The sequence below is a fragment of the Pseudomonas sp. GW822-FHT05A08 genome (genome assembly GCF_058800485.1).
Genome location: NZ_CM179511.1, coordinates 3,237,920 through 3,468,605, shown reverse-complemented (window position 1 = coordinate 3,468,605; position 230,686 = coordinate 3,237,920). Strand labels below are relative to the sequence as shown.

At 64.4% G+C, this 230,686-nt stretch carries 189 protein-coding genes and 4 pseudogenes (2 of these 193 cut by a window edge); 109 read left to right on the top strand and 84 right to left on the bottom strand.

The genetic code is table 11. The features are described from left to right. Together AC3RCP_RS15615 and AC3RCP_RS15610 are read left to right on the top strand one after the other, a co-directional pair. Window positions 1–873, top strand: the end of a protein-coding gene (locus tag AC3RCP_RS15615; RefSeq protein WP_492570348.1) for a hypothetical protein. Its footprint begins 948 nt before the window's first position; only the last 873 of its 1,821 coding nucleotides appear in the window; its start codon lies beyond the left edge, outside the window; it ends in the stop codon at window positions 871–873. 280 nt (window positions 874–1,153) lie between these two features. Then, window positions 1,154–1,414, top strand: a complete 261-nt coding sequence (locus AC3RCP_RS15610; RefSeq protein ID WP_101337914.1) for a DUF2790 domain-containing protein — start codon at window positions 1,154–1,156, stop codon at window positions 1,412–1,414. Window positions 1,415–1,576: 162 nt separating this feature from the next. Here AC3RCP_RS15610 and AC3RCP_RS15605 read toward each other — a convergent pair whose 3' ends face one another. Then, on the bottom strand, window positions 1,577–1,846 hold the full coding sequence (locus AC3RCP_RS15605) for a DUF1652 domain-containing protein (RefSeq protein ID WP_007926398.1): 270 nt from the start codon (window positions 1,844–1,846) through the stop codon (window positions 1,577–1,579). 471 nt (window positions 1,847–2,317) lie between these two features. On the opposite strand from AC3RCP_RS15605, the gene eco reads away from it, so the two are divergent. Then, window positions 2,318–2,800 (top strand): serine protease inhibitor ecotin, encoded by a 483-nt coding sequence (gene eco, locus AC3RCP_RS15600; RefSeq protein ID WP_087091025.1) that lies wholly within the window; start codon window positions 2,318–2,320, stop codon window positions 2,798–2,800. Between the two features lie 198 nt (window positions 2,801–2,998). Here the strand turns inward: eco and ilvA are convergent. Continuing rightward, window positions 2,999–4,006 (bottom strand): annotated as a pseudogene (gene ilvA / locus AC3RCP_RS15595) (threonine ammonia-lyase, biosynthetic); the annotation flags it as partial. Between the two features lie 266 nt (window positions 4,007–4,272). Between ilvA and AC3RCP_RS15590 the strand changes: the two are divergent. Beyond that, on the top strand, window positions 4,273–4,476 hold the full coding sequence (locus tag AC3RCP_RS15590) for a ParD-like family protein (RefSeq protein WP_053261082.1): 204 nt from the start codon (window positions 4,273–4,275) through the stop codon (window positions 4,474–4,476). After that, window positions 4,473–5,237: a type I methionyl aminopeptidase gene (map, locus tag AC3RCP_RS15585; RefSeq protein ID WP_101337912.1), complete on the top strand. Its 765-nt coding sequence runs from the start codon at window positions 4,473–4,475 to the stop codon at window positions 5,235–5,237. The genes AC3RCP_RS15590 and map overlap by 4 nt, the downstream gene beginning before the upstream one ends. A 4-nt stretch (window positions 5,238–5,241) precedes the next feature. On the opposite strand, the gene AC3RCP_RS15580 is transcribed toward map, so the two are convergent. Further along, on the bottom strand, window positions 5,242–6,183 hold the full coding sequence (locus tag AC3RCP_RS15580) for a magnesium transporter CorA family protein (RefSeq protein ID WP_492570347.1): 942 nt from the start codon (window positions 6,181–6,183) through the stop codon (window positions 5,242–5,244). 7 nt (window positions 6,184–6,190) lie between these two features. Continuing rightward, entirely contained in the window at window positions 6,191–7,693 is a 1,503-nt protein-coding gene (locus AC3RCP_RS15575) for a RimK family ATP-grasp domain-containing protein (RefSeq protein ID WP_492570346.1), read from the bottom strand. A gap of 176 nt (window positions 7,694–7,869) precedes the next feature. Here AC3RCP_RS15575 and rimI point away from each other — a divergent pair, with 176 nt between their 5' ends. After that, on the top strand, window positions 7,870–8,976 hold the full coding sequence (gene rimI / locus AC3RCP_RS15570) for a ribosomal protein S18-alanine N-acetyltransferase (RefSeq protein WP_492570345.1): 1,107 nt from the start codon (window positions 7,870–7,872) through the stop codon (window positions 8,974–8,976). A 112-nt stretch (window positions 8,977–9,088) separates the two neighbouring features. On the opposite strand, the gene AC3RCP_RS15565 is transcribed toward rimI, so the two are convergent. Both AC3RCP_RS15565 and AC3RCP_RS15560 read right to left on the bottom strand, forming a co-directional pair. Continuing rightward, window positions 9,089–10,240 carry a PQQ-dependent sugar dehydrogenase gene (locus tag AC3RCP_RS15565; protein ID WP_492570344.1) on the bottom strand — a complete coding sequence of 384 codons (1,152 nt, stop codon included), beginning with the start codon at window positions 10,238–10,240 and terminating at the stop codon, window positions 9,089–9,091. Between the two features lie 67 nt (window positions 10,241–10,307). Then, complete coding sequence (locus tag AC3RCP_RS15560; protein ID WP_492570343.1) at window positions 10,308–10,673, bottom strand: hypothetical protein; 366 nt, start codon at window positions 10,671–10,673, stop codon at window positions 10,308–10,310. A 215-nt stretch (window positions 10,674–10,888) separates the two neighbouring features. Between AC3RCP_RS15560 and ku the strand changes: the two genes are divergently transcribed. After that, window positions 10,889–11,773: a non-homologous end joining protein Ku gene (gene ku, locus AC3RCP_RS15555; RefSeq protein WP_492570342.1), complete on the top strand. Its 885-nt coding sequence runs from the start codon at window positions 10,889–10,891 to the stop codon at window positions 11,771–11,773. Window positions 11,774–11,804: 31 nt separating this feature from the next. Further along, a complete protein-coding gene (gene ligD, locus AC3RCP_RS15550) occupies window positions 11,805–14,336 on the top strand; it encodes a DNA ligase D (RefSeq protein ID WP_492570341.1) in 2,532 nt (843 codons plus the stop codon). Window positions 14,337–14,411: 75 nt separating this feature from the next. On the opposite strand, the gene lpxO is transcribed toward ligD, so the two are convergent. Continuing rightward, the gene (gene lpxO, locus AC3RCP_RS15545; RefSeq protein ID WP_009043781.1) at window positions 14,412–15,311 is read right to left on the bottom strand and encodes a lipid A hydroxylase LpxO; all 900 of its coding nucleotides are present in this window, start codon (window positions 15,309–15,311) and stop codon (window positions 14,412–14,414) included. Window positions 15,312–15,878: 567 nt separating this feature from the next. On the opposite strand from lpxO, the gene AC3RCP_RS15540 reads away from it, so the two are divergent. Together AC3RCP_RS15540 and AC3RCP_RS15535 are read left to right on the top strand one after the other, a co-directional pair. After that, entirely contained in the window at window positions 15,879–17,465 is a 1,587-nt protein-coding gene (locus tag AC3RCP_RS15540; protein WP_009043780.1) for an ABC-F family ATPase, read from the top strand. Window positions 17,466–17,691: 226 nt separating this feature from the next. Then, a complete protein-coding gene (locus tag AC3RCP_RS15535) occupies window positions 17,692–18,879 on the top strand; it encodes an MFS transporter (RefSeq protein WP_101337904.1) in 1,188 nt (395 codons plus the stop codon). 1 nt (window position 18,880) lies between these two features. On the opposite strand, the gene AC3RCP_RS15530 is transcribed toward AC3RCP_RS15535, so the two are convergent. Further along, window positions 18,881–19,918: an alpha/beta hydrolase family protein gene (locus AC3RCP_RS15530; RefSeq protein ID WP_007926435.1), complete on the bottom strand. Its 1,038-nt coding sequence runs from the start codon at window positions 19,916–19,918 to the stop codon at window positions 18,881–18,883. Between the two features lie 227 nt (window positions 19,919–20,145). Further along, window positions 20,146–20,757, bottom strand: coding sequence for an FMN-dependent NADH-azoreductase (locus AC3RCP_RS15525; RefSeq protein ID WP_492570340.1), 612 nt, complete (start codon window positions 20,755–20,757; stop codon window positions 20,146–20,148). A 129-nt stretch (window positions 20,758–20,886) separates the two neighbouring features. Here AC3RCP_RS15525 and AC3RCP_RS15520 point away from each other — a divergent pair, with 129 nt between their 5' ends. Beyond that, window positions 20,887–21,795, top strand: a complete 909-nt coding sequence (locus tag AC3RCP_RS15520; protein ID WP_007926438.1) for a LysR substrate-binding domain-containing protein — start codon at window positions 20,887–20,889, stop codon at window positions 21,793–21,795. Between the two features lie 23 nt (window positions 21,796–21,818). Then, window positions 21,819–22,163, top strand: a complete 345-nt coding sequence (locus AC3RCP_RS15515) for an MmcQ/YjbR family DNA-binding protein (protein ID WP_007926440.1) — start codon at window positions 21,819–21,821, stop codon at window positions 22,161–22,163. Here the strand turns inward: AC3RCP_RS15515 and AC3RCP_RS15510 are convergent. Beyond that, a complete protein-coding gene (locus tag AC3RCP_RS15510; protein ID WP_007926442.1) occupies window positions 22,160–22,585 on the bottom strand; it encodes a DUF1294 domain-containing protein in 426 nt (141 codons plus the stop codon). The genes AC3RCP_RS15515 and AC3RCP_RS15510 overlap by 4 nt on opposite strands. Next, complete coding sequence (locus tag AC3RCP_RS15505) at window positions 22,585–23,415, bottom strand: undecaprenyl-diphosphate phosphatase (RefSeq protein WP_009048894.1); 831 nt, start codon at window positions 23,413–23,415, stop codon at window positions 22,585–22,587. Before AC3RCP_RS15505 ends, AC3RCP_RS15510 begins: the two co-directional genes overlap by 1 nt. Before the next feature lie 285 nt (window positions 23,416–23,700). Between AC3RCP_RS15505 and AC3RCP_RS15500 the strand changes: the two genes are divergently transcribed. The 9 genes from AC3RCP_RS15500 (at window position 23,701) to fapF (ending at window position 31,924) form a co-directional block, all read left to right on the top strand. Beyond that, complete coding sequence (locus AC3RCP_RS15500) at window positions 23,701–25,335, top strand: methyl-accepting chemotaxis protein (RefSeq protein WP_101337903.1); 1,635 nt, start codon at window positions 23,701–23,703, stop codon at window positions 25,333–25,335. Between the two features lie 108 nt (window positions 25,336–25,443). Further along, entirely contained in the window at window positions 25,444–26,010 is a 567-nt protein-coding gene (gene pnuC, locus AC3RCP_RS15495; protein ID WP_053261070.1) for a nicotinamide riboside transporter PnuC, read from the top strand. Further along, window positions 26,007–26,531, top strand: a complete 525-nt coding sequence (locus AC3RCP_RS15490; RefSeq protein WP_101337902.1) for an AAA family ATPase — start codon at window positions 26,007–26,009, stop codon at window positions 26,529–26,531. The genes pnuC and AC3RCP_RS15490 overlap by 4 nt, the downstream gene beginning before the upstream one ends. Window positions 26,532–26,885: 354 nt before the next feature. Next, window positions 26,886–27,347, top strand: a complete 462-nt coding sequence (gene fapA / locus AC3RCP_RS15485) for a functional amyloid chaperone FapA (protein WP_101337901.1) — start codon at window positions 26,886–26,888, stop codon at window positions 27,345–27,347. Window position 27,348: 1 nt separating this feature from the next. Further along, window positions 27,349–27,927, top strand: coding sequence for a fibril amyloid subunit FapB (fapB, locus tag AC3RCP_RS15480; RefSeq protein WP_101337900.1), 579 nt, complete (start codon window positions 27,349–27,351; stop codon window positions 27,925–27,927). A 62-nt stretch (window positions 27,928–27,989) separates the two neighbouring features. Then, complete coding sequence (gene fapC, locus AC3RCP_RS15475) at window positions 27,990–29,051, top strand: amyloid-like fimbrin subunit FapC (RefSeq protein WP_492570336.1); 1,062 nt, start codon at window positions 27,990–27,992, stop codon at window positions 29,049–29,051. Window positions 29,052–29,114: 63 nt separating this feature from the next. Next, on the top strand, window positions 29,115–29,795 hold the full coding sequence (gene fapD, locus AC3RCP_RS15470; RefSeq protein ID WP_492570334.1) for a fibril amyloid maturation endopeptidase FapD: 681 nt from the start codon (window positions 29,115–29,117) through the stop codon (window positions 29,793–29,795). 44 nt (window positions 29,796–29,839) lie between these two features. After that, window positions 29,840–30,586 carry a fibril amyloid subunit FapE gene (fapE, locus tag AC3RCP_RS15465; protein ID WP_492570332.1) on the top strand — a complete coding sequence of 249 codons (747 nt, stop codon included), beginning with the start codon at window positions 29,840–29,842 and terminating at the stop codon, window positions 30,584–30,586. Window positions 30,587–30,631: 45 nt separating this feature from the next. Next, window positions 30,632–31,924, top strand: a complete 1,293-nt coding sequence (fapF, locus tag AC3RCP_RS15460) for a fibril amyloid transporter FapF (protein ID WP_123361467.1) — start codon at window positions 30,632–30,634, stop codon at window positions 31,922–31,924. A 62-nt stretch (window positions 31,925–31,986) separates the two neighbouring features. Here the strand turns inward: fapF and AC3RCP_RS15455 are convergent, their stop codons facing one another. Next, window positions 31,987–33,312: a sigma-54 dependent transcriptional regulator gene (locus AC3RCP_RS15455; protein WP_009043764.1), complete on the bottom strand. Its 1,326-nt coding sequence runs from the start codon at window positions 33,310–33,312 to the stop codon at window positions 31,987–31,989. Window positions 33,313–33,663: 351 nt separating this feature from the next. On the opposite strand from AC3RCP_RS15455, the gene AC3RCP_RS15450 reads away from it, so the two are divergent. Continuing rightward, complete coding sequence (locus AC3RCP_RS15450) at window positions 33,664–33,930, top strand: hypothetical protein (protein ID WP_007926479.1); 267 nt, start codon at window positions 33,664–33,666, stop codon at window positions 33,928–33,930. 274 nt (window positions 33,931–34,204) lie between these two features. On the opposite strand, the gene paaX is transcribed toward AC3RCP_RS15450, so the two are convergent. Then, window positions 34,205–35,128, bottom strand: a complete 924-nt coding sequence (gene paaX, locus AC3RCP_RS15445) for a phenylacetic acid degradation operon negative regulatory protein PaaX (RefSeq protein WP_087091048.1) — start codon at window positions 35,126–35,128, stop codon at window positions 34,205–34,207. A gap of 87 nt (window positions 35,129–35,215) precedes the next feature. Continuing rightward, a complete protein-coding gene (gene paaY / locus AC3RCP_RS15440) occupies window positions 35,216–35,812 on the bottom strand; it encodes a phenylacetic acid degradation protein PaaY (protein ID WP_101337895.1) in 597 nt (198 codons plus the stop codon). A 358-nt stretch (window positions 35,813–36,170) separates the two neighbouring features. On the opposite strand from paaY, the gene paaF reads away from it, so the two are divergent. The 16 genes from paaF (at window position 36,171) to nhaB (ending at window position 53,510) form a co-directional block, all read left to right on the top strand. Continuing rightward, entirely contained in the window at window positions 36,171–36,944 is a 774-nt protein-coding gene (gene paaF, locus AC3RCP_RS15435) for a 2,3-dehydroadipyl-CoA hydratase PaaF (protein WP_492570329.1), read from the top strand. 50 nt (window positions 36,945–36,994) lie between these two features. Then, window positions 36,995–37,786 carry a 2-(1,2-epoxy-1,2-dihydrophenyl)acetyl-CoA isomerase PaaG gene (gene paaG, locus AC3RCP_RS15430; protein WP_492570327.1) on the top strand — a complete coding sequence of 264 codons (792 nt, stop codon included), beginning with the start codon at window positions 36,995–36,997 and terminating at the stop codon, window positions 37,784–37,786. A gap of 2 nt (window positions 37,787–37,788) precedes the next feature. Continuing rightward, window positions 37,789–39,306 carry a 3-hydroxyacyl-CoA dehydrogenase PaaH gene (gene paaH / locus AC3RCP_RS15425; protein ID WP_492570326.1) on the top strand — a complete coding sequence of 506 codons (1,518 nt, stop codon included), beginning with the start codon at window positions 37,789–37,791 and terminating at the stop codon, window positions 39,304–39,306. After that, window positions 39,299–39,748, top strand: a complete 450-nt coding sequence (paaI, locus tag AC3RCP_RS15420) for a hydroxyphenylacetyl-CoA thioesterase PaaI (protein ID WP_101337891.1) — start codon at window positions 39,299–39,301, stop codon at window positions 39,746–39,748. Before paaH ends, paaI begins: the two co-directional genes overlap by 8 nt. Further along, window positions 39,741–40,946: a 3-oxoadipyl-CoA thiolase gene (gene pcaF / locus AC3RCP_RS15415; RefSeq protein WP_492570324.1), complete on the top strand. Its 1,206-nt coding sequence runs from the start codon at window positions 39,741–39,743 to the stop codon at window positions 40,944–40,946. Before paaI ends, pcaF begins: the two co-directional genes overlap by 8 nt. A 102-nt stretch (window positions 40,947–41,048) precedes the next feature. After that, entirely contained in the window at window positions 41,049–42,371 is a 1,323-nt protein-coding gene (paaK, locus tag AC3RCP_RS15410; protein ID WP_101337889.1) for a phenylacetate--CoA ligase PaaK, read from the top strand. Between the two features lie 177 nt (window positions 42,372–42,548). Beyond that, window positions 42,549–43,538 carry a 1,2-phenylacetyl-CoA epoxidase subunit PaaA gene (gene paaA / locus AC3RCP_RS15405; protein WP_007926503.1) on the top strand — a complete coding sequence of 330 codons (990 nt, stop codon included), beginning with the start codon at window positions 42,549–42,551 and terminating at the stop codon, window positions 43,536–43,538. A 134-nt stretch (window positions 43,539–43,672) separates the two neighbouring features. After that, window positions 43,673–43,954, top strand: a complete 282-nt coding sequence (paaB, locus tag AC3RCP_RS15400; RefSeq protein ID WP_007926505.1) for a 1,2-phenylacetyl-CoA epoxidase subunit PaaB — start codon at window positions 43,673–43,675, stop codon at window positions 43,952–43,954. A gap of 8 nt (window positions 43,955–43,962) precedes the next feature. Further along, window positions 43,963–44,724 carry a 1,2-phenylacetyl-CoA epoxidase subunit PaaC gene (gene paaC / locus AC3RCP_RS15395; RefSeq protein WP_492570321.1) on the top strand — a complete coding sequence of 254 codons (762 nt, stop codon included), beginning with the start codon at window positions 43,963–43,965 and terminating at the stop codon, window positions 44,722–44,724. Further along, the gene (gene paaD / locus AC3RCP_RS15390) at window positions 44,711–45,244 is read left to right on the top strand and encodes a 1,2-phenylacetyl-CoA epoxidase subunit PaaD (protein WP_492570319.1); all 534 of its coding nucleotides are present in this window, start codon (window positions 44,711–44,713) and stop codon (window positions 45,242–45,244) included. Before paaC ends, paaD begins: the two co-directional genes overlap by 14 nt. Before the next feature lie 24 nt (window positions 45,245–45,268). Then, on the top strand, window positions 45,269–46,345 hold the full coding sequence (gene paaE, locus AC3RCP_RS15385; RefSeq protein ID WP_492570317.1) for a 1,2-phenylacetyl-CoA epoxidase subunit PaaE: 1,077 nt from the start codon (window positions 45,269–45,271) through the stop codon (window positions 46,343–46,345). A 172-nt stretch (window positions 46,346–46,517) separates the two neighbouring features. Beyond that, window positions 46,518–46,826: a DUF485 domain-containing protein gene (locus AC3RCP_RS15380; protein ID WP_007926513.1), complete on the top strand. Its 309-nt coding sequence runs from the start codon at window positions 46,518–46,520 to the stop codon at window positions 46,824–46,826. Next, complete coding sequence (locus AC3RCP_RS15375; protein ID WP_102679949.1) at window positions 46,823–48,469, top strand: cation acetate symporter; 1,647 nt, start codon at window positions 46,823–46,825, stop codon at window positions 48,467–48,469. Before AC3RCP_RS15380 ends, AC3RCP_RS15375 begins: the two co-directional genes overlap by 4 nt. 33 nt (window positions 48,470–48,502) lie before the next feature. Continuing rightward, complete coding sequence (locus tag AC3RCP_RS15370; protein WP_492570315.1) at window positions 48,503–49,756, top strand: OprD family porin; 1,254 nt, start codon at window positions 48,503–48,505, stop codon at window positions 49,754–49,756. 58 nt (window positions 49,757–49,814) lie between these two features. Continuing rightward, window positions 49,815–51,869, top strand: coding sequence for a phenylacetic acid degradation bifunctional protein PaaZ (gene paaZ / locus AC3RCP_RS15365; RefSeq protein WP_492570314.1), 2,055 nt, complete (start codon window positions 49,815–49,817; stop codon window positions 51,867–51,869). Between the two features lie 138 nt (window positions 51,870–52,007). After that, the gene (nhaB, locus tag AC3RCP_RS15360; protein WP_101337882.1) at window positions 52,008–53,510 is read left to right on the top strand and encodes a sodium/proton antiporter NhaB; all 1,503 of its coding nucleotides are present in this window, start codon (window positions 52,008–52,010) and stop codon (window positions 53,508–53,510) included. A gap of 126 nt (window positions 53,511–53,636) precedes the next feature. On the opposite strand, the gene AC3RCP_RS15355 is transcribed toward nhaB, so the two are convergent. The 3 genes from AC3RCP_RS15355 to gnd are packed head-to-tail and all read right to left on the bottom strand — an operon-like array spanning window position 53,637 to window position 56,985. Beyond that, window positions 53,637–54,458, bottom strand: a complete 822-nt coding sequence (locus AC3RCP_RS15355; RefSeq protein ID WP_492570312.1) for an HAD family hydrolase — start codon at window positions 54,456–54,458, stop codon at window positions 53,637–53,639. Beyond that, a complete protein-coding gene (zwf, locus tag AC3RCP_RS15350) occupies window positions 54,455–55,975 on the bottom strand; it encodes a glucose-6-phosphate dehydrogenase (RefSeq protein ID WP_053261060.1) in 1,521 nt (506 codons plus the stop codon). Before zwf ends, AC3RCP_RS15355 begins: the two co-directional genes overlap by 4 nt. Further along, window positions 55,972–56,985, bottom strand: coding sequence for a phosphogluconate dehydrogenase (NAD(+)-dependent, decarboxylating) (gene gnd, locus AC3RCP_RS15345; RefSeq protein WP_225970778.1), 1,014 nt, complete (start codon window positions 56,983–56,985; stop codon window positions 55,972–55,974). The genes zwf and gnd overlap by 4 nt, the downstream gene beginning before the upstream one ends. 230 nt (window positions 56,986–57,215) lie before the next feature. On the opposite strand from gnd, the gene AC3RCP_RS15340 reads away from it, so the two are divergent. From AC3RCP_RS15340 to AC3RCP_RS15315, 6 genes are all read left to right on the top strand, one after another. Continuing rightward, the gene (locus AC3RCP_RS15340; protein WP_007922719.1) at window positions 57,216–57,389 is read left to right on the top strand and encodes a DUF6026 family protein; all 174 of its coding nucleotides are present in this window, start codon (window positions 57,216–57,218) and stop codon (window positions 57,387–57,389) included. Window positions 57,390–57,673: 284 nt separating this feature from the next. Next, window positions 57,674–59,416, top strand: a complete 1,743-nt coding sequence (locus tag AC3RCP_RS15335; RefSeq protein ID WP_492570309.1) for a phosphoethanolamine transferase CptA — start codon at window positions 57,674–57,676, stop codon at window positions 59,414–59,416. A gap of 202 nt (window positions 59,417–59,618) precedes the next feature. Then, a complete protein-coding gene (locus AC3RCP_RS15330) occupies window positions 59,619–61,865 on the top strand; it encodes a TonB-dependent siderophore receptor (protein ID WP_492570307.1) in 2,247 nt (748 codons plus the stop codon). A gap of 186 nt (window positions 61,866–62,051) precedes the next feature. Further along, the gene (locus AC3RCP_RS15325) at window positions 62,052–62,273 is read left to right on the top strand and encodes a hypothetical protein (RefSeq protein ID WP_492570305.1); all 222 of its coding nucleotides are present in this window, start codon (window positions 62,052–62,054) and stop codon (window positions 62,271–62,273) included. 488 nt (window positions 62,274–62,761) lie between these two features. Continuing rightward, window positions 62,762–63,436 carry a heavy metal response regulator transcription factor gene (locus AC3RCP_RS15320; RefSeq protein WP_007922715.1) on the top strand — a complete coding sequence of 225 codons (675 nt, stop codon included), beginning with the start codon at window positions 62,762–62,764 and terminating at the stop codon, window positions 63,434–63,436. Continuing rightward, window positions 63,433–64,851 (top strand): heavy metal sensor histidine kinase, encoded by a 1,419-nt coding sequence (locus AC3RCP_RS15315; protein WP_492570303.1) that lies wholly within the window; start codon window positions 63,433–63,435, stop codon window positions 64,849–64,851. Before AC3RCP_RS15320 ends, AC3RCP_RS15315 begins: the two co-directional genes overlap by 4 nt. Before the next feature lie 11 nt (window positions 64,852–64,862). Here AC3RCP_RS15315 and chrA read toward each other — a convergent pair whose 3' ends face one another. From chrA to AC3RCP_RS15285, 6 genes are all read right to left on the bottom strand, one after another. Further along, window positions 64,863–66,065 carry a chromate efflux transporter gene (chrA, locus tag AC3RCP_RS15310; RefSeq protein WP_101337875.1) on the bottom strand — a complete coding sequence of 401 codons (1,203 nt, stop codon included), beginning with the start codon at window positions 66,063–66,065 and terminating at the stop codon, window positions 64,863–64,865. A gap of 21 nt (window positions 66,066–66,086) precedes the next feature. After that, window positions 66,087–66,578, bottom strand: a complete 492-nt coding sequence (locus AC3RCP_RS15305; RefSeq protein ID WP_009043737.1) for a GNAT family N-acetyltransferase — start codon at window positions 66,576–66,578, stop codon at window positions 66,087–66,089. Window positions 66,579–66,672: 94 nt separating this feature from the next. Then, entirely contained in the window at window positions 66,673–67,278 is a 606-nt protein-coding gene (locus AC3RCP_RS15300) for a DinB family protein (RefSeq protein WP_101337874.1), read from the bottom strand. A gap of 32 nt (window positions 67,279–67,310) precedes the next feature. Next, on the bottom strand, window positions 67,311–68,423 hold the full coding sequence (gene zapE, locus AC3RCP_RS15295; RefSeq protein WP_492570300.1) for a cell division protein ZapE: 1,113 nt from the start codon (window positions 68,421–68,423) through the stop codon (window positions 67,311–67,313). A gap of 242 nt (window positions 68,424–68,665) precedes the next feature. After that, window positions 68,666–69,007 (bottom strand): nuclear transport factor 2 family protein, encoded by a 342-nt coding sequence (locus AC3RCP_RS15290; RefSeq protein WP_009043734.1) that lies wholly within the window; start codon window positions 69,005–69,007, stop codon window positions 68,666–68,668. 54 nt (window positions 69,008–69,061) lie between these two features. After that, window positions 69,062–69,778 (bottom strand): helix-turn-helix transcriptional regulator, encoded by a 717-nt coding sequence (locus AC3RCP_RS15285; RefSeq protein WP_062825795.1) that lies wholly within the window; start codon window positions 69,776–69,778, stop codon window positions 69,062–69,064. Between the two features lie 393 nt (window positions 69,779–70,171). Here AC3RCP_RS15285 and AC3RCP_RS15280 point away from each other — a divergent pair, with 393 nt between their 5' ends. Both AC3RCP_RS15280 and AC3RCP_RS15275 read left to right on the top strand, forming a co-directional pair. Next, on the top strand, window positions 70,172–71,611 hold the full coding sequence (locus tag AC3RCP_RS15280; protein WP_101337872.1) for a nucleobase:cation symporter-2 family protein: 1,440 nt from the start codon (window positions 70,172–70,174) through the stop codon (window positions 71,609–71,611). Window positions 71,612–71,846: 235 nt separating this feature from the next. Beyond that, a complete protein-coding gene (locus AC3RCP_RS15275) occupies window positions 71,847–72,320 on the top strand; it encodes an LEA/WHy family protein (RefSeq protein WP_007928537.1) in 474 nt (157 codons plus the stop codon). 184 nt (window positions 72,321–72,504) lie between these two features. Here the strand turns inward: AC3RCP_RS15275 and glsB are convergent, their stop codons facing one another. Further along, complete coding sequence (glsB, locus tag AC3RCP_RS15270) at window positions 72,505–73,413, bottom strand: glutaminase B (protein WP_492570297.1); 909 nt, start codon at window positions 73,411–73,413, stop codon at window positions 72,505–72,507. A 225-nt stretch (window positions 73,414–73,638) separates the two neighbouring features. On the opposite strand from glsB, the gene AC3RCP_RS15265 reads away from it, so the two are divergent. Together AC3RCP_RS15265 and AC3RCP_RS15260 are read left to right on the top strand one after the other, a co-directional pair. Then, complete coding sequence (locus AC3RCP_RS15265) at window positions 73,639–74,526, top strand: LysR family transcriptional regulator (RefSeq protein WP_101337870.1); 888 nt, start codon at window positions 73,639–73,641, stop codon at window positions 74,524–74,526. Window positions 74,527–74,666: 140 nt separating this feature from the next. Further along, window positions 74,667–75,920 carry a ferredoxin reductase family protein gene (locus tag AC3RCP_RS15260; protein ID WP_101337869.1) on the top strand — a complete coding sequence of 418 codons (1,254 nt, stop codon included), beginning with the start codon at window positions 74,667–74,669 and terminating at the stop codon, window positions 75,918–75,920. 6 nt (window positions 75,921–75,926) lie between these two features. Here the strand turns inward: AC3RCP_RS15260 and AC3RCP_RS15255 are convergent, their stop codons facing one another. After that, window positions 75,927–77,450, bottom strand: a complete 1,524-nt coding sequence (locus AC3RCP_RS15255; RefSeq protein WP_492570295.1) for an MFS transporter — start codon at window positions 77,448–77,450, stop codon at window positions 75,927–75,929. A 113-nt stretch (window positions 77,451–77,563) separates the two neighbouring features. On the opposite strand from AC3RCP_RS15255, the gene AC3RCP_RS15250 reads away from it, so the two are divergent. The 7 genes from AC3RCP_RS15250 (at window position 77,564) to AC3RCP_RS15220 (ending at window position 86,683) form a co-directional block, all read left to right on the top strand. Next, the gene (locus tag AC3RCP_RS15250) at window positions 77,564–78,460 is read left to right on the top strand and encodes a LysR family transcriptional regulator (protein ID WP_492570293.1); all 897 of its coding nucleotides are present in this window, start codon (window positions 77,564–77,566) and stop codon (window positions 78,458–78,460) included. A gap of 286 nt (window positions 78,461–78,746) precedes the next feature. After that, window positions 78,747–80,867: a type VI secretion system Vgr family protein gene (locus tag AC3RCP_RS15245; RefSeq protein ID WP_492570291.1), complete on the top strand. Its 2,121-nt coding sequence runs from the start codon at window positions 78,747–78,749 to the stop codon at window positions 80,865–80,867. Beyond that, the gene (locus tag AC3RCP_RS15240) at window positions 80,864–81,826 is read left to right on the top strand and encodes a DUF4123 domain-containing protein (RefSeq protein WP_492570289.1); all 963 of its coding nucleotides are present in this window, start codon (window positions 80,864–80,866) and stop codon (window positions 81,824–81,826) included. Before AC3RCP_RS15245 ends, AC3RCP_RS15240 begins: the two co-directional genes overlap by 4 nt. Continuing rightward, window positions 81,819–84,779: a T6SS effector BTH_I2691 family protein gene (locus AC3RCP_RS15235; protein ID WP_492570287.1), complete on the top strand. Its 2,961-nt coding sequence runs from the start codon at window positions 81,819–81,821 to the stop codon at window positions 84,777–84,779. The genes AC3RCP_RS15240 and AC3RCP_RS15235 overlap by 8 nt, the downstream gene beginning before the upstream one ends. A 10-nt stretch (window positions 84,780–84,789) precedes the next feature. Beyond that, window positions 84,790–85,728, top strand: a complete 939-nt coding sequence (locus AC3RCP_RS15230; RefSeq protein WP_492570285.1) for a hypothetical protein — start codon at window positions 84,790–84,792, stop codon at window positions 85,726–85,728. 98 nt (window positions 85,729–85,826) lie between these two features. After that, window positions 85,827–86,084, top strand: a complete 258-nt coding sequence (locus AC3RCP_RS15225) for a PAAR domain-containing protein (RefSeq protein WP_492570283.1) — start codon at window positions 85,827–85,829, stop codon at window positions 86,082–86,084. 53 nt (window positions 86,085–86,137) lie between these two features. Continuing rightward, entirely contained in the window at window positions 86,138–86,683 is a 546-nt protein-coding gene (locus AC3RCP_RS15220; protein ID WP_492570281.1) for a GNAT family N-acetyltransferase, read from the top strand. Here the strand turns inward: AC3RCP_RS15220 and AC3RCP_RS15215 are convergent. Beyond that, window positions 86,676–87,596 (bottom strand): carbon-nitrogen hydrolase family protein, encoded by a 921-nt coding sequence (locus AC3RCP_RS15215; protein ID WP_053261042.1) that lies wholly within the window; start codon window positions 87,594–87,596, stop codon window positions 86,676–86,678. The two genes, AC3RCP_RS15220 and AC3RCP_RS15215, sit on opposite strands and share 8 nt — an antisense overlap. An 85-nt stretch (window positions 87,597–87,681) precedes the next feature. Here AC3RCP_RS15215 and AC3RCP_RS15210 point away from each other — a divergent pair, with 85 nt between their 5' ends. Further along, window positions 87,682–88,617 (top strand): LysR family transcriptional regulator, encoded by a 936-nt coding sequence (locus AC3RCP_RS15210; protein ID WP_150050975.1) that lies wholly within the window; start codon window positions 87,682–87,684, stop codon window positions 88,615–88,617. On the opposite strand, the gene AC3RCP_RS15205 is transcribed toward AC3RCP_RS15210, so the two are convergent. Next, window positions 88,589–88,843 (bottom strand): hypothetical protein, encoded by a 255-nt coding sequence (locus AC3RCP_RS15205; RefSeq protein ID WP_007928582.1) that lies wholly within the window; start codon window positions 88,841–88,843, stop codon window positions 88,589–88,591. The genes AC3RCP_RS15210 and AC3RCP_RS15205 overlap by 29 nt on opposite strands. A 155-nt stretch (window positions 88,844–88,998) precedes the next feature. On the opposite strand from AC3RCP_RS15205, the gene AC3RCP_RS15200 reads away from it, so the two are divergent. Then, window positions 88,999–89,319, top strand: coding sequence for an ElaB/YgaM/YqjD family protein (locus tag AC3RCP_RS15200; protein WP_101337860.1), 321 nt, complete (start codon window positions 88,999–89,001; stop codon window positions 89,317–89,319). Window positions 89,320–89,415: 96 nt separating this feature from the next. On the opposite strand, the gene AC3RCP_RS15195 is transcribed toward AC3RCP_RS15200, so the two are convergent. Continuing rightward, window positions 89,416–90,453 (bottom strand): Ldh family oxidoreductase, encoded by a 1,038-nt coding sequence (locus AC3RCP_RS15195; RefSeq protein ID WP_492570278.1) that lies wholly within the window; start codon window positions 90,451–90,453, stop codon window positions 89,416–89,418. Window positions 90,454–90,843: 390 nt separating this feature from the next. On the opposite strand from AC3RCP_RS15195, the gene AC3RCP_RS15190 reads away from it, so the two are divergent. Beyond that, window positions 90,844–91,845, top strand: coding sequence for a FecR family protein (locus AC3RCP_RS15190; RefSeq protein WP_101337858.1), 1,002 nt, complete (start codon window positions 90,844–90,846; stop codon window positions 91,843–91,845). A gap of 52 nt (window positions 91,846–91,897) precedes the next feature. Here the strand turns inward: AC3RCP_RS15190 and pvdQ are convergent, their stop codons facing one another. Further along, window positions 91,898–94,246, bottom strand: coding sequence for a bifunctional acylase PvdQ (gene pvdQ, locus AC3RCP_RS15185; protein WP_492570276.1), 2,349 nt, complete (start codon window positions 94,244–94,246; stop codon window positions 91,898–91,900). Window positions 94,247–94,562: 316 nt separating this feature from the next. Between pvdQ and AC3RCP_RS15180 the strand changes: the two genes are divergently transcribed. Next, the gene (locus AC3RCP_RS15180) at window positions 94,563–94,943 is read left to right on the top strand and encodes a hypothetical protein (protein WP_007928587.1); all 381 of its coding nucleotides are present in this window, start codon (window positions 94,563–94,565) and stop codon (window positions 94,941–94,943) included. Between the two features lie 18 nt (window positions 94,944–94,961). Here the strand turns inward: AC3RCP_RS15180 and AC3RCP_RS15175 are convergent, their stop codons facing one another. Continuing rightward, window positions 94,962–95,150, bottom strand: coding sequence for a hypothetical protein (locus tag AC3RCP_RS15175; RefSeq protein WP_007928588.1), 189 nt, complete (start codon window positions 95,148–95,150; stop codon window positions 94,962–94,964). 197 nt (window positions 95,151–95,347) lie between these two features. Here AC3RCP_RS15175 and AC3RCP_RS15170 point away from each other — a divergent pair, with 197 nt between their 5' ends. Beyond that, entirely contained in the window at window positions 95,348–95,479 is a 132-nt protein-coding gene (locus tag AC3RCP_RS15170) for a hypothetical protein (RefSeq protein ID WP_007928589.1), read from the top strand. A 92-nt stretch (window positions 95,480–95,571) separates the two neighbouring features. Here AC3RCP_RS15170 and AC3RCP_RS15165 read toward each other — a convergent pair whose 3' ends face one another. Beyond that, window positions 95,572–96,489, bottom strand: a complete 918-nt coding sequence (locus AC3RCP_RS15165; RefSeq protein ID WP_101337856.1) for a LysR family transcriptional regulator — start codon at window positions 96,487–96,489, stop codon at window positions 95,572–95,574. 119 nt (window positions 96,490–96,608) lie between these two features. Here AC3RCP_RS15165 and AC3RCP_RS15160 point away from each other — a divergent pair, with 119 nt between their 5' ends. Then, window positions 96,609–97,604 (top strand): aldo/keto reductase, encoded by a 996-nt coding sequence (locus AC3RCP_RS15160; RefSeq protein ID WP_492570273.1) that lies wholly within the window; start codon window positions 96,609–96,611, stop codon window positions 97,602–97,604. A gap of 61 nt (window positions 97,605–97,665) precedes the next feature. Here AC3RCP_RS15160 and AC3RCP_RS15155 read toward each other — a convergent pair whose 3' ends face one another. Further along, window positions 97,666–98,196 carry a hypothetical protein gene (locus AC3RCP_RS15155; RefSeq protein ID WP_007928592.1) on the bottom strand — a complete coding sequence of 177 codons (531 nt, stop codon included), beginning with the start codon at window positions 98,194–98,196 and terminating at the stop codon, window positions 97,666–97,668. Between the two features lie 529 nt (window positions 98,197–98,725). Between AC3RCP_RS15155 and AC3RCP_RS15150 the strand changes: the two genes are divergently transcribed. From AC3RCP_RS15150 to AC3RCP_RS15065, 18 genes are all read left to right on the top strand, one after another. Then, a complete protein-coding gene (locus tag AC3RCP_RS15150) occupies window positions 98,726–99,181 on the top strand; it encodes an SRPBCC family protein (RefSeq protein ID WP_007928595.1) in 456 nt (151 codons plus the stop codon). Window positions 99,182–99,303: 122 nt separating this feature from the next. After that, window positions 99,304–101,130 carry a copper resistance system multicopper oxidase gene (locus AC3RCP_RS15145; protein WP_492570271.1) on the top strand — a complete coding sequence of 609 codons (1,827 nt, stop codon included), beginning with the start codon at window positions 99,304–99,306 and terminating at the stop codon, window positions 101,128–101,130. Further along, entirely contained in the window at window positions 101,127–102,056 is a 930-nt protein-coding gene (locus AC3RCP_RS15140) for a copper resistance protein B (RefSeq protein WP_492570269.1), read from the top strand. The genes AC3RCP_RS15145 and AC3RCP_RS15140 overlap by 4 nt, the downstream gene beginning before the upstream one ends. A 57-nt stretch (window positions 102,057–102,113) precedes the next feature. Next, window positions 102,114–102,497, top strand: coding sequence for a copper homeostasis periplasmic binding protein CopC (gene copC, locus AC3RCP_RS15135; protein WP_101337851.1), 384 nt, complete (start codon window positions 102,114–102,116; stop codon window positions 102,495–102,497). Window positions 102,498–102,500: 3 nt separating this feature from the next. Further along, entirely contained in the window at window positions 102,501–103,415 is a 915-nt protein-coding gene (gene copD / locus AC3RCP_RS15130; RefSeq protein ID WP_492570267.1) for a copper homeostasis membrane protein CopD, read from the top strand. A 204-nt stretch (window positions 103,416–103,619) separates the two neighbouring features. Then, window positions 103,620–104,069: a DUF411 domain-containing protein gene (locus tag AC3RCP_RS15125; RefSeq protein WP_492570265.1), complete on the top strand. Its 450-nt coding sequence runs from the start codon at window positions 103,620–103,622 to the stop codon at window positions 104,067–104,069. Next, complete coding sequence (locus AC3RCP_RS15120) at window positions 104,066–104,503, top strand: YqaA family protein (RefSeq protein WP_087091092.1); 438 nt, start codon at window positions 104,066–104,068, stop codon at window positions 104,501–104,503. The genes AC3RCP_RS15125 and AC3RCP_RS15120 overlap by 4 nt, the downstream gene beginning before the upstream one ends. 125 nt (window positions 104,504–104,628) lie before the next feature. Beyond that, window positions 104,629–105,654: an alpha/beta fold hydrolase gene (locus tag AC3RCP_RS15115; RefSeq protein ID WP_492570263.1), complete on the top strand. Its 1,026-nt coding sequence runs from the start codon at window positions 104,629–104,631 to the stop codon at window positions 105,652–105,654. Window positions 105,655–105,675: 21 nt separating this feature from the next. Beyond that, window positions 105,676–106,629, top strand: coding sequence for a D-2-hydroxyacid dehydrogenase family protein (locus AC3RCP_RS15110; RefSeq protein WP_492570261.1), 954 nt, complete (start codon window positions 105,676–105,678; stop codon window positions 106,627–106,629). Between the two features lie 487 nt (window positions 106,630–107,116). Next, on the top strand, window positions 107,117–108,685 hold the full coding sequence (gene glgA / locus AC3RCP_RS15105) for a glycogen synthase GlgA (protein ID WP_492570259.1): 1,569 nt from the start codon (window positions 107,117–107,119) through the stop codon (window positions 108,683–108,685). A gap of 13 nt (window positions 108,686–108,698) precedes the next feature. Next, the gene (gene treZ, locus AC3RCP_RS15100) at window positions 108,699–110,495 is read left to right on the top strand and encodes a malto-oligosyltrehalose trehalohydrolase (protein WP_492570258.1); all 1,797 of its coding nucleotides are present in this window, start codon (window positions 108,699–108,701) and stop codon (window positions 110,493–110,495) included. Further along, entirely contained in the window at window positions 110,492–112,585 is a 2,094-nt protein-coding gene (gene malQ / locus AC3RCP_RS15095; RefSeq protein ID WP_492570256.1) for a 4-alpha-glucanotransferase, read from the top strand. The genes treZ and malQ overlap by 4 nt, the downstream gene beginning before the upstream one ends. Beyond that, window positions 112,582–115,374 (top strand): malto-oligosyltrehalose synthase, encoded by a 2,793-nt coding sequence (locus AC3RCP_RS15090; protein WP_492570255.1) that lies wholly within the window; start codon window positions 112,582–112,584, stop codon window positions 115,372–115,374. Before malQ ends, AC3RCP_RS15090 begins: the two co-directional genes overlap by 4 nt. 21 nt (window positions 115,375–115,395) lie before the next feature. Continuing rightward, window positions 115,396–115,752, top strand: a complete 357-nt coding sequence (locus AC3RCP_RS15085; RefSeq protein ID WP_092418685.1) for a DUF2934 domain-containing protein — start codon at window positions 115,396–115,398, stop codon at window positions 115,750–115,752. Window positions 115,753–115,865: 113 nt separating this feature from the next. Then, complete coding sequence (glgX, locus tag AC3RCP_RS15080; RefSeq protein ID WP_101337845.1) at window positions 115,866–118,034, top strand: glycogen debranching protein GlgX; 2,169 nt, start codon at window positions 115,866–115,868, stop codon at window positions 118,032–118,034. Window positions 118,035–118,326: 292 nt separating this feature from the next. Further along, window positions 118,327–119,082 (top strand): PIG-L deacetylase family protein, encoded by a 756-nt coding sequence (locus tag AC3RCP_RS15075; protein WP_101337844.1) that lies wholly within the window; start codon window positions 118,327–118,329, stop codon window positions 119,080–119,082. Window positions 119,083–119,175: 93 nt separating this feature from the next. Next, window positions 119,176–119,976, top strand: coding sequence for an endonuclease/exonuclease/phosphatase family protein (locus AC3RCP_RS15070; RefSeq protein ID WP_009043699.1), 801 nt, complete (start codon window positions 119,176–119,178; stop codon window positions 119,974–119,976). 491 nt (window positions 119,977–120,467) lie between these two features. Then, window positions 120,468–121,523, top strand: coding sequence for an autotransporter domain-containing protein (locus AC3RCP_RS15065; RefSeq protein WP_101337843.1), 1,056 nt, complete (start codon window positions 120,468–120,470; stop codon window positions 121,521–121,523). 193 nt (window positions 121,524–121,716) lie between these two features. Here AC3RCP_RS15065 and glgB read toward each other — a convergent pair whose 3' ends face one another. The 3 genes from glgB to AC3RCP_RS15050 form a co-directional block, all read right to left on the bottom strand. Beyond that, window positions 121,717–123,945 (bottom strand): 1,4-alpha-glucan branching protein GlgB, encoded by a 2,229-nt coding sequence (gene glgB / locus AC3RCP_RS15060; RefSeq protein WP_492570251.1) that lies wholly within the window; start codon window positions 123,943–123,945, stop codon window positions 121,717–121,719. 42 nt (window positions 123,946–123,987) lie between these two features. Beyond that, window positions 123,988–127,320 (bottom strand): maltose alpha-D-glucosyltransferase, encoded by a 3,333-nt coding sequence (gene treS / locus AC3RCP_RS15055; RefSeq protein WP_492570250.1) that lies wholly within the window; start codon window positions 127,318–127,320, stop codon window positions 123,988–123,990. A 275-nt stretch (window positions 127,321–127,595) separates the two neighbouring features. Further along, entirely contained in the window at window positions 127,596–129,596 is a 2,001-nt protein-coding gene (locus AC3RCP_RS15050; RefSeq protein WP_492570248.1) for an alpha-1,4-glucan--maltose-1-phosphate maltosyltransferase, read from the bottom strand. Between the two features lie 246 nt (window positions 129,597–129,842). On the opposite strand from AC3RCP_RS15050, the gene AC3RCP_RS15045 reads away from it, so the two are divergent. Further along, entirely contained in the window at window positions 129,843–130,028 is a 186-nt protein-coding gene (locus AC3RCP_RS15045) for a hypothetical protein (RefSeq protein WP_101337839.1), read from the top strand. Window positions 130,029–130,127: 99 nt separating this feature from the next. Here AC3RCP_RS15045 and AC3RCP_RS15040 read toward each other — a convergent pair whose 3' ends face one another. Next, window positions 130,128–130,634, bottom strand: a complete 507-nt coding sequence (locus tag AC3RCP_RS15040) for an MgtC/SapB family protein (protein WP_007930978.1) — start codon at window positions 130,632–130,634, stop codon at window positions 130,128–130,130. 194 nt (window positions 130,635–130,828) lie between these two features. On the opposite strand from AC3RCP_RS15040, the pseudogene AC3RCP_RS15035 reads away from it, so the two are divergent. The 3 genes and pseudogenes from AC3RCP_RS15035 to mapR all read left to right on the top strand — a co-directional run bounded on the left by AC3RCP_RS15035 (window position 130,829) and on the right by mapR (window position 134,221). Then, window positions 130,829–131,058: pseudogene (locus tag AC3RCP_RS15035) on the top strand (DUF3203 family protein). A 207-nt stretch (window positions 131,059–131,265) separates the two neighbouring features. After that, entirely contained in the window at window positions 131,266–132,678 is a 1,413-nt protein-coding gene (gene ccoG, locus AC3RCP_RS15030; protein WP_492570246.1) for a cytochrome c oxidase accessory protein CcoG, read from the top strand. 133 nt (window positions 132,679–132,811) lie between these two features. Continuing rightward, complete coding sequence (gene mapR, locus AC3RCP_RS15025) at window positions 132,812–134,221, top strand: GntR family transcriptional regulator MpaR (RefSeq protein WP_492570244.1); 1,410 nt, start codon at window positions 132,812–132,814, stop codon at window positions 134,219–134,221. A gap of 325 nt (window positions 134,222–134,546) precedes the next feature. Here mapR and AC3RCP_RS15020 read toward each other — a convergent pair whose 3' ends face one another. The 12 genes from AC3RCP_RS15020 to AC3RCP_RS14965 form a co-directional block, all read right to left on the bottom strand. Continuing rightward, the gene (locus AC3RCP_RS15020) at window positions 134,547–135,293 is read right to left on the bottom strand and encodes an SDR family oxidoreductase (protein ID WP_053261011.1); all 747 of its coding nucleotides are present in this window, start codon (window positions 135,291–135,293) and stop codon (window positions 134,547–134,549) included. 411 nt (window positions 135,294–135,704) lie between these two features. Beyond that, entirely contained in the window at window positions 135,705–137,783 is a 2,079-nt protein-coding gene (locus tag AC3RCP_RS15015) for a putative bifunctional diguanylate cyclase/phosphodiesterase (RefSeq protein WP_492570241.1), read from the bottom strand. Between the two features lie 381 nt (window positions 137,784–138,164). Continuing rightward, complete coding sequence (locus AC3RCP_RS15010) at window positions 138,165–139,643, bottom strand: efflux transporter outer membrane subunit (RefSeq protein ID WP_492570239.1); 1,479 nt, start codon at window positions 139,641–139,643, stop codon at window positions 138,165–138,167. After that, window positions 139,640–142,747 carry an efflux RND transporter permease subunit gene (locus AC3RCP_RS15005; protein ID WP_101337835.1) on the bottom strand — a complete coding sequence of 1,036 codons (3,108 nt, stop codon included), beginning with the start codon at window positions 142,745–142,747 and terminating at the stop codon, window positions 139,640–139,642. The genes AC3RCP_RS15010 and AC3RCP_RS15005 overlap by 4 nt, the downstream gene beginning before the upstream one ends. Before the next feature lie 136 nt (window positions 142,748–142,883). Beyond that, window positions 142,884–145,976, bottom strand: coding sequence for an MdtB/MuxB family multidrug efflux RND transporter permease subunit (locus tag AC3RCP_RS15000; protein ID WP_492570237.1), 3,093 nt, complete (start codon window positions 145,974–145,976; stop codon window positions 142,884–142,886). Beyond that, window positions 145,973–147,289, bottom strand: coding sequence for an MdtA/MuxA family multidrug efflux RND transporter periplasmic adaptor subunit (locus AC3RCP_RS14995; protein ID WP_101337833.1), 1,317 nt, complete (start codon window positions 147,287–147,289; stop codon window positions 145,973–145,975). The genes AC3RCP_RS15000 and AC3RCP_RS14995 overlap by 4 nt, the downstream gene beginning before the upstream one ends. Window positions 147,290–147,464: 175 nt before the next feature. Next, on the bottom strand, window positions 147,465–147,965 hold the full coding sequence (gene tpx, locus AC3RCP_RS14990) for a thiol peroxidase (protein WP_007927663.1): 501 nt from the start codon (window positions 147,963–147,965) through the stop codon (window positions 147,465–147,467). A gap of 187 nt (window positions 147,966–148,152) precedes the next feature. Beyond that, complete coding sequence (locus AC3RCP_RS14985; protein ID WP_492570235.1) at window positions 148,153–148,596, bottom strand: SRPBCC family protein; 444 nt, start codon at window positions 148,594–148,596, stop codon at window positions 148,153–148,155. Window positions 148,597–148,973: 377 nt separating this feature from the next. Next, window positions 148,974–149,645, bottom strand: a complete 672-nt coding sequence (locus AC3RCP_RS14980; RefSeq protein ID WP_007927665.1) for a DUF3313 domain-containing protein — start codon at window positions 149,643–149,645, stop codon at window positions 148,974–148,976. Between the two features lie 171 nt (window positions 149,646–149,816). Then, window positions 149,817–150,782 (bottom strand): hypothetical protein, encoded by a 966-nt coding sequence (locus tag AC3RCP_RS14975; protein WP_492570233.1) that lies wholly within the window; start codon window positions 150,780–150,782, stop codon window positions 149,817–149,819. 236 nt (window positions 150,783–151,018) lie between these two features. Then, window positions 151,019–151,513, bottom strand: a complete 495-nt coding sequence (locus AC3RCP_RS14970; protein ID WP_492570231.1) for a DUF934 domain-containing protein — start codon at window positions 151,511–151,513, stop codon at window positions 151,019–151,021. 75 nt (window positions 151,514–151,588) lie between these two features. Beyond that, window positions 151,589–153,262, bottom strand: a complete 1,674-nt coding sequence (locus tag AC3RCP_RS14965; protein WP_492570229.1) for a nitrite/sulfite reductase — start codon at window positions 153,260–153,262, stop codon at window positions 151,589–151,591. A gap of 485 nt (window positions 153,263–153,747) precedes the next feature. Between AC3RCP_RS14965 and ccoN the strand changes: the two genes are divergently transcribed. The 4 genes and pseudogenes from ccoN (at window position 153,748) to AC3RCP_RS14945 (ending at window position 157,319) form a co-directional block, all read left to right on the top strand. Next, window positions 153,748–155,175, top strand: coding sequence for a cytochrome-c oxidase, cbb3-type subunit I (ccoN, locus tag AC3RCP_RS14960; RefSeq protein ID WP_492570227.1), 1,428 nt, complete (start codon window positions 153,748–153,750; stop codon window positions 155,173–155,175). An 83-nt stretch (window positions 155,176–155,258) separates the two neighbouring features. Then, window positions 155,259–155,486, top strand: coding sequence for a CcoQ/FixQ family Cbb3-type cytochrome c oxidase assembly chaperone (locus AC3RCP_RS14955; protein ID WP_102681179.1), 228 nt, complete (start codon window positions 155,259–155,261; stop codon window positions 155,484–155,486). A 106-nt stretch (window positions 155,487–155,592) separates the two neighbouring features. Continuing rightward, a pseudogene (locus AC3RCP_RS14950) lies at window positions 155,593–155,907 on the top strand (PAAR domain-containing protein); the annotation flags it as partial. A 1,016-nt stretch (window positions 155,908–156,923) separates the two neighbouring features. Beyond that, a complete protein-coding gene (locus AC3RCP_RS14945) occupies window positions 156,924–157,319 on the top strand; it encodes a hypothetical protein (RefSeq protein WP_007930255.1) in 396 nt (131 codons plus the stop codon). 10 nt (window positions 157,320–157,329) lie between these two features. Here the strand turns inward: AC3RCP_RS14945 and AC3RCP_RS14940 are convergent, their stop codons facing one another. Both AC3RCP_RS14940 and AC3RCP_RS14935 read right to left on the bottom strand, forming a co-directional pair. Next, window positions 157,330–157,821 carry a hypothetical protein gene (locus AC3RCP_RS14940; protein ID WP_492570225.1) on the bottom strand — a complete coding sequence of 164 codons (492 nt, stop codon included), beginning with the start codon at window positions 157,819–157,821 and terminating at the stop codon, window positions 157,330–157,332. A gap of 68 nt (window positions 157,822–157,889) precedes the next feature. Next, window positions 157,890–158,696: a helix-turn-helix domain-containing protein gene (locus tag AC3RCP_RS14935; protein WP_492570223.1), complete on the bottom strand. Its 807-nt coding sequence runs from the start codon at window positions 158,694–158,696 to the stop codon at window positions 157,890–157,892. 79 nt (window positions 158,697–158,775) lie between these two features. Between AC3RCP_RS14935 and AC3RCP_RS14930 the strand changes: the two genes are divergently transcribed. After that, entirely contained in the window at window positions 158,776–159,477 is a 702-nt protein-coding gene (locus AC3RCP_RS14930; RefSeq protein ID WP_492570222.1) for an aspartate/glutamate racemase family protein, read from the top strand. A gap of 124 nt (window positions 159,478–159,601) precedes the next feature. On the opposite strand, the gene AC3RCP_RS14925 is transcribed toward AC3RCP_RS14930, so the two are convergent. The 14 genes from AC3RCP_RS14925 to AC3RCP_RS14860 all read right to left on the bottom strand — a co-directional run bounded on the left by AC3RCP_RS14925 (window position 159,602) and on the right by AC3RCP_RS14860 (window position 173,628). After that, window positions 159,602–160,120 carry a GNAT family N-acetyltransferase gene (locus AC3RCP_RS14925; protein WP_101337827.1) on the bottom strand — a complete coding sequence of 173 codons (519 nt, stop codon included), beginning with the start codon at window positions 160,118–160,120 and terminating at the stop codon, window positions 159,602–159,604. 158 nt (window positions 160,121–160,278) lie between these two features. Continuing rightward, window positions 160,279–161,274, bottom strand: a complete 996-nt coding sequence (locus tag AC3RCP_RS14920) for a LysR family transcriptional regulator (protein ID WP_053260999.1) — start codon at window positions 161,272–161,274, stop codon at window positions 160,279–160,281. Between the two features lie 99 nt (window positions 161,275–161,373). Next, window positions 161,374–162,327, bottom strand: a complete 954-nt coding sequence (locus AC3RCP_RS14915) for a peptidylprolyl isomerase (RefSeq protein ID WP_492570221.1) — start codon at window positions 162,325–162,327, stop codon at window positions 161,374–161,376. Continuing rightward, window positions 162,324–162,845: a YbjN domain-containing protein gene (locus AC3RCP_RS14910; RefSeq protein WP_492570219.1), complete on the bottom strand. Its 522-nt coding sequence runs from the start codon at window positions 162,843–162,845 to the stop codon at window positions 162,324–162,326. Before AC3RCP_RS14910 ends, AC3RCP_RS14915 begins: the two co-directional genes overlap by 4 nt. A 20-nt stretch (window positions 162,846–162,865) precedes the next feature. Continuing rightward, complete coding sequence (locus AC3RCP_RS14905; protein ID WP_492570478.1) at window positions 162,866–163,528, bottom strand: DNA repair protein; 663 nt, start codon at window positions 163,526–163,528, stop codon at window positions 162,866–162,868. A gap of 34 nt (window positions 163,529–163,562) precedes the next feature. Next, window positions 163,563–165,257, bottom strand: a complete 1,695-nt coding sequence (locus AC3RCP_RS14900; RefSeq protein ID WP_101337824.1) for a putative porin — start codon at window positions 165,255–165,257, stop codon at window positions 163,563–163,565. Window positions 165,258–165,300: 43 nt separating this feature from the next. Next, the gene (locus AC3RCP_RS14895) at window positions 165,301–166,008 is read right to left on the bottom strand and encodes an energy transducer TonB family protein (RefSeq protein WP_053260994.1); all 708 of its coding nucleotides are present in this window, start codon (window positions 166,006–166,008) and stop codon (window positions 165,301–165,303) included. A 3-nt stretch (window positions 166,009–166,011) separates the two neighbouring features. Continuing rightward, on the bottom strand, window positions 166,012–166,437 hold the full coding sequence (locus tag AC3RCP_RS14890; RefSeq protein WP_007928991.1) for an ExbD/TolR family protein: 426 nt from the start codon (window positions 166,435–166,437) through the stop codon (window positions 166,012–166,014). 11 nt (window positions 166,438–166,448) lie between these two features. Beyond that, the gene (locus tag AC3RCP_RS14885) at window positions 166,449–168,272 is read right to left on the bottom strand and encodes a DUF2341 domain-containing protein (protein WP_492570217.1); all 1,824 of its coding nucleotides are present in this window, start codon (window positions 168,270–168,272) and stop codon (window positions 166,449–166,451) included. 20 nt (window positions 168,273–168,292) lie between these two features. Beyond that, the gene (locus AC3RCP_RS14880; protein ID WP_492570215.1) at window positions 168,293–169,954 is read right to left on the bottom strand and encodes a ShlB/FhaC/HecB family hemolysin secretion/activation protein; all 1,662 of its coding nucleotides are present in this window, start codon (window positions 169,952–169,954) and stop codon (window positions 168,293–168,295) included. A gap of 74 nt (window positions 169,955–170,028) precedes the next feature. After that, the gene (locus AC3RCP_RS14875) at window positions 170,029–170,640 is read right to left on the bottom strand and encodes a transposase (RefSeq protein ID WP_007928988.1); all 612 of its coding nucleotides are present in this window, start codon (window positions 170,638–170,640) and stop codon (window positions 170,029–170,031) included. 388 nt (window positions 170,641–171,028) lie between these two features. Next, entirely contained in the window at window positions 171,029–171,631 is a 603-nt protein-coding gene (locus tag AC3RCP_RS14870) for a GNAT family N-acetyltransferase (protein ID WP_101337819.1), read from the bottom strand. A gap of 141 nt (window positions 171,632–171,772) precedes the next feature. Continuing rightward, entirely contained in the window at window positions 171,773–172,159 is a 387-nt protein-coding gene (locus tag AC3RCP_RS14865) for a hypothetical protein (RefSeq protein WP_101337818.1), read from the bottom strand. After that, complete coding sequence (locus AC3RCP_RS14860) at window positions 172,153–173,628, bottom strand: PAAR domain-containing protein (RefSeq protein ID WP_492570213.1); 1,476 nt, start codon at window positions 173,626–173,628, stop codon at window positions 172,153–172,155. The genes AC3RCP_RS14865 and AC3RCP_RS14860 overlap by 7 nt, the downstream gene beginning before the upstream one ends. Window positions 173,629–174,051: 423 nt before the next feature. Here AC3RCP_RS14860 and AC3RCP_RS14855 point away from each other — a divergent pair, with 423 nt between their 5' ends. Next, a complete protein-coding gene (locus AC3RCP_RS14855) occupies window positions 174,052–174,315 on the top strand; it encodes a short-chain dehydrogenase (RefSeq protein WP_492570212.1) in 264 nt (87 codons plus the stop codon). Between the two features lie 186 nt (window positions 174,316–174,501). Here the strand turns inward: AC3RCP_RS14855 and AC3RCP_RS14850 are convergent, their stop codons facing one another. The 11 genes from AC3RCP_RS14850 to gspG form a co-directional block, all read right to left on the bottom strand. After that, on the bottom strand, window positions 174,502–175,137 hold the full coding sequence (locus tag AC3RCP_RS14850; RefSeq protein ID WP_256593353.1) for a YajG family lipoprotein: 636 nt from the start codon (window positions 175,135–175,137) through the stop codon (window positions 174,502–174,504). Between the two features lie 206 nt (window positions 175,138–175,343). Beyond that, on the bottom strand, window positions 175,344–187,946 hold the full coding sequence (locus tag AC3RCP_RS14845; protein WP_492570210.1) for a filamentous hemagglutinin family protein: 12,603 nt from the start codon (window positions 187,944–187,946) through the stop codon (window positions 175,344–175,346). Between the two features lie 145 nt (window positions 187,947–188,091). Continuing rightward, window positions 188,092–189,267: a substrate-binding domain-containing protein gene (locus tag AC3RCP_RS14840; RefSeq protein WP_492570208.1), complete on the bottom strand. Its 1,176-nt coding sequence runs from the start codon at window positions 189,265–189,267 to the stop codon at window positions 188,092–188,094. A 240-nt stretch (window positions 189,268–189,507) separates the two neighbouring features. Next, a complete protein-coding gene (locus tag AC3RCP_RS14835) occupies window positions 189,508–190,689 on the bottom strand; it encodes a substrate-binding domain-containing protein (RefSeq protein ID WP_492570206.1) in 1,182 nt (393 codons plus the stop codon). Between the two features lie 532 nt (window positions 190,690–191,221). Continuing rightward, window positions 191,222–192,433 (bottom strand): type II secretion system inner membrane protein GspF, encoded by a 1,212-nt coding sequence (gene gspF, locus AC3RCP_RS14830; protein WP_087091134.1) that lies wholly within the window; start codon window positions 192,431–192,433, stop codon window positions 191,222–191,224. Next, window positions 192,433–193,854: a type II secretion system ATPase GspE gene (gene gspE / locus AC3RCP_RS14825; RefSeq protein WP_492570205.1), complete on the bottom strand. Its 1,422-nt coding sequence runs from the start codon at window positions 193,852–193,854 to the stop codon at window positions 192,433–192,435. The genes gspF and gspE overlap by 1 nt, the downstream gene beginning before the upstream one ends. A gap of 904 nt (window positions 193,855–194,758) precedes the next feature. Then, window positions 194,759–197,167 (bottom strand): type II secretion system secretin GspD, encoded by a 2,409-nt coding sequence (gspD, locus tag AC3RCP_RS14820; protein ID WP_492570203.1) that lies wholly within the window; start codon window positions 197,165–197,167, stop codon window positions 194,759–194,761. Then, window positions 197,164–197,730: a type II secretion system protein M gene (locus AC3RCP_RS14815; protein ID WP_492570201.1), complete on the bottom strand. Its 567-nt coding sequence runs from the start codon at window positions 197,728–197,730 to the stop codon at window positions 197,164–197,166. The genes gspD and AC3RCP_RS14815 overlap by 4 nt, the downstream gene beginning before the upstream one ends. Continuing rightward, window positions 197,723–198,916, bottom strand: a complete 1,194-nt coding sequence (gspL, locus tag AC3RCP_RS14810) for a type II secretion system protein GspL (protein ID WP_492570199.1) — start codon at window positions 198,914–198,916, stop codon at window positions 197,723–197,725. The genes AC3RCP_RS14815 and gspL overlap by 8 nt, the downstream gene beginning before the upstream one ends. Further along, window positions 198,913–199,896 carry a type II secretion system minor pseudopilin GspK gene (gene gspK / locus AC3RCP_RS14805; protein WP_492570197.1) on the bottom strand — a complete coding sequence of 328 codons (984 nt, stop codon included), beginning with the start codon at window positions 199,894–199,896 and terminating at the stop codon, window positions 198,913–198,915. Before gspK ends, gspL begins: the two co-directional genes overlap by 4 nt. Window positions 199,897–199,904: 8 nt before the next feature. Then, on the bottom strand, window positions 199,905–200,384 hold the full coding sequence (gene gspG, locus AC3RCP_RS14800; RefSeq protein WP_016704695.1) for a type II secretion system major pseudopilin GspG: 480 nt from the start codon (window positions 200,382–200,384) through the stop codon (window positions 199,905–199,907). Window positions 200,385–200,532: 148 nt separating this feature from the next. On the opposite strand from gspG, the gene gspI reads away from it, so the two are divergent. Next, window positions 200,533–200,961 carry a type II secretion system minor pseudopilin GspI gene (gene gspI, locus AC3RCP_RS14795; protein WP_101337809.1) on the top strand — a complete coding sequence of 143 codons (429 nt, stop codon included), beginning with the start codon at window positions 200,533–200,535 and terminating at the stop codon, window positions 200,959–200,961. 181 nt (window positions 200,962–201,142) lie between these two features. Here the strand turns inward: gspI and AC3RCP_RS14790 are convergent, their stop codons facing one another. After that, entirely contained in the window at window positions 201,143–201,574 is a 432-nt protein-coding gene (locus tag AC3RCP_RS14790; RefSeq protein ID WP_007930664.1) for a type II secretion system protein N, read from the bottom strand. Window positions 201,575–201,681: 107 nt separating this feature from the next. Between AC3RCP_RS14790 and gspH the strand changes: the two genes are divergently transcribed. Together gspH and AC3RCP_RS14780 are read left to right on the top strand one after the other, a co-directional pair. After that, window positions 201,682–202,143: a type II secretion system minor pseudopilin GspH gene (gene gspH / locus AC3RCP_RS14785; RefSeq protein WP_101337808.1), complete on the top strand. Its 462-nt coding sequence runs from the start codon at window positions 201,682–201,684 to the stop codon at window positions 202,141–202,143. Then, on the top strand, window positions 202,140–202,763 hold the full coding sequence (locus tag AC3RCP_RS14780) for a type II secretion system protein GspJ (RefSeq protein WP_101337807.1): 624 nt from the start codon (window positions 202,140–202,142) through the stop codon (window positions 202,761–202,763). The genes gspH and AC3RCP_RS14780 overlap by 4 nt, the downstream gene beginning before the upstream one ends. Window positions 202,764–203,044: 281 nt before the next feature. On the opposite strand, the gene AC3RCP_RS14775 is transcribed toward AC3RCP_RS14780, so the two are convergent. From AC3RCP_RS14775 to AC3RCP_RS14765, 3 genes are read right to left on the bottom strand one after another with little or no spacing between them, the layout of a single operon-like run. Beyond that, window positions 203,045–203,995, bottom strand: a complete 951-nt coding sequence (locus AC3RCP_RS14775; protein ID WP_007925805.1) for a FecR family protein — start codon at window positions 203,993–203,995, stop codon at window positions 203,045–203,047. Window positions 203,996–204,034: 39 nt separating this feature from the next. After that, window positions 204,035–204,580: an RNA polymerase sigma factor gene (locus AC3RCP_RS14770; RefSeq protein ID WP_087091143.1), complete on the bottom strand. Its 546-nt coding sequence runs from the start codon at window positions 204,578–204,580 to the stop codon at window positions 204,035–204,037. After that, a complete protein-coding gene (locus tag AC3RCP_RS14765; protein WP_492570477.1) occupies window positions 204,577–205,191 on the bottom strand; it encodes an STN domain-containing protein in 615 nt (204 codons plus the stop codon). The genes AC3RCP_RS14770 and AC3RCP_RS14765 overlap by 4 nt, the downstream gene beginning before the upstream one ends. Before the next feature lie 281 nt (window positions 205,192–205,472). Between AC3RCP_RS14765 and AC3RCP_RS14760 the strand changes: the two genes are divergently transcribed. Continuing rightward, window positions 205,473–205,820, top strand: a complete 348-nt coding sequence (locus AC3RCP_RS14760) for a hypothetical protein (protein WP_492570193.1) — start codon at window positions 205,473–205,475, stop codon at window positions 205,818–205,820. A gap of 75 nt (window positions 205,821–205,895) precedes the next feature. Here AC3RCP_RS14760 and AC3RCP_RS14755 read toward each other — a convergent pair whose 3' ends face one another. Then, entirely contained in the window at window positions 205,896–206,336 is a 441-nt protein-coding gene (locus AC3RCP_RS14755; RefSeq protein ID WP_492570191.1) for a carboxymuconolactone decarboxylase family protein, read from the bottom strand. A 332-nt stretch (window positions 206,337–206,668) separates the two neighbouring features. Here AC3RCP_RS14755 and pdxR point away from each other — a divergent pair, with 332 nt between their 5' ends. From pdxR to AC3RCP_RS14740, 3 genes are all read left to right on the top strand, one after another. Next, on the top strand, window positions 206,669–208,102 hold the full coding sequence (gene pdxR, locus AC3RCP_RS14750) for a MocR-like pyridoxine biosynthesis transcription factor PdxR (RefSeq protein ID WP_492570190.1): 1,434 nt from the start codon (window positions 206,669–206,671) through the stop codon (window positions 208,100–208,102). Window positions 208,103–208,281: 179 nt separating this feature from the next. Continuing rightward, window positions 208,282–208,563, top strand: a complete 282-nt coding sequence (locus AC3RCP_RS14745) for an antibiotic biosynthesis monooxygenase family protein (protein WP_101337802.1) — start codon at window positions 208,282–208,284, stop codon at window positions 208,561–208,563. 97 nt (window positions 208,564–208,660) lie between these two features. Further along, complete coding sequence (locus AC3RCP_RS14740) at window positions 208,661–209,080, top strand: cupin domain-containing protein (RefSeq protein ID WP_007925791.1); 420 nt, start codon at window positions 208,661–208,663, stop codon at window positions 209,078–209,080. A gap of 360 nt (window positions 209,081–209,440) precedes the next feature. Here the strand turns inward: AC3RCP_RS14740 and AC3RCP_RS14735 are convergent, their stop codons facing one another. After that, on the bottom strand, window positions 209,441–214,309 hold the full coding sequence (locus tag AC3RCP_RS14735) for an NAD-glutamate dehydrogenase (protein ID WP_492570188.1): 4,869 nt from the start codon (window positions 214,307–214,309) through the stop codon (window positions 209,441–209,443). 497 nt (window positions 214,310–214,806) lie between these two features. Here AC3RCP_RS14735 and AC3RCP_RS14730 point away from each other — a divergent pair, with 497 nt between their 5' ends. From AC3RCP_RS14730 to AC3RCP_RS14680, 11 genes are all read left to right on the top strand, one after another. After that, window positions 214,807–215,160, top strand: a complete 354-nt coding sequence (locus tag AC3RCP_RS14730) for a hypothetical protein (RefSeq protein WP_492570186.1) — start codon at window positions 214,807–214,809, stop codon at window positions 215,158–215,160. 118 nt (window positions 215,161–215,278) lie between these two features. Further along, entirely contained in the window at window positions 215,279–215,989 is a 711-nt protein-coding gene (locus AC3RCP_RS14725; RefSeq protein WP_007925785.1) for a FadR/GntR family transcriptional regulator, read from the top strand. A 114-nt stretch (window positions 215,990–216,103) separates the two neighbouring features. Beyond that, on the top strand, window positions 216,104–217,297 hold the full coding sequence (gene lhgO, locus AC3RCP_RS14720; protein WP_492570184.1) for an L-2-hydroxyglutarate oxidase: 1,194 nt from the start codon (window positions 216,104–216,106) through the stop codon (window positions 217,295–217,297). 63 nt (window positions 217,298–217,360) lie between these two features. Further along, window positions 217,361–218,701, top strand: a complete 1,341-nt coding sequence (locus AC3RCP_RS14715; RefSeq protein WP_277591020.1) for an MFS transporter — start codon at window positions 217,361–217,363, stop codon at window positions 218,699–218,701. Window positions 218,702–219,182: 481 nt separating this feature from the next. Continuing rightward, window positions 219,183–220,142: an AAA family ATPase gene (locus AC3RCP_RS14710; protein ID WP_007925774.1), complete on the top strand. Its 960-nt coding sequence runs from the start codon at window positions 219,183–219,185 to the stop codon at window positions 220,140–220,142. A 5-nt stretch (window positions 220,143–220,147) separates the two neighbouring features. Then, window positions 220,148–221,092, top strand: coding sequence for a DUF58 domain-containing protein (locus AC3RCP_RS14705; RefSeq protein WP_007925772.1), 945 nt, complete (start codon window positions 220,148–220,150; stop codon window positions 221,090–221,092). After that, entirely contained in the window at window positions 221,089–221,583 is a 495-nt protein-coding gene (locus tag AC3RCP_RS14700; protein ID WP_085531051.1) for a DUF4381 domain-containing protein, read from the top strand. The genes AC3RCP_RS14705 and AC3RCP_RS14700 overlap by 4 nt, the downstream gene beginning before the upstream one ends. Beyond that, on the top strand, window positions 221,576–222,652 hold the full coding sequence (locus AC3RCP_RS14695) for a vWA domain-containing protein (protein ID WP_492570181.1): 1,077 nt from the start codon (window positions 221,576–221,578) through the stop codon (window positions 222,650–222,652). Before AC3RCP_RS14700 ends, AC3RCP_RS14695 begins: the two co-directional genes overlap by 8 nt. Continuing rightward, window positions 222,649–224,409 carry a vWA domain-containing protein gene (locus tag AC3RCP_RS14690; RefSeq protein WP_492570179.1) on the top strand — a complete coding sequence of 587 codons (1,761 nt, stop codon included), beginning with the start codon at window positions 222,649–222,651 and terminating at the stop codon, window positions 224,407–224,409. Before AC3RCP_RS14695 ends, AC3RCP_RS14690 begins: the two co-directional genes overlap by 4 nt. Further along, entirely contained in the window at window positions 224,406–226,055 is a 1,650-nt protein-coding gene (locus AC3RCP_RS14685) for a BatD family protein (RefSeq protein WP_492570177.1), read from the top strand. The genes AC3RCP_RS14690 and AC3RCP_RS14685 overlap by 4 nt, the downstream gene beginning before the upstream one ends. 123 nt (window positions 226,056–226,178) lie before the next feature. Next, a complete protein-coding gene (locus tag AC3RCP_RS14680; RefSeq protein ID WP_492570175.1) occupies window positions 226,179–226,556 on the top strand; it encodes a hypothetical protein in 378 nt (125 codons plus the stop codon). 100 nt (window positions 226,557–226,656) lie between these two features. On the opposite strand, the gene AC3RCP_RS14675 is transcribed toward AC3RCP_RS14680, so the two are convergent. Continuing rightward, window positions 226,657–227,889, bottom strand: a complete 1,233-nt coding sequence (locus tag AC3RCP_RS14675; RefSeq protein WP_492570174.1) for an NADH:flavin oxidoreductase/NADH oxidase family protein — start codon at window positions 227,887–227,889, stop codon at window positions 226,657–226,659. A 99-nt stretch (window positions 227,890–227,988) separates the two neighbouring features. Further along, window positions 227,989–229,068 (bottom strand): saccharopine dehydrogenase family protein, encoded by a 1,080-nt coding sequence (locus AC3RCP_RS14670; RefSeq protein WP_101337793.1) that lies wholly within the window; start codon window positions 229,066–229,068, stop codon window positions 227,989–227,991. A gap of 190 nt (window positions 229,069–229,258) precedes the next feature. Here AC3RCP_RS14670 and AC3RCP_RS14665 point away from each other — a divergent pair, with 190 nt between their 5' ends. Next, the gene (locus AC3RCP_RS14665) at window positions 229,259–230,062 is read left to right on the top strand and encodes a type 1 glutamine amidotransferase domain-containing protein (RefSeq protein ID WP_101339426.1); all 804 of its coding nucleotides are present in this window, start codon (window positions 229,259–229,261) and stop codon (window positions 230,060–230,062) included. A gap of 52 nt (window positions 230,063–230,114) precedes the next feature. Beyond that, window positions 230,115–230,380: pseudogene (locus tag AC3RCP_RS14660) on the top strand (acetoacetate decarboxylase (ADC)); the annotation flags it as partial. Between the two features lie 57 nt (window positions 230,381–230,437). Here the strand turns inward: AC3RCP_RS14660 and AC3RCP_RS14655 are convergent. Beyond that, window positions 230,438–230,686: the 3' portion of a MerR family transcriptional regulator gene (locus tag AC3RCP_RS14655; protein WP_101339425.1), read on the bottom strand. It continues 201 nt past the right edge of the window; only the last 249 of its 450 coding nucleotides appear in the window; the start codon falls outside the window, past its right edge — the gene reads right to left on this strand; it ends in the stop codon at window positions 230,438–230,440.

Below are 230,686 nucleotides of genomic sequence, written 5' to 3'. Positions count from 1 at the left end.
AAAGGCAACGCCAAGTGGCGCGAAGAACTGATGCCCGGGGTCAGCGAGGATATCGGTGGCAGCCTGCTGCCCGGCGAGCAGAAACCCAGTGCCGAGCTGGCGCTGGTCAGCTTGCACCGCATGTACCGCGCAGCATTCCAGGCAGGAGTACCTTTCCTTCATCTCGAAGACTTATACGAAAAGGATGCCGATACTGCTGAGCTGTTCACCTTCAACGACCATATCAACGGCAAGACTGCCTTTGGACTGGTCAAGCATTATCAGTCGGCCGCCAAGGCCAGCATCGCCCAGCTGAAAAACCTCAACCTGGGTGACCAAGTGCCCTTCCTCGGCCATATGCGCCTGTATATCCGCTGGCTGGCGTCGATCTCGCGCCCTTATGTGCAGCGCCTGCGGGAGATCGGCGAAGAGGAAGATCGCCTGAACGCCAGCCAGTATGCCGCGGGGAATAGCGCCGGGATGTTCGGCCGCCCGGTGGAAACCCCGGAAAAGAGGCAAGCCCGCCTCAAGCGCACCCAGGAACTGCAAACCGAGCGCGAGACACTAAGGGCACAACTCGGCTGGCTGGAAGATGTCGACAGCGAAGCCCGCAGCATGCGCAGCGGCCGCACGCGGGATGGCTACAGGGCCGCTGGCACACCGCAGCAGATGCTGGTGTGGCAGGTGCTGTTGGAGGAGGAATGGTTCAAGGAACAACTATCGCCATTGCCGGAGGAAGTGAGCCTGTTGTTCGGCCACTTCATACATGACCAGTTGGTCCAGTCCCTGGCGCAGCGCTCAGCCAAGTCGGTGAGCGGGCAATGCTACTTCGATATCCGCGGGATCGATCTGCTGGAGAAAGAAGAGGAAGAAAAGGAGAAAGACAAGAAATAAGTGCATTCAATGCCTGCCCGGAGTCGGGCAAGGCGTTGACGACCTGCAAGGCAGGGGCTTGTGTCCCCCTGCCTTCAAGCCCCCGCTGACATCGAATAGGCGTTTCTGCGCAAAGCACATTTCGTCGGGCAGTCTCCCTTCCGCGCAAATCATTAGCCCCCTACTTAATCTTCGATTAATCCCCCAGCCCAAAACTGTACGCGACCGCGCAGCGCAGAATCCCCTGTCGCCCTCCGCGGCGCGCTCGATGCGGTTTTGTCGGGCTTATCGGAGAACGCTCATGAACATGCGTATTTTGCTGGTCGGGGCCCTGGCGTTTGCCGGGGTCGTGGGTCTGGCTCAGGCGGACACGACCCAGGTGCAGCCGGTGCCTTATCACTATGGCATGCCGCTGAAGGTGGCCAAGGTGGTGTCGATGACCGAGCCCGCGACGCCGGAGTGCAAGGTGATCACCGCGGACATGACCTTTATCGACAAGGCGGGCAAGCTGGAAGCCATCAGTTACCGCAAGCTGTCGGATGCTTGCAGTTATCAGAACTGAGGACTGCCCTGCTCTATCGCGATCACGCGCAGGATTGTCTCGATTGCAGGCGGTCCCGCGAGATTCAGGCAGGGGTTCTGGTAGCGGTGAAGGTCGAGGTTGCGCCTGGCCCGGAGGTTATCCAGGCCAGGCAAGCAACACAGGCATTGGCAAAGCCGCCGATCAATGAGCCCTGGATTTCAGGGCGATGGGCTGGCTTCCCGGATGATTCGCCAGGTCGTAGCGCAACTCGGCGATCAAATCGTTGATTTCCCGGCAGCCGTTGAGGCTCGCCGCATCGATACCGGTGACCACCAGGTCCACGCGGTCGGTTTCATGGTCGCCATAGACTTTCACGGTCATGTGCAGGTCGGGGCTCAGGGTGCACTCGCAGCGTTTGGGCAGGAAGCTGCATTCAATGATATTGCGCAGTTCCAAGGCAGATAAGAACATGGCAGATCTCTCCGTTGGTGCAGTGGCCATTCAATGATGGCAAGAATATCGTCTCGGGATTCCACCCCCGAAATACGGCGTACGGCATGACTAAACCTCCCTGGAAGAGAAAGCCATTCATTAGACTAGGCCGTATTGGCGCATCCACTAAATTCTATTTTGCTCTGAGCAGTGAGGCTTTTTTTCACCCTCGGTCCTGGGATTTTCGTCCGCTGGAGGAGCTTCCTGCGAGCCCGATGCTGGCCTCTCGCCGATAGGGGATGGAACACAGGCATGCCGTCCTCCCGCTCGTTTTCATGCGTTATAAATCATCGACTTATCCCTGGGTATTGAAGGAAAACGTCATGTTAACTGCCGCGGCGAAGTGGGCCACGGTTTGCATGACCGGACCTTCCCCAGTCAAACTGCCCGGCGTTTCAAACAAACGGTTCCCTCCATGGAGAGCCGTCGATCAACCTGCAAGGAGGCCTTATGCGCTTTTTCCCTGTTTCCACCGCCATCGCTGTGCTGTTGAGCGGTCTGTCCACCCTGAGCCATGCGGCCAAACTCGAAGACGTGGCGCCCTACCCCAAGGCTGAAGAAGGTTTTGTGCGTCAGGTGATCCACCTGCCCAAGCAGGCCAAGGAAGAGGACTTCAAGGTCGAGGTCCTGGCCGGCAAGACCCTGACCGTCGACTGCAACCGTCAGCGCCTGGGCGGCACCCTGGAAGAGAAGAACCTGGAAGGCTGGGGTTACCCCTACTACCGCCTGGACAAGGTCAGCGGGCCGATGAGCACCTTGATGGCCTGCCCCGAGGGCACCAGCAAGCAGGCGTTCGTGCCGGTGGTCGGCGAAGGCTTCGTGCTGCGCTACAACAGCAAGCTGCCAATCGTGATCTACGCCCCCAAGGACGTCGAAGTGCGCTACCGCCTGTGGTCCGCCGCGGACAAGGTCGAGAAGGCCCGCGCGGAATAACCTGCGCAGCGGCTACATCGCGGGAGATGGAGCCGCTGCCGCAGGCTGCGATCGGTTTGGGCGGCACTCCGATGCAGTGGCCGCCAGGCCAGGCACCGCGGTGCATCAGTGGTTTGGCTGGCGAGCGCTTCGCGCTCGTGCGCAGGCTTCGCCAGCGGCTACAGAGGCCCTGCTCCGTTCTTACACCAGCGCGACCGCGCCCAAGGCCGCGCGCTCGGCCACCTGCCCCAGACGATCGAAGTTGATGTTGGCCCCGGAATCGATGGCCACCAGGGTTTCGCCCTGTACGCCGCTGCGGGCCACGTACTGCTTGATCCCGGCCACCGCCAGCGCTCCCGACGGCTCGGTGATGGAGCGGGTGTCGTCGTAGATGTCCTTCATCGCGCAGCAGAGTTCGTCGTTGCTGACCGTGATCACTTCATCGACCAGCGCTCGGCACAACTCGAAACAATGGGCGCCGACCTGCGCCACGGCAACGCCGTCGGCGAAGGTGCCGACGCTAGGCAGCACCACCCTTTCCCCAGCCCGCAACGCCTGCTGCAGACAGTTGGAGTGCTCGGACTCGACGCCGACGATGCGCACCTCGGGCCGCAGGTATTTCACATAGGCCGCGATGCCGGCGATCAATCCGCCACCACCCACCGGGACGAAGATTGCGTCCAGGCGCCCGGAGTACTGACGCAAAATCTCCATGCCCACCGTGCCCTGCCCGGCGATCACGTCCGGGTCGTCGAAGGGCGAGACAAAGGTCTGGCCGCTACGCTCGGCCAGTTGCAGGGCATGGGCCAGGGCAAAGGGAAAACTCTCGCCCTGCAACACCGCCTCGGCGCCACGGCTGCTGACGCCCTGCACTTTCAGCTGCGGTGTGGTGGAAGGCATGACGATGGTCGCCTTGATCCCCAGCTCCCGCGCCGCCAGCGCCACGCCCTGGGCGTGATTGCCGGCGGAAGCGGTGATTACCCCGCGGCGCTTTTGCTCGTCGCTGAGTTGCACCAGCTTGTTGTAGGCGCCACGGATCTTGAAGGAAAAGGTCGGTTGCAGGTCCTCGCGCTTGAGCAGCACCTGATTGCCCAGCGCCGCCGACAGGGCCGGCGCCGGCTGCAACGGCGTGCGCACCGCCAGGTCGTAGACCGGCGCCGCGAGAATCTTCTTCACGTAGTGCTCAAGCAGGTCCAGTTGCGTGTCGGGCTCGGCGGGATGGTTCATACGGCTCTCCTGGCTGTGTTGAAAGCCCCGGAGACAGAAAGAAAAAACCCGCCTCTAGGGCGGGTTGGGTGCAGTGTCAGACCCGCCAATCAGGAATGGCGGTAATAATGCTTGGCTGGGAACGCAATGCGGAAAAAGTCATGGCCAGGAAATTAACCGGCGGATCGCTGGTGAGTCAATGGCCAATGACAGGTCGAGCTATCTGCCATTTGCCGAAAAATATACGAAACGTATATGCTTCGTATATTTACCAGGACAGAAACCCCGTGGGCATCGTCAAGATTTCAGATCAACTGCATGAACAGATCCGCGTCGCCAGCGACGCCATGGATCGCTCCATCAACGCCCAGGCCGAGTTCTGGATCAAGATTGGCCTGCTGGCCGAGCTCAATCCGCACCTGGCCTACAACGACCTGATCAACAAACTGCTGCTGAACAAGACCGATCTGATCCGGGGGCGCAGCGCATGACCCAGGCCCTGATCAAGACCCCGCAGCAACTGGCGCTGATGCGTGAATCCGGGCGCCTGCTGGCAACGGTGTTCAGCTTTCTCGACGACCTGGTCGCGCCCGGCCTTTCGACCATGGAACTGGACACGGCCGTGGAGCGCTTTATCCGCCACGACCTGGGCGCCCGTCCGGCCAGCAAGGGTCAATACAATTACCCCTACTCGATCAACACCTCGATCAACGAAGTGGTGTGCCATGGCATGCCCCATGAGAAGGCCATCCTCAAGGACGGCGATATCATCAACATCGATATCACTCTGGAAAAGAACGGCTTTATCGCCGACTCCAGCAAGATGTACCTGATCGGCAATGTCAGCCCCAAGGCCCAGCGCCTGGTGAGCACCACCTTCGAGGCGATGTGGGAAGGCATCAAGGCGGTCCGCCCCGGCGCGCGCCTTGGCGATATCGGCCATGCCATCCAGAAACACGCCGAAACCCGGGGCTACAGCGTGGTGCGCGAGTACTGCGGCCATGGCATCGGCCGGCAGATGCACGAAGAGCCGCAGGTTCTGCATTTCGGTCGCCCCGGTACCGGCCTGGAGCTGCGCGAAGGCATGGTGTTCACCATCGAGCCGATGATCAACCAGGGCAGCGCCCGGGTGCGCGGCCTGAAAGACGGCTGGACCGTGGTCACCCGCGACAACGGCCTGTCGGCGCAGTGGGAACACACGGTGGCGGTGACCCGCGACGGCTTTGAGGTACTGACCCTGCAACCGGCCTGAAACCTCAGGCGCACTTGCCGTTGCCGCCGGCCAGGCGCCTGAGACCGAGCACCATCCCCCCTGCCCCCAGCAGCATCGCCACGAGGAACAGCGGGTAGGCAATCCACCACGGGGTGCCGGCGGTCATCATGCTGAATTCGGACATGCCGCCGATGCTGGCGATCAGGTTCAGCGGCAGGAACACCACGTTGATCAGGGTCAGTTTGCGCAACAGGCTATTCATGTTGTTGTTCATCAGGTTGCCGCGCGCGTCGATCAGCCCGGAAAACACCGTCGAATAGATCTCCGCCTGCTTGTAGCACTGGTTGTTCTCGATGATCAGGTCGTCGATCAGGCCGACGGCCTCGGCGCTGAAGTGCGCCTTCTCGGCGTGGTTGCGCAGCCGGGTCAACACCGCGCCGTTGCTGTGAATGGCGTTGATGTAATAGATCAGGCTCTCGCTGAGGTTGAACATCTGGATCAGGTGGCGGTTTTCCATCGAGTCGTTGAACTGCTGCTGCAACTCGCGGGCGACCATCTTGATCACCTTGAGGTGCCCCAGGTAGTGATGGATGTTGGTGGACAGCAGGTCCAGCAGCACATCCAGGGGGCTATTCAGGGCCTGCCGCGCGCCCAGGCCGCTGAGCTGGCTATCGTCGTGGGCGATCACCAGCAGGCGTTGCGGGGAAAACAGCAGGCCGCAGGACGACACCTCGAACGACAGGCTGCCGCCGCCGGAGTAGTTCTCCGGGCGTTTCCAGATCAGGAACAGGTTGTCCGGGTGAAACTCGATGCGCGACACCTCGTCCGGGTCCAGCGCCGAGGCCAGGGCGTGTTCGTCGAGCTTGAAGCCGGTGCGCAGCAGATCGCGCTCGGCGGGGTCCGGGTTGCTGAACAGCATCACTTCGGCATCCAGGTGCTCCACCGGCAGCAGGCGGCCCTGGCTCAACTGGTAGCTCTTGATCATCGGCCGTTCACCAGGCCTGCCCGCGGCGCTTGAGCTCCAGGCGGCGGACGAACTCCTCGAGCACCAGGGAATACAGGTCGTCGCGCAGGTAGGCATCTTCGATGCCGGCGTCCAGGTTGGGGTTGTCGTTGACTTCGATCACCGCCACCTTGTCGCCGGACTGCTTGAGGTCGACGCCGTACAGGCCGTCGCCGATCAGGTTGGCGGTCTTCACCGCCAGTTCCACCACCGCCCGTGGCGCCTCGTGGACCGCCAGGGTGCGGCATTCGCCGTTGATGTCCTGGCCCTTGGCCTTGTGGTTGTAGATCTGCCAATGCCCCTTGGACATGAAGTACTGGCAGGCGAAGATCGGCTTGCGGTTGAGCACGCCGATGCGCCAGTCGTACTCGGTGTAGAAAAACTCCTGGGCCAGCAGCAACACCGAATGTTCGAACAGCTCGGCGGTGGCCTCCAGCAGCGCCTGCTGGCTCTCGACCTTGATCACCCCACGGGAGAAACAGCCGTCGGGAATCTTCAGCACCAGTGGGAAGCCCAGGCGCTCGCCAACCCGCTCGAAGTCTTCCGGTCGTTCCTTGTAGAGAATCTCGGTGGCGGGCATGCCCAGCTGGTGGCTTTTCAGCAGATCGGTCAGGTAGACCTTGTTGGTGCAGCGCAGGATCGAGGCCGGGTCGTCCATCACCACCAGGCCCTCGCTTTCGGCCTTCTTGGCGAAACGGTAGGTGTGGTTGTCGACGCTGGTGGTCTCACGGATCAACAAGGCGTCGTACTCGGCGATACGCGAGTAATCCTTCTTCTCGATCAGTTCGACGTCGATGCCCAGGCCCTTGCCGACCCGGACAAAATTCTCCAGCGCCCGGGCGTTGGAAGGTGGCAGGGCTTCCTGCGGGTCATGGAGGATCGCCAGGTCATAGCGGGCCAATCTTTTCGAGCGCGGCATGCGCCAGATCTTGCGACTGAAACTGTCCAGGGAATGGGCGAATTGATCTTCCTGGTCTTCGCGCAACTTATGTAAGGCACCGGACTTCACCCCTTCGATATGCCAACCGTTAGTTCGTTTGAAGTCCACCAGCAATATTGGACAAGGAAAGACTTCGAATAACTGTCGCGCCAACTCCTGTAACGGTTCGATATGAGTCTTGCCGAAGTACAGGGTCAGGGTAAAACCTTCGGTATCGCTGTAAAGATGATTGCTCAGGGCCTTTTCCAGGGTTTTATCCAGGTCGTCCAGGGCCAGGCCATAGAGCGATTTGCGGGTCAGTTCGCTGATGGTGCGTACCGAGGGAATCACCTTGTGCCCCCGCGCCTCGGCCAGCAGCGAGCAGTAGTAACCGTGGCCCAGGTACTTGTAGCTGCGGCACAGGTTGATCACCTGGACCCGCTTGCCGGGCTGGGTTTCTCGGGTCTGTTCCAGGTACTCCTGAGCGCTGAGGATGTCTTCGCTGGGGAAGTAGGAGGCCCAATCTTCCTTGCGCTCGACAATAATCAGCAACTGGCTGGAAGTTTCACTCATCGCTGAAAAATAATTAACCGGAGTTATTGTCGCCGGCAGACTTTGCTCGGATACTCCACGCCAATGACCTTGTACCGCTGACATAATGTTTGATCCGCTTAAGAACAAGACCTTTTCTATTAAGCACGAACTTTTTTGAAAGTCTCGTTTCGTTACGCAACTTTTACGGCGATTATATGGATCTTGTCTTTCGCATTGCCACACCTGAGGACCTGCCTGCTTTAGTGCGACTGGAACAGCAGTGTTTCACCACCGATCGCCTGACGGTGCGCAGCTTCCAGTGGATGATCAGCCGCGCCCATGCGTGCCTGATTGTCGCCGAGCAGGCGCAACAACTGCTGGGTTATGCCCTGGTGCTGTTCCATCGCGGGACCTCCCTGGCCCGCCTGTACTCGATCGCCATCGCGGTCGAGGCCCGCGGGTCGGGCCTGGGCAAGCGCCTGCTGGAGCGGATCGAAGCCTGCGCGCGGGAGCATGACTGCGCCTACCTGCGGCTTGAGGTGCGCAGCGACAACCCGACGGCCATCGCCCTGTACGAACGCAGCGGCTACCGGCGCTTCGCCGTGCTGCACGACTACTACGAGGACCACGCCGATGCCCTGCGCCTGGAAAAGCGCATCCTGCAGCATCGCGAGACCCGCGCCATCCGCGTGCCCTATTACCAGCAGACCACCGACTTCACTTGCGGCCCGGCCTGCCTGCTGATGGCCATGGCCGCGCTGCAACCCGGGCGCGCCCTGGAGCGCCGTGAAGAACTGCAGCTGTGGCGCGAGGCGACCACCGTGTTCATGACCTCCGGCCACGGCGGCTGCAGCCCCCAGGGGCTGGCGCTGGCCGCGTGGCGCCGTGGCTTCAGGGTCAGGCTGCAGGTCAATACCCGGGGGCCGCTGTTTCTCGGCGGGGTGCGCGACGAGCATAAAAAAGACGTCATGCGCCTGGTGCATGAGGAGTTCTGCGCCCAGCTGGATAGCAGCGACGTCTTGCAGGTGCTGGGCGGCCCGCTGGACCTGCCGAGGCTGCTGGCCGATGGCGGCCAGCCCCTGGTGCTGATCAGCAGCTACCGCCTGACCCGCTCCAAGGCCCCGCATTGGGTAATGGTCACCGACTGCGACGAAGAGTTCGTCTACCTGCACGATCCCGATGTCGACCACAGCCAGCACCGCCAGCCAATGGATTGCCAGCACCTGCCGGTGAGCCACGGCGAATTCGCCAAGATGTGCCGTTTCGGCAGCGGCAAGCTGCAGGCGGCGGTGATCCTCTACCCGGCCGCAGTGCCTCTGTAGGAGCGAAGCTTGCTCGCGATAGCCGCGAAGCGGCGATTCATCCTGCCAACACGCGTTATCGTTGAAGATTTTTTCGCGAGCAAGCTTCGCTCCTACAGAAGAAGGGACTGGGTTATTCCAGGCCAACCTTGTACAGCCTGCCCTTGTCCTCGTCGGTCAGCACATACAGATAACCGTCCGGCCCCTGGCGCACGTCGCGGATGCGCTCCTTGAGTTCACCCAGCAGGCGCTCCTCGTGGCCCACCTTGTCGCCGTCGAATTGCAGACGGATCAGCTCCTGGGACGCCAGGGCGCCGATGAACAGGTTGTGTTGCCAGGCCTTGAAGCGGTCGCCGTCGTAGAAGGCCATGCCGCTGATGCCGGGGGATTTCTCCCAGACATGCCGCGGGCCCACGGTGCCTGGGGCAGTCTTGCCCTGGGCTTCGGGAATCGGCGCGCCGGAATAGTTGATGCCGTGGGTCGCCAGGGGCCAGCCGTAGTTCTTGCCACGCTCGATCAGGTTGATTTCGTCGCCGCCCTTGGGCCCGTGCTCGTTATCCCACAGGGCGCCGCTCCAGGGATTGAGCGCCGCGCCCTGGGGGTTGCGGTGGCCGTAGGACCAGATCTCCGGGCGCACGCCCGGCTGGCCGACAAAGGGGTTGTCCTGCGGGATCCGGCCATCCGGATACAGGCGCACGATCTTGCCTTGCAACTTGTCCAGGTCCTGGGCGGTCGGGCGCTCGTTGTTTTCCCCCAGGGTGATAAACAGGTAGCCGTCGCGGTCGAACACCAGGCGCGAACCGAAATGGTTGCCGGTGGAGAGCTTGGGCGCCTGGCGGAAAATCACCTGGAAGTCCTTGAGCGTCTTCAGGTCCTCGGACAGCCGTCCGCGCCCCACCGCCGTCCCCGCCGTACCGCCCTCGCCGCCACCTTCGGCGTAGGACAGGTAGACCAGGCGGTCCTGCTTGAAGTCCGGCGACAGCACCACATCCAGCAAGCCACCCTGGCCCTTGGCCCAGACCTGCGGCACCCCGTCCAGGGGCGCTGAGAGCTTGCCGTCGGCGCCGACCAGCCGCAGGTTGCCTGGGCGCTCGGTCACCAGGATGCCCTGGCGGTCCGGCAGGAACGCCAGGGCCCAGGGGTGGTCCAGGCCCTCGACCAGCGGGGTCACGCTGAGGGGGCCCAGCTCGCTCTGCAACGGTTGGCTGGGGGCGGCTGCGACCGGTAGTGCGCTGCTCAGAACAAGGCTGGCACAGACGGTTGCCAAGAGGGTTTTACGCAACATGCACAATTCCTTCTGTCGATAAAAAGGTTTCCGCCCGGAGCCGGCATCGGCCTCGGGCGGTCAGCGTTTATCGCTGCTGTTGGTTACGCGGTGGGGTCACGGGTGTCGGATCGATGATCCTTGGCTGGGTGATGGTGCGCGGGTAGCCGTTGCCGATGCCGCCGTTCTCCAGGGTCGGAGGGCGTTGCACCGGCACCGGATTAACCCCACGGACAGCCGGGGTGCTGGGCTGGGTGCCCTGCATGCTGTTGGGGTTGGCCCGGCGTATCGGGCTGTTGTAGGGGTTGTTGTTACCGCCGGGCAGGTTCTGCGCCAACAGCATGGCGGACGTTGGGCTGCTGTCCGGATGCGCCGCCTGAGGCGCGGCGAACGCCGCGGTGCTGACCCAACTCATCAATGCGAAAGCGGCAAGAGCGCGAAGCAGGTTGTTCATGGCGACCCTCTTGGATGGCGACGAGTTATCGCATTCGAGTCCAGGCTACGTCGCGCGTTCGGCCTTGTTAATTAAATAATCCGTCAGACATGTAACACGAGTTATCGGCTTGCCCATGCAGGCCGGCACCCCGGGGAAACTTTCGCGCCGCGCCACGGGTCACCTGAAAACCAGTCGCTGCATGGCGATTCCACAGTCAATACGGGGACAGGCTCATGGCACGGGCAATCTGGAAAGGCGCGATCAGTTTCGGCCTGGTTCACATTCCGGTGGCGCTGGTCTCGGCGACCGCCTCCCAGGGCGTGGACTTCGACTGGTTGGACCAGCGCAGCATGGACCCGGTGGGTTACAAGCGGGTCAACAAGGTCACCGGCAAGGAAGTCGGCAAGGAACATATCGTCAAGGGCGTGGCCTACGAAAAAGGCCGCTATGTGCTGCTCAGCGAGGACGAAATCCGCTCGGCCCACCCGCTATCGACCCAGACCATCGACATCTTCGCCTTCGTCGACAGCCAGCAGATCCCGTTGCAGAACATCGACACCCCCTACTTCCTGGCCCCCGACAAGCGTGGCGGCAAGGTCTATGCGCTGCTGCGCGAAACCCTGCAGAGCACCTCGAAAGTCGCCCTGGCCCTGGTGGTGCTGCACACCCGCCAGCATCTGGCGGCGCTGATGCCGCTGGAGTCGGCGCTGGTGCTGGTAATGCTGCGCTGGCCGGCCGAGGTGCGCAGCCTCGACGAACTGACCCTGGGGCCGGAGGTGACTCACCCGGACCTGGCCAAGGGCGAACGGGACATGGCCAGGCGCCTGGTGGCGGACATGAGCGCCGACTGGCAGCCTGAACAATACCGCGACAGTTTCACCGACAAGATCATGGCCCTGGTGGAGAAAAAGGCCCGGGCCGGCAAGATCGAGGACGTGGAAAGCGCCGCCGGCGAAGAGCAACGCCAGAGCGCCGACATCATCGACCTGACCGAGATGCTCAAGCGCAGCCTGGGCGGCAAGTCCAGGAGCAAGGCGCCCGCCAGCCCGGGCAAACCCGGCAAGGCCGCGGACAAACCCGCGGCAACCAAGAAAGCCACCAAGCGATCCCGTGCCTGAACCGCCGGCTCGCCATACAAGGTAGTGGGTCATGGCCAAATCCCTGAGTGAATACCAGCGCAAGCGCAACTTCGCGATCACCTCGGAGCCGGCGGCGGACAGACCCTCCGCCAAGTCCACCTCGGCCCTGCGTTTCGTGATCCAGAAGCACGATGCGCGCAACCTGCATTACGACTTTCGCCTGGAACTGGGCGGCAGCCTGAAAAGCTGGGCGGTGCCCAAGGGCCCGAGCCTGGACCCCACACAAAAACGCCTGGCGGTGCATGTCGAGGACCACCCGCTGAGCTATGGCGATTTCGAGGGCAGCATCCCCGCCGGGCAATACGGCGCCGGTGATGTGATCGTCTGGGACCATGGCGTCTGGCAACCCCATGACGACCCCGACGCCAGCTATCGGGCGGGCAAGCTCAAGTTCACCCTGATCGGTGAGAAGCTCGGCGGCGACTGGGCCCTGGTGCGCACCCATATGCGCGGCAGCGGCGACAAGGAACAGTGGCTGCTGATCAAGGAGCAGGATGCCCAGGCGCGACCGAGCGACGAGTACGACGTGGTCCGGGCCCTGCCCAGGAGCGTGCTCAGTGGCGCCACAGTGGGCGACCGCAAAGCTGCCAGCGCCAAACCCAAGGCCGCAAAAAAAGCCGAGAAAAGACCATCGGGGAAAAAAGCCGTGGTCCTGCCGCAAAGCCTGGCGCCGCAGCTGGCGACCCTGGTGGACAAGGCGCCCGGCGGCGACTGGCGCTACGAGATCAAGTTCGACGGCTACCGGATCCTGGCGCGAATCCAGGACGACGAGGTGCGCCTGCTGACCCGCAACGGTCACGACTGGACCAGCCGCCTGCCCCAGCAAGCCAAGGCCCTGGCCGCCCTGAAGCTCAAGGACAGCTGGCTGGACGGCGAAATGGTGGTGCTCAACGACCAAGGCCTGCCGGACTTCCAGGCGCTGCAGAACGCCTTCGATATCGGTCGCAGCGTGGACATCATCTATTACCTGTTCGACGCACCCTTTCTGCAGGGCGAGGACTTGCGCGAAACGCCGGTGGAAGAACGCCGTCAGGCCCTCAAGCAGGCGCTCGGGCGCAAATCGAGCAAGGTCCTGCGTTTTTCCGAAGCCTTTGCCGCCCAGCACCACGACATCCTCGAAAGCGCCTGTGCCCTGTCCCTGGAGGGGGTGATCGGCAAGCGGGCCGGCAGCCCCTATGTGTCGCGCCGCAGCAGCGACTGGATCAAGCTCAAATGCCGGTTGCGCCAAGAGTTCGTGTTGGTCGGCTATACCCGCCCACAAGGTTCGCGCAGCGGCTTTGGCGCCCTGCTGCTGGGAGTCAACGACACTAGCGGGCTGGTGTACGCCGGCCGGGTCGGCACCGGTTTCGACCAGCAGACCTTGAAGCAGCTGCATGGGCGGATGCAGGAATTTGAGCGGGACTCATCGCCCCTGGCCAAGCCCCTGACCGCGGCCCAGGCCCGCGGCGTGCACTGGATCGAGCCGCAACTGGTGGCCGAAGTCGAGTTCGCCGAGTGGACCCGCGAGCAGGTGGTGCGCCAGGCGGCGTTCGTCGCTCTGCGCAGCGATAAGCCGGCCAGGGAAATCGTTCGCGAGCAGCCGCAGACCTCCAAAGCCGTCGAGACGCGCAGCCGGGGCACGGCCTCCCGTTCGGACAAGTCGGCCGCTCACAGCGTCGCCGGGGTCAGGATCACCCACCCGGATCGGGTCATCGACCAGCAATCCGGCACCACCAAGCTGCAACTGGCGCAGTTCTACGCCAGCATCGACCAGCAGATCCTGCCGCACCTGCGCAACCGCCCGGTGTCCTTGCTGCGGGCCCCCGAAGGGGTGGAAGGCGAGCAGTTTTTCCAGAAACATGCCGAGCACCTGGCCATCCCCCATATCCGCCACCTCGACCCGGCGCTGGACCCCGGCCACGCGCGCCTGATGGAAATCGACAGCACTGCGGCGCTGATCGGCGCGGTGCAGATGGGCACCCTCGAGTTGCACACCTGGGGTGCGACCCACGACCAGATCGAAACCCCGGACCTGTTCGTGCTCGACCTCGACCCGGACCCGGCGCTGCCCTGGAAAAGCATGCTGGAGGCCACCCTGCTGACCCTTTCGGTGCTCGATGAACTGGGTTTGCAGGTCTTCCTGAAAACCAGCGGTGGCAAAGGCATGCACCTGATCGTGCCGCTGGCGCGCAAGGCCGACTGGGATACGGTCAAGGGTTTCGCCAAGGCCATCGCGCAATTCATGGCGCAGCAGTTGCCAGAGCGCATCACCGCGACCATGGGCCCGAAAAACCGGGTCGGCAAAATCTTCGTCGATTACCTGCGCAATACCCGTGGCGCCAGCACCGTGGCCGCCTATTCGGTACGGGCCCGCCCCGGGCTGCCGGTCTCGGTGCCTATCGCGCGGGATGAACTGGGCGATGTCCGGCATGCCCAGCAGTGGAATGTGGCGAACCTGAGGCAACGCCTGGAAGCCTTGCCCCGGGATCCGTGGCACGGCTACGCCCATCGGCAGCGGATCACCGCGAAGATGTGGCAGCAGTTGGGAGTGGACAAGCCTTGAGGACGTGATCGCGGGCCAGCCCCGCCCCTGTAGGAGCGAGGCTGGCCCGCGACCGGCAATTCGCCATCCTGCGAATCAGATGAAGATGAACAGCAGCAACAGCGCAGCGAAGATCGCCCACTTTTCCAGGTAATAAAGCTTGCGGTTGCGCTTTTTCAGCTCTTTACCGCGCAGGCGGATCTTGTACAGCTTGGTGAAGGCGCGGTTCAGGCCCCCGGTGCGGTCGCCGGCATCGTTGGGCGAACCCGCGGCGGCCATCACGGTGCGGCTGAACCAGCGGTTGAACGCCGCGGCCCAGCGGTACTTCATCGGCCGCTCGACGTCACAGAACAGGATGATGCGGTTCTGCTCGGTGGTGTTTTCCGCGTAGTGGATGTAGGTCTCGTCGAACATCACCGCTTCGCCGTCGCGCCAGTGATAGTGCTCACCGTCGACATTGATGTAGCAACCGGCGCTGTTGGGCGTTTCCAGGCCCAGGTGGTAACGGTAGGAGCCGGCATAAGGGTCGCGGTGGCGCACCAGCTTCGAGCCCGGCGGCAGTTCGGCGAACATCGCCGCCTTGATCGAACCGATGCTTTGCACCAGCTCGGTGGTCCGCGGGCACAGCTTCATCGCCGAAGGATGGCTGTCGCCGTACCATTTCAGATAGAAGCGCTTCCAGCCGGTCTTGAAGAACGAGTTGAAGCCGACGTCGTCGTACTGCTCCGAACGCTTGATCTCCCCGGCCCTGAGCAGGCTCTGGCCCTCGGCGCGGATTTCTTCCCAGTGGGCCTGCAGCGGGCTCAGGTCGGGAAAGTCGGCCGGATCGAGGTACGGGCGGTTGGGGATCTTCGAGAACAGATAAAGGAAGCAGTTGATGGGCGCCAGGAAGGTCGAGTGATCACTCAGCTGGCGGCCCAGTTTATGGCGCACGCGACCACGCAGGTGCACATACGCGATGGATAAAACGTAAACAGCGGCAATGATGAGTTTCACGGAAATCGTCACATGTCAGAAGAGAACATACTGCGCCCCCACGTAGGCCACCTGGGCCGGGGTCATATGCAGCGTCCGAAAGCGATAAGAGGTCCTGAAGGCACGTCCTTGAGCCCATGCCAATGATGGCATGTGGCAACTGGTCGGCATTTTAGCCACAGTTTGTAACCAAAGGTTAACTCCGATTTGTGAAAATGTGTCCGTCCGCCGTGCCACGACCTAAGTCGCATTGCCCGGGACAAATTCGCAGCGCGCTGTGGTCGGCAATTTTTACAACGCCTGACGCTTACCGGCCTGGATGAAAAATCCGTGGGTCACTGTCATACAACTGCCGGCGCACATATGCGACAATGCGCGCCAAATTCCAACATGACCTCCCACCTTTATTGCCCAGCAACTTGGCCATAGCGTCCAGATGTTGCTGTCTACTTATGCTCGCTGGCTCGACCCTGGCTCGACCCTGGCTCGACCCTGGCTCGACCCTGGCGAAATGGAAAAGCTCCAGAATGCCCCGGGAATGGCCCAAGAGCCCACACGATGCTCGCAACCCCTTGATAGGTAAAGTAATTGATCTCCACAGCTAACATCACGATGCAGTTCGGCGCCAAGCCGCTATTCGAGAACGTTTCGGTCAAGTTCAACGGCGGCAACCGCTATGGCCTGATCGGCGCCAACGGTTGCGGCAAGTCGACTTTCATGAAAATCCTCGGCGGCGACCTCGAGCCATCCGGCGGCCAGGTCATGCTGGAGCCGAACGTTCGCCTGGGTAAACTGCGCCAGGACCAGTTCGCCTACGAAGAATTCACCGTGATCGACACCGTGATCATGGGCCACGAAGAGCTGTGGAAGGTCAAGGCCGAGCGCGATCGCATCTACTCGCTGCCGGAAATGAGCGAAGAAGACGGCATGGCCGTGGCCGAACTGGAAACCGACTTCGCCGAGATGGACGGCTATACCGCCGAGTCCCGCGCCGGTGAACTGCTGCTGGGCCTGGGCATTCCCCTGGAACAGCATTTCGGTCCGATGACCGAAGTGGCTCCGGGCTGGAAGCTGCGGGTCTTGCTGGCCCAGGCGCTGTTCTCCGATCCGGAAGTGCTGCTGCTCGACGAACCGACCAACCACCTGGACATCAACACCATCCGCTGGCTGGAAACGATTCTGACGGCGCGTAACAGCACCATGATCATCATTTCCCACGACCGTCACTTCCTCAACAGCGTCTGCACCCACATGGCCGACCTGGACTACGGCGAGCTGCGCCTGTTCCCGGGCAACTATGACGAGTACATGACCGCGGCGACCCAGTCCCGCGAGCAACTGCTGTCGGACAACGCCAAGAAGAAAGCCCAGATCGCCGAGCTGCAGACCTTCGTCAGCCGCTTCTCGGCCAACGCCTCGAAAGCCAAGCAGGCCACCTCCCGCGCCAAGCAGATCGACAAGATCCAGCTGGCCGAGGTCAAGCCATCGAGCCGCGTCAGCCCGTTCATCCGCTTCGAACAGACCAAGAAGCTGCACCGCCAGGCCGTGACCATCGAGCAGATGTCCAAGGGCTTCGACGGCAAGACCCTGTTCAAGAACTTCAGCTTCACCGTCGAAGCCGGCGAGCGCGTGGCGATCATCGGCCCGAACGGCATCGGCAAGACCACCCTGCTGCGCACCCTGATGGGCGAGCTGACCCCGGACGCCGGTTCGGTGAAGTGGACCGAAAGCGCCGAGCTGGGCTACTACGCCCAGGACCACGCCCATGACTTCGAAGACGACGTCAGCCTGTTCGACTGGATGGGCCAGTGGACCCAGGGCGAGCAGATCATCCGTGGCACCCTGGGCCGCATGCTGTTCTCCAACGACGAGATCCTCAAGTCGGTCAAGGTCATCTCCGGTGGTGAGCAAGGTCGCATGCTGTTCGGCAAGCTGATCCTGCAAAAGCCCAACGTACTGGTGATGGACGAACCGACCAACCACCTGGATATGGAATCCATCGAGGCGCTGAACCTGGCCCTGGAAAACTACCCGGGCACGCTGATCTTCGTCAGCCACGACCGTGAGTTCGTGTCGTCCCTGGCCACTCGCATCATCGAGCTGAGCCCGAACGGCGTGACCGACTTCAGCGGCACCTACGACGACTACCTGCGCAGCCAGGGCGTGGTGTTCTAAGGAACGCCAACCAGTTGCCGGCTTGCAAGCCCCGTCCTGGTGACGGGGCTTTTTTTGTACGGCTATAAAAGCATCGCGGGCAAGCCTCGCTCCTACAGACGCAGCGATGACGCCCTCCCAAACCCTATAAATAGCAGGCCATAAAGAAATCGTTAGCCTGCTTCCTTTTATTTCCGGCCCGCGCCATGATGCGGTTCTCCAACCGCCCGCCCGCGAACGAGCCCTCATGTCTGCGCAACAACAGCCCGTGCCCAGCTCCATGACGATCACCCTGCAGATCGTCTCTATCGTCTTCTATACCTTTATCGCGTTTCTCTGCATCGGCCTGCCGATCGCGGTGCTGCCGGGTTACGTCCACGGCGAACTGGGCTTCAGCGCGGTGGTGGCCGGGCTGACCATCGGCTCGCAGTACCTGGCCACCCTTCTCAGCCGGCCCATGGCCGGGCGCCTGTCGGACAACATCGGCACCAAACGGGCGATCGTCTACGGCCTGGCGGGGATTTTCCTCAGCGGGTTGCTGACCCTGGCGTCCAGCCTCCTGCAAACATTGCCGCTGCTCAGCCTGAGCGTCCTGTTGCTGGGACGTTTGCTGCTGGGGGTGGCCCAGGGCCTGATCGGCGTGGGCACCATCAGCTGGTGCATGGGCCAGGTCGGCGCCGAGCACACCGCGCGCTCGATTTCCTGGAACGGCATCGCCTCCTATGGCGCGATTGCCATCGGCGCGCCGCTGGGGGTGGTGATGGTCGCCGACTACGGTTTCGAAAGCCTGGGGCTGGCCCTGTCGCTGCTGGCGGCCCTGGCCCTGCTGCTGATCCGCAACAAGCCATCGGTGCCGGTGATCCGTGGCGAGCGCCTGTCGTTTCGCGCGGTGTTCGGCCGTATCGCGCCGTACGGCGCCGGCCTGAGCCTGGCGTCCATCGGCTACGGCACCCTGACCACCTTTATTACCCTGTTCTACCTCAGCCGCGGCTGGACCGGCGCGGCCTATTGCCTGACGGTATTCGGCATCTGCTTCATTCTCTCGCGCCTGCTGTTCATCTCCAGCATCAGCCGGTTTGGCGGTTATCACGCGGCCATCGCCTGCATGAGCATCGAGACCCTGGGCCTGATCCTGCTGTGGCTGGCGCCATCGACGGCGTTCGCCATGATCGGCGCCGGGCTCGCCGGCTTCGGCCTGTCGTTGGTGTACCCGGCGCTGGGGGTGGAAGCGATCAAGCAGGTACCCAGCACCAGCCGCGGCGCCGGCCTGAGCGCCTACGCGGTGTTTTTCGACCTGGCGCTGGCGATTGCCGGGCCCTTGATGGGCGCCGTGGCGTTGAACCTGGGGTATTCGTGGATTTTCTTCTGCGCGGCGCTGTTGTCGCTCAGCGCCCTGGGCCTGACCCTGCTGCTCAAGCACCGGGCCGACGCCTGAGTCACTGATCCGCGGTTTGCATCCCGGCCCGGCTCGGCTTGCCCAGGGCCTGGGCAAAGAAGCGGCCGGCCTCGGCGATCAGATTGCGGTGGATGTCCTCGCGGTCGACGCCATCGGCGTCGGTGCACAAGGCCGGCATGCTCAGCAACTGCTCCTCGGTGCACGGCGCCATGAACACGAAGTGCCCGGCCCCGGCCAACAGCCTGAAGTCCGGCGCGACCGGCAGCTTGCGGGCCAAGGCCGCGGCGTTCTTGTCCAGAGCCACCAGCTTGTCGACGTCGCCGCTGTACAGCAGCACCGGCACATGCACGCCAGACAGGGTCTGGCGCCCGAACTTCAGGCTCAGCGGCGCCATCAGCAGCAACGCATGGACCCGCGGGTCGGCGACCGGTTGCAGGTCGTCGCGATCGACGATCAGTTCGCCCTGGGTATTGCAGGCATCGTGATCGTCGGGGCGCTCCTGGCAGTAGCGGCGCAGGCGGTCCAGGTCGGGGGTCGCCCCGGACAGGATCAGCGCCGTTTCGCCGCCGGCCGAGTAACCGATGACCCCGACCTGCCCCGCGTTGACGAAAGGCGACAGCATCGGGTCGGCCAGGGTCGCGGTGATGGCTTCGGAAATCTGGATCGGCCGGCCGTAGAGATTGCTCAGGGTCCCCAGCCGGCTGTGATCCTTGTAGTTGTCGCCCGGATGAATCACCGCCACCACCACGAAGCCCTTGCGCGCCAGCGAGGTGGCCAGGTCGTGCAGGGCCAGCGGCGTGCCGGTATTGCCATGGGACAGCATCAACAGCGGAAAACGGCCGATGGCGACCTTCGAATCCCGGGAGGCGGCGATCTGATAACCCTCGACCTTGCTGCTGTGTTCGATGCCAGTGGAGGGATAGAAGGCAATGGCGCGCATCGGCTGCTGGTCCAGCGGGTCGAGAAAACTCATCTCGTGGAAGCCCACGCTCCAGTGCGGATGGGGCGCGGGCGCGGCGTGCACGATAATCGGGCCGCCGAGCAGGCAGATCAGTGACATTGCCCAAAGACGCATCATGGATGCACCACCTTCCCTACCTGATGAAAACGCCGGTTCATTGCTTCACTGGCCAGGAATTCGCTGGCCTGTTGCCTGGAGTTGTCGGGCCTGGTCAAGCCACTGCATAACCCGAGCCAGAACAAATAGCACGAACACGAAAAACTCCGTATTCCGCTGCCTGGAGGGCATCAGAATACAGAGTTTAAAGGGCATTGCCTGGGGCGTAAGCGACTTTTACACAAGCCTTACGCGGCAGCGAAAAGTTGCTCGCTGATGTGCGTCCGGGCGTCGCTCAGGGCCTTGTTGCGGACTTCGTCGCCATAAGCCAGGCCGTGGGCGCGAACGAATTCGATGTCGGTGATGCCGAGGAAGCCGAACAGCACTTTCAGGTAATCCTCGTGCGCCACGCCAGTGGCTTGGCCGGCGTGCAGGCCGCCCGCGGTGGAGACCACTACGACTTTCTTGCCATCGCACAGGCCTTCAGGACCGGCTTCGGTGTAGCGGAAGGTCTGGCCGGCGACGGCGATGCGGTCGATCCAGGCCTTGAGTTGGGTCGGGATGGTGAAGTTGTACATAGGCGCGGCGATCACTACAGCGTCGGCGGCCTGGAATTCGGCGAGGGTCGAAGCGCTCAGCTCGGCTTCGTGCTGCTGCGCAGCGTTGCGCACTTCGGCCGGGGTACCGGCGGCCACCAGGGTGGCGGAGCTGAAATGGCTGATGGCATCGGCGGCCAGGTCGCGGTAGGTCACTTCAACGCTGGCATCGGCGTTTTTCCAGGCCTTGACCACGCTTTCGCTCAACTGACGGGAAGCCGAGTTGTCACCAAGGATGCTCGAATCGATATGCAACAGTTTCATCTGGGATTCTCCAAGTGAGGATCGCCACCGGGCGATCAATTGAGGACAATCCTACAGATGAAACCAATGGCTGATTAGTCGGCATAAATGCGATAGTTTGTCCCATCAGCAGGACAGTAGAGTCAGGATATGCAAGACCTCAACGATCTTTATTACTTTGCCAAGGTGGTGGAAGCCGGTGGTTTCGCCGCCGCCGGGCGTTTACTGGGGGTGCCCAAATCCCGTTTGTCGCGGCGTATCGCCGAACTGGAAGAACGCCTGCACACCCGATTGCTGCAACGCACCACCCGCCAATTGAAGCTGACCGCGGTCGGCGAACGTTATCTGCGTCACTGCCAGGCCATGCTGCTGGAAGCGGAAATGGCCGACGAGGCCGTGGCCAGCATGTCCAGCGAACCTCGCGGGCGCCTGCGGGTGTCCTGCCCGGTGGGCCTGGCCCATCATATGTTGCCGACCGTCATCAGCTCGTTCCTCGAGCAATATCCCCAGGTCCAGCTGGACATGCAGTTGCTCAACCGCCGGGTCGACGTGGTCGCCGAAGGCATCGACGTGGCGCTGCGGGTTCGCGAGCATGGCGACGAAGACCCCTTGCTGGTGACCCGGCGCCTGCGCCAGGCGCAGACCGTGATGGTCGCCAGCCCGGCGTTCGCCCGGGAATGGCCGATCCACAGTCCCGAAGACCTGCACAAGGTGCCGGTGCTGGGAGCCCTGGAGGCCGACCGCATGGTGCATTTGCGCCTGCTCGACGCCCAGGGCGAGAAATGCGACCTGGTCCTGGAAGCGCGCCTGGGCATCGACGATTTTCTGGTGCGCCGCTCCTGCGCCCTCGCCGGCCTTGGCTGTACCATCCTGCCGATGATGTATTGCGAGGAAGAACTGCAGACCGGGCAACTGGTGCAACTGCTGCCCGAGTGGTCGCTGCCTGGCGGTTGGCTGCAGGCGGTCTACCCTCACCGGCGCGGTGTATTGCCAGCGGTAAGGGCCTGGATCGAGCATGTCAGCGAAGCCTTCAAAGGCTGCGGGGACCGCACACTGTGACAGCGCGACAAAAGGAAAAAACCATGACTGAAGCGGATGTGGCGCAATTCTGCCTGGACTTGCCGGGCGCGCGCGAAGACTACAAATGGGGCGGCGTGCGGGTGTTTTCCGTGGCCGGCAACAAGATGTTCGCCCTGCAGAACCTGCGGGGCGAGTCACTGGCGTTCAAGGTGGACAAGGAGCTGTTCCTCGGCCATGTCGACCGTCCCGGCATCGCGCCGGCGCCGTACCTGGCCCGGGCGCACTGGATCATCATGCAGACGCCCTACCCGCTGGGCGCCGGCGAACTGCGGGACTTGCTGCGGCGTTCGCACCAGTTGGTGGTGAGCAAGCTGCCCAAGCGGGTACAGGTGGGGTTGTTACTCTAGAACAGCGAGAACAGGCTGCCCTCGAGAAACAGCCGGTCGATCCAGAACACCTGGTGCAGCAGCACGATCAGCCAGAACACCAGTTGATAGGACAGCTTGCGGGTCTTGTGGCGAAACGCCTGTTGCGCCAGCAAGGCGCCTGGCCAGCCACCGGCCAGCTCCACGGCGTGCAAGACGTTTTCCGGGGTCCGCCAGCTGTCGCTGCGGGCCTTGCGCTTGTCGCTCCAATAGAGGAAGAACGTCAGCACGCTGACCGCGCCGTAGGCCGCCAGCGGTACCCAGGAAATCCCCTTCACGCCCAACAGCAGCGAACCGCACAGCGGCAAGGCGCAGAGCAGCAGGAAGATCACCGCCTTGAGCCTTGGCTGCTGGATCCGTGCCCCGGCGACTTCGCCGGGGCGGTTCTGATTGCGTGCGTTCATCAGGAATGGACCGCGGTCCAGTCGACCCAGCCGAACTGCCAGGTGGCGAGGATCACCAGGCCGAAGGCAATGCGATACCAGGCAAAGGCCGCGTAGCTGTGGTTGGCGATGAACTTGAGCAGGCCCCTGACCGCGATCATCGCGAAGATGAACGAGGTGATGAAACCGACGGCGAACACCGGCAGATCGTCCGGCTGGAACAGATTGCGGTACTTGTAGCCCGAGTAGACCGCGGCACCGACCATGGTCGGCATGGCCAGGAAGAACGAGAACTCGGTGGCGGTCTTGCGCGACAGGCCGAACAGCAGGCCGCCGATAATCGTGGAGCCCGAGCGCGAGGTGCCTGGAATCATCGCCAGGCACTGGGCGAAACCGACCTTCAAGGCATCTTTCCAGCTGATCTCATCCACGCTGTTGGCATGTATTTCATGCTGCCGGCGTTCGGCCCAGAGCATGACCAGGCCCCCCACCACCAGCGCCGTGGCGACGGTGATCGGGTTGAACAGGTATTCATGGATCAGGTCGGCGAAAATCACCCCCAGCACCACGGCGGGCATGAAGGCGATCAGCAGGTTGATGGTGAAACGCTGGGCGTTGCGCTGGGTCGGCAGGCCGGTGACCACGTCGAGGATCTTGCGGCGAAACTCCCAGACCACCGCGAGAATGGCCCCCAGCTGAATGATGATGTTGAACGCCATGGCGCGCTCGCCACCAAAGTTGAGCAAGTCGGCAACGATAATCTGGTGGCCCGTGCTGCTGATGGGCAGAAACTCCGTCAGCCCTTCCACAATCCCTAAAATCAATGCCTGTACGGCAGTCCAAAGCTCCATCAATCCCCCGAAGGTCATGCCGTGGCATGCCTTTTAGTTTTTCTTCAAATGTTCACTGACACATGCGTCGCGACTTCGCAGCCGCAATAGGATCATCATCGCCCCTGAAAATTCCGTGAAAAATCAGCCGGATTCAGGTTTTTCGCGATGAGGCCGAAATCCTAGCAGACATACTCGATAAACGCTGTCGCGTTGAGAGAATCAGCGGGACCGGACTGCAAGGAGCGCATGACGGATGTACGGGGTGTTTCTATTACAAGAACAACAATCGGGAGTGACAGATTCATGAACAGCTTACGCAGAATGTCGATCAGCCGCCGGCTGTGGCTCATCCTGATTGTCGCGGTACTGATGCTGATGACCCTGGGCATGTTGATGCTCAAGCAGATTCACGACGACCTGTACCAGGCCAAGGCGCAGAAGACCCAGCATGTGGTGCAGACCGCCAACGGTGTGCTGGCCTATTTCCAGGGCCTGGAAAGCGCCGGCAGCCTCGATCGCGCGACGGCGCAGAAGCAGGCGTTGAGTGCCATACGCAACCTGCGCTATGACCAGAGCGACTACTTCTGGATCAACGACCTGACTCCGGTCATGGTCATGCACCCGACCAACCCCAAGCTCGACGGCCAGAACCTCGCGGCCATTCGCGACCCGGACGGCTTTGCCGTGTTCAACGAAATGGTGGCCATCGCCAAGGCCAAGGGCGCCGGCATGGTCAACTATCGCTGGCCGAAACCGGGCGCCAGCGAGCCGGTGCAGAAGACCTCCTATGTCCAACTGTTCCAGCCCTGGGGCTGGATCATCGGGTCGGGGGTGTACATCGATGACGTGCAGGCCGAGTTCCGCAGCCAGGTGGTGAAGGCCTCGGTCGTCGGTATCGCCATTGCCCTGCTCATGGCCCTGCTGGTGTTGCTGATCGCCCGCAGCATCGTCCGCCCGCTGCAGGAAACCGTGCACGCCATGGCCAATATCGCCAGCGGCGAAAGCGACCTGACCCGTACCCTCGACACCCACGGCCAGGACGAAGTCACCGAACTGGCCCGGCACTTCAACGGCTTCACCGCCAAGCTGCGTCTCGTCGTCAGCCAGTTGCAGGTGTCGGCCGCAGCCCTGGCGCAGTCCTCCACCGACCTGGGCAGCAATGCCAGCCAGGCCCAGGAACGCAGCCAGCAGCAGTCGCAGCAGATGGAGCTGGTGGCCACCGCCATCAACGAAGTGACCTACGGCGTACAGGACGTGGCGAAGAACGCCGAACACGCCGCCAGTGAGATGCGCGACGCCGAAGCCCAGGCCCAGCAGGGCCAGGTCAATATCGACGGCAGCCTGCAACAGATCGACCGGCTCTCGGCCACCATCGACCAGGCCGTGGAAGTGATTCGCACCCTGGCCCAGGAAAGCACCCAGATCGGCAGCGTGCTGGAGGTGATCCACTCGATCGCCGAGCAGACCAACCTGCTGGCGCTCAACGCGGCGATCGAAGCCGCCCGCGCCGGCGAACAGGGCCGTGGGTTCGCCGTGGTGGCCGATGAGGTGCGCCTGCTGGCCCAGCGGACGCAGAAGTCCACCGCCGAGATCCAGTCGATGATCGAGCGCCTGCAAGGGCACTCGGAAGCCGCGGTGAAGGTCATCGGCGACAGCAGCCGGGCTTCGCAACAGACCATCGAGCAGGCCGGGCTGGCCGGGGAAAGCCTGAACGCCATCGGCCAGGCCCTGCGCAACCTCAACGGGCTGAACGCCTCGATTGCCAGCGCCACGTTGCAACAGGCCCATGTGGTCGAAGACATCAACCAGAACGTGACCCAGGCCGCCGGCCTGTCCCACAGCACCGCCCTGGCGGCCGAGCAGTCCAGTGCCGCCAGCCTGCACCTCAAGGAACTGAGCGAGCAGCTCAACGGCCTGTTGCGCCAGTTCCGGGTCTGAAGCTGACCGTGGCGGGGTTTTCGCCCCGCCACGGTTGCCGGCCTTCACTAACATGCAAGGCCGCTTCTGGTTACAATCCGCACCCTTCTCCGCTTCCAGGTAGTTTTCATGTCCGGGCTTGAACTGTTCGCCGCCGCACTCGGCGTGATCGCCGTCTGGCTGACAGTCAGACAGAACCCCTGGTGCTGGCCGATCGGCCTGGTCATGGTGCTGCTGTACAGCTGGATCTTCTTCGAAGTGAAACTGTATTCGGACATGCTGCTGCAAGTGGTCTACGCCGCCCTGCAACTCTATGGCTGGTGGCAGTGGACCCGCGGTGGCGCCAGTCATCAGGGCCGTCCGGTCAGCCTGCTGGCGCCACGCTCGATGCTGCTGGGCCTGAGCCTCGGGGCTATCGGCAGCCTGCTGCTGGGGGCCGCCATGGCCCATTGGACCGATGCCGCGCAACCCTGGCTGGACGCCGCGCTGACCGGCTTCAGCCTGGTGGCGCAGTGGTGGATGGCGCAGAAGCGCGTGCAATGCTGGCCGCTGTGGATTGCCGTCGACGTGATTTTTGTCGGCCTGTTCATCTACAAGGACCTGTACCTGACGGCGGCCCTGTACGGGCTGTTCACCCTGCTGGCCGTGCAGGGCTGGCGCGCCTGGCGAGCCGACCCGGCGTTGCGCCCGGCATGAAGGTCCTGGTGTTGACCGGCCCCGAGTCCAGCGGCAAAAGCTGGCTCAGCGGCCACTTGCAGGCACGCTTCGGCGGCATCCAGGTGGGCGAGTACGTTCGCCATTTCATCGAGCAGCAGCGACGCGACACCTGCCTGGCGGACATCCCGGAGATCGCCCGCGGCCAGCTGGCCTGGGAGGACCAGGCCCGGGCACAACAGCCGTCGCTGCTGATTCTCGACACGCACCTGCTGAGCAATATGCTCTGGAGCCAGACCCTGTTCGGCGCCTGCCCGGACTGGCTGGAACCCGAGCTGCTGGCTCGCCGCTATGATCTGCACCTGCTGCTCTCGCCGGAAGATGTCGGCTGGAGCAACGACGGCCAGCGCTGCCAACCCCAACTGAGCGAGCGCCTGGCCTTCTTCAAGGCCACCGGTGATTGGCTGGTGCAACACCAGCAGCCCTTCGAAGTGATTCGCGGCGACTGGGAAGCCCGTCGACAACGGGCATTCGAGCGGGTCGAGCGTTTACTTCAGGGTTAGCCGAATCCTTTTCCTGTCCGCTTTTTTTCTCCTCTGCTGGCGAGAAAAACGTCCATCCCTGAAACACCCGCCGCTGCGCAGAACGGCCAAATCAAAGGGCTTCTCATTGCCCTTCTGCCATCTGTTAAAACGCTGATACAACCCGCCGCGAGCCCCCCAATCCAGAGCCTCGCCACGGCCATACCGGGCTGTCGAAGGAGATACTGGTCTCATCGCTGAAACACCCCTGCCCCGGCAACACACCTGGTTATTCGTAACCTGTTGAATTTTTGAAACAATCGAAAAGCGGCACGGCTTCTGCTCTCTACCCTGGCAACGCTGACTAGGGCCAGCGAAGAAGAAGGGAATGCTGCCGTGGAGAATCTCAATTCAGCTCTGACCCACCTCCTGCTGATCGGCTGTGCCATCGGCTCGCTGCTCAGCCTCCCGGTCCAGGCTGCCGACGACATCAGGGACGGCCGGATCGTTCTCGACCGCGACGTTCAACCTCGTAGCGTCGGCCGCCCTCCGCTGCATCCTGACCCCTACCCGACCACCGTCAATGCCAACCCATCGGCCCGGGTCAAACAGATGACCAGCAACACCGAATTGAGCGACGGTGATTTTGCCGGGGTCAGCAGCGGTTCCACGATCAGCAGCAGCGTCATGCCCAACGGCGTCAACCTGCAGGGGCTGAACAGCGTCACCAACCCCAACGGCCTGACCGGCATGAGTGCCGGCCACGGCGGCGGTAGCGGTGGCGCCATCTCCGGCACCATCAACCGCTCGCTGAATTCTGGCCTGGCTCCTTTGGGCAGAATGGCCGGAGGCCAATGAGATGACTCGTACCCTCGTATGGCTTGCACTGTTCGGCTGCGCTTCGGTGATGGCCGACCCAGGCATCCAGGCGGTGGACACCGCCACCCTTCACAATTCCGGCGCCCGCTACAACGGCAACTTCAACATCAACCAGGCCGCCGGCGACCAGCAGCAACAGACCAACACACGCGCCATTGCCATCGGCACCGACGCTCAGGCCACCACTGTGGTCCGGCAGAAGCTCGGCACACCGGCCAGCAGCGCGATCGACGCCAGCAGCAACATCGGCGGCAACGCTTTCAGCAACGGCAACGGGGTCCTGGGCGTGAACCAGGGAGCCGGCGCCAACAACCAGATGGTCAACGCAATGCGGGTGAGCATCAGTGCCCAGCCGCAAAGCATCGACGACAGCGTCCTGTCCCAACAGAACGTGGCGCTGTTACCAGGCTCGGGAGCAACTGACGCTTCCAAAGGCAGCCGCCAGGTCGTTACCAGCGACCAGGCCTTCACCGGCAGCCGGGGAGTGATTCAGGTGAACCAGAGTGCCGGGGTGGGGAACCGAATGGCTAACACCCTGAGCATACGGGTCGCTGACTGACCCGCAGCAGTGCGATTGGAAAGTACCAACACTTAACCAACTAATAAGCACGGAGAAACACCATGAAACCTACAATGGCTCTCAAGCCACTGGTTTTTGCACTTGCCGCAGTGATGGCAATCGCTGCACATGCAGGTGGTAATGACGACAACCACGGAGGTCACGGTGGTCATGGCGGCCACGGTGGACATGGCGGTCACAATGGCCACCACGGCGGCCACGGCGGCCACGGTGGACATGGCGGCAACGGCGGCCAAGACCTCAACACCAAGCTGCAACTCACCGCCGGTGCCGTGGCCAACGTGACCGATGAGCAGTACAGCTCGGGCAACAGCGTCAGCAACCGCGGCACCGAAAACAACGCCGACGCCAGCGACTCGATGAACAACTCCAACGGCAACATGGGCGCCAACGTGGCTGCCGGCGCCGGCAACCAGCAAGACAACGCCGTCGCCCTGGCCACCGCCGATGAAAGCTTCATCTTCGGCAGCGCGGTAGCCACTTCCAGCGCGACCCAGACCAACACCAACAACACGGTGAAAAACTGGTCCACGCAAAACAGCGCAACACTCGACAATGCTGGCAACGGCGGCTCCGGCAACATCGGCATCAACGTCACCGCCGGCGACTTCAACCAACAGAAAAACAACCTGGCAATCGCCGTATCCGGCGGACGCGTAGCGACTGCGTCAGCTTCGGCCGACCAGACCTCCACTGGCCTGGACGTGGACAACAAGGGTGTGCGTACCTACAAAAAAGACACTCTTGAAGGCACTTTCTCCGCCAAGGGCACCTACAAAGGCACTGGTTACGGCAAGATCGAAGGCGACGACGATCACCATGGCGGTGGTCATCATGGCTACAACGACGACCGTCGTGGCGGCCACGATAACGACGATCAGAAGTTCACCTTCAAGGAACAAGGCACGATCGAACTTTCCGGCGTCTGGACCAAGCAAGTGCTGACCAAAGACGGCTGGAAAAACCCTGTGATCAACAACGCGTCGATGTCTGGCTCGATGAACGGCTTCTCCGGCAACGGCGGTGCCAACGTCTCGGCGGGGGTCGGCAACCAACAAAGCAACTCGCTGTCCATCGCTGCCGGCTGCAGAGCCTGCCTGTAATCACGAGAGTGACGAAAGCCCTGGAAACGGGGCTTTTCCACCGTCCCACAAGGCGTAGCGATCATGCGAATGGCGACCTTCTCCCTTTTGCTTTGCCTGACTGGCCTGGCTCAGGCCGCGCAGATGGCGGTGGCCGTGTTGCCTGGCGGCAACCTGGTGTACAAGCAGGTGCAGAGCGTGCGGGAGCGCAAATTCGCCGACCTGGTCGAGCAGAAAACCGACTTCAGTTGCGGCGCCGCCGCGCTGGCGACGGTGCTGCGCCAGGCCTACTGGCTCGACGTCGATGAGGAGCTCGTCATCAAAGGCATGCTGGCCACCGCTGACCAGGACCTTGTGCGTACCCAGGGCTTCTCCATGCTGGACATGAAGCGCTACCTGGAAAGCATCGGCATGCGCGCCCGGGGCTACCGGATACCTCCCGACAAACTGCAGGCGGTCTCCATTCCGGTGGTGGTACTGATGGACATTCGTGGTTACAAGCACTTCGTGGTCATGCAGCGGGCGCAGAAAGACTGGGTCTATATCGGCGACCCCGTCCTCGGCCATAAACGCTACTCCCACGAAGACTTTGTCAAAGGCTGGAACGGTATCGTCTTCGCCATCGTCGGCCCCGGCTACGACAAGGCCAACGCCTTGCGCGACCCGCCCAACCCGCTGACGGCCAAGAACAAGCTGGATACCTTCAACCCGGTCAAAGACGCAGAACTGATGGAATTCGGTTTCATTCAGAGCGACTTCTTCTAGGGTCGCCCTAAGGATAAAGGGGCAGGATGCTCCGGGAGCAGCAGATGAAAAGCGCTTACTGGCTGGCCGCTGCCTGCCTGGTCACAAGTTTTCCTGCGTACGCCAACGCAGGGTTCAAGCCTATAGAAATCAAGGACCAGGAACTCTCCGAGCTCCGCGGTCGCTACGTCATGCCAGGGCGGATCATCAGCTTCGGCATTGTCATGAGCAGCACCTGGCGCAATGCCTCGGGCGATCTGATCGGCGCCACGACCACCATGCAGATCCAGCAATCGACGATCAAGCCAGAATTCTATGTCTCCACGATCACCGAAAGCGGCAACGGCTCGACGCCGACCCAGGGCTCGGGCAACGTGATCGGTGGCGCGGGCCTGGCCACCACCCAAGGGGTGACCCAGAGCGTACGCGCGGCGGGCGATGGCAATAGCGCCTATAACAACGTCTCCATCGACGTCAAGGAAGCCAGGCATGCCCCGGCGCTGGTGCCGGCGCAGGGCCAGCTGTTGATGAGCGGGCAAACCATCAGCGGCAGCAATGCCGCGGGCAGCGTGGCCGTGTCCGCCACCGGTGGCGGCATCCAGATGGCCATCCAGGCCAGCAACAACCAGGGCTCAGCCCTGCAACAAGTGGCCCAGGGCGGCTTGCTGCAGAACACCCGCCTGCTGGGCGACAGCAACCTGGTCAGCAACCTGACCCAACTGAACGTGGTGCTCAACAACAATGGGGCGAGCGCCGGCGCGTTGGACTGCAACCTGACCCAGCTCAAGGGCCTTCGCAACCTGGGATATTGAACTACGCTGATTCTCGATCATTAGGCTTAAAGGGACGGCTTATTCATGTATCGATCAGTCTCGCTGCGCGCAGTTGTATGTTTGAGCACGCTCTTTCCGGCAGCGCTGCTGCAGGCAGCGCCGGATGCCGACGTAGAGGCCCTAAAACAAGAATTACTGGAGCTTAAGCAACGTTACGAAGTGCAGCAGAAAGCACTGGCGGTATTGGAACAACGGGTACGCCAGGTCGAGGAGCAACCGGCACCACCACCCCCGAAACGCCTGGCCAAGTCGCCAGCGGACATGCGTGGCAACCAGCAGGTGGCCGGGACCACGAGCAAAGGCCCGACCCCGGCCGGCGGCAGTTCCTACGGGGAATCGCTCAAGGATGATTCGCAACCGGCGCAGAGTGTGTCCAACCTGTACGACGAAGCCAGCGGCTTCTTCGGCGGCGGCAAGTTCAGTGTCGAGACCGGCCTGACCTACTCCCGTTATGACACCCGGCAGCTGATTCTCAACGGCTTCCTGGCGCTGGACTCGATCTTCCTCGGCAATATCAACCTGGACCGGATCAAGGCCGACAACTGGACCCTCGACCTCACGGCCCGCTACAACCTGGACAACCGTTGGCAGTTCGACGTCAACGTGCCGGTGGTCTACCGCGAATCGACCTACCAGTCCGGCGGCGCGCAGAACGGCGCGGCGGGTGTCACCAGCGAAAAGACCGTGTCCAAGGACCCGACCCTCGGCGACGTGAACTTCGGCATCGCCTACAAATTCCTCGACGAATCGGTCAATACCCCGGACGCGGTGTTGACCCTGCGCGTCAAGGCGCCGACCGGCGAAGAGCCGTTCGGCATCAAGCTGCGCCAGGTCCAGGACAACACCAACCTGTTCGTCCCGGATGACCTGCCGACCGGTAACGGCGTCTGGTCGATCACCCCCGGCATCTCGCTGGTCAAGACCTTCGACCCGGCGGTGTTGTTCGGCACCCTCTCCTACACCCACAACCTGGAAGAATCGTTCGACGACATCAGCTCCACGGTCAACCAGAAGACCCCGGGCAAGGTCAAGCTCGGCGACAGCTTCCAGATCGGCATGGGCGTCGCCTTCGCCCTGAACGAGAAGATGAGTATGTCGTTCTCCTTCTCGGACCTGATCCAGCGCAAGAGCAAGCTCAAGGAAGATGGCGGCGACTGGCAGTCCGTGGTGTCCAGCGATGCCAACGCCGGCTACTTCAACGTCGGCATGACCGTGGCGGCCACCGACAACCTGACCATAGTGCCCAACCTGTCCATCGGCCTGACCGACGATGCGCCGGACTTCACCTTCAGCCTGAAATTCCCTTATTACTTCTAAACACCCAACCAAAAAAAGGCCCGCGGCGATCACCTCGCCGCGGGCCTTTTCGTCGCACCGCCCTAGCGGATCTGATGCTTGTGCAGCAACCGGTAAAAAGTCGGGCGCGATACGCCCAGCACCCTGGCCGCGACACTCAGGTTGTCGCTGTGCCGACTCAAGACGTCGCACAGGGCCTGGCGCTCGGCCCGATGCTTGTAGTCCTCCAGCGTGCCCATGGGCGCGATGCTCGCCTGCGGACTGAGCAGGCCCAGGTCCCGGGCCTCAATCTGCCGGCCCTCGGCCAGTACCAGGCCGCGTCGCACCCGGTTGGCCAGTTCGCGGACATTGCCCGGCCAGTCGTGCTTGCCCATGGCCACCAGCGCGTCTTCGCTGAAACTGCGCGGCCGGCGCCCGGTTTCCTGGCTATAGAAGTGGGAAAAGTGACTGGCCAGCATGCCGATATCGCCATGCCGTTCGCGCAAGGGCGCGGTGACCACCTGCAACACATTCAGGCGGTAATACAGGTCTTCGCGAAAGCGCCCCTTGTCGATCGCCGCCTCGAGGTCGACGTGAGTCGCCGCCAGCACCCGTACATCCACCGGAATCGGCTGGCTGCCACCCACCCGTTCAATGTGTTTTTCCTGCAGAAAGCGCAACAGATTGGCCTGCAGTTCCAGCGGCAGGTCGCCGATTTCGTCGAGAAACAGGGTGCCGCCATGGGCCGCCTCGATACGCCCGACCTTGCGTTGATGGGCGCCGGTGAACGCGCCCTTCTCATGGCCGAACAGTTCGGACTGGATCAGGTGCTCGGGGATCGCCCCGCAGTTGATCGCCACGAAGGGTTTGCTGTGGCGCTGCGACTGGCGGTGCAGGGTCCTGGCCACCAGTTCCTTGCCCGTACCGCTTTCGCCGCGAATCAGTACCGGCGACTCGGTGGGCGCCAGCTTGCTCAAGAGTTTGCGCAAGTCGCGGATCGGTCGGCTGTCGCCCAGCAACTCATGCTCGGGCTGAGCGACATGAATGTGCCCCTGGCCACGCAGGCGGGCCATGCCGAAAGCCCGTCCGAGCGTCACCTGGACCCGCGAGACATCGAACGGCAGGGTGTGGAAATCGAAAAACCACTCGCAAACGAAATCGCCGACCTTCTGCAGGCGCAGCACGTCCGGACTGAGCACCGCAATCCACTCGGTACCGCTGCGGCTGATCAGGTCCTTGACCGCTTCCGGTCGCTCCAGGTGAAAAGCCTGCAAACGCAGCAAGCCGACGTCACAGCCGCGATCGACGGCCGATTCCAGGTCACAACTGTCGACATCCCAGCCCACCGTGCGTAATCCAGGCAGCAGACGATGGCAATCGTCGCACGGGTCAACCACTAAAAGACGGCGTAAGGCGGTCGCTTCAAGCATGACTGTTCCTTGGCGCCAAAAAGAGGAAAAGTTATTAGAAACAGTAGTTTGGCAAACCTGGCTGTAACATTAGCAATAACTTGACGCTGTCTTGTATCGATTGTTTATAGCGCCAATCACCATTTGGACTAACCACTACATGGATCCAAAAGCCCGGTTTAATTGCCTGCGCCAATCTTTCATTCAGCTTTCAAAAGAAGGCTCTGAATCGCGGGTGTGAACAAAAGTTGTAAATTCTGGTCTTTCTATGTGACCTGATCCCTGGTTCGAGACATCAGTACAAGTAACCAGCCGAACGGTAAGCCCAACCGACGGCACATCATTTGATTGGGCACATAGAGAGAAGACCCCATGAACGCCCCGCTCCGTATCAACGAAGCACTTTTGATCGCCGACCGCGCATTCCAGCCATTTCAATGCGTCGCCTGGGCCCCGCAAGACGGTAACGGCGAACTGAGCCTGACCGTCATCGACCGCACCAATACCCGTATTGGCCGCAAACAGATTCCAAGCAGCGCCTACTCCGACCCGGCGCAACTGGAAGACCTGCTGAAACAGGCCCGCGCCGAACTGAGCCAGGAAGGTTACACACTGCAATCCTGGGCCATGCCAGAGTAAGAACACGGACGCAGATCACCTTCGGGTGATCTGCGTTATTTTGTCGCAGTTGATATAGCCGCACTTTAGCCAGTTTGCAGAAAGTTCAACTTTCGCGGCCTGACTTGCCTCTCTCCCGCCTGTTTCAAGGCGAGTCTCCAGACACTCGTTAAAACCTCTTTATTACCGCCTTAGTCCGCGCCTGACATGGCGCTTTAGTATCTGCCGCACATCCCTCGCCAGGCGCCCCCCGATACTCGAGTGTTCCTGAACGAGGGCTGCATCTTGAAACGCCTTATTTCAAACCGCCAAAACGCCGATAGAAACTTTCGCCCACGTCGGGCAGCGGACCGTCGGCGTTTTCCAGCGCGTCGTTGAGCCATTCCTCGGCCTTGGCGTAGATCAGGCGATAGATGTTGCGGCAGAGCTGGCGCGCCGCCCGGCCTTCCCAGTCGCCAGGCAGCAATTCGTCCGGCAACTGCGGGTCGCGCAGCAGCAGTTTGCGGTACTCGTGAATCAGCAGCAGGCGCGCCAGGAAACAATCGGCCGGTTGCAGTTGCTCCTGCTCGCGCAGCGCTTGCCACAGCGGCCGGAACAACTGGATGAACTCGCTGTAGTGAGCCGCCAGCTCATCGATGTTCCAGCTTTCGCGCACCTGCAGGCGCAATGCCTTGGAGGCCAGTACATCCTGGGCAGTGGTCTCGAACACAATGGTGTCTTCCTGGGCACCAAGGTCCACCAGGGTCGCGTTGATGTCCGCCCGATCGCTGCGGGGACAGGCCAGCACCACCGGCGAAATCGCGCCAAAACCTTGCCATTCCAGCTCTTCGCGCACCTGCTTGCGCTTGTCCTGGCCAAGCTGCGACAGCATGACCAGGCACCAGGAACCATCCCAGGCCGGCACGCTGGCGTTATAGACCCGCTTGAAGGCCTTGTCGAAACGCCGGCGACCGGTACCGGTCAGGCTGTAATAACTGCGGCGCCCGACTTTCTCGGCGCTCAGCCAGCCTTCCTTGGTCAGGCGAAAGATCGAGGTGCGGATCAGCCGCTCGTTGATGCCGATGGGTTCGAGCAACTGGATCAGGCTGCCCAGCCATACCGTACCGCCGTGGGGTTCGATGGCATCGCCGTACAGGGTAATGATCAGGGAGCTAGCGCGAATCGGCGTCTGCTCCTGGAAACGGGTCACAAGATGATTCAACGGTGCTAGGGACGACATGGGCGTACCGGACAAAAAGGAAGAAATATACCGGGTTTCACCGGCTTGGAGTGGCCTGGAGCGCGCGACCCACTGTGCCCTGCTTGTTCACTGACCAGTATTTTTCGGGCGCAGGCCGCTGTCAGTGATCCGCGGGCGATTGGCTTCGGGTTCCGCGAGCGGCTCACAGACCTGCATCTGCTCCAGGCAGCGCCTGGCCAGCTGTTGATATTCACGGGTGCCGGCCTGCTTCCAGTACAGCTCTTCGTCGCTGAGGCGGCGTTTGACACTGGCCGGGGCGCCCATGACCAGCGACTGCTCCGCACACTCGAAGCCGGCCTTGACGAAGGCCGCCGCGGACACGAAGCAGCGTGGCGCGATCCGCGCGTTATCCATCACCACTGCGTTCATTCCCACCAGCGCATCGGCGCCGATCCGGCAGCCATGCAGCACCGCGCCATGGCCAATATGGCCGTTGCGCTCGACCACCGTGTCGCTGTCGGGAAAACCGTGCATCACACAGGTGTCCTGCAGGTTGGCCCCCTCCTCCAGCACGATCCGCCCGAAATCGCCGCGCAGGCTGGCCAGCGGGCCGATGTAGCAATGGGCACCGACTATCACGTCGCCGATCAGCACGGCGGACGGATGCACATAAGCACTGGGATGGACCACCGGGGTCAGGCCGTCGAGGCTGTAGCAGGTCATGAGGTACTCCTTGGCTAGGGCAGCGAGTCGACACATTGCGCAAAGCGATGCCGATCAGGATTTATTTTGTATCACATCAAGCTTAAACAAAAAAGCGGAAAAGCAGTATCACGTCGCTGCTCAGCAAAGGCTGCTAAGCAAAGGCCATAGCCCCAGTAAAACCCAGAAAATCACGACTTGATCGACCCTCTCCGTCCTGGCGCAACCGATTCAAACCCTCAAAATAAAGACACAATAATTGTATTTTCAAGTTGATTTTATGTATCGCTTTGGCGATATACTCGGCGAAAACCGGCTTCCCAGCCGATCCAATAATGACCCGGCCCTGCGCCGAGTGTGCACTGCGAGGGCATCCGCCATGCCTCAAACCCTTGCTGTCGAAAGCCTCGATGGCGGCGTTCGACTGATTACCCTGCAACGCCCCGCCGCCCTGAATGCCCTGACCAGCGAATTGCTCGGCGAACTGGCGGCTGCCCTGGACGTCGCCCAGGCCGATGACACTGTCCAGGTCGTGGTGCTGACCGGCAGCCGCAAGGCCTTCGCCGCCGGCGCCGACATCAATGAAATGGCCGAGCGCGATCTCACCGGCATCCTCAATGACCCGCGCCAGGCTTCCTGGCAGCGGATCACCGGCTTCAGCAAGCCTCTGATCGCCGCGGTCAACGGTTTCGCCCTCGGCGGCGGCTGCGAGCTGGCCATGCACGCCGACATCCTGATTGCTGGCGAGGATGCCCGTTTTGGCCAGCCGGAAATCAACCTCGGGATCATGCCCGGCGCCGGCGGCACCCAGCGCCTGCTGCGGGCGGTCGGCAAGTCCCTGGCCATGCAGATGGTCCTTGGCGGCGAGTCGATCGATGCCCGCCATGCCTTGCGCGCCGGTCTGGTCAGCGAAGTCACCCAACCGGAACTCACGGTCGAGCGTGCCTTGCAGTTGGCGCGGCTGATTGCCGGCAAGGCGCCGCTGGCCCTGCGCCTGGCCAAGGAGGCGCTGCTCAAGGCGCTGGACACCGACCTCGCCAGCGGCCTGCGCTTCGAGCGCCATGCCTTCACGGTACTGGCCGGCACCCGCGACCGCGAAGAAGGCATCCGTGCCTTCCAGGAAAAACGCCGGCCCCGCTTCACCGGCCACTAGGCCGCCGCAGCGGCCAACGACTCACACGACCTGTCAGAGAGCGCCAGAACATGAACTTCGAACACATCCTGTTTTCCGTCGAGGCAGGCGTCGCCCTCCTCAGCCTGAACCGCCCCGAGCAGCTCAACAGCTTCAATGCGCAGATGCATGGCGAGGTCCGCGAAGCGCTCAAGCAACTGCGCGCCAATCCCGAGGCCCGGGTACTGCTGCTGACCGGCGAAGGCCGGGGTTTCTGCGCCGGTCAGGACCTGAGCGACCGCAACGTCGCCCCCGGCGCGGAGGTGCCGGACCTGGGCGAATCCATCGAGCGCTTCTATAACCCGCTGATCCGCCAGTTGCGCGACCTGCCGCTGCCGGTGATCTGCGCGGTGAACGGCGTGGCCGCCGGGGCCGGGGCCAACATTCCCCTGGCCTGCGACCTGGTACTGGCCGGTCGTTCGGCGAGCTTTATCCAGGCGTTCTGCAAGATCGGCCTGATCCCCGACTCCGGCGGCACCTGGACCCTGCCGCGCCTGGTCGGCATGGCGCGGGCCAAGGCCCTGGCCCTGCTGGGCAATCGCCTGACGGCCGAACAGGCCGAGCAATGGGGCCTGATCTATCGCTGCGTCGAAGATGTCGAATTGCGTGATGAGGCCCTCAAGCTTGCGCGCCACCTGGCCACCCAACCGACCTATGGCCTGGCACTGATCAAGCGCAGCCTCAACGCCAGCCTGAACAACAGCTTCGACGAACAGCTGGAACTGGAAAAAGACCTGCAACGCCTGGCCGGACGCAGCGAGGACTACCGCGAAGGCGTGAGCGCCTTCATGGACAAACGCACACCGACCTTCAAGGGGCGTTGAACATGAACCCACTGACACCCCAGGCCCGCGTCGCGGTGATCGGCGCCGGCGCGATGGGTGCCGGCATCGCCCAGGTCGCGGCCCAGGCCGGCCATCCGGTATGGCTGCTGGACAACCGCCCGGGCGCCGCGGCGCAAGCCATCGCCAGCATCGACCGGCAACTCGCCAGGCGCGTGACCAATGGCAAGCTCGATGCCCAGGCGCACAGAGCGACCATGGCCCGACTGCAGGCGGCCGAAGCCATCGAGCCACTGGCCGACAGCGAGCTGATCATCGAAGCCATCGCCGAGAACCTCGAAGCCAAGCGCGAGCTGTTTCGCCAGCTGGAAAGCCTGTGCCGCGACAGCTGCATCCTCGCCAGCAACACCTCTTCGCTGTCGATCACCCGCATCGCCGCCGGCCTGAAACGACCCGAACGCCTGCTGGGCCTGCACTTTTTCAATCCGGCACCGGTCATGCCGCTGGTCGAGGTCGTCTCGGGACTGGCCAGCGACCGGCAACTGGCGCAGTGCCTGTACGACACCGCCACGAACTGGGGCAAGCAGCCGGTGCACACCCGCTCCACCCCGGGCTTTATCGTCAACCGCGTGGCCCGGCCGTTCTACGCCGAAAGCCTGCGCCTGCTGCAGGAAGGCGCCGGCGACTGCGCCACGCTCGACGCCCTGCTGCGCGAGGCCGGTGGTTTTGCCATGGGTGCCTTCGAACTGACAGACCTGATCGGTCATGACGTCAACTACGCGGTGACCCGCTCGGTATTCGAGGCCTATTACGGCGACATGCGCTTTCAGCCATCGCTGATTCAGCAGGAACTGGTGGATGCCGGGCACTTCGGACGCAAGACCGGCCAGGGTTTCTATGCCTATGCCGAGGGCGTCGAACGCCCCGCCCCCGTGGAGTTGCACAGCGAGCAAAACATCGAGCACTGCGTGGTCGAGGGCGACCTGGGGGCTGCCCACGGCTTGCTGCAACGCTTGCGCGAGTCCGGTGTGCACCTGGTCGAGCGTGATGGCCCTGGCCTGTTGCGAGTCGGCGATGCGGTACTGGCCGTCAGCGACGGACGCCTGGCCAGCCAGCGCGCCCGCGACCAAGGCTTGAGCAACCTGATCCTGCTGGACCTGGCCCATGACTATGCCAGCGCTGGCCGCCTGGCGATCAGTTGCTGCGCCGGCACCAACCCACTGGCCCGCGACCAGGCGGTGGCACTGTTGCAACGCGCCGGGTTCAAGGTCAGCCAGCTCAGCGACAGCCCGGGGCTGCTGGTCCTGCGCACCGTGGCGATGCTCGCCAACGAGGCCGCCGACGCCTTGCTGCAAGGCGTGGCCTCGGCAGTGGACATCGACCTGGCGATGCGTGCCGGGGTCAATTACCCCGAAGGCCCCCTGGCCTGGGCCGACCGCCTGGGCCTGCCGCAGGTACTCGAGGTCCTGCAAAACCTGCAGGCCGCCTATGGCGAGGAACGTTACCGACCGTCCCTGCTGTTGCGCCGCCGGGTTGCCGAAGGGAGGACGCTGCATGCTTGATCACCCTGCCATGAGCCTGGCCAGCGCCTGCGCCCAGAGCCTGTTCAAACGCGACAACGCCAGCCAGGCCCTGGGCATGCGCCTATTGTCGGTGGCGCCCGGCGTCGCCCGGCTGGGCATGAGCGTGCGCGAAGACATGCTGCAAGGCCACGGCACCTGCCACGGCGGCTTGCTGTTCACCCTGGCGGACTCGGCCTTCGCCCTGGCCTGCAATACCTACGACGAAGCCACGGTGGCCATCGGCTGTAGCATCGACTACATCGCCCCGGCCCGTCTGGGCGACACCCTGACCGCCGATTGCATCGAGCAAAGCCGCAACGGCCGCACCGGTAACTACGACGTGCGGATCGAAAACCAGCATGGCGTGTTGATCGCCCTGTTCCACGGCAAATCCTACAAAGTGCGCGGCCCGGTGCTGGCGCAGGAGGCCCCCAATGAATGACGCCCTGATCATCGATGCAGTCCGCACCCCCATCGGCCGTTACGGCGGCGCCCTGAGCAGCGTGCGCGCCGACGACCTGGGCGCGGTGCCGTTACGCGCCCTGGTGCAGCGCAACCCCGGAGTCGACTGGAGCCGGGTCGACGACGTGATCTACGGCTGCGCCAACCAGGCCGGCGAAGACAATCGCAACGTGGCACGCATGTCGGCGCTGCTGGCCGGGTTGCCGGTGGAGGTCCCCGGCACCACCCTCAACCGCTTGTGCGGCTCCGGCCTGGACGCCATTGGCAGCGCCGCCCGCGCCCTGCGTTGTGGCGAGGCCGGGCTGGTGCTGGCCGGCGGCGTCGAATCGATGTCCCGCGCGCCGCTGGTGATGGGCAAGGCGCAGACCGCGTTTTCGCGCCAGGCCGAGCTGTTCGACACCACCATCGGCTGGCGCTTCGTCAACCCGTTGATGGAACAAGGCTTCGGCATCGACTCGATGCCGGAGACCGCGGAAAACGTCGCCGCGCAGTTCGGCATTTCCCGCGCCGACCAGGACGCCTTCGCCCTGCGCAGCCAGCAGCGGGCCGCGGCGGCGCAAGCCAGCGGACGCCTGGCCAGGGAAATAGTCACGGTGCCCATCCCCCAGCGCAAAGGCCCGCCGACCCTGGTCGAACACGACGAGCACCCAAGGGGCGACACCACCCTCGAACAATTGCAGAAGCTCGGCACGCCATTCCGCCAGGGCGGCAGCGTCACCGCGGGCAACGCCTCGGGGGTCAACGACGGCGCCTGCGCCCTGTTGCTGGCCGACGCGGTAACCGCGCAACGCTACGGCCTCAAGGCTCGGGGTCGGGTGGTCGCCATGGCCACCGCCGGGGTCGAACCGCGGATCATGGGCATCGGCCCGGTGCCGGCCACGCGCAAGGTGCTGGAACTGGCCCGGCTGAGCCTGGCGGACATGGACGTGATCGAGCTCAACGAGGCGTTCGCCGCCCAGGGCCTGGCGGTGCTGCGCGAGCTGGGCCTGGCGGACGACGACGAGCGGGTCAACCCCAACGGCGGCGCCATCGCCCTGGGCCACCCCCTGGGCATGAGCGGCGCGCGCCTGGTGACCACCGCGCTGCACGAACTGGAGCAACGCCAGGGTCGCTACGCCTTGTGCACCATGTGCATCGGCGTGGGCCAGGGCATCGCCCTGATCATCGAACGACTTTAAGACCGGATACACCCGCGCCCGGAGCCCCCACGGGTATCCTGGGCGCAGGCACTCAGGAGCCGCCCGCCGGCGGTTCGACACAACAATAATTCGAGTGAAGCCATGAACATGCCAATTGCCAAAGCCGTGCTTGATCCCCTGCTGGACCCGCTGGAGACCGCCAGCGTCGACCAGTTGCGCCAGCATCAACTGGAACGCCTGCGCTGGAGCCTGAACCACGCCTACCGCAATGTGCCGCTGTACCGCCAGCGCTTCGACGAGCTGGGCGTGCACCCGGACGATGTGCGCAGCCTGGAGGACCTGGCGCAGTTCCCATTCACCAGCAAGTCCGACCTGCGCGACAACTATCCCTACGGCATGTTCGCCGTGCCGATCGAGGACGTGGTGCGCCTGCACGCCTCCAGCGGCACCACCGGCAAGCCGACGGTGGTCGGCTACACCCAGAACGACATCGACACCTGGGCCAGGGTGGTCGCGCGCTCGATTCGCGCCGCCGGCGGCCGGCGTGGCGACAAGGTCCATGTGTCCTACGGCTACGGCCTGTTCACCGGCGGCCTGGGGGCGCACTACGGTGCCGAGCGCCTGGGCTGCACGGTGATTCCGATGTCCGGCGGCCAGACCGAAAAACAGGTGCAGCTGATCAAGGACTTCCAGCCGGACATCATCATGGTCACGCCCTCCTACATGCTCAACATCGCCGATGAGATCGAGCGCCAAGGCATCGATCCGCAAAAGCTCGCCCTGCGCCTGGGGATCTTCGGCGCCGAACCCTGGACCGCCGAACTGCGCAGCGCCATCGAACAGCGCCTGGGCATCACCGCGCTGGATATCTACGGGCTCTCGGAAATCATGGGCCCCGGCGTGGCCATGGAATGCGCCGAGACCAAGGACGGGCCGACCCTCTGGGAGGACCACTTCTACCCCGAGATCATCGACCCGGTGACCGGACAGGTGTTGCCGGACGGCCAGATGGGCGAGCTGGTGTTCACTTCGCTGAGCAAGGAAGCCCTGCCGATGATCCGCTACCGCACCCGCGACCTGACCCGCCTGCTGCCCGGCACCGCGCGGCCCATGCGGCGTATCGACAAGATCACCGGGCGCAGCGACGACATGCTGATCATTCGCGGGGTCAACGTGTTCCCCACGCAGATCGAGGAGCAGGTGCTCAAGGTCCGGCAACTCTGCGAATGCTACGAGATCCACCTGTACCGCAACGGCAACCTCGACAGCGTCGAGGTCCATGTGGAACTCAAGAACGAGCATCGACAGCTGGGCGACGAACAGCAGAAAGCCATCTGCGACGAACTGAGCCGGCACATCAAGACTTACATCGGTATCAGCTCGCGTATCGTTTTGCGCCCGGCCTTTTCCCTCAAGCGCTCCGAGGGCAAGGCCAGCCACGTGATGGACAATCGGCAGAAATAAGCCATTCCAAGCTTAAAGCCCCGCTTCGGCGGGGCTTTTTTTGCTCGAGGGAAAGCCTTCAATGAGCAAAGCGATACAAAACTATATACGACACTCTATTTTGTGTTTGATATTTATTTTTGTATCACATATAAAGCTCTCCATGCCCAGGCAATCCTTCACGGCAGGAGACGCACCATGTACGCACAGCTGGTAGAGACCGGAGTCAAAAGCATCAAGCCTCGTTCGGAGATGTCCGAACAGGAACGCGCCTTCCAGGACAAAATCGATTCGGAAATCAAGATCGAAGCCAAGAACTGGATGCCGGATGCCTATCGGCAAACCCTGATCCGGCAGATTTCCCAGCACGCCCATTCGGAAATCGTCGGCATGCTGCCCGAAGGCAACTGGGTGACCCGCGCCCCGACCCTCAAGCGCAAGCTGCAACTGATGGCCAAGATCCAGGACGAAGCCGGCCACGGCCTGTACCTGTACAGCGCGATGGAAACCCTGGGCGCCGACCGCGACGAGGAAATCGCCAAGCTGCACAGCGGCCGCGCCAAGTACTCGAGCATCTTCAACTACCCGACGCTGAACTGGGCCGACATGGGCGCGGTGGGCTGGCTGGTGGACGGTGCGGCGATCGTCAACCAGGTGGTGCTGCAGCGCACCTCCTACGGCCCCTACTCCCGGGCCATGGTGCGCATCTGCAAGGAAGAGAGCTTCCACCAGCGCCAGGGCTACGAAATCCTCCTGACCATGATGCGCGAGGGCAACCAGGCGCAGAAGGACATGGTCCAGGACGCCATCAACCGCCTGTGGTGGCCGGCGCTGATGATGTTCGGCCCCAGCGACGAACACTCGCCCAACAGCGCGCAGTCCATGGCCTGGAAGATCAAGCGCCAGAGCAACGACGAACTGCGCCAGCGCTTCATCGACCAGACCATCCCGCAGCTGGAACTGCTCGGCTGCACCTGCCCGGACCCGGACCTTAGGTGGAACGCCGAACGCGGCCACTACGACTTCGGCGAGATCCAGTGGGACGAATTCTACGAAGTGCTCAAGGGCAACGGCCCTTGCAACCAGGAACGCGTCGCTACCCGGCGCAAGGCCATCGAGGACGGCGCCTGGGTGCGCGAAGCCGCGGTCGCCCACGCCCGCAAGAAAACCAATAAAAACGCCGCGTGAACCGTAGCCGCTGCCGAAGGTTGCAATAAGGCCCGAAGGGCCTTCGAGGGCCTCAAGAGCGCTCCCCCTTCGGGGTCGATCGCAGCCTGCGGCCGCGGCTACATGAATTCAGCCCCTGATGTGGAGTCACCCTTATGTCCGAATGGACCCTCTTCGAAGTCTTCGTGCGCAGCAAGCACGGGCTCAACCACAAACATGTCGGCAGCGTGCACGCCGCCGACAGCGCCATGGCCATCGAGAACGCCCGCGAGCTCTACACCCGCCGCAGCGAAGGCGTGAGTCTGTGGGTGGTGCCCTCGGCGCTGATCGTCGCCTCGTCCCCGGATGAAAAGGACCCGCTGTTCGACCCGGCGGACGACAAGGTCTATCGCCACGCCAGCTTCTACGAGCTGCCGGCCGAAGTCGGGCACATGTGAGGTCGACCATGAACACGCAAAACGAATTGATCCAATACCTGCTGCGCCTGGGCGACAGCGCCCTGGTCCAGGGCCAGCGCCTGTGCCAGTGGTGCGGCCGCGCGCCGGCCCTGGAAGAAGAACTGGCGCTGATGAACGTCGGCCTCGACCTGGTGGGCCAGGCCCGCAACTGGCTGGACTACGCCGCCGAACTGCTGGACGACGGCCGCGATGCCGACCACCTGGCGTTCCGCCGCGACGAGCGGGCCTATCGCAACCTGCTGCTGGTGGAACAGCCCAACGGCGATTTCGCCGTGACCCTGCTCAAGCAGTTTCTCTACGATGCCTGGCACCTGGAAGTGCTCAAGGGCCTGGCCCAGTCCAGCGACGAACGCATCGCCGGGATCGCCGCCAAGGCGGTGAAGGAAGTCACCTATCACCTGCGCCGCTCCAGCGAATGGGTCGAACGCCTGGGCGACGGCACCGAGCACAGCCACCAGCGCATGCTGGAGGCGATTCCCCTGCTCTGGCGCTTCACCGTCGAGCTGATCGGCGGCGACGACAGCGAAAACCACCTGCACGACGCCGACATCATCGCCGACCCCGCGCAGGTCGCCAGCGCCTGGCAGGCGACGGTGGCGCGGATTTTCGCCAGCGCCACCCTGCCCCTGCCAGCGGCCCCCAGCCATTTCTACCTGGATGCCCGCCGCGGCCTGCACAGCGAACACCTGGGCATTCTGCTGGCGGAAATGCAGGCGCTGCCACGAGCGTACCCCGATGCGACCTGGTGAGCTGATTTCCAGCGACCGCGGCGCCCGGGCCCTGCAACCGGGCGACCTGGAAGCCGCCTGGAACATCCTGGGCGCGGTCATGGACCCGGAGGTGCCGGTGGTCAGCGTGGTGGAGCTGGGCATCGTCCGCGACCTCGACTGGCACGACGGCCACCTGCAGGTGGTGGTCACCCCGACCTACTCCGGCTGCCCGGCCACCGAGGTGATCGAGGACGATATCCGCGCCGCCCTGGAACTCGCCGGGTTTCCCGCGCCCCGGCTGCAACGCCGGCTGACCCCGGCCTGGAGCACCGACTGGATCACCGCCAGCGGCCGCGAACGGCTGCGGGCCTACGGCATCGCCCCGCCCGTGGGCAGTGGCAGCAAGCGCAGCCTGCTGGGCGAAAGCGCTGCCATCTGCTGCCCGCAATGTGGCAGCAGCCACACCGAACAGCTCAGCGAATTCGGCTCGACCGCCTGCAAGGCGCTGTATCGCTGCCGGGACTGCCTGGAGCCGTTCGACTATTTCAAGTGCATCTGACGCCGTGTCAGTGGGAGAACAACCATGAGCAAATTCCACAGCCTGACCATCAAGGATGTGCGCAGCGAAACCCGCGACGCGGTGTCCATCGCCTTCGAGATTCCGCAGCACCTGCAGGACAGCTTTCATTTCACCCAGGGCCAGCATCTGGTGATGCGCACCCAACTGGATGGCGAGGAAGTGCGCCGTTCCTATTCGATCTGCGCCGGGGTCAACGATGGCGAGTTGCGCATTGCCGTCAAGCGCGTGGCCGGCGGGCGTTTTTCGGCGTTCGCCAATGACCGGCTCAAGCCCGGGCACTGCCTGGACGTGATGCCGCCCGCCGGGCACTTCCATGTCGAACTCGACCCCGCGCGCCATGGCCAGTACCTGGCGGTGGCGGCCGGCAGCGGCATCACACCGATCCTGTCGATCATCAAGAGCACCCTGGAAACCGAGCCCCACAGCCGCGTCACCCTGCTGTACGGCAACCGCGCAAGCTCCGCCGCCCTGTTTCGCGAACAGCTGGAAGACCTGAAGAATCGCTACCTGCAACGCCTGAACCTGATCTTCGTGTTCAGCCGCGAACAGCAGGACGTCGACCTCTACAACGGCCGGATCGACGCCGACAAATGCGCCCGGCTGTTTTCCCGCTGGCTCGACGTCAAGGCCCTGGACGCCGCCTTCATCTGCGGCCCGCAGGCGATGACCGAAACCGTGCGCGACAGCCTGAAAACCCATGGCATGGCCGCCGAGCGCATTCACTTCGAGCTGTTCGCCGCCGCGGGCAGCCCGCACAAGCGCGAGGCCCGCGAAGCCGCCCGGCAGCACGACGCGGCGGTCAGCCAGATCACCGTGATCAGCGACGGTCGCGCCCTGGCCTTCGACCTGCCGCGCAATAGCCAGAGCATCCTCGACGCCGGCAATGCCCAGGGCGCCGAACTGCCCTATTCGTGCCGCGCCGGGGTGTGCTCCACCTGCAAGTGCAAGGTGATCGAGGGCGAAGTGGAGATGGACAGCAACCACGCCCTCGAGGACTACGAAATGGCTGCCGGGTACGTGCTGTCGTGCCAGTCGTTCCCGGTCAGCGACAAGGTGGTGCTGGACTTCGACCAGCTCTGACCTGTGGCCACTGCCGGAGGCTGCGATCGACTTGGGCGGCACTCCGACGAAGCGGGCGCACGATCTTGAGATCGCTGAAGGCCTTCGGCCTTATCGCAGCCTCCGGCAGCGGCTACAGAAAAAATTCACCGCGTTTCAACCAAAACAAAAACAACATCAAGAGAGCGCTCCCATGACCCCGCAAGACATCGAACAGATCCGCCGGCACCCCGACTTCATCCAGCTGGTGCGCCGCAAACAGAACCTCTACTGGTCCCTGACCCTGGCCATGCTGGTGATCTACTACGGCTTCGTGCTGCTGGTGGCGTTTTCCCCCAGCACCCTGGGGCGCTCGCTCAGTGGCGGGGTGACCACGGTGGGTATGCTGGTGGGCGTGGCGATCGTGCTGCTGGCCTTCGCCCTCACCGGCTTTTATGTCTATCGCGCCAATAACGTGATCGACCCGCTGAACGAAAAGCTCAAGCAGGAGTGCGCCCAATGAAGCGCTTGCTGGCGTTGTTCGCCCTGCCGTGTCTGTTCGCCACCGACCTGGCGCTGGCCGCCGAAGGCAGCGCGCGCCCCTTGAACTGGAACGCCATCGGCATGTTCCTGGTGTTTGTCCTGTTCACCCTCGGCGTCACCCGCTGGGCCGCCCTGCGCACCCGCTCGGCCAGCGACTTCTATACCGCCGGCGGCGGCATGAGCGGCTTGCAGAATGGCCTGGCGATCGCCGGCGACATGATCTCCGCAGCGTCCTTCCTGGGCATCTCGGCGATGATGTTCCTCAACGGCTACGACGGCCTGCTGTACGCCCTGGGCGTACTCGCCGGCTGGCCGATCATCCTGTTCCTGATCGCCGAACGCCTGCGCAACCTGGGCAAGTACACCTTCGCCGACGTGGTGTCCTACCGCCTGGAACAGACCCCGGTGCGCCTGACCTCGGCCTTCGGCACCCTGACTGTGGCCCTGATGTACCTGGTGGCGCAGATGGTCGGCGCCGGCAAGCTGATCGAGTTGCTGTTCGGCATCAGCTACCTCTATGCGGTGATGCTGGTCGGGGTGCTGATGGTGTTCTACGTGACCTTCGGCGGCATGCTCGCCACCACCTGGGTGCAGATCATCAAGGCGGTGATGCTGCTGTTCGGCACCAGCTTCATGGCGTTCATGGTGCTCAGGCATTTCGGCTTCAGCACCGAGGCGATGTTCGCCGGGGCCAGCGCCGTGCACGCCAAGGGCAGCGCGATCATGGCCCCGGGCGGGCTGCTGTCGAACCCCATCGACGCCATTTCCCTGGGCCTGGGCATGATGTTCGGCACCGCCGGCCTGCCGCATATCCTGATGCGTTTCTTTACCGTCAGCGACGCCAAGGAAGCGCGCAAGAGCGTGTTCTACGCCACCGGTTTCATCGGCTACTTCTATCTGCTGCTGATCGTGGTCGGCTTCGGCGCGATCGTCATGGTCGGCACCGATCCTTCGTTCCGCGACGCCAGCGGCGCGATCATCGGCGGCGGCAACATGATCGCCGTGCACCTGGCCCAGGCGGTGGGCGGCAACCTGTTCCTCGGCTTCATCTCGGCGGTGGCCTTCGCCACCATCCTCGCGGTGGTCGCCGGCCTGGCGCTGTCCGGCGCCTCGGCGGTGTCCCACGACCTGTACGCCTGCGTGCTGCGCAAGGGCCAGGCCAGCGAGCAGCAGGAAATGCGCGTGTCGCGCATCGCCACCCTGTGCATCGGCGTGCTGGCGATCGTCCTCGGCCTGCTGTTCGAGTCGCAGAACATTGCCTTCCTCTCCGGGCTGGTGCTGGCCATCGCCGCCTCGGTGAATTTCCCGGTGCTGTTCCTTTCGATGTTCTGGAAAGGCCTGACCACCCGCGGCGCCGTGACCGGCAGCCTGGCCGGACTGGTGTCGGCGATCGTGCTGCTGGTGCTGAGCCCGGCGGTCTGGGTCAACGTGCTGCATCACGAACGGGCGCTGTTCCCTTATTCCAACCCGGCGCTGTTTTCCATGAGCCTGGCGTTCCTCAGTGCCTGGCTGTTCTCGGTGACCGACACCTCGGCGCGGGCCGAACTGGAGCGTGGCCGCTACCTCGCGCAGTTCATCCGCTCGATGACCGGTATCGGCGCCTCCGGCGCCAGCAAACACTGAACCCGTTCCGATCGATGACAGGGAATAACAACAATGAACCCCGTTTCCATCGCCTCACCGAAACACCTGCTGCCGGCCATGGCCTCGCTGGGCCTGGGCCTGTTCACCTGCAGCGTACAAGCCGACTTCATCGGCGACAGCAAGGCGCGGATCGAAATGCGCAACCACTACATCAACCGTGACTTCCGCCAGGCCAACGCCGCGCAGTCCAAGGCCGAGGAATGGGCCCAGGGCTTCACCGCGCGGCTCGAGTCCGGCTACACCGAGGGCACCCTGGGTTTCGGCCTGGACGCCCTCGGCGAGCTCGGGCTCAAGCTCGACTCCAGCGCGGATCGCCGCGGCACTGGCCTGCTGCCGTTCGGCCCCAACAGCCACGAACCTGCGGACGAGTTCAGCGAGCTGGGCCTGACCGGCAAGCTGCGCCTGTCGAAAAGCGTCTTGAAGATCGGCACCCTGCAACCGCTGCTGCCCGTGGCCACTTACAACGACACCCGTCTGCTCGGCTCGACGTTCCAGGGCGGCCTGCTGACCAGCCAGGAAATCAGCGGCCTGACGGTAAATGCCGGGCGCCTGACCGAAGCCAACCTGCGGGACTCCTCGAGCAACGACGACATCGGTTATGGCGCCGCCCGCAGCGATCATTTCGACTTCGCCGGTGGCAGCTACGCCTTCAGCCCGCAGCTGAGCCTCAGCTACTACTACGGCAAGCTCGAACAGATCTATCGCCAGCACTATCTCGGCCTGCTGCATACCCAGCCCCTGGGCGGCGGCTTCAGCCTGCGCAGCGACCTGCGCTACTTCGACAGCCGTGGCGACGGCGCCGAGCGCGCCGGGCGGATCGACAACCGCAACTTCAACAGCCTGTTCAGCCTGATCAAGGGAGCGCACAAAATCAGCGCCACCTGGCAGCAGCTGTCCGGTGACAGCGCCTTCCCGTTCCTCAACGGCGGCGATCCCTACGTGGTCAACCTGGTGACCTACAACACCTACACCCGCGCCGAGGAAGACTCCTGGCAGCTGCGCTACGACTACGACTTCGCGGCCATGGGCCTGCCCGGCCTGACCTTCATGACCCGCTACACCGACGGCCGCCACGTCAAGGCGGGCAACATCGACAACGGCCGCGAGACCGAACGCGACACCGACATCACCTACGTGATCCAGAGCGGACCGCTGAAGGACCTGAGCATCCGCTGGCGCAACGTGACCTTTCGTTCGGGCAACGGCCTGACCACCGACCTCGACGAGAACCGCCTGATCCTCGGCTACACCCTGGCTCTTTGGTAAACCCCGCCGGCGCGGTCGCTGGCCGCGCCGGCCTCATTCATCATCCGGAGGAATCGTGATGCCTCACGCCCCCACCCTGCAAAGCTTCATCGCCGGCCGCTGGATCGGCCAACACGGCGCCCAGGTGCTGCGCAGCGCCATCGACGGCCACGAACTGGCCCGCACCCATGAAGAACGCCTGGATTTCGCCGAGGCGCTCGACCATGGCCGGCGCCAGGGCATCGCCTCCCTCATGGCCCTGGACTTCCAGCAGCGCGCCCAGCGGCTCAAGGCGCTGGCGCTGTACCTGAGCGAGCGCAAGGAACAGCTGTACGCTATCTCCCATCACAGCGGCGCCACCCGCGCCGACAGCTGGATCGACATCGAGGGCGGCAACAGCACCCTGTTCACCTATGCCAGCCTGGGTTCGCGGGAACTGCCCTCGGGCAATATCGTCCACGAAGGCCCGGCGCTGCCGTTGAGCAAGCTCGGCAGTTTCGCCGGCACCCATATCCTGGTGCCCCGCGGTGGCCTGGCGGTGCATATCAACGCTTTCAACTTCCCGATCTGGGGCATGCTGGAAAAATTCGCCCCGAGCTTCCTCGCCGGCATGCCGTGCATCGTCAAGCCAGCCACCGCCACCAGCTACCTGACCGAAGCCGTGGTGCGCCTGATGGATGAATCGGGGCTGTTGCCCGTCGGCAGCCTGCAACTGGTAATTGGCGGCACCGGCGACCTGCTCGATCGCCTGCAAGGCCAGGACGTACTGACCTTCACCGGCTCGGCCGATACCGCGGCCAGGCTGCGCGCCAACCCACAGCTGATTCGCAACTCGGTGCCGTTCAATGCCGAGGCCGACTCGCTGAACTGCGCGATCCTCGCCCCGGACGTGAGCCCGGACGACGAAGAGTTCGAGCTGTTCATCAAGGAAGTGGCCCGGGAAATGACCACCAAGGCTGGGCAGAAATGCACCGCCATTCGCCGCGCCATTGTGCCGGCCCGGCACCTCGACGCGGTCGCCAGCCGCCTGCGCGACAGGCTGGCCAAGGTGGTGGTCGGCGACCCGGCGGTGGAAGGCGTGCGCATGGGCGCGCTGGCCTCCCACGACCAGCAACGGGACGTGGCCGAACGCCTGGAGAGCTTGTTGCAGAGCAGCGACCTGTTGTTCGGCGCCCGCGACGGCTTCGAGCCGCGCGGGGCAAACACCCGCCAGGGCGCGTTCTTCGCCCCGACCCTGTTGCAGGCCCGCGACCCGCATGCCGAAGGCGGCGCCCACGATATCGAGGCCTTCGGCCCGGTCAGCACGCTGATGGCCTATGACGACCTCGACGAAGCCCTGGCCCTGGCCGCGCGAGGCAAAGGCAGCCTGGTGGCCAGCCTGGTGACCCGCGATCCACGCATCGCCGCCGAGGCCATCCCGGTGGCCGCGGCCTGGCACGGGCGCCTGCTGGTGCTGGACCGCGAATCCGCCGCCGAATCCACCGGCCATGGCTCGCCGCTGCCGCAGCTCAAGCACGGCGGCCCGGGGCGTGCCGGTGGCGGTGAGGAGCTCGGTGGCCTGCGCGCGGTGAAGCACTACCTGCAACGGGCGGCGGTGCAAGGCTCGCCGACCATGCTGGCGGCGGTCACCGGCGAATACGTGCGCGGCGCCAAGGTCATCGAGACCGAGGTGCATCCGTTCCGCCGGTTCTTCCAGGACCTGCAGATCGGCGAGTCGCTGCTGACCCACAGGCGCACGGTGACCGAGGCCGACCTGGTGAACTTCGGCTGCCTGTCCGGCGACCACTTCTATATGCACTTCGACGAGATCGCAGCCAGGGAGTCGCAGTTCGGCAAGCGCATCGCCCACGGTTACTTCGTGCTGTCGGCGGCAGCCGGGCTGTTCGTGTCCCCGGCGCCAGGGCCGGTACTGGCCAACTACGGCCTGGATACCCTGCGCTTCATCAACCCGGTGGGCATCGGCGACACCATCCAGGCGCGCCTGACCTGCAAGCGCAAGATCGACCAGGGCAAGCAGAGCCCGCAAGGCATCCCCCAGGGCGTGGTGGCCTGGGACGTGGAGGTCAGCAACCAGCTGGGCGAGCTGGTGGCCAGCTACGACATCCTGACCCTGGTGGTCAAACGCGAAGACTGACCGGCACCGCCCGCAGGAGCTGGTTTATCGGCTCCTGCGCGGGCCCGGGCGGTATTTGTGGCAAAAGATTTCAGAGTTTCTTGATCTTCACCGGTGCTTGCGGCAAGTTGCGCGCTTCGTCAATACAAGGAGCAGCCAATGTCCGGTTCACTGGCCCAGGCTTTCACCCACAACTTTCTCGGCCATTCACCGCGCTGGTACAAAGCCAGCATTCTCGTCTTCCTGCTGCTCAACCCCTTGCTGCTGTTCACGGTCGGCCCGGTGGCGGCCGGCTGGATGCTGGTGGCCGAGTTCATCTTCGCCCTGGCCATGGCCCTCAAGTGCTACCCGTTGATGCCCGGCGGCCTGCTGGTGCTGGAAGCCGTGGCGCTGGGCATGACCACGCCCCAGGCGCTGTACGACGAACTGGTGCACAACTTCCCGGTGATCCTGCTGCTGATGTTCATGGTGGCCGGCATCTACTTCATGAAGGAGCTGCTGCTGTTCCTGTTCTCCCGGCTGTTGCTGGGGGTACGTTCCAAGGCGCTGCTGGGTCTGCTGTTCTGCTTTCTCTCGGCCTTCCTCTCGGCGTTTCTCGATGCCCTGACGGTGACTGCGGTGATCATCAGCGCCGCGGTGGGCTTCTATTCGGTGTATCACCGGGTGGCGTCCGGCAACGACCCGCGCCAGGACAGCGAATTCAACGACGACCAGCACTTGCCGCAACTGCATCACCAGGACCTGGAGCAGTTCCGCGCCTTCCTGCGCAGCCTGCTGATGCATGGCGCGGTGGGTACCGCCCTGGGTGGCGTCTGCACCCTGGTGGGCGAGCCGCAGAACCTGCTGATCGGCCATGAAATGGGTTGGCACTTCGCCGACTTCTTCCTCAAGGTTGCCCCGGTGTCCCTGCCGGTGCTGGTGGCCGGGCTGGTGACCTGCGTGCTGCTGGAGAAACTGCGCTGGTTCGGCTACGGCACCCTGCTGCCGGACAACGTGCGCGCGGTGCTGGCCAACTACGCCGCTGAAGACAACACCGAACGCACCGACCGGCAACGCGCGGCGCTGCTGGTACAGGGTGTGGCGGCGCTGATCCTGATTGCCGCGCTGGCCCTGCACATCGCCGAGGTCGGCCTGATCGGCCTGATGGTGATCGTGCTGATTACCGCGTTCACCGGCATCACCGACGAGCACCGCCTGGGCAGCGCGTTCAAGGATGCGATGCCGTTCACCGCCCTGCTGGTGGTGTTTTTCGCGGTGGTGGCGGTGATTCACGACCAGCAGCTGTTCACCCCGCTGATCCAGTGGGTGCTGGCGCTGCCAGCGAGCCAGCAACCGGGCATGCTGTTTATCGCCAACGGGCTGTTGTCGGCCATCAGCGATAACGTGTTCGTCGCCACCATCTACATCACCGAAGTGAAACAGGCCTTCGCTTCCGGACTGATGAGCCGCGAACACTTCGAAGCCCTGGCGGTGGCGATCAACACCGGCACCAACCTGCCGAGCGTGGCCACGCCCAACGGCCAGGCGGCGTTCCTGTTCCTGCTGACCTCGGCGATCGCGCCGCTGGTGCGCCTGTCGTATGGACGCATGGTGTGGATGGCGTTGCCCTACACCGTGGTGATGGGGGTGCTGGGCTGGTATGCGGTGAGTTACTGGCTGTAAGGATGTAGCCGCTGCCGCAGGCTCGGGACGCGTTCGGACGATAAGGCCGAAGGCCTTCAGCGATCTGGAGACCGCCACGACCCTGCGGGTCGATCGCAGCCTGTGGCAGCGGCTACAGGTTTTGCATTAGCGCGGCAGGATAAATCGTTCGATCGCCTCGGCGGCGCCATCCACGACATTGCTGCCCGTCACCAGGTCGGCCTGGCGTTTCACCGCCGCTTCGGCCTGGCCCATGGCAATCGACAACCCGGCCTGCTGGAACATCGCCGGGTCGTTGCCGCCATCGCCCAGCGCCGCGGTGCGCGCAAGCGGCACCCCGAGAAACTCCGCCAGGGTGATCAGCGCCTGCCCCTTGTTGGCCAGCAGCGCCGTCACATCCAGGTACACCGGCTGCGAACGGGAGACCTGCGCCCGCCCGCCGACCTGCTCCAGCAAACGCGCCTCCAGCTCCACCAACAGTTCAGTGTCGGCACTGGCGGCGACTATCTTGTCGATGCGCGGCAGGTAGTCCTCGAAGCTCTCCACCACCACCGGCGGATAACCCAGGCCATGCTGCTCGCGCGGCACCATCGGCCCATGGGGATTGCGCAGCAGCCATTCACCGTCGGCGAACACCCAGACTTCGACTTCCGGCTGCGGCGACAGCAGCGCCAGGACCGTGTTGGCGACCGCTACCGGCACATGGTGGCGCACCAGGAAACTGCCATCGGGATTGACGAGGGTGCCGCCATTGAACGCCGCGGTCGGCAGGTCGACGCCCAGGGCCTCGATCTGCTGCAACATGGCCCGCGGCGGCCGCCCAGTGGCGAGGCTGAAGAACACCCCGGCTTCGCGCAGCGCGCGCACCGCGGCGATAGTGCGCTGGCTCAAGCTGTGATCGGGCAGCAGCAAGGTGCCGTCCATGTCGCTGAGCAGGAACTGGATGGGATGCTGCCCCTCGCCCCTCATCCGAGGCTGTGCCATTCACGGCCGTCGCGGGTCAGCAACTCGTCGCCGGCCGCCGGTCCGTCTTCACCGGCCCGGTAGATATGCACCTTGGCCTTTTCCTTCCAGGCATCGAGGAACGGCTGCACCGCGCGCCAGCCGTTTTCAATGTTGTCGGCGCGCTGGAACAGGGTCTGGTCGCCGGTCAGGCAATCGTAGATCAGCGTCTCGTAGCCGGTGGAAGGCTGCATCTCGAAGAAGTTCTTGTAGGCGAACCCCAGCTCGATATTGGCCATCTCCAGGGTCGGCCCGGGCTTTTTCGCCAGCAGGTCGAACCACATGCCTTCATTGGGCTGGATCTGGATGCGCAGGTAGGTCGGCTGCAAGTGGTCGACCTCGGTATCGCGGAACTGCGCGTACGGCGCAGGCTTGAAGCAGATGGCGATCTCGGTGTCGCGCACGCTCATGCGCTTGCCGGTGCGCAGGTAGAACGGCACGCCGACCCAGCGCCAGTTGTCGATCATCACCTTGAGGGCGACGTAGGTTTCGGTGTTGCTGTCCGGGGCCACATTGGCCTCTTCGCGGTAGCCGGCCACCGGCTTGTCGCCCGCCTTGCCCGCCACGTACTGGCCGCGCACCGAGTTGGCCAGGGCCTCTTCGGTGCTCCAGGGACGAATCGCCCCCACCACCTTGGCCTTTTCTCCGCGCACCGCATCGGCGCCGAAGGCCGCCGGCGGTTCCATGGCGACCATCGCCAGCAGCTGGAACAGGTGATTGGGCACCATGTCGCGCAGGGCGCCGGTGTTTTCATAAAAGCTGCCACGGGTTTCCACCCCGACGGTTTCCGCCGCGGTGATCTGCACGTGGTCGATGTAATGGTTGTTCCAGAAAGCCTCGAACAGGCTGTTGGAGAAACGGCTGACCAGAATGTTCTGCACCGTCTCCTTGCCCAGGTAATGGTCGATCCGATAGATCTGCTTCTCGCTCATCACCTTGAGCAGGCATTCGTTCAGCGCTTGCGCGGTGTGCAGGTCGGAGCCGAACGGCTTCTCCACCACCACCCGGCGAAACGCGTTGTCCCCTTCGACCAGCAACCCCGACGCACCCAGGCGCTGCACCACTTCACTGAAGAAGCGCGGTGCGGTGGCCAGGTAGAACACCGCATTGCCGGTGCCGCTGGCGGCGATTTTCGCCGCCAGCGCATCATAGGTGCTGTCGTCCAGGAAGTCGCCCTGGACATAGCTGATGCCATTGGCCAGCTTGGCCCAGAGCGCCGGGTCCAGCGCTTGCGCGCCGCTGCCGACCTTGCCGGCAGCCTCGGTGCGAATGAAGTCCTCGAGCTTCTTGGCGAAATCCACATCGCTGATCGCGTTGTGATCGACGCCGACAATCTTCAACCCCTCATCCAGCAAGCCGTCACGGTTGAGGTTGTACAGCGCCGGCATCAGCAGGCGCTTGACCAGGTCGCCATGGGCGCCGAACAGAAACAGTGTGGTGGGTGGAGCGGGTTGAGCCTTGGACTTCTTTCGCGAGGAGGTCATTTTTTCGGAGTCTCCACGTGGCCGCCGAAGCCGAAACGCATGGCCGACAGCATCTTGTCACCATAGGTGCTCTGCTGGCGGGAACGGAAACGGGCGAACAACGAACTCGACAGCACAGGAACCGGCACCGCCTGCTCGATGGCGGCTTCGATGGTCCAGCGACCTTCGCCGCTGTCGGCCACTTCGCCGGAGAAACCGTCGAGCTGCGGATCGGTGGCCAGGGCGTCGGCGGTCAGGTCCAGCAACCAGGACGAGACCACGCTGCCACGGCGCCAGACTTCGGCGATATCGGCGACGTTGAGGTCGAAGCGCTGGTCTTGCGGCAGGCTTGGCGAGGCTTTGGTCTTGAGGATGTCGAAGCCTTCGGCGAAGGCCTGCATCATGCCGTACTCGATGCCGTTGTGGATCATCTTGACGAAGTGCCCGGCACCGGCGGGGCCGGCGTGAATGTAACCGCGCTCGGCGCGATCGTCTTCGGCCACTCGGTCCTTGGTCCGCGGGATGTCGCCCATGCCCGGTGCCAGCGCATCGAACAGCGGGTCCAGGCGGCGGACGACCTCGGCGTCGCCGCCGATCATCATGCAGTAGCCGCGCTCCAGGCCCCAGACGCCGCCGGAGGTGCCGACGTCGATGTAGTTCAGGCCTTTTTCCGCCAGCGCCTGGGCGCGACGGATGTCGTCCTTATAGTAGGTGTTGCCGCCATCGATGATCACGTCGCCCGGTTCGAGCAACTGGCTGAGGGTTTCGATGGTGTCTTCGGTGGGCGCGCCAGCCGGCAGCATGACCCAGACCGCGCGCGGCTTCTCCAGGCCGGCGACCAGGGCCGGCAGGTCGGCGACGCCCTTGGCGCCTTCGCCACTCAGGGTGCTGACAAAAGCGCTGTTACGGTCATAGACCACGGTTTCATGCCCATTGAGCATCAGGCGCCGCGCAATGTTTCCGCCCATGCGGCCCAGTCCGATAATCCCCAGTTGCATGTGCTGATGCTCCTTACTACTAAATTGTGTCAAAAGGTTATAGCCCAACGAGGCCAGTGAGGGTTAGTCCAGAGCGGCTGGACTAAGTTTCCCAAGCAGTGAGTGGATAACGACGCGAATCGCTTCGAAGGCACAACGACCGCTGAAAATAAAAAAGTTCCCTTTGCCGGCAAAAGAAATCAAAATTGCCGCCGATAGTGTTTCAGGCCCCGGAATTCGAGCGGCCGGACCACAGTTGATGCACGCCATTTGCGAGGTGAGCAATGGGCACAGTACTACCGGCACGACCAGCACAAACCCTCTACGTCACTATCCGTCGTGACGAGTTGCGCGAACTGAAGAACGAGCGCGACCAGTTGAAGCAAGAGCTGGCGCAACTGCGCCTGGCATTGCAGAACCAGGGTCAGGTGGCTGCCGTCACCCAGCTACACGCCTGAGAATCCGAGGAACCCGCCCGCCGTGGCCGGTCCTTGCAACAGGTTGTTAATGAAGCCGGCTGAGTCCTTGATGGATCGCCGGCTTCTTTTTGCCCGTCGCTTTTTACCCTGCCTGCCTCCTGGCGACGGCATTATCTGACACGCAGGTACCAACTCACAAAGTTTTCACACCTGCTTGTGGATACTCCGGCGCAATATTGCCGCCCCCACGGGCGCGGCGCGCGTTCGCCGAGGTAGTCGAAGCTTTCCGGCGAATGTCATGTTCAATGCAGCTGGAGCGCTCGATGGCAGTGTTTAAACGCGACAAGACGTCCGCGAAAGGGTTTGACTGGGCGGGCCTGGGCTGGCTCTTCCTGTTCTTCTGGTACTTCTCCGGCATCACCCAGTTACTGATCCAGCTGACCGACACCTCCGGGTTCGCCGGTTTCCGCCAGGCCTTCATCATGAGCGCGATCTGGCTGGCGCCGATGCTGCTGTTCCCGGCCCGCACCCGCGCGATGGCCGCCGTCATCGGCATCGTGCTCTGGGCCTGTTCCATGGCCAGCCTGGGTTACTTCTTCATTTACCAGCAGGAGTTCTCCCAGAGCGTCATCTTCATCATGTTCGAGTCGAACCCCTCCGAAGCCGGTGAGTACCTGACCCAGTACTTCGCCTGGTGGATGGTGCTGGCGTTCCTCGCCCATACCGCCTTCGCCCTCTTCCTCTGGACCCGCCTGCGCCCGGTCTACCTGCCGCGCGGTCGCGCGCTGGTGGCGGCCATGGCCATCCTGATCGCCGTCATCGGCTACCCGCTGATCAAGCAGACCGCGCGCACCGGCAGCTTCGCCGGCGGCCTGGAGAAATTCGAGACGCGCATCGAGCCCGCAGTGCCGTGGCAGATGGTGGTGGCCTACCGGCGCTACCGCGAGCAGCTGGAAAACATGCAGGGCATGCTCGACAACGTGAGCAAGATCCCACCGCTGCAGAACCTCAAGGACAGCATGGCCAACCAGCCTTCGACCCTGGTCCTGGTGATCGGCGAGTCGACCAACCGCCAGCGCATGAGCCTCTACGGCTACCCGCGCCAGACCACACCGGAGCTGGACAAGCTCAAGGACCAGCTGGCGATCTTCGACAACGTCATCACCCCACGCCCCTACACCATCGAAGCCTTGCAGCAGGTACTGACCTTCGCCGACGAAGAAAACCCCGACCTGTACCTCAAGACCCCGTCCCTGGTCAGCGTGATGAAGCAGGCCGGCTACAAGACCTACTGGATCACCAACCAGCAGACCATGACCAAACGCAACACCATGCTCACCACCTTCTCCGAGCAGGCGGACGAGCAGGTCTACCTGAACAACAACCGCAACCAGAACGCCCGCCAGTACGACGGCGACGTGCTGGAGCCGTTCTCCAGGGCCCTGGCCGACGGCGCGCCGCGCAAGTTCATCGTGGTCCACCTGCTGGGCACCCACATGAGCTACCAGTACCGCTACCCGCCGAGCTACGACAAGTTCACCGACCGCACTGGCGTGCCGGCCGGCGTGCGTGACGACCAGGTGCCGACCTACAACAGCTACGACAATGCCGTGCTGTACAACGACTTCGTGGTCTCGAGCCTGATCAAGGACTACGCCAAGACCGACCCCAACGGCTTCCTGCTGTACCTGTCGGACCACGGCGAAGACGTGTTCGACTCCGCCGGCCACAACACCCTGGGCCGCAACGAAGGCAAGCCGACCGCGCCGATGTACACCATTCCGTTCATCGCCTGGGCCTCGCCGAAGTGGAAGCAGAACCATGACTGGAACTTCGCCGGCGACCTCGGCCGCCCCTACAGCAGCTCGCACCTGATCCATACCTGGGCCGACATGGCCGGCCTGAGTTCCGACGAACTGGACCGCAGCAAGAGCCTGGTCAGCGACAGATTCAAGCCGCGCCCGCTGCTGATCGGCAACCCTTATGAACGCAACGAGAAAGCCCTGATCGACTTCAGCCTGATGAAGCCCAAGGCGCCGCCACCCACCGCAGTGGTACAGAAATAAGTGGCACAGAAATAAGCGATACCAGAATAAGCCTTTTCCTACGGGGCTCACGCAGCCCCGTACTACCGGCCTTCAATGCCCCTTCATGGGGCATTGTTGTATCTGAAAGATAATAATTATTCTCGTTTGACCTAAATACCCTTCCTCCTTTTCGTCTCAGTGCAAACGGATTTTTTCCCTCGACGACAAGGAGACGGCAGCGATGCTCGCGCCATTCACCCGTTCCATGACTTTGACATTCGGCCTGTGCGGCGCGGTTCTGAGCCCCGAGCTGCTGGCCGAAAGCGAACCCGCCCGGAACCCCGACCGCGACGCCAAGACCCTGGAGCTCGATGCCACCAGCGTCACCGCCCAGGGCCTGGGCGCGACCACGGAGAACACCGGGTCCTACACCACCGGCAGCATGAGCACCGCCACCCGCCTGAACCTGTCGATCAAGGAAACCCCGCAATCGGTATCGGTGGTGACCCGCCAGCAGATGGACGATTTCAAACTCGATACCTTGTCCGAGGTGCTGGGGCAAACCACCGGGGTGGTGGTCCAGCACCTGGACTCCGACCGAGTGAGCTATTCCTCCCGCGGCTACTCCATCAACAACTTCCAGATCGATGGCATGCTCAACACCTTCAATCGCATGAAGTCCGATTCGGACACCATCATCTACGACCGTATCGAAGTGGTCCGCGGCGCCACCGGCCTGACCACCGGCGCTGGCGACCCCTCGGCCACGGTCAACATGGTGCGCAAGCGACCGACCCACGAGTGGGCGGCCAAGGCCGGCGTCAGCGGCGGCAGCTATGACAACTACTACAGCTACGTCGACGTCGGCGGTCCCCTGGGGTTCGACGGCCGCCTGCGCGGGCGCACGGTGCTGGCCTATCGCGACAGCCAGTCGTTTCGCGACCACTACCAGCTGCAGCGGGAAGTCGGCTACGGCATTCTCGAGGCCGACCTGAGCGACAGCACCACCCTGGCCGTGGGCTACGACTACCAGGACAAGCAGGTCCAGGGTACCTCCTGGGGCACCGTGCCCTACTGGAACGCCGCGGGCGGCAAGGCCAATCTGCCGCGCTCCACCAACATGGCGGCGCACTGGAGTTCCTGGCCGCTCAGGGACAAGACCGCCTTCGCCACCCTCGACCAGCGCCTGGGCCACGACTGGCACCTGAAAGCCGCCTACACCCACCGCGACAGCGACAGCGACGGCAAGGTCTATTACGGCGGTGCCGGTTTCCCGGAAGCCGACCGCTCGGGCATGACCGCCTGGGCCAGCCATATGATCGGCACGCAGAAAATGCGCGTGTACGACTTCAACCTGGCCGGCCCCTACAGCCTGCTGGGCCGCGAACATGAGCTGATGCTGGGCTACGGCGAGGCCGAGCGCCGCGAGTCGTCGCCCTACACTGTCGGCGGCCCGACACCACCGGGTTACGCCAGCATCGCCGACTGGAAATACATGGGCGGCATCGCCAAGTTTCCCGACACCGTGACCAACCTGCCCGGTTCCGGCGACAGCACCCGGCAAAAGGCCGGCTACCTGGCCACCCGCCTGAGCCTGAGCGACGACCTGCACGCGGTGCTCGGCAGCCGTTACGGCAGCTGGAGCGCCCACAGTCGTTCTCGCCGCTACGATGCCAACAACCAGCTGACCAGCCTCGAAGACACCCGCCAGCAGCACAACGACATGTGGACGCCCTACGCCGGCCTGCTGTACGACCTCACTCCCGAATACACGGCGTATGTCAGCTACACCGACATCTTCAAGCCCCAGACCCAGCGCGACGCCAGCCGCAAATACCTGGAACCGGTGGTCGGCAGCAACTACGAACTGGGGCTCAAGGGCAGCCTGCTGGAGGAGCGCCTGAACCTGGCCACCGCGGTGTTCTGGAGCAAGCAGGACAACGTCGCCGAACTGGACAGCTCGGTGCCGCCGGACCCGGTCACTGGCGAGGAGTTCTACAAGTCGGGCGGCAAAGGCGGCAAGGTCCGGGGGTTCGAGGCCGAGGTCTCGGGCGAAATCCTCGCGGACTGGAACCTCACCGCCGGCTACACCTATACCCACGCCCTGGACGGCGAAAAGCAGCGCGCCAACGGCGGCGAGCCGATGAACATGCTGCGCCTGTCCACGGCCTATCGCCTGCCGGGCCAGTGGCGGGCGCTGACCGTCGGCGGCAGCCTGAACTGGCAAAGCGAGATCTACGGCAGCAGCCGGCGGCCGGTGGGGCGCGACGGCAACGGGCGTATCGTCACCGAAAACACCCGCATCCATCAGCAGGCCTACAGCGTGGCCGGGCTGATGTCGCGCTACGAGTTTGACCCGCACCTGTCGGCTTCGCTCAACGTCACCAACCTGTTCGACAAAAAGTACTACGAACGGGTCGGCTTCTATAACGGAGTCTACTGGGGCGAACCGCGCACTATGACCCTGAGCCTGGACTGGAAGCTGTAACCCGCCCTTCTTCCTACACGGCCAATATCAGTGGGCCGTCAGCGCCTCTCATCCGGGATGACAGCATTGTCATCCCGCCTTCAGCGCCCTGTTAACCCCCAGTTAATAAGATCGCGCCATACTTCTATTACTGCTTCGTTACAGGGACGCGACGGAATTCCGATCACCGTCAATGGGACATCGCATATGAAAGCCTCCACACTCCTGCTCGCCGGTCTGATGATTGCCAGCTCGGGTGCAGCGTTCGCCGAAGGCGGCGCTGAACGCATGAAACACTACTGGGACAACTTCCCCATCAGCCAGCAGATACCCCGCACCGATAGCGAACAGACGTCCTCCGAGAACGGGAAAAAACCCCAGGCACCCGCCGAGGACCCGACCCGCGCCAGCGCGCAACCGGACACCTGAAACGTCCCGAGCTCTACTCCTCTCTGACGCTCATGCTCCCTTGCCAGAGAGGATCTTCCGGCGCCCTTTCACGGGCGCCTTTTTTATCGCCGTCGATATCAGCGACATGACCATGGGCTATCAACTTTCTGACGTCAAAATGACAATTACGCCATCTAAGCAGGCGTCACTGCCGGCTGTATTAATATAAGTTTCCGCCAAACTACGACATATATTGAAACAGTAAATGACAGATGATCAGTTTGAATCACTTCACTTGGCTTGCTATTGGACCAGCCAGCTAACCGGCTGTCGAAAACAGGCACAAGCTATTGATATCAAGCACTTTAAATCTTGACCCTAAAGCCACTTCAGGCTTGAGCATTCCCCGACCCAAACGGCTGAGGCTATTTATCAGCAGCAACTTCGCGGGCTTTATGGCTGGTCCAACAACAACTTCATATCCAGCGCCATTGAAATCGTATTAATGATCAAGAGGTCACTTTTCCATGCGCATTCTGGTTGTCGAAGACGAGCGTAAAACTGCCGATTATCTGCATCAGGGCCTGACCGAAAGCGGTTATGTAGTAGACCGCGCCGCCACCGGTGTCGACGGGCTTTACCTGATCGAACAGCAAAACTACGAACTGGTGATTCTGGACGTCAATCTGCCGGAAAAGGACGGCTGGCAGGTGCTGGAAGACATGCGCAAGGACAGCAACGCCCGGGTGATGATGCTCTCGGCGCGCGGGCGCCTGGCCGACAAGGTCAAGGGGCTGGACCTGGGGGCCGACGACTACCTGGTCAAGCCGTTCGAGTTTCCCGAGCTGCTGGCGCGGGTGCGCACCCTGCTGCGGCGCAGCGAGAACCTGCCGGCGACCGACACCCTGCGGGTCGCCGACCTGGAGCTCGACCCACGCCGGCACCGGGCCTATCGCGGCTCGCGGCGCATCGACCTGACCACCAAGGAGTTCACCCTGTTGCAGGTGCTGATGCGCCAATCGGGCGAGGTGCTGACCCGCACCCAGATCATCTCCCTGGTCTGGGATATGAACTTCGACTGCGACACCAACGTGGTGGAGGTCTCCATCAGCCGCCTGCGGGCGAAGATCGACGATGCCAGCGAGATCAAGCTGATCCACACCATCCGCGGTGTCGGTTATGTCCTGGAAGTGCGCCAATGAAAGCCGCGCAACGCACCGCCAGCAGCCTGTCCATGCGCCTGGGCCTGACCGTCAGCCTGATGGGTGCGGGCCTGGTGCTGCTGCTCGCGACCCTGGCCTACCTGGCCCTCAGCCACGAACTGGGCAGCCTGGCGCGGGAAAGCCTGGACAACAAACTCGAACAGATCCGCCACACCCTGACCAGCGACCTGAAGACCGGCGATATCGCCGCCCGCCCACATTCGCTGCTGGACCTGGTGATGGGCCACGACAACCTGCACCTGAGCATTTTCGCCGCCGATCCCCAGGCCGAACCGCTGCTGAACATCGGCAACCGCAACCTGGGCCCGCTGCCCGAAGCCCTGACCCGACCGGAAGGCCCGGTATTCCTCGACTGGCTCGACAGCGCCGGCAACCGGCTGCTCAGCACCTCCAGCCTGGTCAGCCTGCGCAATGGCGAACAGGTACGGGTGGTGCTGTCCCTGGACCGGGCCAATGACCAGGCGTTGCTCAGTGCCTACCTGCGTTCCACGGTGATCGCCCTGCCTCTGCTGCTGATGCTGATCGGCATCGGCGCCTGGTGGGTGGTGCAGCGTGGCCTGGCGCCGTTGCAGCAATTCAGCCGGGTAGCCGCCAAGGTCACCACCCAAGACCTGACCCATCGGCTGTCGCCGGACAACCTGCCGCGGGAGCTGGCCGAGCTGGCCCACAGCATCAATTTCATGCTGCACCGGCTCGACGGCGGCGTGCAGCAGCTCTCGCAATTCTCCGACGACCTGGCCCACGAGCTGCGCTCGCCCATCACCAACCTGATGGGCAAGGCCCAGGTCACCCTGTCCCGGGAGCGCCCGCCCCACGAGTACAAGGCGGTGCTGGAGTCGAGCACCGAAGAGCTGGAGCGCCTGACCCGGATCGTCAGCGACATGCTGTTCCTCGCCCAGGTCAGCCATCCGGCCTCCCAGGTGGCGTTCGAAGCAATCTCCCTGGGCGAGGAAGCGCGGCGGGTCATGGAACTGTTCGCCCTGAGCGCCGAGGAAAAGCACCTGGGCATCAGCCTGTCCGGCGATGGCCTGGTGTATGGCGACCGCCTGATGATCCAGCGGGCGATCTCCAACCTGCTGTCCAACGCCATCCGCCACAGCCCGCGGGCGTCGAGCATTTCGATCCTGGTGGAGGAACATGAATCGAGCGTGTCGCTGTCGGTGGGCAACCCCGGCGCCGGTATCCCGGAGCAGCACCTGGCGCACCTGTTCGAGCGCTTCTATCGGGTCGACAGCAGCCGCTCGCGCGCCGAAGGCGGTACGGGACTGGGCTTGGCGATCGTGCGCTCGATCATGAACCTGCATCAGGGCCGGACCGAGGTCAGCAGTGTGCCGGGCAGCTTCACCCTGTTCCGCCTGGTGTTTGCCCGACTCAATCATCCACCGCGCACCTGACGACGCTGGCCTCAGGCCCCCAGCAGCAGGCCGACGGCGCCACCGGCGAGCACCACCAGCCACGGCGGCAGCTTCCAGCGCATCAGCGCGGCCAGGGCCAGCAGGGCCAACCCCAGGTCCAGCGGCTTGAGGATGCTGCTGGTCCATAGCGGGTCGTACAGCGCCGCCGCCAGCAGGCCGACCACCGCCGCGTTGACGCCGGCCAGCGCGGCCTGGACCCGGCCCAGGTGGCGCAGGTGCTGCCAGAACGGCAGGACGCCGACGATCAACAGCATGGCCGGCAGGAAAATCATCGCCAGGCACACCAGCGCGCCGCGCCAGCCGTCGATGGCGGCGCCGAGAAAGGCCGAAAAAGAGAACAAAGGGCCCGGCACCGCCTGGGCAGCGGCATAACCGGCGAGAAACAGATCGTTGCTCAGCAGGCCCGGTGCGACCACCTCGCTCTGCAGCAGCGGCAGCACCACATGGCCGCCGCCGAACACCAGGGCACCGGCGCGATAAAAACCGTCGGCCAGCAGCAGCGACAGGCTGGGCCAGAGCCCGGCCAGCAGCGGCAAGCCCGCCAGCAACAGGGCAAAGAGCACAAGGGCCAGGTAGCCCGTGCGCTTGCCGACCGCGATCGCCAGCCCGTCCTCGCGCTGGTCGAAGGTCGGCTGGAGCAGGCCTGCGCCGATCATCCCCGCCAGCAACATCACGCAGACTTGACCGAGGGTGGTCGGCCAGAGCAGTACACTGATCGCCGAGACCAGCGTGATCAGCATGCGCAACGGCCCGCGGCACAAGACACGGGCCATGCCCCACAGGGCCTGGGCCACCACCGCCACCGCGACGATCTTCAGGCCATGCACCAGCCCGCCGGGCAACCCTGTGCCGCTACCGCTCAGGCCCATGGCCAGGGCAATCAGGATCAGCGCCGAAGGCAAGGTGAAACCCAGCCAGGCGCCCAGCGCGCCGGCCAGCCCCGCCCGCGACCAGCCCAGGGCAAAGCCCACCTGGCTGCTGGCCGGCCCCGGGAGGAACTGGCATAGGGCGATCAGCTCGGCATAGGCCGCCTCGCTCAGCCAGGCGCGGCGCTGGACGAATTCGCTACGGAAATACCCCAGGTGCGCCACCGGCCCGCCGAAGGAACTCAAGCCCAGCCGCAGGAACACCAGGAACACCGTCCAGGCACTGTCACGGCGGGTCACGGGAGCATCCAGGGGAGATGAGTTCATCGGCCGGCGGGCTCCAGGGCCTTACAGGGTTTTGTTCCAGAACAGCATCCGGCCATGGCTCGGGTCGAGCCTGGCGTCGTCGAAGCCGAACTTGCGGTAGGACGCCTGGGCCACCGCGTTGCCCTCCAGCACTTCCAGGGTGATCTTGCAGCAGCCGCGCTGGCGGGCGATCTCCTCGACCTTGTGCAGCATCTTCTGGCTCAGGCCCAGGCCGCGGAATTTATCGATCACCGACACATCGTGCACATTGACCAGCGGCCGGCCGGCAAAGGTGGAAAAACCCTCGAAGCAATTCACCAGGCCGGCGGGTTCGCCACCGACAAAGGCCAGCACGCTGAACGCGTGGGGCCGCTTGGCCAGTTCGCCGGGCAATTGCCGCAACAGATCGGCGTCCAGCGGCTGGCCGCCGCCCATCGGGTCCTGGGCATAGTGGTTGAGCACCAGGGCGATCGCCTCGGCGTGTACCGGGTTGGTGTAGCTGGCCTGGAGTACCAATACGTCTGCAACGTCCATGTTTGTCCTCAACAGTTATTGATCCGGGCGGGTCCCCGGGAGAGCGATTGTAAACACCGGCACATGACCAAACGAGCGGCTAGCGCGTCAAGCGTTACCGTTCTTTTTCCTCGACCGCCTCCGCGCCCCAGATCTGCGCTTCGCTCCAGCCCAGCTCGGCAAAGTCCTCGGCGCGCAGGGCCGCCTCGCCCGCGCAGAAAAACTCGTCCAGCTGCGGCGGCGCCACCCGGGTGCCGCTGAGCATCGCGTGCACCTGGCCACGGTGATGCAGCTGGTGCTCGAACAGGTGCGAGAGCAGGCGCAACCGGGTATCGCGCTGGGGTTTTTCCCGGGCGATGGTGACGATGCGCGCAAGGTCCACATCCCGTTGCTGCGCGCAATAGGCGATCAGCCGGCGGTCCACCAGCGCCTGCTCGCGGCGCAGGTCGGCGGCCTGGTCGAAGGGTTCCTCGACCTCGAAAAACACATAGCAGTCGGCCCGTGGCGCCTCGCCGCGCAGCTCTCGCTCCAGCGCGTCGACGTAGAACCAGTCGCAGGTAAGGATGTGGTTGAGGGTGGCTTTCAGGCTGGGAAAGAAACTCACCCGCAGCGCCGCCAGCTCGCTCGGGTCCAGTATTTCCCAGGCCTTGCCCAGGCGGTGATTGGCCCAGGCGTTCTGGTAAGCCATGGTCAGCAGATGATGGGACAGGGGCTGGTTCACGGTCAGGTCTCCCTTGTAATGATCAGGCGTGCTCAGCCGAAACGCTGCAGCTGCATCTCCTTCAGACGACTGAGGGTACGGCGGAATGGAAACTCCAGGTAGCCCTCGGTGTACAACGCCTCCATCGGCACCCGCGCTTCGAGGTAGAGCGGCACCTTGCGGTCATAACACTCGTCCACCAGGGCGATGAAACGCCGCACGCTGTCATCGTGCACCGATAGCTGCGGCAGCTCGCGATCGCCCGCCACCACTCGCTCGGCGCCATCCTCGGTGCCTCGGGCAATCCGCCCCGGGCGCTGTTGCGCGCTGAGCTCGGGCACTTCGCTGAGCAGGATCGCGCTGAAGCGGTCGCACAGGGCCATGAAGTCCATGGCGGCAAACGGCTGCTCGCACAGGTCGGCGAAACGGCACCAGAGCACCCGCTCGCTGGCCTTGATCACCCGGACCTCGCGGTAGCCCACCGACAATACCGCGCTGGACACCGCCTGCCCCGCCGCCAGTTGTTCGAACGCCGGGCCCAGAGCGCTCGGTTGGCCGGCCGGGGTCAGCCAATAACGCTGGGTGGCCGCCCCCGGGTGCAGGCGATGGTCCTGGGCGCCGTCCACCGCCACCACCTGCATATGCGCCTCGATCGCGGCAATCGCCGGCAGGAAGCGTTCGCGGTTGAAACCGTCGGCATACAGCTGTTGCGGCGGCTGGTTGGAGGTGCAGACCATCACCACGCCCTGCTCGAACATCACCTGGAACAGGCGTCCGAGAATGATCGCGTCGCCGATGTCGTTGACGAACAGTTCGTCGAAACACAGCACCCGCACCTCTTCGCTCAGCTCGCGGGCCAGGGCCTGCAACGGGTCGGCGGTGCCGGTCAGCTGGAACGAGCGCTGATGGACCCAGCCCATGAAATGGTGGAAGTGCTGACGCCGCGCCGGCACCTCGAGGCTCTGATAGAACTGGTCCATCAGCCAGGTCTTGCCCCGTCCCACGGGGCCCCACAGATAGACCCCGGTGATCGAGCGTCGCCCTTCATGCAGCGCGACATGACACTGCTGCAGGGCCAGCATCGCCCGCTCCTGGGCCTCGTCGGCGACGAAACCGCGCTCCTGGAGGGCGTACTGATAGGCGCTGAGGGGGGAATCGAAAGGCATGGGGTCCACGCATCCGCAAATGGGCCCGCAGTATGCCATGCCTCACCCGGCGACCGCTGCGGCTACAGGGAACACGGCGCCTGTGTAGCCGCTGCCGAGCAGCGCGAGGCTGCGATCGGCAACGCAGTTGCCGTAATCCGGGCCGCGCGTTCTACCTGATACACCGCGTGCCCAGGTTTTGCGGCAACTGCGTTGCCGATCGCAGGCTGCGCCAGCGGCTACAGCGAGCGCGGGCGCGATGGCTATAGCGAGATATCCAGCCGGGCGATCTTGCCCTGCTCGTCGAGCCGGAACACGTAGCGCAATTCCAGCGGGCTGCCGGGAAAGCTGCCGGAGATCAGGTTGTCCACCAGCACCTTGCCAGTGCGTTGCTGGACCTTGAGCACCTCGAGCCGGGGCTGGTAACGGCGGGCGGTGTCTTCCATCCATTGGGCGATGGCGCGGGTGCCGGCCTGATGCTGGCCCTCATCGAACACCTGGGCGTCTTCGGCGAAGAAACTGGCGACCGCCGAACTGTCACGACCATTGGTGGCCGCGAGGTAGGCGGCGATGGCCGGTGCGAGAGAAGTGGCTGTGCTGGACATGGTGCTGCGGCTCCTTGTTTATCGTTGCTGGAGCCATGCTAAAACGCCGTCGCGTCAATTCTTGTCAGGAGTGAAACGCCCGGCATCGTCCAGTTGCATGCGCTGGCGCCAGGTGCGCAACAGGTCGCTGCGCCGTCCCGGATAACGCTGGCCCTGCTCGCTCGCGGCGGCGATGCGGTCGGTGCGAAAGGTGCGGAAATCGTCGCGCAGCTCACACCAGGCGACGATCACCCGCGCCTCATTCATAAAGCCCAGGGCCAGCGGCCAGATCAGGCGCTGGCTCGGCGTCTTGTTCACGTCGGCGTAATCGATGTGCAGCTTGGCCTGCTCGCGGATCGCCTGGCGAAACACATTCAGCGGCACCACGTTTTCCGGGTAGCGATACGCCGGCGGGCCGGGCAGCACGGTTGGGTTGTGCAAGGCTTCCTGGGCCGCCGGCGCCAGCACCGCGGCGATCTTTGCCAGGGCATCGGCGGCGGCCTTGCCGAGGACTTCGTCGCCACGCTGGTCGACATAGCGCAGGCCAAGGACGATGGCTTCGGTCTCGTCGGCGTTGAGCATCAGCGGCGGCAGGAACAGGCCGCTGCGCAGCACATAGCCGATCCCGGCCTCGCCATGGATCGGCGCACCCAGGGCCGTCAGCTCGGCGATGTCGCGGTACAGGGTGCGCTCGGACACCGCAAGCTCCGCCGCCAGCGCCGCGGCGGTCACCGGGCAGCGCTTGCCGCGCAGCACTTGCAACAGGGTCAACAAACGCGTGGTACGCGACACGGCATCAGGCTCGACAGGGAAGGATCGGCGCAGCTTAACAGAGCACCCTGTCAGGATCTGTCAGTAGCGAGCCCCGTAGCCGCTGCCGCAGGCTACGATCGGTCGCGAAGCGGCCGCAATCCGGACAGCGCATTCTGTCTGATGCACCGCAGGCTCAGGTTTTGCGGCAACTGCGTTGCCGATCGCAGCCTGCGGCAGCGGCTACAGGGACCGGTGTGTCTGGGTGATTGTGAGGCTGGCCCTTCTGGCCCGGTCACCTTTCTGGCATCCTGCGCCTCCATTTTTCTGACCGGGTCCGCAGATTTTGCCTTACGTCCTTCGACAGCCCGCGTCGCGCCCCTTCTCTCCACGTGTTTCATGCCCTATCGACACGTCATTGGCAGGCTTTTTCCCATGACCGCACCTGATCGCTCCACGCCGCGCTACAAGTCCGACCTGATCTATGGCCTGGAGGACCGCCCGCATTTCAGCGCGGCGATCTTCGCCGCGCTGCAACATGTGCTGGCGAGTTTTGTCGGCATCATCTCCCCGACTCTGATCTTCGGCGGCGTGCTGGGCCTGCAGAACGAAACGCCCTACCTGATCAGCATGGCGCTGTTCGTCTCGGGCCTGGGCACCTTCGTCCAGGCCCGGCGCCTGGGGCCGATCGGCTCCGGGCTGCTGTGCGTGCAGGGCACCAGCTTTTCCTTTATCAGCGTGCTGCTCAGCGCCGGCCTGATGGTCAAAGGCCGTGGTGGCAGCAACGAGGAAATCCTCTCGACCATCTTCGGCATCTGCTTCTGCGCGGCCTTTATCGAGATGTTCCTCAGCCAGTTCATCGGTAAGCTGCGCAAGCTGATCACCCCGGTGGTGACCGGCACCATCATCACCCTGATGGGCTTGTCGCTGATCAAGGTGGCGGTCACCGACATGGCCGGCGGCTTCGGCGCGCCGGACCTGGGCGCCGCCAGCAACCTGGGCCTGGCCGCCCTGGTGCTGCTGACCATTGTCGTGCTCAACCGCTTCAGTCACCCAATGCTGCGCCTGGGCTCGATCGTCATCGGCCTGACCCTGGGCTTCGTGGTCGCCTGGCTGCTGGGCCGGGTCGATATGGCGGCGATGCCGGATGTGCCGATGGTCAGCGTGCCGGTGCCGTTCAAGTACGGTTTCTCCTTCGACCTGATCGCCTTCATTCCGCTGGCGGTGATCTTCCTGATCTCGCCCCTGGAAGCGGCCGGCGACCTGACCGCCAACTCGATGATTTCCCAGCAGCCGGTCAAGGGCCCGCTGTACATCAAGCGCATCAAGTCCGGCCTGCTGGCCGACGGTTTCAACTCGATGGTGGCGGCGGTGTTCAACAGCCTGCCGATGGTCACCTTCGCCCAGAACAACGGGGTGATTCAGCTGACCGGCGTGGCCAGTCGCTACGTGGCGTACTTCATCGCCGGCCTGCTGGTGCTGCTCGGGCTGTTCCCGGTGATCGGTGCGGTGCTGCAACTGATGCCCAAGCCGGTGCTGGGCGGCGCGACCCTGATCATGTTCGGCACCGTGGCCGTGGCCGGGATCAAGATCCTCGCCGAAGCCGGGCTGCATCGACGCAACGTGCTGATCGTGGCGATCTCCCTGGGCATGGGCCTGGGCGTGGCGGCGGTGCCGGAAGTCCTGCGCGAACTGCCCAAGGCGCTGCACAACATCTTCGAATCGCCGATCACCGTGGGCGCGATGTGCGCGATCCTGCTGAACATCTTCCTGCCGGAAGAGTTCATCGAGCTGGAAGAAGACGAGTTCGACCCGGAAGCGGCGACCCTCAAGGTCATGCAGGACCCGGATATGAGCGCCAAGGCCAACGCCTGAGCGACCGTGTCCCCCCTGTAGGAGCAGCCGGTCGACGCTCGATTGCTAGCGATGGCATCAGTGGTGACAACACCAAAAACGCCCGAGCATAAGCGCGATACCGGTCCTGCCGGCCTTATCGCGAGCAAGCTCGCTCCTACAGGTACGCACGGGTGGCATTTGAGGTCTGCGGTTTGTGGTGCAGACCTGGTCGCGCTAGATTCGCTACTGCCTCCTTTCCCGCAGAGAGCTTCCAATGCGCAGATTCCTCGGCCTCACCCTTTCCTTGCTGTTGCTCAGCCTGAGCGCCTGCGCCCTGTTTCCCCAGCGCGATCAGTTGCACATCAATGTGGTCGGTATCGAACCCCTGCCCAGCCAGGACCTGGAAGTGCGCTTCGCGGTCAAGCTGCGCCTGCAGAACCCCAACGAAACCGCGATCAACTACAACGGCGTGGCCCTGGACCTGGAAGTCAATGGCCAGCCACTGGCCTCCGGGGTCAGCGACCAGAGCGGCAGCATCGGGCGTTTCTCCGAGGGGGTGCTGGTGGTGCCGGTCAGCGTCTCGGCCTTCGCCGTGCTGCGCCAGACCCTGGGCCTGAGCCAGACGCAAAGCCTCGACGACCTGCCCTACGTGCTGCGCGGCAAGCTCGCCGGCGGCCCGTTCGGCACGATGCGTTTCGTCGACAAAGGCCAGCTGAGCCTGCCCAAGACCGCCAACTTCACCTGGTAAGCGGACGCGCTGCGCTCGCAAATACGCTTATCCAGACAGACCGCGGACTCAGGCTTTGCGGTTGCTGTGTCGGAATGCCGCCCAAACCGATCGCAGCCTCGCAGGCTCGGCAGCGGCTACACAAGCACCGCGTTCCTGTAGCCGCTGGCGCAGCCTGCGACCGGCCGCCCTTGTCCCGCCGCCCCTAGAACACCGACCAGCCGATGCGCTGGCTCAGCAATTCCAGCGCCGCCATGCCCACCAGGGAATTGCCCGCCGTGTTCAATTCCGGCGACCACACGCATACCGTGAATTGCCCCGGCACCACCGCGACGATGCCGCCGCCCACGCCGCTCTTGCCCGGCAGGCCGACGCGGTAGGCGAAATTGCCGGCTTCGTCGTACAGGCCGCTGGTGGCCATGATCGAGTTGACCTGCTGGGTCTGGCGCGCCGTGAGGATCTGCTCGCCGCTGTGCTTGCAGAAGCCGTCGTTGGCCAGGAAGCAGAAGGCCCGCGCCAGATCGACGCAACTCATGCGCAGCGCACAGTGGCTGAAGTAGCTGCGCAGCACCGCCTCGACGTCGTTGTGGAAGTTGCCGAAGGACTGCATCAGGTAGGCCATCGCCGCATTGCGCGCGCGGTGCTGGTATTCCGAATCGGCGACGCGGCCGTCCACCAGCACCTGCATGTTGCCGGACAGGCGCCGCACGAAATCGCGCATGGACAGCGCCGGCGCGGCGAAGCGCGACTGGTTGATATCGCAGATCACCAGCGCCCCGGCGTTGATGAACGGGTTGCGCGGACGGCCACGCTCGAACTCCAGCTGCACCAGGGAATTGAAAGGCTGCCCGGAAGGCTCATGCCCCAGGCGCTGCCAGATCGCCTCGCCGGAATGCCCGATGGCCTGTACCAGGCTGAACACCTTGGAAATGCTTTGCACCGAGAACGGCGTATCGGCGTCGCCGGCGCTGAACACCTGGCCATCGTTGCCATACACCGCGATCCCCAGCTGGTTGGCCGGCACGTCGGCCAGCGCCGGAATGTAGCTGGCCACTTTGCCCTGGCCAATCAGGGGACGGACCTCGTCGAGGATCTCGTTCAACAACGCTTGCATGTTCAGACTCGCACGTTCCGCCTCGCACCGCCGCGAAGCTATCGCTGCTAGACGCATCCCGCCGCGTCGAGAACACAGTTGTCGTGGCCATCCCTGGCGCGGCCCCTCGCACCGTCCCCGCGCGGGAGAAAAAACCGTCGATGAAAATCGCCCGCGGACCGCGCATTTTTGATCGGGCAGAGCCGCAGCTGATAGGCTTTCCACTACATTCGACAGGGAGCGCTCATGGATCTCAACGCCGCCAGGATGTTTGTCAGCGTGGTCCAGTGCGGCAGCATTTCGTCCGCCGCCAACCTGCTGCAACTACCGCTGGCCACCATCCGCCGGGGCATTCGTGAACTGGAACGCAGCCTCAACGTGCAACTGCTGGAACGCTCCACCCGCGGCACCCGGCTGACCGCCGCCGGCAGCCAGCTCTATGAACACGCCAGCCGCGGTATCGAAGCCCTGGCCGAGGGCGAACAGGCTGTCAGAAATGATCGAATGCACTTGCAGGGCCGCCTGAGTGTGTCGGTGCCGGCGGCGTTCGAGAGCTGGTGGAAGCTGCTGGCCGAGTTCCAGCGGCGCCATCCCGAGGTCCAGGTCGCGGTCTATACCAGCGAGCGGGAAAGCGACCTGGCGCAGGACGGGGTCGACGTCGCCTTGCGCGCCGGGCCGCTGTTCGACGAGGAGCGCCCGGCGCGCCTGCTCGGCAGCTACCGGCATATGCTGGTCGCCAGCCCGCTGCTGCTGGAGCGCCTCGGCACCCCGCAAACCCCCGCCGACCTTCGCGGATTTCCCTGTGCCGTCTGGTCGCGCCAGGCCGATGCCCGGGAACAGTGGCAGCTGGGCGACCAGTCCTACAGCCCCGATCCGCTGTTCGCCGCCAACGATTACCTGCACCTGCGCCAACTGGCGCTGACCGCCAAGGTGGTCACCGAGCTGCCGGCCTTTCTCGCCGCCGAAGCCGTGCGCGACGGTCGCCTGCAAGCCCTGCTGCCGCGCCTGCCGATGCCGGAACAACAGCTGCACCTGCTGTATCCGAACCAGCGCCCGCCCTCGAACATCGTCCGCGCCTACCTGGATTTCGCCCAGGCCTGGCTAGTGGAAAACCCCTTGCCACACCCGCACTGAGCAGGCGCTGATGCAGATCAGCTCAGGACTGCCGCTTCGCCAGTAAAATACGCCCTCACCCGGCTGCGCCCTGACCCGCGCGCAGCCCGCGACCCATCCTATGCGCCGACACTGGCGCCATCTTTCTGGAGGTGTCCCCCTTGAAAACCTGGTACTCGGTGGTCGGCGTCCTGCTGATCACCACCCTCACCGTGCTGCTGGAAATCCCCAGCGATACCTGGCTGACCTCCGCCACCCTGAGCCTGGTCCTCGGCGCCACGGCGCTGGCCTACATGGCCCTGTCCTGCCTGCTGGCCAGCCGCTGGCGCTGGGTCGAGCGGCTGTTCGGCGGCCTCGACCGGGTCTATGAAAGCCACAAGTGGCTGGGCATCTGGGCGCTGGTCTTCGCCAGCTATCACCTGGTGTTCAAGGCCAACCTGGATCTCTGGCAAAGCGTGCCGATCATCGAACTGTCCAAGTACTGGACGCGCATGGTGCGCCAACTGAGCTACGTCGCCCTCGGTCTGATCGTGCTGCTGGCGCTGAACCGCAACATTCCCTACGGCCAGTGGCGCTGGTGGCACAAGCTGTCCGGGCCGCTGTTCGCGATCGTCATCCTGCACTGGCTGAGCTTCAAGTCGCCGATTGCCCTGGATAACCCCTCGGGTATCTGGCTCACCGCGCTCTGCGGCCTGGGCCTGCTCGGCGCCCTGTACAAGCTGCTGCTCTATCCGTTGCTGGCCAAGGCCGGCGAATACCGGGTCAGCGCGGTGACCCTGGAGAAAAACTCCCTGCACCTGGAGCTGACCCCGCTGCACCGCGGTTTCGCCTTCAAGGCCGGGCAGTTCGCCTTTCTCGCCATGCGTGAAAAAGGCCTGCGCGAACCGCACCCCTTCACCATCGCCAGCGCCCACGCCAGCGACGGGCGCATCGAGTTCGTGATCCGCGCCCTGGGCGACTACACCCAGAAGCTGCGACAGCAGGTCAAGGTCGGCATGCTCGCCGACCTCTACGCGCCCTATGGCCGCTTCAAGCGTCGGCTCGATGCCGGCCGGGAGATCTGGATCGGCGGTGGCGTGGGCATCTCACCCTTTATCTCGTGGCTGCAGGATGCCGCCGCCGGACGTTTCGATCAGGCAACCCTGGTGTACTGCTGCAACCCGTCACGGGCCTTCCCCAGCCTCGAAACCTTGCAGGGCCTGGCCGAGCAGCGCGGAGTGGCTTTCATCGGCCACACCGACGGCGCCGACCGCCTGGGCGAAACCCTGCAACGGCTGGCCAGCGAAACCGATCCGCAACAGATCCAGATCAGTTTCTGCGGACCCAAGGGTTTGCTGGCGCGGGTCAAGACGTTGATGCGCGAATACGCGATTCCCGAGCGCAACCTGCACTACGAGTTCTTCGAGTTTCGCTGAACGCCCTCAAGCCCGGCGCGGCTCATGCAGCATCAGCCGCACCACCAGCGCCGCGACCAGGGTGATGGCGATCAGCGCATACAGCAGCCAGGTGAAAGCCTTGGCATAGAGCCCGAGCAGCAGCTCCCGGCCCAGCTCGGGCAACAAGGCCGCGCTGGCCTGCAGGTTGCCGCTGGCCAGTTGCTGCGCGGCCAGCGACAGCTGCGGATGTTCCGGCAGCGCCGCGGCCATGGACAGTTGCAGCAAGCCGGCCAGCAGGGCCACCACCAGGGCCAGGGCAATGCCCTCGCCCGCCACCCGGGTGGTGCTGAAGATGCCGGTGGCCATCCCCGCCCGTTCCTTGGGCACCACACTGACCGACAGCCCGTCCATCAAGCCCCAGGGCAAACCGGCACCGAAGCCGATCAACAGCATGGGCAAGACATTGGTCGCCGGCGCCTGCCCCGGGGCGATCCGGCTGAGCAGATAGAGCCCGAGCGCGGCAATCACCAGGCCGACGCTGGACAGGGTCCCGGCGCCGAACCAGCGGGTCAGCCACGCGGCCAGCAACGGCACCACCACCATCGGCGCGGACAGGGCGATCATCATCAAGCCGGCATCGATCTCGCTGTAGCCTTCCACGCCGATAAAGCGGATCGGCAGCAGGATCAGCAACACGACGAAGCAATAGCAGGTGGCGATCGGCAGCAGCTGCACGCCGACAAAGCGCGGGTAACGAAACAGCGACAGGTCGAGCATCGGCCGCTTGACCCGCAGCTCCACCACGATAAACAGCAGCAACGCCAGCAGCGCCACCAGCAGCAGACCCCAGACCAGCGGGCTGCCCCAGCCACTTTGCGGCGCCTGCAAAATGCCCCAGGTCAGCGCCACCAGCGCCGCGGTGAAACTCAAGGTGCCGGGCCAGTCGACACCCGCCGCGTCCGGATCGCGGGACTCAGGCATGCGCGGCACGCCGAACAGCAGCGACAGACCACCTATCAAGGTCCCGGAGACGAAGATCGAACGCCAGCCGTAGGCTTCGATCAACACCCCGGCGAGGATCGGCCCGAATGCCAGGCCGACGCCGAAGGTGGTGCCCAGCAGGCTGAAGGCGCGGGTCCGCGCCGGGCCCTCGAACGTCTGGGCCAAAGCAGCCGAGCCACCCGCCAGCGCCGCTGCACCGGCCAGCCCCTGCACCGCCCGCAACAGGTCGAGCCAGAGCACCGAAGGCGCGAAGGCCAGGGCCAGCGACGTCAGGGCGAACAGGCCAACACCGAGGCTGAACACGCGCTTGCGCCCGTACTCGTCGGCCAGGGTGCCGGCAGCCATCAGCGCGCTGCCGAAACTCAGCATGAAGGCATTGGTGATCCAGCTCAGGGCCAGGGGGCCGCCGCCCAGCTCGCGGCCGATGGCCGGGGTCGCCACGGCCACGCCGACGAAGGTCAGCGGCAGGATCAGCGCCGCCAGGCACACCGCGGCCAGCACGGCGTAGGAAGAACCGCCGGCGACAGTGTGATCTAAGGCAGCAGGCACATCGGTTGGCGAACTCATCGGCACCTCAGGGGGAACGTTAGGGTGCGATCAATGGTAGATTCGCCGCAATCATCCACAAACAGGGCTAAAGTCCGTTCTTTACGGACATTAACGCTCCAATCGAGATCCCCATGGACAACCTCAGTGGCATGCTGGCCTTTGTGCGCACGGTGCAGGCCGGCAGTTTTGTCGGCGCGGCGGAGCGCCTGGGCATCTCCGCTTCGGCGGTGGGCAAAAGCCTGGCGCGCCTGGAAGAACGGCTCGGCGTGCGCCTGCTCAATCGCAGCACCCGGCGTATCAGCCTGACCGACGAAGGCACGCTGTTCTTCGAGCGCTGCCAGCGCATCGTCGGCGAGGTGGAAGACGCCGAAGCCGAACTGGCGCGTATCAGCGACAAGCCCCGCGGCAAGCTGCGGGTCAGCCTGCCCGCCATCGGCTATCGCATGCTGCTGCCGATCCTGCCGGAGTTCGCCGAACGCTACCCGGAGATCGAACTGGACCTGGACTTCAACGACCGGCTGATCGACGTGATCGCCGAAGGCGTCGACGCGGTGATCCGCAGCGGCGAGCTGGCGGACTCACAGCTCAAATCGCGCACCCTGGGGCCGTTCCGTTTTGTGCTGGTCAGCGCCCCGTACTACTTCGCCCGCCATGGTGTGCCCGAATGCCCGCGGGACCTGGAGGGGCATGCCTGCCTGCGCTACAAGTTTCCCGGCACTGTGCAACTGCAGGAATGGAAACTGCGTCTGCCCGCCGACGCCCCACCGCTGCTGCTGCGCAGCGCCCTGACCAGCAACAACCTGGAATCGCTGATCCACGCCGCCACCCAGGGCCTGGGCATCGCCTTCGTTCCGGACTTCGTGGTGCGTGGCGCCCTGGCCGACGGTTCCCTGGTATCGGTGCTGGACGACTATCAGATCGACAGCGGCAAGTTCTCGGTGCTCTGGCCCGGCAGTCGACATCTGCTGCCGAAACTGCGAGTGTTCGTCGACTTTCTCAGCGAACGCCTGGTATTGGGCGGACGCTGAAAAAATACCGGATCCACACAAGGAATGTGCCGCGAACATGAAGCCATTCCACGACATAGCCAGAAACATCTTGTTGCGATGCCCTCACGTTTTTTCGACTTTCATGGTTTTATCATCCGCCTTCAAAAAACTTGTACCGGAAATAGCGCTTTCACCATTACAGTCAGCTGTTCCATTTGCTGTTATCTGTAGTTAGAAGCCGTATTTTTCGATAACCGCTTTAATAGTTTGAGCCTGGCCGTTTTTCTTGCTTTAGCGGTTCGCTCTGTTGCCAAAGGAATGGCGTATGCGACAAAGGGATCTGAGATTCACGTTTGCAGTGCTCTCCAGCCACATAGAATTCGACGTTGTAGCGTTCACATTGGAGGAAGCTCTTTCCGAGCCTTTTCGATTGGAACTGGAGCTTTCCAGCTACAGCACAGCGATAGATTTTGCACAGGTACTCGATTGTCCTGCATTACTGACGATCTGGCATGGCAGCCAGGCCGTGCGCTACGTACACGGTCTTGTATCAGCCTTCACACAAGGTACGACAGGATTTCACCGGACGCGCTATCGCGCAGTAGTCGAACCACAACTTTGCCGACTTGCTTTGTGTTCCAACTGGCGTATTTTCCAGCAGAAAAGTGTTCCCGCGATTCTGAAAAACGTACTTCGAGAACATGGCATCCTGCACTATGAACAGCACCTGACGAATGAAAACCTAGTTCGCGAGTACTGTGTACAGGCAGGAGACTCCGATCTTTACCTGCTGGACCGGCTGGCCGCAGAAGAAGGGTTTTACTACTCCTTTTCCTTTACCGCCGACAGTCACACGCTGCACCACGGCGACCGACTCTATATCCACCCTCGTATCGAAGGCGATCCTGTTCTCTACAACGACGCACCTGCCGGCGATGCCCCCCAGCCTGTGATTTATGCGTTCAGCTACACCGAAAATGTCCGTACCGCCCAGCAAACCCAACGCGATTACACATTCAAGCGCCCTTCCTATTCCCAGCACCACAACGTTGCAGGCGAAGAACTGGAGCATCAGGCACAGACCTACGAGCGCTATGACTATCCGGGCCGCTATAAAGCCAGCAGCGCTGGCAAGCCATTCACTCAGAACCGGTTACGCGGTCATCGCCGGGATGCTCGGGTTGCTCTTGTCGAAGGTGACGATCCGCGTCTGATACCCGGTGTCGGTTTCCAACTCACAGGGCACCCCAGACCCGACTTCAACCGTTGGTGGAGGCCTGTTCGCATCACCCACAAGGGCGTGCAGAACGCCAGCCAGGAAGATGAGGCCGCGGAGGTTGGGGTGAGCTACGACTACGTCGCCGAGATCATCTCGGAAGATACAGAGTGGCGTCCCGAGCCGATGCCTAAACCCAGCATCGAAGGACCGCAGATAGCCACAGTGGTAGGCCCCGAGAGTGAGGAGATCTACTGCGACGAATGGGGTCGGGTAAAGGTCCAGTTTCCATGGGACCGGGAAGGCGAACACAACGAATTCAGTTCCTGCTGGATACGCGTGGCCCATAACTGGGCCGGGGTTGACTGGGGTCATATCGCCATTCCTCGGATCGGGCAGGAAGTCATTGTCGATTACCTTGATGGCGACTGCGACCAACCGATCATTACAGGACGGACTTATCGGGCGACCAACCCTCCTCCTTACGAACTGCCGCGTCACAAGACGCGGATGACGATCAAGAGCAAGACCCACAAAGGCGAAGGCTTCAACGAGCTGCGTTTCGAGGACGAAAAGGACCAGGAAGAAATCTATGTCCACGCGCAAAAGGATCAGAACATCCACGTCAATCATGACGAGACGACCTACGTCGGCCATGACCGTAGCGAGCAGGTTGAAAACGACGAAACCATCGCGATCGGCCATGACCGCCGCGAAACCGTAGGCAATGACGAGCAGGTCACCATTGGCCGCGATCGACGCCATAACATCGGGCAGGATGATTTCCTCACCATTGGCCGCAACCATACCGTTCACACAGGCAAGGACCGGACGGAGGAAGTCGGTAACAACCGGCGCGACAAGACATTAGCCAACCACTGGATTGAAATTGGCGGACACCGTGAAGAGGCTGTTCAGGGGCACCATCGTATCGAGGCAGGACAAAGCATCGAGCGGCGAACGCAGCGCTACGAACTCAAATCCAGCAGCAGCGTTGTCATCAAGGGGCCAGGGGGAAGCATTACCATCGATGAGTCCGGTATCACGCTCGACGGCATCGCCATTCGCTTCAAAGGAGCGGTCAACCACTCCTCATCCGGAAACAACAATCCTTTCGCCGTGGTCGGCACTCCGGCCTCCGGCAAGCCTCTGGACCGGTTATGCGGCAAGCGCCCGGACGGCACCTGCCTCCTGGAAGACTGCACGTGTTTGAAAGGAAGCGCGAAATGAACAGGGATGATGGTACCGCTCTACCTGCCGATACCCCTGTGCAATTGGGCGACATCGATCCACGCGTGGCGCTGCCATCGACGTCGCGAGTGTATCTGCTGCTCACGACCCAACGACTGGAGGACTGGGCTTATCGACCTTCGCCGCCGGATGCCGGGGCAGCCTCGGCAGTGGCGCCGTCGGTAATCGAGTTGGTTCGCGCACTCGAATCTTTCGCCCCACGGCGGTGGTTATGGGCCAACAGCCCGTTGGCGGACATCGAAGAGCGTGGCCCGCTCCTGGTCGATGCCACAGACAAAACCGCCTTGCTGGAACAGGCGATTACCGATTGGTCCGAGGCCGATGGCGTGATCATCATCGGTACCCAGGTTGACCTCGACACCCTTGCCCGGCATCTGGGCAGTCTCGTGCAGATCACCCTCCCCGATCACAGCCAAGCAACCTTCAACTTTCAGCCCACGATACTGGAGCCCTGGTTATCGGCGCTCGGTCAGCCGAACCGTAGCCAGTGGCTAGGCCCGATCCAGCAACTACTCTGGCGCACCCACTGGCATCGTCGCGTCAGCTGGTTTCGGCTCGACCATCCAGAAGCAGCGTCAGCCGCGGACCCGCAACAAAGGCTGCACCTGCACCCTCTGGAGATGGCCGCCTTCGACGCCAATACCCAGGATTACTTCATCATCAGCCTGGCCGAAGAAGTTCAGGCGCTATCGCAGTACAACGCATTCAGCCTTGAACAGATCTGCGAGAGTGTCCGCCAGAAAGTTCGAGAAGCGGCCAGCGTCAATATCGAGCGCGACACGGACGTGCGCGACTTTGTCCTTTTGCATGCCCGATACCCGGAGCCAATGGGTTCCGAGCAGGCCAAGGCATTACTTGAGGACCCTGTTGAATCGCCCGTCAGCCGGTTGCGCAATCTGACGGCCCTCATCAGTGAAAAGGAGTTCCAGAATGAATGATTCCACGGTTGGCAGCGCTGCCAGTGCTCCCGGTTGCAGCTCCCGCATTCCTCTTGTGCCAATCCGCTATGCCGTCTTACCAGGGGATGGCAAGTCCGCGCAGTACCGCTACAGCGGCAGCGGTTACGAGCTTGAGAACGGTTTCCCAGCCTTGCGCGAGGCTAGTTACACACTGCGAGCGCTGCGTCCGGGCTATGTCTATGTCTTCATGAGCGGGCCCAAAGGCGAGAAAATGGTCGTGCATGAACACGACGGTCAGGGCCATTACAAAGAGCTCAACTACACCGGCCTGGAGAACTATCACAAACGGGATGCGTTTCGTGCCGGACGTAGCATGTCATGGGTCTGGGCAGACACCTGTCCGGATACTGCGAGCGAGGTCTGGATTGCCTACAGCACCCATTTATGGACCAATCGCATCACCACAAGGATCTGCAGTGATAAAAGCGCGCGCGCGATTCATATGCAGAAAGTGGACATGAAGGAACTGACCAGCGGTGAAAAAAGCCCTTCCAAGCAAAAACATCTCCTGCCTGCGGAAGGCCTGGGCAAGTGGGTTGAGGATTACAAGCCGAGGGACAAACGCCTGCCTCTGGGCTGGAGTTGCCACTCCATTGGCGATGACTTACCTCTGGGCACCATTATCGCCGAGGGCAAGAACTACCCGATTACGCAACCGAGAGTCCCGGCAGTAGTCGCTCTTTTCGACCCACAGGGCATCAGTATCGACCTGGCGTTGATTGCTGCGGCTCGAAAACACCAGATCCTCGACGTGCAGGCCAAAAGGACTGTCGATGACCAACAGGAATTTCCCGCCTGCATGCGACTCGATGTAGAGAAACTGGCCATTGGCAGCGCGGACTTCCATCGTAAAAACCTGACCGCGACCATTCTTGAGGAAACCTTGAAACTGCTGTCGACCACCCCCGCGAAGGACGTGGAGCGCATCGTCAAACAGCGGTCCGACTGGCATCGAGCCCAGCCCAGGGGGCATCGGGTTCCCGGCAATGACGAACTGGCCTACCAGGTACTGACCGACAAGAACCTTTCACCCGGTGGTGAACGTCTGGCTAAACGGATTGATGCCGCTAAATACAATGAATTCCTCGCCTTGCGGCAAAAAGCCGACCAGGAGCTAAAAACATTACTGGCTCATTTCGACGTCGCGTGCACCAACCATGACGGCTGGCTGGCGACCGCCGAAACCGAACATAAGATAACCGCTCACAGCATTGCTGCCGCTTTGGATCTGCACGACCGCGACAACAAGATATCCGCCCAGGGACTCGAACAATCCATTGCTATTTTGATGAACGGAATGGGCTCGCCGTTGCCGGGGCGTCATGATCAGGACCCCAGGTTCAAGCGCCTGGAGCGCTGGGTCAGCAATGATGGCAGCCCCATCTATATCGCGCTTGCCGCCTATAACCCATTCAAGGAAAAAGCGGATGCGGTAGGCGGGCTGCTGGGAGCAAAAGACCAGGTCATAGAAGAGCTTTATGGCAAATTCCCGGCTGCAGTAAATTCCACTGACCTTATTGCCCAGGACGTCACCACGGTGGTGATGAAAAAACTGCACGGCAAGACCCGCTGGGATCGAAGCCAGACGCTACGTCAACAAGTCCAGGCTGCGGCACAGGAAGCCAACGCTCAGAAAGTCATGGGGTTGTTATCCGCCCGTTATCGAATCACAGGCACGAAGGTAAAGCTTGACGCTCTTTCCATCGAGGTGAGGAACTACCTCGACAGAGGCATGGCGGAAATACAGCACAGTACCGAGGTTGTCACCACCGGCAGCCGGACCGTTACCATCAAACAAACCCAGACCATCAGAGTCCGCCCGACCCTCAAGTCGCTGGGAGTCACCAGTGGCGGGGGCGTACTCAACGCCGGCATGTTGTATTTCAACATGATCAACCTGACCCTCGCTCTGGAGAAGCTCAAGAAAGAACCCGCCACGTCAGATGTACTCAATTTTGTATCTGCCGTTCTTGGCACCATTTCGGCAATGGCTGCCACTGGAGTGAGCCTGCGTAGCATTTACGTGACATCGGCAGCACGTTTTAGTCAAAGCCTTCCCGGGGCAGCCTTCGGAACCGGAGTCACGAGCACCCTTTCGAGCAAACTGTTCGGACGGGCACTGGGGTGGCCGGGGATTATCCTGGGCGTGATCACTGATGGCTATTCAGGGTACGAAAAACTCAACGCAGGAAACTCCACAGCAGCTGCTTACACCTGGGGGGGAGGCATCGCCCTGGCCATCGGGAGCGCGGCAATGCTCGAGGGAGGTATTGCCTTGGGAAGCGCGATGGCTGGGGTGGGGACCGCTGCCGGCGCCTCTGCAACCATTCCTGTCGCTGGCTGGATTGCTGCTGCGGTGATATTGATCGGCGGCGCCATGGTCATAGGAGCCATGTGGTTGATGTCCAGGGCCAACAAGGAAAACCATACGCCCATGGAGCTATGGGCCGCCCGGAGCGTCTTTGGCAATCGCAAGAACGATGGGCAAGTACGTCAAGGAATAAAGCTCGACAGCCAAAAGCGCCTTCCTGGTTATGCCTCCCTCAGTGATGAAATAAAGGGTTGGTACCAAGGCTATTTCGGTCCTGTACTGCTCGACGCCAGCCAGGCGAAGTCATTGGGCTGGAACGGAATAGACAGCGCCTGGCATGACAACTATTTCGAGGCCGACAAGGCCGAGTTTGCCGTGCTTTTCCCAGGCTTCGTGCAGGACCAGAGCACCTGGCAAGGCAAGCTTGCCAGCCGTGCGCCCCTGCCCATAACTGACGCAACGACTCAATGCCGACACGTTAAAGCGGGATTGATCCTGCACTTCAATCATAAAATAGGCGCCACCGATAGCGACAGGATATCCCTCGAGGTCACCTACAAGCCCAACCAGGGCTGGGACGAAACTGCCGTCACTACTGCAGCGTTTGAGCTGATCGACTAAGGAGCACCAAATGACCATCAGCTGGACCTGGACCCCAAAAGACAAGGCAGAAGCTGTACCGTCTATCGGCGACCAATACATCTCCATGGGAAAAAGCGTGTTGTGCCTGCGCAATCCGATGCCCGCAGACTCGGCGTTCATGGCCAAGCTGTTTTCCGCCACGATAATCGTCACGTTGCTTCTGTGGTTATGGATGTTTTGCGCCGTGATCAATGACACGCCGGCTGATGAAGTGTGGGTTCTGCTCATTCCCCTGCTCTTGCCGCTGGGAATTTCGTTGTTTCTGTTTTACCGGATCCACCTGATCAGAAGTCAATCGAACTTCTATTTCAATCGCCACACGCAAAAAGTCTATTACCTGAAGGGCAAGACCCTGCTTGTCGGTGATTGGAACAACGTTAAAGCAGGCATCTGTGGTCGAACCGAGTTTTCCGGTCGATCGTTCAGTACCACTACTTCATTGATCCTCAATGCGTTCGGTACTGACCAAGACAGTCCGCAAGCCAGGCAAATCGCAGAATCCTGGGCGCCGACCTATAGCATCTGTGTCGACAGCAATGAACCCAGTGATCCTCGACCGATCTTCGTTGCGCAAGTCTGGGAGTACATCCGCCAATTCATGACCCATGGCCCGGATAAGCTGCCCGTTCCTCAAGAACCCCACTGGTGGTATGTGCCTCATAACTCTATCTGCCTGACCCCCCGTCAGGCATTTCGTCACTATGTGCCTTGGCGCACGGGAGAGCCTGGGGAAAAGCAGGGCAAGAAATGGTGGTTGATGCCTCTTTGGTTAGTGTTCTTCCCTTACAACTTCTTCGTTGCTCTTTGCTGGTGGATGACCTGTCGCCTGTTGCGCGTACGTCCGGCGGCCCCACCGCAACAAGCGCTCGAAGGAGAATCTGTCACATCAGCGCACCTGGAGATGACGGCCAAGACCATTGGACCCTAGCGTGTTGCTGACAAGCTGGAGCAGCAAAACCTTGCCAGACATTATCGAGAGCATCGTTCATTGACGACAACCCAGGTTGATTCAAAGAGGGAACTTGCATGAAACCCGTTGTACTTGTTGGTCATGGCCATGATTGCCCGATACACGGAGCGGGAACGGTTGTCAGTGGGGCGACAAGTGCCTCTATCAATGGCAAAGCCGTCGCCCGGGTGGGTGATGGCATCAGTTGCGGTGCCGTCATACAAACTGGTTCACCGACAGAGGACATCGAGGGGAAAGCGGTTGCCAGGCTGGGAGACACGACCAGTCACGGAGGCACGCTCACCGAGGGCGACAGTAGCTGGATGCTCGACTAGACAATGGATGGGTTACCCCGGAACTCATTGCCCGCAAGGAGAAAGGTTTTCATATGGCGCTGTCCCCTACCCTGTACACCGAACGCCTGATCCTGCGTCCGCTGGAGCTGGCCGATGCCGAGGCTGTCCAGCAGCAGTTTGCGCACTGGCAAGTGGTGCAATACCTCAACGCGCGGGTGCCCTGGCCCTATCCCGCCGATGGTGCCCTGAGTTACCTGCGCGACCTGGCGCTGCCGGCCATCGAGCGCGGCGAGGAATGGCACTGGTCGATCCGCCTGAAAAGCGCGCCGGAACAATTGATCGGCAATGTCAGCCTGATGGACCAGACCGACAACAACCGCGGTTTCTGGCTGGCTCCGGCGTGGCAGGGCCAGGGCTATATGAGCGAGGCCAGCGCGGCGGTCACCGAGTACTGGTTCGAGGTGCTGGGGCGTGAGGTCATGCGGGTGCCCAAGGCCGCGCCGAACCTGGCCTCGCGGCGGATTTCCGAACGTGCCGGCATGCGCCTGATCCGCAGCGACGAAGACGACTTCGTCTGCGGGCGATTGCCCCGTGATATCTGGGAAATCACCCGCGAAGAGTGGCGTCGCCTCAGATGAAACGCACGCCGGCCTTGGCCCGCTCGTCCACCGTCAGCTCGAACACATCCGGACGCGCATAGTGGCCGACCACATCGTAGTCGTAGCGCGCCCGCACCAGCTCGTCAGTATCGATCTGCGCCGTCAGCAGGCCGGCACGGCCCACCAGCGGCCCGGCCAGGACCTCGCCCATGGGCCCGACAATCACGCTGCCGCCAGCAATCAGCGGGCGTTCGGCCGGCCAGTTGGCGATCTCCAGCCCCAGCGCCTGGGGTGACGCCTGCACCTGACAGGCACTGACCACGAAGCAGCGGCCTTCATGGGCGATGTGGCGCATGCTGACCTGCCACATCTCGCGCTCGTCCACGGTCGGAGCGCACCAGACCTGCACGCCCTTGGCGTACATCGCGGTGCGCAGCAGCGGCATCATGTTTTCCCAGCAGATCACCGCGCCGACCCGGCCGACCTGGGTGTCGAATACCGGCAGGGTCGAGCCGTCGCCCTTGCCCCAGATCAGCCGCTCGGTGCCGGTGGGCATCAGCTTGCGGTGCTTGCCCACCAGGCCGTGCTGCGGATCGAAATACAGCGCCGTGCAATACAGGGTGCTACCAGCGCGCTCGATCACCCCCAGCACCAGGTTGGCCCCGGTGCGCGCCGCCAGGCCGGCCAGGGCCTCGGTCTCCGCGCCCGGCACATCGACCGCATTGGCGAAATAACGGGCAAAGGCTTCACGGCCTTCCGGCAGGCGATAGCCGAGCTGGGTGCCGAAGCCCTCACCCTTGGGGTAGCCGCCGAGCAAGGCTTCGGGCATCACCACCAGCTGCGCGCCGGCCTCGATGATGGCGGCTTCAAAGGACAGGATCTGCTCCAGGGTATCGGCCTTGCCCCCTGGCAGGGAGCCGATCTGCAACGCGGCGACAACGGACTTGGACATCGGGGAAACTCCTGTGGCGATGAAGTGTTGCCCATTGTCCGGCCCTCGCCGATCATGCAGAAAGCCCCTCCTGATACTGAATGATATGAACCAGATGAATATCGCCCAGGTCGATCTCAACCTGCTCAAGGCCTTCGAAGCCCTGCATGACGAATCCAGCGCCAGCCGCGCCGCCCTGCGCCTGGGCGTCACCCAGTCGGCCATGAGCGCGGCGCTGCGGCGCCTGCGCGAGCTGTACGGCGATCAGTTGTTCGTGCGCACCGGGCGCGGCCTGGCGCCGACCCTGCGGGCCAACCAGCTCAAGCCGGTGGTCAGCGAGGCCCTGAACAAATGCCGGCAGAGCCTGGCCATGGTCGATCCCCATGCCAGCCATTATCAGGGCCGCTCGGTGGCGATCGGGCTGTCGGACGATTTCGAGATTGCCTACGGTCGGCGCCTGATCGAGGAAGTCGCCCGGCGGGCGCCGAAGCTGCGGCTGATCTTTCGCCAGAGCCACAGCCAGATCGTCGGCGAAGCGCTGTTGCAGCGCAGCATCGATCTGGCCATCAGCGCCGGCGGTTTCGCCGAACGCATGCTCAGCCGTCAGGTATTGGGGGAAGGCAGTTATCTGTGCCTGGCGGACCCGGCGAGCCTGGGCTCGGGACAGCAGGCCATCGACCTCGACGAGTTCGTCGCCCGCGAACATGTGCTGGTATCGTCGCAAGGCTTTATCGGGATTACCGACGAGGGCCTGGCGGCCCTGGGGCTGAGTCGCCAGGTCTGCGCCTCGACCACGCATTTCGCCGCGCTGCCCCACCTGCTCAAGGGCAGCCAGGCGGTGGCGACCATTCCGGCCCACGCCGCGCGGAGCATCGCCGAACTGACCGGGCTGGCGCTGCTGCCCTGCCCGCTGGACCTGCCGCGCTACCCGATCGAGCTGGGCTGGCGCACCAGCGCGCAGATCGATCCGGTGGTATTGAAAGTGCGCGAGGCGATAGTCGCCAGCTTCGAGCTTACTTGTTCGCCGCCATCAGGCGATTGACTTCACTGCGCACCATGTTGGCGTATTCCGGCGGCGACATGCCGTCGAGCTCGGCACGCACCCATTCGGCCCATTTGCCCTTGCGCTTGCCGCGCTCGCCGAACAACCGTGCGGCTTCGCCCTTGGCCTTGCCCAGGTTGCTCTGCCACAGCTCGAACAGACGGGACTTTTCATCTTCGATCTCTGCACGCTCGGCGAGAGTCTTGTTGGCCAGATTGAAGCTCATGGGAATTTCCTGCTGCGTAAAATAGCCGACATCTTACACTGTGACGGCTGGGGTTTTCCCGCTGGCATGGAGCGGGTGGAGAAAATATCTGCAACTTTTCGCCGGCCCCGCAACTCCATTGTTCATCGCATCACTGACCCGCAAGGAGTAACTCAATGGCTCGTAAAACTGCTGCGCAAGCGGCTGACGAACAAATCAAGGACCAGGAATTCAGCGAGCTTCAAGCGTTGATCGAAGAATCGGAAAAGCTCCTGAAAAGCAGCGCATCGCTGGTGGGTGAGGAAGGCGAGAATCTGCGTCAACAGGTCGGGTTGAAACTCAAGCAGGCACTGGACTCGGTGTCCAGCGTGCGCGAGCGCAGCAAGCCGATGGTGGACGCTACCGAGCAATACATCGGCGGCCATCCGTGGCAGACCGTGGCCATCTCCGCCAGCGTCGGCCTGGTGGTGGGCCTGTTGCTGGGGCGTCGTTCGTAACCGGTTTTCTGTAACGACCAGCGCCACCCGCGACCGCTAAAAAAAGGACCAGGCTTGCAGCATGCTTGCCTGGTCCTTGCGTGTTGAAAGCGCGTTTTAAAGCCCCGCCAGTTCCCGCAACTGCTTGAGCTCCGCGGCGTCCAGGGCAATCCCCTCGCGCAGGGACTTTTCCCGCTGGCGATGCCGGCGATCCCCCGGCAGACGCTTGAGCCCTACGCCATGCATCTGGCGGATCAGCTCCTGGCTGCGCTCGGCGAAGTTCTGCCCGGCGCCCTTGCTCGGATCGATGACGATCAACAACTGGCCGGTCCAGGGCGTCTTCGCGCCCGGGTGGTTGGACCAGTCGAACTCGAACGAGAAATGGCCACCGGTCAGCGCCGCCGCCAGCAGCTCGACCATCATCGACAGCGCCGACCCCTTGTGCCCGCCGAACGGCAGCAGCGCGCCGCCTTCGAGAATGGCTTTCGGATCGTCGGTGGGCTGGCCGAGGCCGTCCACGCCCATGCCTGGCGGCAGGCGTTCGCCCTTGCGCGCGGCGATCTGCACGTCGCCATGGGCAATGGCGCTGGTGGCCAGGTCGAAGACAATGGGGTCGCCCCCGGCCTGGGGCGCGGCAAAGGCGATCGGGTTGGTGCCGAACAACGGCCGGTCGGCGCCGTGGGGCACCACGCAGGTCATGCTGTTGACCACGCTCAAGGCGACCAGCCCTTCCTCGGCGAACGGCTCGACGTCCGGCCACAGCGCGGCGAAGTGATGGGAATTGCGGATGGCCAGAATGGCGATCCCGGCGTTGCGCGCTTTCTCCACCAGCAACGCCCGCGCCGCCGCCAGCGCCGGTTGGGCGAAACCGTTGCCGGCATCGACCCGGACAAAGGCCGGGGCCACGTCTTCGACCACCGGCACAGCCTTGCCGTTGACCCAGCCGCTGTTAAGGGTCGAGACATAACCGGGAATACGGAACACGCCATGACTGTGGGCGCCGTCGCGCTCGGCAGCGGCACAGTTGTGCGCCAGGCTGCGCGCCACTTCGGCGCTGGTGCCATGGCGCAGAAAGATCGTTTCCAGCAGTTTCACCAGTGCCTCGAGCGACAGGTGTTCCTGCGGTGTTTCAACAGCCGAGGGCGATACAGACATCTGGAGCTCCGGATTAATTATTGGAATGGGCTACAGCGCATGAGAAGGCACCCAAGTGAGTGCGCCCGACGATTAAACAACGCTTTGCGCGCGCCCTGTCAACCTCGGCCATAACCTTGCACCGGCGATGCCAGCAAGAGACAGAGCCGCCACCAACACGCCGTCAGCCGAGGATGGCGCGCCGGAGCTCGGCAAGGTGGCAGTGGCGATGACCGCGGCCAGGGTGTTTTTGATCATTTTTTCACTCCCGCTGTGGATACTGCTGACGAAAGTCCTGTGTTTCAGAGGCTTTGCTCCAAAAATAACCCGCACTTTGATATGCATTAGCCATGACGGCGGTTCTCCAAGCCTGGCTGCGAAGGGTAGAATGCGCGAAACCAGGAAGAGCCAATGAGCGAACAGCACCTCACAGAAGCCGAATACGACGCCATCACCGATGCCGCCGCGCAGTGGTGCATGCGTCTGCATGCCGCGGACTGTACGGCCGCCGAACGCCAGGCCTTCGAGCAATGGCGCGATGCCCACCCGCTGCATGCCTTCGAATACGAAGCGATGCAGGAAATTTGGGAAGTCGCCGACCATCTGCCTCGCCCTCAAACCACCACCGTCCTGCCCTTGCCGGCGCCGCGCAAACCCTGGCGCGCCTACGGCATGGCCGCGGCGATCAGCGCCCTGGCCCTGCCCCTGGCCGCCTACAGCGGCTGGAGCCTGGGCTGGCTGCCCTCCTCCTACGAACATTTCCAGGCCGACGGCAGCATGCGCCAGGTGACCCTGGCCGACGGCAGCCAGGTCGAACTCAACCTGGGCACCGAGCTGACCTACAGCAACTACAAGGACCAGCGCCGGGTCACCCTGAAAAAAGGCGAAGCCTTCTTCAAGGTCAGCCACGACAGCGCCCATCCGTTCGTGGTCAAGGCGGCCAGCGGCCAGGTCCGGGTCACCGGTACCGAGTTCAACGTCTGGATGTACGAGGATCAGGTGCGGGTGACCCTGCTCGAAGGTTCGGTGCTGGTGAACAGCGACAACAGCCACCCCGACGCTGGCTTGCCTCTCGATCCGGGCATGCAGGCGCGTTATCGCCAGGGCGATTACCAGCCACTGATCAGCCAGACCGCTGCCAACGACAGCTCACTGGCCTGGCGCCAAGGCAAGCTGGTGCTGGACAACCTGGCGCTCGGCGAGGCCCTGCCGCTGATCAACCGCTACCTCAGCAAGCCGGTGATGCTGGCCGACAGCGCCACGGGCAACATTCGGGTCGGCGGCATCTACGACGTCACCGCGGTCAAGAGCCTGGTGACCACGCTGCCCAAAGTGTTGCCGGTGTACCTGACCCGCAACCAGGACGGCAACCCGGTCGTCAATTCGCTGCCAGGCACCGCGCCAAAAAGCTGAAGGCCGCTACCCTCGCGGGTGCGGCCTTCGCTTGACGGCAGATTGAACGCGCTTACTGAGTCGCGACCTTGCGCAACCGATCATCCACTTCGTGAATCACCTGCAACCGATACTGCGGGTCCGCCTGGATCTGCTGCTCGGTGAACGGCAACACACTCCACTGCTTCTTCGAGAACGCCTCGGTCTGGTCCCGCGAGTGCGGCGACGCCGGGTCGCTGGACAGGGAAAACGCCAGCAGGCCCTGGGCATGCGGGCCCTGCTCGTCGAAGGTCACCACTTGCAGGTAACTGGTACCGCTGACCACCTCACGCTTGCCGTCGGCCGCGGGAACGCTCTGGATCGCGTTGTACACGCCCAGGCTGGCCGGGCCGCCATGAATCGGCGTCTGCCGGCCGCCGCTGCTGACCACCTGGATATCGCCCCAACGGCTGTCGGCCTTCAGGCCCGACTCGGCCACCTGTTGCACCGAGGCCAGCATCGCCGCGCGCAGCGCCTTGGCCACCGGCGGCCGGTCGATCGCCAGGCCGCGCGGCGTGTGCTGCGGGTCCCGGGCATCGAAGGCCACGCGCCAGCGATTATCGACCGCCTCCAGCTGTTCCATGACGTTGCGAAAATGCACCAAGCCCACTCCGCTTTGCAGGTTGGCGCTGCGGTCCCAGGCCTTGAGGCTGGCACACAGCGGCGCCAGGGCCCGGGCATCGCTGCCCAGGTCGGCGGCACAGAACTGCAGCAGGTCCGGCATCACCTGCCCGGCCTGGTACACCTGGTCATCCATCACCATGTGCTTGAGGTCGGCGGCGCTCAGCGGCTCGCCCTTGCCCGTGCCGATCAGGCGATTCAGGGCAAAACGCGCGCGCTGCCCCAGCGGCAGGTCCTGCTGGCTGATCAGCGGCGAGAAGCCTTGCAGCGGCTCGGCCGGGTTGACCATCCACGCCGAGTCGTTGGAGTTCTGTACGTAATCGCTGCGCAGCAGTTGCGGCAGTTGGCTGGCCGGGTAGATGCCCTTTTGCGCGGCCGCCGGGTCGATGTCCCAGGCACAGGCCGCGCGGGAACCGTCGAGAATGATCAGCTGGGTGCCGATCCGCGGGTCGCTGCAGTGGGCGAGTTTTTCCGCGCTGACGTTGGGCACCACCGATTGGTTCATGTACAGCGTCTGGCCCTGGTCATCCACGGCCAGGGTATTGACCCAGGGAATGCCCTGCAGCCGATGCACCGACGCCTGCAGTTCCTTGAGGCTGCGGGCCTGGTTCATCGCGTACCACTGTTGTAGCACCCGGTCGTTTTCCAGGTTGGCGTCGCGCAGGCTGTAGGCGAAACGGTTGTCCCAGTCCAGCTTGCCGGGCCACTGCACCAGCGGGCCGAATTGCGAGCTGTAGACACTGTGGCTGACGGTCGTGAGCTGGCCGTCCTCGCCCTGCACCTTAACGCTGACCACTTGTTTCTCCAACGGCAGGGACTTGCCGTCGAGCAGGTAGCGGGTCGAGTCCTTGGGGTCCAGTTGCAGGCGGTACAGGGTGAAATGCTTGGAGGTGTCCACCGTGTGGGTCCAGGCCAGGTGCTGGCTGAAACCGATATTGATCATCGGCAGGCCGGGCAAGGCGGCCCCCATGACGTCCAGCTTGCCGGGAATAGTCAGGTGCATCTGGTAGAAGCGCATGCCGCCGACCCATGGAAAATGCGGGTTGGCCAGCAACATGCCGCGACCATTGAACGAGCGCTCGCGCCCCACGGCCACCGCGTTGCTGCCGCGGTCCAGGGCGAACCGCTGGCCGCGGGCATCCGCCTGGGCAAAGGCCTGGGCCGATGGCTTCAGCTGCGCCGTAGCGGATGGCGGGATCGCGCCCACCAGGGCTTCGGCGAACTGGCCGACACCGCCCTCCACCAACAGCCGGCGAGTCAGCTTGACCAGGTCCAGGGCGGTCAACGGCCGTACCCAGTCACCCTGGCACTGCTCGGGCAGGCCCTGGGCCCGGCGCTCGGCCAGGGAGCGGTTATAACCGGCGACATACCCTTCGATCAGTTGCCGCACCTGCGGGGTCTGCGCCTGCCAGAAGCCGAACACCGCCTGGGGCGTGTTCAGCCAGTTGAAGAACAGGTCGCTGGTGAGGTTTTCCCGTTGCTCGACGGTCTGCTGCTGCGGCCCGAAATACTTCGAACGCTCGCCATTGACCGTCAGCACTTCGTTGGCCAATAGGCACAGGTTGTCCTGGGCATAGGCGTAACCGATGCCGTAACCCAGCCCGCGCTCGTCGGCGGCGCGAATATGCGGGACGCCAAAACCGGTGCGGCGAATATCGGCGCTTGCCTCGCCGCCCTGGACCTCGCGTCCCTGAGCCGCAAGGCTCATCCCGAGAAACAAACCCGCAAGGCAAAACCTGGGCAACTGGCTGGAAATAATCACGCCGACTCCTGATCGAAAGAAGATGCACAACCCAGGCTGGCGCGGCATGCCGATGAGCACACAGGGGATACGGATTCCAGCCCGGTAAAGGACGGCGCGACCCGGCATCAGCCAAAGCCCGCCTGCCCTTACAGACGAAACCGCCACGGAAAATTTAGCGCCCTCGCGCCAGGCGCCGATCGCCCGCCAACCTGGCGACGACAAAGCCCTCACAAATTTTCTACAACTGATTCCTCATGATTTGCGCGGCTCGTTCGTCTAGTTATGTGAGAGCACCCGTCATTTTCCTGATCAGGCTCTGAAAAGGAGTTTTTGCATGTACGACCCGCAACTGCCAACGGATGGCCACACCGCACAACCCGCGTCCTCCCTGAACGCCGGCGCCGGTGTCTTCGGCAAGCAAGCCGAGCGCAACCGCAACGAACGCATCAGGCACCTGCTCAAGAGCTTCGGCCTGCGCACCAGCCTGATTCGCCTGAAAGTCATCGATGCCTTGCTGCAGGCAGCCGAAAGCCAGCGCGCCCTGGGGGTGCGAGGCATTCACAGTCATTTGCTGGAGCTGGATATCCCGCTGTCGTTCCTCAGCGTGCGCGAGGTGTTGAAGCGGCTGTGCAGCGAAGGCGTGATCACCCTCAATGCGGACAAGAGCTTCAGCCTGCATCAACAGGCTGAAGCCATACTCGACGGCCGCGACTGAGGCCGCCTGGGGTGTCTCTCAAGGCTTGACCTTGCGCCGCATCACGCCATTGATCACGACCACGGTCACCGCCACGCCAATGGCGATGTACTGGAACATTTTCTCGGTGATCATCCCGGCGTTCTGCAGGTAAGAAAGGCCAAGCATGATTCCCAGTACCACCAGGGAAATCACAATCGAATAGATCAAGCGTTGCTTCTGGGTCATTGCGGGTTCCTGAACCTGTAAAGGTGCGGCCTGAAAATGCCGCATGTAAATGTATCGACTCTGTATCGAAACAGATACCAAACGCCTACCGAGAATCGGGGATGGGCGCGGGCGAACGGGGTCTCATGTTACAGCCGCCGAAGAGTTTTCGCTGCATCGCGGCGGTTTTAACCCCAGAGCCCTTTGAGGACTGCGCAATGTTCCGTCGAATCACCCGGCTGATTCCCCTACTGGCGATGCTGGCCCTGTCCGGCTGCATCATCTTCCCTCACGACGGCTGGCATCACCGCCATTACGACGGCGGCCCCGGCTACTACTACCACCGCTAAGTCATCCAGAGCGCCAGTATTTCTCCCCTTGTAACCCACCACGAAATTGCCCGACGCCCGCCTCGCCGCGGGCGTCTGTCTTTACTGTCGAGCTACGCCAGCCGGGTGTTGTGAATCCCCGGCTGGGCGAACAACTCCACCAGCCAGTCGACGAACACCCGGACCCGCGTCGACAGGTGCCGGTGCGGCGGGTACAGCGCGCTCAACGGCATCCTGGGTGGCGGGATGTGCCGGAGCACTTCGCTCAGGCGACCTTCGGCCAGCTGCTGGGCGACGTGATAGTAAGGCGTCTGCACCAACCCATAGCCGGCCTCGCAGGCGGCCAGGTAGCCGTCGGCGCTGTTGACCGACACCTGCTTGGGCAGCTCCGGCAACAGCACCTGGCCCTGCACCTCGAACTCCAGGCCATAACGCTTGCCGCTGACGCTGGAGAAATACTCGATCATCTGATGCCCGGCCAGCTCGTCCAGGCTCTGCGGCACACCGCGCTGGCGCAGGTAGGCGGGACTGGCACAAGTCACCTGCTCCAGCGCCAGCAACGGCCGGGCCACCAGCGAGTCGTCGAGGCACAGGCCGCCGCGCAACACGCAGTCCACCCCTTCGCGGATCAGGTCCACCGGCCGGTCGTTGAGGCCGATTTCCAGGTCGACCAGCGGGTAGCGCTCGGAGAACGCCGGCAACGCCGGGATCACCACCAGCCGCCCGATCCCCGCTGGCATGTCGATGCGCAAGGTGCCGCGCGGGTTGTGGCGCGCGGCGGAAAACACCGCTTCGGTTTCCTCGAGGTCCGCCAGCAGCCGCACGCAGCGCTGGTAATAGGCGGCGCCGTCCAGGGTCGGCGTGACCTGGCGGGTGGTGCGCAACAGCAGCTGCACGCCCAGATGCGCCTCCAGTTGCTTGATCAGCACCGTCACCGAGGCCCGGGGCATCTGCAGGCTGTCGGCGGCCTTGGCGAAACCACCGAGGTCGACGATGCGGGTGAACACACGCATGGCATTAAAACGGTCCATTGGCTTGGCCTGTCGCGGATTATTTAGAAATTACGAATAGTGATAGCGCTTTTAGCCGGTTTATCTTGTTTTTGTCGAGGAGAACAATGGCCGCCACCCCATCCACTGGAGCTTCTCCTATGCAAACCCGTCAACTGGGCAAGAACGGCCCGCAAGTGTCAGCCATCGGCCTTGGCTGCATGGGCATGACCGATTTCTACACCACCGGCACCGATACCCGGGAAGCCACCGCCACCTTGCATCGCGCCCTGGAACTGGGGATCAACCTGCTGGACACCGCCGACATGTACGGCCCCCACAGCAACGAAATCCTGATCGGCCAGGCGATCCGCGGCAAACGCGACCAGGTGTTCCTGGCCAGCAAGTTCGGCATCGTGCGCAACCCCGGCGACCCGGCGGCGCGCGGAGTGAACGGCCGCCCCGAGTACATTCGCCAGGCGATCGACGGCACCTTGCAGCGCCTGGGCGTGGACACCCTGGACCTGTATTACCAGCACCGCATCGACCCGGACGTGGCCATCGAGGAAACCGTCGGCGCCATGGCCGAGCTGGTGCGGGCCGGCAAGGTCCGCTACCTGGGGCTCAGCGAAGCCTCGGCGGCAACGCTGGAGCGGGCCCACAAGGTGCATCCGATCAGCGCCCTGCAAAGCGAATATTCGTTGTGGAGCCGCGACCAGGAAGACAACGGCTGCCTGGCGGCCTGCCAGCGCCTGGGCATCGCCTTTGTGCCCTACAGCCCGCTGGGCCGAGGCTTTCTCACTGGCGCCCTGAAGAGCCCGGAGGATTTCGCCGCCGACGACTACCGGCGTTTCAGCCCGCGCTTCCAGGGTGAGAACTTCACCAGGAACCTGCTGCTGGTGGAACAGGTCAAGCAACTCGCGGCGGCCAAGGGCATCACCGCCGGGCAACTGGCCCTGGCCTGGGTGCTGGCGCAGGGCGATTACCTGATCCCGATTCCGGGCACCAAGCAACGCAAGTACCTGGAGGAGAATGTCGCCGCGCTGCAAGTCCGCCTCGACGCTGACGAACTGCAGGCCCTGGAACGGATATTCACCCCCGACGCCACCGCCGGCGAGCGTTACCCGCACGCGGTGATGGCCTTGCTCGACCGATAAACAGCCAGCCACAAAAAAGGCCCTCGACCGGTTTATCGGTCGAGGGCCTTTGTTTGTCGCCTCACGCCTTGGTGGAGCGATTCTTGTCGGTCACCGTGGTGCCGTTGCCCTTGCCGTAGCTTTGCAGGTTCTGCAGCACGTAGATGGCTTTCTTGTACTCGGGGATCAGGTAGTTGGCGTACTTGTTGCCTTTGAGGTTGTTGCTCTGGATGGTGTCCAGCTGGATCGCGAAATACTCCAGGGCGTTGAACTTGGCCTCCGGGTCTTTCTGCACGCCAAAGCGATCGAACTTGTCGCCGGCATTGAGCAGGGTCATCGCCGTCACGTCGCTGATCAGGCCCTTTTCTTTCAGGAACGTACTCATGTTGCCCAGTTGCTTGGCGCTGACGTTCTCCGGATCGAACCCCTTGATCTGCTTGTGCAGCTTCATTTCATCCATCTTGAACACGTTCAGAGCCAGCGGGTTCTGGCCGACCAGGGCCAGCATCTGCTTGACCTTGACGCTCTGGCTGACCGGCTTGCCCCGGGTGCCAGTGTCCTGCACCAGCAGACCGGCCTTGCTGGTCCAGCCGCCGACATATCCGATTGTCATAAAAGACTCCTGTGTACGGGCTTTTCCATAGCCTTATATCCACTTGCACAGCCAATTAGAGGGTTGCGCAAGTTCAACTAATAAGCGTCTGAAAAGCCTGATTGAGGGAAAACGATGCCTGTGAGTATCGGCGCGCCAGAGCACCTCTCCAACAAATATTTCGGTTTTTTACAATTTTTGTACATTTTCGATACAAATGCCTGGAAGCCACGGTTTTTCTAGCTGAAACAATTATTTAACAATCCAATCCGTGACAACTAAGCGACAACTTATGGACATTGATGTACCGAATGGTTAGTTGCGACCAAGTGTTCTTAAGAGCATTCATGACGCCATCTTGCGGGGATCTTCCACGACATTGCTGCGCGACGACCCAACTGTGCATGGCGCTCTCCCCTTTACTGCGGGAAAAGCCTTGCATCGCCCTCTGCCGAGCCACCTCGAAGTCCGCTGAACGGCCGACTTGCGCGCCTCCATGGCAGGCGCGCGGACAACTATATTTGATGCTCCTACTGCAAGGAGGTGCATCATGGAACAACGTCAGCAGCACCTTTTGGACGAGCTCATCTGCCATGAGCTCTACATCGACGCGCCGATCGATACCGTCTACTACTACGTGACTCAGCCGGATCGCTGGCCCGAGTGGCATCCCGCTTCCCTGCGTGCCGACACCGGCCTGGCTGGCTCATTGCCAGCGGGGCATCGCTTCGGCAAAACCATCGACCTGCTCGGCCTGCAGATCCACCTGAGCTGCCGGGTGCTGGTCGCGGTATTTCCCAAGGAGTTCAAGATCGTCTTCAGTTCTGCGCCAGCAGACGGCTCGATCCACTATCAGTTGTGCAAATACGGGGACGGAACCCTGTTCAAGCGCACCCTGCACTACTGCTCCGACCTCAACCTGCTCAGCCTGCGCCCGCGTATCGAGCACTTGTCCCAACTGGCGCTGGCCAACCTCAAGCGCAACCTGGAACAGATCGCCCACTGATCCGGCAACGGGTGGCGCCCCACTGGCTGACAAATCTGTAATCTTCACCTCAGTTTTCTGACAGGCCGCGCCACTTAAGGTCGCCCCATACCTGACCAGCAGGATCGAGGGAGCCTTGGGGCATGCATGTAAAACCCACACGACGCAGTTTTATCAAGGGCCTGGCCGCCGGCGGCGTACTGGCCGGCACCGGGCTGTGGCAACAGCCGCTCTGGGCACGCAGCGAAGACGGCCAGTTGCCCGCCCTCAGCGGCCAGCAGTTCGACCTGTTCATCGGTGAATCCCAGGTCAACTACAGCGGCACCTCGCGCACTGCGATGACCATCAACGGCGGCCTGCCCGGCCCGCTGCTGCGCTGGCGCGAGGGTGACACCGTGACCATCCGGGTGCGCAACCGCCTCCAGGAGGACACCTCGATCCACTGGCACGGCCTGATCCTGCCGGCCAACATGGACGGCGTGCCGGGCCTGAGCTTCCACGGCATCGCCCCCGGCGGCCTCTACGAATACCGCTTCAAGGTCCGGCAGAACGGCACCTACTGGTACCACAGCCACTCGGGCCTGCAGGAACAGGCCGGGGTCTACGGGCCACTGGTGATCGAGGCCCGCGAGCCGGAACCCTTCCAGTACGACCGCGACTACGTGGTGATGCTCAGCGACTGGAGCGACGAGGCGCCCGAGCGCCTGATGCACATCCTGAAAAAGCAGCCCGGCTACTACAACTTCCACAAGCGCACGGTCGGCGACTTTATCGAGGACGTCAGCCGCGACGGCTGGGCGGCCACCCTCGCCGATCGCAAGATGTGGGCGCAGATGAAAATGACCCCCACCGACCTGGCGGACGTCAGCGGTCATACCTACACCTACCTGATCAACGGCCAGAGCCCCGGCGGCAACTGGACCGGGCTGTTCAAGCCCGGCGAGAAGCTGCGCCTGCGCCTGATCAACGGCTCGGCCATGAGCTACTTCGACCTGCGCATTCCCGGTCTGAAGATGACGGTGGTCGCCGCCGACGGCCAGTATGTGCAGCCGGTCAGCGTCGATGAACTGCGCATCGCCGTGGCGGAAACCTACGACGTGCTGGTCGAGCCCGGCTCGCAGGAGGCCTACACCCTGTTCGCCCAGGCCATGGACCGCAGCGGCTATGCCCGCGGCACCCTGAGCCAGCGTCCGGGGCTGAGCGCGCCCGTGCCGCCCCTGGACCCGCGGCCGCTGATCAGCATGGCCGACATGGGCATGGACCACGGCAGCATGGCTGGCATGGGCGCCATGCCCGGCATGGATCATGGCCAGATGCAGGGCATGGACCACAGCCAGATGCAGGGGATGGATTCCAGCGGCATGGCCAGCATGGACCACAGCGGCATGGCCGGTATGGCAGGCATGGACCACGGCACCATGGGCGGCGCCATGCAAAGCCACCCGGCCTCGGAGGACGGCAACCCGCTGGTGGACATGCAGACCATGAGCCCGACGCCGAAACTCGCCGACCCGGGTATCGGCCTGCGCGACAACGGCCGTCGGGTACTGACCTACGCCGACCTGCGCAGCACCTTCGAAGACCCCGACGGGCGCGAACCGAGCCGCACCATTGAGCTGCACCTGACCGGGCACATGGAAAAATTCGCCTGGTCGTTCGACGGCATCAAGTTCAGCGACGCCGAGCCCCTGCGCCTGATCTATGGCGAGCGGGTACGCATCACCCTGGTCAACGACACCATGATGACCCACCCCATCCACCTGCACGGCATGTGGAGCGACCTGGAAGACGAACAGGGGCGCTTCCTGGTGCGCAAGCACACGATCGACATGCCACCGGGCAGCAAGCGCAGCTACCGAGTGACCGCCGATGCCCTGGGGCGCTGGGCCTATCACTGCCACCTGCTGTTCCACATGGAGATGGGCATGTTTCGCGAAGTACGAGTGGACGAAGCCGGGAGCGCCGCATGATGCCGAAAAACGCCTTGACCCTGTTCACCACCCTGCTCGGCCTCGGCGCCGCCACCTTGCAGGCCGCCGAAAGCATGGATCACTCCAGCATGGATCATTCGTCCATGCCGGCTTCCGCGATGCAAGGCAACCCGATGCCCGGCATGGACCACAGCCAGATGACCGGCATGGACGGCGAACCGCTGCAGACCATGGAACCCGCGGCGCCCACCCGCAGCCGCACGCCGATCCCGGCACTCACCGACGCCGACCGCCGCGCCGCCTTCCCGCCGGTGTCCGGCCACGGCGTGCACGACAAGGCGATCAACTCGCTGTGGCTGGTCGATCGCCTGGAGTACCAGGACGCCGATGACGGCAGTGCTCTGGCCTGGGAAATGAACGGCTGGATCGGCGGCGACATCGACCGGCTATGGCTGCGCAGCGAAGGCGAGCGCACTAACGGCCGGACCGACAACGCCCAGGTCGAAGCGCTCTGGGGCCATGCCATCGGCCCCTGGTGGGATGTGGTCAGCGGCGTGCGCCAGGACTTCAAGCCCGGCGCACCGCAGACCTGGGCCGCCCTCGGGCTGCAAGGCATGGCCCTGTACAACTTCGAAAGCCAGGCCACCGCCTACCTCGGCGAAGGCGGCCAGAGTGCCCTGGGGCTCCAGGCCGAATACGACATCCTGCTGACCAACCGCCTGATCCTGCAGCCCAACGCAGAGGTCAGCCTGTACGGCAAGAACGACCCGCAACGGGGCATCGGCTCGGGGCTCTCCTCGCTGGAGGCCGGCCTGCGCCTGCGCTACGAGCTGCACCGCCAGTTCGCGCCCTACGTCGGCGTGACCTGGAGCCGCAGCTACGGCAAGACCGCGGACTACGCCCGTGAAGAAGGCGAAGACAACAGCGAAGCCCGCCTGGTGCTCGGTGTGCGCCTGTGGTTCTGACTTCCCTTCAATAGATAACTAAAAACAGCACGCGGCCAATGCCGCCTGGAGCCTTGCATGTCCCACCTCAAGCATCTCGTCATCGCCGCCACTTTCGGTGCCGGCCTGTTACTCACTGGCGTCGCCCAGGCGCACCCCAAGCTGCTGGCCTCGACCCCGGCCGAAGGCGCCAAGGGCGCGGCGCCGGCGAAGATCGAACTGCAATTCTCGGAACCCCTCACCACCCGGTTCTCCGGGGCTCGGCTGCTGATGACCGGCATGCCCGGGATGAGTCACGCACCGATGCCGGTCAAGGCCAGCGTGGCCGGCGGCGGCGATCCGAAAAGCATGATCATCAGCCCCGCCGCCCCGCTCGCGAAGGGCAGCTACAAAGTCGAGTGGCGGGCGGTGTCCGCCGACACCCATCCGATCACCGGCAACCTGACCTTCGAAGTCAACTGAGCCATGGGCGAACTCATCAACCTCGCCCTGCGTTTTGCCCTGTACCTCGATCTGACGCTGCTATTCGGCCTGGCGCTGTTCAGCCTTTACGGGCTGCGTGGCGCACAGAGCCAATGGCGTTTTCGCCGGCCTCTGGCGACCGCCCTGGTGCTGGGCGCGCTGCTGTCGGGCGCCGCGCTGCTGCAGCTGGCGCTGTCGATGAGTGGCGCGACCAGCCTGGCCGAACTGGACCCGGCGCTGCTGTCTGCGCTCATGCTGGAAACCGCTGTCGGCCAAAGCTGGCTGCTACGCCTGGCGGCGTTGCTGCTGGCGGGGGGGCTGCTTCTGTTCAGCGATGGCTGGCCGAGGTTCACCCTCTACGGCCTGATTCTGTGCACAGCGGCAGCCCTGGCCACCCTGGCCTGGGGCGGCCACGGGGCGATGAGCGAAGGCGGCCGGCATTACCTGCACCTGGGTAGCGACATCCTGCATTTACTGGGCGCCGGCGCCTGGTTGGGGGCACTGGCGGCTTTCGCCCTGCTGCTGCGTCGTGGCGCCTGCGAAGACGAACCGCAGGCAGGCCACCTGCTCGATGCCCTGAAGGGGTTTGCCAGCCTGGGCACGCTGATCGTGGTCGTCCTGACCATCAGCGGTGTGCTCAACTACCTGCTGATCGTCGGCCCGGACCTGGCAACGTTGAGCGCCAGCACCTATGGCCTGCTCCTCAGCCTGAAGGTGGCGGTGTTCGCCAGCATGCTGGTGTTCGCCGCATTGAACCGCTTCCATCTGGTTCCGCAGCTGGAGCAGGCGCTGCACCAGGCCTCGCCCCAGGCAGCCCTGCCCGCCTTGCGTCGCAGCATGGTCCTGGAACTGGCGGCGGCCCTGTTGATCCTAGGCCTGGTGGCCATGCTCGGCATCCTGAGCCCGGCTCCCGAATGAACGCCTATCGCGGGCATGCTTCTGTAGGAACGAGGCTTGCCCGCGATGAACGACAACGCGCAGGACCAGACAACCTGAATGGCCAGCGCTCGGTATGACGTTGAAACACAAGCGCTGCGCCGCGCTCGAGAAAAGTAGCAAAATACGCCACCCTGTCGGCCCAACACCGCGCCCCAAGGCGCCCTGATGATCAAGAGACTTCCTATGCACAACACTCTGCGCCTGGCAGCCCTGTCTGCCCTGCTCGTCGGCTCCCTGGCCCAGGCCGCCGACCTGATCCCGATCGATGTGCACCGCGATGCCAACTGCGGTTGCTGCAAGAAATGGATCGAGCACCTGCAAGCTAACGGCTTCAAGGTCAACGACCACGTCGAAAGCAACATGAGCGAAGTCAAGCAGCGCCTGGGCGTGGCCCCGCGCCTGGCGTCGTGCCACACCGCGGTGATCAACGGCAAATTCGTCGAAGGCCATGTACCGGCGGACCAGGTGCTGGCCCTGAGCAAGCGCGATGACCTGCTCGGCGTCGCCGCCCCCGGCATGCCCATGGGCTCGCCCGGCATGGAAATGGACGGCATGCCCACCGACGCCTACCAGGTTATCGGCCTGACCAAGGACGGCAAGGACGTGGTGGTCGCGGACTACCCGGCCCATTGATCCTCACCGCCTGCCTCGGCCTGTTCCTGGCGGCCTTCGGCGCCGCCACCCTGCTGCCGCTGCAATCCGAGGCCGTGCTGGTGGGGCTGCTGCTCAACGGCCAGCACCCGGTCTGGCTGCTGCTGGCCGTCGCCACCCTCGGCAATGTCCTGGGTTCCCTGGTGAACTGGTGGCTGGGCCAGCGCCTGGAACACTACAAGGACCGCCGCTGGTTCCCCGTCGGCCCACGCCACCTGCAACGGGCCCGCAGCCATTACCAGCGCTACGGCCACTGGTCCCTGCTGCTGAGCTGGCTGCCGATCATCGGCGACCCGCTGACCCTGGTGGCCGGAATCATGGGCGAACCGCTAAAGCGCTTCCTGCTGGTCGTCACCCTGGCCAAGGGCGCGCGGTATGGCGTGCTGGCCTGGATGACCCTCGGCTGGGTCGGTTGAGCTGACGGGGTACGCCTCCAGGCTGACCACGAAGGGAACGTTTCGCCCTGGCGATGGCCTCTGCTTATTAATGTCGCGCTAATCACGCCGCGCCAGGATCAGCTCATTTCCCTCGGAGGTCATGTATGTCCCTAAGCCCCACCCGCCGGAGCCTCACCCGCTGGTTACCCGGCCTGTTGCTGACCGCCGCCCTGCCCGCCCTTGCCGCCGAAGGCCCGGCCTACGGTCCCGAGTTGCAAGGCTTCGACTATCCCTACCCGCTGCAGCACTTTGCCTTCGAGTCCCAGGGCCAGGCCTTGCAGATGGGGTATATGGATGTGCCGGCCAAGGGCACGCCCAACGGTCGCAGCGTGCTGCTGATGCACGGCAAGAATTTCTGCGGCGCGACCTGGGACACCTCGATCGAGGCCTTGAGCGACGCCGGCTACCGGGTCATAGCCCCAGACCAGATCGGCTTTTGCACCTCCAGCAAGCCCGAGCACTATCAATACAGCTTCCAGCAACTGGCGCAGAACACCCGGCAACTGCTGGACCGGCTGGGCGTCCGGCAGGTCAGCCTGCTGGGCCATTCCACCGGCGGCATGCTGGCCACCCGTTATGCCCTGCAATACCCCGAGCAGGTGCAGCAACTGGCGCTGGTCAACCCGATCGGCCTGGAAGACTGGAAGGCCCTCGGCGTGCCCTACCGCAGCGTCGACCAGTGGTACGCCCGCGAGCTCAAGCTGTCGGCCGAGGGCATCCGCAACTATGAACGCAGCACTTATTACGGCGGCCGCTGGCAGCCGGAATTCGAGCGCTGGGTGGACATGCTCGCCGGCCTCAACAAGGGCCCGGGGCACACGCGGGTGGCGTGGAACTCGGCGCTGATTTACGACATGATCTTCACCCAGCCGGTGTACTACGAGTTCAAGGACCTGAAGATGCCGACCCTGCTGTTGATCGGCACCTCCGACACCACGGCGATCGGCAGCGATATCGCGCCACCGGCGGTCAAGGCGCGGATCGGCAACTACCAGGTGCTGGGCAAGCAGGTGGCCGGGCTCATCCCGCACTCGACCCTGATCGAGTTCCCGGGCCTGGGCCACGCCCCGCAGATGGAACAACCGGCGCAATTCCACCAGGCCCTGCTGGGCTGGCTGGCGTCACATTGATGCGTTTTCCCCGGAGCCTTCATGAGTGTGCAGATCGCGGTAATCGATGATTGGCAGGACGTTGCCCGTGACGTCGTCGACTGGTCGGTGCTGGCGGGTATCGGCCAGGTCAGCTTTATCCATGACTACCCCAGTGACACCGCCGCCATGAGCGAGCGTCTGGCGCCGTTCGAGGTGATCTGCGTGATGCGCGAGCGCAGCCGTTTCGACGCGGTCCTGCTGCGCAGCCTGCCGCGGCTCAAACTGCTGCTCACCGGTGGCATGCGCAATGCCGCCATCGACCTGGCCGCCGCGACCCGCCTGGGCATCCAGGTGTGCGGCACCGACAGTTACAAGCACGCGGCGCCGGAGCTGACCTGGGCGCTGATCATGGCCCAGACCCGCAACCTGCTCAGCGAAGCCAGCGCGCTGCGCGCCGGCCTCTGGCAACAGGGGCTGGGCGGCGACCTGCACGGCAAGACCCTGGGCATTCTCGGCCTGGGCAGCATCGGCCAGCGGGTGGCGCAGTTCGGCCAGGTGTTCGGCATGCGGGTGATCGCCTGGAGCGAGAACCTCACCGCCGAACGGGCCGCGGCGGCCGGCGTGACCTACGTGAACAAGCAGCAGCTGTTCGAACAGGCCGACGTACTCTCGGTGCATCTGGTGCTCAGCGAACGCAGCCGCGGCCTGGTGGACGCCCAGGCGCTGGCCTGGATGAAGCCCTCGGCGCTGCTGGTCAACACCGCCCGCGGGCCGATCGTCGATGAAGCGGCGCTGATCAGCGCCCTCGAACGCGGGCGCCTGGCCGGCGCGGCGCTGGACGTGTTCGAGCAGGAGCCGCTGCCCCTCGATCATCCGTTGCGCCGCCTGCCCAACGTGCTGGCCACGCCCCATGTCGGTTATGTCAGCCAACAGAACTACCGGCAGTTCTTCGCCCAGATGATCGAAGACATCCAGGCCTGGGCCGCCGGCCAGCCGATCCGCCAGTTGGGCTGAACCACGCCAGGGCATTGCGCCAGCACTGCCCTGCACCATCATTGAGCACCAGCACCTTCACCCCGCACCGCTCCCTTGCAGCCCCTCACCGCTTTCGCGCCAAGGCGAAAAAGCCTCGCCCCTGGCCGGTGCGCGAGACTGCCTTTCGTCGGCTTTATTCCGGGGCAGCGCAACCTTCGCCTCGAGAAAACCTAATCGTCACGCCCGCGCTCTAACTTCTGTCCTAGACTGGAATTCGAAAAGTGACCGGACAGTCACTCCCAGGGAAATAAAGTCGAAACTTTTGGCTCACGCCTTGGGTCAGGTTAAAGGTAGGGCCTTCGCGACTGGTGCAATCCTTGCAATGGCCCCTTCACCCTCTTTGCGTCGACGCATGAGGCTGCGTTCGGCTTTCGCATGCGCAACGTTTTTTGTGCCCGGCCACCGGATTGGCCTTTTGACACCGCCGGCAGATGCCAGGAACAGATCAATAAAACGGGAGAAACAGATGACCAGTGCCGTATTGCAAACCCAGGGAAAGCATCCTCTGCCGCTGGCCGGTGAAACGGTCTCCACATCGATTCTCGCCCCAGGTGGCAAGACGTCACTGCCCTTGATCCGCCACAACCCCAATCGCAAGAAAGTCCTGTTCGTCACTTCGGAAATCGCCGACCTGGTCAAGACCGGTGGCCTGGGCGACGTGTCGGCCGCCCTGCCCCGCGCCATGGCGCATCTGCACGATGTACGCCTGCTGATCCCTGGCTACCGGCAGGTGATGCACAGCGAAAACCCGATTCATATCATTGGCGAGCTGGGCGGCCACGCGGCCCTGCCGGCCTGCAAGATCGGGCGCATGGACATGCCCGACGGCCTGGTGATCTATGTGCTGATCTGCCCCGAACTCTATGAGCGCGAAGGCTCGCCCTACGGCGCCAACAATGGCCGCGATTGGCCGGACAACCATATCCGCTTCGCCCGCCTGGGCCTGGCCGCCGCCGACATCGCCGCCAACCTGGCACAGATCCACTGGTGCCCGGACCTGGTGCACGCCCACGACTGGCCCGCCGGGCTGGCGCCGGCCTATATGCACTGGCGCGGGCAACGCACGCCGACCCTGTTCACCATCCATAACCTGGCGTACCAGGGCGTGGTCAGCCTGGCTTCCTGCCCGGAGCTGGGCATCCCCGAACATGCCCTGCAACAGGAAGGCATGGAGTTCTACGGCAAGCTGTCGTTCCTCAAGGCGGGCATGGCCTACGCCAGCCACATCACCACCGTCAGCGCCACCTATGCCCAGGAAATCACCACCCCGGCCTTCGGCTGCGGGCTTGACGGTTTCCTCGCCAGCAAGACCCAGCAAGGCCTGCTCAGCGGCATCCCCAACGGCATCGACGAAAGCTGGGACGCCGCCACCGACCCGCACCTGTCCACCCCCTTCGCCATTGGCGACTGGCAAGGCAAGGCCGCCAATGCCGCCCATGTGCGGCAGATGTTCGGCCTCGACCCCAGCAGCGGCCCGCTGTTCGCGGTGGTCTCGCGCCTGGTCTACCAGAAAGGCCTGGACCTTACCGAAGGCGTGGCCGAGTACATCGTCAAGTCCGGCGGCCAGATCGCCATCATCGGCCGCGGCGAGCCGGAGGAAGAACAGGCCATGCGCGCCCTGGCCGCGCGTTTCCCCGGGCGCATCGGGGTGAACATCGGTTTCAACGAAACCGACGCCCGCCGCATGTTCGCCGGCAGCGATTTCCTGCTGATGCCTTCGCGCTACGAGCCCTGCGGCCTGAGCCAGATGTACGCCCAGCGCTTCGGTTCGCTGCCGGTGGCGCGCAATACCGGCGGCCTGGCCGACACCATCGAGAACGGCGTCACCGGTTTTCTGTTCGACGAATCCACCGTGGCCAGCTACCAAGAGGCCCTGAGCCGCGCCTTCAAGGTGTTCGCCTATCCGCAGTTGCTCAACGCCATGCGCTGCCGGGCCATGGCCGCGCCCTTCAACTGGTGCAAGGCGGTGGAACCCTACGCCGAACTCTATGAACAGCTGGTGGCCAAGGCCTTGGGAAAATCGGCCAAACCCTGAGAGGGCACCCTGGATGCCGTCAAGGACTCTGGAAACCTGGCCCCACGGCGCTATTGCGCTCGATGCCGAGCGCACCCGCTTTGCCCTCTGGGCGCCGGACGCTCAGCACGTCAGCGTCGAACTCGAAGACGGCATGTCGCTGCCCATGCAGCCCCAGGCCAACGGCTGGTTCATGGTCATCGGCCAGTGCCCGCCCGGCACCCGCTACCGCTTCAATGTCGATGACCAGATCCGCGTGCCCGACCCGGCGTCCCGGGCCCAGGACGGCGACATCGACGGCCCCAGCCTGGTGGTCGATCCCCGGGCCTATCGCTGGCGGCACCCGCACTGGCAAGGCCGGCCGTGGCACGAAGCGGTGATCTACGAGCTGCATGTGGGCGTGCTCGGCGGTTACCGCGCAGTGGAAAAACACCTGCCACGCCTGGCCGAGCTGGGCATCACCGCCATCGAGCTGATGCCCCTGGCGGAGTTTCCCGGCGATCGCAATTGGGGCTACGACGGCGTCCTGCCTTATGCGCCGGAAGCCTCCTACGGTTCGCCCGACGACCTCAGGCACCTGATCGACTGCGCCCACGGCCTGGGCTTGGCGGTGATGCTCGATGTGGTCTACAACCACTTCGGCCCCGACGGCAATTACCTGCACCACTACGCCAAGGCCTTCTTCAGGGAAGACCGGCACACGCCCTGGGGCGCGGCCATCGACTTTCGCCGCCAGCCCGTGCGCGACTTCTTTATCGACAATGCCCTGATGTGGCTGCTGGAGTACCGCTTCGACGGCCTGCGCCTGGATGCCGTGCATGCGATCGACGACCCGGACTTCCTGCATGAACTGGCGCATCGGGTGCGCCGCCGGATCGACCCGGCGCGGCAGGTCTGGCTGACCGTGGAAAACGAGTACAACCAGGCCAGCCTGCTGGAGCAGCACTTCGACGCGCAGTGGAACGACGACGGCCACAACGCCCTGCATGTGCTGCTCACCGGGGAGACCGACGCCTACTACGCCGACTTCGCCGAACGCCCCACCGAGAAACTGGCGCGCTGCCTGAGCCAGGGGTTCGTCTATCAGGGCCACGTCACCCGCCACGGCACCCCTCGCGGCGAACCCAGCAGCCATTTGCCGCCCAGCGCCTTCGTGCTGTTTTTGCAGAACCACGACCAGATCGGCAACCGCGCCTTCGGCGAGCGCCTGGTGCGCCTGGCCGAGCCACAGGCATTGCAGGCGGCCACGGTGCTGTTGCTGCTGTCGCCGATGATCCCGCTGCTGTTCATGGGCGACGAACTGGCGGCGCCGCAGCCCTTCCTGTTTTTCACCAGCCACCACGGCGAACTGGCGGACGCGGTGCGCGAGGGCCGGCGCGACGAATTCGCCGCCTTCAGCGCCTTCGCCGATCCGCATAAACGCGAGCAGATTCCCGACCCGAACGCGCCGGACACCTTCCTCGCGTCGAGGCCGCAGGCGGACCCGGTCCAGGGCGAGCAGACCCTGGCGCTGTATCGCCAGCTGTTGCAACTGCGCCACGAGCACATCGTGCCCTACCTGCCCGGCGCCGAAGCCCTGGGCGCCGAGGTGCTGGCCGAAGGCGCGCTCTGTGCCCGCTGGCGCCTGGGCAATGGCCAGGAACTGCGCATCGACCTCAACCTGAGCCCGCACAACGTCGAGCAACAGCCGCCAAGCGCGGCGCAGCGCCTGTTCGAATACCCGGCCCAGGCGTTCGAGCGGTTGCACCAAGGCACTCTCGCCCCCTATAGCGCGCTGGTCAGCCTCGGCGCAGTCGCCCCCACGCCAGACCTTGACGGAGAACACCCATGAGCGACGCGCAACTGGAAATCCTCGCCAGCCGGGCCGGCCTGGCCGTCGACTGGATCGACGCCAACGGCCGCCCGCAACGGGTCGAGCCACGGGTGCTGCGCGCCGTGCTGGCCAGCCTTGGCCATCCGGCCGACAACGACCGGCAGATCGAAGCCAGCCTGCGCCAGCTGCTACAGGTGCAGCAGAGCCGGCAACTGCCGCCGCTGCTGACCGCCGACGCCGGCCAGGGCCTGGACCTGGGGCATTACTTCGCGCCGGACACGCCCTGCGAAATCCACCTGGAAGACGGCGGTGTGCTCAACCTCAGGCTGGACGCCAACTCCATGCTGCCGGGCCTGGTGCCGGTGGGTTACCAGGAGGTGAGCATCGCCGGCCAGCACTTCACCCTGGCCGTGGCGCCCGAGCGCTGCTACAGCGTCGCCGACGCCGTGGACCAGGCCACGCCCCGTGCCTGGGGCCTGAGCGTGCAGCTGTATTCCCTGCGCCGCGCAGGCGATGGCGGTTATGGTGATACCCAAGCGCTCGAAGACTTGGTCCGGGTCGCCGGCGAACGGGGCGCCGAGGCCGTGGCCATCAGCCCGCTGCATGCCATGTTCAGCAGCGACACCGGCCGCTATAGCCCCTATTCGCCGTCCAGCCGGTTGTTTCTCAACAGCCTGTACGCCGCGCCCGGGACCATTCTCGGCGAGCGGGCCTGGCGCAGCGCGATCGATGCCAGCGGCCTCGGGCCGCAACTGCAACAGCTGGAACAACAGCCGATGGTCGACTGGCCGGTGGCGGCCCAGGCCCGGAAGAAAGTCCTGCGCGCGCTTTATGACGGCTTCTGCCAGGGCGAGCATCCGCTGCACCAGGACTTCGCCAGCTTCCGCCACGCCAGTGGCGAGGCCCTGGAAAACCACTGCCGCTTCGAAGCCATCCAGGCCCAGCGCGCGGCCCGCGGCGAAAGCCTCGACTGGCGCGAATGGCCCGACGCCTGGCGCACCCCACGCAGCCCGGCGCTGGCGCAGTTCGCCGAGGAGCACGCCGCCGATATCGGCTTTTATGCCTTCTGCCAATGGCTGATCGCCCGTTGCCTGGAGCGGGTGCAGGCCACCGCCCGCAGCAGCGGCATGGGCATCGGCCTGATCGCCGACCTGGCGGTGGGCGCCGACGGCGGCGGCAGCCAAGCCTGGAGCCGCCAGGACGAACTGCTGGCGGCGCTGACCGTCGGCGCGCCGCCGGACATTCTCAATCGCCAGGGCCAGGGCTGGGGCATTTCCGCCTTTTCCCCGGAGGGCCTGGTGCGCAATGGCTTCCACGCTTTCATCGAAATGCTCCGGGCCAACTTCGCCCATGCCGGGGGCCTGCGCATCGACCATGTGATGGGTTTGCAGCGGCTGTGGGTGATCCCCCTCGGCGCCCCGCCCTGCGACGGCGCCTACCTGTATTACCCGGTGGACGACCTGCTGCGCCTGCTGACCCTGGAATCGCACCGGCACCAGGCGATCGTCCTCGGCGAGGACCTCGGCACGGTGCCCGACGGCCTGCGGGAAAAACTCAGCGCGCGGGCCATGCTCGGCATGCGCGTGTTGCTGTTCGAGCAGGAGCACGGCACGCATTTCCGGCCGATCCTCGACTGGCCGGACAACGCCCTGGCCACCACCAGCACCCACGACCTGCCGACCCTCAACGGCTGGTGGCAGGGCCGCGACATCGACTGGAGCGCGCGCCTGGGCCTGGTGGACGCAAGCGGCGAAACCCATTGGCGCGAACATCGCCAGCGCGAACGCGAGGGCCTGCGCCACGCCCTGAGTCGCGACCCGCAGAATTTTCGTGAAGCTCCCCACATAGCCACCCACGAAGCCGACCAGGTACTGGACGCCAGCGTGCGCTTCCTCGGCCATACCCGCGCACCGCTGGTGCTGCTGCCCCTGGAGGACGCCCTGGGCATCGACGAACAGGCCAACCTGCCCGGCACCCTCGACAGCCATCCCAACTGGCGTCGGCGCCTGGCCGGCAGCAGCGCGGCCTTGCTCGACGACCCGGACGCCGCGCGCCGCCTGGAGCTGCTGGCCTGCGCCCGGCAACAGGCCCACGAGCGCGACCGATGAAGGATTCCACGCACCACAGCCCGCCCATGCGGGCCACCCTGCGCCTGCAGTTTCATCGCGGCTTCACTCTCGACGACGCGGTGCCGCTGGTGCCCTACTTCGCCCGCCTGGGCATCAGCCACCTGTACGCGTCGCCGCTGCTGTGCGCCCGCGCCGGCTCGATGCATGGCTACGACGTGGTCGACCCGACCCGGGTCAACCCCGAGCTGGGTGGCGAGGCCGCCCTGGAGCGCCTGGTCCGCAGCCTGCGCCAGCACGACATGGGCCTGCTGCTGGATATCGTCTCCAACCACATGGCGGTCGGCGGCGCGGACAATCCCTGGTGGCAGGACCTGCTGCGCTGGGGCCGCCTGAGCCCCTACGGCGAATTCTTCGATATCCAGTGGCACTCCCCCGACCCCTTGCTGGAAGGCCAGTTGCTGCTGCCGTTCCTCGGCAGCGACTACGGCGTGGCCCTGCAGGAAGGCGCACTGAGGCTGTACTTCGATGCCGAACGGGGCGAGTTTCATGTCGAGCATTACCAGCATCATTTCCCGATCTGCCCCAGCGACTATGGCGAACTGTTGCGGCTCCAGTGCGAGACCGACGCCGAACCGGCCGAACGTCTCAAGCCATTGGCCGATGCCTTCAGCACCCTGCGCTACCAGTCCGACGCCCACACTCAGGCCGAGCCTCTGCAACAGCAGCTGCAGGACGCCGCCCGTGACCCGCAGGTCCGCGCGGCCATCGAGCAGCACCTGGCGCGCTACGATTCGCGCCAGCCGCAGGGTTTCGCCCGCCTGCACGCCCTGCTGGAGCAGCAGAGCTACCGCCTGGCCAGCTGGCGCACCGCGGCGGACGACATCAACTGGCGGCGCTTCTTCGACGTCAACGAGCTGGGTGGGCTGCGGGTCGAGCGCCCGGCGGTGTTCGAGGCCACCCACGGCAAAATCTTCCAATTGATCGCCGCCGGCCTGGTGGACGGGCTGCGCATCGACCATATCGACGGCCTGGCCGATCCCCGCGGCTACTGCCGCAAACTGCGGCGCCGGGTCGACGCCCTGCGTCCCGGCCAGCACTTGCCGATCTATGTCGAGAAGATCCTCGGCGCTGGCGAAACCCTGCGCCGCGACTGGGGCGTGGACGGCAGCACCGGCTATGAGTTCATGAACCAGCTGTCGCTGCTGCAACACGACCCGCAAGGCGCCGCCCCCCTGGCCGAACTCTGGAGCCGGCACAGCGAACGGCCGGCGGCCTTTCTCGAAGAGGCCCGGCTGGCGCGCCAGCAATTGCTCAACGGCTCGCTGGCCAGCGATTTCGAAAGCGTGGCCCAGGCCCTGCTGCAAGTGGCGCGCAACGATGTGATGAGCCGCGACTTGACCCTCGGCGCCATTCGCCGTGCCTTGCAGGAACTGATCGTGCACTTCCCGGTGTACCGCACCTACATCGGTGCCTGCGGGCGCTCGGCGACAGATGAGGGGTTTTTCCAGCAGGCCCTGCAAGGCGCCCGTGACACCCTGGGCGAAGCCGACTGGCCGGTGCTGGCCTACCTGCAACAGTGGCTCGGCGGCCGCGGCTGGCGCCAGCTGCCGCCGGGGCGCCCGCGCAAGGTGCTCAAGCATGCCTGCGTGCGCTTCCAGCAACTGACCTCGCCGGCGGCGGCCAAGGCGGTGGAAGACACCGCGCTCTATCGCTCGGCGGTGCTGCTGTCGCGCAACGATGTGGGTTTCTCCACCGAACAGTTCTGCGCCCCGGTGGAAGATTTCCACGCCGCCTGCCGCGAGCGCCTGGAGGCTTTCCCCGACAACCTGCTGGCCAGCGCCACCCACGACCACAAGCGCGGCGAAGATACCCGCGCGCGCCTGGCGGTACTCAGCGAACTCGGCCCCTGGTACGTCGAACAGGTGGAACACTGGCGCGGCCTGGCCCAGGCCCTGCGCAGCGATCCCCAGGCGCCCGGCGCCGGCGACGAGCTGATCCTCTATCAGGCCCTGCTCGGCAGCTGGCCGCTGGAACTGCACAGCGACGACCGCCAGGGCCTGCGCGACTATGCCCAGCGCCTCTGGCAATGGCAGGAAAAAGCCCTGCGCGAAGCCAAGCTGCACAGCAGCTGGGCGGCGGCCAACGAGGCCTATGAAAGTGCCGTGCACCACTTCATCGAGCGCCTGTTGCTCAGCCCCGAGGGCCTGCCGTTGCGCAGCGCCATAGGCGCGGCCGTCCAGGTCATCGCGCCCGCTGGCGCCCTCAACGGCCTGGCTCAATCCTTGCTGCGCATGACCGTGCCCGGCGTGCCGGACCTGTATCAGGGCAACGAGTTCTGGGACTTCAGCCTGGTGGACCCGGACAACCGTCGCCCGGTGGATTTCGCCGCCCGACAGCAGGCTCTGGACCCTTGCGGCGAAACCATGGAACTGTTGGCCCACTGGCGTGACGGGCGTATCAAGCAGGCCCTGATCGCCGCCACGCTGGCGCGCCGGGGCGAGTACCCGCAGCTGTTTCGCCGGGGCACTTACCAGCCGCTGCCGGTACAGGGGCGACACGCTGGCAAGGTGCTGGCCTTCATGCGCGAACACCAGGGCCAACGCGCCGTGGTGATTGTGCCCAGGCTGGTCGCCGGGCTGCTGGAAAGCGGCGCGCAACCGCAGGTCGACGCGCCGGATTGGGGCGATACGCGTGTGCATCTGCCATTCGCCGCGCCAGGACAAAACCTGAAGGGACTTTTTTCCACGGGGGCAGTCACACCCCACAAGGATCTGATGATCAGCAGCGCATTGCGGGATTTCCCGGTCAACCTTTTCATCCAAACTTGAGTTCAGTTCAGGAGCATTGCGATGAGTACCGACGACAAACGCATTCGTGAGTTCGCCTATCAAATCTGGGAATCGGAAGGCCGGCCCGACGGCCAGGAACACCGGCATTGGGAAATGGCCCGCAAGCTGGCCGAAGCCGAGGCCCTGGCCCCGAGCAAGCCGCCCAGGGCGACCCGCGCCGCCAGCGCCAAACCCGGCAAGCCCGCGGCAAAGCCCAAGGCCGTCGCCAAACCCGCGGCGGCGGCACCCCTGGTACCTCCTGGAGAAAGGGTGCCTCCTGGAGAAAAGCGGCCTCCCGCAGAAAAAGGATTGCCGCCCGGGAGCAAAAGCAGCGCGGCGAAAAAGCCGCGGGCACCGCGCAAGCCAGCGACCAGCTGACGCCTCTGCCGCGAGGCGTTCGCGCCACCCTCCACTGCCGACCTTGCCCATGTGCGTGGCGCGCCCGAGCGCCACAGGGAGCCCATTCGCCCATCTGATTCGCAGGAGCACCCATGACCACCGCCAAAACAGCCGCCACGCCGAAAACCCCGCAAGCCACCGAGCCCTCGCGCATCCGCGAAGGCCTGCCCTTCCCGCTCGGCGCGACCTGGGACGGCCTGGGGGTCAACTTCGCCCTGTTCTCGGCCAATGCCACCCAGGTCGAGCTCTGCCTGTTCGATGCCACGGGCGAAGTTGAGCTGGAACGCATCGAACTGCCGGAATACACCGACGAGATCTTCCACGGCTACCTGCCCGACGCCCACCCCGGGCTGATCTACGGCTATCGGGTGCATGGCCCCTACGACCCGGCCAACGGTCATCGTTTCAACCCCAACAAGCTGCTGATCGACCCGTATGCCAAGCAGCTGGTGGGCCAGCTGAAATGGTCCGAGGCGCTGTTCGGCTACACCATCGGGCACCCCGATGCCGACCTCAGTTTCGACGAGCGCGACAGCGCGCCCTTCGTGCCCAAATGCAAAGTGATCGACCCGGCCCACACCTGGGGCCACGATCATCGGGTCAGCGTGCCCTGGGACAAAACGATCATTTATGAGACTCACGTGCGTGGCTTCACCATGCGTCACCCTTCGGTGCCGGAGGCGGTGCGCGGCACCTTCGCCGGGCTGATGGTCGACGATGTGCTGGAGCACATCCGCAAGCTCGGGGTGTCGTCGGTGGAGCTGTTGCCGATCCATGCCTTCGTCAACGACCAGCACCTGCTGCACAAGGGCATGACCAATTACTGGGGCTACAACAGCATCGCCTTCTTCGCCCCCGACCCGCGCTACCTGGCCAGCGGCAAGATCGCCGAATTCAAGGAAATGGTCGCGCACCTGCACGAAGCCGGGCTCGAAGTGATACTCGACGTGGTCTACAACCACACCGCCGAGGGCAACGAGCAAGGCCCGACCCTGTCCATGCGCGGTATCGACAACGCCTCCTACTACCGCCTGATGCCCGACGACAAACGCTTCTATATCAATGATTCCGGGACCGGCAACACCCTCGACCTGAGCCACCCCTGCGTGCTGCAGATGGTCACCGACTCGCTGCGCTACTGGGCCACGGAAATGCACGTGGACGGTTTTCGCTTCGACCTGGCGACCATTCTCGGGCGTTACCACGATGGCTTCGACGAGCGCCACAGTTTCCTCGTGGCCTGCCGCCAGGACCCGGTGCTGCGCCAGGTGAAGCTGATCGCCGAGCCGTGGGACATCGGCCCCGGCGGTTATCAGGTGGGCGGCTTCCCGCCGGGCTGGGTGGAGTGGAACGACAAGTTCCGCGACACCGTGCGCGCCTTCTGGAAAGGCGACGACGGCCAACTCGCCGACTTCGCCGCGCGCATGACCGCCTCCGGCGAGATGTTCAACCAGCGCGGCCGGCGGCCTTATACCTCTGTCAATTTCGTGACCGCCCACGACGGCTTCACCCTGCATGACCTGGTGTCGTACAACGACAAGCACAACGAAGCCAACGACGAGGACAACCAGGACGGCAGCAACCACAACCTGTCGTGGAACCACGGCGTCGAAGGCCCCACCGACGACCCGCAGATCAATGCGCTGCGCCTGCGCCAGATGCGCAATTTCTTCGCCACCCTGCTGCTGGCCCAGGGCACGCCGATGCTGGTCGCCGGCGACGAGTTCGCCCGCACCCAGCACGGCAACAACAACGCTTATTGCCAGGACAGCGAAATCGGCTGGGTCAACTGGGACCTGGACGAGGACGGCAAGTCGCTGCTCAAGTTCGTCAAGCGCCTGGTCAAGCTGCGCATGACCTACCCGATCCTGCGCCGCGGACGCTTCCTGGTGGGCAACTACAACGAGGATATCGGGGTCAAGGACGTCACCTGGCTCGCCCCGGACGCCAGCGAGATGACCATCGAACAATGGCAGGACAGCCACGGCCGCTGCCTGGGCATGCTGCTCGACGGCCGCGCCCAGGAAACCGGGATACGCCGCCCCGGCGCCGACGCGACCCTGCTGCTGGTGGTCAACGCCCATCACGACATCGTCAACTTCAGCCTGCCGGAAGTGCCCGACGGCGGCTTCTGGACCTGCATGATCGACACCAACCAGCCCTCGGTGAAAGGCCAGGAACGCTTCGAGTTCGGCCACCGGTACTCGGTGACCGGGCGCTCGCTGCTGCTGTTCGAACTGCAGCACGAGGATGACGATTGAGCAGGTCATTGGCCATTTGCCGGATTGAATGGCGGGCAGTGGCCAGCCCATCAGACACATGTACGATGGTGCCGGATATCCATTCCCCGCTATCTTGAACCGCTGAGCGTCGCCATCGGAAAAAATCGCTGCCCCCTGCGACGGTGGCCAACGGCTGTGTATGATTGAACGCTCTTGCAAGACGGCAATCCAAGGTATGGAGCGCCGGCACCCGGACCGATACCGGGTGCGAACCCAAGCGGCCCGGTCCGTCACCGCGCGCCGACTGCCCCGGAACAAGGATGTGACACCCATGAGATCCATACCCCTGAGCGACAACTGGCCGGAGCAGGTCTGGAACGGCGCCCGCCAACTGCTCGACGTCCCCTCCATCAACCTTGCCAGCCTGGTGCCGCCCGGATTTCGCGCGGTGGTCATTGCCCCGCACCCCGGCGACGAAGTGCTGACCTGCGGCGGCCTGCTGCAGGTACTGGCCCACCATGGCCATCCGCTGCAACTGATTTCCATCACCGACGGCAGCGCCAGCCACCCCGGCTCCGACCTGTGGTCGGAGCGGCGCCTGAGCGTGTTCCGTCCCCAGGAAAGTGTCGAGGCCCTGCGCCGCCTGGGTTTGCCCCTGCACAGCCTGCAGTGGATTCGCGGCGGCTTTGCCGACAGTGGGCTGCAGGAACGCGAGCATCAGTTGAGCCAGTTCATTGGCCGTTACCTGCGCCCCGATGACGTGGTGTTCAGCACCTGGCGCGAAGACGGCAACGACGATCACGACGCCGTCGGCCGGGCCAGTGCCAAAGCCGCGGCCCTGGCTGGCGTGGCGTTCCACGAAGTGCCGGTGTGGGCCTGGCACTGGCCGGCGCGCGATGAACAGCTGCTGCCCTGGCACCGCGCCCGCAAGTTGCGCCTCGACACCTGGACCGTGGCCCGCAAGCGCCATGCGGCGCATGCCTATGCCAGCCAGTTGCAGGGCGATCCGGGCATCGGCCTGGCCCCGACCCTGACGCCGGTGGTGCTGGAGCGGCTGCGCCAGTCCTACGAAATCTTTTTCATGTAGGGCTGCCCCGATGCGGGCAGACCGGGGGCAAACCTGAACTGACCGGCAAAGTGTCAGTCGCATGAGTAACCGCCCTGATTACGAGGAGTGAGCGTGAGCACCGATTCAACCAGGCGTCCGGTCACGTCGGCAGCGCCAGACGAAACCCCGGCGATCCATCGCCTGCGCATCCTGACCGTCAACACCCACAAGGGCTTCACCGCCCTGAACCGCCGTTTCATTCTCCCGGAGCTGCGTGACGCGGTCCGCAGCACCCAGGCCGACCTGGTGTTTCTCCAGGAAGTGCTGGGCGAGCACGACCGCCACGCCAGCCGCTACGGCAACTGGCCCCAGCAGTCGCAATACGAGTTTCTCGCCGACAGCATGTGGAGCGACTTCGCCTACGGACGCAACGCGGTCTATCCCGATGGCCATCACGGCAACGCCCTGCTGTCGAAATACCCGATCCGCCAGTATCGCAACCTCGATGTCTCGATCACCGGCCCGGAGCGCCGCGGGCTGTTGCATTGCGTGCTGGATGTACCGGGGCATGCCGAAGTGCACGCGATCTGCGTGCACCTGAGCCTGCTGGAAAGCCATCGCCAGCTGCAACTGGCGCTGTTGTGCCAGTTGCTCGAGTCGCTGCCGGACGATGCGCCGGTGATCATCGCCGGCGACTTCAACGACTGGCAGTTACATGGCAATGCCACCCTCGCCCGCCGCGACGACCTGCACGAAGCCTTCGAACGCCACCATGGCAGGCCGGCCAAGACCTACCCGGCGCGCTGGCCACTGCTGCGCCTGGACCGCATCTACCTGCGCAACGCCAGCAGCCACGCACCGAAGATCCTCGGGCACAAGCCCTGGACTCACCTGTCGGATCACCTGCCGCTGGCGGTGGAAGTGCACCTCTGATGCCTTCCCCCAGGCATCGAGGATCATCGGTCTGGCGGCCCACCAGGCCACTCTCGCCTCTCCGGCAACCGCGGTCGCCGGCCTGATCGACGAAGCGGCCAGCGTGCTGGCCAAGGCCTGACGCTGCCCTTGGCCCAGGCAAATCACCGACTCGCCCGCAAAGGACGAGTCGGTAGTGGGCTACCGAAAATCGCTTTCCCCCGCCTCTTTCGACGTTTTTTCGCACAAACAAGAACTTAGAGAATCGCTTTTTTTCAGTCGGTTACACAGCCTGAATTACCTACGCCACTGGTCGGTCATTTTCTTGACGGCTGCCCTGTCGTCTCCTTAGCTACAGCTTACTACCCCCGGAAATACAACCAGGGGCAAGCCTCGGATACCTGCTCTAGAGCGGGTCGCCGAGCCTTGCCTCAACGAACTCGGTCGCCCCTCATTCGGGGTAGGAGAGACGCCACGGCGAGACACGGCATGCGATTGCAAGGTAGCCCTCCATGAAAACTTCACTCACCCCACAAGAGATCAAGATCATTCTGTGCACAGTTTCCGCTTCGGTATTGCTGTGCGCGTCCATGGAGGTACAAGCGTCCCCTGCCGAGGACGAGGCGCAGCTCTGGTATCGCCAGGACCTGCTCCTGAACCGCCTGTTGACACCCGCGCCCTCCGCGACGCCCATGCCGGCCAGCCAGCCCCAGGGCAATAGCCTGGGTATCGTGCAAGGCAGCCCGCAGGTCTGGGACCCGCTGTACGGGCCCGCGGCGCGGCAGACCGACGCCGGCTACCTCGGTTCGCGTTTTGCCAGCAGCATCAACGGCACGCCCGGCGGCCCGGTGCTCTACACCCTGGAAAGCAGCAGCGGGCATACCCAGCGCATCGGCCTGCTGGGCGGCCAGAGCCAGTTCCAGGCCAACGGCCAGGGCGTGCCCGGCGGTTTCAGCGACCCGCGTAACGACCGTTTCAGTGTCCAGGGTCAAAGTCTTGGCGCGTTCTGGAGCCTGACCGGTCCGCAGGGCTGGCACGTCGATCTGTCGGCCAGCGGCGCCCGGGTCAGCGGCTTCAGCCGCACCGAGCAAGGCCAGCGGCAAGCCGCCGAAGGCAGCGCGGTGACCCTGTCGGTGCAAGGCGGGATTCCCATCGGCATCAGCGACAACTGGGTGGTCGAACCCCAGGCGCAATTGATCAACCAGCGCGTCAGCCTGGACAACCCGAATGCCGACAGCAGCACCCGCTCCGCCGGCAACCTCAACGCCTGGAGCGGCCGCGTCGGGGCTCACTTGCAAGGTCGTTATGACATCGCCGGGCACTCGGTGGAACCCTATGTGCGCACCAGCTTGTGGCACACGGTGTACAGCGGCGACACCCTGACCCTGGACAAGGTCGACAAGATCAGCAGCAGCCACAAGTCCTCCACGGTCGAAGTCGGCCTGGGCCTGGTGGCCAGGCTCACCCCCGCCGTCAGCCTGTACGTGAGCGCCGACTACAGCAGCGACGTGGACGACAACGACCTCAACGGACTGATCGGCAGCCTGGGTGTGCGGATGCGCTGGTAAAAACCTGTAGCCGCCGCAGACTGTGATCGGCGGCGCAGCCGACGCAAAGGGAGCATCGGCCATACGCGTCGTCCGGATTGCGGGCTCTGCGAGCCCGATCGCAGCCTGCGGCAGCGGCTACAGGAGATTGGGTTTTCAGGGACAACTTGAGGGTGTCTGCTCGCGATCCGCTACGCGCAGCGGCCAGTCGATATCACGCTTCGGGTTGCAGGATCAGCACCGCCAGCGGCGGCAGGTTCAACGCCAGCGACAACGCCTGGCCGTGGCTCGCCACGTCCTCGGTGAACACCCCGCCGCCATTGCCATAGTTGGACCCGGCGTAGGTATCGGAGTCGCTGTTGAACAACTCGCCCCAGCGCCCGGCGAAGGGCACGCCGATCCGGTAGGCCTGGCGCGGCACCGGGGTGAAGTTGGCTACCACCAGCAGCGGCTTGCCGTCCTTGCTCCAGCGCAGCCAGGCGTAGACGCTGTTGATCGCGTCGTCGCCGATCAGCCACTGGAAGCCCTGGGGCGCGTCGTCCTGGTCGTGCAGCGCCGGATGCTCGCGGTACAGCCGGTTGAGATCGCTCACCAGCTTCTGCACGCCGCGGTGCTCGGGGTATTGCAGCAGGTACCAGTCCAGTTGCTGATCGTGATTCCATTCGCGCCACTGGCCGAACTCGCAGCCCATGAACAGCAGCTTCTTGCCCGGGTGGGTCCACATGAAGCTCAGGTAGGCCCGCAGGTTGGCGAACTTCTGCCAGCGGTCGCCGGGCATCTTGTCGATCAGCGAGCGTTTGCCGTGCACCACTTCGTCGTGGGAGATCGGCAGAATGAAGCGCTCGGACCAGGCGTACACCAGGCCGAAGCTCAGTTCGTTGTGGTGATGGGCGCGGTACACCGGGTCCTGCTGGATGTAATGCAGCGAGTCGTGCATCCAGCCCATGTTCCATTTGTAGGCAAAGCCCAGGCCGCCTTGCTGGGTGCCCTGGCTGACGCCCGGCCAGGCCGTGGACTCCTCGGCGATCACCAGGGCGCCCGGCGCCTCGAGGGACACCACGTCATTCAGGTGACGCAAAAAGTCGATGGCTTCAAGGTTCTCGCGTCCGCCATGGCGATTGGGCACCCACTCCCCGGCGTTGCGCGAATAGTCGCGGTAGAGCATCGAGGCCACGGCATCCACCCGCAGGCCGTCGACATGGAAATGCTTGAGCCAGTGCAGCGCCGACGCCAGCATGAAACCGTGGACCTCGGTGCGCCCCAGGTTGTAGATCAGGGTGTCCCAGTCCTGGTGGAAACCTTCCAGCGGGTTGCCGTATTCGTACAGCGCGGTGCCGTCGAATTGCGCCAGGCCGTGGGCGTCGGTGGGAAAGTGCGCCGGCACCCAGTCGAGAATCACCCCGATGCCCGCCAGGTGGCAGGCGTTGACGAACGCCGCGAAGTCGTCGGCGCTGCCATAGCGGGCGCTGGGGGCGAACTGCGACAGCGGCTGATAACCCCAGGAACCGCCGAAGGGATGCTCCATGATCGGCATCAGCTCGATATGGGTGAACCCCAGGTTCTGCACATAGGGGATCAGGCGTTCGGCCAGTTCGTGCCAGTCGTACTGGCGCGCCACCTCGCCCAGATCGTCCACCTCGCATTGCCAGGAGCCGGCATGCAGTTCGTAGATCGACAAGGGCGCGTCTGTGCGCTGGCGTTCGCCGCGGGCCTGCATCCAGTCGAGGTCCTGCCAGTCGATGCTCAGCGGGCTGGCGACTTTCGAGGCGGTATCCGGCGGCAACTGGGTGGCCAGCGCCACCGGGTCGGACTTCAGCGGCAGGATGCCGTGGGCGCCGAGGATTTCATATTTGTAGGCTTCGCCCGGGCCCAGGCGCGGCACGAACAGCTCCCAGACCCCGGACGGATGACGCAGGCGCATCGGGTGCCGCCGTCCGTCCCAGACGTTGAAGTCGCCGACCACCGAGACCCGCCGGGCATTCGGCGCCCAGACCGCGAAACGCACGCCGTCGACGCCCTCCACGGTTTTCAGCTGCGCGCCGAGGCAGGCGCTGAGGTCACGGTGGTTGCCCTCGGCGAACAGGTACAGGTCCATCTCCCCCAGCAACGGGCCGAAGCTGTAAGGGTCTTCGCCAATATGCTCGCCACCGGCCCATTGCGTGCGCAGCAGATAGGGCTGGGCCTGGGCAAAGTGCCCGACGAACAACCCCGGCACCTCGGTGCCCTCCAGGCTGCCCAGCACTGTCACGCCATCGCGAGCCAGCACCTGCACACTCAGGGCGCCCGGCAGGAAGGCACGGATGAATTGGCCGCCGGCGCCGTCGCCTTGGGGGCCGAGCACGGCAAAGGGGTCCTGGTGCTCGGCACGCACCAGTGCCTCGACATCCCGCGCGGCGGGCATTGCCTGTTTGACCTGACCCTGTTCCTTGTTCGAGAAACTCATGACTGCTCTCCAGCACTTTTTGTATCGGAAAAGGGTTTCACATCACTCAACCTTCATATCACTTAGCAGCACATGCAGCCCCCGCAGCGGCACCGCGAGCCAGGCCGGACGGTTTTCCGCTTCATACGCCACTTCGTAGGCTGCTTTCTCCAGGCTGAACAAGGCCAGCGCGGCGTCCTCGCCATTCTTTTCCTGCCAGGCATGAGCAAGACTAGCTGCCGCCAGCCGGTACGCCTGGACAAACGACTCGCGAGCTTCGCGCAGATAACGCTCGGTGACCCGCTGCCGGGCCGCCAGGGCGTGGGCCGACGCGTCGAGGCTCTGGCCGCCGAGGGCCAGCGCCGCGGCATAGTCGAAGGAGCGCAGCACCCCACTGACGTCCTTGTACGGACTGTGCTTGCCCCGGCGCTCGTCCAGCGGCCGGGCCGGTTCGCCCTCGAAATCGATCAGGTAGGCGTCGCCCTTGATCACCAGCACCTGGCCCAGGTGCAGGTCGCCGTGGACGCGCATGCGCAGGCCGCCGACCGCCTGTTTCGCCAGGCCCTGGATATGCGCCAGGATCGCCGTCTTGTGTTGGCTCCACGACGCCACGCGCTGTCGATCCTCAGCCGTCAGCTCAGCCTGATGCTGCTTGAGCAAGTGCAAGGCCCGTTCCAGTTGCGCGCCAATCTGCCTGGCCCAGGCCTGGGCGTCCTTGTCGGTACTCGGCCGCGCGCGGAAGGCCGGGTTGGCGGTCGGCGCCGCGAGGACCTGGTGCATTTCCCCCAGGCGCTGGCCGAGCATGCCGGCAAAGTCGCGCAACTCGCCCAGGGCGTTGTAGTGCTGGTCCTGCTCGGACATGGCGTCGGCCAGTTCATCGCGGATCGCCCGCTCCAGGTTGTTCTGGGTCCACTCCCAGGCATCGCCCTGATTGCTCAGGTAACCCTGGGCGATCATCAGCAGGCTGTCCTCGCCCTGCCCGTCGCGGCGGATCACCGAACCGAGCAAGGGTGAAATGTGCTGGAAGCCGGCGGCGGTCAGGTAGGCGCTCATCTCCAGTTCCGGGTGCACGCCGCTGGCCACCTTGCGGATCAGCTTGAGCACCAGGCTGGTGCCGATCACCACCGAGCTGTTGGATTGCTCGGCGGACAGGTAGCGCACTTCGGATTCCGCGCCCAGGCCGAGCCCGGCCAGTTGCTCCGTGGCCTCGAAGCGGATCTCGCCATCACCACAGGGCAGCACGGTGTGCGCCTGGATCGCCTGCAGGACATTGTGCACAAAACTTTCCAGGGCAAAGGCGTCGGTGATCAGCCCCACCTGGCGGCCACGGCGCACCCGCGCCAGGGCCAGTTGCTGCGGCAGCGCGGCGCCGATCTGCTCTTCGCCGAGCAAGCCGAACGGCAGCTGGTAGCGCCCGCTCTGGCCGCCGCCGCTGACCTCCAGCTCGCTGAGCAACACCGGATGCTGCGGATCGCCAAAGCGCACGCCATAGGCGATGTGCACCTGCTCGATGGCGCTGTCCTTGCCGGCGAACCAGCGGCGCTTGGGCAGCCAGGTCGGCAGCGAACTCTGCTCCAGGGTGGTGCGCGATGGCGCTTCGAGCAATTCCTCGAGGCGTTTTTTCAGCACCAGGGTGGTGAAGTCCGGCAGGCTCTGGGCCGGCTCCACATGCCAGCTCGGCATCTGGTTCTCCGCCGCTAGGACAAACCAGTAGAAACCGTAGGGCGCCAGGGTCAGGAGGAAATTCAGCTGGCCGATTGGCGGGAAGGCATTCCCGCCGAGCATCTCCACCGGCACCATGCCGGCGAACGCCGACAGGTCCAGCTCCGCCGCCTGGGCGCTGCGCGACACGTTGGCCACGCAGAGGATGATTTCGTGCTTGCCGTCGGGCCCGGTGTATTCGCGGGTATAGGCCAGGATCCGGCGGTTGCTCGGCGACAGCATCTTCAGGCTGCCGCGGCCGAAGGCCTTGGACTGTTTGCGGATCGCCAGCATGCGCCGGGTCCAGTTGAGCAGCGAATGGGGGTCGCCGGCCTGGGTCTCGACATTCACCGACTGGTAGCCGTACAGCGGGTCCATGATCGGCGGCAAGACCAGGCTCGCCGGGTCGGCCCGGGAGAAACCGCCGTTGCGGTCGATCGACCATTGCATCGGCGTGCGCACGCCATCGCGGTCGCCCAGGTAGATGTTGTCGCCCATGCCGATCTCGTCGCCGTAATACAGGGTCGGCGTGCCGGGCATCGACAGCAGCAGGCTGTTGAGCAGTTCGACCCGGCGGCGGTCGCGCTCCATCAGCGGCGCCAGGCGCCGGCGAATGCCCAGGTTGATCCGCGCGCGGCGGTCGGCGGCGTAGTAGTTCCACAGGTAGTCGCGCTCGCGGTCGGTGACCATCTCCAGGGTCAGCTCATCGTGGTTGCGCAGGAAGATCGCCCATTGGCAGTTGGCGGGAATCTCCGGGGTCTGGCGCAGGATGTCGGTGATCGGGAAGCGGTCTTCCTGGGCCAGCGCCATGTACATGCGCGGCATCAATGGGAAGTGGAAGGCCATGTGGCATTCGTCGCCGTCGTCGCCCTTCACGTCGCCCTTCTTTGTTTGACCGAAGTACAGCTGGGTGTCTTCCGGCCACTGGTTGGCTTCGGCCAGCAGCATGCGATCCGGGTAGTTGGCGTCGATCTCGGCGCGGATCTGCTTGAGCACGTCGTGGGTCTCGGGCAGGTTCTCGTTGTTGGTGCCGTCGCGTTCGATCAGGTAGGGAATGGCGTCCAGGCGCAGGCCGTCGATGCCCATGTCCAGCCAGTAGCGCATCACCGACAGGACCGCCTTCATCACCTGCGGGTTGTCGAAGTTGAGGTCCGGCTGGTGGGAATAGAAGCGGTGCCAGAAGTACTGGCCGGCCACCGGGTCCCAGGTCCAGTTGGATTTTTCGGTGTCGAGAAAGATGATCCGCGTGCCGTCGTACTTCTGATCGTCATCGGACCACACATAAAAATCCCGCGCCTTGGAGCCGGCCTTGGCCTTGCGCGCCCGCTGGAACCAGGGATGCTGGTCCGAGGTGTGGTTGATGACCAGCTCGGTGATCACCCGCAGCCCGCGCTGGTGGGCCTCGGCGATAAACCGCCGGGCGTCGGCCAGGGTCCCGTAGTCGGGGCTGACGCCGCGGTATTCGGCGATGTCGTAACCGTCGTCGCGGCGCGGCGAGGGATAGAACGGCAGCAGCCAGATGGTGTTCACCCCAAGGTCGGCGATGTAGTCGAGCTTGGCGATCAACCCGGGAAAATCGCCGATCCCGTCGTTGTTGGAGTCGAAATAGGATTTGACGTGAACCTGATAGATCACCGCGTCCTTGTACCAGAGCGGGTCCTTGATGAAGGTGGCTGACCTGGTTTTCTTCGCCATGGGTAACTCCTGAAAAATTCATTGGTCCGTGGCTGTGTAACTGCCCTGTAGCCGCTAGCCTGCTGGCTGCGCAAAGCCCGCAGGGCCTTCAACGGCCCCAAGAGCGCGTCCCGTTCCGGGCCGATCGCAGCCTGCGGCAGCGGCTACACCGATCGCGCCTGTAGCCGCTGCCGAGCCTGCGAGGCTGCGATAAGGTCCGCAGGACCTTCGACGGCCTCAAGAGCGCGTCCCGTTCCGGGCCGATCGCAGCCTGCGGCAGCGGCTACCGGTGTGAATCAGGCAACGCTGATGCGCCAGATGCCAAACGGTTGCTGCCAGGGTTCGATCCGCATGAACTGGGTCTTGCCGTACCAGGTCCAGCGATGGCCGTTCATCAGGTCCTCGCCCTGGGTCTGCGCATCGTCGGGCAAGCCCAGTTCCCACAGCGGCAATTCGAAATGCGCTTCCTGAGCGTTGAACGGGTCGAGGCTGACCGCCACCAGGATGAAGTTGCCGAGGTCGGCGGTGCGCTTGCCGAAATACAGGATGTTGTCGTTCCAGGCGTTGTAGACCTGCAAGCCCAGGTGCGTCTGCAGCGCCGGGTTCTGTCGCCGGATGCGGTTGAGCTGGGCGATCTCGGCAATGATGTTGCCGGGGGCGCTGAAGTCCCGGGGGCGGATCTCGTATTTCTCCGAGTCCAGGTATTCCTCGCGCCCCGGAACCGGCGCCGCCTCGCACAGCTCGAACCCCGAATACATGCCCCACAGGCCCGAGCCCATGGTGGCCAGCGCGGCGCGGATGAGAAACCCCGGGCGCCCCGAGTCATGGAGAAAGAACGGGTTGATGTCCGGCGTATTGACGAAGAAGTTCGGCCGGTAGCATTCGCGCCACGGCGACTGATTGAGTTCGGTGAAGTAAGTCGCCAGTTCGCTCTTGGTGTTGCGCCAGGTGAAATAGGTGTAGCTCTGGGAATAACCGACCTTGCCCAGGCGCGCCATCATCGCCGGCGTGGTGAAAGCCTCGGCGAGAAAGATCACCTCCGGGAACCGCGCCCGCACATCGGCGATCAGCCACTGCCAGAACGGCAGCGGCTTGGTATGGGGGTTGTCCACGCGAAAGATCTTCACCCCCTCCTCGACCCAGCCGACCACGATGTCGCGCAGCTCCAGCCACAGGCTGGGGATGGCCTCGATGGCATAGAAGTCGACGTTGACGATGTCCTGGTATTTCTTCGGCGGGTTCTCGGCGTATTTGATGCTGCCGTCCGGACGCCAGTTGAACCAGCCCGGATGCTGCTTGAGCCAGGGATGGTCCTGGGAACACTGGATGGCGAAATCCAGGGCGATCTCCAGGCCGTGCTCGGCGGCGGCCGCCACCAGGCGGCGGAAATCCTCGCGGCTGCCGAGCTGCGGATGGATCGCCTCGTGGCCACCCTCTTCGCTGCCGATCGCATAGGGGCTGCCCGGCTCCTCGGGGCCGGCGGTCAGCGAGTTGTTGCGGCCCTTGCGAAAGCTGCGGCCGATGGGATGGATCGGTGGGAAGTACAGCACGTCGAAACCCATGTCATGGATCATCGCCAGGCGCGAGTGCACATCGTCGAAGGTGCCATGACGGGCCGGATCATCGGTGATCGAGCGGGGAAACAGCTCGTACCAGCTGGCGAACTGCGCGCGTTCGCGCTCCACGTCCAGCGGGTATTGCGGGCTCAGGCTCAGGTAGGGACGGTGGTCGGCCTCGGCCATCAGCCGTGCACTGCGTTCGTGCAAGAACAGCGCCACCTGCTCGGCTTCGAGCAGCATCGCCAGCTGATGGTGCAGCGCCAGCAACTGCTCGCGCAGCGGCCCTTCGCTACGCTCGGCGGCGTGCAGCACATGGCTGCGGCCCTCCTGCAATTCGAGGCTGACCGCGATGCCGGCCTGGTGTTTCTTCTGCAGGTCGTAGCAGAAGCTGGCGAACTGATCGATCCAGGCCTCGATGCAATACAGGTAGCGGCCCTGGCTGGGCACTGTGAACTGGCCTTCCCAGCTATTGTTGCCGAGGTCTTCCATGGTTTCGCTGTGCCAGTGGCTGTCGGCTTCGGCGCACCAGCGGATGCGCACGGCCAGTTTGTCGTGGCCGTCGGCGAACACCTTGCTGCTGACCCGCACCACCTGCCCCGCCACCGCCTTGACCGCGAACTGGCCACCGTCGATCAGCGGCCGGGTGTTCTCGATGACGATACGCGGCAGCAGCAAGGCCTGCGACAGGGGCAGGTTCGGGTTGTATTGCAGTTCGGTCGGTCTTTTTTCGGCAGTCATCGAGCATCACTCCTTACGCCCCATGGACGCTCTGTTGCTGGTCTATTCCGGCGCGGGCCCTCTCTTGGGAGCGGCCCCCAGGGTCGGCGACGATCCGCGCGGATCAGCGAAGCACTTAGGTTCCGAGACACCAGGGCCGGGAAAGTTCACCCGGATTTGCCTCCCTTCGCGCCGGGAATCAAATCACCGAGCCGAGGGTCCACCTTGGGAGACTGTGCAAAACCAAGCACAAAGGAGGCCATGCCGATGAGTATCCCGATCCCGGCGGAAACGCCCGACCCGAACATCGACCACCCGACGTTGCCGCCAACCGAGCCGCAACCGGTGCCCGAGGAAGATCCACCCGAAACTACCCCACCGCCCAGGGAGGACCCGCCGAGCGATCCGGCACCGGTCATCGCTTGCGGTCACAGCATTACGCCCAAACCATGACAAGCGTAGACAATCGGTTGCCCGTCGCTGCCGTCGCCAACCGGCAGCGGGCATCCCTTCGTTGCTGGCGGCGAGTGTGCCCGCGACGCTTCAGGGCGTTTATCCGGGCGGTTCATCGTCGCCTTCCAGCTTGCGCACTATCCAGGGCATCACGCTGAAGACCGCCAGCGCCAGCAGGGTGCTGAACACCGCCGTGGCTTCGCGGCCGACGCCCGCCGAGACGCCGATCGCCGCGGTCATCCACAGCCCGGCCGCGGTGGTCAGGCCCTTGACGTGCCCTTCCTCGTCCTGCTTGCCCTTGAGAATGGTGCCCGCGCCGAGAAAACCGATACCGGCGATCACCCCCTGCACCACCCGGCTCATGGCATCGGCCTGGGCGCCGGACATCTGCGGCACCAGCACGAACAGCGCCGCCCCCAGCGCCACCAGCATATGGGTGCGCACCCCGGCGGCCTTGCCCTTGTGCTCGCGTTCGAAACCGAGAATGCCGCCCAGCAGCGCGGCGATCAGCAGGCGTACGGTGATCTGGGTGAGTTGCCGGGCATCGCCGATATCGGCGAACTCCGCTTGCAGGGTGACCCAGACTTCATGCCACCAGGCGTTCATGCGCAGGTCCTTTCCGTTCGGGTTCTCAGGTTCTTATTGGCGGGCGGGCAACGAGGCAGCCCTCCTTAATCAAAGGACAGCGACACCGGGCAAAAGGTGCGATCCGTCAGCGGGTGACCACTGATCGGTCGGGCAGCCCCCCGGACGGCAGCCGGGCCCTGAAAACCGTACCCACCGCACAACAGGATTCGCCCATGAGCCTGCGCATCGAAAACCGGATCTGCCATTTCGACACCGAAGACCTTCACGCCCGCCTGCCAGCGCCGTGACCGTGATCACCGACGCGGCCAGGTCGATGTCGGCGGTCGACCTCGAAGGCCGGCGTATCTACATCACCGAAGCAGAAGCCGACGCATTGACCGTAGCAGGCGCCACCGACGGCCGGCGTCATCTGCGCGCCAGCGACAGTGATTCGGTGATTTGACTGATCTGCATCACAGCGCCCGGCGCAGGCCTGTGCCAGACGTCGACGGCGCCCGATAGCGGGCGCCTGGCCGGGTATGGCAAGTTGTCGCAGGGCAGCGCCCGACGGGCATCTGATCTGCTTTTTATTGCGATACCTGAGTCTGTTATGCAAACAGATCGCTGGGCATAGTTCATCTGCCTGATGGAGGCTGATGAGCGAACGACCATGAGCGAAAGAATCCCCGTCCGATTAGTAGAAACATTCGAGCCTGCGCGCCCAAAGACGAAGGCCAAATCCAGCGACAACCTGATCCACACCCGCAGTTTCACCGGCCTGTTCCGCACCCTGCGCATGAGCGGCGCGGGCTTCCTGTTCCTGCTGTTCTTCGGCACCGTGTGGTTGAACTGGGGCGGCCGCCAGGCGGTGCTCTGGGACCTCGCGGAAAGCAAGTTCCACATCTTCGGCGCCACCTTCTGGCCGCAGGATTTCATTCTGCTCTCGGCGTTGCTGATCATCTGCGCCTTCGGCCTGTTCGCCATCACCGTGTTCGCCGGCCGCGTCTGGTGTGGCTATACCTGCCCGCAGAGTTCCTGGACCTGGCTGTTCATGTGGTGCGAGAAGATCACCGAGGGTGAACGCAACCAGCGCATCAAGCTCGCGGCCGCGCCCTGGAACCTGAACAAGCTGATCCGCCGTTCGGCCAAGCACAGCCTGTGGCTGGCCATCAGCCTGCTCACCGGCCTGACCTTCGTCGGTTACTTCACACCGATCCGGCCGCTGGCCGAGGAGTTGCTGACCCTGCAGATCGGCGGGGTCAGCCTGTTCTGGGTGCTGTTCTTCACCGGCGCCACTTACCTGAACGCCGGCTGGCTGCGCGAGGCGGTGTGCATGCACATGTGCCCGTATGCGCGGTTCCAGAGCGTGATGTTCGACAAGGACACCCTGACCATCTCCTACGACCCGGCCCGCGGCGAAATCCGCGGCCCACGCAAGCGCGGCGTGAAACCCACCGATATCGGCCTCGGCGACTGCATCGACTGCCAGCTGTGCGTGCAGGTCTGCCCGACCGGCATCGACATCCGCGACGGCCTGCAGATGGAATGCATCGGCTGCGCCGCCTGCATCGACGCCTGCGATTCGATCATGGACAAGATGGGCTATGCCCGGGGCCTGATCAGCTACACCTCGGAGCACCAGTTGCAAGGAGGCAAGACCCACCTGCTGCGCCCACGCCTGATCGGCTACAGCGCGGTGCTGCTGGTGATGATCGGCGCCCTGGCCCTGGCGCTGGTGGAGCGGCCGATGGTGTCGCTGGACGTCAGCAAGGACCGTGGCCTGTTCCGCGAAAACAGCCTGGGCCAGATCGAGAACATCTACAGCCTGAAGATCATCAACAAGACCCAGCAACGCCAGGATTACCGCCTGCAACTGGTGGACGGCGACGGCTTCCAGCTGCAAGGCAAGACCGAAGTCAGCCTGGCCGCGGGCGAGATCGTCGACCTGCCGGTGTCGGTGGCGATGATCGCCGAGCAGCCGCAGAGCAGTTCCCAGGAGCTGAGTTTCAAGGTGGTCGACGCCGACCAGCCAGAGATCTACAGCGTGGCCAAGAGCCGGTTTGTTGCGCCCTTGAACCGTTGATCCCTTAGACTGGGCGCCGCTTTGCGGCTATCGCGAGCAAGCTCGCTCCTACAGGTGCGCATTGGTCCTTGTAGGAGCGAGCTTGCTCGCGATAAATCGCTCAGCCACCGCAGCCTCCAACCCGAGCCGCCCCATGAAACGCTACGAAAAATTCGCCGACGACATCGCAGAACTGATCCGCTCCGGGGTGCTCGGCCCCGGCCAGCGCGTACCTTCGGTACGTTATGCCAGCCAGACCTATGGGGTCAGCCCGTCCACGGTGTTCCAGGCCTATTACCTGCTGGAGCGGCGCGGCCTGATCCGCGCCCGGCCGCGCTCCGGCTACTTCGTCAACACCCATGCGCCGAGCCCGTTCTCGGAGCCGGTGATCAGCAGCCAGGTCAACGAGTCCACCGAAGTCGATGTCAGCGAACTGGTGTTCTCGGTGCTGGACTCGATCAAGGACCCGACCACCGTGCCGTTCGGCTCGGCCTTTCCCAGCCCGACCCTGTTCCCGCTGCAGCGCCTGTCGCGTTCCCTGGCCAGCGCCAGCCGCGAGATGGACCCACGGGTGGTGGTCACCGACATGTCGCCGGGCAACCCGCAGCTGCGCCGGCAGATCGCCCTGCGCTACATGGTTGGCGGGCTGATGCTGCCCATGGAAGAACTGCTGATCACCAACGGCGCCCTGGAAGCCCTGAACCTGTGCTTGCAGGCGGTGACCGAACCCGGCGATCTGGTGGCCATCGAGGCCCCGGCCTTCTACGCCAGCCTGCAAGTGCTGGAGCGCCTGAAACTCAAGGCCGTGGAAATCCCCGTGCACCCGCGGGACGGCATCGACCTGGGGGTGCTGGCGCAGACCCTGGAGCGGCATCCGATCAAGGCCTGCTGGTGCATGACCAGCTTCCAGAACCCCATGGGCGCGACCATGCCCGAGGCGAAGAAGCAGGAGCTGGTGGCGTTGCTGTGCAGCCATCAGGTGCCGCTGATCGAGGACGACGTCTACGCCGAGCTGTATTACGGCCAGCAGGCGCCGAAACCGGCCAAGGCCTTCGACACCGAGGGCCTGGTGATGCATTGCGGCTCGTTCGCCAAGAGCCTGGCCCCGGGTTATCGCATCGGCTGGGTCGCCGCCGGGCGTTACGCGCAAAAGATCGAACGGCTGAAACTGATGACCTCGCTGTGCGCCTCGATGCCGGCCCAGGCGGCCATCGCCGACTACCTGCAACACGGCGGCTACGACCGCCACCTGCGCAAACTGCGCTATGCCCTGGAAGAACAGCAGAGCGCCATGCTCGCCGCCATCGCCCGCTACTTCCCGGCGCAGACCCGGGTCAGCCAGCCGGCCGGCGGCTACTTCCTGTGGCTGGAACTGCCAGCGCAGATGGATTCGTTGAAGCTGTTCCAGATGGCCCTGGCCCAGGGCATCAGCATCGCCCCGGGACCGATCTTCTCGCCGACCCAGCGCTTTCGAAACTGCATCCGCCTCAACTACGGCAGCCCGTGGAACGAAGCGGCGGAACAGGCCATGGAAACCCTGGGCAGGATCGTGCGGTCGTTCTGAAGCCGGGCCAGCGCTCCACGTAAACGTGGAACCTGTAGCCGCGCAGATGGCCGAGCTCCGCGAAGCTGCGACAAGGTCCGCAGGACCTTCGACGGCCTCAAGAGCACGTCCCGTTCCGGGCCGATCGCAGCCTGCGGCAGCGGCTACACCGATCGCGCTCCCCTGTAGCCTGCGAGGCTGCGAACGGTTTGGGCGGCACTCCGACATAGCGACCGCAAATCCTGAACTTGCGATTTGTCTGGATAGACGCGCTGTCCGGCCTTGCGACTGCTGCGCAGTCGATCGCAGCCTCGCGGGCTCGGCAGCGGCTACACGCGTGAGGCTCTCAGCGGCCGCCGCCCAGGTCGATAAAGGTCCCGGTGGAATACGAGGCTTTGTCCGACAGCAGCCAGATGATCGCCTCCGCCACCTCGTCCGGGCGGCCGCCGCGGCCCATGGGGATGGCGGATTCCAGCTTGCTGACGCGGTCGGCGTCGCCGCTCAGGGCATGGAAGTCGGTGTAGATGTAGCCCGGGCGCACGCCGTTGACGCGGATGCCTTCGCCGGCGACTTCCTTGGACAGGCCGATGGTGAAGGTGTCCAGCGCCCCCTTGGAGGCGGCGTAGTCGATGTACTCGCCGGGCGCGCCCAGGCGGGCGGCGACCGAGGACACATTGACGATGCTGCCGCCCTGCCCGCCATGCCTTGGCGACATGCGCAGCACCGCGTGCTTGGCGCAGAGGATCGGCCCGAGCACGTTGGTCTTGATGATCTTGAGAATGCGGAATTCGGACATTTCGTCGAGCCGCGACTTCTGCCCGACGGTCCCGGCGTTGTTCACCAGCGCGGTGACCCGCCCCAGCTCGGCATCGACCCGCTGGTAGAGGGCGATCACTTCGTCCTCGATGCTGACATCGGCCCGCACGGCAATCGCCTGGGCGCCCAGGCCGCGTACCTGCTCCAGCACCTGGAAGGCCGCCTGTTCGTCGGCCTGGTAGTTGATGCAGATGCGATAGCCCTGTTGCGCGGCCAGCAGCGCGGTGGCCGCGCCAATACCGCGGCCGCCACCGGTGATGAGGATGACTTTGTCCATGCTGCCAACTCCCTCGCTGATCTTTGAACGCCAGCAATTAAACACCCTGCGGCGAGCGTTGCAAACCTTCTCGGGGCCGTCATCCGCCCCCTGGCTGATCGCCGGTCGGCGTGTCTATCCAGGCAGATCGCGGGCTTGGGGTTTGTGCTCGCTGCGTCGGAATGCCGCCCAGACCGGACGCAGCCTCGCAGGCTCGGCAGCGGCTACAGGAGTCGGCTAAAACGCGATCGATGTAGCCGCTGCCGCAGGCTGCGATCGGCCGGCATGGCCGTGATGTTATTGCGGTAGCACGGTCTTGGGATTTTCTACCGTCTGGTCCATCGTCATCGCGGGCAAGCCTCGCTCCTACAGACACGCTGTAGCCGCTGCCGAAGGCTGCGAACCTGCGAAGCAGGCAGGCGTTCGACGCGTTCAGAGCGCCAGCTGTTCGGCCTGATGGATGTTCTGCATGAACCGTGCGGCCGGCAGCGGATGGCCGAGGAAATAACCTTGCAGCGAATCGCAGCCCAACTGGGTCAGGAAGGTCTGCTGCACGTCGGTTTCCACGCCCTCGGCGACGATCCGCAAGCCCAGGGCCCGGCCCAGGGCGACGATGGCCGAGACGATCGCCGCGTCGTCGCTGTCGTGCTCCAGGTCGCGGACGAAGCCGCGGTCGATCTTCAACTCGTTGGCCGGCAGGCGTTTGAGGTACATCAGGCTCGAATAACCGGTACCGAAGTCGTCGATGGACAGGTCCACGCCCATCTCCGCCAGTTGCTTGAGCACAGTCATGCTGGCATCGGCATCGCTCATGGCCGTGGTCTCGGTAATCTCCAGGGTCAGGCTGTTGGCCGGCAAGCGATGCAGGCTCAGCGCCTTGGCCACGCTGTCGACCAGCCCGGCATGGCAGAACTGCAACGCGGAGATATTCACCGCGATCCGCCAGCCTTCATAACCTTCGCTGTACCACTCGCGCATCTGCCGGCAGGCCTCGTTGAGCACCCACTCGCCGATGGGGATGATCAGCCCGGTCTTTTCCGCAAGGTCAATGAACGTGTCCGGCAGCAGCAGCCCCAGTTGCGGGTGCTCCCAGCGCAACAAGGCTTCGGCGCCCACCGGCAAGCCGTTGGTGGCATCGAACTTGGGCTGGTAATAGAGCCGGAACTCGCCGTGCTCGACGGCATGGCGCAGGTCCTGCAACAGTTGCAGTTGCCGGCGCGCGTCGCTGTTCATCGAGGCGTCGAAGAAGCTGTAGCCGTTCTTGCCGGTGCCCTTGGCGTGATACATCGCCGCATCGGCGTTCATCAGCAGTTCCTGGGGCGTCAGGCCGTTGCCCGGGTACACCGCGATGCCAACGCTGGCGGAGATCTGCAACTCGTGTTCGGCGACCCGGAACGCCTGGCCGATCAGGCCCACCTGGCGCGCGGCCAGGCGCAAGGCATCGTCCGCCTCGTTCAGTTGCACCAGCAGCACGAACTCGTCGCCGCCGATCCGCGCCAGGGTGTCCTGGCTGCGCAGGTCTTCACGCAGGCGCACCGCCACCTCGCGCAGCAACTGGTCGCCCATGTGATGGCCGAAGGCATCGTTGACCGGCTTGAAGCCGTCCAGGTCAATGAACATCAGCGCGAAACAACCGCCCTGCTCCGTCACCCGCTGCATCGCCTGGTCGATACGGTCGGCCAGCAGCGTGCGGTTCGGCAGGCCGGTCAGGGTGTCGTGCAGCGCCAGTTGGGTCAGCTCGCGGTTGGCCACGGTCAGCGACTCGGCCAGCACCGCGGTGCGCGCTTCCAGGCGCGCGTCGAGTACCGAAGTCAACAAGGCAATGACCAGCACCGCCAGGGTGGTGATCAGCACCAGATTGTCCAGGCCCTTGCCGCTCAGGCCGTCCACCGCCGCACCACAGAAACTGCCGTCGGCGAAGCGCGCCGCGGCCATGCCGGTGTAGTGCATGCCGACAATGGCGATGCCCATCACCACCGCGGCCCCACAGCGGGCCAAACGTACATAAGGGGTATTGCGGCGCAGGCGAAAGGCGATCCACAGCGCCGCGGCCGAGGCGCCGACGGCTATCAGCAGCGAGGCGCCGAACAGGCTCGGGTCGTAGTCGATGCCCGGCTGCATGCGCATCGCCGCCATGCCGGTGTAATGCATGGCGCTGATCCCGGCGCCCATGATCAGCGCGCCGAAGGCCAGCTGCCAGAGCGGCAGGCTCTGCTGGCTCACCAGCCACAGGGCGAAACCGCAGGACAGCACGGAAATCAGCAGCGACAGCGCGGTGATGCCAGTGTCGTAGCCCAGGTCGATGGGCAGGCTGAAAGCGAGCATGCCGATAAAGTGCATCGACCACACCCCGATGCCCATGGCCAGGGCGCCGCCGGCCATCCACAGCAACGCCGCCCGACCACGCGTGGTGGCGATGCGACCGGTCAGGTCGAGCGCGGTGTAAGAGGCGAGAATCGCCACAAACAGGGAAATCAGAACCAGGGCGGGAGAGTAGGTACCGGTGAGCATGAACGTCTCGTGGCGTTAGCCGGAAGCGTCCATGCCCGGCGGTAAAAAGGCGCAATTGTACTGCTTGCGTATAGAAACACACTCACAAAGTAAGCAAAAAGCCATCAGTCGGACGAAAGTAGCCGGTTGATAAAACAAACCGGTTACAGCAGCGGCGCCAAGCGTTGTCACCCCACCGGCACGCCGCTATCGATGTAGCCGCTGGCGCAGCCTGCGATCGAGCGCGTAGCGCTCGCAAAGCGGACAAGGTGTGAGACCAGATGGAGCGCGGATTCAGGGTTTGCGGTCGCTGCGCGAACCGTTCGCAGCCTCGCGGGCTCGGCAGCGGCTACAGAGGTCAGGCAGCGACCGTAAACCCGGGCGGATCGCGGATTCAGCCTGTTACTCCTTGCTGGCCTGCAGCTGGCCGTCCCAGCCGCCGCCGAGGGCGGCGATCAGTTGCACGCTGGTGACCAGCCGGCTTTGCAGCAGGGTCAGCACGCTGCGTTCGTTGCTCAACGCCGTGGCCTGCACCACCACCACGTCCAGGTAGGCGATCACCCCGGCCTTGTACTGGTTCTCGGTCAGGCGCAACGACTCGCGCGCCGAATCCAGGGCCTGCTGACGCACCGCGGCCTCGTCTTCCAGGACCTTGAGCTGCACCAGGTAGTTCTCCACCTCGCGAAAGCCGTCGAGCACGGTCTGGCGGTACTTGGCCACGGTCTGGTCGTAGGCCGCCTCGGTGCGGTCGACTTCCGCCGAACGCTGGCCGCCGTCGAACAGGGTCATGGCCAGTTTCGGCCCCACCGACCAGAAGCGGTTCGGCAGGCTGATCCAGTCGGCGTAGGTACTGCTGCTGTAGCCGCCCGCCAGGCTCAGGGTCAGGTCCGGGTAATAGGCGGCCTTGGCCACGCCGATATTGGCGTTGGCGGCGATCACCGAACGCTCGGCCGAGGCGATGTCCGGTCGCCGCTCCAGCAGCTGCGACGGCAGGCTCAGCGGCACCTGGGGCAAGGCCGGGATGTCCTGGGTCTCGGCCAGGCTGAACTCGGCCGGCGGCAGGCCGATCAGCACCGCGATGGCGTTTTCCAGCTGGGCGCGCTGCCAGATCAGGTCGATCAGGTCGGCCTGGGTGGTTTTCAGCTGGGTTTGCGCCTGGGCCACCGCGTCCTTGCCGGAGACGCCGGCGCGGTACTGGTTCTCGGTCATGGTCAGCGAGCGCTGGTAGGCCGCCACCGTGGCTTCGAGCAGGCGCTTCTGCTGGTCCATGACCCGCAGTTGCAGGTAGTTCTGCACCAGCTCCGACTGCTGGCTCAGGCGCATCGCCGCGAGGTCGGCGAAGCTGGCCTCGGCGCTGGCTTCGTTGGCTTCCAGGCCGCGGCGCAGCTTGCCCCAGACATCCGCCTCCCAGCTCACCCCAAGCTGGGTGTTGTAAGTATCGCGAATGCCGCTGGAGGAGCTGCTCAGGGCCGAACTGCTGCTGCCGGTGCCCTGGCTGGCGCGGGTTTTGCCGGCGCTCAGGTCCACCGTGGGGAACAGCGAGCCACGGGCGCTGCGCGCCAGGGCCTGGGCCTGGCGGTACTGGGCCTCGGACTGCGCCACGCTCTGGTTGGCGCTGTTGAGCTTGTCGATCAGGCCGTTGAGCTGGCGGTCGCCGTACAGCTCCCACCAGGCGCCGCGGGCCAGGGAATCGCTGGGGCTGGCCTGGCGCCAGCCCGCCGCTTCCTTGTATTGCGCGGGCTCGGCGACTTGCGGGCGCTGATAGTCCGGGCCAATGGCGCAGGCGCTGAGCAGCGCCAGGCTCAAGCTCAGGCTCAACAGCTGCGAACCGCGGGCCAGGGCCAGGCGCTGAGGAAGGTTGCGGGGCGAGCAGTCAGTCATAGCGGCGTTTCCAGAGCGGCATCGGTACGGACCCCACGCCAGTGGTTGAACTTATGGCGCAGGCGATCGAGATAGAGGTAGACCACCGGGGTGGTGTAGAGGGTCAGGACCTGGCTGAAGACCAGGCCGCCGATAATGGTCAGGCCCAGGGGCTGGCGCATTTCCGCGCCTTCGGCGCTGCCGAGCAGCAACGGCAAGGCGCCGAGGATCGCCGCCAGGGTGGTCATCAGGATCGGCCGCAGGCGCAGCAGGCAGGCGCTGCGGATCGACTCCAGCGGGCCCAGGCCCTGGTGACGCTCCAGCTGCAACGCCAGGTCGATCATCAGGATGGCGTTTTTCTTCACCACGCCGATCAGCAGGAACAAGCCCAGCAGTGAGATCAGGCTGAACTCGCCGCCCAGCACGTAGATCGACAGCAAGGCGCCGACCCCGGCCGACGGCAGCGTGGAGAGAATGGTCAGCGGGTGAATGTAGCTTTCATAAAGCACGCCCAGCACCAGGTACACCGCCAGCAACGCGCCGAGGATCATGAACGGCTGGCTCTTCTGGGTCGCGGCGAAGGCATCGGCGGTGCCGGCCATCTTGACGATCACGTCTTCGGGCATGCCGACCTTGGCGATCGCCCGTTCGATGGCCGCCGTGCCCTGCTCCACTGTCACCCCTTCGGCCATGTCGAAGGAAATGCTTTCCGAGGCGAACTGGCCTTCGTGGCTGACCCGGTCGTCTTCCAGGCTGTTTTCGTAGTGGGCGATGGTCGACAGCGGCACCCGCGCGCCATCGGCGGTGATCACCTGCACCTGGTTGAGGGTGACCGGGTCCTGGGCGTATTTCGGGTTGACCTCCATCACCACCTGATACTGGTTGAGGCTGTCGTAGATGGTGGAAATCTGCCGCTGGCTGTAGGCGTTGTTGAGCACCGCGGTGACCATGTTCATGTCGATCCCCAGGCGCTTGGCCTGGTCGCGGTCGACCACCAGGGTCACCTGCTGGGCGCCCCGCCCTTCGCGGGCGTCGATCGCGGTCAGCTCCGGCAAGGCACGCAGCGCGGTGACCACTTTCGGGTACCACTCGCGCAACGACCCCAGGTCGCCGCTCTGGATGATGTAGGAATACTGCGAGGTGGTCTGCTCGCGGCCGCCGCCGAACTGCAGGTCCTGGTCGGCCATCAGCATCAGCTGGGCGCCGGGCACCTTGGGCATTTCCTTGCGCAGGCGCTCGATGACTTTCTGCGCGGACATGTTGCGTTCCTTGATCGGCTTGAGGCGCACCAGCATGAAGGCGTTGTTGGTGCCGTTATTGCCACCGATGAAACCGGCCACGCTCTCCACCGCCGGGTCCTTGAGCACTTCGCGGCGGAAGATCTCCATCTTCGGCTGCATCACGGTGAACGACAGGCCATCGTCGCCCCGCACGAAACCGATCAACTGGCCGGTGTCCTGCTGCGGCATGAAGGTCTTGGGCACCACCACGTACAGCGCGATGTTGACGCCGATGGTCACGAACAGGCTGAGCAGAGTCAGGCGCTTGTGACGCAGTACCCAGTCCAGGCTGCTGGCGTATCTGGCCACCATCCAGTCGTTGGCGTGCTGGCTCCAGCGCTGCAGGCCGTTCTCCCGGCCCGGCACATGGGGCTTGAGCCAGCGGGCGCAGAGCATCGGGGTCAGGGTCAGGGACACCACCAGGGACACGACTATGGCCGCCGCCAGGGTGATGGAAAACTCGCGGAACAGGCTTTGAATGATCCCGCCCATGAACAGGATCGACAGGAACACCGCCACCAGCGAGACGTTCATCGACAACAGGGTGAAGCCGACTTCCTTGGCTCCCAGGTAGGCCGCCTTGATCGGTGCGATGCCTTCGTCGATGTGCCGGGAAATGTTCTCCAGCACCACGATGGCGTCGTCCACCACCAGCCCGGTGGCGAGAATCAGCGCCATCAACGACAGGTTGTTCAGGGAAAAACCGTACAGGTACATCACCGCGAAGGTGCCCACCAGCGACACCGGCACCGCCAGGGTCGGGATCAGCGAGGCGCGCAGATTGCCGAGGAACAGGTAGACCACCAGTATCACCAGGGCCACGGCGATCAGCAGGGTCATCTCGGCCTCATGCAGGGTGGCCTTGATCACCGGCGAACGGTCCATCGCCAGGTTGAGCTTGACGCTGGCCGGCAGCACCGCCTGCAACGCCGGCAGTTGCGCCTTGATCTCGTTGACCGTCTCGATGATGTTGGCCCCGGCCTGGCGGTTGATCACCAGCAGCACCGCCGCGTCGTCGTTGAAGAAGCCGCTGTTGTAGCGGTCCTCGACGCCGTCGCTGACCTTGGCCACGTCTTTCAGGCGCAGGGCCGCGCCGTCCTTGTAGTGGATGATCAGCGGCTCGTAATCCTTGGCCTTCTCCAGTTGGTCGTTGGCCTGTACCTGCCACATCTGCTCGCTGTTCTCCACCGAGCCCTTGGGCCGGCGCACGTTGGCTTCGGCGATGGTCTTGCGCACATCGTCGAGGGCCACGCCGTACTGGTTGAGCAACTGCGGCTCGAGCTCGATGCGCACCGCCGGCAGCGAACTGCCGCCGATCTGCACCTCGCCCACCCCGGACACCTGGGACAGGCTCTGGGACAAGATGGTCGAGGCCAGGTCGTAGAGCTGGCCCTTCTCCAGCACATCGGAGGTCAGCGACAGCACCATGATCGGCGCCTGAGACGGGTTGACCTTCTTGTAGGTGGGCATGCTGCGCATGCCGCTGGGCAGCAGGTTGCGCGAAGCGTTGATCGCCGCCTGCACTTCCCGCGCCGCGCCGTTGATGTCGCGGTCCAGGTCGAATTGCAGGATGACCCGGGTCGAACCCTGGCTGGAGCGGCTGCTCATGGTGTTGACCCCGGCGATCGCGCCGAAGGAACGCTCCAGGGGCGTGGCCACGGTGGACGCCATCACCTCGGGGCTGGCCCCCGGCAGGCTGGCCTGGACCACGATCACCGGGAAGTCCATCTGCGGCAGCGGCGACACCGGCAGCAGGCCAAAGCTGACACCGCCCAAGAGCATGATCGCCAGGCTCAGCAGCATGGTGGCCACCGGCCGGCGGATAAAGGGTCCGGACAGGTTCATGGGCGGCAGCTCCAAGCTGCAAGAGAGCAGCGGCAAGCTTCAAGCTGCAAGCGGCAAGAGAAAAGCGGGTCACGCAGCGGCTCTGGCTTTTGATTCAGCTTGCCGCTTGCAGCTTGAAGCTTGCCGCTCACGCCCCTCACCCCACTTCTCCTAGGGCTGGCTTGGCAAACCGCCGCCCCAGCCGGTCGAACGCCAGGTAGATAACGGGCGTGGTGAACAAGGTCAGGATCTGGCTCAGCAACAGGCCGCCGACCATCACCAGGCCCAGGGGCTGGCGCAGTTCGGCGCCGGAACCGGTGGCCAGCATCAGCGGCACGGCGCCGAACAGCGCGGCCAGGGTGGTCATCAGAATCGGCCGGAAACGCAGGAGCGCCGCCTGGTAGATCGCCTGCTCCGGGGCCATGCCCTGGTTGCGTTCGGCGTCGAGGGCGAAGTCGATCATCATGATCGCGTTCTTCTTGACGATGCCGATCAGCAGGATGATGCCGATGATCGCGATCATGCCCAGGTCGTTGCCGCTGAGGATCAACGCCAGCAAGGCGCCCACCGCCGCCGACGGCAGCGTGGAGAGGATGGTGATCGGGTGGATGTAGCTCTCGTAGAGCACCCCGAGCACGATGTACATGGTCACCACCGCCGCCAGGATCAGCAGCAAGGTGCTCGACAGCGAGGCCTGGAACGCCTGGGCCGCGCCCTGGAACTGGGTCTGCACGCCCACCGGCATGCCGATGTCCTGCTGCACCTGTTCGATGACGTTCACCGCCTCGCCCAGGGCCACACCGGGCGCCAGGTTGAACGACATCATCACCGCCGGGAACTGGCCGATATGGGCGATGGCCAGTTGCGCCTGGCGCTCCTCGACCCGGGCCAGGCTCGACAGTCGCACCTGGCCGCCGTCGGTGGTTTTCACATGGATCTGTTCCAGCGCCTGCGGGCCGATGGTTTCCCCGGCCTGGGCCTGCAACACCACGCGGTACTGGCTGGCCTGGGTGTAGATGGTGGAAATCTGCCGCTGGCCGAAGGCGTCGTACAGCGCGTCGGTGATGTTCGACACCGAGACGCCGATGCGCGAAGCGGCGTCGCGGTCGATCACCAGGTACACCTGCAAGCCCTTGTCCTGCAGGTCGCTGGCGACATCGGTGAGTTCCGGGCGGTGAGCCAAGGCATCCACCAGGCGCCCGCTCCACAGGGCCAGCAGGTCGGCATCCGGCGACGACAGGCTGAATTGGTACTGGGTGCGACTGACCCGGTCCTCGATGGTCAGGTCCTGCACCGGCTGCATGAACAGGCGGATGCCCACCAACCGGTCGACCTGGGGCTGGATGCGCGCGATCACCTCGGCGGCGCTGAGGTCGCGTTCGCGGTGCGGCTTGAGGTTGATCAGCAGCCGGCCGCTGTTGAGGGTGGCGTTGTCGCCGTCGACGCCGATATAGGACGACAGGCTTTGCACCGCCGGGTCGGCCAGGATGATTTTCGCCAGGTCCTGCTGACGTTGGCTCATGGCGGCGAAGGACACCGACTGCGGCGCTTCGGAAATGCCCTGGATCACCCCGGTGTCCTGCACCGGGAAGAAGCCCTTGGGCACCACCATATAAAGGAACACGGTCAGCGCCAGGGTGCCGACGGCCACCAGCAGGGTCAGCGGCTGATGTTTGAGCACCCATTGCAGCCACCGACCGTAGCTGGCGATCAGCCAGTCGATCCAGGCGCCGCTGGCACGGTAGAACCGCCCCTGCTCTTCTGCCTTGGGCTCACGCTTGAGCAGGCGCGCGCACATCATCGGCGTCAGGGTCAGGGACACCACCAGGGAAATCAGGATCGCCACCGCCAAAGTGATGGCGAACTCGCGGAACAGCCGCCCGACCACGTCGGCCATGAACAGCAACGGAATCAATACGGCGATCAGCGACAGGGTCAGCGACACCAGGGTGAAGCCGATCTGCCTGGCGCCCTTGAGCGCGGCCTGCATCGGGCTGTCGCCCTCCTCGATGAAGCGCGAGATGTTCTCCAGCATCACGATCGCGTCGTCGACCACGAAGCCGGTGGCGATGGTCAGGGCCATCAGGGTCAGGTTGTTGACCGAAAAGCCCGCCAGGTACATCACGCCGAAGGTGCCGATCAGCGACAGCGGCACGGCGATCGACGGGATCACCGTGGCGCTGGCCCGGCGCAGGAACAGGAAGGTCACCATCACCACCAGGGCGATGGCGATCAGCAGTTCGTGCTGCACGTCGGTGACCGAGGCGCGGATGGTCTGGGTGCGGTCGGTGAGCACGGTGACGTCAAGGCCCGCCGGCAGGTTGTCGGTGATGCTCGGCAGCAGCGCCTTGATCCGGTCCACCACCTCGATCACGTTGGCCCCGGGCTGGCGCTGGATATTCAGCAGCACCGCCTGGTTCTCATTGGCCCAGGCCGCCAGGCGTTCGTTCTCGGCGCCGCCGGCGATCTGCGCGACATCTTTCAGGCGCAGCGGCGCGCCATTCTTGTAGGCCAGGATCAGCTCGGCGTAATCCTTGGGCGAGGTCAGCTGGTCGTTGGCATCGAGCATCGACACCCGGGTCGGGCCGTCGAAGTTGCCCTTGGGCTGGTTGACGTTGGAGGCGCCGATCAGGGTGCGCACGTCCGACAGGTTGAGGCCGTTGGCCGCCAGGGCCTCGGGGTTGACCTTGATCCGTACCGCCTGGCGCTGGCCGCCGGCGATGCTGACCATGCCGACGCCGCTGATCTGCGCGATCTTCTGCGCCATGCGGGTATCGACCAGGTCGTTGAGCTTGGGCAGCAGCATGGTCTTGGAGGTGATGGCCAGGGTCAGCACCGGGGTGTCCGCCGGGTTGACCTTGTTGTACACCGGCGGCGCCGGCAGATCGCTGGGCAGCAGGTTGGTCGCGGCGTTGATCGCCGCCTGCACCTGCTGCTCGGCGACATCCATATTGATGTCGAGGTTGAAGCGCAGGGTCAGCACCGAGGCGCCGCCGGAGCTGGTGGAGGCCATCTGGGTCAGGCCGGGCATCTGCCCGAACTGGCGCTCCAGGGGCGCGGTGACCGCGCTGGTCATCACGTCGGGGCTGGCGCCGGGGTACAGGGTCATCACCCGGATGGTCGGGTAATCGACCTGGGGCAACGCCGAGACCGGCAACAGGCGATAGGCGATCAGGCCGGCCAGGACAATGGCCAGCATGCTCAGGGTGGTGGCTACCGGGCGGAGGATGAACAGCCGCGAGATATTCATGCGCCGACCTTGCCCGCCGGCATCTCGGTGGCCGGCGTGGTCGCCGAGCTGGCCGGCTGGCCCTGCAGGTGCTGGGTCGGGGTGGCCGGCACTTCTTCGGTGGTGTTGACCACTTCCACTTCACTGCCGTCCTTGAGGCGGTCGGTGCCTTCCAGCACCACGCGGTCGCCGGCTTCCAGGCCGGCCTTGATCACGGTGGAATCGCCGTTGCTGTCGCCGACCTGCAGCTGGCGGATCTTGACCTTGTTGGCGCCGTCCAGGGCATAGACGAAGGTGCCGTTGGTGCCGAACTGGATCGCCGCCGACGGCGCCAGCACCACGTTTTTCAGGGTGTCGGCAAGCACGCGCACGTTGACGAACTGATTGGGGAACAGCGCCTGGTCGCGGTTCTCGTAGCGCGCCTTGAACTTCAGGGTGCCGGTGGTGGTGTCGATCTGGTTGTCGAGGCTTTGCAGCACGCCGCTGGCCTGCAGCGCCTGGTCGCCGCGGTCCCAGGCTTCCACCGGCAGCCTGGCGCCGCTGCGATAACGCTCCAGCACCCTGCTCAGGTTGTTCTCCGGCAGGGTGAAGGCCACGCTGATCGGCTGGGTCTGGGTGATGATCGCCAGCGCGGTGGTGTCGTTGGCCGCCACCAGGTTGCCGACGTCCAGCTGGCGCAGGCCGACGCGGCCGGTGATCGGCGCGCGGATCTTGGTGAATTCGAGGTTGAGCTTGGCGTCGTTGACCGCTGCCTGGTTGGTCTTGACCGTACCCTGGTACTGGCCGACCAGCGCCGCGGCGGTGTCCAGGGTCTGCTTGGCGATACTGTCCTGGGCATACAGGCCGCGATAACGCTCGTAGTCGACCTGGGCGTTCTTCAGTTGCGCCTGGTTCTGCAACAGCGTGCCTTCGGCCTGGAGCAAGGCGTTCTGATAAGGCCGCGGGTCGATTTCCGCCAGCAGGTCGCCGGCCTTGACCATCTGCCCTTCCTCGAACGCCACCTTGACCAGCTCACCGGCCACCCGGCTGCGCACATTGATGGTGTTCAGCGCGGTGACGGTGCCCAGCGCCTTGTAATACAGCGCGAAGTCCCCGCGCGTGGCCGGCGCCACCCGCACCGGGATCGGCCCGCTCGCGCCGCCAAACCCCGGCCGCATAGACCCGCTGCGACCGGTGTGTCCGGCCGCGGCCTTTTGCCCGGTGGCATCCTTTGGGGTGGTCGAGGCCGGCCAGAACTTCCAGCACAGGCCGACGATGGCCAACAGGACAAGCAGGCCGAGCAGCCAGCGACGGGAGTTGCGGGAAACGGAGGATTGCATGGAGTGATCAACCATTGGGCGCGAGGGGATCTTTTTCAGAAGGCTGAAAGATAAGCACTGGCCGGTGTTTAGCAAAGCGCCTTTACCGGCAATTTACCTTGGGCTTACGTTTGCAAGTGTCTGCTAAGCCACTGAAGCACAAATAAAAACGGCCTGGACAGGGCCAGGCCGTGAATAATTGTAAAACCTGTTACTTCAGAACGGCCAAGGCCGCGTCGTAGTTCGGTTCTTCAGCGATTTCCTTGACCAGCTCGCTGTGCAGCACGGTGTCGTTCTCGTCCAGTACCACCACCGCGCGGGCAGTCAGGCCGGCCAGTGGGCCGTCGGCAATGGCCACGCCGTAGTTCTCGATAAACTCGCGGCCACGCAGGGTCGACAGGTTCTGCACGTTTTCCAGGCCTTCGGCGCCGCAGAAACGGGCCTGGGCGAACGGCAGGTCAGCCGAGATGCACAGCACCACGGTGTTGTTCAGGCCGCTGGCCTGGGCGTTGAACTTGCGCACGGAGGTGGCGCAGGTCGGGGTGTCGACGCTCGGGAAGATGTTCAGCACTTTGCGCTTGCCGGCAAAGCTGCTCAGGGTGATGTCGGCCAGACCGGCGCCTACCAGGGAGAACGCTGGCGCCTTGGCGCCGGCTTGTGGCAGTTGGCCGTTGACTTGAACCGGGTTGCCTTTAAGGGTGACTTGAGCCATGAACGGAGTCCTTTTAAACGATTGTCATTGAACAGCTGTAAAGAAAATCGAGAGGCCGGAAGTTAAACATGAAATGGCCCGGCCACCTATGCCCGGGATACAAATTGTAGAACAAGCCCCGAGAGCGGAGCGCAACTCTGGAGGCCGTTGAAACACCGGCGGAACGCGAAAACACTGTAGGCCTGCTTCAACCCAGCAAGCGCAACATAGTGCGATGCCGGGCCGCGAAAATGCGCGCCATGTAGGCATTGACCACCAGCCATTCCACAGGTGCGCCGCCCAGCGCCCGATAAGTCACCCGGTCGGTATACAGGGTACCCCCGTCGCAGGCCTCGACCCGGTGTTCATGACGGAAGGCACGCAGCGGCCCCTTGAGCATCTCGTCGACGAAATGGCGATCGCTGACTTCACGTATAACCACCGCCCATGTCACCGGTATGACACTCCACATCCAGTGGCGAAAGCTGAACTGGCGCCCGACGCTGATCCGCAGGTCATTGATATCCACGCCCCGCAAGGGGGTGATGCGTTCGGGAAAGATCTTCGGGAAGTTGGCGCCTTCAAGACAGAAATCCAGCACCCGGGCCGGGCTGCGACCGGCAATGAAAGTCGTGCGTTCGAGCACAGGCATGCTGGAAAATCCTCTTGAAAGCCTCAAAAACCTCATTCAAGACATCATAAATACTTTCTATCTATATGTTTTTATTGAATTTATTCAACTTAATAAATCACTTTAACTTAACCACTCCAAAAGAATGGAAATAATCACACTTCACATAAATAAGAAGGCACAGCCTGAAGCTCCGCCACCACTCGATCCTGGAGCAGGCCACCCTGCCGCGGATGTGAAAACCTGTCACGGACGATGCCGTCAACAGGCCTTGCGCCCTCGCCTCGCCAGCGAAACCTGTGTTCTTGATTGACTGCCGGAACGGCTCAGTGAAGGGGTCAGGTATTCGCCCTGACCCCGACGCAGTGGGCAAAAAAGCTCGGGGAGAAACCCCGGCCCTACTGTTTTTTCAGTTTCTGGAAGGACTGATGCAGGTCGGAGGCCCAGCCGTCGATGACGTTTTTCACGTCCGCAGGCTGCATGACCTGGGTGTCGTTCTGCAGCGGCTTGCCGCTGCCCTTGCGTACCACCTGGGCGATCACCTTGTTGTTGCCGCCGTCGATGAACTGCGCCTCGGTACCCAGGGTGGTCTCCTGGTCGCGGATGCCGCTGGCCGTGCTCACCGCCGCCGCCACCAGGGCGATGGGAATGATTTCGTAAGGCTTCAGGCCTTCGGTCTTGCTGCTCACGGCCGTGATCGCCGCGCGCACCACAATCACCCCCGGCCCCGGCGCGGTGGCTAGCGGCAAGTCCTTGCCGATCTCGCGCTTGAGCGCCTCGTCGTAATAGCGGTTGATGCCGTACAAGGTGTTCTGCGGGATCTTCACCGTCGGCTGCGGCTTGGGGTAGAACTGGGTGGGCTCGATATAGACGCTGCGGTACTGCTTCAGGTCCAGCTTGGGATCGACCCAGCGCATCACCTCGACGCCGGACGGCGACTTGGCTTCCTTGAGCTGGCTGTAGTCGCCGAGAAAACCGGAGTACTCGTCGGGTTGGGTGACGTTGCTGGAACAGCCCACCAACCCTAGGGAGGCCAGGCACAGCGTGCTCATCATTGATGCGAGCTTCATAGGGTAACTCCTGTCAGAAATCCGGAAGCGCTACTGGTTTTAGGAAGTGTAGGTATAGCCAATAGCGGGCATATCAGCACAGCAAAAGCGGATTAATCGCCAAAGCAGGCCAGAGAATTCTTAGCAGATCGGAAAGATACAGGTGCAGCGTCAACGCTGCACCTCTCCCCATTACCAGGTGGTTCCGCGCCTTGCCGCCGCCTCGCGCAAGGCGTTGATGCGCATGGCCTTGAGCAGGGAAAAGGTCCCGGCCAGGATGATCACGACGCCAAATACGAAGTCGATGCCGTACAACTGGTAGTCCTGCAGCGGCCCGACCAGGAATACCCGCACCGCCGCCACGCCCAGCAAGGTAGCAAGAAAGTCGATGGTCGGCTCGTCGCGATACAGCACCATCAACAGCGGCAGGCACAGCACCAGCAACAACAGCAGCACGATGATCTTGAACGAGCCTTTGCGCTCGATGCTGAAGGCGCACTCGCTGGCGCCATAGGCGGGATAGTCGCCGGGCTGGACCAGGCTGTTCTGCTCGGCGATGTAGTCCGCCGGGTTGTACAGGCGGGTCGGGGTAAAGGTATTGGACAGGTTCAACTGCGTGGTGATGCGCTTGAACGGCAGGTCGACCTGCTCGTTGCCCTTGAGGATGTACAGCACCGGCTTGTAGCCGTAACGGTAGACCTCGAAGGGAAACCGGCTGGACTCGCCGTTGACCCGGATCGGCCGGCTCTCCAGGTCGGCGTAGGCATTCTTGTGCGGCGAACTGAAGTTGCGGTTCAAGGGCTTGACCTTGACCTCTTCAAAGAACAACGGCGGCATGCTGTAGGTGGACTGCAAGGGTTCCAGGCGCAGTTTCAGCGGGTAGCGGCCCAGCTCGTAGCGGTTGTAGGTGCGCTCGGAAACGTTGACCTCCCCCGAGACCTTGAATTCGCCCTGGGTGCTGTTGGTGACCCTGAGCAGCAGGTAGTCGCGCTTGAAGGAGTGCACCGAATCCGCGGCGGGGCCGCACCAGCCGTAGCTGTCGAGAGGGTCGCCGAGGCGCCCGCTGCGGGCATCCTGGTACACATAGAAATAGCCGACCCACAGGGTCAGGAGCAGCAACAACGAAAACAACCCGAGTATCTTTTTAGCAACGCTCACAGCCGCGACTCTCTTCCATGGATAGCTCATGCCAGGCGCGCCGGCGACTGATCGCCGGACGCCAATCCCTGGCTCCTTCATAAGAGGTGCGACTCTACCAAAGCGCCATCATCGACCCAAGGACAAATGCCCCTGGCGGCCAGACAATGGCCGTTGCCTGCCCTGTTCCCGGGCGACTGTGAGCATCGGTCGAAGCGCCGGCCCGGGCAGGCGCTGCTCTTCAGCGGCAGCGGATCTCAGCGGCGCCGGAACAGCGGCCGCGGCTCGATCGCCGAGCGCCCGTAGAGCACGCTCATGCCCGCCAGCCCCTTGAGGGCGTCGTCGGCACATTTGTCTTCGCGGATGGCAAAGCTGTCAAAACCGCATTGGCGCATATGGCTGAGCTGGTCGCGCAGCACATCGCCCACCGCCCGCAGTTCGCCCATCCAGCCCAGCCGGGTGCGCAGCAGGTAGGCCTGGCTGTAGGCACGGCCGTCACGGAAGCTGGGGAAGTCCAGGGCGATCAGCGGGATCAGCTTGAGCCAGGGCCGCAGGCTTTCCACCTCGTCGTCCGGGCCGAGCCAGACTCCGTCCCGCGCCGACTCGTGCTCGATACGGCGGATCAGCCAGCGGGCCAGCGGCAGAATCAACGGGCCCTGGGGCAGCGGGCCGTCCACCTCGCGCACCAGACTCCAGGGATCGTCCTCGACCCGCCCGGCCTGGCCATCTTGCAGACGCAGCAGATTATTCATGGCTGTAACTCCTGGCTCATGGCTGTAATTCCTCGCTCACGGCTGTGCCTTCTATTGCGCGATCGCGCTGCGGGCTCATGGCTGCGCCTCCAGTACTTTCGGATAGACCCGCTCCTTGAACGGCTCCAGACCGATGCGCTGCACGGTGTCGACGAACAGTTCTTCGCTCTCCCGGTAACGCACGAAGGTGGCGATGATGCGCTCGATCACCCCCGGCACTTGCTCGGCGCTGAACGACGGGCCGATGACCTTGCCCAACGCGCTGTGCTTGCCCTGGGCGCCGCCGAGGGTGATCTGGTACCACTCGCTGCCGTTCTTATCGACGCCGAGGATGCCGATATTGCCGATGTGGTGATGGCCGCAGGCGTTCATGCAGCCGGAGATGTTCAAGCTGATGTCGCCCAGGTCGTGCAGGTAGTCGAGGTTGTCGAAACGCGCCTGGATCGCCTGGGCGATGGGGATCGACTTGGCGTTGGCCAGGGCGCAGAAGTCGCCGCCGGGACAGGCGATGATGTCGGTCAGCAGGCCGACGTTGGCGCAGCCCAGGCCCTGTTCGCCGGCCAGCCGCCACAGTTCATGCAGCGCGGTCTTGGGCACGTCCGGCAGGACGATGTTCTGTTCGTGGGCGATACGGATTTCCCCGAAACCGAAGGCCTCGGACCAGTCGGCCACCGCCTCCATCTGCGCCGCCGTCACGTCTCCGGGCGGTGAGGCGCTGCCGGGCTTGGTCGACAGCACCACGCTGGCGTAGCCCGGCACCTTGTGCGGCTTGACGTTATGCGCCACCCAGCGCTCGAAAGCCGGCTCCTCGGCCAGGCGGCTGCCGTAGTCGAGATCGGTGGCCGGCTGGCGCTCGTAGAGCGGCGGCACAAAGGCACTGGCGACCCGCTGGTATTCGGCCTCGGTCAGTTGCGCCGGGCCGTCCTTGAGGTGCTGCCACTCCTCCTCCACCTCTTTGGCGAAGGCCTCGATACCCAGGGCCTTGACCAGGATCTTGATCCGCGCCTTGTACTTGTTGTCGCGCCGGCCGTGGCGGTTATACACCCGCAACACCGCCTCGACGTAGGACAGCAGGTGCTGCCACGGCAGGCCGTCGCGGATCTGCTGGCTGAGGATCGGCGTGCGCCCCAGGCCGCCGCCGACCATCACCCGCAGCAGCATCTGCCCGCGCCAGTCGCGGTACAGGTACAGGCCGATGTCATGCATCATGATTGCCGCCCGGTCCTGGCGGGCCGAGCAGATGGCGATCTTGAACTTGCGCGGCAGGAACAGGAATTCCGGGTTGATGGTCGACCACTGGCGCAGGATCTCCGCCAGGGGCCGCGGGTCCATCAGCTCGTCGGCGGCCACCCCGGCGAAGGCTTCGGTGGTGATGTTGCGCACGCAGTTGCCGGAGGTCTGGATCGCATGCATCTCGACATTGGCCAGGCGTTCGAGGATGTCCGGCACCTGGGCCAGCTCGATCCAGTTGAACTGCATGTTCTGCCGGGTGGTGAAGTGGCCGTAGCCGCGGTCGTAGTCGCGGGCGATGCTGGCCAGGGTACGCATCTGCCGTGCACTGAGGGTGCCGTAGGGAATGGCCACCCGCAGCATGTAGGCATGCTTCTGCATGTACAGGCCGTTCTGCAGGCGCAGCGGCAGGAACTCCTCTTCGCTCAGCTCGCCGGCCATGAAGCGTTCGACCTGATCGCGAAACTGCGCCACCCGTTCAAAGACCAGGGCCCGGTCGTACTCGTCATAGTGATACATGTCACGGCCTCATCAGTGCTGACCCCGATCCCGCCCTTGAAGCCGCTGTAATCCTGTAGCCGCTGCCGAGTGCAGCAAGGCTGCGATCGGCTGCAAGGCAGCCGCAAAACCGGCATATGCGCTCTGTCAGCCAGACCGCACCATCCGGGTTGCAAGCGCTCCGTCGGGATGCCGCCCATTCGCTGCCTCGCTGCGCTCGGCAGCGGCTACAGGGCCAGGGTGGCCACGGGGTTATGCATTCCAGGGGTGAACCGGGGGTTTTGGTGTGGCGGTGACTATGCACTTGCAGCTCAGGACGTTACAGATTCAGGTAAACACTAAAAAACCGTATCAGCAGCTCTCTGGCCTGTGCTGGCAGGCGGTCAATCTGATCCGTATTAATGCAGTTTTTCTGAGCCTGTTTTGTTTCGCCCGTGCTTTCTACAGTGCATGGCATGCCAGGCCGGGTGGCCTGGCAAGCCTTTGCAACCGTGGAAGCATTGACCATGAGCACAGCAACAATGGAACCGGCCTACAACTACAAGGTGGTACGCCAATTCGTCATCGCCACCGTGGTCTGGGGCGTGATCGGCATGGCCATGGGGGTGTGGATCGCCTCCCAGCTGGTCTGGCCGCAAATGAACCTCGACCTGCCCTGGACCAGCTTCGGCCGCCTGCGCCCGCTGCACACCAGCCTGGTGATCTTCGGCTTCGCCGGCAGCGCCCAGTTCGCCGCCAGTTACTACGCGGTGCAGCGTACCTGCCAGGTGCGGCTGTATTCCGACAAGCTCGCCGCCTTCACCTTCTGGGGCTGGCAGTCGGTGATCCTGATCATGCTGGTCACCCTGCCGCTGGGCTACACCACCACCAAGGAATACGCGGAAATCGAATTCTCCGGCGCGGTGTGGATGGCCGTGGTCTGGGTGGTCTACGGCATCGTGTTCTTCACCACCGTGGTGCAGCGCAAGACCAAACACATCTACGTCGGCAACTGGTTCTTCGGCGCCTTTATCCTGGTGATCGCCATGCTCCACGTGGTCAATCACCTGTCGATCCCGGTGGACTGGTTCAAGTCCTACCCGGTGTACTCCGGCGCCACCGACGCCATGGTCCAGTGGTGGTACGGCCATAACGCCGTGGGCTTCTTCCTGACCACCGGTTTCCTCGGGATGATGTATTACTTCGTGCCCAAGCAGGTCGGGCGCCCGGTGTATTCCTATCGCCTGTCCATCGTGCACTTCTGGGCGCTGATCACCCTGTACATCTGGGCCGGCCCGCATCACCTGCACTACACCGCCCTGCCGGACTGGGCGCAATCGCTGGGCATGGCCATGTCGCTGATCCTCCTGGCGCCGAGCTGGGGCGGCATGATCAACGGCATGATGACCCTCTCGGGCGCCTGGCATAAGTTGCGCACCGACCCGATCCTGCGGTTCCTGGTGCTGTCCCTGGCCTTCTACGGCATGTCGACCTTCGAGGGGCCGATGATGGCGATCAAGACGGTCAACGCCCTGTCGCACTACACCGACTGGACCATCGGCCACGTCCACGCCGGCGCCCTGGGCTGGGTGGCGATGATCACCTTCGGCGCCATCTACCACATGGTGCCCAAGGTCTTCGGCCGTGAGCAGATGCACAGCATCCCACTGATCAACCTGCACTTCTGGCTGGCGACCATCGGCACCGTGCTCTACATCGCTTCGATGTGGGTCAACGGCATCACCCAGGGCCTGATGTGGCGCGCGGTCAACGACGACGGCACCCTCACCTACTCCTTCGTCGAGGCCCTGCAGGCCAGCCACCCGGGCTTTATCGTGCGCTTCGCCGGGGGTGTGTTCTTCCTCAGCGGCATGCTGCTGATGGCCTACAACACCTGGCGCACCGTGCGCGTGGCCGACCCGCGCCTGGCCCTCAACGACGCCCAGATCGCCTGATCGCCCAAGCCACGACCACGACCACGACGCGGGCCACACCCGGCCCGCGTCGCTCATCCCTCCTGCAGCACAGCGAGCCCCCGATGATCGAATTCGCCCTTGACCTGCTCGGCGTGACCTTCCTCTACCTGAGCATCGGCTACTGCCTGCGTCATCAATCGGCCAAGAGCCTCGACGACGCCAGCCTGATCCCCTTCGCCGACGACCCGGACGTGGCGCGCCGGGTGGAACTGGCCACCGGCAAGAAAATCAACGCCGTGGCGCCGGAACCGCAAACCGCCAGGCCCGGCTGGGGCAATATGGAGGTCTGACCCCGCCTCGCGGCCTGATCGCCACTGCGCGCCAAGGACAACCGATTGGCCAGCGGCCGGGGTTTCGCTTAGTCTTCGCCGCTGACTAAACACGGACGTTTCGAAAATGAGCGGAAAACCAGCAGCCCGGGTAACCGACCCGACCTCCTGCCCGATGCCGGGCCATGGCACCAACCCCATCGTCAGCGGCTCCCCCGATGTCCTGTTCGACGGCCTGGCCGCAGCCCGGCGCGACGACCAGAGCGCCTGCGGCGCGGCGATCGTCGGTGGGGTGTCGGCAACCGTCTTCATCAATGGCCGTAATGCAGCGGTACAGAGCAGTACCGGTAGCCACGGCAGCATTATCGTCGGCGGTTCGGGCAGTGTGATCATTGGCGATACCGTTACAGCGGCGCCGGTCAGCGCGGTGTCGGCGATGCCGAACCTGGCGGCGGCCACAGCGGCCCTAGTGCCTGCCGCTGCCCCACAGGCCGCAGCGCTGGCTGGCGCGCCAGCCGTGGCGGCACTGGCTCCGACCATCCCGGCGGTCGTCGCTGATCCGCGAGCAGCGGCAGCAAAAATTCTCGACGACTTTCAAGCGGCGCCTATGAAGGAGCGGATTTTCAACGATCAGGCTCACCCCATGGGCACCCCGCAAGACCCGTTCGAGAAGAGCAAGATTCACGAGCAGATCGAGGCTCGCCTGGCAAAGGCGCAAGGCGGCAGCCTGAAACGTTTTCATCCAATCAGCCCCTACCCCGACCAGAAAGACACCAGCCTCTGCGGTCCGGCCACCTTCTTCTATGCCTTGCTGATGGACCGTCCCGACCTGTACGCAAAAGCCATCACCGAGCTATGGGAAACGGGTGAAACCACCATCGGGCAGTTGCACATCAAGCCGAGCCACGGCGCCTGCAATCCGAAAAACTTCAGCCGTGGCACAGAAGGCGACCGCATTTGGGCTATCGACTGGATCACCCTGGCCTGCTTGCGCGACAGTGAAAACCTGCTGTTCGCCTATGACGAGCCGGATGACATGTTCTCCGGGATCACCCTGCCCGCCGGGCTCGGAAAATGGTTCAAACAAGCGGGAGCCGAGATTCTTTTCGACAACATCCAGTTCTCGTCCCATATAAACCAGGATCAGTTGAGCGAACTGTTCCAGTACATCCGCCCCGGCACTCATATGGCGACCCTTATCGGTGCGGGGATGCTGGCAGCCAATGCAGGGCAAATGAAAAACCACTGGGTGACCTGGGAGCAACCAGCGAAAACCTTATCCGGCCCCATCACCTCGACCACGGCACCCAGTGACACCATCAGTTCCTCGATGATCTTTTCCTGGGGTGAGTTATTGCATCAGATCCCAGCGGGATCGACCCTGCAGACCATTCTCAAATACATATACGGCGGCCTTGTGTTCAGCAAGATCCCTTGAACAGCTCCCAGGAAACTCCCATGAAGCGCGCACTGATTTCATCTATTGGTCTTTCACTCATGCTCAGCGGTTGTGGGCTGGGATTTCTTCCGGGCTGCTATACCCGCCCGGATCTCACGATGCAGCCAGAGACCCTGCCCACCGCCGTCGTCGGCCAGCCGTTCAGCGTCAAGCTGGAGGTGGTGGGCGCCGATACGCCACTGACCGGTTTTTATATTCACCCCGACCATCCGTTACCCGAGGGGCTGGAGTTGAGTTACCAGAAAAGAACCCATTACGCGCTGATCACCGGTAAACCGCTGACACCGGGCACCTATACCATCAACGCGTATACCAGCAGCTACGGTACTCAATGCACAGGGCAGGAAGCACAGAGGACCTATCAACTCAAGGTGCTGGAAGCTGCGCAGCCCTGATCCCGGGCCCTCACCCACGCTCCCGGGGAATCAGCGCCTGCAACTGCGACGCCAGGAAGTTGCCGTCGAAGGTAAAGACGTCGGACTCCTTCAGGCCGTTGGCCTGGCGCCATTGCCAGCTGCCGTCGGCTAAGCCCACCAGGGACACGCTGCCGTAACGCGCGGCGGTCAGGCCCATGACCGCCAGGGAAATCTGCCCGGCGGCGCCCATCACATCGGGCACGAACTCCACCGGTTTGCCGGCGATGACGATGGTCAGTTTCTCGGTCTTGAAGGTCGAGGTTTTCACCGGGACACTGGGGCTGAAGGCCAAGTAGGGTTCCCGGCTCAAGGCCAGCAGGTCCGGCATCAGCACCGGTGCCAGCCACTGCTGGATATGCTCGAACAGCTCGGTGATACGGCTCGCCCAGACCACCTTCTGGCTTTCGAACAGTTGTTTCTTGTGGGCTTCGCTTTCTGCATAGCGCCGAAGCATCTCGCCCAGTTGCCGTACGTCGTCCATGTTCATGCCTCTTCGAGAAACCGCGGTTGCGGACCTTGAGCATGGCAGATGGGGATGTCGGCGTATGACTAAAAACCTGCGCGGTACTGGCTGGGGGTCAGGCCGAGGACCTTGCGAAAGGCGCTGCCCATATGGGACTGGTGGGCGAAGCCGGTTTCCAGGGCGATGGCGGCGAGCGGCAGGTCGCTGCGTTCGATCAGCCGGCGCGCCGCCTGCACCCGGACTTCGACCAGCCAGGCATGGGGCGTCATGCCGATGGCGCGGGTAAAGTCGCGTAAAAAGCGCAGTTCGTTGCGCCCGGTGCAGGCCGCCAGTTCACCGAGCGATAGGGGCTCGGCGTACTGCTGCTCGATCAGCGTCAGCACCCGGCCGAACTCGGTGCGCCTGGCGACCTTGGCCGGTGCTGGGTCGAGGGCGGCCAGGCCGGCGAACTGCAGGGCACATTGTTCCAGGGCCAACGGATCGCCGGCGGGTTCCAGCAACAGCCGCCGCGCCTGGCGTCCCAGCGCCAGGGCCCGGGCGTGTCCGGGTCGTTGCAAGCGTCGCGAACCGCGGGCGATGCCCAGGGCCTGGGGGTCGGCCAGCCAGCGCAGCAGCAGGTATTCACCGCCCTGGGGCGACTCGGAAAACACCTCGACCCCGGCCGGGGTCAAGGCCAGGGTTCCCGGCCAGCTGTCGAAATCCTCGCGCCGGTCGCTGCCGATGGCATGCACGCCCTGCTGGCGCTCCAGGCTCACGCCGAGGCTTTGCCACTGCAGCGGATCGCGCGCACTGTAGGCCGCGCGCGGCAGCAATTGCAGGTCGAGCGTGCCGCCCAGCAGTTCGCGGCGCAGCAACTCGGGATCCTGGACTTTGCTGCTCAGCACGCCGGGCATGTGAAATTTCTTGATAGATCGCAGGGCTGCGTCACGGGACACTCTCGGCATTCAGGTTTGTCAGCAACAGGAGCTGTGTATGCGCACCATCGGCCTTATCGGCGGCATGAGCTGGGAGTCCAGCGCCGAGTATTACCGCCTTATCAACCAACAGGTACGGGACCGTCTCGGGCCGCTGCGTTCGGCGCGGTTGCTAATGTACAGCGTCGACTTCGGGCCTGTCGAACAGGCCCAGCACGCCGGGCGCTGGGACCTCGCGGCCGGGATCCTGGTGGATGCGGCGCGCCGCCTGGAGGCCGCTGGCGCTGAATGCGTGGTGCTCTGTACCAACACCATGCACAAGGTCGCCGACGAGATTCAGGCCGTGCTGTCGGTGCCCTTCCTGCACATCGCCGACCCGACCGCCGAGGCCGCCCTCGAGGCCGGCACCCTCAGCGTGGGCCTGCTGGGCACGGCCTTCACCATGGAACAGGATTTCCTCAAGCAGCGCCTGGTCGATCGCGGCCTCAAGGTGCTGGTGCCGGACGCCACGGACCGCCAGGCCGTGCACCGGATCATCTACGACGAGCTGTGCGTGGGCGTCATCAGCGAGGCCTCGCGCCAGCGCTACCAGCAGGTGATCCAGGCCCTGATGGAGCGCGGCGCCCAGGCCATCATCCTCGGCTGCACCGAGATCGGCCTGCTGCTCAAGCCCGAACACAGCCCCCTGCCGCTGCTGGACACCACCGAGCTGCATGCGCGGGCGGCGGTGGCGTTTGCCCTGGGCGATCAAGAGACATGATCTGTAGCCGCTGCCGCAGGCTGCGATGGTCCGGGCCACGCTGGTCGTAGGACCTCTGGCGCCCGGAAGATCGCCACGCCCGTTCCGGGCGATCGCAGCCTGCGGCAGCGACTACAGGGGCGAGTCAGGCCTGGAGCGTGCGGCGCAGGCGCGCCATGCTCACGACGTCGACATACTGGCCGTCGCGCACCGCGTAGTCGCGCAGCCGGCCTTCGCTTTCGAAGCCGAACTTGCGGTACAGGCCCAGTGCGGCTTCGTTGTCGGCGAACACCGTCAGTTCTACCCGTTGCAGGTTCATCCAGTTGTCCGCCACCTCCAGCACCGTCGCCAACAGCCGGCTGCCAACGCCCTGGCCCTGCCATTCCACCGCCACGCCCATGCCGACGCTGCCGCAGTGGGCGCGGCGGATGCGCGAGTATTGCTCGATGCTGCAACTGCCGATCACCGCGCCCTGGTGCAGCGCCACCAGGGCCACCCGCCGTTCGTTGTCCGGCGCCAGGCGATTGCGCCAGACCTCGGCGGACTGAAACGGCATCTGCAGCACCTGGCGGGCGACCGCGGGGTCGTTGTACAGCGCGGTAACGCCCTGCACATGGGCTTCGCTGAAACGTTCGATGACGATGCTGGGGATCTCTGCGGGCATAAGTCTTCCTTGGTTCATGCGATACAGCAGATGAGTGTAGAGCGCCAGCGCCGCGGATGGCGAGCGCCGGGCACAGGGATTCTCTCTGTAGGAGCCAGCTTGCTGGCGATGCCGGCGCCGTGTATCAGGCAGGACGCCATCGCGAGCAAGCTTCGCTCCTACGGAGGCGTGCCGTCGAAGTCGAACCACTCGCTGCGTTCCCGGAAGGTATTGAGGATCAGGTCGACCAGCTGTTGTACTTCGGCGTCGTGCTCCACTTCGGCGTTCACCGCCATCCACACCTGGCGCGCCATGGCCTCGTCGAACAGCCCGGGCAGTGCCGTCAGGCCGCGGTCGAAGCGGCTCATGTAATGAGGCAGCAGGCCGATGCAGGCGCTGCAGCGGATCATCTCCAGCATCAGCTCGTAGGAATGCACCTGCACCACCCCCGCCAGGCGCTGCTCCACCAGCTGGTTCCACGGCCGCAGCGGCTCGACCTGACGGTCCTGCTGCCATTGCACCAGCATGTAGTCGGCCAGATCGTCCAGGCTGTCGGGACGCGCCGCGACCCGCGAATAACGCTTGGCGATATGCGGCAGGTAGTCCAGGCGCACCAGCGGCTGCGGCGCGCTGGTGACGAAACTCGGCCCCGGCTTGGGCGAATCCACCCCGCCCAGCCACACCACCACGTCCGCGCTCAGGGCCCGCAGCGACAGCTCGCTGTCGATGGAGATGATCTCCAGGCGCACGCTGGCGTTGCGCCGCAACAGGGCAATCAGGTCGCGACCGAGGATGTCGTGCAGGATCGATTCGGCCACGGCCAGGCGCAGCAGCGGCTGTTCGAGCACCGGTAGCATGCGCTCATGGGCCAGGGCGATCAGCTGCGCCTTGAGCTGCTGGCCTTCGCGGCTGAGGCTCAGGGCGCTGCCCTGGAAGCTGAACAAGGGGCGGCGCAACTGTTCCTCCAGGTGCGCCAGCTGTTTGCGCAGCAGCGTCGACTTGATGTTCAGGCTGCGCGCCGCCTGCATGAAGCAGCCGCAACGGGCGGTGACCAGGAAATACTGGGCCAGCTCCGGCTCGATCCCGGCAGCCAGGGCCAGCCAGGCTTCCCGGGGTTCGGCCTGGGCGATGTAGGGGGTGATGCCCGAGATCGGGACGGGTTCGAGAAAGGACATGAGTGACTCCCTGTCGTGTGGGTGATGGCATCCATTGCACGTTATTCGTAGCAGGTTGGCCGGCGTTGCCATCCATAGCGGTATCGGCCACACCGCCCCCTACAGCTTCTCTTCCAGCACCTTGTTCAACTGCGCGCCGTCGATACTCAGGGTCGCGGTGTCGAGCATGCCTTCCAGGTAGGCCTTGGCGATCTGTTCCTGGCGCTGCGCCCGCAGGGCCTGGGTCAGGCGTTCGCGCAACTCGTCCAGGGTCGCCGTGCGGGCCGGTTGCTGCTCGGTCAGCCTGAGCACATGAAAACCCGCCGCGCTCTGCACCGCATCGGACACCGCGCCGACCTTCAGGCGCGCCACCGCACCGCGGACCTCGGGCAGCAGTTGCTGCAATGGCTGCAACCCGGAGTCGCCGCCGCGCCGGGCGCTGTCGGGGTCCTGGGAATACTGGCTGGCCAGGGCGGCGAATTCGCCGGGGGCGGCCTGGGCCTTCTTGCTCAGTTCCTGGGCCTGCTTGCGTGTCGCCTCCAGCGCCTGCGGCTCATTCACCGCGAGGAAGATCTGGCTGACCCGGTACAAGGCCGGGGTCTGCCACTGCGCCTTGCCCGCGTCGTAGGCCTGCTGCAACTCGGCCTCGCTCGGGTAGCCGGCCGGGACCTGGCTGACCGAGCGCAAGTAGTCGCGAAAGACGATCTGCTCAGTGGCCACCCGGGTCTGCAAGGCCACCTCCGGACGCTGGCGCCAGCCCTGGGCATCGGCCTGTTCGAGCACGGCCTTTTCCGCCAGGCGCGTGCGAATCCAGTTTTCCAGGGCCGGGCGATTGCCCCGCAGCTGCTCGCGGGACGCCTCGGGCAACGCCGCGAACAGCGCCTTGAGCTCCTCCGGCGCCACCCGCTGGTTACCCAGGCGCGCCACCGCCGGACCGTCGTCGACCGGGCTGGCTAGCGCCACCCTGGGCTGTTGCGCCGCCACCGGGTCGCTGCCCGGGCGTACGCCCAGCCACACCGCCAGCGCCACCAGGGCCAGGGCGCCGACACTGACCACCAGGCTTGGCTTCTTCACTGCCCAGGCACCTCAACGACAGCCTCGGCGGCGGCCGCGGGCGCTGCGTCAGGCGTCGTTTCAGGTGCATCGGCCTGGGCCTGCAGGCGCGCAGCGTGCTGGCTGTAGTCGCGCAGGTAGACGATGAACTCCTGCAACAGCCGATCCCAGAGTTCCAGCTGGCTGCGCAGGTGATCGGCGCCAACCCCGGCCACCACCACGTCCATTTCCATCACCAGGAACTCGCCCTGCACCGACAGCCGGGCAAAGCGCCGCGAGGCGTTCCACAGCTCGGCCAGGCCCGCCGGCAACTCGCCCTGGACCCGCAGCGCGCAGCTGAAGGTGAAGTCCACATAGCGGCCCTGTTCAGCCCCCGCCGCGTTGCCGAAGCGCACGGCGTAGCCGATGCCCTGGCTGGCGCTGAGCAGTTGCACGATGCCGTTCTGGTCAGTCTGGTTGACCCGGTAGCCGGCCCCTTGCAGCAGCTCGGTGAGGCTCTGCGGGGTGACGCTGGCGATCAGTTGCGCTTGTTCAGTCATGCTCGATTCTTCCCTGGTATTCAGTGAGTGCTCGCTGCCCGCGGGGCATCGAACTGGGTTTTGTACAACTCGTCACCAAAGCCCTGGGCCAGTTCCTCGAACTTGACCCGAGCGCCGCCGGCGAACGGCTGGCGGATTTTCATCACTTCGGCCACATCGATCTTTTCGTAGGCCGCGAGAATCTCTTTGGCCACGCCATACATCTGCTGATTCTTGACCGAACATTGCTGCACTTGTGTGTCACGCTCGCTCAATTGCGCCTCAAGCCTGGCCCGCTCGGCCTCTTTGGCCCGGGCCATGACCAGCAGTTCGTCATAGGCCTTCTTGAACTTGCCGATCTGCTCGCTGCTGGCAGCCATCTGCGCCTGGGCCTGGCTGTGCAGGTTCTGCTGCTGGCCGGCCAGTTGCTCGGCGACGCCGCGGGCCTTGGCCAGGTCGGCGGTCAGTTGCTTGATCTGCGCCTGCGCCTGTTTGGCCTGGTTCTCGGCGGCGACCCGGGCGGCGCTGGCCTGGGCCTGTTCGCTCTGCAGGGCCTGCAACTGCTGGGTGGTGCTGCGCAACTGGGTGCGCAGGCGCTCCTCCATGCCTTCGGCGCTGGCCCCGCTGGCCATCAGCACGCCCAGGGTCAACAACAGACCGCGCCCCAACCACAGGCAGCGCCCTGCCCTGGCTCGCGTGTTCATATCGAGACTGTTCATAGCAATGCACCCCTGCGCCCTAGAAGCGCGTGTTGATTTCAAGCTGCAAGACATCGATGTCGAACGGCGCGCCGTACACCGCCTCGGAACTCAGCCAGCGGCCGGTGGCGAAGACGTTCTTGGCCAGGCCGTAGTTGCCGCCGAGGAAATAACCCTTGGCGTTGGTGCCGCCGAGGTGGAACGAGGAATCGTTGAAACCGTCAGGCAGCGCATCGGGCTGGATGTACTTGTAGCCGGCGAACAGGTTCCAGTCGCCCTGCTTGGCCAGCTCCAGGCTGTTGCCCAGGGTGAACTGCACCATCCAGGCGTTGGCGCCGCTTTCCAGCTCGCCATTGCTGTCCAGGTTGTTGACGATCTGGCCTGCGGAGCGCTTGCGCATCTCGCCTTCGTCGTAACCCAGGTTGTGGATGTAGTTGGCCTGGCTGCGCAGCTTGAAGTTCTCCGGCAGGTCGGCGTCCCACGTAAGGTTCAAGTCCAGCAGGTTGAACTCCGAGGCCAGGCCGACGAACTGCGGCTGCGCGGTGGCGGCCGGGTTGAGCGGGTTGGGCGTGATGTCGCGCAGCAGGAATACGCTGTTGCCCTTCTGCATGAAGGCCACGCGGCTGCCGTCGCTGTCGCAGCCCGGCGCCCCGGCCCAGGGTTCGCAGGCACCGGAGCGCTGGCCCTCGATGTCGTCGAAGCGGTAGTAGGCCAATGCGCCCTTGAGCCGGTGGTTGCCGTTGATCGCCCAGTTGGCGCCGATCTGCGCGCCGTACAGCCATTTGTTGTCGCTCTCTTCCTTGTCGAAGCCGTTGCTGGTGGAGGTGTCGTTGGTGTACTCCACCGGGAACGCACCGACCGTACCGAACAGGCCCCAGTCGCGATTGAGCTTGTGGTTGAAGATCGCCGCCACGCCGTCGAAGTTCAGGTCGTTGGAATACAGCAGGTCGGTGGAGAAGAACGGGTTGGCGATCCGCCCGCCGGTCAGGGTCAGCGCGTCGGTGGCCTTCCAGGTCAGGTAGCCCTGGTCGAGCCAGATGTCCTTCTTGCCGAACCCGCCGCCCAGGGTCTGGGTGGTGGACACCGGGTTGTTGTCCGAGCCGGTACCGATGCGGATGCCGGCGGTCCAGTCCTCGGCGACCTGGGCCTTCATGCCCAGCCGGGCGCGCAGGCGGAACAGGTTCTCGCGGTCCTCGCGGGTGTTGAGCAAGGGCGGCAGGTTGGAGCTGCTGTTGGGGTTGACGTCGTACGGGCCCTTGTCGTTGAGCTTGGCGAAGTCGACGATTTCGTTGCTGTTGCTGCCCGAGTAGTAGCGCGACTCGTCGCGCAGGCGAATGTCGCCGTCGAAACTGATGCGCGACACCCAGTCCGGGAAGGTATTGGGCTGGGCCCAGTTCTCCTGTTTGGCGGTGGCCATGACCTCAGCCTTGACCTGGTCGCGGATCTGGTCGCGGACGATGGCCGGCACGTATTGCACCCGCACATCCCCCGGCGTCGCCGCCGGCCCTGCCGCCACCGCGGTGCTGGCCTGGCGCGCCTGCTGCGCTTCGCGCTCGGCCTGGGCGATCAGGCCGTCGGCCTGCTCCTGTTTCAGCACGCCCTGCTGCACCAGCAAACGGATCAGATTGATCGTGGCGTTTTCCGAGGGCGCAGCGGGCGCGGCCGCTACCGGTCCCACCAGGGTCGCGATGACCATGCCGATCGCCAGGGACAATCGATTCACGTTGGAAATCATTTGCACACAGCTCCTTTTGGCAAAACTTGCATCAGTCGTTCGGTTAACCCGGACGCCGCCCCTGCAGGGACAGGCGTACAGGCAGGGTCAGGGAGGCCGGTGGCCGCTCCGTCAAATGCGCCGCGCCGCGCAAGGCGGCCAGCACCTGGGTGTCGATTTGCGGGTTGCCGCTGGACTTGACCAGCTCGACCCGGGTGATCTCGCCGACGGCGCTCAGCCAGACGTCGGTTTGCAGCGAAAAGGCCTGGTTGCGCAGGTCCGGGTTTTCCCGCAGCACGCGCTGGAAGGTGAAGGCCAGGAACTGGCTGTAGGTGCCGTTGCCCAGGCGCCCACCGCCGGAGCCGGCCATGCCGCCGCCCTTGCCGGCGCCGATGTTGAAAGCGTCGCTGCCGGCCTGGGCATCGCCATCCATCTGCATCGGGTTAGCCAGGTCGTCCACCGGCGACGGCGGCGCCTCTTCCTCGGGCTTGACCTGCTCCGGCTCCGGGGTCGGTTCCGGTTCGGGCACCTTCTCCTCGACCGGCGGCTCCGGCTCCTTGGGTTTTTCCGGCGGCGGTGGCGGTGGTGGCGGCAGCGGGATGATGGTCGGCACCTTGGGCGCCTCACGGCGCACCCCGCTCATGTCGTTGGCCCACTGCCAGAGCAGCCAGGCGGCGCCAGCCCCCAGCAGCAGGCCCACGCCCCACTTGAGCAGGCGCGGCGCCGTGCGGTTCTTCACTGGCGGCAACTGGATAGGTTGTTGTGCGGTCATGGCTCAGCCCTGGCTCGGTTTGCCGGTGACCAGCCCGACCTGGGACAGTTCCAGCCGGCGCAACAGGTCCAGGACCTCGATGACCTTCTGGTACTGCACCGTGGCGTCGCCGCGCACGATCACCGGGAAGTCCGGGTTCAGGGCCTTTTCCATGCGCAGGCGTTCTTCCAGCTCCGGCAGCGTCACCGGGTAGGCGTCGAGGAACACCTGGCCGCCGTCATTGACCGAGATCGCCTTGGTCTTGGCCTCGGACAGCGACACCGAAGCGCTGGCCTTGGGCAGGTTGATCTGGATCCCGGAAACCTGGGCGGTGGCGGTGAGGATGAACATCACCAGCACCACCATCAGCACGTCCACCAGGGGCGTGATGTTGATGCTGTCCACTGGCGCGTCGTCATCGTCGTCGTGGGAGGCATTCACAGAAGCCATGACGTTTCTCCTCAGGCCGGCACGCTGGCGTTATGAGCCCGCGCGGGCGCGGCTTCACTGGACTGGCTGGCGCCATGCAACTCGGCCAGGCGGGTGATGAACTCGTCAACGAACACCCGCATGTCGGCGCTGACTTCCTTGTTGCGGGTGATCAGCCGGTTGTAGCCAAACAGCGCCGGGATCGCGACGAACAGGCCCATGGCGGTGGCCAGCAGGGCCGCGGCCATGCCCGGGGCGATGGCGTTGATGTTCACGTCGCCGGCCATCGCCGTGCCGAGGAACACCACCATGATCCCCAGCACCGTGCCCAGCAGGCCGATGTAGGGCCCGCCGGCGATGGCGTTGGACAGGGTCGAGAGCTTGGAACCGAGCTGCTGGTTCTCGCGGGTGCGCACGCCGTCCATGGAGCAGCGGATGGCCTCGATGGTCGCCGCCGAGACCGACGAGGTGTCGGCGCCCTGCTCGCGACGGGTGCGGATCTCCTGGACCGCCACCTGGTACAGGCGCCACAGCGAGGAATGCTCCAGGTGATGGGCCAGATCGCGGTCGTCGGCGAACATTTCCAGGCGGGTGCCGACCCGGGCGAACTGCTCGCGGAACAGCTGGTTGGCACTGCTGACGCGGCTGACCATGCGGTTCTTGCGGATCATGATGATCCACGACTGGAACATCATCAGCACCAGCACCGCGATGATCACCCAGGCGTCCACCGGCACGGCCTTGAGCAAGAAACCCAGGCTGCCGAAACCGAAGCCCGACTGTTCTTCATCGACGCCGTACACCACCAGTTTCGACTCGGCGCCCTGGGCCGCGGCATCGGCCAGCAGCAGGCCAGCGGGACGGGCCACCTTGGACAGGCGCAACTCGTCGATGGCGCCATTGAACGGCAGGAAGGCACTGGCCTCGGCCGCTGCCCCTGGCGTTGATGCCGGCGGCAAATCGGCGCCGATGGCCAGCGGCGAATTGAACGCCGGCAGCGCCACCGCCAGGCGAGCGCTTTCGCGGCCATTGACCAACAGCGCCAACTGGCTGCCCTGGGCGGTCAGGGCCAGGTGCTGCCACTGCCCGGGGTTGAGCGGCTGGGTCGACACCGCGCGCTGGCCGTCGACCTCGACAAAAGGCACGCCCTGGTTGACCCCGATCAGCAGGCTGCTGGCCCCTTCACGCCGGGCCAGCAGCAACTGTTCGCCGCTGGCCTGGTCCAGGCGCAGCCAGGCACTGAAGGTAAAGGCGCCGTCGGCGTTGTGTTGCAGCGACGGGCTGGCCGGCAACAGCAGCGGCTGGCCGTTGAACTGCAAGGCCCGGCCGATGACCCCATCGATGCTCGCGCCGGTGACATTCTGCGCATGGTTGCCGTAGGCCGTGGTGTCCTTGGCCGGGGTGCCGTTGGCGCCGTCGAAGTGATAGAGGGCGATGTAGTTCGGGTCGAAGGTCAGCTGGCCGTTGGCGGTCGCCGGGGCCTTCTGGTTGCCGTAGTACATCCAGATGTCCTGGCGCTGGCCGCCCTCCACGTTCGGCACATCGACCCAGACCAGGGCCATGCCCATCAGCGGGTCGAAGCTTTCGATCTGGTGGTTGAACACGGTCTTGTCATCGGCGCTGACAAAGCGCAGGTCGGAGCCGTCTTCCTTGACCCCGTCAAAGCTGAAGTTGCCGGTGTGCAGGCGCACCAGCAGCGCGGTGCGGCCCAGGGCCTGGTTGATGGCCGCGCCTTGCGGCGTGGTGTCGATGGAGATCTGCTTGCGGTAGTGCCAGTCGTCCTGCCACCACGCCTGGGCGGTCGCCGGGAGTACGAAGCCCAGGCAGATCAACAGGGAAATCAGTAAGCGCTGCATGAAAGTTACTCCGTGAAAGATCAAAACGTCGCCTGCACACTGAAGTGCACGCGCGAGTCCTGTTTCTGGGTGTTCGGTCCATCAAGCAGCGGGTAACCCCAGTCCAGGCTGCCGGAAAGCCATTTGCTCAAGCTGGCGCGGGTGCCCAGGCCGACGCTGGCCAGGCTGTAGTCGGCCTCCTGGTCGGGAAGCTCGTCGCGCAGGTACATCCGCGCGCCTTCGGCGAAGGCATAGAAGCGCCATTCGTTGACATAACCGCCCAGGTACTTGGCCAGGGACGGCGTGCGCAGCTCCTGGGAAAACAGGTAGCCGTCGTCACTGGTGCGCTCGGCCGCCAGGTAGCCGCGCACCGAGGTGGCGCCGCCGGCGGAGAACTGCTCGTTGGACACCAGCGGCCCCGAGGCCAGCTGGAACGCCGCCTTGGACCCGGTCTGCCAGTCGTTGGCGAAGGTGTAGGTGTAATTCAGGTCGCCCTTGAGCACGGCGAAACTGGGGTTGGCGCGGTAGCGCTTGTAGTCGAAGTCTTCGTCCGAGCTGCCATAGCCGAACAGGCTGCGGGTGCCGGCCACCAGGCTCAGGCCGAGGCCCAGCTGGGAAGTCTCGGTGTAGCGGAAACCGTTGTAGGCGAAGGTGAACGGTGCGTACTTGAGCGGCACCTTGTCGCTGTCGCCGCCCAGGCTCAGCTCTTCCTCGAAGTCCTTGAAATCCACTCCGACCGAGAACGAATTGGCCCAGGCGCCGCTGGCCGGCAGGCTATAGATCAGCGACAGGCCGTAGGAATGCCCTTTGCCCAGCACGTTGCTGCCGCCGATGGTGGCGACGTTGCTGTCGGACTGGTAGCCGGCGAACTGCAGGCTCCAGCGCTCGTTCAGCGGCGCGGTGTAGGAACCGGACCAGACCTTGGCGTTGTCCTGGTCCTCGGGCGCGGTGAAATAGGTCAGGGAAATGCTGTGGCCCAGCTGCCAGAGGTTGTTGTAGCCGAGGCTAGTGACCGCCCGCAGGTGCTTGGTGTCGGCGCTGTAGTCGTTGTTCAGGCCGACGCTGGCCTGCCACGGGTTCTGGTCCTCCACCTGCAGGTCGACGTCCATGGTGCCGGGGCGCTGGCCTTCGCGGACCAGCGGCATGACCTGGCGCCCGGGGGTCTTGTTCAGGCTCGCCAGCTGGCCCTGGACCTTGGCGAAGTCCGGCACCTCGCCTTCCTGCAGCGCCGGCACCTCGTCGCGGATTTCCACCGGCGAGTAATGCTTGGCCCCCACCACCCGCACCCGCCCGACCTTGGTCTCGCTGACCTGCAGGTAGACGATGCCGTCCTCGACCTTCTGCTCCGGCAGCTCGACGAACACCGACTGGTAGCCTCGGGCCTGGTAGACCTTCTGCAAGGCGTCGCGGGCGCCCTCGATATCGCTCAGGGCTTTCTGCGGGCCGAGGAAGGGATACACCGCTTCTTCGATGGCCCGGGCATCGAGCACGGTGTTGCCGCGCACGAAGTACTCATTCACATCCACCAGCCGCGCGGGCACGGCCGCGCCTTGCGATGCGCCGCCTTGCACCGATTCGCCCTCCACCGGGCCGCCCTCCTCGGCCAACAACGGCTGGCTCAGCGCGACCAGCGCCAGCCAGCCGCACACCGGCAGCCAGCGCCTGGTCGGCCCCGGCCGCCCCCTATCGAACAGATGCTCCACACCGCCCCCTAGATTTCCAAGAATGTCCAACCGCGTCGAAACCGCCGTCGCCGTCTGTACGGCGTTTGGCCGCCTCAATTGCTCAAGGTCGATGTCGTGGCGTGCTTGGCCAGCCAGCTGTGCAGCAGCGCGAAGTTCAACGAGAACTCGGGCATTTGCAGCAAGGCGCCACAGAACACTTCACCGATGATTTTCTGGATCAGCAGCACCGCCCGCGCATCGTTCAACAGCGTGGCGATATCGCGGCTCAGCACGCCGAGGCTCCAGACCTTGTGGTTCAGGTCCAGGCCGACGAACCAGCGAAACAGCAGGTTGTAATTGAGCTGCTCGTACAGCTGCTGCTCGCCAGGCACCGAGTACAAGAGCTGCAACAGCAGGATGTGCATCACCGTGCGTGGGGCGATAAGCATGCCGGGCTCGGCATCCAGGCCCTGGAGGATGTCGCGGTGCTGGTCGAGCAAGGCGTCGATCTGCGGGCGCAGCAACACCAGCGAATGGCCCGGCGGGATGTAGCTCGACACCTCCTTCAAGGCGCCCTGCCAGTCATCCTGGGAAACGATCCAGACCCACGGCGCCCCGTAGCGATAGACCGATACCGGCTTCTTGCGCGCGGCTTCGACTATCTTCGACAGCCGCTGGTCCAGCTCCTGCATGCCCACTTTCGCGTAGCGTTCCATAGTCCCCATCACCTCACTCCCGGCGTCCCGCCTCGGCTCAGAACAGTGGCCAGAAGGCCCCCTCAAGCGCGTCACATATCCATGACGGGACTGGCGAAGTGCTACCGAACTTTTGTCACAAAAGCTTCATTCACCAGAGAGTGGGGTTTGTTCGCGATGACAACGCTGAGAGCACCGGGTACTCGAATCGGGTAGGGGATATCCAAGAAAGAAGGAGGTCCCGTAAGACCAATCCAGATAGTCCTGACCCGCCAGGAGACGAGTCGCAAAAGGCTGGAGCCTCGCGTTCATCGGGGCTCGAGAACGTGTAGGAGCGAGGCTTGCCCGCGATGGCGTCGGCACTGTCGCCGATAAGCTGGATGGACGACACAAGACTCCCAGCCCACCACCATCGCCGCTATAAAAACTGCCCGTCTGGCAGGTCCAGATCGATGCCCCCACTGGCCAATGCCGACGCCGCCGCCCTGGCCTTCGCCGAAAACAGCCGCAACAGCACGACCTTCCCCAGCGTATCGCTGCGCAACGCCCCATCGTGCCGGTTGCCGATCAGGACCACATCCGGCGCAATCGTCCAACCACCGGCCCGGGCATAGAAACGCGCCAAAGGTGGGTCACAGGTGAAGACGCCAATATCGAGATGGCTGTGCTCCATACAGCGGGTGGCCGCAGCGACTGTCCTCAGCCCCAGGCCTTGTCCCTGACAGTCAGGATCGGTCATAACACAACTGAGCCCGCCAATCTCGAAGGTATCGCCGCCATGCTCGATGGTCTTCATGGCAACGGCGGCATAGCTGACCACCCTGTCAGACGCGCAGATATAGAACGAAAATGCGTCGAACACAGGATCGTGCAGCGCTGCGACCGCTGCTTCTTCAGGCGCATCCGGCTCGGGATAGACACGTTGCTGCAACAAGGCAAATGCTCGCTGCAAGGCCGAAGAGGCCCGGTTGTAGGCAATAGCATCGACAGCCCCCGGTTGCGAGGGCTTGAGGTCTGTCATGGGTTTGTCCTTGTCTGGAATGATCTGGTGGATACAGCGATATGCTTGCATGCCGGTTTACTGAAATTGATCAGACAGGGTGGCATTTCCCATACTGAACATGAAAAGCGCTCGCTCGGCAGTCGCTCCTTATAGTTGTATTTAACCTCTAAGAATTTTGACTGCGATAACTTCCAGGAAAAGACTCGCCAACAACACCCATCCGATGTACTGCAACATCAGCAATCGCCCCTTGAGAGGCTCCGGAAAGTTCTCGATATCCCCCTTGTCCAACGCCCCATGTTTAATGAGATATTTCGAGAACAACAAACAGTTGCCCACTCCCGCCACCATCATCATCTTCCCCCAAGGCCCCATGAATAGATAAAACCGATAGCTATTGATCAGCGAGCAGTTCTTGACCGCCTCCAGAATGCTATCCATGCGGGTATAGCCTAAATAAAAGTAGTACCCAATCAGGGTAAACATTCCGAGAAACGTAACTCCAATAAACACACCCAGAACAATATGCGTTGTGGTGATTACCACGTATTTACTCCCTCATAAATCAGCTCTCCCAAAAACTCTCCGGCTGACTCTCCGCCTTTAGTGGCAAAGTAGCTCCCACCACCTGCCACTACCAAGCCACAGACTACAGAGCCAATACCACCCGTAGGGACTCCAATCGCCAAACAAACTCCTCCCGCGCCACCCAGACCGATTAATCCCCCCAAAACGGCACCACCGGCCACTCCCCCCGTAAAACTTCCGGCTTCTGTAAAGCGTACCTTCTCACAAGCCTGCTTATTCCCTGCTAAGCAAACGTCCTGAACCTTCACATAAGACGCTCCACCGCCCAACGCTGTCCCAAGCCAACCGCCCCACTTGATTACCTTGGAGGCTGTTGCAACACCTTCAATCTGTGTTGCGTATCCCGGTATCTGTCCCACCGCGCCTGCCTGAGTCCAGCGATGCACCAAGCTGCGGCTTGAAATATTCAAGGCACTCTTGAGTTTGGGGTGATCAGGGAAGGCAATGCTCATTTTCGTGACGGTTGTCAGGTTAGCGTCCAACTGCACGAACAGCTTTTTTCTTTCACTGAAGAACTCGACGCTACGAAGGTGGCCGTCTCGCAGGAAGAACTTCTGATGAAGCGCTTCGATATCCAGCAACGTTCTTTTCAAGCTATCCATATGGTTACCAACGGCCGCCGTGCTGACACCTAAGGCAGTCGAACCATAGGACAGTATCGATTCAACTTGCGCCCGATACTTGAGCATAAAAGCCGCTTCCCCATCGCTCATAGACGCCAAGGCCGCACCGACCTTCTCCGCCGCTTCCATCAACAGCGCTTCTTCGCGAGTGCACTGGTAGTTGTCAGGATGACTGAGCACGACGAGTTGCCCAGGTTTGGCATCGTTTGAGAGTTGAGGATTGAGCCGACGGAATTTCTCCAGCACCGCCTTATCGGCTTGACCGAACAGCACCGTCTCCAGCGCAGCTCGGCTCATGGGCGTTTGCACGATATGAAACCCCGGCTCGACCAGATGCTGCGTGTCCTGCACGGACAGCGGCGGTGAAACGATATCGCCGTGAGCAACGCTCAGGCCGCGCACCTGATCCCGCGGCACCGCATCGGCAAACTCGTTTTGCGGGTAGCCCTTATGAATGGCGTCGGCCCATCGCTGGGTATTGATCACCGCCGGCCCGACGCAATCGCTGTCGAGCGGGATGGTCGGCTGGTTCCCGGAGCAGACCGTCCACTGAGTGGCGACCAGCCGGTTGGCCCCGTTCGGACAGCCGCATTGCACCAGGCCGCCCTCCACCGCCGTGGCTTGCTGGTCATCCACCCAGGTGTGATGGCCTTCGGCGATAAAACCGACCGTCTGGCATACCGGGCACCAAGCCGGGTCGGCAATGCGGGCCACTCTTTGATTCACGACAAAGGTGGTGCCCGAGCCGGCGATGACCTTGCCGCCGGTTGTGGTGGGGTCGCCTTCCCTGATGACAAAAGCCATGGCGTACGTTCCTGGTGAGGGATAGGCCCTCGAACGTAACGACGCATAATCGACTGCTGAATCAGGCGATCCTGAAAAGCTTGCCCCTCTGAAACCCGCGCAGAACAAAGGACAACGGACGGCGATTGGCCCTACACAACTTGCAGAAAGTGCTGACTTGTCCGCCCCGGAAACCGCGTCCTATATTCCTTGCTCGCCCATAAGGCGACCGGGTTTGGCGACCTGGCCACTCATCTACAAGCAGTCACGCTTGCAATCTTTGCCATCGAGCCTTTATGTTCGCGGCGATCTTTTATGGCGGCTGTGCGCGGGAGATCTTCGGATCTGCCGATTTGTGGATGGTCGGTTCGCCAACCTGCGTGCAGCTGCCACCCTTTCGTTTGGCGACGACGGCAGCTCCTCTCATCCGCGAAGGAGTACCCCATGAACAAGCAATACATCCCCCTCACGGGCATCGACAGCCTCATCCCCTGCCTGCTGATCGACAAAAACACCCCACTCGACGTCCTCCACGCCAACAGCGCAGCCCGCCTGCAGGCCGTTACCCAAGTGCTGGAAAGCCTCGCCCGCCTCGACCTGAAAGACGCCGACGGAACCGACCTGCAACACCTGGCCAACGCCGGCGCCATCCTGCTGCGTGATAGCTGCGACCTGCTCGACGTCATGGGCTGGCGCCTGCAGGCCTGACACCCGGTACCTGTAGCCGCTGCCGCAGGCTGCGATCGACTGCGCAGCAGGCGCAAGGTTTTGGGATCGCTGAAGGCCTTCGGCCTTATCGCAGCCTGCGGCAGCGGCTACAGAGCAAGCGTCGGGAAACTAAGCGCTCGGGCCCCCATCAGCCTGCGGGCGCCCGACAATTGAACAACCCTGGATTCAGAGCTGCTTGGCCATGGACTCGCTGATGGCCTGCAAACCAGCCTCGGTGATCAGTTTCCAGTCATTCTCGGTAATCATCTGCATGCCTTCGCGTTTCAAGGTCTTGACCTCGACAGGCGCGGACGCGCTACCGGTGTCCACCTTCAGGTGCGATTTGTTGTTCACCGCAACGGAGAACGCACCCGGCGACATCCATGACCAGAACTCGACCACATGCACGGTGATGGTCCTGGCATCCGGCGCTTGCTCGGTGCTCGGCACCACTTGATAACCGGCTTTGCCATAGGCTGCGCCGATGCTCTTGGCAATCAGCGCGCTAACCTTGACGCCCTCCGGCAACAGCACATCGCCCAGGCCCATGCCATAGCTATTGCGCTTGCGCGCAATCGCGCGCTCGGTGATCGCCTTGTCGTCGATCTCGCCATTCTTCAACGAAGGAATGTCGGCACTGCGCGGGTCGGCTTCAAAACGACGCTCGTCGAGCACATTGATCACCACCTTCTGGCCGTTGCCACTGGACACTTCAGGTCCATCGATATCCACCACCGAACGGCTGGTGGCGCAGCCGAACAAGGTCGTGGCAACCAGCAGCAAGCTTGCGAGTTTCAGGTATTTCATGGCGACTTCAATCATTGGCATCCATCCAGTTCCGATTCAGAAAACAAGGTCGCCCGACGCCGCCAGGCGTATTCGGGTGGCGCAGGATAATGTGCAATGCCATTAATTTGCCACTACCTAAATCATAAATCGTCGCAAAGGCGGCGACCGACCATCGCTAGAGGTGCAGACAAAAAAGGGGCGATCAACGATCGCCCCGAACTGTGTTGCCACGAGAGAACCTATAAGGTCAGTTGCCGCCGCTCCTCCTCGGTCAACTGCTGGCGCGCCTGATCGCTCAGCGGCCCGGCGCCCAGCACCTGCACCGGGCTGTCCGGGTTGTAACCGGGGTTGGCCCGGCTGGCGCCATCCTGGGTCGGCGCCAGGCGTTCCTGGCCGAAACTCAGGACCTGCACGCTAAACACCGACGGCATGTTCTGCCGCGCCGCCGCCTGCTGCTGGCGCGCCACATCCTCGGCGGCCTGGGTCGCCGAAGACGCCGCCGAACTGGCCGACGTCAGGGCCCCGGTGTTGACCGACGCCACCACCGGAATCCCCGAGGACTTGCCCTGGGTCTGGATGTTCGCCGCGTTCACTACCTGCAAGGCCGCGATATTGACGTTACCCGAGACCCGGATCCCGGCCTCGCCGGCATCGATGGTGCCCAATGGCGCGATCAGGTCGATATCCCCCGGCGGCACTTCGGCAATCGGGTTCAGCGTAGCGATACCGGCCCCGGTGCTCGGCACCGACGGCGACAGGGTCACGTTGCCCCAGTTGTCGTAGACCCTTCTGGGCGGGGTGTAGACCACGGTGGTCTTGGAACCGCGCCCGGCGTTGATATCGCCTTCGGCCGACCAGCCGAGGATCGAACCGCCGAAGGTGGTCATGATCCGGCTCTGGCCCAGCAGGATACTGCCTTTGGAGTACAGCTGAATGTCGCCCTGGCCCTGGGTGATCACCCCCGCCGTGGACGGCGGTGCCTCGCCCTCGATGCCAAACACCTGCTGCCCGCCCGGGGTCAGCACCTGGATATCGCCACCGAAGTCGGTGTGGATCCCCGAACCGCCATAGAGGGTGACATCGCCGTCATACCGGATGCTGTTGCCCGCCACATCCTTGCTCGGGAACAACGCGGCAATCGCCTCGCGCCCACGGCGATAACTTCCGCTACGCTCGCCACCGACGGTGTTGTATTCGCGGCCCCCGGCCTTGAGTTCGGCGAAGTAGATCTGCCGGGCGAAGACATTCTGCTGTTCCACCGACAGGCTGGAGAAATACCCCAGGGCCTGGTCTTCGCCGGCACTGTAGCCGAAGCGTTGGCTCAGCCACTGGTTCAGCTCGCTGGCATAGTCCTTCAGCGCCGCTCCCGGCTGCAGATAATGCGCCAGCAAACCCTGGTAATTCGGACCCTGGGCACCCGCCCCGGCGATCAGCGCGATCGAGGCGCCGCCATCGCGTACCCGCGCTGCCGGATCGACATTGCCGATACTGTTGAAGGCACTCTCCTGGTACAGCTGCCCCACGCCCGGGCCCGAGCCATACAGGTTGCGCCCGGCACTGACCTCCAGCAAGCCGGGCCCGGCGATATTGAAGGTACTCAGGCGGATGTCGCGCCCAGCGGAAACCTGGGAAATCTCATCGGGCCTGCTGTGCACGATCAGGTTGCCGGTGGATCGCCCATCACCCGCTCCATTTACTCCAGTAGGCACAACGGTAGAGACATTCAACGGCACACCGGAGTTGACGATATCGCGCCCGGCCATCACCCGCAGCGGGCCGCTGCCCTCGTAGCGCACCTCGTTACCCGACGCAGGATAACGAATCACTTCACCGGTACGCAGGCCGACGATATCGCCCTTGACCGCATAAAAACGCACCGGCTCGCGCGCGGCGTACGGCTGGGAGCTGAAGGTATTGATGCCAAAACTGAACAACGGAAAATCGCTCGGCGAGACATAGACCCCAGTGCCGTAGTTGTCGTAGAGCGGGTTGATATTAATCCCGTTGTAGCCGGCGAAACCTGGACGCAGCGGACTGGACAGCAGTGCCGGGTCAGCCCCGGACTGTGTCACCGCATAACCGCCGGCATAGATAGAATCGGCGGCGATCAATTGCAGCTCGGCATTGGCCGAAGGCGCGGTCATCAACGAGAAACCCGATGCCAGGCCGCTGATGCCCCTGGCCGACGGCCCGTAATAGAGACTGCCATTGGCCGCGGTGGCCCGCAGGATCGACGGATAGACAAAACGTCCGCCAGAGGTCGAGGTATTTGTATTTGCACTCTCGGCAAAGAAGCCACTAACGATCGGTGTCACGTTACCGCCGACGCTGAGCAGGTCGATGGCGGTATTGTCGGTCCACAAGGAGAACTGGCTCAGGCCACCACCACTGTGGTAGGCACCGTCACGGTCGGTATAACCGGTGGAGTTCTGCATCACCACCCGCCCCGGATCGCCCACTCCCTGCAACACCAGGTCGCCACGGCTGTCCAGACTGACGCCGGCATCTCCCGGCATCAGGGTCACGCCGCCGCGGGCCGCGGCCAGGGTGGACACATAGGCGTCATAGGCCCGTGACTCTTTCGGATCCTGGCTGGCTCCATAGCTGCCATAGGTCAGGCCCAGCGCCCCGATCGCCCCGGCCTGCAACTGCAGCGAACCCCGCAGGTTGGCCAGCACCCCGTTCAGATCGGCGGTGGCATCAATAGACGCGCGCGCCGCCTGGGACGGGTTAAGCTCGCCGCCGACACGCAGCCGCAGGTCACCGCCGCCGGTCGACACCAGGCTGCCATCGGCGGCGACCCGGCCACTGCTGCCCACGACCAGCACCAATCCCTGGCTGCGCTCCACGGCCGCACCCAATGTTCCAAGCTGTTCCGAGATCAGGCCGGCATCCCCGCCGACATCGACGTTCAGGTTACCGCCTCCGAGGGTGCCGATCCCGGTGAAACCCGTCAGGTAAGGATCACTCGCCCCGGTAGAGGGTTGCTGGGCGAAGCTGCCGAAGTTGACCCACCAGGCGGTGGGAATCTGCGCAGCTGGATCGGACGTGGCGCCGGTGCCTTGCCGCCACAACCAGTTGCCCAGGGAAGCCGAGGCTTTCTGCGGCGCACTGACACCACTTGAGTCTCTCTTGGTACCCAGCGAGTCGCCGAGCAGATTGCCACCGACCGCCAGTTTGAGATTACCGCCCTGTTCCGGGTACCAGGCCTGATAGGCACTGCCTGTGGTCAGCGATTCATAAGCCGCACCCGCGGTGCCCAGCACACTGCCATCGGGTTGGCGGCCACGGGCCTGCTGATAAGGGTCGTTGGCGCCCGGCGCCAACGAGGCCGACTGGGCGCCGGCGGTGTAGACGCCGAACAGCGAATGCATATTGAAATCGCCGGCGCTGAGCAGGTCCAGATCCCCGGTCCCGGTACGCAAGACGCTGAACAGTTGGTTGCCGACCGTGACCTTGGTGCGTACGGGATCCGTAGGTCCAGGCTCCTCCGGAATGGTTGCCACAACGCACGCGTCAGGAACCCAGGTACAGAAGTCCAGCATATCGGGTGGCACCGGATCGCCCGGCGTGCCGAAATTGCTGGTCGGCGACCAGACCAGCTGCGTCTTGGCCGGAGCCGGCATGCACGCATCGGGCACCCAGGTACAGAAGTCCAGCATTTCGGGTGGAACCGGATCGCCCGGCGTACCGAAATTGCTGGTCGGCGACCAGACCAGTTGCGTCTTGGCCGGAGCCGGCACACACGCATCAGGAACCCAAGTACAGAAGTCCAACATCTCGGGTGGAACCGGATCGCCCGGCGTGCCGAAATTGCTGGTCGGCGACCACACTAACCCCGTGCCACCATCACCTCCACCCCCTCCGCCACCGGTCTGCTCGCGCTTGGCCAGGTAATGCCCATCGGCCAGTTGCAAGCTGCCCGCCTCCGCGTGGGGACGGGTAAGACGGGTGTCGGCCGCCTCGGTGTCGGCCCCCGCTACCCAGCGCATCGACCAGGATTGCGAGCCTTCCGGCAGCAGGCTCGCCACCGCCCAGTTACGCCCCTGGACACCGTTGTTGACCGGACGCAGTTCGATCAGATCGACGCCTTCAGCCAGCTTGACGTCGGTGCCGGAAGGAATCAGCGCGCCAGTGGCCAGCGCCATGGCCCCGCGCAGCGTCAACCCGTTGCGGGGCACCGCGACACCCTTGGGCCAGATGCCGTCCTTGACGGTGATATCCATCGACAGCCGGGTACCGGCATCCAGGCGGGTGTCGGCAGGCAGGGTGACCGCCTCGCTCAACAAGGTCCCGGCGGCATACAACAGATTGCCGCCAGCATCGTGGATGGCCGCCTGCAGCAAGGTACCGGCAGGCAGGTTCAGCGCCTCGCCCAGGCTCATCGCGGTCGGTAACTCGAGCCCCGCCGGCAGGCTGCCACCCTTGAACGGCAGGTCGTAGTTGAGCAGGCTTCCGGCCGGGTACAGGGTGCCTTCGGCCAGTTCGACGCCAGCCCCTGGTACCACCAAGTCGGCACCGAACGGCTGTTTCCCGGGAATCAGCAACCAGCCGTTGCCATCGGTACGCTCTGCCGGATCGCCCGCCTCCGGCGGTGCGAAACCATCGCTGATGCTGCCGTAGATATTCAAGTTGCCGCCGGCGCGCACGACTAAACTGCCCGGCTCGCCGGAGCCATATATATCGGTCTTCTGCGTATTACGGTTGAGGCTGGCGTAGCGATAACCGGAGAGGTCCAGGTCACCCTGCACCAACAGATCGCCATCCGGCGTCTTGCTGAGGATTTCCACCCCGGGCCGCAGGTGCAGCGCATCGGCGTAAGTCGTATTGTTCAGGCCGGCCAGCTTGCCGTTGAGCAGGTTGCCGTTGGCCAGGGCGGCATCGATGAATGCCTGGCTGTCGAGGTGCTTGGCATTCAGGTAGTCCTGATCGATCACCTGGTAAGGCCGCCCGTCCACCGCCGGCGTGCTGCCGTCGCGGGCATCGGTGTAGCGGGCGATCGCGTTGACGCTGATCGAGCGCGCGCCTAGCACCGACAGGTTGCCGGAGGCATCGATGGCGATATCACCGTATCGCGGATCCTCGGTCCGCAGCCGCGGGGCATTGAGTTCCAGGGTGCCACGGACCCGACCGTCATTTTGCCCGGGGGCATTGCCCAGCGGCGCGTCGGTGCCGTGACGCAGGTCGAAACGCGCGCCGCTAGCCAGGGTCAACTGGCCGTCCCCCGAGTCGAGTTCGATCAGTGCCCGGTTGGGGCTGTCGATGATCTTGCCGTAGCTGTCGACCCGCAAAATGCTGCCGTGGGTATCGAGCAGTGCGCTACCGGCAACGGTCAGGCCCTGCTTGGCCGCCAGGCGGATACTGCCGACCTGCTGGCCGCTGGCATCGACGGTACCGACCACCGTCAGGCTGCCGTTATCCACCGAGACATTGATCTCATTGGCCTTGAGTTCGTTGCCGATCACCAGGTCGCCTTGCTTGAGCTGGAAACTGCGCGAGCCGAAGACCTGATCGCGGCTCAGGCGCGTGTTGAGCGCGGCGAAATCCCCCAGGCTCTGCCCGCGCAAATTCACCGCGCCACCGGCATAAGGCACCAGGGTGCCGCCGGCGTTGTAGCTGCCGCTGGCGGAGCCGAGGATCCGTCCTTGCAGGTCGATCAGGCCGGCATCGGGGTCAAGGGCGATCGCGCTCAGCAGGCCGGCGCGATTGTTGCGGGCGCTGAGGTCGACGGTCGAACCGGCGGACTGGCGGATATTGCCGCCACGGCTGTCGAGGATCAGGTCACCGCCCCAGCTGTACTTGCGCACATCGTTGAGGACCACCTCACGCCCGGCCAGGTCGACCAGGGCATTATCCGCCAGCACCACGTCGCCGCTGGCGCCGAGGGTGAGCTTGCCGCTGGGCAGGCGGACCGTGCTGTCGAGCAGCAGGCCACCGGCCTCCAGCTGCAATTCAGCCCCCAGCGCCGCGTTGTCGGCCGCGGCGGCCGGCAGCCCGGCGATACCCGCCACCGTCAGCATGCCACCGGCGGTGATGCGGTTGACCGAGCCCGCCTCGCCAGTCCACAGCGGCGTATTCACCCGCAGGTCGCCGCCACTGTAGCTATAGCCTTTGCCGCTGACATAGTCGCCACGCGACTGGTACACCTGCAGCGCGCCCTTGTGGTTGGCGGTGATGCGCTGGCTGGCGGTCAGGTTGACCTGGCCGAAGCCCAGCGCCAGGCGCTGCGGGTTGTCGAGGTTGTTGGCCTGGGCATTGGGGCCATAACCGAACTCCAGCACCTGGGTCTGGATATCCAGTACCCCGCTGCCGCTGCCTGGCCCGGTCAACAGCGGCGCGCCAGGCGGCGTCAGCGCACCGTTCCACACCAGGGTGCCGGTGCGGATGCTGGCATGATCGCCGGCGGCGCCATAGCCGTAGATCGCCGGCGTGCCGAGGACCAGGCGCTGCAGGCTGGATTGGCCGGTCAGTGGGTCCAGGGTACTGAGGTCGACGCTTTCGTAGAAATTCACCGAATCCCGGGCATTGAGCACCAGGTTCTCCAGGGCTGGCGCACCTTTGAGGCTGTCGCCGCGCAGCAAACGGTCGAGCACCTGCTGGTTGAGGGTCAACCCCTGGGGCAGAGCTTGGCGTTGTTCGGCCGCCGCCAATGCCTGTGCCGAACCGATATTGATCGTGCCCACCGCCAACGCCAGGTTGCGCGTACCAAAACGCACCGACTCGTCGAGGCTGAAGACGTTGTCGGTAGCCGTGGTGATAGTGCCTTGCGAATAGAGTTCGGTGGTGCCGCTGCAATGGCCGGTGTCGCACAGCCCGATCAGGATCGACCCCGGACCATTTCCCGATTCACCCGCAGAAGGCGGTAGCACATCGAGCCAGCCGTTGGACACCGCCAGCAGGCTGTTGCGGCCCGGGTCGTAGACGAAGCCGCTACGGGAATCGAACGGCGCGCTGCCTTGGTCCAACGTGTTGATGCTCGCTCCCTGCTCGATCACGATGGCACCGGCCTTGGCATTGGTGACAAGGAACACTTCCCCGGCCTTGAGAGTGCTGCCCTGACGCAGACTGATGTCGGACAGGGGCGAGTTGAACATCACCAGATTGCCGCCCTGGCCGTAGGTGACCCCGGGCAGTGCGCCTATCGACAGACGCGGAACCTGCAAGGCATTCAGCGCTTGGTCGTAGAGCGAGGCCCCGGCGAAACCCGCAGTGGCCTGCTGGCCGACCGGCAGCACTTCGAGACGACGTGCACCGGCAAAAATACCGGCACTGCCTCCCAAGCCGTCTTGCGCCGGTTCAAAATTCGCCGTTCCGTCGAAACGGAAAGTCTCGGCCGGGTCGCCCACGCCTTTGAATGTGAGCTTGAGGGTCTTGCCATCGGCCTCGATCATCGGCCGCGGCACGCCCTTGAGCGCGGCATCGGCCTTGGCGAAGGCAGCGTAGCCGGTTTCGTTGTATTGCGAGTAGCGGCGCAGCACGTCCGCCGAGGTCAGGATCACCTGGCTGGACAGCGCATCGCGAACGTCGCTGTGGGCAATCGACCCCCCCCCCGAGGTGGCCCAGGAGCCGTTGCGCATGGCCAGGCTGCCGGCCATCTTGCCACTGCTGGCCAGGCCATTGAGCTCGACCCGGAACGCCCCCGGCAACAAGGCATAGCTCGATGGCAACAAGGTATAGGTGCCCGCCGGCAGCCCCGGAACCCCGGCGTCCAGGGTGATGCGCTGGCCAATCAGCGGATCGCGCACCCCGGCCTCGCCGGCCGGCGGCGCATAGTTGCGCTGCTCGCCCGGAACAATGGCGTAGACCGGGTTGGTGTCCAGCCCCGGCAATACCAGGCTGCCGTCCGCGCCGATCTGCACCAGCGGGTTGTAGCGCGCGTCGGTCGAGCCGCCACGCCCGGAAATGAAGCCGGCCCCGGCCAGTTCGCCACCACCGGACAGGTCGAGCACAGCCCCCGGTTGCACATCGATGCTGTGCCCGGTCATCGATACGCCCACTGACAACAGGTTGTTCGAGATACCGCCACCCACGCCGATCAGTTCGACATCCTTGCCGTTATAGCGATAGGACAGGCCATCGACAGTACCGCCATAAGGCATGTGCAAACCGACAGCACTGACCGAGGTAACACTGCCCGGCAACAACTGCAGGGTCTGGACATTGCCGACTTCCTCACCGAGGCTGAGCAGCCCCAGCGGCGCACGCAGCACCCCGCCCTGCAGCAGGGTACCGGCATCCAGGCTCAGCGAGCCGAACACCGAATATGGCAGGGCCGGCAGTGTGTCACTGGTGCGCCCGATACGCAGGGTGGAGTCCGCAGTGGTCTTGACCCGCGCCGTGGCCCCCGTGGTCGGGTAGATCTGCGCCGCCAGCAGGGCCAGGTCGGCGTTGCTGAGCAGTTGTGTAGCGATACGCTCGATATTGAGCGGCGAACCGCCGAGAAAACGCATGTCGCCACGGCTGCTCAACTGCGCCTGGGCAAAACCGCGGCGGTCGACCTCCAGGGCCGGGCCCTGCTGGCGCTCCAGCACACCGTGGGCGCCCAGGGTCAGGATATCGCGCAGGTCCAGCAGGTCCGCGTTGACCTCCAGCCGGGCCGCGCTGTCCTGTACCGACAGGCCACCCTGTACAGTCGGGCGTACCGCCACATCAGTACCTTGACTGGCCACGGCCCCCGCCAGGCGCACATACGGCGCATTCAGACTTACCCGGCTGTCACCCGGCGCGCCTTCGGCCAGCGCCAGGGAACCGGCATAAACCTGCAGGCTCTGCGCCAGGTTCAGGTCCATATCACCGGCGAACGACAAAATGCCGTTGCTCAGCAAGGTCAGGTTGGCGAAACCGCCGCTGCCGACTTTATCGACGTCCAGACGACCCTGGCCATAGCTCATCAGGCTATCCGTGGCAGCAGTATCGGCGCCCCGGGACAGGATCAACTCCCGCGGTACCCGCACCTTGTCGTCCACCGTGGCTCGATCGTACAGCGGGGTTTCCAGGGCCACCGACAGGCTGCCGCCGGCGGCGCCCACACCTCCAGAAGCCGCCTGGAACTCACCGTCCAGGCGCAGGCCGTTGTTCGAGCTCAGGGCAATACTGCCACCGGCGCTGCTCAACGTCGTGGCGCCCTGCCCGCGAATATCCAGTTCGGCCTGGGCGCCGTTGGCCAGAAGGCGCGCGCCCGGCTCCACCACCACGAACAGGTCCGGTGCACTGGCGGTGCCCTTGGCCGTATCGACACTGCCACCAATGACGATGCTGCCGGCGTCGTCGACCCGGCCATAACGCCGGCGCTGGGCATCCACCGCGGTTGCCGCGCGGGACGAGACATCCAGCAGCGCATGCTCGCCCAACAGGATCGAACGCTGATGAGGAGCTTCGGCGACCGGAATATCCGCCAATCCCACGGGTTTGATCTGGGTCAGCTGGATCTTCCCGCCCCAAGCGTCGAGTTGCCCGTCGACGCTCAACTGACCGACGCTGGCCAGGCTCAAGCTGCTGCCCGGATCGACACTGATCCGCGCGCCTGTGCCGATCAGCAGGGCCGTCGTTTCCCGCTCGCTGGCGGTGGACAGGATGCTGCCAGCCTGCAAGCTCAGGTTCGCGCCCTTGCGCTGGCTTAACAGGCCCTTGACCGGGTCCTGCTGATACAGCTCCGGGGTCCAGAGCGACAACAGTGCCTGTGGCGCACTGCCGGTCGCCGCGCCCTGTATGTTCTCACCGAAGTGGTACACCGGCATGCTGACGTCCAGCTGGGTGCCATCGCTGACGGTCAGTCCCTGGTTGCCGGTGATGTCGTAGGCCGAGAAGCCCTTGTTGAAGAAGCCACTGTCCAGCACCAGGCCAGCATCGTTGCCCGTCACCGGCTGGTCGCTGATGGTCACCTGGCCGGCCTGCAGGTTCAGGCGGCCACCGCCACTGACCCCATGACCACGCACCTCGCCGTCAAGGCTCAACACCCCATCGCTGCCGGAAGTGTTGGCGTTGGCCGCCAGGGTCAAGTTGCCGCCCTTGCCACCGCGTTGCTTGCCATCGGCCAGCAACGCGGCACCCGATGAAACGTCGATCAGACTGCCGGCCGCAAGCGTCAGGTCGCCGCCGCTGCGCAGGGACACATTGCCGCCATTGAGGTACGGCAGCACGCTGACGTCATTCGGGTTGTGCACCTGATTGCTCCAGGCGCCACGGGTGTCGAGGATCACGCCTTCGCCCACGCGCACGTTGGCGCGGCTACCGTCAAGAGCATCGATCCGGGTGTCCTCGACCCGGGCGCTGCTACTGATCTGCTGCAACACGTTGCCCAGGGCAATGTCGCCGCCACGGGCCGTCAGATTGGCATCGACCTCGACCTGCGGCCCGTACAGAGTGATGCTGCCGGCCGGTGCCACCTGCAGGTCACCCTCGACCTTGATACTGCCGGTGGCAGCGATCCTCACCGCCCCCAGGCTGAAGCCATTGAGCTGGTCGCTGTCCAGGTACAGGCGGCCTTCGCGCTCGGTGGCCACCGGGTCGTCCAGCCCCAGCCCGGCCGCGAAGAATTGGGCCTCGGTCCCCAGGACGATGTCCTGCAAAGTGCCGGCATTGGCGCGCAAGGCATATTGCAAGGTGCCGCTGCTTCTCACGTAGTAGGGCACATAGCTGCCGACCACCAGTTGCGCGCCACGGGCCACTGCGCTCGCTGACTGGTTGTAACCGTCCAGCCCGACCTGCGCGGCCTGTACCTGGCGCTCGCTCTGAAAAGTGTCGCCGACCACCTGGCCTTGCAGCACCGCGTTACGCGTGCCGATCACCAGGGTGCCGGCGTCACGGCCAACGCTGTAGCCCTGCTCGAAACGCTCTCGTGGCGCGATCAGCGGACTGTAGTAGAACTGGCTCTGGTTCCAGCGCTCGCTGTGATCCTCGTACCCCTGGTACAGGCCCTCGTAAAGTATGTCGCCAGGGGCGCTGGAGACTTCATAAAGTCGCCCGTCCGCGCCCTTGAGCCAGCTCTGCTTGACCATGCCGGACTGCACATCGAGGGTGCCGCCGGACAGGTTGATCTGCGAGCCCTGGAGAGTCACCAGGTCATTGCCGCTGAAAGACACCGTGCCGCCCTGGGCCATCCACTCACCCACGCTGTGCACTCGGGTGCCCAGGTAGCCGCCGACCTCGAGCAGGCCACCAGCGGTGTACCAGCGGTCCGAGGCATAACCATTGGTGCCGGCGGGCACGAACACCAGCTCACGGGTATCGACCCACACGTCCTTGCTGTTCAGGCTGCCCTGGTCGCGGTTGGCCGAAGCATCGCGCTGCTCGTTGCCCTGGACGTTGACCTTGATGCTGTTGGACTCCATCGCCACCTTGACGCCCAGCTCACCCGATACGTCGATGATCGCACCGTCGCCCACCCGGCTGCGCTGAGCCGCGCGAACGCCGACCTGGCCGCCGCTGGCGAGGGTGATCGAACCTTTCTGAAAGTCCACGGTGCCGGCGCTGTCGATGGCGATCAACGACTGGTCGCGGCGATAGCCATCGGCCGCGACTATCGGCGAGTTGTCGGCACTCAGCGGCTGCATCAGGCTGCTGCGCTGGCTGTCCAAAGCACTGCTGCTGTCCAGCAGGATCGCGCTGGTCGCGCCCTCGCCCAGGGTCACGCTGCGGCTGGCAGTCAGGTGCAGGGTGCCGCGCGAATCCACCGAGGTACTGGCCAGGGCCACACCGTTTTGCATTACGTCCTGACCGGTCAGACTGACGTCGCCCAGCGCCGCCTGCAACAGGCCGCTGTTGCTGACCTGGCCAGCGCCGCTGGCGAGCACCTGATTGCCGCGTACCGTCGAGTCGGCATTACCGTCGGTGCCCTGGCCCTTCTTGATCACGAAACTGCTGCCCGCGGCCAGAGCGGCCTGGCCTTTCTGGGTACTGATGGTCCCAGCGTTGTCCACTTCACTGCCCAGCAGCAGCACATAACCACCACCGGCGGTGGAACTGGCAGGTGCATGGGTTTCGATCCGCGCGCCCTGCTCCACTCGCACCTTGCCGCCGGCGTTGATGAAGGTTGGCGTCGTGCCCGGGCTGTACAGGCCATTGTTCCTGAATTGGCTGTCGTCGAAGGCGGTGGCCGCCGCCACCAGGTTGCGCACGTTGATCTGGCTGCTGCCGCTGAAGACGATGCCGTTCTGGTTGAGAATCAGCACCGTGCCGTCGGCTTTGATCGCACCCTGGATCTGGCTCGGCGCGGTCGTGTTATTGACCCGATTGAGCACCGCCCAGTCGGCGTTCTGCTGAAAGTCGACGGTGGTATTGCGCCCAACGTTGAAGGTGTCCCAGTTGATGATCGCCTTGTCCGCAGTCTGCTTGATCGAGACCTGGGTCTTGCCGCCGGCCTCGGTCTGCACTGGCGCCTCGACATTGGCAAACACCGGTTTGCCATCGGCACCGATTACCAGGTTCAGGCCATTGCCACCCAGGCCGTTATGGATGGTTTCCGGACTGGCGAAGGCCGTCGCACGGCCCGCCGCCTGCAACGCCTGCTGCGCGGCGATCGCCGCCACGGTGTTGTTGAGGTTGCTCAGCGAGCGCTGCAATTGCTGGTTGGCCTTCTGCTGTTGCGCCAGCGGTGGCGGTGCTCCCGGTACCAGCCCGCCCGGGCGGGTGGCATTGGTGGCCTGGGCCGAGCCCTTGGCGGCAAACCAGTTCGAACTGAACGCCGCGGGCTGTGCGGCCTGGGCCGAGCCCGCCAGCACCAGCAAGGCAATGGCTCGGGCCAGGGGGGTGAGATACAACGTGCCCTGCTCCAGTACGGAACGAGCGGATTCATGAGTAATGCCGCGAGGCGTCGGGTTCGAGTGTTTTTTATACAGACGCATCACTGATTGATCCTTTTTCCCATTGCACAGAGTTGGGCCGTACAGCCGCCCCAGGGCGGCGCTGCCGATACCTGTAGGCGGTTACAAAGGTTCGCGACCGAACTCTTGTCATGCAAAGTTCATATGCGCGTACGGGAGCAACGTCCTACGGACGCCCGATGCCATGACAGACGTTGACGTTGCCAATATCCAGGTTGTCGCCATAGGCGTTGTCGAGGAACACTTTCCTGATCTCCCCGGCCAGCCCCGACATCTGGCTGGCGGTTTGCGGCACGGTGACGAAAAAGTGCTGATAGATAGTCGAGGCTTTGGCCAGGCTGTACAGGTCGCCGAGAAACCGGCGAATTGCCTGGGCATCGGCGGGGTCGCGATAACACTGGCCGATCAGCAGGTTGGTGTAACCGACGATCGGGTACTGATTGCCCTGGGTTGGGACCGGCATCTGACCGCCCGCGCCGTACCCGTAGGACGGCACCCACTTCAATGGATTAGCCCGGTCCATGGGTGTCCCCGGCGGCGAGAAGTAGCCCAGGGCGTAGCGGGTATTGGCAACCGTGGGCAAGGGCGCGGTGCCGACGGCCATGGGCAGCTTGCTGACCCGCGCCGAGGTGGCGTTGTTATGGGGGGCCAGGTACTCGCTGGCGACATAACCGATGGTGCCCTCCCCGGCATTGATCGCCGCCACGACATCGGCACTACCGGCCACGGCCTGCCAGTGGCTGGGGAGCGGAGCAAAATTGGCCTGGGTGAACAGGCTGCTGACAGAAATCCTGCCGGGACAGGAGTCGTTGAGAAAACGCGTGAACAGCTCAGTGCTGCCACTGCTGCCGGAGCGATAGATGACCTTGATCGGCATTGTGTCGGCATTCCCCAGGACCGCGCCCCAGGTACTGACAGCGCCGGAAAAGATGTCGCACAACTGCGCTGCGGTGAGTTGCAGGGTGCTGGTACCGGACTTTTTATAGGGAATAGCCACCGCCATGCCCGCCACCGGAATCTGGATCAGCGGACCGTAGCTGGCGGACTGCGTGCTGTTGTAGGCCTGCAACTCGCTCGTGGTCAGCAGTGACTCGCTGCCGGCGAAATCCACCGAGGTCGCCAGCGGTAATCCCAGCAGCACCGGCGCATTGGTCAGGAAGGCCGCCTTTTCATCACCGCCGCCAATGCCGATATAACTGAAGTCGGCTGGCAGCAAGGCCGGCGTACCGGTATAGAGCCGCAGCGGCGAACTGGAGCCACCACCGACCACAGCCGCCATCGCCGGCTGAAAGCACACGCTCGCCAGCACCAGAACCGTTGCGAAGAGACTATGCCGTGACATGAGCAATCTCCTGATAACAATGGGGTTGAGCTCTGATACGACGGCACGAGTGACCCTGGCCATGCGCTATCGAGCAACCCGAACGGGGCAATAAAAGCTAGTGAGGGGAAGTCGCCCTGACTGCAAGATCTGCAGATCACCAGGGTTGGAAAAACAACATCGGTAGCGCCAACCAGGCCACTACCGATGGGTGTTCAAGTGGCCATATCCTGTGGCCGGGTGGAGCTTCCTGCGCGCGGCTTACAAACGACCTTTGCCGTTGCAAACGCTGATGTTGGCGATATCCAGGCCATCGCCATAGGCGTTGTCGAGGAAGGTTTTCTTGATTTCGCCAGCCAGGTTGGTCGGTGTTGCGCTGGTGTTCGGCACAACGGCGAAGGAGTGGGCGGCGATGGTGGAGTTTTTCACGCCGGTGTACAGGTCGGTCAGGAAGTTGCGGATGGCAGTGGCATCGGCAGCGGTCTTGTAGCACTGGCCTACCAGCAGGTTGGTGTAACCCACGATCGGGTACTGGTTGGCGCCTGTTGGTACAGCGGTGTCACCGGCGGCGGAACCGAAGGTTGGCACCCACTTCAACGGATTGGCACGCTCGGTAGCGTTAGCCGGTACTGGAGCAGTGCCCAGGGCCGCGGTGGTGTTGGCCAGGCTTGGCAGTGGAGCGGTACCGGCGGCTACGGCGTTTTTGCTGACGCGAGCAACCACGGCGTTGTTGTTGGCAGAGACATAGTCTGGGCTGACATAACCGATGGCGCCATCGGTGGCGTTGACCGCTGTCACCACTGCGCCGCTGCCGGAAACGGCTTGCGAGTTGGCAGGCTCGGCACCGATGCTGGCAACAGTGAAAGTGCTGCTGACACCGAACTGGGTAGGGCAGGAATCATTGAGGAAACGGGTGAACAACTCGGTGGTGCCGCTGCTGCCGGAACGGTAGATGACCTTGATCGGGGTAGCATCGGTGTTATTCAGGATCTGACCCCAGGTGGTCACTGCACCGGAGAAGATGTTGCACAGCTGTGCACCGGTCAGTTGCAGGTTGGTGGTACCGGATTTCTTGTACGGAACGGTGACCGAAGTACCGACCGATGGAATCTGGACCAGTTTGCCAAAGGTGGCGCCGTAGGCACTGTTGTAGTTGTCCAGTTCGGTCTGGCTGAGTACCGAATCGCTACCGGCGTAGTCCACTGGAGTACCGGCTGGCTGGTTGATTGAAGCAGGAGCGTTGGTCAGGAAAGCGGTCTTGCCACCGCCGCTGCCGACACCGGTGTAGCTGAAGTCTGCCGGCAGCAGACGTGGCAGAGGCGAAGCACCGTTGTAGAGCTTCTCAGGCAGAGTGGCACCGCCACCCACAACAGCCGCCATCGATTGGGCCGAAGCCAGAGCCGCTACGGCCAGGGAAGCTGCGATCATAGTGCGCTTAAACATGAAGAATCTCCTTTCGTCGTGTGTATACGGAGGTCAATGGTTCTTGCATGACGCCATGGCGCTCAGCTCCTCTGCCCTGCTCTGAGAGCGTTGTGCGGGGTGAGGCCATGGGTAAGAAGTTCGCAGTTTCCGGTGACAGATAAAGGAAAAAACCTCGGGAGAAAGGCCTTGATTTTCAAAAACTTTCTCGGGTGTTCGAGGGCCCTGGCACGGGCTTTTCGACGCAGGTGACAGCGAGGTGTCGCGGGGCCTTTTGCCAGCTCTTGGCCAGGCGCGGCGCGGGTCTTGGGCTGGGGGCGCTGGGGGTGGTTGTGCATGACAGAACGAGGAACCCGAGTTCGGCGGATTCGGCGCTCGGGTGGTGAGGACGAGGCGGAAAAAATTCTCCGGACCGAGGCTACCCCTGTAGGAGCGAGCTTGCTCGCGATGGCCCTGAACCTTGACGCGGTTCTTGCCGAAACATCCCGCTGCCTTGAGTCTTTTTCGCGAGCGAGCTCGCTCCTACAGAAAAGCGAGCCGGCAATCGATACCTTTACTGCACCAGCTGATTGATCTCGATGATCGGCAGCAGCACCGCCATGACGATCACCAGCACCACCCCGCCCATGACCACGATCATCAGCGGTTCGAGCAAGGCGGTCATGCCCATGGCGCGGCGTTCGATGTCGCGGGACAGGGTTTGCGCGGCGCGTTCGAGCATGGGTGGCAGGGCGCCGGTTTTTTCGCCGCTGGCGATCAGGTGGATCAGCACCGGCGGGAAGACTTTTTCCACCCGCAGCGCGGCGGCGAGGTTGACGCCTTCGCGGACCTTGGCGGTGGCGTCGCTGACGCTCTGGCTCAGGCGGTCGTTGGACAGGGTCTGGCGCGCCGCTTCCAGGGCGCGCAGCAGCGGCACCCCGGCTCCGCCGAGGATCGCCAGGGTCGAGGCGAAGCGCGCGGTGTTCAGGCCCAGTACGAAACGCCCGATCAGCGGCAGGCGCAGCACCCGGCTGTGCCAGTTCAAGCGGGCCTGGGGGTTGCGCAGGTACATACGCCAGCTCCAGAAGCCGCCGGCCAGCACGCCGAAACACAACCAACCCCAGGCGCGGATGAAATCGCTGGCGTTGAGCATCGCCAGGGTCAGCCCCGGCAGATCCTGGCGCGCCTGGGAAAAGGCGCTGACCACCTGGGGCACCACGTAGCTGAGCAGGAAGATCACGATGCCCACCGAGACCAGCCCCACCACGCCGGGGTAGATGAAGGCGGTGAGGATCTTGCCGCGCAGGGTGTTGCGCTCCTCAATGTAGTCGGCCAGGCGCTCCATGACCTGGGCCAGGTCGCCCGACTCTTCGCCGGCGGCGATCAGCGCCCGGTAGATATCCGGGAAGTCCCGTGGCCGCGCCGCCAGGGCTTCGGCCAGGCGCATGCCGCTGCGCACATCGGCGCGCACCGCGCTGAGGGTCTGGGCGATGTGTTTTTTTTCCGCTTGCTCGACCGTGGCGCTCAGCGCCGCCTCCAGCGGCAGGCTGGCGCCCAGCAGGCTGGCCAGCTGGCGGGTGGCCCAGGCCAGGTCGTTGTCCGACAGCTTGGCGCTGAACAGGCTCCCGCCACCGGCCTTCGGCGTGTTGCTCTCGACCTGCACCATCAGCGCCGTCAGCCCACGGCTGCGCAGCACGCCGAAAGCGGCGCTCTGGCTGTCGGCTTCCAGGTGCCCGGACTCGATCTTGCCGAGGGCGTCGGCGGCTTCGTAGCGATAACGGTTCATCAGGCGTCCCGGGTTACGCGCAGGATTTCTTCAGGGGCGGTGGCGCCGCTGCGCACCCAGCGCTCGCCGTCCTCGCGCATGCTCAACATCCCGGCGCGCCGTGCGGCGGCGCGCAGCGCCTGTTCGTCGGCGCCCTGGTGGATCAGGCTGCGAATGTCATCGTCGATGCAGAACAGTTCGTGAATGCCGGTCCGCCCGCTGTAGCCGACCTGGTTGCAGGCCGGGCAGCCCACCGGGCGCCAGGTGCCGGGGGCGGTCGGGTCTTCTTCCTTGCAGTGCGGGCACAGGCGCCGCACCAGGCGCTGGGCCAGCACGCCGAGCATCGACGAAGCCAGCAGGAACGGCTCGACGCCCATGTCGATCAGGCGGTTGACCGCCGACACCGCGTCGTTGGTGTGCAGGGTCGCCAGCACCAGGTGCCCGGTGAGCGAAGCCTGCACGGCGATCTGCGCGGTTTCCAGGTCGCGGATCTCGCCGATCATGATGATGTCCGGGTCCTGGCGCAGGATCGCGCGCAGGGCCAGGGCGAAGGTCATGTCGATCTTGGCGTTGACCTGGATCTGGCTGATCCCCGGCAGGTCGTATTCCACCGGGTCCTCGACGGTGAGGATATTGCTGGTGCTGGCGTCCAACCGCGCCAGGGCGGCATAAAGGCTGGTGGTCTTGCCGCTGCCGGTGGGGCCGGTGACCAGCACGATGCCGTGGGGCTGGCGGATCAGGTGGTCGAGCTTGCTCAGCACCTGGGGGTCCATGCCTAAGGTTTCCAGTTGCAGGCGCCCGGCCTGTTTGTCCAGCAGACGCATCACCACCCTTTCGCCGTGCCCGGTGGGCACCGTGGACACGCGGATATCGATGGGCCGCCCGGCCACGCGCAAGGCAATGCGGCCGTCCTGCGGCAGGCGTTTTTCGGCGATGTCGAGCTGGGCCATGATCTTGATCCGCGACACCAGCGCGCCATGCAGGGCCTTGCGCGGCGAGACCACGTCGCGCAGCGTGCCGTCGACCCGGTAGCGCACCACCGAATGGCTTTCATAGGGCTCGATATGGATATCGCTGGCCTCGTCCCGCGCGGCCTGGGTCAGCAAGGCGTTGATCATGCGGATCACCGGCGCGCCGTCCTGGGTGTCCAGCAGGTCGGTGATTTCCGGGATGTCCTGCATCAGGCGGTCGAGGTCGACCTCGTTCTCGGCGGCGCCGACCACCGCAGCGGCGCTGCCGGTGTCGGAATAGGCGCTGGCCAGCAGGCCATCGAGTTCTTCGTCGCGCACCCGCTCCAGCCGCGCCGGGCCGAACTGGCGGCGCGCTTCGCTGATCGACCAGCCGGGGGTCGAGGGGCAGACCAGGAGTACGGCGCCCTCCTCGCCATGGCGCAGGAGGATGCGTTGGGATTTGGCCCAGGCGTAAGGGAGTTGGGGGCTCATGGGAGTAACTCCTGGGCTTGGCCGTGGTCGTGGGCTTGACCGTGTACATATCCGTTGCTGCGGTAACGGCGGCTTAGGGTTCCGCCCTTACGGCGGGTCACTTTGAAGAGCCCAAAGTAACCAAAGGCTCTTGCCCCAAGCGTCCGGTCCTCGCCAAGGCTCGGATTCCCTCGCTCCGGTCCTGCTCCGTGGGCCGCCGCCACAGGCCATCCATGGCCTGGGGCGGCTAACCCGGCATCCCTGCCGGGTTGCCCACTGCGCAGAACCTCCACTCGGCCTCCCGACGGGGCAAGAAAATCAAAAACAACGCGAGGCGACCTGCCGGTCGGCCTGTCTGAGAACACGTTCCCTGTAGCCGCTGCCGCAGGCTGCGATCGGGCGCGCAGCGCACGCCAAGCCAGGCGGCGCGGTGCATCAGGCAGATCGAGGTGGATGGTTTTGCGTCTGCTGCGCAGCCGATCGCAGCCTGCGGCAGCGGCTACAAGAAGCGCGTAAAACGCGCTTGGCTTTGGCTGTTGCTTTGGCTTTTGATCTTGCCCTTGATCCACCCGCCCCTTTCCCAGAGGCCGAACGCAGGCGTTGCGCAGGGGGTAGCGCGGCAGGGATGCCGCGCTAGCCGCCCCAGGCCATGGATGGCCTGTGGCGGCGTGCCCCCGGAGCAATGCCGGAGTGAGGGCATGCCGAGCCCTAGCGAGGCACCGAATGGAGGGGCGAGCGTTTTTGCTTACTTTTTTGGCGTTTGAAAAAAGTGAGTCGCCGTAAGGGCGAAACCGCCAGCCGCCGTGACCGCAGTACCGGATATGTACCCCGCCCCCGCCGTAAGGGCGGAACCCTAAGCCGCCATTACCGCAGCAACGGATATGTACCCCGTCAGACACCCGGCGCATAACCACAACAAGCGAACTCATTGCACCGGCACCGCCCTGATCCTCGCCCTCGGCACCTGCCCCGAATTCGGCGCTGGCACCGACACCGGCACAACCCCCGGCACCCCCTGCTCCGCCGTCGGCAATTGCGGCGCCTGCATGTCCGGCATGGCCCAGCTGCGGTCCGGCTGCAGGCCGCCCTGGGCGCGGCGCATGAAGTCGTAGCGGTTGAGGGTGATGCTGCGTCCCGCGGCGCTGTCGCGAATGATGTAGGGCCGCAGGAACACCATCAGGTTGGTCTTGTTGGTCGAACGGCTTTCGTTGCGAAACAGCGCGCCGATCCCGGGGATGGTCGACAGCCACGGCACCGCGTTGTTGCTCTGGCTGTAGCCGTCCTGCAGCAGGCCGCCGAGGACCATGATCTGGCCGTCGTCGAGCAGGATGCTGGTGTCGATCGCGCGCTTGTTGGTCACGGTGCCGGCCTGCACCGAGGCGCGCTGGTCGACGCTGCTGACCTCCTGATAGATGTCGAGCTTGACCGTGCCGCCCTCGGAAATCTGTGGCCGCACATTCAGCTTCAGGCCGACTTCTTCGCGCTGCACGGTCTGGAACGGGTTGTTGCTGTTGCCGCCACCGCCGGTGACGTAGCTGCCGGTGACGAAGGGAATGGTCTGGCCGACGAAGATGCTCGCCGCTTCGTTGTCCAGGGTCAGCAGGTTCGGGGTCGACAGCACGTTGTTCCCGCCCTTGCTCTTCAGGGCCCGGGCCAGCACCTTGAGGTCGAGGATCTTGCCGATCCCGGGGATGTCCACGGTGCCGTTGACCAAGCCGACGTTGAGGCCCTGGGGCAGCACATCGATGCTGGTCTTGCCGTTGAGGTTGAGGCCGCTGCCGCCGAGGTTGGCGCCGCCGATGACGCCGCTGCCACCGAGGTTGCCGGTCTGCCACTGCACGCCGAATTCGGCGGCGTCGTCTTCGTTGACTTCGACGATCAGGCTTTCGATCACCACCTGGGCGCGACGCTGGTCGAGCATGTCGATGACTTCGCGCAGGTTGCGGTACAGCGGTTCCGGCGCGGAAATCAGCAAGGTGTTGGTGGTGGCATCGGCCTGGATGGTCACGCCGCCGGCGCTGAAGGCAGTGTTCTGGTCGGAGGCCTGGGTGCCGCCCTGGCTGCTGCTGGAACTGCCGCCCTGGGCATAACCGCTGCCGGAGCTGCCGCCGCCGAGGCTGGAGCTGCCACTGGTGGAGCTGGCACTGCCGCTCTGGCCGCTGCTGGAACTGCCGCCCTGGCTCATGCCGCCCATGCTGCCGAGCATGGCCCGCGCGTTGTCGCCGGTGCCGCTGTCGCTCTCGCCGGTGAGCAGGCCGCGCAGGGCCTGGGCCAGCTTGCCGGCCTGGGCGTTGCGCAGGTACACCACGTGCAGGTTGCTCGGGTTGCTCTGGGCGTTGTCCAGCTTGTAGATCAGGTTGCGCGCAAGCTCAGTGCGCTCGGGGCTGCCGGTGCGGATGATGATCGAGTTGGAACGCGGGTCGCCGACCACGCTGACCTTCTGGGTCGGGTCGGCGCCCTGGGTTTCCAGCAGCTCGGAGACCATGCCGGCGATGTCCACGGCGATGCCGTTCTGCACCGGCACCACGTCGGTGTCCAGGGCGCTGGGAATGTCGATGCCTTCGATGATCTGCGCCACCCGGGTGAGGTTCTCGGCGTAGTCGGTGATGACGATGCTGTTGTTGCCCGGGTAGGCGTTGATCGGGTTGTTCGGCGACACGATCGGGCGCAGCACCGGGATCAGGTTCACCGCGTTTTCGTATTGCAGGCGGAAGGTGCGGGTCAGCATGCCGTTGGCCGACGGCTTGCCGGCGTTGTAGATCGGCCCGCCGAGCAGCTTGGCGTCGGCTTCCGGCACCACCTGGGCCACGCCGCCGACATCCACCACGCTGAAGCCCTGCATGCGCAGGGCAGCCAGCAGCATGTCGTAGGCCTGGTGGGCCGGCACTTCGCCTTCGCTGACCAGGGTCAGGTTGCCCTTGACCCGCGGGTCCACCAGGAACTGCTGGCCGGTGGAACGCGCCAGCGCCCGGACCACGGCCTGGATATCGACATCGACGAAATTCAGGCGCACCGGCTGGTCACCCAGGGGATTGCGCACCACGGTGCTGCTGGCGGCGGGAGCACCGGGCGCGCGTCCCGCCCGGCTGATCGGATGCTGGAATTTGGGACGCTGGGTCTGTTGCGCCTGGGCCCGCTCCCGCTCGGCCACCACATCGCCGCCACTGCGATTGGTCTCGCCCAGCGGCCGCCCCAGTTCGCTGTCCACCAGCAACGGTGGCTGTGGCTCCTGGTTGTGACTGCACGCCGCCAGCGCCAGGGCCAGCGGCCCCAGCAGGAGCAAGGGCAGCGCCTTGCGCGATTGGCGGGCGTAAAAAGAACCTGACCACTTCATGAAGCTTCCTTAGCGCCAAGCGCCTGATCCATGCGAACGGTTCCGGACAGTTTGCCTGCCGTGCCATCGATGTCGGCCGGCCCCGCGCGTTGCAGGCGGGCCTCCACCACTTCCAGGGAAAACTGCCGGGGATTGCCCAGCAGCCAACCGACCACGGCATCCGCCGGGGCCTCTTGAAAACTCAAGTGCCAGGCCTGGGGCTCGCCCTCGCCCGCCAGCTGCAACTGGTACAGCCCCTGCAGGCCGGCGGCATCCAGGGTCTGGCGCAAGGACTGCTCCAGGCTCTGCCCCGGCTCGCCGCCACGGGGCCCGCCGGCCTGGTGCAGCACCAGCTCCAGGGCTTCGGACTGGGAGCGCAGCTTGGGAAGCTCGGCCTGCCAGTAATCGATCTTGTCCAGCGCCGGCTCGATCAGCACCAGCCACACCAACAGGCCACCCAGCAGCGCCGCCGCGCCGGCCAGCAGGCGTTTCTCGCGCAGGGCCAGGCCGCTCCAGTACAGCTGTGCCTGGGCGGCCTGACGCTGCCAGCGTTGCCGGTAACGGCTGAGGTTCAGCTTATTCATCCTCGTCTTCCTCGCTGTCGTCGGCTTCCATCGGCACCGCGCCGGTCGCCGTGCCTGTGGCGGCGCGCAGGGTCCAGCCCTGGTCGCCGGGGCTGGCTTCGAGCCCGGCCTGGGTCAGCAGGCCCTGCCAGCCGCTGTCGGGCGCAGGGACACGGGTGTCGCTGAGCAGGCTCAGCTGCAATTCGCCGTTCTGATAGTTCAAACGCTCGACCCCGCCGATCACGAAAGGCATGGCATTGCTGGCCTGCAGCACCAGGCTGTTGAAGCTGTGCGGAGCGTCGCCGCTGGCCCCGCTCTGCCGCGCCGCCAGTTGCTGACGCGCCTGTTGCAGGGGGTTGAGGATCACCGGCAATTCCGGGAACACCTGCTGCACCCGTTGGCTCATCTGCGCCTTGAGCTGCTGGCCCTGGGCCGCCTGGCGCGCGGCGTACAGGTTCAGGCCCAGGGTCCAGACCACCAGCGCCACCGCGCACAGCGCCGCGGCACGACCCCAGCCCTGCTGGCGAGCGCTGTTGTCCTGCACCCCGCCGTGCAGGCCCCAGTCGGGTGCCTGGCCGGTCCAGCGGCAGCTGTCCGGCAGTTGCTCCAGGGCCGCTGGCGGGGCCGCCTCGCCTATCCATTGCAACCCGGCGCCGTTGGCCAGCAACGCCTGCAAGGCATCTTCGGGTAGCGGTTGCACACTGCCCTGCCGCGGGCTATGGCGCAGCAACAGGTGCTGGTCTTGCAGGCAGGCGCTCAACTGGCCCGCCGCCGGCACCGGCAAGGCATAGGGCGCCGGGTACAGGCCGCGCAGTTTCAGGCCGGACTGCTCCAGCACCTGGCCGAGCCGCGCCAGCGCCTCGCGCGGCAACCAGCTGATGTGCACCTGGCCGTCGCTGTCACGCGGGCTGTGGGCCACGTACAGGCTGTCGCTGTGGCCGAGAATCAGCGCCTGGGCGGCACAGGCCACCGCCGCGCTGACCTTGGCCGGCGCCAGGGCCGGTAGCTCGATACTCGCCAGCAGGCTGTCCTCGGGGTGCAGGAAACACTCCACCGCCGGCGCCTTGGGCATCTGCCCCAGTTGCATCAGGCTGGCTTCGCCGGCTTCCTTGACCTGGCCTTCCTTAGCCTGGAGCCGGGCAAAGCTCACCCGGCTCTCGGCCGTCAGCGAATGCAAGGGCGGCAGGCTGACGCGCAAGCGGCTCATACGCCCACCCGCGACCAGATCACTCGGGGCATGTTGTCTTCGCTGCGGTGCAGCAAGGCCAGCAGCTTGACCCGGCGCCGCTCGCCACGGGCCTGGCCTTGCAGGCGGAACCATTCGCTGGTGATGCCGACCCGCACCGCGTCCGCCGGTACCTGCGGCATGCGCAGGCGGTTGATGAAGTCACCCTGATTGATGAACCACTGGCCGCTGTCGCGCTCGGCGATCAGTGCCTTGGCCCGTGGCAGCGCCAGCCCCGGCACGGTCGCGGCGAGCACTTCGGCGCTGGCGGTGTTGCCGTTGACCCAGGTATTGGCCGGCAGGATGGTGACAAAGGGTTGCAGGCGCGCCAGCAGCTTTTCATCGACGCCGTTCACCCCCAGCAAGTCGTCGAGACTGCGCAGCATCGGTTGCTTGGCCAGCAGCGGTTTGCGCGCGGCCTCGGGCGAAGTGTCGCGACCGCTGTGGAAACCGTTATTGACCGGCGCCGCCGTGCCCTCCGGGCTCAACTGCCGTGGGTAGGACGCGATCACCCGCTGGCTGATGCGCTGGCCCAGGGTCGCGTTGACCCCGAGCAGCTCGCACAGGCGCTGGAAATTCTCTATCTGCAACGGGTCGAGCCGGTCATTGGCCAGCAGATTACGCAGGTTGAACTTGCTCTGCTCGTCCTCCAGCCGCCCCTCGAACGGCCCGGTGCCGGGGCCCAGGGCCGCGAGCTGGATCGGCCGCGCCCAGTTCTGGTCGAGGCGGGTCAGCACGTCGCGCTGGCGGTCTTCCCACAGGCGCTGGCGGCTGACCTCCATGCCGCCCTGCAACTGCCAACTGCCCTGGACCCGCAGCTGCTCGCTTTCCAGCCCGCGGGTGAACAGGGTCTGGCGGGTCAGCATGCCGCCGGCGATCACCGCCACCACGGCGGCGATCAACAAGGCGCTGATAATGGCCATGCCACGCTGTTTCGCCGCTGTCGGCGAACGGGCTGTCATGGCGGCGCTTACAACTGCCAGGAGCCGATATCGGCATTCACGCCGTCACCGTCTGGCTGGCCGTCGGCCCCCAGGGAGAACACATCCACTTCGCCATTGGCCCCCGGGTTCAGGTAATGGTAAGGACGGCCCCAGGGATCGTTGGGCAGGCGTTCCAGGTAGGAGCGCCAGTTGCTGTTCTTGGCATCCGCCGGGCGCTCCACCAGCACTTTCAGGCCCTGGTTCATGCTCGGGTAGGTGCCGTGGTCGAGGCGATAGAGCTTGAGGGCCTGCATCAGCCCGCCGATGTCCTGCTTGGCCGCGGTGGCCCGGGCCTGGTCCGGACGGTCGAGTACCTTGGGCACCACCATCGCGGCGAGGATCCCGAGAATGACCACCACCACCATGATCTCGATCAGGGTGAAACCGCCCTGTCCGCGTGGGCGGCGGGGCTGGAGGCGGGGCTGAAGATGAGGCTGGGGGTGTGACGTGAAGCGCACGACATCCATCTCGACGTTCCTTGGCTTGATTTCGATTCGTCGGGCAGTGTTACAAGAAAATATGTCAGTGATATTGACGTTGCTCGGGAGCGTCCGTAGCCAATCGGTCAAATTTGCCATGTAGCCTGCAAGCCTCCATTTGCGCCACGAGACGTCCATGCCGGGGCCACGCCAGCCACTACTCAAACGACCCGCCGGACCGCCAGCCGCTAAACAGCGGGGTTTCACCCTGATCGAGGTGCTGGTGGCGCTGGCGATCATCGCCGTGGCCATGTCGGCGGCGATCCGCGTGGCCGGCTTGATGACCCAGAGCAATGGTTTGTTGCGGGATAAATCCATCGCCTTGCTGGCGGCCCAGTCGCGCCTGGCGGAGCTGCGCCTGGAAGGCCGCCTGCCGCCCGGGACCAAAAACATCGAATGCGATCAGGGCCGGCTCAAGCTGCGCTGCGAACAGAACATCGCGCCCAGCCCCGACCCACGGCTGTCCCGGGTCAGCGTGCGGGTCCTCGACCGCAGCCGCGAGGCCCCGCCCCTGGCGCGCCTGGACACCCTGGTTGCGCGCACACCAAAAAACCCCAATCGCTAAGGAATAACCCTGTAGGAGCGAGCTTGCTCGCGATGGACGTTAACGATAATGCGTGTTGAGTGGATGAACGCGGCGTTCTCGGGTCCATCGCGAGCAAGCTCGCTCCTACAGGGGACTCCGCTAGGCATGGCCTGCGTAGCGCCGAAGGCTCCAGCGTGCAGCCACTTGTCGTACAGAGCCATCACTGCCGGGTCAGCACCGGCAACGCCGGGCTTTCCGGCAACTTGCTGACATCCAGCCGCGAGCGCTCGCCGCCGCGCTCGATCACCACCCCGTCGCCCTCGATGGCCACCAGTTGCACGCCCTGGGCCAGGCGCTCGCCCACCAGGAAACTGCGCGGCGGCGCGTCGTTGAGGCTGAGGATCGCCACCGCGCCGCGGGGGCTGGCCATCAGCCCGGTGACCTTGATGTCCAGCGCCAGCGGCTGGTTGGAAAACCACTGCTGCGCCGGGCTCTGCGCCTGGGCGGCCAGGGCTTGCGGCGGCGCCTGCGGGGTGCGCGACTCGGCGGGGGTCAGCAGCAGCGACGACCAGGTCGCCACCCCGGCCACGATCGCCAGCAGGGCCACGGACTGCACCAGCTGCGGCGGGGAAAATCGATGGACGAATGCCATGGCAAGGACCTCCTGTTTGTCCGTCTTCGCAGCCTAGCGCGCAATGGTCACGTTTTTATTTCACATTCGCCGGGCAGGATGAAAACCGACGCACAGGAGCGCGCCCCATGACCCCATCCCGACAACAGGGCTTCACCCTGATCGAGCTGATGGTGGTGCTGGTGATCATCGGGATCGCCAGCGCCGCCATCAGCCTGAGCATCCGCCCCGACCCGCTGCAGGGCCTGCGCAAAGATGCCGAGCGCCTGGCGCAGTTGCTCCAGGTGGCCCAGGCCGAGGCCCGCGTGGATGGCCGGCCCATCAGTTGGCGGGCGGATGCCAAGGGTTTCGCCTTCAGCCGGCCCAGCGACGACGGCCGCGGCCTCGACCAGTTCAAGGACGACCCGCAACTGCGCCCGCGGCCCTGGGAAAGCCCGACGATCAAAGTGCGCATCGAGCCCGGCCCGCGGCTGGTGCTCAACGGCGAATGGATAGACGCGCCGCTGCAAGTGCAACTGTCCGACGGCCGGCACAGCCTGACGGTGCAACGCACCGCCACAGGCGTGGTCCGGGTGGTGGCACAGCCATGAGGGCGCGGATAAACAAGCGCCAAGGCGGCTTTACCCTGATCGAGGTGATGGTGGCGATCCTGCTGATGGCGGTGGTCAGCGTGATCGCCTGGCGCGGGCTGGACAGCGTCAGCCGGGCCGACAGCCATTTGCAGGCCAGCAGCGCGCAGACCGAGGAACTGCTGCGCACCCTGCACCAGCTGGAACGGGACGTGGCGCTGCGGGCCAGTGTCGAACTGATGGAGCCGGTGCCGGCCGGGGCCGATGCCGAAGCCGTCGATGTGCCGGCGGCCCTCACCGTGCGCAGCGCCGACGGCGGCACCTTCCGCCTGGATGTGATCCGCAGCTCGGCGACGCCCGGCGAGGGCCTGCAACGGGTGCGCTGGTGGCTCAAGGGCGACACCCTGTACCGCGCGGCGGCGCCGGCCCGCGATCGTTATCCGCTGCCCGCGCCGAAAAACGGCGTGGCGGTGCTGGAGCATGTCAGCGACTTGCAGCTGCGGGTCTGGGATCGGGACAAGGGCTGGCGCCAGCTCAGCGGCAACCGCAAGGAAAACCCGCCAGGCCTGGAGATCCGCCTGGTGCGGCAGACGCCCCAGGGCGAAGAGCGTTACCGCCAGGTGCTGGGGCCGTTGGAATGATTGCCGCGTCGAGCTGGACGCCGCACCTGTAGCCGCTGCCGAGCCCGCGAGGCTGCGCCCGAGGACGAAGTCCTCGCCAAACCTGAGCACGCGGTTTTCCAGGAAAACTGGATTGCCCGGTTTACGACCGCTGCGCGGTCGATCGCAGCCTCGCTGCGCTCGGCAGCGGCTACAGAAACTCGCGCCCCCGTCGAAATGGAGGCTTGCCCGCGATCCAAGCCACGCGGGTTGTCTGCACGGACGCTATCGCGAGCAAGCTTCGCTCCTACGGGTTTTGTGCTTCAGCTCAATAGCACCACGCCGCCCGGCAATTCGGTGCATTTGGCGCCGTAGGCGTCGCGGATCAGCAGCGCCACGCCGGCCAGTTGGTTGAGGTTGAAACGCGCCTGCACCTTGCGCTTGCCCAGCTCGGCGTTGAGCAGCACCAGCATGCCCGGACGGTAGCGGTTGATCTCGTCGATCACCGTGTTGAGGGTGGCGTTGTCGAACACCAGCACCTGCTCGCGCCAGGCGATCACCGCCGTCGGGTCCACCGCCGTCGGCTCGCCGACCTGGCGGCTGTCGTAGGTCAGTTGGCGACCGCTGTCCAGGCGGATCAGCCGGCCGCCGACCTCGACCTGCAGCGCGCCATCGATGCAGGTCACGCAGACACTGTGGTTGGTATTGCGCACATTGAAGCGTGCCTGGGAGGCGCTCAGCCAGCCGTTGCCGGCCTGGACCCGTACCGGCAGCGCGCTCTGGCTCAACACCTCGACCTCGCCTTCGAGCAGTTCGATGCCCTGCCCGCCGTCGGCCAGTTCGCGCCGGCTGATGCGGGTCTGGGTGTTGAGTTCCAGGCTCAGCCCGTCCTCCAGTTCGACCCGGCGCTGCTCGCCGACCTCGGTGCGGTAGTCGGCGCTCAGCCCGGCAAAACCGCCGGGCACCGAGACCCGCACCGCCACCAGGGCCACCGAGGCCGCCAGCGCTCCACCGAGAAAGGCCCGGCGGCCGAAGCGCCGCGGCTGGACCTGTTGCTGGCAGTGTTCGGCGGCCGGCTTCAGGCTGTGCCACAGCAACTTGGCCTGCTCGAAGGCCTCGGCATGCTGCGGGCTCTGCGCGCACCACTGCTGCAAGGCCCGGGCGTCGGCCGCGGTGGCCCGCCCCGAGGTCAGCAGGAGCAGCCAGTCCTGGGCCTCGTTGCGCAGCCGGTGGTCCGGTGTCGCCCGAGAAGTGGAGATGCTAAAGATGTTCAAGCGTGCGGGTACTCACGGATTAATCGGGGCCTTTAGTGACTAGGACGGTTTTCCGGCGCCGGGACCGAACCGCTGAATCACTTTTCTTTCAAGGCGCGAGGCGCAGTGGCCCAGGGCAGCCTTGATTTCCTTCTCGACCATCCGTGTCGAAATGCCGAAGCGCTGGGAGATTTCCAGGTGCGGCGCCTCCTCCAGGCGTGCAGCGATAAAGATCTTGCGGCGGCGCGCCGGCAGTTCGTAGAGCGCCTTGAGCAGCGACTGGATTTCCTTCTGCCCGCCCACCACCCGCGACGGGTCCAGGGCCTCGTCGCTGATCTGCAGCAGTTCCTCGACCTCGCTGCCGGTGAGCAGCCGGGCATCGGCCTCGCGGCGGTCGGCGGCGATGTTCAGGGCCATGCGATAGAGGTAGGCATTGGGCTGGGCGAGGTTCGGCGGCTCTTCCATGCGGTCGACCCGCAGATAGGTTTCGTGCAGCACATCGTTGGCCAGGTCCTCCGAGCCCAGGCGCCGACGCAGACGCACCTTGAAGTCGTCGTAGGAGGTCAGGAACAACCTGACCATCGCACTGTGCCCGGTATTCTTCATGCCCCAAAGGCTCCCTGGCGTTGTCTGCAATCCATGCGTTTTCCTGCGCTGTCGGGTATCAGAAGCAAGGTCACTGGCTGGCGCAGCGAACTTGGCGCGGGTCGTTCGACCCAGGTCTCGCTCAGGCTCTGCACCAGCGCCTCGTCGCGCCGCAGATCGCCGGTGGTGGTGACCAGGCGGCTGTGCTCGATATGCCCGCCGCGGTCGATCCACAGTTGCAGCACCGCGCGATAACGCCCCGGCCGGGTCAGTTCCGAACGGCACAGGCCGGCCTCCACCGCGCGTTGCAGCGCACTGGCGAAACTGTCGCTGGCCCAGGCCCCGGCACCGCCGCCCGTCCCCTTGGGGGCAGGTACATCGCTGAGCTGGGCGACTTGCAAGGTAAAGGCATCGGAACGGGCGTAACGGGCCATCAAACCACTTCCTGTCAGCAGGCGACTCAGGGCGTCCCGGGCGCTGTAGCGCCCCTGGACCCGTACCGAGCGACGCCCTCGGGTCAGCTCGCGGTCCACCAGCACCGCCATCCCGGTCGAGCGGCTGAACAGTTCCAGCGCTTCGGCCAGGTCTTGCGCGGCGATGTCCAGGTCCAGCAGCCGGTGCGAATCCACCATCGGCGGCGCGGGTTGCGCCGCCCGCAACCCGCCCGAGGCGGCCAGCGCCAACAGCAGCGCAAGCCCCCAGCGCGCGAACACCGCGTGAAAGAAAGACCGATACCCGACCTTTGCTCGGCGTCGCTGCACGGCTGACCTGTCCCTGAAAACCGTCATCCTGAGGCCAGTTTATGAACCTGATGTGACGGTGCCCGCAAAAAAACCATCACCTTTGCGCCACCCGCCTTGCTTTACACTCAAGGACCGCAACGGCCCCTCCCGGGCCCGCCAGGAGGCCCCCGATGAAACAGCTTCGCACCCTTGTCGCCAGCCTGATGCTCGGCGCCCTGCCGCTGGCCGGCCACGCCGCCACACCCGTCGAAGCGCCCGCCGCCGCTTCCGGCAAAACGCCCACAGAGGGTTGTATCGACGTCAGCGTGGGTGGCTACAAGGCCCCGGACTACGGTTGCCTGAGCCAGCAGATGGGCAACAACCCCGACGGCGCCAAGGCCGGGCAGAAGAACCAGGAAGCCCTGCAGGTGCCGGTCCACAAGCGCCCGCCAAACCAGATGGGCCTGGCCACTCCGGCCGCCACCAGCACGCGGATGGGCAATACCTTCGGCACCTCGGTGAAGCCGCAGCGGCCTTGAGGTTGTGTGTTCGGGCCCTGTCGCGAGCAGCCGTTTGCCGAGCATTGGCTGGCGTGGATGGAAAAGAAATCCGGGCTAGATGCTGGGCTGTTGGCGGAACGCCACGGCCAGGCGGTTCCAGCAGTTGATCGCCGCCACCGCGACCGTCAGGTCGACCAGCTCGCGCTCGCTGAATTCGCCACGCACGGCCTGGAACAACGCATCCGGCACCGCGGAATCGGCCAACAGGGTCACCGACTCGCTCCAGGCCAGCGCCGAACGCTCCCGCGGGCTGAACAACGCCGAATCGCGCCACACGCCGAGGGCGTACAGGCGCCGCTCGCTCTCGCCGTTCTGGCGCGCCTGCACCGCGTGCATGTCGGCGCAGAACGCGCAGTGGTTGAGTTGCGAGACGCGGATCTTGACCAGCTCCAGCAGGGGTTTCTCGATGGACAGGTCGAAGCTTTGTGCCTCGAGCATCAACAAGCCCTTGAGGGCTTCCGGCGAGGCGCTGTAGTAATCCAGGCGGGGTTCCATCGGGAGTCACCCTGAGCGTGTGTTGGTGTTCCCCCAGCCTAAGGTCCGCGTCGGCCTGCCCCTATAGCCAATCCGGGGGTTTATCGGCAGTCCATCGGGCCGGGGTCGGCTCAAGACCGCCGAAGCCCTTCGGGCTTATCGCAGCCTGCGGCAGCGGCTACAGGGGTTGGTTGTGGCGCGGACTCGTGGTTTCCCCAATCGGTGTAGCCGCTGCCGAAGGCTGCGATCGCGTACGCAGTACGCGTCAAGGCCGCAGGCCGATCCCGGGGCGCTACACGAACCCCGGGCTTGCGGGTAATCTGGCGGGCACTGATCGTTTTGGAATGTCATCGATGGAACTGCATGTCGTCATCAACGGACGCAAGGACCTGGCCGACCAGCTGTATCGGCAACTGCGCGACGCCATCGAGTGCGGGCGGCTGGCGGCGGGCGCGCAATTGCCGCCGAGCCGCCTGCTGGCCGAGCAACTGGGGATCTCGCGCAAGACGGTGTCGGACACCTACAGCCTGTTGACCTACGAGAACTTCCTGATCGGCCGGATCGGCCGCGGCACCTTCGTCAATGCCCGCCCGGTGAAGGCCGAACCCAAGCAGAGCGCCGCCGACCTGGCCTGTGCGCAGAGCCTGGAAAAATGGCAGGAGCTGCCCTCGCCCCTGCGCCATCCGACCCTGGAAGGCACCTCGCGCTACGAGTTCATCGGCGGCGCCACCAGCCGCAATCAGTTCCCCCAGGAAGAGTGGCGGCGCTGCACCCAGGACGCTTTGCGGCGGATCGCCCAGAGCGGCGGTTTCTACAGCCAGCCGGAAGGCCTGCCGGCGCTGCGCAATGCGATCGCCGGGCATGTCTCGTTCTCGCGCGGCGTGGTCTGCAGCGAGGCCGACATCGTGGTCTGCAACGGCGCGCAACAGGCCCTGGACCTGATCGCCCGGGTGGTGCTCGAACCCGGCAGCCTGGTGGCCATGGAAGACCCCGGCTACACCCCGGCGCGCCTGCTGTTCAGTGCCCAGGGCGCGACGGTGATCGGCGTGCCGGTGGACGACCAGGGCCTCCAGGTCGAGCGGATTCCCGATGGCGTGCGGCTGATCTACGTCACCCCGTCCCACCAGTTCCCCCTGGGCATGCCCATGAGCGCGGCCCGCCGCGAGGCCCTGCTGGAGCGGGCGCGGGAGCTGGGGGCGATCGTCATCGAGGACGATTACGACAGCGATTTCCGCTACGAGGGGCGCCCCACCGATTCCCTGCAAAGCCTGGATAAGCGCGGCGTGGTGGCCTATGTCGGGACCTTCTCGAAGACCATGCTGCCGCAGCTGCGCCTGGGCTACGCGGTGCTGCCACCGGCGATCCTCGGCGCGGTGATCAAGGCCAAGCGCCTCACCGACTGCCACACCTCGACCCTGCCGCAATGGGCGCTGGCCAAGTTCATCGCCGAGGGTTACCTGCTCAAGCACATCCGCCGCTGCCACACGGTGTACGCCGGGCGCCGCGAGCGCATCCTGCAGCGCCTGAACGGCGACCTCTCGCCCTGGCTGCAGGCGGTGCCGTCCACCGCCGGCTTCCACATGACGGCGCTGTGCAAGGTGCCGGTGAATATCCCGCTGTTGCTGGAGCTGGCGAAGAAGGTCGAGGTCGGGCTCTACCCGCTGCATGGCTTCTATTATCAGGAGCCGGCCAGGGACGGGCTGTTCATCGGCTTTGGCGCCATCGAGACCCTGGACATCGACCCGGCCCTGGACAAGGTGCGCGACATCCTGCAACAGATCGCCTGATTGGCCCCGGGCTTTTCCCGGGGATTGGTTATTTTTGTTGCAATCTTGCGGCCCTATTCTGAGCCTCCACCCAATGCCGTGACTGTCGCCGGGTGCTGCTGGGGTCATCAGATCCCGCACCTGCTCCGCAGGTGATCGCAGCCTGCGGCAGCGGCTACAGGACTCGCGGAGGGTTCTAGATGTCCAGTCCAGCCATCAATATCGTGCAAATCAGGGCCGCCCAGGGCCGTTCGGAGGAGCTTGGCCAGCAGTTGACCACACTTCTCGCCGCCCTGCGCGAGGCTCCCGGTTGCCTGGCGTACAGCGCCCAGTGCAACACAGCGGACACGCACCGCTGGACCGTAAGCGGCCAATGGCGCTCGGCGGCCGAGATGCAGGCGCATTTCCATCTGCCGGCGGCCCAGGGGTTCATCGACCTGCTGGACCGCCGCCTGGCCTGCGCCCTCGACTTCGAACACTGAGGCATTGGTCTGCGCTTCTTTGCCGGGATTGGTTATAGGCCGGTCGCACCAGCGGGCTTACCTTGAGCCGACCCCTTTCGCACCGGAGAAACCGACCATGAAGACCCTCGCTGCCCTGACCTGCGCCCTCGCCGGCCTGACCCTGCTCACCGCCCTGGGCGCCGCTGCCCATGACCCGGAGTACGGCCAGGAAAAAACCAGGATCCTGCAGGAACATGCCCTGAACAACCTGCCGGGCAAGACCGCGCTGATGCTCACCGTCGACTACGCACCGGGCCAGGCCACGGTGCCGCACATGCACAAGGGCGCGGCCCTGGCCTATGTGCTCGAAGGCGAGATCACCTCGCGGGTCAACGACGAACCGGCCATCACCTACAAGGCAGGCCAATCCTGGTACGAACCGGCCGGCTCGCAGCACCCGGTGTCGGCCAACGCCAGCGCCAGCAAACCCGCCAGGCTGCTGGTGTTCATGCTCAAGGACGCCAAGGACGATGTGCTGACGCCGCTGAAGCAGTAAGCGCCTGGCAGCAGATACTCCGTAGGAACGAGGCTTGCCCGCGATCCGCGCAGCGGCCAGGCGCCTTTTTCATCGATTTGGGAAATGGTGTTGCCTGTTCTGGCGTCATCGCGAGCAAGCTTCGCTCCTACAGAAGCGGCGGGTTTCGTAACGACAGATATCCCGTAGGAGCGGTGTGCTTTTTGTAGCCGCTGCCGCAGGCTGCGATCGAGCGGAACGCTCGCAGGGATCTTGCAGGCGCCTGAGACCCTGCGACCAGCATGGTCGGACCATCGCAACCTGCGGCAGCTACGACATTTCTTGAGGCCATGAAAAAAGCCCCGTATCTCGCGATACGGGGCTTTTTCATTTACCGCTCGATCAGGCCGCTACAAGGCCCGATTGACCGCTCATGGCCAGGTCCAGCAACTCGCGGTTGGCCACCGCGTACATGGCGTAGTCGGTGCCGCTGGCGGCACGGATTTCCACCAGCATCGCGCGCCAGCGCTCGACCATGCTCTGGTTCTGCTCAAGCCACAGGGCCACGCGGGCTTCCATGTCTTGTGGCGCATCGGCCATTTGCAGGACCGAGATGGTGATCGCCCGCTGCTGCCAGTCCACGTCGTCGCGGAAGGCTTCGCGTGCCTGGGCCTGCCAGTTGTTGGCCACCGGCAGATCGCTGATCTGCTGCAGGTACCACGGCAGGTCCAGGGCGCTGCCCACGGCGAAGTAGGCCTTGGCCACATCGGCGGCGTCGTGCCCGGTGACATCCGCGGCCTCGATGATCGGCAACAGGGTGTACAGATGGGTGGTACCTGCCACCATGCGCGCCAACAGCTCAGGCACGCCGGCTTCGACGTAGGCGGTGTAGCGAGTCTGCCAGCCGACCCGGGTCGGGCCTTCCAGCAGTTCGTCGAGCTTGAGGCCCAGCGCCGCCAGGTGCGGACCGAAGTGCGCGACGTCACGGGCGGCATCCTGCTCGTTGCGACGGCTGCGCAGGAACCAGCGGGTGGCGCGACGGCCAAGGCGCATCAGCTCGTCCATCAGCTCCAGTTGCACCTGGGCCGAGACCTGGTGGTCCAGGGCTTCGATCTGGCGGAACCAGTGCGGGAGATGGAAGATGTCACGCACGATCACATAGGCGCCCGCCACGTTGGCCGGGCTCATGCCAGTGGACTCCTTCAGGCGCTGCACGAAGGTGATGCCCATGTGGTTGACCAGGTCGTTGGCGATCTGGGTGCTGACGATCTCGCGCTTGAGGCGGTGGCGGCGCATGGCTTCGGCGAACTTGCTGACCAGGGTCGGCGGGAACGCGGTTTCCATGTCGCGGGTCAGGTAGTCGTCGTCCGGTACCAGGGAGTTGAGCAACTGTTCCTTGAGGTCGATCTTGCTGTAGGAGATCAGCACCGACAGTTCCGGACGGGTCAGCCCGTGGCCGGCGGCGACGCGCTCGTTGAGCTGCTCTTCCGACGGCAGGAACTCGATGGCGCGGTCCAGCTTGCCACGGCCTTCCAGGTCGCTCATCAGGCGCTTGTACTCGGCGATCCGCGCGAAGGCACGACGGGCCGCCAGGGACAGGGCCTGGGTCTGCTTGTAGTTGTTGCCCAACACCAGGCCACCGACTTCGTCGGTCATGCTCGCCAGCAACTGGTTACGCTGCTTGTCGGTCATGTCGCCGGCATGCACCACTTCGTTGAGCAGGATCTTGATGTTCACTTCATGGTCGGAGCAGTCCACGCCACCGGCGTTGTCGATGAAGTCGGTGTTGGAACCGCCGCCATTGAGGCCGAACTCCACACGACCCAGCTGGGTCATGCCGAGGTTGCCGCCCTCGCCCACCACCTTGCAGCGCAGCTCGTTGCCGTTGACCCGCAGCGCATCGTTGGCCTTGTCGCCAACATCGGCGTGGCTTTCGGTGCTGGCCTTGACGTAGGTACCGATACCGCCGTTCCACAACAGGTCCACCGGCGCCTTGAGCAAGGCGTTGAGCAGCTCGGTCGGGGTCAGCTTGTCGGCCTGGATGTCGAAGCGTTCTTTCATCTGCGGCGAGATGGCGATGCTCTTCGCGCTGCGCGAGAAGATGCCGCCGCCTTCGGACATGATGCTGGTGTCGTAGTCGCTCCAGGCCGAACGCGGCAGGTCGAACATGCGCTGGCGCTCGGCGAAGCTGGTGGCCGGGTCCGGATTCGGGTCGATGAAGATGTGCATATGGTTGAAGGCCGCGACCAGCTGCAGTTTGTCGGACATCAGCAAGCCGTTGCCGAACACGTCGCCGGCCATGTCGCCGACGCCCACCACTGTGATGCTGTCTTCCTGGACATTGATGCCGCGCTCGCGGAAGTGGCGCTGCACGCCGACCCACGCGCCCTTGGCGGTGATGCCCATTTTCTTGTGGTCGTAACCGGCGGAACCGCCGGAAGCGAACGCATCGCCCAGCCAGAAGCCGTAGTCGATGGCGATGCCGTTGGCGATGTCGGAGAAGGTCGCGGTGCCCTTGTCCGCCGCCACCACCAGGTACGGGTCATCGTCGTCGTGACGCACCACGTTGGCCGGCGGCACCAGGGCGCCGTCCTTCAGGTTGTCGGTGATGTCCAGCAGGCCGGAGATGAAGATGCGGTAGCAGGCGATGCCTTCGGCCGCGATCTCGTCCCGGCTGCCGCCCACTGGCAGGCGACGCGGCAGGAAGCCGCCCTTGGCGCCCACCGGCACGATCACCGAGTTCTTCACTTGCTGGGCTTTTACCAGGCCGAGGACTTCGGTACGGAAGTCTTCTTCGCGGTCGGACCAGCGCAGGCCGCCACGGGCAACGTTGCCGAAGCGCAGGTGCACGCCTTCGACGCGCGGCGAGTAGACGAAGATTTCGAACTTCGGCACCGGCTTGGGCAGCTCGGGAATCAAGTGCGGGTTGAACTTGAAGCTGAAGTACGACTTGTTATGGCCGTTGGCGTCGGTCTGGTAGAAGTTGGTCCGCAGGGTGGCCTTGATCAGGTCCAGGTAGCGACGCAGGATGCGGTCTTCGTTGAGCACCTGGACATCGTCCAGGGCGCTGAGGATCGCGTGCTCCAGGCGTTGCTGCTTGTCTTCCAGGTCATCGCTGCCGAGCTTGCGCGCCAGGTAGAAGCGGGTCTTGAACAACCGGGTCAGCTCGCGGGCGATATCGGTGTGGTTGTTCAGGGTGCTGGCGATGTAGCCCAGGTCGAAGCCCAGGCGGATCTGCTTCAGGTAACGGGCGTAGGCACGCAGCAGCGCGACGTCGCGCCATGGCAGGCCGGCGGTCAGCACCAGGCGGTTGAACGCGTCGTTCTCGGCATCGCCACGCACGATGTGGACGAAGGCGTCCTGCAGGGTGTCGTTGAGCTGCTGGATATCCAGGTTCAGGCCTTCGGCCGCGGTGAAGGCGAAGTCGTGGATCCAGAACTCACGGCCGCTGGCGTGGCGCAGGCGATACGGGAACTCGCCGAGCACGCGCAGGCCGAGGTTTTCCAGGATCGGCAGCACGTCGGACAGCGCCAATGGGGTATCGGCGTGATACAGCTTGCAGTGCAGCAGCGGCTGGCTGGTGGACTGGGTCAGCGGCTGGTAGAAGCTCATCACCAGCGGGTTGGCCTCGGTCAGGCTCAGCAGGTGCTGCATGTCGACCACCGCCGAATGCGCGGCGAAGCGCTCGCGGTAGCCGGCCGGGAAGCCTTTCGGGAAGTCGGCCAGGACGTTGGTGCCGTGGGCTTCGCCGAAGCTTTCGACGGTCAGCGCGGCGTAGTCGTCCTGCCAGCTGCGGCAGGCCTGCACCACTTCTTTTTCCAGCAGCAGCGGGTCGATGTCGATGCGGTTCTTCGGGTCGACCCGCAGGATCAGTTGCACGCGCGCCAGCACGGACTCGGAGAAGAAGGTCCAGAACTCGCAGTCGGTGGCCTTCAGGCGATCCATCAGCACCTGCTGGATCTTCTGCCGCACTTCGGTGGAATAGATGTCGCGCGGCACATAGGCCAGGCAGTAGCAGAAACGACCGTACGGGTCCTTGCGCAGGAACACGCGGATCTTGTTGCGTTCCTGGATCTGCACGATCGACATCACGGTGTTGAACAGCTCGTCGACCGGGGTCTGGAACAGGTCGTCGCGCGGCAGCACTTCGAGGACCTGGGCCAGTTCCTTGCCCAGGTGCGCCTTGGCCTGGAAGCCGGAGCGCTGTTCGATGATTTCCACCTTGCGGCGGATATAAGGAATCACCCGCACGCTTTCGCCGTACACCGACGAGGTGTACAGGCCCATGAAGCGGCATTCCTTGAGCACATTGCCGTCGGCATCGATCTGGCGGATCGACACGTAGTCCGGGTAGGCCGGACGGTGCACACGGCTTGGGTGGGCGGCCTTGGCGAACGACAGCGGCGTCGGTTCGCGCAGGTAGTTCACGGCGTAGTCTTCGATGCGCAGGTCGTCGACGGTGAGGCCGGCGCGCAGCAGCTTGGTCAGGCCGAGGAAGGAGTCCTGGTCGTACTCGATATGGCCACCGTGGTGGTCCTCGCGCACCACGAACTCTTCGTAGCCAAGGAAGGTGAAGTGGTTGCCCACCAGCCATTCCAGGAAGCTCTTGATCTCGCCCTTTTCATCGGCGTCGATCTCGAACTGGCTGTTGCCGATGCCATCGATCAGTTCCTGGACCTTGGCTTTCATCGGCTCGAAATCGGCCACGGCGACGCGCACCTCGCCAAGCACCTGCTCCAGTTCCTTGCTCAGGACATTGAGCTCGGCGGTGTTGGCGCAGCGGTCGATCTCCAGGTACATCAGCGATTCTTGCAGGATGCCTTCGCCCTGGGTGCCCTTGGGCAGGATTTCCAGCAGCTCGTTCTTGCTCCCGCGACGCACGCTCAGCACGGTGGTCTGCAGGGTGTGGATGCTGTAGCCGCGACGGTTCAGCTCGGTGCGGACCGAGTCCACCAGGAACGGCAGGTCATGGTGCAGCACTTCGACCGCGGTGTGGGTCGACTGCCAGCCATGACGTTCGTAATCGGGGTTGTAGACGCGCACTTGCGGTTGCGCGTGGTCGAAGCGCTCAAGCAGGCGCCAGGCAGAAAGGGTGCAGCCCGCCAGGTCGGACAAGCGACGCTGGGTGAGTTCGTCCAGAGAAATGATGCCGAAGAATTGTTCAGCGAACAGCGCCACTTGTGGCAGTGCCTGTTCACTGATGTGCTGCGCCAGTGCCGCTTGCAGTTGGTGCTGGAAGTCGGCCTTGCTGGCTGCGGTGAAGAACGCCATCTGTGGTACTCCGCTTGGGCTTGTTATTGAGTAAAGCGTCGCATGCAATCCCCTTGCGGGGGTGTCGGTCATCCTGCTCCTGGATCTCGGGCAGAGGTCGCAGGATGACAGGGTGGTGAAGCTGTACGAGACGCTCAGGTCACATTCACCGTTCCCGGATGGGCATCTGCAAAAACGACTGCCACGGTGCGCCGGGCAATGCCTTTACAGGTGCTCATCCGTTGCGCAGCTTAACGAGTGCGGCAAGCGCGCTGCTTGCGGTGCTGCGACATATTCGGTCATTGGCAGGCAACTGGCGGGCCAGGCCTTGAACAACACTAGCAGCCGCCGGACAAAACGGCGGTCGCGCCGAGGCTTTACGGGACTGTCGTGCCAGAAACGGTCCGCGCCGGGAACCCACTCTCTGACACACAAAGCAGCAGAAATTCCCCCGGGCTGGCAGAATTGCACTTTGTTCGCCCCGCTCCCCCACCGGAGCCAGCCCCAGGACTCGCCCCATGCAAATGACCACCGCCCACCTGATCGCCAACCCGTGCGACGACGAAGAAGACAACATGGCCATGCTCTGCTGCCACAGCAACCAGGGCGAGATGTTCCTGATGACCCGCTACCCGGACGAGGACGAACTGGAGATCACCCTGGACGGCGAACCCTCGACCCTGGACGGGGTGAAAGTCACCCTGGGCCCGACCCGCCTGCTGATCGAAATCGCCGCGGCCGACGCCGACGCGCTCAATGGCAGCGATCACCTGGAGATCCTGCACAACACCGCGGCGGCGGACCTGGCGGAAGTCGAGCAAACCCTGCAGAACATCCTCAAGGGCACCGGCACCTATATCAGAGAGTTTTGAGCTACAAGCTTTAAGCTACAAGCTTGGAGCTTGTAGCTACGAGCCACCGACTGGTTTCTTGACAAGAAACCAGCGCCCCGGCATTGTCTGACAACCTGACTTACGAGCCCCCTCCTCCATGCTTCAGCTCCAGCGCCCCGACACCCTGGTCGAACGAGTGGTCAACGCGATCCGCAAGGAGATTGACGCCGGCCGCCTGACCGCCGAATCGCGCCTGCCGACCGAACAGCAATTGACCGAGCAACTGAACGTCAGCCGCTCGGTGGTGCGCGAGGCCGTGGCGCAACTCAAGGCCGACGGCATCCTGGTCAGCCGCCGCGGGCTGGGCTCGTTCATTTCGCAGAATCCCAACGGCAGCGTGTTCCGTTTTCCCAGCCAGAAGGGCCGCAAGCCCGACCTGGTGCAGATGTTCGAAATGCGCCTGTGGATCGAGACCCAGGCCGCCTCCATCGCCGCCCAGCGCCGCGACGACGCCGACCTGCAACGCATGCGCAGCGCCCTGCAAGAGATGCACGACCAGCGCAGCGATCTGGCCGCGGCCGCCCTCGCCGACGTGGAGTTCCACCGGGCCATCGCCGATGCCAGCAAGAACCACTACTTCGTCGCCTTCCATGATTTTCTTCGTGGCCAGCTGGCCGAAGCGCGGCGCACCGCCTGGGAAAACTCGGCGGCCCATTCGGTCGGCGGTTCCGCCGATGCCGGCCGCGAACACCAGGCGCTGTACGAAGCCATCGCCGCCGGTGACCGGCAGCAGGCCGCCGCCTGCGCCGAAGCGCACCTGCGGGCCGCGGCCAAACGCTTGAAAATCGACCTGCCGAGTATCGATTAACCCCCTGTAACCCACTGTCTGGCGGACGCTGCCGCGCGGCGTCTTTTGTTTGCTTATATTTGTCTGACAACCTGATGATCAGACTCGAACAAGAATAACCAAGGTGACATCTGCATGATCTACGACTACTGCATCATCGGCGGCGGCATCGTTGGCCTCGCCACCGCCATGGCGCTGCTCGAACGCCAGCCCGGCGCCTCGCTGCTGATCCTGGAAAAGGAAAACCTCCTGGCCCGGCACCAGACCGGCCACAACAGCGGGGTGATCCACGCCGGCATCTACTACGCCCCGGGCAGCCTCAAGGCCGACCTGTGCAAGCGCGGCGCCCAGGCGACCAAGGATTTCTGCACCCAGCACGGGATCAGGTTCGAGGTCTGCGGCAAGCTGTTGGTGGCCTCCACGCCGCTGGAAGTCGAGCGCATGCATGCCTTGTACGAGCGCTCGCAGCAGAACGGCCTGAAGGTCGAACGGCTGGATGCGCAAGAACTGCAGCGGCGCGAACCGAACATCGTCGGCCTCGGCGGCCTGTTCCTCGATGCCACCGGCATTGTCGACTACCGGCAGGTGTGCGAAGCCATGGCCCGGGTCATCCAGAAGGCCGGCGGCGAAGTGCAGCTGCAAACGACCGTGCGCGCCATCGCCGAAACCGCCGACAAAGTCACCATCAGCAGCGACGACAAGGTCTGGAGCGCCCGCCAGCTGGTGGCCTGCGCCGGCCTGCAATCGGATCGCCTGGCGGCCCTGGCCGGGGTCAGGATCGACCACCAGATCATCCCGTTCCGCGGCGAGTACTTCCGCCTGCCGGCGGCGAAGAACGCCATCGTCAATCACCTGATCTACCCGATCCCCGATCCGGAGCTGCCGTTTCTCGGCGTGCACCTGACCCGGATGATCGACGGCAGCGTCACGGTCGGGCCCAACGCCGTGCTCGGCCTGGGCCGGGAGAACTATCGCAAGTTCTCCATCAACTGGCGCGACGTGGCCGAGTACGCAACCTTCCCCGGTTTCTGGAAAACCATCTGGAACAACCTCGGTTCCGGCACCACGGAAATGAAGAACTCGCTGTTCAAGCGCGGCTACCTGGAGCAGTGCCGCAAATACTGCCCGTCCCTGGAAGTCGCCGACCTGCTGCCGTACGAGGCCGGGATTCGCGCCCAGGCGGTGATGCGCGACGGCACCCTGGTGCACGACTTCCTGTTCGCCGAAACCCCGCGCATGGTCCACGTCTGCAATGCCCCCTCGCCGGCCGCGACCTCGGCCATCCCCATCGGCCAGATGATTGCCGAGAGAATCCTCAAAGCCCGTTGATCCCCGCTGCACGGGTGCCTGGCGCCCGCTTGAAAATAACTACAAACAACAAGGAATCCTCAGATGTCAGTCCATGAGGCGGCCCCGGCCGCATGCGAAACGCCGCAACAAAAACAAAAACGCCTGCGCAAGGTCGCGGCGGCGACCATCTTCGGCTCGATGCTGGAGTGGTACGACTTCTATCTGTACGCCACCATGGCGGCCATCGTCTTCTCGAAAATCTTCTTCGACCCCAGCAACCCGAAAGTCGCCTCGCTGCTGGCGTTCTCCACCTTTGCCATCGGCTTTATCGCCCGGCCCTTCGGCGGCGTGCTGTTCGGCTATTTGGGCGACCGGTTCGGGCGCAAGCAGGTGCTGGTCATCACCTTCTGCATGATGGGTGTGTGCACCACGCTGATCGGCCTGATTCCCAGCTATGCCTCGATCGGCATCTGGGCACCGATCATCCTGGTGCTGGTGCGGATCATCCAGGGCCTCGGTGCTGGCGCCGAACTGTCCGGCGCGGCGGTGACCTCCTATGAACACGCCAGCGAAGGCAAGCGCGGCAGCCAGGGGGCCTGGCCGGCGCTGGGCCTGAACCTTGGCCTGCTGCTGTCGTCGCTGACCGTCTACCTGCTGACCATGAACGGCAACGACTTCCTGCTCTCCGGCGGCTGGCGCATTCCGTTCGTTTGCAGCATCGCCCTGGTCGGCGTCGGCCTGTGGGTGCGGCGCAGCATTCCGGAAACCCCGCAGTTCGAGAAGCTGGACAAGGCGCAGGAAAAGGACAGCGCCAAGGCCCAGGCCTCGCCCCTCAAGCTGCTGTTCAAGAACGACCTCAAGGGCCTGGCCGTGGTGCTGTTCGTGGCCATCGGCTACAACGCCCTGAGCTACATCTTCAAGACCTTCTCCCTGGCCTACCTGACCCAGTACAAAGGCGTCGAGGCCCATGTCACTTCGCTGTCGGTGACCATCGCCAGCCTGGTGGCGATAGTCGCCGTGCCCTGCTTCGGCTGGCTCTGCGACAAGTGGAGCAGCAAGAAGGTGCTGATGCTCGGCGGCCTGTGCTCGGTGCTGTTCGCCTATCCGTTCCTGAGCCTGCTCAATACCGGCGAGCCGCTGATGATCTACCTGGCCATCGCCATCGGCACCGGGGTATTGGCGCCGATGATGTTCGCGCCCCAGGGCTCGTTCCTCAGCCGCCAGTTCCCGACCCAGACCCGCTCCTCCGGCTTCGGTACCGGCCGTGAAATCGGCACCGCCATCGCCGGCGGCCTGGCGCCCCTGGGCGGGCTGGCCCTGGTGGCCAACTCGGCGACCCACTCGACCGACGGGGTGGCGCTGATCCTGGCGGTCTCGGCGGTGATGGTGGTGGTCTTCGCCCTGTGCGACCAGGGCCGCAAGCACTCCAGCTTCAAGAACTGAGCACCCGCCACTGACGCGCCGTCAATCGGACGCCGCGGAGTTTCAGGTAGGCCCGGTGCGCAGGCCTTGCGAGGACTGCGTCCTCGATCGCAGCCTCGCGGGCTCGGCAGCGGCTACAGGACCACGCACGACTCCGGTTTCCACGGGGCGGCGCTGGCCCTGGCCCTGGCCTTTACCTGTAGCCGCTGCCGAGCGCAGCGAGGCTGCGATCGGGCGCGCAGCGGCCGTCAACCGGGCGACGCGGAGTTTCAGGTAGACCCAGTGCGCAGGCATTCCGACGCAGCGGCCGTCAGGGCGACGCGCCAGGCACCTGCCGCCTTCCTCCCCCCCAGGTCTCGTGATACGACCCGGGGGTTGCCGGTTATTTACAGAAATTTGCCAGGTGCCGTTAGTCGCCGGGGGCCCGGATGGATTAAAGTAACGCCCCCAGCCCTGGCGTTATTCGAACGCCCTCGGTCACCCTCTGCAGGAACAGTCATCGATGGAACATCGTGAAGCGCTACTCGCGCTGCGAACCTTTCTTTCAACGCAGATTCTCGGCCAGGAAAAACTCATCGAGCGCTTGCTCATCGCCCTGCTCGCCGACGGCCACATGCTGGTCGAGGGCGCCCCGGGCCTGGCCAAGACCAAGGCCATCAAAGAGCTGGCCGAAGGCATCGAAGCGCAGTTCCATCGCATCCAGTTCACCCCCGACCTGTTGCCGGCCGACATCACCGGCACCGAAATCTATCGCCCGGAAACCGGCAGCTTCGTGTTCCAGCAAGGGCCGATCTTCCACAACCTGGTGCTGGCCGACGAAATCAACCGCGCCCCGGCCAAGGTCCAGTCGGCCTTGCTCGAAGCCATGGGCGAGCGCCAGGTCAGCGTCGGCCGCAGCACTTATGAGCTGTCGCCGCTGTTCCTGGTGATGGCCACGCAGAACCCCATCGAGCAGGAAGGCACCTACCCGCTGCCCGAAGCCCAGCTCGACCGTTTCCTGATGCACGTGAAGATCGGCTTCCCCGACGCCGCCGTCGAGCGGCGCATCCTGCAGCAGGCCCGTGGCGAAGCGCTGAACGGCGAAACCAAGCCCGAGCGCCGTATCAGCCAGCAGGCGATCTTCGCCGCGCGCAAGGAAATCCTCGGCCTGTACATGGCCGACGCCGTGGAGGAATACCTGGTGCAGTTGGTGATGGCCACCCGCACCCCGGCCAAGTTCGACCCGGAGATGGCCGAATGGATCGCCTATGGCGCCAGCCCGCGCGGTTCCATCGCCCTCGACCGCTGCGCCCGGGCCCACGCCTGGCTGGCCGGGCGCGACTTCGTCAGCCCCGAGGACATCCAGGCGGTGCTGTTCGATGTGTTGCGCCACCGCATCATTCTGTCTTTCGAAGCAGAAGCCGCCGGCATCGACCAGGACCGGGTGGTCCAGCGGATTCTCGACGTCGTAGCCGTCGCTTGACCCCGATGAACGCCAGCCCTGTCGATGCCCCGGGCATCCGCGTCAGCCTCGCCGAGCTGATCGAGATGCGCCATCGCGTGCGCGAAGTGCAGCTGTTTTCCACGCCGAGCCAGCGCAGCCCGCTGGTCGGCCTGCACCACTCCAAGCTGCGTGGCCGTGGCGTCGACTTCGACCAGGTGCGGGTCTACCAGGCCGGCGACGACGTGCGCAGCATCGACTGGCGCGTCACCGCGCGCACCCAGGAACCGCACACCAAGCTGTTCCACGAAGAGCGCGAACGGCCGATCTTCATCATGGTCGAGCAGAGCCGGCGGCTGTTCTTCGGTTCCGGGCTGATGTTCAAGTCGGTGCTCGCCGCCCAGGCCGCGAGCCTGATCGGCTGGGCCGCCCTGGGCCACAACGATCGGGTCGGCGGCCTGGTGTTCGGCGACGACGAGCACTACGAGATCAAGCCGCGGCGCAGCAAACAGAGCCTGCTGCAACTGCTCAACCGCCTGGTGCGGGTCAACCAGTCGCTGCACAGCGAAACCGAACCCGAGCGCGACGCCCTCGGCACCGCCCTGCGCCGTGGCCGCGAAGTGCTGCGCCCGGGCAGCCTGGTGATCGTGATCTGCGACGAGCGTGCCCTGAGCGACGCCGCCGAACAGCAACTGAGCCTGCTGTCGCGCCACTGCGACCTGCTGCTGATGCCGCTGTCCGACCCGCTGGACCACGCCCTGCCCGCCGCCGGCCTGCTGCGTTTCGCCGAACGCGGCGCGCAGCTGGAGCTGGACACCCTCAACTATGAACTGCGCCAGGCCTATCGGGCGCAGAGCGAAGCGCGCATCGCCCGTTGGGAACTGCTGGCGCAGAAGCTGCGGGTGCTGCTGATGCCCCTGAGCACCCAGAGCGAAATGGTCGAGCAACTGCGCGAGTACCTGAACCCGCAACGCCCGGGGAAAACCCGATGAGCAGCCTCGACCAACTGCAGCCCTTGATCGCCCCGCCCGCCATCGGCCTGTGGCCGCCGGCACCGGGCTGGTGGCTGTTGCTGGTGTTGCTGCCGCTGCTCGGCTTTGGCCTGTGGCGGCTCAAGCGCTTCTGGCCGCGCCAACGCGCCCTGCCCCGCGCCGAACAGCCGCTGGACCCTCTGCGCCTGGCCGCCCTCGCCGAACTGGCGCTGCTGCCCAAGCCCTACGACGGCGCGCCCGCCGGCGCCTGGCTGCAACAACTCAATGGCTTGCTCAAGCGCCTGTGCCGCAACCATTACCCCTACAGCCAGAGCCATACCCTCAACGGCCGCAAGTGGCTGGCGTTCCTCGACAACCGCTGCCCGGCGGCCGGCCTCACGCGCTGGATGGTCCTGGTGGAAGGCGCCTACAAGCCCGAGTGCAAGCTCGACGACAAGGCCATCGCCGGCCTGACCCAGGCCGTGGAAATCTGGATTCGCAAACATGTTTGAGTTCGCCTGGCCGTGGATCTTCGCCCTGCTGCCGCTGCCCTGGCTGCTGCGGGTGCTGCTGCCGGTGGCCGACAGCGGCGAACCGGCGCTAAAAGTCAGCTTCCTCAGCGACCTGGAAGGCCTGGCCAGACGCCGCGCCCGAGCCAACCTGCCGACCTGGCGCCAGCAGGCTCCGTTCATTCTGTTGTGGCTGTTGCTGCTGGTGGCCGCCGCCCGCCCGCAATGGCTGGGCGAACCGCTGCCGGTGGCCGCCAGCGGTCGCGACCTGCTGGTGGCGGTGGATGTCTCCGGCTCCATGGACTTCCCCGACATGCAATGGCAGGACGAAGACGTCAGCCGCCTGAACCTGGTCCAGCACCTGCTCGGCGACTTCCTGGAAAGCCGCGAAGGCGACCGCGTCGGCCTGATCCTGTTCGGCAGCAAGGCCTACCTGCAAGCGCCGCTGACCTTCGACCGGCACACCGTGCGCGTCTGGCTGGACGAAGCGAAGATCGGCATCGCCGGCAAAAACACCGCCATCGGCGACGCCATCGGCCTGGCGCTCAAGCGCCTGCGCCAGCGTCCGGCGCAGAGCCGGGTGCTGATCCTGGTCACCGACGGCGCCAACAACGGCGGTGAAATCGACCCGCTGACCGCCGCCCGCCTGGCCGCCGAAGAAGGCGTGAAGATCTACCCGATCGGCATCGGCGCCGACCCGGAGCAAAGCGGCACCCTGGGTTTTCTCGGCCTCAACCCGAGCCTGGACCTCGACGAGCCGGCCCTCAAGGCCATCGCCGAAGCCACTGGCGGGCGCTATTTCCGCGCCCGCGACAGCCAGGAGCTGCAAGCGATCAAGGACACCCTCGACCAACTGGAACCGGTGACCCAGCAGCCGACCCAGGCCCGTTCGGCGCAAGCGCTGTACAGCTGGCCGCTGGCCGCGGCGCTGCTGTTGAGCATGCTGCTGGTGGTGCGCGAGCGCTGGCCGGACCATCCGCTGCAACGCTTCTTCACCCGCGAGCGCTTTCTGCAACCTTTGCCAGACTGGCGCGAACGGCTCAAACGCCTGCGCCTGCGGAGGCGTCGATGAGCGCGCCGTTCTGGGCCGAACTCTGGCCCCACTGGTTCCGCCCCTGGTGGCTGCTGCTGTTGCCGCTGCTCGGCTGGCTGCTGTGGCAGTTGTGGCACCGGCAGAAGCGCGCTGGCCGTTGGCAGATGATCCTGCCGCCGGCCTTTCACGCCGCCCTGCTCAGCGGCGGCAACGGCCGCGAAAGCAAACTGCCGTGGATCGCCCTCGGCCTGGCCTGGATTCTCGCCGTGCTGGCCCTGCTCGGCCCCGGCTGGCAGCGGGTCGAACAGACCAGCCAGAAACCGGCCGACCCGCTGGTGGTGCTGCTGGAACTGACCCCGGAAATGCTCGCCGGCGACGTCCCGCCCAATCGCCTGGAACAGGCCCGGCGCAAGCTGCTGGACCTGTTGCAGGTACGCAGCGATGCGCAGACGGCAATCGTGGTCTACGCCGGCAGCGCCCACACCCTGGTGCCGCTGTCGGACGACCTGGCCACCAGCCGCAACCTGCTGGAAGCCCTCAAGCCGTCGATCATGCCCCTGCCCGGCCATCGCGCCGACCTGGCCCTGCAAAAAGCCTTGAAGCTGCTGGACCAGGGCGCGCTGGGCCAGGGCCGGATCCTGCTGATCGGCTCGTCCCTGAGCGAGCAGGAACGCCAAGGCATCCGCCACGCCCTCGGTGGCCAGGCGCCGCAGCTGTTGATGCTCGGGATCGGCAGCCGCCAGGGCTCGCCGGTGGCCCAGGAAGACGGCAGCTTTCTCAAGGACGAACAGGGCGCGATCCTCATGTCGCGCCTCGACGGTCCGAGCCTGAAGCGCTTCATCGGCGAGGTCGGCGGCCGCTATCGCCCGGCGCGCCTGGACGATAACGACCTGCGCGGCCTGGGCCTGCTCAGCGGTCCGCAGAACCTACGCAGCGACGGCCAGACCCTGCGCCTGGACACCTGGGCCGACCAGGGTTACTGGCTGCTCCTGCCGCTGTTGCTGCTGGCCGCCTGCGCCGGGCGCCGCGGCTGGCTGTTCTGCCTGCCGCTGCTGCTGTTCGCCGTGCCGCAGCCCAGCTACGCCTTCGAGTTCAACGACCTGTGGCTGCGCCCCGACCAGCAGGGCCAGCGCCTGCTGGAACAGAAGCGGCCCGGCGAGGCGGCGCAGCATTTCGAGGACCCACAGTGGCAAGGGGTGGCGCTGTACGAGGCCGGCAACTACGCCGCTGCCGCTCAGCGCTTTGCCGAAGGCAACGACGCCCGCGCCCACTACAATCGTGGCAACGCCCTGGCCAAGAGCGGCGAGCTGGAAGCCGCGCTGGATGCCTACGAGCAGGCCCTGGAACTGCAACCGGAGCTTGCCGCCGCGCAAAAGAACAAGGCCCTGGTCGAGCGCCTGCTGCAGGAAACCGAGCCCGCGCCGCCGGAAGAACCGGCCAAGGGCGAAAGCCAGGACAACGACGAAACCCGCCAGCCGCCGCAAGCCGGCGCGGCGACCCAGGCACCGGTCACCCCGGGCCAGCAGCCGCCGGAGAACAGCCACCCCACCAGCGCCGACGAGTCGACGGACGACGAGGTCGCCACCCCGGGCAACGATGCGGTTCCCGGCAGCGAACTGGGCGACGAACAGACCACCACGCCGCCGCTGCGCGATGCCCAGGACAATTTCGACGGCGAACACCGTCAGGCATTGGAACAATGGCTGCGGCAGATTCCGGACGATCCGGGCGAACTGCTGCGCCGCAAGTTCTGGTACGAACAGCAACAACATCAGGATCAGGGAAAAATTCGATGACCCGCTTCACCGCCCTCTTACTCACGCTTGTGCTGACACTCGGCGCCTTTGCGGCCCGGGCCGAGGGGCTGGTCGCCAGTGTCGACCGCAGCCGCGTGAACTCTGGGGAAACCGTCGAGCTGACCCTGGAATCCAACAATGTCACGCTGTTCGGCAAACCCGACCTGACCCCGCTGCAAGCGCAGTTCGAGGTCCAGGGCACGCGCCAGGTCAACCAGTTGACCAGCCTCAACGGCGACAACCGCGCCATCACCCGCTGGATCATCACCCTGCTGCCCAGGACCACCGGCACCGTGGTGATCCCGCCCCTGCAACTGGGCGAAGTACAGAGCCAGCCGATCACCCTGCAGGTGCTGCAAAGCGCAAGCCGCAGCGACAGCGCGCCGCTGGAGCCGGTGTTCATCGACGCCAGCCTCGACCAGGACAGCGTCTACGTGCAGGCCCAGGCGGTGCTGACCCTGCACATCTATCACTCGGTGTCGCTGTACGACGACAGCAGCCTGACGCCGTTGCAGATCGACGACGCGCGGGTCGAACAGCTCGGCGAGTCGCGCACCTATGAAAAAGTCATCAACGGCGTGCGCCACGGCGTGATCGAGATCCGCTACGCGATCTTCCCCCAGCACAGCGGCGTGCTGGACATTCCGGAGCTGACCTTCAGCGCCACCCTGGCCGACACTGCCAGCACCCAGGACCCGGCGCCCCAGGGCCTGAAGCCGGGCAAGCTGATGCACGTGAGCTCGGCGCAGATGCCGCTGACGGTCAAGGCCAAGCCGGCCGAATACCCGGCCGACGCGCCCTGGCTGCCGGCCCGCAGCCTGAGCCTGGGGGAAAGCTGGAACCCCGAGCCGGACCACAGCCAGGTCGGCGACTCGCTGACCCGCAGCCTGACCCTCAAGGCCGAGGGCCTGTCCAGCTCGCAGCTGCCACCCTTGCCGGTGACCGAAGCCAACGGCCTGCGCAGCTACCCGGACCAGCCGCAACTGAGCAATCAAGTCAGCGACCGCGGGCTGATCGGCAGCCGCGAAGACAGCCAGGCCCTGGTGCCGAACCGCAGCGGCAGCATCGACCTGCCGGCGCTGGAGGTGGTCTGGTGGAACACCCATGAGGACCACCTGGAACGCAGCAGCCTGCCGGCGCGCACCCTGCAGGTGGCGAACAACCCGAGCCTGGTGGCGGACACCCCGGCCGGTGCGACGCCATCTGGCGCCGGTGGCGACAGCGGCACGCTGTGGGCCTGGAAACTCAGCACCCTGCTGCTGGCCTGCACCACCTTGCTCGGCTTCGGCCTCTGGTGGCGCGCGCGCTGGCAACCGGCAATCCTGCGCGCTGTGCAGGCCGGCCCCAACCCGCGCACCCTGCTCGACGACCTCAAGCGCGCCTGCCTGGCCAACGACCCGCAAGCCACCCGCCAGGCCCTGGACGCCTGGGCCCGCCAGCAACCGGAAACCCTGGCCGACATGGCCGCCCGCTTCGTGCCCCTGTCCGACGCCCTGGACGGCCTCAACGGCGCGCTCTACAGCGAAACCGGCCACTACTGGCAAGGCGAAGAACTGTGGCGCGCGATCCGCGCCATCCCGATCGCCGAACACGTCCAGGCCCCACTGGCCGACACCAGCAGCCTGCCGCCGCTGTATCCGAAATAACCCAGGAAACTCTGTAGTCGCCTGAGCCGATTCCCACCTCCATTTCAGAATTTTCCCCTTCCCCAGCACGGGTCGAGAGTGAGCTAATTCCTCACTCTCTCCCGTCGAGGCAGGCCGCCAATTTTGATCATCACCTCCAGCGCCCGATTTCTGCTTGTCACCCATTTGAAGGGCAGCGCACTCCAGCCAGCCGAGCTCTTGCGTGAGCGACTGAACTCGATTCTCGACCGAGAGCTGAACGCGAATTGCCAGTTGTTGTTTTGCAATGCCGAGCAAACTGAGTTGGGGTGGCTGATTCAGTCGAGCCAGACCTACCCTGTGTTAGATGCCAGCCTGTCCCGGCTGGCCTTAGCCGACTGCCTGGCCCTGCGCACTACCGGATTGCGCCTGGAGCGCTTTGAACTGTTCGAGCAATATGAACAACGTGGGCTGTGTGCCGCATGGTGGGAGTGCAGGAATCTGCTTGAAAGGATGTATTTGCTACTGCTGGCGCGGGTGTGAGCGGGACTGACAGCCTGCGTTCGGCCAAAAGCAGACGCTGTCAGTCACTCGCCAAAGTGGATTTCACCCTTGAGCCTTTGCGGTTGAAATGGGCATCGAATCACGCCGAACGCTGTTCTATCCACCGCCGGTATTGGCGAGTGCGACAGGCATTGGCGAGCTGTTGCAAGAGCAGCGCGCGTAATGGTGACACGCCTGGATAGGGCTTTTTGTCCTGGCTGAGTTTGCGCAGCTGAAACTTGACGACCGCCATGTTGGCCAAGGACGCGATGACCTTGTTTTTCCAGGTGATCGGTGGCAATTGCGGTGCATTGTCTTTACCCAGAAGCCAATCACGCGGCAGGTAGGGATCGATGGCCAGGGCCGTTCCGATACCGACCATGTCCACGCCACTCTTGACGACCATTTCGGCAATGGGACGCCGGCGTACGCCACCGGTGACCATCACCGGCATCCTGGCGACGGTCTGGATGTCACGGGCAAACTCGACGAAATAGGCCTCACGCGCCAGAGTGCGACCATCGCGCGCCTCGCCTTGCATGGCCGGCACTTCGTAGCTGCCACCGGATAACTCGACCAGATCCACACCCAGGTCGTTGAGCAGCTCAACCACCTTTTTCGCGTCATCGGCGGTGAATCCGCCACGTTGGAAATCGGCCGAGTTGAGTTTGACCGCCACCGCAAAGCCTGGGGAAACCACGGCCCGTACCGCCGTGACAATCTCAAGCAGCAGGCGTGCCCGGTTTTCCAGGGAGCCGCCCCACTCGTCCGTTCTCTGATTGGTCAGCGGCGACAGGAACTGGCTCAACAGATAGCCATGGGCCGCGTGGATTTCCACGCCGGTGAAACCGGCCTCTTCACCGAGGCGCGCAGCCCGTGCGAAGCGCTGGATAACCTCTTCGATCACGCTGGGGGTCATCGCGTGGGGCGTGGCGAAGTGCTTGGACATTTTGCCCAGGTTCAGCGGTATGGCTGACGGTGCCCAGGTCTTCTGCCCAAGGCTTGCCCGCATCTGGCGGCCGGGATGATTGATCTGCAGCCAGAACTGCGCACCGCCGGATCGACCGATCCGTGCCCAGCGCCTGAACTTGTCCAGTTGCTGGTCATCCTGCAGCACCACGCCGCCCGGCCCGGTCATGGCGCGGCCATCGACCATCACGTTGCCTGTGATTATCAGCCCGGCGCCACCATCGGCCCACGCCTGATACAGGCGCATCAGTTCTTCGGAGGGCGCCTGGTCGGCGTCCGCCATGTTCTCTTCCATGGCGGCTTTGGCGACGCGGTTCTTGATGGTCGAACCATTGGGGAGCATCAGGGTGTCGAACACATTCATGGGCAGTCCCTCATTTGACTGGGGCCAGCCTAAGTTTGAAGTGAACTTGAAGGTCAATAGCTTTTTTCAACTTCATCCGACAGTTTCATCGGACACCACCTATTCGATGTTCAAGGCGCCCGATCCTGGCAAGCGCGTCACCAGATCGGCGCCCAGCAACCTCGCAGGCGTGTAGGCACCGCCAGCCGGGCGCGCCTGTAACAGGTAGTCGACCACCGTCAGCGCACCGTAGACCGTCAGACTGTAGACATTGGTGGTGTGCACGCGCGCCACCTTGCAATCGCCGCGAGCGTTACGGGCTTCGCCCCAGACATAGGTGCCCTGATCGGCGCGCTTTTCGTCATCCGGGCCGATCACGGTCTTGCCGATGTGTGCCTTGAGCCGCTTCTGCACGAACGACAAGCCCAGCAGCGGGCGAATGAAGTTGGCGAACCTGGCGCCGCGAATCATGCCGGCGGAGCCCGGCACGAACACCTCGATATTGGCAATGCCGGTGGTGTGATAGGCCGTGGAAACGTCCCCCCAGGGAATGCTCATGGCAAGCTTCTCTCCAGCGCCAAAGTCGATACGACGCACCCGATAGGCCAAGGGTACAGACACGATTTTCCCCTCGCGACGTACCTTGCCGCCCTGGGCCAGGCCTTCGATCGAAGTCTTGGCGGTGCCCGGCGACAAGCTGGAGCGCGAATCGAACCCCAAGGCCAGGTGCGTTGCATCCGGCAGCGCGGCCTTGAGTGCGGCGGCGACGCAGTCGGTGGGGATCACGTCGAAGCCGACGCCGGGGCACATCACCACGCCCGCCGCTTGCGCACGCTCATGCAGGGACTGGGCATGCTCGAACACGGCGATCTCGCCAGTGATGTCCAGGTAGTGCGAATGGGCCCGCAGGCAAGCGTCCATCATTGGTGCGGCGGTCGCCGAAAACGGCCCCGCGCAATGCAGAACCAAGCCAAGCCCCTTGATCTGTGCCAGCAGTCGCACCTCGTCATCCAGCCCGAAAATACGTGCCTCAAGCCCCAGCTCCCGGGCCAAGGGTTCGATCCTGCCGCGGCTGCGCCCCGCCAGCACCGGCCTGAGCCCACGCTTGACGGCTTCGCGGGCGATCAGCTCGCCGGTATACCCGTAGGCGCCATAGATCATCCATTTCATCTGCGTCACGGGGTGGTCTTGCTGGCTCATGCTGTGGCTCCTGACTGGATGGTTAAGTGCGCTCTTGCCCAATCGGCGCCAGACGCTAACGTTGAAGTCAGGTTTAGAGTCAAGCAGAAGCGCGCCAGCGCCAATGGAAGCTTTTTGGAAATGTGGGTATTGACCTTAAAGCATGGTTTAAGGTGAGCATGACTGGCACTGCATGACAGTCGGAGCCCGGATGATGTTGAAGACCCTTGTTTCTTGTGCGTTGGTATTGATAGGCGGTGTATTCATGACTTTTGCAAATGCTGAAACCAACCCTTCCACTGCAATGCCGAAGGATCGCCAGATACTGGTGATCATGACCAACCACGCCAGCTATCCCTCACGCACCGACACCACGGGGCTGTGGTTGACCGAGCTGACGCATTTCACGGATGTCGTCGAGGCCGCCGGTTATACGACGGTTTTTGCCAGCCCCAAGGGCGGAGCGGTTCCACTGGACGAGCGCAGCCTCGGTTGGCTCTATATGGACAAGGCCGCCCGTGAGCATTTGCAGTCACCGGCGTTTCGCGCTCGCCTGAACAACACGATACCGATCGCCGACATCGATCCCTCCCGGTTCAGCGTCATCTATTTCACGGGGGGCCACGGCGTCATGTGGGACTTTCCCGAAAACCCGGACCTGCGTCGTGTCGCCGAAAAGATCTACAACCAGGGCGGCATCGTCTCAGCCGTCTGCCATGGCGTGGCGGGACTGGTGGATCTCAAGGATGAGCAAGGCCAGGCACTGATCAAGAACAGGAACATCACCGGTTTCTCAAATCGCGAAGAGCTGCTTTCGGGCATGAAGAACCAGGTTCCCTTCTTCCTCGAGGACAGGCTGGTCGGCCAGGGTGCGCGTTACCGCAAGGCCTGGTTGCCATTCACCCCATTTGCCATCACCGATGGACGCCTGGTGACGGGGCAGAACCCTCAGTCACCCAGGGCCGTGGCTGAAGCCGTGATGGCCTTGCTCTCGGCGGGCAATAAAACTCGCTGAGCCATTGCAAACGGCACGCTGAAAACCAACGAAAAAAGCCAGCTCACGGCACTTGACCTTAAAGTTCAGTGCCGAGCTTGCCAGGGTTCGCGGCGTTGTCGGTTATAACCTGCCGAAATGGCTGACGGGCATTGACCGAAAAGAAGAGGCTACCTCGGTGGTCTATGACATTACCGACAGCCAGACCGGCCAGGTGGACGTGTCCTTCACCGCGAAGAAGCTCAATTTGGGAAAATGCTGAAGTACGAATATGTGCCAGCGTTCCAAAGCGCGCTCTACGCGCCAAAACCACTCGTTACCCTGGTTGGCATGCACTGATCAAAGGATCATGGCTTTTTAAGCCTGTCAGGCCTTATCAGCCTGACAGGTTGCGTGTTACTTGGAAGACGCACCATTACGGCGGCCTGAAGCGGGCGCCACCCCCTCTTCGCGCAGACGATGCAATAACAACTGCGTGTTGTCCGCACAGCCCATGCCCTCGGGCTTACTCTCGACACCCTCGATCACAAGCAGTAGCTGGGCTTTATTCTGGGCCAGCCGTTGCTGGAGGATTTCGATTTCCTCGACCTTGCGCTTGAGCCCACTCAGCAACTCTTCATGCCGCCATCCGTTGGCATTCATCGG

What these genes read in the sequence shown, in the direction of transcription:
- AC3RCP_RS15610 (WP_101337914.1), top strand. Translation starts at nt 1,154, where the DNA reads ATGAACATGCGTATTTTGCTGGTCGGGGCCCTGGCGTTTGCCGGGGTC.
- AC3RCP_RS15605 (WP_007926398.1), bottom strand. Translation starts at nt 1,846, where the DNA reads ATGTTCTTATCTGCCTTGGAACTGCGCAATATCATTGAATGCAGCTTC.
- eco (WP_087091025.1), top strand. Translation starts at nt 2,318, where the DNA reads ATGCGCTTTTTCCCTGTTTCCACCGCCATCGCTGTGCTGTTGAGCGGT.
- map (WP_101337912.1), top strand. Translation starts at nt 4,473, where the DNA reads ATGACCCAGGCCCTGATCAAGACCCCGCAGCAACTGGCGCTGATGCGT.
- AC3RCP_RS15580 (WP_492570347.1), bottom strand. Translation starts at nt 6,183, where the DNA reads ATGATCAAGAGCTACCAGTTGAGCCAGGGCCGCCTGCTGCCGGTGGAG.
- AC3RCP_RS15575 (WP_492570346.1), bottom strand. Translation starts at nt 7,693, where the DNA reads ATGAGTGAAACTTCCAGCCAGTTGCTGATTATTGTCGAGCGCAAGGAA.
- rimI (WP_492570345.1), top strand. Translation starts at nt 7,870, where the DNA reads ATGGATCTTGTCTTTCGCATTGCCACACCTGAGGACCTGCCTGCTTTA.
- AC3RCP_RS15565 (WP_492570344.1), bottom strand. Translation starts at nt 10,240, where the DNA reads ATGTTGCGTAAAACCCTCTTGGCAACCGTCTGTGCCAGCCTTGTTCTG.
- AC3RCP_RS15560 (WP_492570343.1), bottom strand. Translation starts at nt 10,673, where the DNA reads ATGAACAACCTGCTTCGCGCTCTTGCCGCTTTCGCATTGATGAGTTGG.
- ku (WP_492570342.1), top strand. Translation starts at nt 10,889, where the DNA reads ATGGCACGGGCAATCTGGAAAGGCGCGATCAGTTTCGGCCTGGTTCAC.
- ligD (WP_492570341.1), top strand. Translation starts at nt 11,805, where the DNA reads ATGGCCAAATCCCTGAGTGAATACCAGCGCAAGCGCAACTTCGCGATC.
- AC3RCP_RS15535 (WP_101337904.1), top strand. Translation starts at nt 17,692, where the DNA reads ATGTCTGCGCAACAACAGCCCGTGCCCAGCTCCATGACGATCACCCTG.
- AC3RCP_RS15530 (WP_007926435.1), bottom strand. Translation starts at nt 19,918, where the DNA reads ATGATGCGTCTTTGGGCAATGTCACTGATCTGCCTGCTCGGCGGCCCG.
- AC3RCP_RS15525 (WP_492570340.1), bottom strand. Translation starts at nt 20,757, where the DNA reads ATGAAACTGTTGCATATCGATTCGAGCATCCTTGGTGACAACTCGGCT.
- AC3RCP_RS15520 (WP_007926438.1), top strand. Translation starts at nt 20,887, where the DNA reads ATGCAAGACCTCAACGATCTTTATTACTTTGCCAAGGTGGTGGAAGCC.
- AC3RCP_RS15515 (WP_007926440.1), top strand. Translation starts at nt 21,819, where the DNA reads ATGACTGAAGCGGATGTGGCGCAATTCTGCCTGGACTTGCCGGGCGCG.
- AC3RCP_RS15510 (WP_007926442.1), bottom strand. Translation starts at nt 22,585, where the DNA reads ATGAACGCACGCAATCAGAACCGCCCCGGCGAAGTCGCCGGGGCACGG.
- AC3RCP_RS15505 (WP_009048894.1), bottom strand. Translation starts at nt 23,415, where the DNA reads ATGGAGCTTTGGACTGCCGTACAGGCATTGATTTTAGGGATTGTGGAA.
- AC3RCP_RS15500 (WP_101337903.1), top strand. Translation starts at nt 23,701, where the DNA reads ATGAACAGCTTACGCAGAATGTCGATCAGCCGCCGGCTGTGGCTCATC.
- pnuC (WP_053261070.1), top strand. Translation starts at nt 25,444, where the DNA reads ATGTCCGGGCTTGAACTGTTCGCCGCCGCACTCGGCGTGATCGCCGTC.
- AC3RCP_RS15490 (WP_101337902.1), top strand. Translation starts at nt 26,007, where the DNA reads ATGAAGGTCCTGGTGTTGACCGGCCCCGAGTCCAGCGGCAAAAGCTGG.
- fapB (WP_101337900.1), top strand. Translation starts at nt 27,349, where the DNA reads ATGACTCGTACCCTCGTATGGCTTGCACTGTTCGGCTGCGCTTCGGTG.
- fapC (WP_492570336.1), top strand. Translation starts at nt 27,990, where the DNA reads ATGAAACCTACAATGGCTCTCAAGCCACTGGTTTTTGCACTTGCCGCA.
- fapD (WP_492570334.1), top strand. Translation starts at nt 29,115, where the DNA reads ATGCGAATGGCGACCTTCTCCCTTTTGCTTTGCCTGACTGGCCTGGCT.
- fapE (WP_492570332.1), top strand. Translation starts at nt 29,840, where the DNA reads ATGAAAAGCGCTTACTGGCTGGCCGCTGCCTGCCTGGTCACAAGTTTT.
- fapF (WP_123361467.1), top strand. Translation starts at nt 30,632, where the DNA reads ATGTATCGATCAGTCTCGCTGCGCGCAGTTGTATGTTTGAGCACGCTC.
- AC3RCP_RS15455 (WP_009043764.1), bottom strand. Translation starts at nt 33,312, where the DNA reads ATGCTTGAAGCGACCGCCTTACGCCGTCTTTTAGTGGTTGACCCGTGC.
- AC3RCP_RS15450 (WP_007926479.1), top strand. Translation starts at nt 33,664, where the DNA reads ATGAACGCCCCGCTCCGTATCAACGAAGCACTTTTGATCGCCGACCGC.
- paaX (WP_087091048.1), bottom strand. Translation starts at nt 35,128, where the DNA reads ATGTCGTCCCTAGCACCGTTGAATCATCTTGTGACCCGTTTCCAGGAG.
- paaY (WP_101337895.1), bottom strand. Translation starts at nt 35,812, where the DNA reads ATGACCTGCTACAGCCTCGACGGCCTGACCCCGGTGGTCCATCCCAGT.
- paaF (WP_492570329.1), top strand. Translation starts at nt 36,171, where the DNA reads ATGCCTCAAACCCTTGCTGTCGAAAGCCTCGATGGCGGCGTTCGACTG.
- paaG (WP_492570327.1), top strand. Translation starts at nt 36,995, where the DNA reads ATGAACTTCGAACACATCCTGTTTTCCGTCGAGGCAGGCGTCGCCCTC.
- paaH (WP_492570326.1), top strand. Translation starts at nt 37,789, where the DNA reads ATGAACCCACTGACACCCCAGGCCCGCGTCGCGGTGATCGGCGCCGGC.
- paaI (WP_101337891.1), top strand. Translation starts at nt 39,299, where the DNA reads ATGCTTGATCACCCTGCCATGAGCCTGGCCAGCGCCTGCGCCCAGAGC.
- pcaF (WP_492570324.1), top strand. Translation starts at nt 39,741, where the DNA reads ATGAATGACGCCCTGATCATCGATGCAGTCCGCACCCCCATCGGCCGT.
- paaK (WP_101337889.1), top strand. Translation starts at nt 41,049, where the DNA reads ATGAACATGCCAATTGCCAAAGCCGTGCTTGATCCCCTGCTGGACCCG.
- paaA (WP_007926503.1), top strand. Translation starts at nt 42,549, where the DNA reads ATGTACGCACAGCTGGTAGAGACCGGAGTCAAAAGCATCAAGCCTCGT.
- paaB (WP_007926505.1), top strand. Translation starts at nt 43,673, where the DNA reads ATGTCCGAATGGACCCTCTTCGAAGTCTTCGTGCGCAGCAAGCACGGG.
- paaC (WP_492570321.1), top strand. Translation starts at nt 43,963, where the DNA reads ATGAACACGCAAAACGAATTGATCCAATACCTGCTGCGCCTGGGCGAC.
- paaD (WP_492570319.1), top strand. Translation starts at nt 44,711, where the DNA reads ATGCGACCTGGTGAGCTGATTTCCAGCGACCGCGGCGCCCGGGCCCTG.
- paaE (WP_492570317.1), top strand. Translation starts at nt 45,269, where the DNA reads ATGAGCAAATTCCACAGCCTGACCATCAAGGATGTGCGCAGCGAAACC.
- AC3RCP_RS15380 (WP_007926513.1), top strand. Translation starts at nt 46,518, where the DNA reads ATGACCCCGCAAGACATCGAACAGATCCGCCGGCACCCCGACTTCATC.
- AC3RCP_RS15375 (WP_102679949.1), top strand. Translation starts at nt 46,823, where the DNA reads ATGAAGCGCTTGCTGGCGTTGTTCGCCCTGCCGTGTCTGTTCGCCACC.
- AC3RCP_RS15370 (WP_492570315.1), top strand. Translation starts at nt 48,503, where the DNA reads ATGAACCCCGTTTCCATCGCCTCACCGAAACACCTGCTGCCGGCCATG.
- paaZ (WP_492570314.1), top strand. Translation starts at nt 49,815, where the DNA reads ATGCCTCACGCCCCCACCCTGCAAAGCTTCATCGCCGGCCGCTGGATC.
- nhaB (WP_101337882.1), top strand. Translation starts at nt 52,008, where the DNA reads ATGTCCGGTTCACTGGCCCAGGCTTTCACCCACAACTTTCTCGGCCAT.
- AC3RCP_RS15355 (WP_492570312.1), bottom strand. Translation starts at nt 54,458, where the DNA reads ATGAGGGGCGAGGGGCAGCATCCCATCCAGTTCCTGCTCAGCGACATG.
- zwf (WP_053261060.1), bottom strand. Translation starts at nt 55,975, where the DNA reads ATGACCTCCTCGCGAAAGAAGTCCAAGGCTCAACCCGCTCCACCCACC.
- AC3RCP_RS15340 (WP_007922719.1), top strand. Translation starts at nt 57,216, where the DNA reads ATGGGCACAGTACTACCGGCACGACCAGCACAAACCCTCTACGTCACT.
- AC3RCP_RS15335 (WP_492570309.1), top strand. Translation starts at nt 57,674, where the DNA reads ATGGCAGTGTTTAAACGCGACAAGACGTCCGCGAAAGGGTTTGACTGG.
- AC3RCP_RS15330 (WP_492570307.1), top strand. Translation starts at nt 59,619, where the DNA reads ATGCTCGCGCCATTCACCCGTTCCATGACTTTGACATTCGGCCTGTGC.
- AC3RCP_RS15325 (WP_492570305.1), top strand. Translation starts at nt 62,052, where the DNA reads ATGAAAGCCTCCACACTCCTGCTCGCCGGTCTGATGATTGCCAGCTCG.
- AC3RCP_RS15320 (WP_007922715.1), top strand. Translation starts at nt 62,762, where the DNA reads ATGCGCATTCTGGTTGTCGAAGACGAGCGTAAAACTGCCGATTATCTG.
- AC3RCP_RS15315 (WP_492570303.1), top strand. Translation starts at nt 63,433, where the DNA reads ATGAAAGCCGCGCAACGCACCGCCAGCAGCCTGTCCATGCGCCTGGGC.
- chrA (WP_101337875.1), bottom strand. Translation starts at nt 66,065, where the DNA reads ATGAACTCATCTCCCCTGGATGCTCCCGTGACCCGCCGTGACAGTGCC.
- AC3RCP_RS15305 (WP_009043737.1), bottom strand. Translation starts at nt 66,578, where the DNA reads ATGGACGTTGCAGACGTATTGGTACTCCAGGCCAGCTACACCAACCCG.
- zapE (WP_492570300.1), bottom strand. Translation starts at nt 68,423, where the DNA reads ATGCCTTTCGATTCCCCCCTCAGCGCCTATCAGTACGCCCTCCAGGAG.
- AC3RCP_RS15290 (WP_009043734.1), bottom strand. Translation starts at nt 69,007, where the DNA reads ATGTCCAGCACAGCCACTTCTCTCGCACCGGCCATCGCCGCCTACCTC.
- AC3RCP_RS15280 (WP_101337872.1), top strand. Translation starts at nt 70,172, where the DNA reads ATGACCGCACCTGATCGCTCCACGCCGCGCTACAAGTCCGACCTGATC.
- AC3RCP_RS15275 (WP_007928537.1), top strand. Translation starts at nt 71,847, where the DNA reads ATGCGCAGATTCCTCGGCCTCACCCTTTCCTTGCTGTTGCTCAGCCTG.
- glsB (WP_492570297.1), bottom strand. Translation starts at nt 73,413, where the DNA reads ATGCAAGCGTTGTTGAACGAGATCCTCGACGAGGTCCGTCCCCTGATT.
- AC3RCP_RS15265 (WP_101337870.1), top strand. Translation starts at nt 73,639, where the DNA reads ATGGATCTCAACGCCGCCAGGATGTTTGTCAGCGTGGTCCAGTGCGGC.
- AC3RCP_RS15255 (WP_492570295.1), bottom strand. Translation starts at nt 77,450, where the DNA reads ATGAGTTCGCCAACCGATGTGCCTGCTGCCTTAGATCACACTGTCGCC.
- AC3RCP_RS15250 (WP_492570293.1), top strand. Translation starts at nt 77,564, where the DNA reads ATGGACAACCTCAGTGGCATGCTGGCCTTTGTGCGCACGGTGCAGGCC.
- AC3RCP_RS15245 (WP_492570291.1), top strand. Translation starts at nt 78,747, where the DNA reads ATGCGACAAAGGGATCTGAGATTCACGTTTGCAGTGCTCTCCAGCCAC.
- AC3RCP_RS15240 (WP_492570289.1), top strand. Translation starts at nt 80,864, where the DNA reads ATGAACAGGGATGATGGTACCGCTCTACCTGCCGATACCCCTGTGCAA.
- AC3RCP_RS15235 (WP_492570287.1), top strand. Translation starts at nt 81,819, where the DNA reads ATGAATGATTCCACGGTTGGCAGCGCTGCCAGTGCTCCCGGTTGCAGC.
- AC3RCP_RS15230 (WP_492570285.1), top strand. Translation starts at nt 84,790, where the DNA reads ATGACCATCAGCTGGACCTGGACCCCAAAAGACAAGGCAGAAGCTGTA.
- AC3RCP_RS15225 (WP_492570283.1), top strand. Translation starts at nt 85,827, where the DNA reads ATGAAACCCGTTGTACTTGTTGGTCATGGCCATGATTGCCCGATACAC.
- AC3RCP_RS15220 (WP_492570281.1), top strand. Translation starts at nt 86,138, where the DNA reads ATGGCGCTGTCCCCTACCCTGTACACCGAACGCCTGATCCTGCGTCCG.
- AC3RCP_RS15215 (WP_053261042.1), bottom strand. Translation starts at nt 87,596, where the DNA reads ATGTCCAAGTCCGTTGTCGCCGCGTTGCAGATCGGCTCCCTGCCAGGG.
- AC3RCP_RS15210 (WP_150050975.1), top strand. Translation starts at nt 87,682, where the DNA reads ATGAACCAGATGAATATCGCCCAGGTCGATCTCAACCTGCTCAAGGCC.
- AC3RCP_RS15205 (WP_007928582.1), bottom strand. Translation starts at nt 88,843, where the DNA reads ATGAGCTTCAATCTGGCCAACAAGACTCTCGCCGAGCGTGCAGAGATC.
- AC3RCP_RS15200 (WP_101337860.1), top strand. Translation starts at nt 88,999, where the DNA reads ATGGCTCGTAAAACTGCTGCGCAAGCGGCTGACGAACAAATCAAGGAC.
- AC3RCP_RS15195 (WP_492570278.1), bottom strand. Translation starts at nt 90,453, where the DNA reads ATGTCTGTATCGCCCTCGGCTGTTGAAACACCGCAGGAACACCTGTCG.
- AC3RCP_RS15190 (WP_101337858.1), top strand. Translation starts at nt 90,844, where the DNA reads ATGAGCGAACAGCACCTCACAGAAGCCGAATACGACGCCATCACCGAT.
- AC3RCP_RS15180 (WP_007928587.1), top strand. Translation starts at nt 94,563, where the DNA reads ATGTACGACCCGCAACTGCCAACGGATGGCCACACCGCACAACCCGCG.
- AC3RCP_RS15175 (WP_007928588.1), bottom strand. Translation starts at nt 95,150, where the DNA reads ATGACCCAGAAGCAACGCTTGATCTATTCGATTGTGATTTCCCTGGTG.
- AC3RCP_RS15170 (WP_007928589.1), top strand. Translation starts at nt 95,348, where the DNA reads ATGTTCCGTCGAATCACCCGGCTGATTCCCCTACTGGCGATGCTGGCC.
- AC3RCP_RS15165 (WP_101337856.1), bottom strand. Translation starts at nt 96,489, where the DNA reads ATGGACCGTTTTAATGCCATGCGTGTGTTCACCCGCATCGTCGACCTC.
- AC3RCP_RS15160 (WP_492570273.1), top strand. Translation starts at nt 96,609, where the DNA reads ATGCAAACCCGTCAACTGGGCAAGAACGGCCCGCAAGTGTCAGCCATC.
- AC3RCP_RS15155 (WP_007928592.1), bottom strand. Translation starts at nt 98,196, where the DNA reads ATGACAATCGGATATGTCGGCGGCTGGACCAGCAAGGCCGGTCTGCTG.
- AC3RCP_RS15150 (WP_007928595.1), top strand. Translation starts at nt 98,726, where the DNA reads ATGGAACAACGTCAGCAGCACCTTTTGGACGAGCTCATCTGCCATGAG.
- AC3RCP_RS15145 (WP_492570271.1), top strand. Translation starts at nt 99,304, where the DNA reads ATGCATGTAAAACCCACACGACGCAGTTTTATCAAGGGCCTGGCCGCC.
- AC3RCP_RS15140 (WP_492570269.1), top strand. Translation starts at nt 101,127, where the DNA reads ATGATGCCGAAAAACGCCTTGACCCTGTTCACCACCCTGCTCGGCCTC.
- copC (WP_101337851.1), top strand. Translation starts at nt 102,114, where the DNA reads ATGTCCCACCTCAAGCATCTCGTCATCGCCGCCACTTTCGGTGCCGGC.
- copD (WP_492570267.1), top strand. Translation starts at nt 102,501, where the DNA reads ATGGGCGAACTCATCAACCTCGCCCTGCGTTTTGCCCTGTACCTCGAT.
- AC3RCP_RS15125 (WP_492570265.1), top strand. Translation starts at nt 103,620, where the DNA reads ATGCACAACACTCTGCGCCTGGCAGCCCTGTCTGCCCTGCTCGTCGGC.
- AC3RCP_RS15115 (WP_492570263.1), top strand. Translation starts at nt 104,629, where the DNA reads ATGTCCCTAAGCCCCACCCGCCGGAGCCTCACCCGCTGGTTACCCGGC.
- AC3RCP_RS15110 (WP_492570261.1), top strand. Translation starts at nt 105,676, where the DNA reads ATGAGTGTGCAGATCGCGGTAATCGATGATTGGCAGGACGTTGCCCGT.
- glgA (WP_492570259.1), top strand. Translation starts at nt 107,117, where the DNA reads ATGACCAGTGCCGTATTGCAAACCCAGGGAAAGCATCCTCTGCCGCTG.
- treZ (WP_492570258.1), top strand. Translation starts at nt 108,699, where the DNA reads ATGCCGTCAAGGACTCTGGAAACCTGGCCCCACGGCGCTATTGCGCTC.
- malQ (WP_492570256.1), top strand. Translation starts at nt 110,492, where the DNA reads ATGAGCGACGCGCAACTGGAAATCCTCGCCAGCCGGGCCGGCCTGGCC.
- AC3RCP_RS15090 (WP_492570255.1), top strand. Translation starts at nt 112,582, where the DNA reads ATGAAGGATTCCACGCACCACAGCCCGCCCATGCGGGCCACCCTGCGC.
- AC3RCP_RS15085 (WP_092418685.1), top strand. Translation starts at nt 115,396, where the DNA reads ATGAGTACCGACGACAAACGCATTCGTGAGTTCGCCTATCAAATCTGG.
- glgX (WP_101337845.1), top strand. Translation starts at nt 115,866, where the DNA reads ATGACCACCGCCAAAACAGCCGCCACGCCGAAAACCCCGCAAGCCACC.
- AC3RCP_RS15075 (WP_101337844.1), top strand. Translation starts at nt 118,327, where the DNA reads ATGAGATCCATACCCCTGAGCGACAACTGGCCGGAGCAGGTCTGGAAC.
- AC3RCP_RS15065 (WP_101337843.1), top strand. Translation starts at nt 120,468, where the DNA reads ATGAAAACTTCACTCACCCCACAAGAGATCAAGATCATTCTGTGCACA.
- glgB (WP_492570251.1), bottom strand. Translation starts at nt 123,945, where the DNA reads ATGAGTTTCTCGAACAAGGAACAGGGTCAGGTCAAACAGGCAATGCCC.
- treS (WP_492570250.1), bottom strand. Translation starts at nt 127,320, where the DNA reads ATGGCGAAGAAAACCAGGTCAGCCACCTTCATCAAGGACCCGCTCTGG.
- AC3RCP_RS15050 (WP_492570248.1), bottom strand. Translation starts at nt 129,596, where the DNA reads ATGACTGCCGAAAAAAGACCGACCGAACTGCAATACAACCCGAACCTG.
- AC3RCP_RS15045 (WP_101337839.1), top strand. Translation starts at nt 129,843, where the DNA reads ATGAGTATCCCGATCCCGGCGGAAACGCCCGACCCGAACATCGACCAC.
- AC3RCP_RS15040 (WP_007930978.1), bottom strand. Translation starts at nt 130,634, where the DNA reads ATGAACGCCTGGTGGCATGAAGTCTGGGTCACCCTGCAAGCGGAGTTC.
- ccoG (WP_492570246.1), top strand. Translation starts at nt 131,266, where the DNA reads ATGAGCGAAAGAATCCCCGTCCGATTAGTAGAAACATTCGAGCCTGCG.
- mapR (WP_492570244.1), top strand. Translation starts at nt 132,812, where the DNA reads ATGAAACGCTACGAAAAATTCGCCGACGACATCGCAGAACTGATCCGC.
- AC3RCP_RS15020 (WP_053261011.1), bottom strand. Translation starts at nt 135,293, where the DNA reads ATGGACAAAGTCATCCTCATCACCGGTGGCGGCCGCGGTATTGGCGCG.
- AC3RCP_RS15015 (WP_492570241.1), bottom strand. Translation starts at nt 137,783, where the DNA reads ATGCTCACCGGTACCTACTCTCCCGCCCTGGTTCTGATTTCCCTGTTT.
- AC3RCP_RS15010 (WP_492570239.1), bottom strand. Translation starts at nt 139,643, where the DNA reads ATGACTGACTGCTCGCCCCGCAACCTTCCTCAGCGCCTGGCCCTGGCC.
- AC3RCP_RS15005 (WP_101337835.1), bottom strand. Translation starts at nt 142,747, where the DNA reads ATGAACCTGTCCGGACCCTTTATCCGCCGGCCGGTGGCCACCATGCTG.
- AC3RCP_RS15000 (WP_492570237.1), bottom strand. Translation starts at nt 145,976, where the DNA reads ATGAATATCTCGCGGCTGTTCATCCTCCGCCCGGTAGCCACCACCCTG.
- AC3RCP_RS14995 (WP_101337833.1), bottom strand. Translation starts at nt 147,289, where the DNA reads ATGGTTGATCACTCCATGCAATCCTCCGTTTCCCGCAACTCCCGTCGC.
- tpx (WP_007927663.1), bottom strand. Translation starts at nt 147,965, where the DNA reads ATGGCTCAAGTCACCCTTAAAGGCAACCCGGTTCAAGTCAACGGCCAA.
- AC3RCP_RS14985 (WP_492570235.1), bottom strand. Translation starts at nt 148,596, where the DNA reads ATGCCTGTGCTCGAACGCACGACTTTCATTGCCGGTCGCAGCCCGGCC.
- AC3RCP_RS14980 (WP_007927665.1), bottom strand. Translation starts at nt 149,645, where the DNA reads ATGAAGCTCGCATCAATGATGAGCACGCTGTGCCTGGCCTCCCTAGGG.
- AC3RCP_RS14970 (WP_492570231.1), bottom strand. Translation starts at nt 151,513, where the DNA reads ATGAATAATCTGCTGCGTCTGCAAGATGGCCAGGCCGGGCGGGTCGAG.
- AC3RCP_RS14965 (WP_492570229.1), bottom strand. Translation starts at nt 153,262, where the DNA reads ATGTATCACTATGACGAGTACGACCGGGCCCTGGTCTTTGAACGGGTG.
- ccoN (WP_492570227.1), top strand. Translation starts at nt 153,748, where the DNA reads ATGAGCACAGCAACAATGGAACCGGCCTACAACTACAAGGTGGTACGC.
- AC3RCP_RS14955 (WP_102681179.1), top strand. Translation starts at nt 155,259, where the DNA reads ATGATCGAATTCGCCCTTGACCTGCTCGGCGTGACCTTCCTCTACCTG.
- AC3RCP_RS14945 (WP_007930255.1), top strand. Translation starts at nt 156,924, where the DNA reads ATGAAGCGCGCACTGATTTCATCTATTGGTCTTTCACTCATGCTCAGC.
- AC3RCP_RS14940 (WP_492570225.1), bottom strand. Translation starts at nt 157,821, where the DNA reads ATGGACGACGTACGGCAACTGGGCGAGATGCTTCGGCGCTATGCAGAA.
- AC3RCP_RS14935 (WP_492570223.1), bottom strand. Translation starts at nt 158,696, where the DNA reads ATGCCCGGCGTGCTGAGCAGCAAAGTCCAGGATCCCGAGTTGCTGCGC.
- AC3RCP_RS14930 (WP_492570222.1), top strand. Translation starts at nt 158,776, where the DNA reads ATGCGCACCATCGGCCTTATCGGCGGCATGAGCTGGGAGTCCAGCGCC.
- AC3RCP_RS14925 (WP_101337827.1), bottom strand. Translation starts at nt 160,120, where the DNA reads ATGCCCGCAGAGATCCCCAGCATCGTCATCGAACGTTTCAGCGAAGCC.
- AC3RCP_RS14920 (WP_053260999.1), bottom strand. Translation starts at nt 161,274, where the DNA reads ATGTCCTTTCTCGAACCCGTCCCGATCTCGGGCATCACCCCCTACATC.
- AC3RCP_RS14910 (WP_492570219.1), bottom strand. Translation starts at nt 162,845, where the DNA reads ATGACTGAACAAGCGCAACTGATCGCCAGCGTCACCCCGCAGAGCCTC.
- AC3RCP_RS14905 (WP_492570478.1), bottom strand. Translation starts at nt 163,528, where the DNA reads ATGAACACGCGAGCCAGGGCAGGGCGCTGCCTGTGGTTGGGGCGCGGT.
- AC3RCP_RS14900 (WP_101337824.1), bottom strand. Translation starts at nt 165,257, where the DNA reads ATGATTTCCAACGTGAATCGATTGTCCCTGGCGATCGGCATGGTCATC.
- AC3RCP_RS14895 (WP_053260994.1), bottom strand. Translation starts at nt 166,008, where the DNA reads ATGACCGCACAACAACCTATCCAGTTGCCGCCAGTGAAGAACCGCACG.
- AC3RCP_RS14890 (WP_007928991.1), bottom strand. Translation starts at nt 166,437, where the DNA reads ATGGCTTCTGTGAATGCCTCCCACGACGACGATGACGACGCGCCAGTG.
- AC3RCP_RS14885 (WP_492570217.1), bottom strand. Translation starts at nt 168,272, where the DNA reads ATGCAGCGCTTACTGATTTCCCTGTTGATCTGCCTGGGCTTCGTACTC.
- AC3RCP_RS14875 (WP_007928988.1), bottom strand. Translation starts at nt 170,640, where the DNA reads ATGGGGACTATGGAACGCTACGCGAAAGTGGGCATGCAGGAGCTGGAC.
- AC3RCP_RS14870 (WP_101337819.1), bottom strand. Translation starts at nt 171,631, where the DNA reads ATGACAGACCTCAAGCCCTCGCAACCGGGGGCTGTCGATGCTATTGCC.
- AC3RCP_RS14860 (WP_492570213.1), bottom strand. Translation starts at nt 173,628, where the DNA reads ATGGCTTTTGTCATCAGGGAAGGCGACCCCACCACAACCGGCGGCAAG.
- AC3RCP_RS14855 (WP_492570212.1), top strand. Translation starts at nt 174,052, where the DNA reads ATGAACAAGCAATACATCCCCCTCACGGGCATCGACAGCCTCATCCCC.
- AC3RCP_RS14850 (WP_256593353.1), bottom strand. Translation starts at nt 175,137, where the DNA reads ATGATTGAAGTCGCCATGAAATACCTGAAACTCGCAAGCTTGCTGCTG.
- AC3RCP_RS14845 (WP_492570210.1), bottom strand. Translation starts at nt 187,946, where the DNA reads ATGCGTCTGTATAAAAAACACTCGAACCCGACGCCTCGCGGCATTACT.
- AC3RCP_RS14840 (WP_492570208.1), bottom strand. Translation starts at nt 189,267, where the DNA reads ATGTCACGGCATAGTCTCTTCGCAACGGTTCTGGTGCTGGCGAGCGTG.
- AC3RCP_RS14835 (WP_492570206.1), bottom strand. Translation starts at nt 190,689, where the DNA reads ATGTTTAAGCGCACTATGATCGCAGCTTCCCTGGCCGTAGCGGCTCTG.
- gspF (WP_087091134.1), bottom strand. Translation starts at nt 192,433, where the DNA reads ATGAACCGTTATCGCTACGAAGCCGCCGACGCCCTCGGCAAGATCGAG.
- gspE (WP_492570205.1), bottom strand. Translation starts at nt 193,854, where the DNA reads ATGAGCCCCCAACTCCCTTACGCCTGGGCCAAATCCCAACGCATCCTC.
- gspD (WP_492570203.1), bottom strand. Translation starts at nt 197,167, where the DNA reads ATGAAGTGGTCAGGTTCTTTTTACGCCCGCCAATCGCGCAAGGCGCTG.
- AC3RCP_RS14815 (WP_492570201.1), bottom strand. Translation starts at nt 197,730, where the DNA reads ATGAATAAGCTGAACCTCAGCCGTTACCGGCAACGCTGGCAGCGTCAG.
- gspL (WP_492570199.1), bottom strand. Translation starts at nt 198,916, where the DNA reads ATGAGCCGCTTGCGCGTCAGCCTGCCGCCCTTGCATTCGCTGACGGCC.
- gspK (WP_492570197.1), bottom strand. Translation starts at nt 199,896, where the DNA reads ATGACAGCCCGTTCGCCGACAGCGGCGAAACAGCGTGGCATGGCCATT.
- gspG (WP_016704695.1), bottom strand. Translation starts at nt 200,384, where the DNA reads ATGGATGTCGTGCGCTTCACGTCACACCCCCAGCCTCATCTTCAGCCC.
- gspI (WP_101337809.1), top strand. Translation starts at nt 200,533, where the DNA reads ATGCCGGGGCCACGCCAGCCACTACTCAAACGACCCGCCGGACCGCCA.
- AC3RCP_RS14790 (WP_007930664.1), bottom strand. Translation starts at nt 201,574, where the DNA reads ATGGCATTCGTCCATCGATTTTCCCCGCCGCAGCTGGTGCAGTCCGTG.
- gspH (WP_101337808.1), top strand. Translation starts at nt 201,682, where the DNA reads ATGACCCCATCCCGACAACAGGGCTTCACCCTGATCGAGCTGATGGTG.
- AC3RCP_RS14780 (WP_101337807.1), top strand. Translation starts at nt 202,140, where the DNA reads ATGAGGGCGCGGATAAACAAGCGCCAAGGCGGCTTTACCCTGATCGAG.
- AC3RCP_RS14770 (WP_087091143.1), bottom strand. Translation starts at nt 204,580, where the DNA reads ATGAAGAATACCGGGCACAGTGCGATGGTCAGGTTGTTCCTGACCTCC.
- AC3RCP_RS14765 (WP_492570477.1), bottom strand. Translation starts at nt 205,191, where the DNA reads ATGGTGGATTCGCACCGGCTGCTGGACCTGGACATCGCCGCGCAAGAC.
- AC3RCP_RS14760 (WP_492570193.1), top strand. Translation starts at nt 205,473, where the DNA reads ATGAAACAGCTTCGCACCCTTGTCGCCAGCCTGATGCTCGGCGCCCTG.
- AC3RCP_RS14755 (WP_492570191.1), bottom strand. Translation starts at nt 206,336, where the DNA reads ATGGAACCCCGCCTGGATTACTACAGCGCCTCGCCGGAAGCCCTCAAG.
- pdxR (WP_492570190.1), top strand. Translation starts at nt 206,669, where the DNA reads ATGGAACTGCATGTCGTCATCAACGGACGCAAGGACCTGGCCGACCAG.
- AC3RCP_RS14745 (WP_101337802.1), top strand. Translation starts at nt 208,282, where the DNA reads ATGTCCAGTCCAGCCATCAATATCGTGCAAATCAGGGCCGCCCAGGGC.
- AC3RCP_RS14740 (WP_007925791.1), top strand. Translation starts at nt 208,661, where the DNA reads ATGAAGACCCTCGCTGCCCTGACCTGCGCCCTCGCCGGCCTGACCCTG.
- AC3RCP_RS14735 (WP_492570188.1), bottom strand. Translation starts at nt 214,309, where the DNA reads ATGGCGTTCTTCACCGCAGCCAGCAAGGCCGACTTCCAGCACCAACTG.
- AC3RCP_RS14730 (WP_492570186.1), top strand. Translation starts at nt 214,807, where the DNA reads ATGCAAATGACCACCGCCCACCTGATCGCCAACCCGTGCGACGACGAA.
- AC3RCP_RS14725 (WP_007925785.1), top strand. Translation starts at nt 215,279, where the DNA reads ATGCTTCAGCTCCAGCGCCCCGACACCCTGGTCGAACGAGTGGTCAAC.
- lhgO (WP_492570184.1), top strand. Translation starts at nt 216,104, where the DNA reads ATGATCTACGACTACTGCATCATCGGCGGCGGCATCGTTGGCCTCGCC.
- AC3RCP_RS14715 (WP_277591020.1), top strand. Translation starts at nt 217,361, where the DNA reads ATGTCAGTCCATGAGGCGGCCCCGGCCGCATGCGAAACGCCGCAACAA.
- AC3RCP_RS14710 (WP_007925774.1), top strand. Translation starts at nt 219,183, where the DNA reads ATGGAACATCGTGAAGCGCTACTCGCGCTGCGAACCTTTCTTTCAACG.
- AC3RCP_RS14705 (WP_007925772.1), top strand. Translation starts at nt 220,148, where the DNA reads ATGAACGCCAGCCCTGTCGATGCCCCGGGCATCCGCGTCAGCCTCGCC.
- AC3RCP_RS14700 (WP_085531051.1), top strand. Translation starts at nt 221,089, where the DNA reads ATGAGCAGCCTCGACCAACTGCAGCCCTTGATCGCCCCGCCCGCCATC.
- AC3RCP_RS14695 (WP_492570181.1), top strand. Translation starts at nt 221,576, where the DNA reads ATGTTTGAGTTCGCCTGGCCGTGGATCTTCGCCCTGCTGCCGCTGCCC.
- AC3RCP_RS14690 (WP_492570179.1), top strand. Translation starts at nt 222,649, where the DNA reads ATGAGCGCGCCGTTCTGGGCCGAACTCTGGCCCCACTGGTTCCGCCCC.
- AC3RCP_RS14685 (WP_492570177.1), top strand. Translation starts at nt 224,406, where the DNA reads ATGACCCGCTTCACCGCCCTCTTACTCACGCTTGTGCTGACACTCGGC.
- AC3RCP_RS14675 (WP_492570174.1), bottom strand. Translation starts at nt 227,889, where the DNA reads ATGAATGTGTTCGACACCCTGATGCTCCCCAATGGTTCGACCATCAAG.
- AC3RCP_RS14670 (WP_101337793.1), bottom strand. Translation starts at nt 229,068, where the DNA reads ATGAGCCAGCAAGACCACCCCGTGACGCAGATGAAATGGATGATCTAT.
- AC3RCP_RS14665 (WP_101339426.1), top strand. Translation starts at nt 229,259, where the DNA reads ATGATGTTGAAGACCCTTGTTTCTTGTGCGTTGGTATTGATAGGCGGT.